This is a genomic window from Nocardia rosealba, from assembly GCF_020216065.1.
GTDB classification, from domain to species: Bacteria; Actinomycetota; Actinomycetes; order Mycobacteriales; family Mycobacteriaceae; genus Nocardia; species Nocardia rosealba.
Window position 1 is genome coordinate 128785 of record NZ_JAIWNA010000003.1, and the last position, 230686, is coordinate 359470.

The following is a 230686-nucleotide window of genomic DNA, read 5'->3' on the forward strand; positions in this document are numbered from 1 at the left end:
CGGTGACTCCTATGACCTGGAATACCTGGGGCGCAACGACTTCCAGGTGAAGGTACGTGGGTTCCGGATCGAACTCGGTGAGATCGACGCCGTCCTCGCCAAGCTCCCGACGGTGCGTTTCGCCGTCACGATCGGGCACCGCACCGAGGCTGGCGCGACCCTGCTGGTGTCCTATGTGGTGCAGGCCCCCGAGGCCGCTGTCGACACCTCGGAGTTGCTCGCGCATTCCGCCGCGCATCTGCCCGCGCACATGGTGCCCGCCACGATCATGACTCTGGACGAGGTGCCGCTGACCCCGGTCGGCAAACTGGATCGTTCGGCGCTGCCCGCTCCCGTGTTCGAGGCCGCCGTCTACCGCGCGCCCGTCACCCGTGCCGAACAGGTGGTCGCGGACGCGTTCGCCGAGGTCCTCGGCCTGGAACAGGTCGGCCGCGACGACGACTTCTTCGAGCTCGGCGGCAACTCGCTGCTCGCCACCCGTGTGATGGCCCGCATCGGCACCGACCTGGATATCCGTATCCCGGTGCGGCAACTGTTCGACACCGCCTCGGTCCGCTCCCTGGCCGACGCCGCCGACCGGCTGCGCGGTACCGGCGCGGGCCCTGCCCTCGTCGCGGGCGTGCGCCCCGACCCGCTGCCGCTGTCCCCGGCTCAGCAGCGCATGTGGTTCCTCAACCGCTTCGACCCCGGTTCATCCGCCGACAACATCCCGATGGCCGTGCGCCTCACCGGCGACCTCGACGTGCCCGCCCTGCGCGCAGCCCTCGCCGACGTCCTCGACCGCCACGAGGTCCTGCGCACCCGGTACCCCGAACGCGACGGCCACGCGATCGCCGAAATCCTCCCCACCCCGGGTCTTCTCCCTGACATCCACCCCGAGGTCCTCTCTACCGACGACCTCCCCGACGCGATCCGTACCTTCGCCACCGCCGGCTTCGACCTCACCACCGACGCACCCCTCCGCATCGCCCTGTTCCGCGTGCGCGACACCAGGGAAGCGCCGACCACCGGGTACGGTCCGATCGATACGTCAGCGCGCTCCGGCGAGGAGCCGCTGCTTGCCGATCCCGTGAGTACCGGTGCGGCACTGCAAGTTACGGGTGTATCGACGGGCGTGCCTACGATGCTCGACGGGGACGCGCCCACCGACGACGGCGTGAGGTCCGGTGCGGCGCAGGGCGGTACGGTGGAGTTCACCGCGGAGGCGCTGCTGACTGCGCAGGAGCAGTTCGGCGGAGACGCATCGGCCGGTGTCGGTCAGATCCCCGGAGAAGCACGGGAAGCTGCTGTGTCGGTTGACGGCGCAGCGGAGTACGTGCTGGCTATCGTGCTGCATCACATTGCGGCGGACGGATTCTCGTTCGGGCCGTTGATCCGCGATGTGCTCGCCGCGTACGGGGCGCGGGCTGTGGGGGAGGCTCCCGCGTGGGAACCGCTGAGCGTGCAGTACGCCGATTACGCGGTGTGGCAGCATGCGGTGCTCGGCACCGCGGCCGACCCCGGATCGGTGGCTGCCCAGCAGCTTTCGTACTGGCGTAGGACGCTGGACGGGCTGCCGGAGCAGTTGGAGTTGCCTGCCGACCGGCCGCGGCCTGCGGTCGCCTCACGCAGGGGAGCGCTGCACGCGGTCGAGTTCGAGGCCGAAACACACCGTGCGCTGGCCGAATTCGCGCGGGCGCACGGGGTGACGGTGTTCATGGCCGTGCACGCGGTGTTCGCCGTGTTGTTGGCGCGCTTGTCGGCGACCACCGATATCGCCATCGGCACGCCGGTGTCGGGGCGTGGGCACCGCGCACTCGACGACCTGGTCGGCATGTTCGTCAACACCCTGGTGCTGCGCACCGAGGTGGCACCCGCGACGCCGTTCGCCGAGCTGGTCGCGCGGGTCCGTGACACCGACCTGGCGGCCTTCGGACACGCCGACGTGCCGTTCGAGAGGCTCGTCGAGGCGCTCGATCCGGTGCGTTCCACGGCCCGCAACCCCCTGTTCCAGGTGATGCTGTCGCTGAACGAGGACACCGCGCGCGAACTCGTCCTGCCCGGCCTGACGGTCGGTGGCGTCGACCTGCCGACCACGGTCGCCAAGTTCGACCTGGAACTCACCCTCACCGAACACCGCGACGAGAACGGCGCTCCCACCGGACTTTCCGGCGCCTTCCTCTACGCCACCGATCTGTTCGACGCGGCGACCGTCGCCGGATTCGCCACCCGCCTGCACCGCGCCCTCACCAGCGCCCTGACGGACCCCACGCGCCCGGTCGGCGACATCGACCTCCTCGACGACACGGAACGCACACAACTGCTCGCCATCGGGGACGCGCCCTCCGCGGCTGGTTCCGCCCTGACAACGCAGTCGACCGACCGGGCCGTGGTCGACGCTGCCGCTCAGGAAGACTTCGCCGCTGCTGCTTCCGGCCTGGCAGCGCAGTCGGGTGACCACGTCGCGGCCGCCCGTGCCACCCGAGCGCCCGCCGCTACCGCCACCCTGGCTTCGCTGTTCGCCGACCAGGTCGCGGCCAGCCCCGGCGCAACAGCTCTCATCCTCGATGCCGAACCCGCGGGAGTAGCGCGCGGTGCGGATCTTGCGGACACAGCGGTAGCCCTTGACGCGCAGCAGCCCGTGGTCGGGTCACGCAGTGTGGATCGCGCTGCGACACCGATCGTTTCCGATGCCGAGCCCAGCCGGGTGGGTGGTGTGGGGACTTCGGTCTTCCATCACGCCGAGCGAGGTGGGGCAGGGCGTGGCAGTGGTGCCGACAGCGCGGTAGCGATAGGCGGTCCGGTGTCGGTGCGGTTCACGTATGCCGAGTTCGGTGAGAGGGTTGCTCGGTTGGCCCGGCATCTCATCGGGCTTGGTGCGGGGCCGGGTTCGCTCGTGGCCGTGGCGATGCGTCGTGGTGTCGAGCAGTTGGTCGCGGTGCACGCAGTGCTGGCCGCCGGGGCCGCTTACGTGCCGGTGGATCCGGATCATCCAGCTGACCGAACCGCGTATGTGCTCGCTCGGACGGCACCGGTGTGTGTGCTTACCGTCGCCGGAAGTGGTGTCGGCGTGGGTGAGGCGGTCGAGGTGGACACCCTCGATCTGTCGGCGCTGTCGGGTGATCCGATCGTCGACGAAGAGCGCTGTGCCCCACTGCGTCCCGACAATCTCGCCTATGTGCTGTTCACCTCCGGTTCGACCGGTCGGCCCAAGGGCGTGGCGGTACCGCACCGCGCGGTGGTGAACCAGCTGCGGTGGTTGCAGAGCGCTTATCCGCTCTCCGCCGATGATGTGGTGCTGCAGAAGACGCCCTTCACCTTCGACGCCTCGGTGTGGGAGCTGTTGTGGCCCTTGCAGGTCGGGGCCCGACTGGTTCTGGCCGCGCCCGACGGGCATCGCGATCCGGCGTACCTGGCCGCCGCGACTGCCCGGCACAGCGTGAGTGTGGTGCAGTATGTGCCTTCGGTGTTGACCGCCGTGATGGCGGAAACGACCGGAACCGTGGGCGACCCGCACGATCGGTCCGGCGACGTTTCCCGGGGGCAGAGCGCGCTGCGGCTGGTGTTCGCCGGCGGTGAGGCGCTCACCACCGAACTGGCGCGTGCCGTCCGCGAACGCACCGGCGCCACGGTGGTGAACCTGTACGGGCCCACCGAAACCGCCATCCAGGTCACCACCCACCGGTTCGCCGACGACCAGGGTGCGACCGTGCCCATCGGTTCGCCTGTCGCCGAAACCCGTGTGTACGTGCTCGATTCGCGCCTGCACCCGGTCCCGGCCGGTGTGCCCGGCGAACTGTATGTGGCCGGCGCCCAGCTCGCCGACGGCTACCACGGTCGCGCCGACCTCACCGCCGAGCGTTTCGTCGCGAACCCGTTCGGCACCGGCGATCGCCTCTACCGCACCGGTGACCTCGTCACCTGGCGCACCACGTCCACCGGCCCCGCCCTGCACTACCTGGGCCGCACCGATTTCCAGGTGAAACTGCGTGGCCTGCGCATCGAACCCGCCGAGATCGAAGCCGCCCTCACCACGGTTTCCGGCGTTCGCCGCGCGGTGGTCGTCGTCCGCTCGGACGACGGCAAGCCCGACCAGCTCGTCGCCTACATCGTCCGCGACAGCACCGAACCCGAACCCGTTGCGGATGCCCGATCAGCCGCTCCCTCAGTCGGGGTCATCGGTGCGCAATCAGCTTCGACTGCAGCCGGTTCCGTACCGACAGGCGGTGCGCAATCAGCCTCGACCGAAGTCGGTGTCGACGGCACAGTCTCGGGTGCGCCCGACCGTGACGCCTGCACTCCGGCGGATCTCGACGCCGCTGTCACCGCCACCCTGCCCGCCTACATGGTGCCGGGCGCCTACGTGTTCCTCGACGAACTGCCGCTCACTGCCTCCGGCAAGCTGGACCGCCGCGCACTGCCCGCCCCACAGGTGCGCCGCACCGTTCACCGGGAGCCCGCGACCACGACCGAACGCATCGTCGCCGCCACCTTCGCCGGCGTGCTCGAACTGGACCGGGTGGGCGCCGACGACGACTTCTTCGCGCTCGGCGGCAACTCCCTGCTGGCCACCCAGGTGGCCGCACGCCTCGGCGCCGCGCTCGACGCGCGCGTCGCGGTCCGTGAGCTGTTCGAGGCGAGCACCGTCAGTGGCTTGGCACAGCGCCTGGACACTCTGCGTGGCACCGGGAGCAGGCGCGGGCCGGTGGCGGGTCAACGCCCGCAACGGATCCCGTTGTCGCCCGCGCAGCAGCGCATGTGGTTCCTGCACCGTTTCGACCCGGAGTCCGCCGCCTATCACATCCCCGTGGCCATCCGCCTCAGCGGTGAACTCGACGTTCCGGCGCTGCGCGGCGCCTTGGGCGACCTGGTCTTCCGGCACGAGACCCTGCGCACCACCTACCCCGAATTCGACGGGCAGGCAACGCAACTCGTCGGCGACCCGTTCGTTCCCGAGCTCACGGTCTCCGACGTTTCCGCCACCGACGTGTCCGGCGCCGTCGCGCAGGTGCTGTCGGGCGGTTTCGACATCACCGCCGAGGTGCCGGTGCGCGTCGCCCTGCTGCGCGTGACGCCGACCGAGCACGTGCTGGTGCTCGTCGTGCATCACATCGCCGCCGACGGCTGGTCGATGGGCCCGCTCACCCGTGACCTGGTGGCCGCCTACGCCGCCCGCGCCACGGGCAGCGCACCGCAACTGCCGCCGCTCACGGTGCACTACGCCGATTACGCGCTGTGGCAGACCGAGGGGCTCGGCAGCGTCGACGACCCGGACGCACCGCTGGCCCGCCAGCTCGACTACTGGCGGCACCGCCTGGCCGCGCTGCCCGACGTCCTCACTCTGCCGACGGACCGCCGCAGGCCGCTGATCGCCTCCGTTCGCGGGGCCACCTTCATCACCGCCTTCGACGCGCACTTGCACCGGGGGATCGAGGAATTGGCTCGGGCGCGCCGGGCATCCACGTTCATGGTGCTGCACGCGGGCCTCGCGGTGTTGCTGGCCAGGCTGTCGTCGGGGTCCGACATCGTGGTCGGCACCCCGGTTGCCGGGCGCGGTCATCGCGAACTCGACGACATCGTCGGCATGTTCGTCAACACGCTCGTCCTGCGCGCCGAGGTGCGCGGCGAAACCGGATTCGCCGACCTGCTCGACCAGATCCGCGCCGGTGACCTCGACGCCTTCGACAACGCCGACGTCCCGTTCGAAACCCTCGTCGACGCGGTGAACCCCGCACGCTCGCAGGGCTATTCGCCGCTGTACCAGGTGTCGCTCGCCCTGCAGAATCAGCGGCGCGCCGCGTTCGAACTGCCCGGGCTCACCCTCTCGGGCCTCGAACTGCCGGACGCGCCGATCGAAGTCGACCTGGACTTCACCTTCGTCGACCGGTTCGACGCCGACGGCGAGCCCGACGGGCTCGATCTCGAACTGCGCTACGCGACGGACCTTTTCGACGCCGAGACTGTCGCGGCGATGGCTGCCATGCTCGAGCTCGTGCTCCGCGCGGCCGTGCAGGCTCCGGCGACACCCGTCGGCGACCTCGAACTGCTCGCCGAACCGGCCCGCGCCGAGTTGGTGGCGGGCCCGCACGGCGAGGTGGTTCCGCTCGAGCGGGAGCTGGCCGAGCTGGGCATCGGCGCGCCGCTGGCCGCCCATCTGCTCGATGCGGCGGCCGCGCGCGATCCGCAGGCGATAGCGGCCGTTTTCGAGGGTACCGAGATCACCTACGGTGTGCTCGCGGCCAGGGCCAATCGCCTGGCGCGCAGGCTGATCGAGTGCGGTGTCGGGCCGGAAACGCCGGTCGCCGTCGCTGTTCCGCGCGGAATCGACCTGCTCGTCGTATTGCACGGTGTGCTCGCCGCCGGTGGCGTGTACGTGCCGATCGACCCGGCCCAGCCCGCCGACCGCATCGGCCACGTACTGGCCACGGCGGCACCACGATTGGTCGTCGCCGCCGAGGCGAGCGACCTCGATCACGTGGACGCGGATATCCGATCCGCCACCGCCTCGGTGCATTTCGCGGCCGCCTCGCGGTCCGGATTCCCGGTGCTCACCGTCGCTCAGCTCGAAGACCCTGCGCAAGTCCCGGTACCGGGCACCCCGGTCACCGATGCCGAACGCCTCGCACCGCTGCTGCCGGACCATCCGGCGTATGCCCTGTTCACCTCCGGTTCCACCGGTCTGCCCAAGGGTGTGCTCATCACCCACCGGGCCGTGGTGAACGAATTGTGCTGGCTGCGCGGGGAATACGCGTTGACCGCTGAGGATCGCCTGCTACAGCGCGCCCCGCTGACCTTCGACGTGTCGCTGTGGGAACTGCTGGCCCCGGCGTTGCTCGGCGCCACCCTGGTGCTGCTGCGCCCCGGCGGCCACCTCGACCTCGCCTATCAGGCGCGGGTACTGCGCGAACAGCGTGTCACCGTGGTCGAGCTGGTGCCGTCGGTGCTGTCGGCGATGCTCGCCGAAGGGCTCGGTGACGCCCTGCGCGGCCTGCGCATGCTGCATGTGGGTGGTGAGGAACTGCCCGCCCCGCTCGCGGCGACGGTGCTGGCCACGCTGCCCGTCGAGTTGCACAACACCTACGGTCCGACCGAGGTGGCGATCACCAGCACCTTCCAGCAGATCACGGCGCCGGTCGAACAGACCGAACTGCCCATCGGTAGGCCCACCTGGAATGTGCGCGCCTATGTCCTCGACGAGCGGCTGCACCCGGTGCCCACCGGTGTGACGGGTGAGCTGTACCTGGCGGGTGCCCAGCTGGCCCGTGGCTACCTGGGGCGGCCGGATCTGACCGCCGACCGTTTCGTCGCCGACCCGTTCGGCACGAACGGTACCCGTATGTACCGCACCGGCGACCTGGTCCGCCGCGACCGCAATGGTGCGCTGATCTACCTGGGCCGCAACGACTTCCAGGTGAAGATCCGTGGCCTGCGAATCGAGCTCGGTGAGATCGAGGCCGCCCTCGGCGACGTTCCCGGCGTCACGCATGCGACGGTGCTGCCCGCCACGGACGACTCGGGGCGCCAGTGCCTGGTCGGCTATGTGGCCGGTGCGGTCGACGCCGCGAAGGTGCGCGATCATGTGGCGAGCCGCGTGCCCGCCTACATGGTTCCCACGCATTTCGTCGTGCTGGACACGGTGCCGCTGAACTCGGCGGGCAAGCTCGACCGTGCCGCCCTACCCGCTGCCGACCTGTCGGTCACCACCGCCTATGTGGCGCCACGTCCCGGCACCCAGGCAACGCTCGCCGAGGTGATCGCCGACCTGCTCGGCGTGGCCCGCATCGGTGCCGACGACGACTTCTTCGCCGTCGGCGGCAACTCACTGCTGGCCATGCGGCTGGTCGCCCGCGCCAACGCGGCACTGGGCAGCGCCCTCGACGTGCGCGACGTGTTCGAAGCACCGACCGTGGCCGGGCTGGCCGAACGCGCCACCGACGGCGAACAGCTGCCGCCGCTGGCCGCGGTGCACCCACGTCCCGACCGAATCCCGTTGTCACTGGCCCAGACTCGTCTGTGGTTGCTGAATCGCATCGACCCAGACTCGGCCGTCTACACCCTGCCCATCGCCCTGCGCCTCACCGGTGATCTCGACATCGCCGCCCTGTGGGCCGCCCTCGCCGACGTCCTCGCCCGCCACGAGGCCCTGCGCACCGTCTTCCCAGAAGACGCGGACGGCCCCACCCAGGTGGTCCTTCCGGTCGACCAGGCCTTGCCCGATGCGGTGCTCGAGGAGGTCCCCGAGCCGAACCTCGCCGCTGCTGTCCGCGCCGTCGTCGGGGCGGGCTTCGACCTCACCACCAAGCCGCCCCTGCGCGCGGCACTCCTGCGCCCGGTGCCCACACCGGCGAACGAACTGCCCGACCACGGCCATCTCGCCGGGAAGTCTGCCGATTACGGGGTCGTCAGCCTCGGTGATGTCCTGCCGCACGGCGTCGACCACCACGAGGTCGGCCGTCGCGCGGGTGCCCACAACGGTGACGGGTCCGGGCGCAATGGCGGCGACCGCGTCGCCACCGGCGGGGTCAACGGTCCTGCCCGAGCTCTGGGCGATGCCTCGGCCGATCGCGTGTCGGGCGACGGGGCGAGGACCCAGGGGGTGACCTCCGCAGGCGGCTCCACGCGGGACCATGAGTATGTCTTCGTGCTGGCCGTTCACCACATCGCGGCTGACGGTGTGTCCATCACGCCGTTGGCGCGGGATCTCATCGCCGCGTATGCCGCGCGGACGGCGGGGTTCGCGCCGCAGTGGGAGCCGTTGCCGGTGCAGTACCCGGACTTCACGCTGTGGCAGCGGGAGGTCCTCGGCGACGCCGACGATCCGAAGTCGCGCCTGGCGCGGCAGCTGGCGCACTGGCGTGACGAATTGGCCGGGCTGGCACCGGCTCTCGAGTTGGCGGCGGATCGACCGCGTCCCGCTGTGCGCGCGGGGGAGGGCGCTGCCGTCGGATTCGATGTGCCCACCGAGGTCGTCGCCGGGATCGAGGCGCTGGCCCGCAGGCACGGGACGTCCACGTTCATGGTGGTGCACGCGGCGTTCGCGGTGCTGCTGGCCCGGCACGGTGCGGGCGGCGATATCGCCATCGGCACGCCGGTCGCGGGACGAGCCGATGCGGCGCTCGACGATCTCGTCGGCATGTTCGTCAACACCCTGGTCCTGCGCACCCCGGTTGACGCGGGAGCGGCGTTCGCCGACCTGCTCGCCACCGTGCGTGCGGCCGATCTGCGCGCTTTCGCGCACGCGGACCTGCCCTTCGAACGGCTCGTCGACGAACTCAACCCGGTGCGCTCCACCTCGTACGCGCCGATCGTGCAGGTGATGCTCGCCTTCGAGCACCGCGACGACACCACCGTCGAACTGCCGGGCCTGCGGATCGACGAATTCGCGCTGCCCGCGGCGACCACGCAGTTCGACCTGTCCCTCGCCGTCAACGAAACCGCCGGTGCGGGTGGCCGACCGGGGATGCGCGGATGGCTGCGGTACGCCACCGATCTGTTCGACGCCGAGACCGTCGCCGCCTTCGGCGCGCGGTTCGTCCGGGTGCTGCGTGCGGTGATCGCCGACGACACGGCGATCGTCGGTGAGATCGACCTGCTCGACGACACCGATCGGGCCAAGCTCGCGGTCTGGAACTCCACGCACGCGCCCCTGGACACCGATGCCACGCTCGTGTCGATGTTCGCCGAACAGGCCCTTCGCACCCCGGATGCAATCGCCCTCGAATTCGAAGGCCAGCGAATCACTTACGGCGAGTTCGCTGTTCGTGTGGCTCGTCTCGCGCGCTGGCTGATCGGGGAGCGGGTGGGGCCCGGCGCCATCGTGGGTGTGGGACTGCGGCGCGGAATCGATCTGCTCGTCGCGCTCTATGCCGTGCAGGCGGCAGGTGCGGCGTACCTGCCGCTCGACCCCGACCACCCGGCCGACCGGATCGCCGATGTGCTGGCCACCGCGGCACCGGTCTGCGTGCTTGCCGCCTCCGGCTTCCCCGAAACCGGCACTCGCACCATCGATCCCGGCGAACTCGACCTCGACGATTTCGACGCCCACCCGGTGACGGATGCCGATCGTCTCCGCCCGTTGCGCGGTGCCGACCTGGCGTACGTGCTGTTCACGTCCGGGTCGACCGGAAAGCCGAAGGGTGTGGCGGTGAGCCACACCGCCATCGTCAACCGTCTCGTCTGGATGCAAAACACCTACGGGCTCACACCGGCCGAAACCGTGTTGCAGAAGACGCCGATCACCTTCGACGTGTCGGTGTGGGAACTGTTCTGGCCCTTGCAGATCGGCGCCACGCTGGTGATCGCCCGCCCCGACGGGCACCGTGACCCCGCCTACCTGGCCGAGGTCATCACCCGCACCGGAGTCGGTGTGGCGCACTTCGTTCCGTCGATGCTCGCCGCGTTCCTCGCCGAACCCCGATCCGTCGACTGTGTTTCGCTGCGTTCGGTGTTCGCCTCCGGTGAGGCCCTGCCCGCCGCCGATGCTCAGCGTCTGCGCGCGCTGATTCCCGGTGTGGCCGTGCACAATCTGTATGGCCCGACCGAGGCCGCCGTCGACGTGACCTTCCACGAGGTCACCGACGCCGACACCGTGACGGTGCCGATCGGCGCACCGGTCGCCAACACCGCCCTGCACGTCCTCGACGCCCGCCTGCGCCCCGTGCCCGTCGGCACACCCGGCGAGCTCTACCTGGCGGGTGTGCAGCTGGCCAGTGGCTACCTCGGCCGCCCGGACCTGTCGGCCGACCGCTTCGTCGCCAACCCCTACGGTGCACCCGGCGAACGGATGTACCGCACCGGCGACCTCGTCGTACGCACCCGCACCGGTGAACTGGAGTACTTGGGCCGCACCGACTTCCAGGTGAAGCTGCGTGGCTTGCGCATCGAACTCGGCGAGATCGAGGCGGTGCTCGGCGGTATCGACACTGTCGACCGCGCCGTGGTGACCGTCCGTGACGACGGCACCGGCCCCTACCTCACCGCCTACCTCGTCCCCACCCGCGGACAGATCGACCTCGCGCAGGTGAAAGCCCGGTTGCAGGAGGCGCTTCCGGCCTACATGGTGCCGACCGCGTTCGTCGTCCTCGACGCGCTGCCCGTGAACGCCTCGGGCAAACTCGACCGTCGGGCGCTGCCCGCGCCGGAGCTGAGCGCACGCGAATTCCGCGCACCCGCGACGGTGACCGAGATACTGGTCGCCGGGATCATCGGTGACGTGCTCGGGGCCGAGCGCGTCGGTGCCGACGACGGCTTCTTCGATCTCGGCGGCAACTCACTGATCGCCACCCGGGTCGCGGCGCGGCTCGGGGCAGCGCTGGACCGGCAGGTGCCGGTGGCCCGCATCTTCGAGGCGCCGGTCGTGGCCGCGCTGGCCACCGCGCTCGATACCGAGGCGGGCCCGGCCCGGCTCGCGCTGACGGCGGGGGAGCGGCCCGCCGTGGTCCCGCTCTCGCCTGCCCAGCAGCGCATGTGGTTCCTCAACCGGTTCGACCCCGACTCGGTGGGCTACAACGTGCCCATCGCCGTCCGGTTGCGCGGCGTACTCGACACCGACGCGCTCGCGGCCGCCGTCGACGACCTGGTCGACCGGCACGAAGTGCTGCGCACCTACTACCCGGAGACCGCCGACGGTCCGGTGCAGCGCATCCTGTCGGCCGCCGAGGCCGGTGTCGCGCTGGAGATCCGCGACATCACCCCGGACGAGGTGGCCGGTGCGGTGACCACCCTGGCCGCGACCACCTTCGACGTGACCGCCGGGGTGCCGTGGCGGGTCGTGCTGTACCGCCTCGACGCCGACGACGCGGTGCTGGCCCTGGTGGTACACCACATCAGCGCCGACGGGTCGTCGGTGCCGCCGCTGGTGCGCGACCTGATGACCGCCTACCTCGCCCGCCGCGACGGCACCGCGCCCGCGTGGGCGCCGCTGCCGGTGCAGTACGCGGACTACGCGCTGTGGCAGCGGGCCGTGCTCGGCGACGAGACCGACCCCACCTCGGTTGCCGCCCGCCAGCTCGACTTCTGGCGCACCGAACTCGCCGGTGTGCCCGACGAACTCGCACTGCCCCTCGACCGGCCACGCCCGGCCGCGCGAACCATGGCCGGCGGCACGGTCCCGGTCACCCTCGACGCTGCCACCCACGCCAGGCTCACCGAGCTGGCCCGCGAGTGCGGTGCCACGCTGTTCATGGTGGTGCACACAGCCTTCGCCGCCCTCCTCGGACGGCTGTCGAACAGCACCGACGTGACCGTCGGTACCCCTGTTGCCGGGCGCGGTGAGGCCGCGCTCGAAGATCTCGTCGGCATGTTCGTGAACACGCTGGTGTTCCGCACCCGGCTGCGGGCGGGAGAATCGTTCCGCCAGTTGCTGATCCGGCAGCGCGCCACCGACCTCGCCGTGTTCGCCAATGCCGACGTGCCGTTCGAACGGCTCGTGGAGGTGCTCGACCCGGCGCGTTCCACCGCCCGGCACCCCCTGTTCCAGGTGGGCTTCTCCTTCCAGAACTTCGAACGCGCCGAACTCGAACTGCCCGGCATCACCGTGTCGGGTCTGGACACCGACGGGGAGCTGTCGCAGTTCGACCTGCACCTGATCGTCAGCGACGACTACACGAACGACGGTGCCGCAGCCGGTGTTTCGGGCGTGCTCACCTACGCCACCGATGTATTCGACCCGGAAACCGCGGCCGCCGTCGTCACGCGTCTGGAACGGCTGCTCACCGCCGTCGCCGCGGAACCGCAGACTCCCGTGGACGCCATCGACGTGCTCGATGCCGAAGAGCGCACCCGCATCCTCGACCACTGGAACGACACCAGCCACGAGATCGACCGCACGGTAACCCTTCTCGCGCCGTACCGTTACCAGGTCGCCACGCGCCCCGACGCGACGGCCCTGATCTTCGAGGGCGAACACCTCACCTACGGCGAGCTCGACACCCGGGTCAACCGCCTGGCCCGCCACCTCATCACCGACGGCGTCGGCCCCGACACCCTGGTCGCCCTGGCCATGCGTCGCTCGGTCGACCTGGTCGTGGCCATGTACGCGGTTCTCACCGCAGGCGGCGCCTACGTCCCGATCGACCCCGACCACCCCACCGACCGCATCACCCAGATCCTCACCACCGCCCGCCCCCACACGGTCCTCACGACCAGCCGCGACCGCTTCGAAATCGGCGCCGTCACCTCCGGTGAGCCGCCGACGGCCGACGACCCGGTCGATTCCTCGGTCGCCGGGCACACGGTGCCCTCGGTGGGGGTGCGTGTCGTCCTCGTCGACCGCCTCGACCTGCAGGGCTACTCGACCTACCCCGTAGGCGATACGGAACGACTTGCGCCGCTGCGGGATTCGAACCTGGCCTATGTCTTGTTCACCTCTGGTTCGACCGGGCGGCCCAAGGGTGTGGCGATGAGCCATGCGGGGGTGCGTAATCAGGTGGTGTGGATGATCGAGCAGTACCGGCTCGGTGCGGGGGATGTGTACCTGCAGAAGTCGGCCGCGACCTTCGACCTGTCGGTGTGGGGGTACTTCGTGCCGCTCGCGGCGGGGGCCACGCTAGTGCTGGCTGCCCCGGACGGGCATCGTGACCCGCTGTATCTCGCGGAACTGGTCGCGCGGCAGCGCATCACGGTGGTCGACTTCGTTCCGTCGATGCTGAGTATGTTCGCCGCGCACGCGGAAGCCGAGCAGCTCAGCAGCTTGCGCCTGGTGCTCGCCATCGGTGAGGCGCTCACCCCGGATACGGTCACCGCCTTCCGGGCGAAATCTGCTGCGGCACTGCACAACCTGTACGGCCCCACCGAAGCCGCCGTTTCGGTGACCGCCTGGCCCGCCGGCGACGCGACCGGGCCGACGGTGCCTATCGGCGTGCCCGAATGGAACACCCAGGTCTACGTGCTCGACGACCGGCTGCGCCCCGTCGCACCGGGTGTGGCGGGCGAGCTGTACCTCGCGGGTGACCAGCTGGCCCGCGGCTACCTCGGTCGTCCGGACCTGACCGCCGACCGGTTCGTCGCCGATCCGTTCACCGCGCCCGGCGAACGCATGTACCGCACGGGCGACCTCGTGCGCTGGACCCGCGACGGTGTGCTCGTCTACCTCGACCGGCGCGACTTCCAGGTGAAGTTCCGTGGTCAGCGCATCGAACTGGGTGACATCGAAGCGGCGCTGCGGGCCCTGCCCGGGGTGCGTCAGGCCGCGGCTGTCGTGTCGCCGAGCCCGACGGGTGACCGCCTCGTCGGTTACGCGGTGCCGCAGCCGGGCGCCGAGCTGGACCCGGCGTTCCTGCGCACAGCCGTCGGGGGTGCCCTGCCGTCGTACATGGTTCCGTCGGTCGTCGTGGTGCTGGATGCGTTCCCGCTCAACACTTCCGGCAAGCTCGACCGGGCCGCACTGCCGGCGCCGGAGTTCGTGGCCCGTCCGTTCCGCGCCCCGGTCACCCCGGTGCAGCGGGTCGTGGCCCAGGTGTTCGCCGAGGTGCTCGGCCGTGAGCAGGTGGGTCTCGACGACGACTTCTTCGAACTCGGCGGCAACTCGCTCATCGCCACCCGCGTCGCCGCCCGCCTCGGCGCGGCACTGTCCACCCGGGTGCCGGTGCGCACCCTGTTCGAGGCGACCACCGTCGCCGCACTGGCCGAGCTGCTCGCCGGCCACGCGGGCAGCGGCGCGGGCACCGCACTGGTTGCGGGCCCACGCCCACAACGGATCCCGCTGTCGGCCGCACAGCAGCGCATGTGGCTGCTCAACCGCCTCGACCCGGAATCGGCCGCCTACAACATCCCGATCGCGGTGCGGCTCACCGGCGATGTCGACGCCGACGCCCTGGCCGCCGCCGTCACCGATGTGCTCGAGCGGCACGAGGTGCTGCGCACCGCCTACCCGGCCGTCGACGGTATCGGCCACCAGGCGGTGTGGGAGTTCGTGCCTGCCCCGGTGGTGGAATCCGTCGATCCGATCGCGGTGCCGTCGATCGTGGCCGCCGAGATCGGCAGGGGATTCGACGTCACCGTCGCCCCGCCCGTGCGGGTACGCGTATTGCGGTGCGCCGCCGACGAAGTGGTGTTGGTCGTGGTGATCCACCACATCAGTGCCGACGGCTTCTCCGCCGGACCACTGCTGCGCGACACCACCGCCGCCTATCTGGCACGTCGCGTGGGCACCGCACCGGACTGGGCACCGCTGGCGATCCAGTACGCCGACTACACCCTGTGGCAGCGCTCCGTGCTCGGCGACGAGCAGGACCCCGAATCCCTGGCCGCCCGTCAGGTGCGGTTCTGGCGCACCGAACTCGACGGGCTGGCGTCGCTGCTCGAACTGCCCACCGACCGGCCCCGCCCCGCTGTCGCCTCCCAGCGCGGCGCCAGCGTGGAAACGGCTGTGCCACAAGAAGTCTGGCAGCGCGTTACGGCAGTGGCGCGGCGGGCGGACGCGAGTGAGTTCATGGTCGCCCACGCGGCACTGGCCGTACTGCTGGCCCGGCTCAGCGGAGCGGCCGACATCGCCGTCGGCACCCCCGTCGCCGGACGCGGTGCCGCCGCGCTCGACGACCTGGTCGGCATGTTCGTCAACACCCTCGTCCTGCGCACCGGTGTGGACCCGGCCGCCTCCTTCACCTCGCTGCTGAAGGACGCCAGGCGGGTCGACCTCGACGCGTTCGACAACGCCGATGTGCCCTTCGAGCGCCTGGTCGACGTGCTCGACCCGGTTCGTTCGGCCGGACACAGCCCGCTGTTCCAGGTGATGCTCGCCTTCCAGAACCTGGGAGCCACACCCACCGAGGTGGTGCTGCCGGACCTCACCGTCACCGCCATCGACGCCGACGCGGCGGTCGCGAAGTTCGACCTCGACTTCGTCCTGGCAGATACCGCCGGCGGTGGCTGCTCGGTGCGGCTCACCTACGCCACCGACCTGTTCGACGCCACCACCGCACATCGGATGGCCGAGGCGTACGTGCGGATCCTCGACGCTGTCACCGCCGACCCGGACATCGCCGTCGGTGATGTCGACCTGCTCACCGACGCCGACCACCGAATGCTCGAAAGCTGGTGTGACACCGACCATCCGCTCGCACCGGAGACGTTGGTCGACGGCTTCTACCGGCAGGTCGCCGCGACCCCCTCGGCCATCGCGTTCGTCGACGACACGACCACCCTCACCTATGGCGACTTCGCGGACCGGGTGAACCGGCTCGCCCGGTACCTCATCACGCTCGGCGTCGGCCCCGACACCGCCGTGGCGGTGGCGGCCCGCCGCTCGACGGACCTGCTGGTCGGGTTGTACGCGGTGATTGTCGCCGGTGGCACCTATGTGCCGGTCGACCCCGACCATCCGGCCGAACGCATCGCGCGCGTCCTCGACATCGCCCGCCCCGCCTGCCTTCTCACCACCTCACGGGTCCGGGCCGACCTGCCGATCTCGATGGGCCGGGGAATCGACGTGGTCGTGCTCGACGAGATCGAGACGGCAGCACTCTCCGGGCAACCCGTCGACGACGCCGAACGCACCCACTCGCTGCGCCCCGAGCACACCGCGTACGTGATCTTCACCTCCGGATCCACCGGCCTACCCAAGGGCGTGGGGGTGCCGCACCGCGCGATCGTCAACCAACTCGACTGGATGGCACAGGAATTCGGCTTCACCGCCGGGGACACGGTCCTACACAAGACGCCAACCACCTTCGATGCCTCGATCTGGGAACTGTTCCTCGGTCCCCGCGTCGGCGCCCGCACCGTCATCGCCCGTCCCGGCGGCCACGGCGACCCGGCCTACCTGGCTGCCGTCATCACCGAACACCGCATCGACACAGTGCAATTCGCGCCGACCCTGTTGGCCGCCTACCTCGCCCACATCGGCAGAACGGACGCGGTGACGCCGGCTGCCGCCACTCGGCGGCCGTACCGCGACGACAGCCCCGACACCGGCTCGCAGACCTCGGCAGTCGCGACGAGTCGGTCGCAGGCCGACAGCAGTGCCGAAACCGTCGGCGCCATGGTGGCGTTCGCGGCCGGTCGCTCGCCCGACGACCGTGGCCCCGGGGTCGACAGCACCCGCTCGCTGCGGCGGATCTTCGCCGGTGGTGAAGCACTGCCCGCCGCACTCGCCGAGCAGGTGCGAACGGTGACCGGGGCCGAGGTCGTGAACCTCTACGGGCCCACCGAAACCGCCGTGCAGGTGAGCACCCATGTCGTCACCGACGACGACACCGTCACCGTGCCGATCGGCACACCGGTGTGGAACACCGGGCTGTACGTGCTCGATGCCCGGTTGCGTCCCGTGCCGCCCGGTGTGGTCGGTGAGCTGTACGTCGGCGGCGCCCAACTCGCCCACGGCTACGTGGGGGCAGGCGCGCTGACGGCCGAACGGTTCGTCCCCGATCCGTTCGGAGCCGCGGGCACCCGCATGTACCGCACCGGTGACCTCGTCCGCTTGCGCGGCGAAAGGACCGCCTTGGAATACGTCGGCCGCTCCGACCTGCAGGTGAAGCTGAACGGTCAGCGCATCGAACTCGGCGAGGTCGAAGCCGTGTTGGCACGGCAGCCGGGTGTCGCGCAGGCCGCGGCCGCCGTGGTGCCGGGTACGGGTGCCGACCGGCTCGTCGGGTACGTCGTTCCCGCACGGGGGAGAAGCTCCGTCGGCTCGCCCGAGGAGGCCACCACTCCCGGAACTGTTGTCGCCCATAGCATCTCGGTGATCGACACCGCGGCCCTCCGATCGGCGCTGGCCGACGAACTGCCCGGCTACCTCGTGCCGTCGGTGGTCGTCGAACTCGACGAGTTCCCGGTGAACACCTCGGGCAAGCTCGATCGCGGCGCCCTCCCTGCCCCGCGCCTGCGCCAGGCCACCTACCGGGCGCCCGTCACCGAGACCGAACAGCGGGTCGCCGCCGAATTCGCCAGGGTCCTCGACCTGGACCGAATCGGCATGGACGACAACTTCTTCGACCTCGGCGGCAACTCGCTCACCGCCGTCCAGCTGGCCTCGCGACTGAGCGAAACCCTCGGCACCCCGGTGCCGGTGGCCTGGTTCTTCACCGACCCGACCCCGGCCGTCGTCGTCGAACGCTTGCGCGGCGACGACGCGCAGGCCGACGCCTTCGCCGTCCTGCTGCCCCTGCGCACCGGCGGCACCGGGGCACCGCTGTTCTGCATCCACCCCGTCGGCGGCCTGTCGTGGTCGTTCGCCGGTCTGACCCGCCACCTCGACCCGCAACGCCCCGTCTACGGTCTGCAATCACCCGCGCTGACCGCCGACGAACCGGTGCCCGACAGCATCGACGCCTGGGCGCGCCGCTACATCGACGCCATCCGGTCGGTGCAGCCCGAAGGGCCGTACCACCTGCTCGGCTGGTCGCTCGGCGGCTTGCTCGCGCACGCGGTCGCCACCGGTCTGCGGGCCGAGGGCGAACAGGTCGCGCGGCTGGCCATGATGGACAGCTGGCTCGGTGACGGACCCGAGCAGACCCCGGCCCCGACGGTCGGCGACCTGCTCGGCGGCCTGGCGGGCGAGGACCTCGACTTCGGCATCGACGGACTCACCGCCGCCGCCGCGAACCTCGGCGGACCGCTCGCCGGACTCGACCGCGCCCGCATCGCCCGCATCACCGACGCCGCACAGGCATCGATGAGCATGGTCGACGACTACCGTCCCCGCCGCTTCGACGGTGACCTGGTGTACTTCGCGGCCACCGTCGACGACCCGACCGGAACACACGGAGCCGCCACCTGGGCGCCGGTCGTCGACGGCGCCGTGATCTGTCACCGCATCGAGGCCACCCACTGGGCGATGACGAACGAGCACGCGCTCGCCCGCATCGCACAGGTCCTCGACGCGACCGGCCGTGGTGAACCGGCGCCGCGGCCACGGGCGACGACGAGGGTCGATGCACGGGCGGGGGCGGGCGGCGCATAGAATCGATGAGCCGGCCGTCGTGCCTGCAGCCTGCTCCTGCGGCAGGCATCCGCGCACGTCGCCAGCCCCCGTTTCGAGAGGTCGAGAAGAGCATGCCAGTACAGCCGTCCGGTGGGATCGGGTGACCGAGCGACAGTTGAGTGAACCCGGAACCGGCACCGCCCAGGACGTGACCACCGATGGTGGAGTGCGGCGCACCGTGCTGCCCGGCGGGCTGCGCGTGGTCACCGAACACGTGCCCGGTGTGCGCTCGGCCTCGGTGGGCGTGTGGGTCGGCGTCGGCTCCCGCGACGAAGGACCGACCGTGGCGGGTGCGGCGCACTTCCTCGAACACCTGCTGTTCAAGGCGACCCCCACCCGCACCGCGCTCGACATCGCCCAGACCATGGACGCTGTGGGCGGCGAACTCAACGCCTTCACCGCCAAGGAACAGACCTGCTACTACGCCCACGTCATCGACGAGGACCTGCCGCTGGCGGTCGAACTCGTCTCCGATGTGGTGCTCAACGGGCTGTGCCGGGCCGTCGACGTCGATGTGGAACGTCAGGTGGTGCTCGAGGAGATCGCCATGCGCGACGACGATCCCGAGGACCTCGTCGCCGACTGCTTTCTCACCGCCCTGTTCGGTGACCACCCCGTCGGGCGTCCCGTGATCGGCAGCGTCGAATCCATCGAAGGCATGCAGGCCGCCCAGCTGCGCGGCTTCCACCAGCGCCGCTACCGCCCCGAACGCATGGTCGTCGCGGTGGCGGGCAATGTCGAACACGAGCGGGTCGTCGAACTGGTCCGCCACGCCTTCGGCCCGCACCTCGACCCCACCGCCGAACCGGCACCCCGTCGTGAGGGCAAGTTCCGCGCCCAGGGCGCACCGGGACTCGTGCGCATCAACCGTGACAGCGAACAGACCCACCTCACCTTCGGTGTGCGCGCGTTCGGCAGGCACGAGGGACAGCAGCGCTGGCCGCTGTCGGTGCTCAACACCGTGATCGGCGGCGGACTGAGTTCGCGCCTGTTCCAGCGCATCCGGGAGGAACGCGGCCTGGCGTACTCGGTGTACTCGAGCGTCGACACCTTCGCCGACACCGGCGCGTTCTCCGTGTCACTCGGCTGCCAACCCGAAAACCTCGCTCAGGTGGCCACTTTGGCACGTTCTGTGCTCGACGAAGTCGCCGCCGAGGGCATCACCGACGCCGAATGCGCCCGTGCCAAGGGCTCGTTGCGCGGTGGCCTGGTGCTCGGCCTCGAGGACTCCGCATCGCGGATGAACCGCATCGGACGCAGCGAACTCAGCTACGGCAACCACCGCAGTGTCTCGGCGACCCTGGCCCGCATCGACGCCGTCACCACCGACGAGGTCAACGCCATCGCCCGCACCCTGCTCGCCCGGCCCTACGGCGCCGCCGTCGCGGGCCCCTACCAGCGCACCCGCGACCTGCCAGCCTCGGTCCGCAGACTCGTCGAGAACTGAGTGGTCCGCTGCCCGCGAGCGCACCGGGCGGCATCGGCGTCTCTTGCCCGCGTCGCCTCTGTCGAGGTGACGATTGTCGGCGGGCTAATCGCGCGCGGCGTCGATACGCCCGTTGTGCAGGGGGAGTGACGCGGCGACAACGTACTTCGCGTCGTCCGCGCCCGCGCTGAAAGTTCCGCCGAGCATCGTCGCGCGTTCGCGCATGCCGAGCAGTCCGTGGCCCGCACCGGCGGCAGGCACCGTCGCACACGGATTGGCGACACGGATGTCGATCGCCTTCTCGCTCACCACAACGGTGACCTCGACCGGTGCGCCCGGTGCGTGGCGGATCGCGTTGCTCAGTGCTTCCTGCACGATCCGATAGGACGAAAGACCCACGGCGTCAGGCACTTTAGCCGTATCGCCGGTCAGTGTCATCGTGATGTGCGTACCGCCCCCGCGCACCGTCTCCACCAGTTCGGTGAGGTCTCGCAGGGCGGGCTGAGGCAGGAGCGTGGCGTCACCACTGCGCAGCACTCCGAGGATGTGGCGCATCTCGGACAAAGCGACCGTCGCGCTGTTGCGGATCGTGTCGAGCCGGGCGCCGGTGGCGGGCGCGAGATTGCGGTCGCTGTGCTGGGCGGCCTCGGCCTGGATCGCGATCACCGTCATGTGGTGGGCGACCACATCGTGCAGCTCACGGGCGATGCGGGCGCGTTCCTCCCACAGCGAGGTGAGCTGGCGTTGCCGCTCGGTGCTGTCGCGTTCGCGGCGCAGACTGTTGCTGGTGACGCCGACCGTGCGCACCGCGATCACGGTCGAGAGCACCAGCCCCGACACCGCGCTCGCCCCGAGAATCCCGACCAGCCATTCGGCGGGCCGCAACCACAGCGCCAGACCGATCCCGGTCGCCACCGTCGCCGCCCAGGCCCCCGCCGCGGCGCGGGCGCCCGCCCACACCGCCCCAACGCCGAGAACGACGAAATAGCTGGTCAGCATCGGATCGACCCACAACTCCGCCTGCGGTCCGCTGAGCACGGACGCGGCTGCCAGCGCCGCGAGGCCGAGCGCCCACCCCGCCACCGGAGCCCGCATGGCCAGCGAGACAGCGATCCCGATGCCGAGCGCGAGCGCGACGACCTGGACCACCGCCAGCTCGGTGTCGGCCACCATGGTCGCCAGCACCGCGACGAACCCCACCACGCCCGCCGCGACGCTCAACGACACCTGCTGCCACCGGCCCAGTCGCGGGGGCCAGGACTCCAGCACGCGGGCGGCGATCGTCTCCATGCGCTCATCCTTGTCGATCGTGGGTGCGGACACCGTCAGACCAGATCGCGTCGCCGGACGACGACGATCGCGCAGGCGAGGAAGATCACCGGGTACACCGCCAGCGCGACAACGGCCTGCGGCCAGTCGAGGAGGTCGAGCACCCCCGGTGTCGCCTCGCCCTGCAGTGTCCGTAGATCACCGGCCAGCGAACCCGCCACCGACCCGGGCAGGTAGTCCGTCACCGCACCGGCACTGCCGAGCATGTCGCCGAAGAAGCGAAGCACGTTCTCGAGCACCAGTACCCACACCAGGCCGAGCCCGACCGCGAGGGACGGCCCGCGCGCCAGCAGACCGATCAGCGCGCCGAGCAACGTCCACATGGTCAGAATCGCGATGCCACTGCCGATTCCGGCCAGCAGCCGGCCCACCGACGGGAGCACGAGCGGCTGGGATTCGGCCGAGGCGATGACGCACGCGACGCCCAGATCGAGCACGAACGCCCCGAGTACAGCCACGACCGCCACCGTGAGCAGCGCGAGCACCGTGCCGAGCAGAGCCGTGACGCGCGCGGGTCCCTGAATGAACACCGTCTTCCAGGTGCCCCAGCCGTACCCGCTGCCGGTGGCGAGGGCGCCGAGGATCAGCATCAGCGCGCCGCCGAAAAGCACGGTGCCGCCGACGAATTCCTCCGGCACGGCCGTGGGCATCATCTGCGCGAGCACGTACTCGCGCGGCTGCCCCTCGGTGGCATCGGCGGCACTGCCCGAGCTGTAGCCGAGGTAGTTGAGCAGGTACATGAAGGTGAGGTTCAACGTCAGCCAGACCGCGAGCAGACTCCACAACACGGGCCAGCGGCGCAGCCGGAGCACTTCCGCGCGAATGCTGTCGATCATGCGACGTTCTCCACATCCGGTGCGGTCATCTCGAAGTACGCTTCTTCCAGGGAACGTTCCGTGGAACGCAATTCGTGTAGTTCGGCGCCCGCGTCGAGCACCGCGCGGGCGATGAGCGGTGCCGCGTCGGGGCCCGCGTCGACCCGGATGCCGGTCTGGGTCCGGGTGGCATCGCCGACGGCGACCCGGATCGCGTCGACCGCGGTCTGTACCGGTTGGGCCCGTACGAAAAGGGTGCTGCGCCCGCGCATTTCGGCGACGGTCGATTCGGCGACCAGTTTCCCGCCGTTGATCACCCCGACCCGGTCGCAGATTTCCTGCACCTCGGCCAGCAGATGGCTCGACAGCAGAATCGTGTGCCCGTCGGCGGCGAGATCGGTGATGAGGGTGCGCATCTCGGCCATGCCGCCGGGGTCGAAACCGTTGGTTGGTTCGTCGAGGATCAGGAGTTCGGGGTTGCCGAGCAGCGCGCAGCCGACGCCGAGCCGTTGTTTCATGCCCTGGGAGTAGGTGCGGAATCGGTCGTCGCCCCGGCCGGTGAGGCCGACGCGGGCCAGTGCCTCGTCGACGGCAGAATCCGGGATGCGCCGATAGCGTGCCATGACGCGCAGATTGTCGCGTCCGGACAGATACGGATAGAAGCCGGGACTTTCGATCAGAACCCCGATGTGCGCCAGAGCCGCCGGATCACCGGGCGCCTTTCCGAGGACCCGGGCGGATCCACTGGTCGGTTCTATGAGCCCGACCAGCATTCGCAGTGTCGTAGTTTTGCCAGCGCCGTTCGGGCCGAGGAAACCATAGATTTCCCCGGCCCGAACGGTGAGGCAGACCTTGTCGACAGCGACTTTGTCGTCGTATCTCTTGGTCAAATCATCCGTGACCACAATCATGATCCAACCCTAGATTTCAGCTGGTCCCGGCACATCCCGCCGCAGAGTGATCACCGGTGGTAGCTCTCAGGAGTGACGGTCATTCCACCAGGTGGCCGAGCCGTGGCACGGCGACCTCGAATTCGGCGTGCATTTTCGACACCTGCGTTTTGCCGACCACCGTCTTCATCATCAGATCGCGCACCTTGGTCGCCGCGAAACCGTCCCAGGACGAAATCGTGCCGATTTTCCAGGATGCCTTCTGCAATGCCTCCGCTTCGGGCCTGCGCGCCTTTTCGTACGACGACAGCGCCCGCCGCACCGCCGCGCCGTCACCGACGTCGATGGAGCCGAGATGATTCGCCAGAGTGATCGCGTCGACGATGCCTTCGCTGGCGCCGCGGCCGAGATTGGGGGTCACCGCATGCGCCGCGTCGCCGAGAAAGACGATGCGGCCCGAACTCCACGCTGGCATCGGGCCGAGCGCGCGCACGTTGTGGTGCAGCATCACCTCCGGCGGGGTGGCCGCGATCAGGTCACGCACCGCGGCGGGGAACACCTCGAATCGGCGCAGCAGGTCGTCTTTGACCGTGCCCGCCGGTGCGTCGAGTTCCAGGGTCGGCCTGGCCAGACCCGCCACCCAGAAGACATTGTTGTTGCCGCAGTCCTTGATGGCGATGCGGTTGCCCCGCCCGAAGAGCAGCGTGAACATATTGCGCCCGAACGGCGGTACGTGATCGGCCACCGCGTGCACCAAACGGTAACTAGCGGTGCGCAGTTCGACTTCGGGGAAGATCTGCTGCCGGGTCGCCGAGTTGATGCCGTCGGCGGCGATGAGCAGATCGGCCCGCTCCCGATGACCATTGTCGAATGTCACGGTGACACCCGAATCGTCCTGCGTGATGTCGATCGCCCTGTGGTTGAAGTTGATCGAGCCGAGATCCGGTGAGCCGGCGAGCGTATCGATCACCTCCGCGCGCCGGATCATCACCGGCATCGGCGCGTCGTAGCGCTGCGCCATCGCGGCCAGCGGCGCGTGATAGAGCGGGGTGCCGTCCTGGTTGAAGAACTGCTGGCGGTGCACATCGGCCCCGCGCGCCCGGATCTGTTCGGCCAGATCGAGTTCGGCGAAGGCCTTCATGCCCTTCACCCAGATCTGCAACGACGCGCCGACGGTGCCGAACGCGGGCGCCTGCTCGAACAGGGGCGCATCGATCCCCACCCGGCGTAAGGCGATGCTGGTGCTGAGACCACCGATCCCGCCGCCGAGGATGATCACACGACCGTTCGCTGTACTCATGGGTGCTCCAACCGGGTGCGCTGGGTGGTGGCGACGAGATCGAGATCGAAATCGCCGGAACGGAATTCGGGTCGCGACAGGATGTCGGTGTGGAAGCTCGCGCTGGTGGTGAGGCCGTGGCCCTCCAGGACGAGCTCGTCGAGCGCGCGGATCATGCGGTCGATCGCGGCGGGTCGATCCGCGGCCCAGACGATGACCTTCGCCAGCAGTGCGTCGTAATACGGCGACACCGTCACCCCCGGTTCGAGGTGGCTGTCGACCCGCACCCAGGGTCCGGCAGGCGGACGATAGCGGGTGACCCGCCCGGTCGTCGGTGCGAAATCGCGCGCCGGATCCTCGGCATTGATCCGGCATTCGATCGCGTGCCCACGCACGACGACATCGGCTTGCCCGAAGCTCAGGGGCTGCCCCTGGGCGATCCGCAATTGCTCGGCGACCAGGTCGATCCCGCACACCATTTCGGTGACCGGATGCTCCACCTGCAGGCGCGCGTTCATTTCCATGAACCAGAAGCCACCGTCACGATCGAGCAGGAACTCCATCGTCCCGGCCCCTTCGTACCCGACCGATCGGGCGCCCGCGACGGCGGCGGCACCGATCGCCGCACGGGTGGCGTCGTCGAGTGCGGGCGACGGTGATTCCTCGAGCAGCTTCTGGTGCCGGCGCTGCACCGAGCAGTCCCGTTCGCCGAGATGCACGATATTGCCATGGCGGTCGCCGAGGATCTGCACCTCGATATGACGGGCGCCCTCGAGGTATCGCTCGATGTAGAGGCTGCCGTCACCGAAGGCGAGGGCGGCCTCGGTCTGGGTGCGGCGGTAGGCGTCCTCGATCTCGGCGCGCTCGCGGACCACCCGCATACCGCGTCCACCGCCACCGGCCGCCGCCTTGAGGATCACCGGATAACCGATCTCCTCGGCGACCCGTTCGGCCTCCTCGGCACCGGTCAGCACCGACGTCGTCCCCGGCAGCAAGGGCAGGCCCGCCGCGCTCATCAGCGCCCGGGTCACCGCCTTGTCGGCCAGCGCGGTCATCGTCTCCGGCGACGGCCCGACGAAGATCAGGCCCTCCTCGGCGCACACCGAGGCGAAATCCGCGTTCTCCGAGAGGAATCCGTAGCCCGGGTGGACCGCGTCGGCACCCGTGCGCAGGGCCGCGCCGATGACGTTCGGGATATTGAGGTAGCTGCGACCCGGCTCCGGCGGGCCGATGCACACCGCGTCGTCGGCCAGTTGCATGGCGATCGAATCGGCGTCGGCGGTCGAATACACCACCACACTGCGCAAGCCGAGTTCCCGGCAGGCCCGCACCACGCGCAGCGCGATCTCACCCCGGTTGGCGACCAGAACGGTCTTGATCGGCCGTTCGGGATCGGTCGCCGGGTTCATGACGCGATCTCCATCGGGGCGGACTCGTCGGGCTCGAGCAGGATCAGCTGCTGGCCGTACTCGACGACGTCACCGTCGTCGGGCAGGATCCGCACCACCCGTCCCGGACCGGGCGCGGTGATGCGGTTCATCAGCTTCATCGCCTCGACGATCGCGACCACCTGACCCTCCGCCACGAAGTCGCCGGGGGAGACGAACGGGTCGGCTCCGGGCTCGGGGCTGCGGAAGAAGTGCCCGACCAAGGGCGACTCGATCGCGACGGCGCTGGATTCCGGCGCCGGGCTCACCGATTCGACGGTGACGACCGGGACGGGCGCCGCGCTCACGCTCGCCGGACCCTCCGGCCATTCCATCTCCAGGTCGAATTCGCCCGCCCGGACGCGCAGCCGGCGCGGCCGGGGGTTCAGGTCGGCGACCAGGCCCCGTACCTCATCGATCATGTGGCTCAACGATTTGTCAGTGGTCATCGGTTTGTCTCCCAGGTGTGTCACGAGCCGAACTTCCGGAACTTGCGGTACCTGGCCTCGATCAGGTCGGGGCCGGGCACGGTGGACAGCGCGGTGAGCGCGTTCGACAGGGTTGCGCGCAGATCGCCCGCCATCCGCACGATGTCGGGTCCGCCCTCGGCGTCCTCGGGGATGACGCCGTCGACCACGCCGAGCGAAAGCAGGTCCGCCGCAGTGAGCTTCAGTGCTTCGGCGGCCGTGCTCGCCGCCGCGCGGTCGCCCCACAGGATCGCGGCGCACCCCTCCGGGCTGATGACGGAGTAGTAGGAGTTCTCGAACATCAGCACGGTGTCGGCGACGCCGAGCGCCAGCGCCCCACCGCTGCCGCCCTCGCCGGTGACCACGGTGACGATCGGCACCGGGAGCCTGCTCGATTCCATGATGGCGCGTGCGATGGCGCCCGCCTGCCCGCGTTCCTCCGCGCCGACGCCGGGATAGGCGCCCGGCGTATCGATCAGGGTGACGATCGGCATTCCGAACTTCGCCGCGTGACGCATCAGCCGCAACGCCTTGCGGTATCCCTCCGGTTCGGGCATACCGAAGTTCCTGGCGATGGATTCCCTGGTGTCGCTGCCTTTTTCGTGGCCGATCAGCATGACCGCGCGGCCACCGAGGGTGGCGAGCCCGCCGACCAGAGCCGAGCTGTCGGCGAACATGCGATCACCGCGCAATTCGACGAAGGTGTCGAAGGCGACCGCCGCGAAACTCAGGGTGGTCGGGCGGGCCTGATCACGCGCGACCTTCACCACCGTCGCGGCCGGGCGCGGGGACACCTGCGCAGGGTCGGTGACGGCGACCGACGGCAGCAGCGGTCCGAGCGGAGTGTCCGGTGCGTGCGCGGCGAGGACTTTCGCCAGATACGCCCGCAGCTGCGCACGCGGGACCACCGCGTCGATCAGCCCGTGTGCCAGCAGGAATTCGGCGGTCTGGAAACCGGGCGGCAGATCCTCGCCGATGGTCTGGCTGATCACGCCCGGCCCGGCGAACCCGATCAGCGCGCCGGGCTCGGCCACCAGCACATCACCGAGCATGGCGAACGAGGCGGTGACACCGCCGAAGGTCGGGTCGGTGAGCAGGCACACCACGAGCAGTCCGGCCTCGTGCAGTCGGCCGATCGCCTGGCTCGTCTTGGCCATCTGCATCAGTGACAGGCTGCCCTCCTGCATCCGCGCGCCACCGGAGGCGCAGCACAGCAGCAGCGGAAGCCGTTGGGCGAGGGCGAGTTCGGCGGCACGGGTGATGACCTCGCCGACGGCCGAACCCATCGAGCCGCCCATGAACCCGAACTCCATCGCCGCGACGACCAGACGCCGGCCGTCCAGAGTGCCGACACCGAACACGGCGGCATCGTCTTCGCCGGTTTTGGCGCGGGCCTGCGCGAGCCGTTGCCGGTAGGACTTGTGGTCGCGGAAATCGAGCACATCGCGGGTTTCGATGTCGTCGTAACTGCCCGGGGCCCAGGAGTTCTCGTCGAGCAGCAGGGCCAGCCGCCGGTGCGCGCCGATGCGCAGATGGTGGCCGCAGCGGGTGCAGACCCGCAGGTTGCGTTCCAGCTGGGGTTTGTACTGGTATTCGGCGCAGGACGGGCATTTGGTCCAGGTGGTGTCCTGGTCGGTGCCCTGCCTGCCGATGGTGTCGATCACTTCGGTCATCGGAACTCTCCGTTCGGCTCTGACTTGTCGATCTGTTCGGCCAGGAACGCCCGCAGCGCGTCGGCGACGGGGCCGGGCGCTTCCGCGTGCACGGCATGGCCGGTACCGGGCACGAACACGTGCGAGCCGTCGGCGAGCAGCCCGAGCGCGCGCCGCACGTGTTCGTCGGTCATGAGCGCGCCGGTGCGCTCGTCGCCCTGGACGAGCAACACCGGACACCGCAGTCGCGACATCAGCTCGTCGGGGTCTTGTTCGCGCTGGTTGCGCCCCTCCACCCAGCGTTGATTCAGCTCCGGATCGGCCATCCGCAGCGACACCGCGATCGAACGCATCGCCTGATTGGGGACGGCGTAGCCGAGCATCGCCGCGCGCTGGGAATCGTTGAGCCGGTACAGCGCCGAGTCGACGATCACCACCGCCCGCACCAGATCGGGGCGGGCGGCGGCGACCATGGCGGCGATCCAGCCGCCCATCGAGTGCCCGAACAACACCACCGGCGCGCCGATGCGCTCGGTGACGAACTGTTCGACATCGGCGGCGAAGTCGGCCAGCGCGTAATGGCCTGCCACCCAGTCGGATCGGCCGTGCCCACGCAGATCCGGTGCGTAGACGTCCCAGCCGGGTCCGAGCGAGCGGACGAGCGGCCGGAAGGTCTGCCACCGTGCGCCCAACCCGTGCAGCATGCACAGCGACGGCCTGATGTCACCACTGACGTGGGCGTATTCGAGCGTCGCCGCACTCGTGCGAAACCGGCCCGTCTCGATCGGGCCCACGGCAGGGCGCATCCCTCAGCCCGCCCAGACCAGGGTCATCCCGGCGTACTTCCACTTGCTCGTCTCGATGGCCAGGAGCAAGACGTTGTCGCCCGCCCGCAACCGGCCCGCGCGCGCTGCTTCGTCCAGGGCGAGGGGAACAGCGGCCGAACCGGTGGCACCGACCCGTTCGATGTTCTCGTAGATCTTGTCGCGCAGGGCCAGCCACTCGTCGGTGAGCAGACCGGCCGCCTCCAACTCACTGGTCATGTAGCCGGCATTGCCCTCGGGGACGACCCACAGGGCGATGTCCTCGGCCTTCACCCCGCTGATCTCGAGCATCTCGCGCAGCGACCGGGTGATCATGTGCGGGATGAACTTTCCCGACTCCACGACGTCGACCTTCAGCTCCATCAGGCGTTTGGCCAGCACCTGCTTGTGTAGCGGTGCGTGGGTCGACCCGCCGATCACCTGCATGCCCGGCTTCTTGGTGCCGCCCATCGTGACGATCGAGGAACCGAGTACCCCGGCCCGGGTCTGCGGGTCGGCCGGTTCGGCGCGCAGCACGAGCGCACCCGCACCGTCACCGAAGGTGTAGGCCACCAGCCGATCCCGCATGCGGATCCGCTCCGGGTCGATGCCGCGATACATCGGGACGAGCAGGGGCGAGATGGCCTCGCTGCCGATCACCACGGCGGTGCGGTGGGTGCCGCGCTCGAGGTAGGCGCGTGCCACGTCGGCGGCTTCGACGAAACCCGCACAGCCGGACCGCACTTCGATGGTGGTGCACTCGGCGATCCCGAGGTGCTCCTGCACGAACGTCACCGCGGGCGGCAGCAGGTATTCGGGGCTGGCCGTCGACATCACGATCAGGTCCACCTCACCCGCCTCGATGCCGGCCTGCTCGAGCGCCGCGGTCGCGGCGCCCGCGGCCATCTGGGAGTTGGTCACCAGGTGTTCGCCGGTGTCGGGGTCGATCATCCAGTGGCGCTCCTTGACCTGGATGCCCTCGAGAATGTCCTCGGGTACGGGACCGAGCAGTGCTTCGATCTGCTTGTTGTCGATCGGGTCGCCGTGCAGGTAGCTGCCCGTGCCGACGACCTGGGCCGTGAATTCCGGTGTTGCCATAACGCTTGTCGTCCTTTGTGTTCGGATGCTCAGTCGGTCAGCGGCGCGAGCACGATGCTGATGTGGGTACCGCCCAGTGAGGAGCTGTTCACCAGGGCCACGCCCCGGTCAGGCCGGTCACAGGTGGCCAATGCGGCGGCGAGCAGTCCGCCTGCGCCCAGTTGTTCGCCGAGCGCCCGTTTGGCGGCGATGCGCTGCGGGGCGTTGTCGCCGAAAAGCCGGTGCAGGGCCTGGTTCTCGGGCTCGTCGAAGGCGGGCAGCCCGACCTCGTTGGTCCACACCTCGGCGATATCACCCGGCGCCAGACCCGCGACGTCGAGTGCGGCGCGCATGGCGCGTTCGACGGCGGCACCGGTCGGATCGGTGCGCCCCACACCGCGCGCGTCCGATGCGGTGGCATGCCCGAGTACTTCGGCGTACACGGTGGCGCCCCGGCGAACGGCGTTGTCGTACCGTTCGAGCATCACCGCGGCGCCGCCCTCGGCGAGGGCGAACGTGTCGTGCGGACCCATGGGCAGCCCGAGCCTGCGGTAGCCACGCACCACGAGTGGGGTGAGGGTGTCGGCGGCGGTGGCCAGGATCGCGGTCGCGCGGCCGAGCGAGACCATGTCGTAGCCGTAGCAGAGCGCGTTCGCGCCCGCCGCGTGCCCCGAGGTCACCGTCGAGGTGGGGCCGAGCGCCCCGAGCAGCGTGGCGACACTGCCCGCCGCCGCGTTGTACACGGTGTTCGGGAACACGGCCGGGTTCGCCGCCGCGACCCCCTCCGCGCGCAGCGGGCGCACGAACTGTTCCATCGCCTCCATCGGACCGAGCCCGGTGCCGAAGACCACGCCCACCCGGTCGGGGTCGTCGGCGATCAGGTCGGCACCGGCCTCGGCCAGCGCCCGGCTCGCCGCGAAGGTCGACAGCAGGCCGAGCCGGTCCATCCGCCTGGCCTCCCGCCTGGTCAGATGGTCGCTGGGGTCGGTGTCGATGAGACCCAGCCGCACACCGTCGTCGACCCGGGTGCAGTCGCGGCCTTCGGTGACCGCGCGCAAGGCAGCCCGCACATCGAGGCCGGCGGCGCCGACGGCGCCTGTCCCCGTCACCACCACGCGCGAACGCTCGACGCGGGTCGGCTCGGCGGCGCGTTCGGAGAACACCACGCTCGCGTTGGCACCCGCGAAGGCGAAGTTGTTCGAGATCGCGTGGTCGATATTGCTGACCCGTGGGGTCACCGGGATGTGGTCGAGCGCGCATTCCGGGTCGGCCCGAACGAGATTGGCGGTCGGCGGCAGCACGCCGCTGCGCAGGGCACCGACGGTGATGATCGCCTCGACCGCGCCCGCCGCGCCGAGCAGGTGCCCGATCATCGACTTGGAACTGCTCACCGGCACGGAATCGGCGGCGTCGCCGAGCGCGAGCCGGGTGGCCTTGGCCTCGGCGCTGTCGTTGCGTGGGGTGCCGGTGCCGTGGCTGTTGACGTAGCCGATGTCGCTGTCGCGCAACCCGGCCCATTCGATGGCCGAGCGGATGGCCCGCGCGGCGCCGGTGCCGTCGGGGCGCGGGGCGGTCGGGTGGTAGCCGTCGGCGGACAGTCCGTAGCCACGGATCACGCACAGCGGCTCCACCTCGGCCGCGGCCGCCAGCTCGGCGCTGGTCAGGACGAGCATGCCGCTGCCCTCACCGAGCGAGAGCCCGGTTCGCTTGTCCTGGTACGGCGCCGCCGGTGTGGGCGACAGCGAACCCAGCGAGTTGAACCCCGCGTAGGCCACGTCCGACAGTGCGTCGGTGCCGCCTGCCAGCACCATGTCGGCCCGGCCGAGCGCGATCAGATCCGCGGCGTAGCCGATCGCGTTGGCCCCCGCCGCGCAGGCGGTGTTCACCGAGAACACCGGACCGGCGCACTGGAAATGGGCTGCCAGCGATTCGGCGATGGCCTGCGGCGGGCCGAACATGGCGAGTTCGGGGGTGCCCGCGCCGACACCGTCGTCACCGAGCCACTCGAGGGTGCTGAGCAGACCCGCATTGCAGGTGCCGAGCACGATGGCCCGGTCGTGCGGTGCCACCTCGGCGACCAGGGCGCCCGCCGCCTCCATCGCCTCGGTGGCGGCGGCGAACGCGAAATCGAAAGCGCGGTCCCGGAATCCGCCCACTTCGTCGGCGATCGGTGAGGGCGCGACGGGGGAGCGGACCTCACCGCCGATCCGGGTGTTGTAGTCCGACATGGGCAGGTGCTCGACCGGGTCGATCGCGACATGACCGGCGCGTACGCCGTCCCACAGCGCCTTGGCCGTATCGCCCTGCGAGGTGACGGCGCCGACAGCGACGACGACCACCGTTCGCAAGGACATGTGCTGGGTTTCTCTCGTCTTCACCGTGCACTCCTGTTCGTGGTTCCAGCGGGCTCTACAGGCGCCGCAGCGCCAGTGCGGCGGCCTGGCCCGACAGTCCCCGGCCCAGTGCGAGGCTGTAGTCCGCGCGCAGTTCGCGTGCCACAGCGGGCACCCAGTCCAGGTCGCACTGCGGCGCCGCAGCGGACAGATTCAAGGTCGGCGCCACGGTGTTCTCGCGCAGTGCCATCGCCGCCAGCGCGACATTCAACGGGCCTGCGGCGGAGAGCAATTGGCCGAGAGCAGGCTGCACGCTGCTCGCCGCGACGGTGTCGGCGCCCACGCCGAGCGCGGCCCGCAATGCCCGTGTCTCGGCGAGATCGGCCCGGATCACCGCCGCGCCGTCGGCGGCCACGTAGCCGATATCGGTGCCCGCGACACCCGCCTCCCGCATCGCCGATGCCAGGGCATTACGCAGACCGGTGCCGTCGCCCCAGATCTCGCCGGGTGTCACCGGATCCGAGCCACCACCGAAACCGACGATCTCCGCGTACGGTTCGATCCCGCGGGCCACGGCGGTGTCGTAGTCCTCCAGCACGAGCATGCACGCGCCTTCGCCGAGGACGGTGCCGGTGGCGTCGCGGTCGTACGGGCGCACCGCACCCGTCTCGTTGCGGTCGGTGAGCAGGTCGAGCCGGTCGAGCTTGGACATGCACCACCAGGAGACGCCGTCGTCGAAACCGCCCGCGACCGCGACCGTCGTCTCGCCGCGCGCGATGGCCCGGTAGGCGTTGCCGATCGCACTGATGCCCGCATCACCCGCACCGGAGAGAAAAGCGCTCGGTCCGGCGAAGCCGAATTCCTCGGACAGGAAGAACAATTCGGCCGAGGGGAGTCCTTCCACGAAGAACAGCGGGTACATCCGCGCCGCCTCGTGACCCAGCCGGGCCGGGTCGATCCGCCCGTCGGGCCCGCAGGCCTGCACCGTCGCGTCGAGGATGTGCAGCGGGTCGGAGATCTGGTTCTCGCTGGCGAGGAAGACACCGACCGAGTCGTTGCCCGAGGTGGCCGGGTCGATCCGCGCCTCCTCGGTGGCCAGCCGGACCGCGGCATGCGCCAGCTGGTTGGCCCGCGTCATCAGCCGCAGCGACTTGCGGTTGCGGACAAACGGTTTCGCGTCGAACTCGGTGATCTCGGCGCCGAACCGGGTGCGCAGCGAGGCGGGGTCGTAGGCGGTGATCGGGCGCACCGCGCTGCGCCCGGCCACCAGTTCCTTCCAGGTCTGGGTGAATCCGGTACCCAGGGGCGACACCACACCGATGCCGCTGATGACAACGCGATTCATGAGACTTCCCTCTCTGGACCCGCGTCACGGGTCATGGTGAGCTCGCGCGCGAGGACGACCACCGCGCCGGCCCGGGTGATGCGCCCGGTGAGGCGCGCCACCGTGTCGTCGAGTTCGCGGATGTCGACCGCCACGTGTAACTGGTCGCCGGGGCGCACATAGTGGCGGAACTGCACCCGCCGCGCGCCGGTGAGCCGCCACCGGCCACCGTCCCGGGCGAGCAACAGATCGGCCAGGTTCGCCATGCCGTGCAGCATGAGCACACCGGGCAGCACCGGGAACCGCTGGAAATGGGTGTCGAACACGGGCAGGGTGTTCGGCACGTTCGCGAGGGCACTGGCCCCCGCACCGGGTCGCAACTCGACGACGCGGTCCAGGCGCAGGCCGCCGGCCACGGCCAGGGCGTCGGGCGGCACCGGCGACCCGGCGCCGACATCCGTGCTCGGCACGGTCACCGCGGGAGTACTCATGGCGCCTGCACCACGAGTGAGGCGTTCGTGCCGCCGAAGGCGAACGAATTGACCAGCGCCACCGAGACATCGGCCTTTCTGGCCTGGTTCGGGACATAGTCCAGATCGAGCTTCGGGTCGGGGTGGGTGTAGTTGACGGTCGGCGAGACCAGCCCCTCGGTGATCCCACCGAGCGCCGCGAGCACATTGAGCGCACCCGCCCCGGCGGTGAGGTGCCCGGTCATGGACTTCGGCGAGGTGACGAGCAATTCGTAGGCGTGCGCACCGAAAACCTGCTTGATGGCGGCGGTTTCGGAGACGTCGTTGCCCGGTGTGCTCGTCCCGTGCGCGTAGACACAATCGACCTCGGTGCCCGCCACCCCCGCGTCGGCCAGCGCATCGGCCATGGCGGTGATCGACCCGCCACCGTCGGGCGGGGAATCGGTGATCCGGTACGCGTTCATCGTCGAGGCGTAACCGGTGAGCCGCGCCAGAATCCGGGCACCGCGTGCCTCGGCGATGCGCCGCTCCTCCAGCACGAGCAGCACCGACCCCTCGCCGAGCACGAAACCGTCGCGTTCGGCGTCGAACGGTTTCGAGGCCTTGGTCGGATTGTCGTTGTAGCGGGTGGTGAGCGCGCCGAGCAGCGAGAATCCGGCGACGTCGAGCCAGGTGGTGAGCGAGTCCTGGCCGCCGGCGACGGCCATGGTGATCTCGCCCGCCTGGATCCGGCGCATCGCCTCACCGACGGCATGGGTCGCCGACGTGCAGGCGGTGCTGATCCCGCTGATCGGTCCACGGCACCGGCTCACCTCGGCGATGGCCATCAGGTCGACACCCTGATCGCAGCGCCACGTGCTGTCGGTACCGCGGCGGTGGATCACCGTGCCGTCGCTGGTGCGGCGGGTGAGGCCGATCTCGGCGAACTCCTGCGGCTCGGGCCTGCCGACGTGGCCGCCGACGAAAACGCCTCGGGCGGCCTCGTCGTGCGAGCCGATATTGCCCGCCTGGGCCAGCGCCTGTGCCGCGGCGACGACGCCGAAACCGCCGGATCGACTGAGCAGGTCCCAGCGCTGGGTGGTCAAGAGCTCGGGCGCGGGGCTGAATCCACGCACCATCCCGGCGATCTGGACTTCGAACGTGCTCGGATCGAACGTCTCGATCCGGCCCACCCCGCTGCGCCCGGCGGCCAGCGCCGACCACGTGTCCGGTGCGGTGTTTCCCACCGGGGTGACGGCCCCGATACCGGTGATGACGACCTCGTTGTTCATGATCGGGCCCCGCTTCGCAGTAGTTCTTCGCGCATCCGCACCGACGCCGCGTCCTCGAGCATGTCGGCGTCGACCAGGCCGCACATGAGGTCGTCGACCTCGAAGACGACGCTCTCGCCGACCAGCAGCCGGCCTGCGGCCACGATGGTGTCGCCCCTCGACAGGATTTCGACCGAGGCGACGACGTCGTCGCCGGGCACGATGGCGGACCGGGTGGTCATGGCGCCGACCGACAGCAGCACCGCCCGCTGCCGCCGGTCGGTGCTGAGATAGATCAGCCACGCCAGACTCTGGGCGAGTACCTCCAGCTGAATCGACAGCGGCATCGACGAGCCGAAAGCCGTTGTAGACCAGTAACTCTCACTCGAACTCGTCCGCTTGACCGCCTCGACCCGCGCCCATGGATCGATGGTGTCGATGCGGTCGACGAGATGGAACCGCACGGGTCAACTCGCCGCGACGGTGTGTTTGGACACCATGTCCGCGAGATTGCGCACGGTGAACAGACCCATCACGTCCTCGGCGCCGAGCTTGCCGCTGAGTTCGGCCGGGTCGATCTGGGGCATCACCTTGTGCAACTGCTCGAGGCCGAGGTCGGAGACCATTCCGTCGTCGGTGCCGAATTGCTCGTCCGGGATGCCGCCCTGGATTCGCTCGCTCAGCTGGGTGGTCGTGATCTTGACGCCCAAGCGGCGTTCGATTCGGAAAAGAATGTCGAGCAGATCGATCGACTCGGCGCCGACCTCACCGAACAGGGTGGCATCGGCTTCGACCTCGTCGATGTCCAAAGCGACTGCCTCGGCGACGATTTCGCGGACGGTATCGATAACGCTGATTTCGGACATGCTGGTTTCCTCCATCTGGAAGTGGTCGGATCGGAGTGGAGCGGGGTGCCGGCTAGCGCCGCGCGGTCTTCTTGAGCGGTTTGCCGGTCAGTAGCGTCCCGGCGACCATGCCGTCGACCGGGACGAGCGCGCCGGACAGATGCCGGTTGCCGGGCGCGGCGAGGTAGGAGACCAGGTCGGCCACCTCGTCGACGGTGGTCGCACCCGAAATGGGCACCTGCCCGATGACGGAGTCGCCACCGTCACCACTGAGAACGTCGGCGATCATCTCGGTCTCCACGAAGCCGGGCAGCACCGCGTTCACCCGGATGCCGAAGCGGGCGAACTCGAGCGCCGATGCCCGGGTGAAGGAGTTGATCGCCGCCTTGGACGCCGCGTAACTGGAGGCACCGAACCAGGCGCGTTCGCCCATCACCGAGGAGATGTTGACGATGGCCGCGCCGTCGCTCTGGGCGAGCGCGCCACAGGCTGCCCGCGTGCCGTTGAACACGCCGCCGAAGTTGACCCGCATGACCTCGAGCCAATCGCTCTCCGACATTTTCATGATCAATTCGTTGCGCGTGATACCCGAATTGTTGACGAGGATGTCGAGCTTTCCGGCGAATTCCAGAACCTGCTCGACAATCGACTCGGCAGCACTATAGGAGGAGATATCTCCCTGAAGGGCAACGGCTTTTCCGCCGTTGTTCTCGATTTCGGTGACCACTTCCTTGGCTGCCTGCTCTCCGCGAAGGTAATTCACGGCGACAATGGCGCCTTCTGCGGCGAGACGACGGCAAACCGCGCGTCCTATTCCGCCTGATCCGCCGGTCACCAGTGCGACCCGGCCGGTGTGAATTGCTGACATCAAGTACCTCCCCAGGGGTCAGCATGAAAAGTGTGCGATGGTCCGGTTCGGACGATCTCATCCACACTTTCCGAAACCGATGATCCGGCAGTTAAACCCCAGGTGCAACCGGCATAGATGTGATTTGCGCCATAATAGCTGTTCGCTATTGCTGACTGGAGGGGCTCTTAGCACGTGCTGTTGCAGTGCGCTAGCTAGTAATTTCAGGGGGCTGCGAGAGGCTGATCTTCGCGCGGGAAAGACGGAATAGATACGGCGTTAACGCTGAATTCATCATGACGTGAGTCGATGGCGAAAACCGACCGGTCGGAGATTCGGCCGAGATATGCTTCGCGGTATACCAAACAGGCAAGTCTTGAACTCCCGTCCGCCTGCGAGCAGAATCGAGCGACGACGCTCGTCGTCCGAGCGGAATTTCCTGTATCCGTACCTGCAGATGTTTTTGACGCCTGTCCAGGTTGATACCCGTTCTATATTCAGGGGGAGAATCGCATGACATCCACCGCTTTCCTGTTTCCCGGCCAGGGCTCACAACGTGTCGGCATGGGTCACGACCTGGCGCAGGCCTACCCCGACCTGGTCGCGCCGCTGTTCCGGGCCGCCGACGAGGTGCTGGGCTTCGAGCTGTCCCAGCTGTGCTGGCACGGACCGGAGGACCGCCTCGCCCGCACCGACATCACCCAGCCCGCGATCTTCGTCGCCAGCCTGGCCGCCTACCGTGTGCTGGCCGAACTCGTTCCCGCGCCCGTGGTCGTCGCCGGCCACAGCCTCGGCGAGTACACCGCCCTGGTCGCGGCGGGCGTGCTCGAGTGGACCGACGCGCTGCGCTTGGTCCGGCGCCGCGGCGAACTCATGGCGCGGGTCAACGAATCGAATCCCGGTGCGATGGCCGCCGCTCTCGGGCTGTCGAGTGACACGGTCGAGCGGCTCTGTGCCGAGGTGCGCGAGCAGACCGGGGCGGTCGTCGAGGTCGCGAACTACAACGCCGAGGACCAGACCGTGGTGTCGGGTAGCGAGGCCGGTGTGACCGAATTCACCACCAGGGCAACTCGACTCGGCGTCGAGGGGGCCAAGGTGAAGCGGCTCGCGGTCGGCGCGCCCTTCCACAGCTCGATGATGGCCCCGGTCGAGGCGGAGTTCGCGGCCGATCTCGCCGGGGTCCGCTTCGCCGACCCGGTGATCCCGCTCGTCGCGAATGTCACGGCAGCGCAGGTGCGTACGGGGGAGCAGGCGCGTGCGGGGCTACGGGCGCAGCTCGCCGGATCGGTGCGCTGGAGCCAGAGCCTGTGCACCGTCCGGGAATTCGGTGTCGAGACGTTCGTCGAAGTGGGCCCTGGTCGGGTGCTCACCGGGTTGTGTAAACGGGCGTACCCCGAGGTGGCGAGCTATTCCGCGGGCGACCGACGGCGCATCCGCGCGGTGGCCGAGGAAGTGGGCGGGGTGTTCCCGGCGGAGGCGGTGGGCTGAACCGCTGCCCGGCGCTGTTCGATCTCACCCCAGAACTCGACCGACAGCGCTTCGTAGCGAATGCCGAACTCGAGCACGAGCAGCTCGTGGGAATCGCTGGCCGGATCGCCGGAGAGCGAATCATGGGCGGCGAGATAGCGATCGAGCCGTTTCTGATGCGCCTGCTTCTCCCCGGCGGCGACCTCGACCACGTCGTCGGGGGAGGAGAGGCTGCCGAAGTACAGCTTGAGCAGTCCGCTGTCGCGCAGTTCGTGCGTGCGTCTGTCCTGCCCGGTGGTGAGCCAGTCCTCGAGTTCGGCCCGGCCCGCGTCGGTGATGGAGTAGATCCGGCGGCGGCGGCCGGTGGTCTCCTGATAGCCGGACAGCAGCCCCTCTTCGACGAGGCGTTCCGGTTCTGCGTAGATCTGGGAATGGGGGAACGACCAGAAGAATCCGATCGAGCGATCGACCTGCTTCTTGATGTCGAAGGGAGTGCAGGGTCCGGTGCGGGCGACCAAGCTGAGGACCAGATAGGACGTCGGGCTGAGCTTCCGGTCGGCCAAGCAGCTCACTCCTCTGGTATCGGGTGACAACATCCTGGGTGAGAAACAGGAATGTTTCATTATTGGAGCCGGATATCGCGATCCGCACTATACGTTTCGGACTATGCGCTGTCAAAGGCTGCCCGCAGTCGTCCGCCGTGCGACGACAGCGTCACACGGCGGACGAAGGCTCAGGCGACCAGCGGTTTCAGTGCCTCGCCTGCCATCTCGAGAACACCGGGATGGTGGCCGTTGGCAACCATGTTGATGATGAGGCCGTCGACGCCGTGGACCAGCACGCGTTCGGAGATCTGTTCGGCGACCTGCTTCGGCGTTCCGACGAACAACTTGCCCGCCATCGAAGCCCGCACCCGCTCGACCTTCGCCCGTTCACCCACGCGCGCGGCGAACATGTCGTCGATGAGTTGTTCGGCGCGGTCGGCGTTCTCGTCCATCACGACGAAGGCGAGGTAGCTGACATCCAGCGTCGAGCGGTCGCGCCCGGCCTCCGCGCAGCGCTGGTCGAGGGCGGCCATCTTGCGCGGCAGCTCGTCGGTCTCGCAGCCGATGCTGAGATGGTCGGCGTGCCGTGCCGCCAGGGCGAAGGTCTTCTTCTCGCCCGCACCGCCGAGCATGATCGGCACGTCGTCGCGCATGCGTGGTTCGTTGATGACGTTCGCGACGCGATACCAGGTGCCCTCGAAGCTCGGGCGTTGTCCGCGGAACATCGGTGCGATGATCCGCAGTGCCTCGTCCAGCTTGGTGAACCGGTCGGTGAAGGTGCCGAATTCGTAACCGTAGGCGAGGTGTTCGAGCTCGAACCAGCCCGCGCCGATACCGAGCATCGCCCGGCCCCGGCTGATCACGTCGAGCGTGGTGACGATCTTGGCGAGCAGCGCCGGATTGCGGTAGGTGTTGCCGGTGACCATGGTGGAGAGCCGGATCGTCTCGGTGACGGCGGCGATCGCGCCGAGCGTGGTGTAGGCCTCGAGCGTCGGGCCGTTCGGCGGGCCGAAGCGCTGATAGAAGTGGTCGGTCAGGAACAGGGTGTCGAATCCGGCCTTCTCCGCCGCCTGCGCCTGCGCGACGATGGCGGGGAACAGCTCGTCGACCGGTGCGCCGAAATTGAAGTCGGGCATCTGGAAACCGAGGCGGACGATGCCCCGGCCGGTGGGTGCGGACATGTCAGACATCCCTTCGGAGCAGGGCGCGGCGGGCGAGGGCCGACACCCCGATTGTCACGGTTATCACGATCGCCAGCCGGGGCCAGCCGCCGAGCGCGCCGATGAGTTCGGCTGAGGCATCGGCACTTTGGGAGAGCTTGCCGACCACGGCACTGGGTGCCTGCAGGGTCGCCAGCTTGTGCAGCTCGCCGAACGCCGTCGCCGACGCCGCCTCGGGCAGCACCACGTGCGCGGCCGCCGCGGCGACCGCCCCGGCGGAGCTGCGCATCAGGATGCCGAGCGCCGCCCCGAACAGGGCCACCGCCGGGAACACGCAGACGATGCCGAGCAAGCCCGGAAACGCGTCACCCGCGGCGTATTTCGAGCTGTCGATGGCGAAGATGCCGACCAGATAGGTGAGCGTGGTGGCCGCGATGCCCAGGGTCGTGCTCACCGCGGCGGCGGTGAGCATCTTCGCTCCGAACACGACATCGCGTTGCGGTGTCGCCGCCAGGACCGAGCGGATGGTCCCCGAGGTGTACTCGGTGGAGGTGACCAGTGCACCCCAGGCGCCGATGAGCGCGATGGGCAGGGTCATGGCGGTGAAGGCGCCGCCGATCACGGTGTCGGTGGTCTCGAGGCTGTCGGACAGGCCGACCAGTGCCGCCGACACCGGGCCGATCAGCAGCGCCAGGATGGGCAGCAGGAACAGCGCCCGCGACGACCGGATCTTGATCAACTCCGAGATCACCTGGTATCGCATCACCTCCCGGGATGGCGCCGAGCGGTTCGGGGTGGCGGTGGTGCTGGTCACGATCGTGGTACTCATGCCGACTCCTGCAGTGTTTCGGTGTCCTGGAAGGTGTGCCGACCGGAGACCAGCCGGGTGAAGACCTCTTCGACCGTCGCGGTGACCGGCGTCAGCTCGTCGAGGACGATGTCGTGGGTGGCCGCGAGGCGCCAGATCTCGCGTGCGGTCACCCCGCGCACGGTGCCGGTGTCGCCCCGGATCTCGATGCGGTCGCCGAGCACGGCGGCCAGCCGGGCCAGCTCGTCCCCGCGCACCCGCACCCGTGGTTCGGCATTGGCGACGAAGTCGGCGGTCGGTTCGTCAGCGACGATCTTGCCCCGGCTGATCACCAGCAGATGATCGGCGACCAGTTCGGTCTCGCTCATCATGTGGCTCGACAGCAGCACCGTGCGGCCCTCGTCGGCCATGGCCCGCAGGGTCTGGCGGATCCAGCGGATGCCCTCGGTGTCCAAACCGTTGACGGGTTCGTCGAGGATCAGCACGGCGGGATCGCCGAGCAGGGCGGCGGCCACGCCGAGGCGCTGGCGCATGCCGAGCGAGAAGCCTTTCACCCGCATCCCGGCCACGTCGGCGAGCCCGACCCGCTCGAGCACCTCGTCGACCCGCGTGCGTGGGATGCCGTTGCTCGCCGCGAGGAAGGCCAGATGATAGGCGGCGGTGCGCGATCCGAGCACATCGCTCGCATCGAGCAGGGCGCCGACGGTGTGCAGTGGGAATCGCAGGTGGCGGTAGTCCTGGCCGAGTACCGTCGCCGTACCGGAGGTTGGGGTGTCCAGTCCGAGTATGCATCGCATCGCGGTCGACTTGCCCGAACCGTTGGGGCCGAGAAACCCCGTGACCCGACCTGGTTCGACGGTGAAGCTCAGGTTGTCGATGGCGCGAGTCCTGCCGTAGAACTTGGTCAAGTTACGTGCTTGGATCATGCTTTCGAGCGTATTGAGCAGGCATTTTCGCCACATCCATCCCGGGAGCCAACTGCGCGGGTAGTCCTCGAGAGGGATGCGGCCCGCCCGGTGCGTTCGCGCGGTGGCGATTACGCTGATGTCGCAGGGTGGTTCGGATCGGTTCGGCGCAGCGCGCGCCGTCCGCACAGAGGGGCGAATTCCGTTGTCGGACAACCAGTATCAAGCTCGAAGTGGGGCACCGGCGAACATCCGGGTGCTCATCGCCGACGATCAGGAGCTGGTGCGCGAGGGCTTGAGCGTGCTGCTGGACTCCCAGCCCGACATCGACGTCGTCGGTCAGGTGGCCGACGGCGAGCAGGCGGTGCGCGAGACCGAGCGGCTGGCCCCCGATGTTGTGCTCATGGATGTGCGGATGCCGGTGTGCGACGGGATCGAGGCCACCCGCCGTATCACCGCCGCCGGCCCGGCCAAGGTGATCGTGCTGACCACCTTCGACCTCGACGCCTACGTGTATTCCGCGTTGCGTGCCGGTGCCTCGGGCTTTCTGCTGAAGGAATCCTCGGCCCGTTCGCTCGGTGAGGCGGTGCGCGTGGTCGCCACCGGTGAGGCGCTGCTCGCCCCTTCGGTCACCCGGCGCCTGCTGTCCGAGTTCGCCCGGCAGGGGCAGTCGGTGCGGTCGGCGGAGAAGGCGGCGGGGCTCACCGTGCGGGAGACCGAGGTGCTGGTACTCATCGCGCGCGGGTTGTCGAATGCCGAGATCGCCGGGGAGATGGTGATTTCCGAGCAGACGGTGAAAACCCATGTCGGCCGGATCCTGGACAAACTGCAATTGCGCGACCGGACCCAGGCGGCGATCTACGCCTACGAGACTCGGCTGGTGAGCCCGCTGTAACACCGGCGGCGATCAGGAGCGAACTTGTCGTAGTCGCACCGTAGCGTGATGCGCGGTGGACGCCGGTCGCCGAATGGTTCGCCGGCGCCGTACGCAGCATCGTCAACGGTACGACGTCGGCGGGGAGGGAATGGTTGTGACGGTGGAGGGGGCGCTCGAACGTGCGCGTGCCGCCAGGCGGATCGGACGTGTCGAGGAGGCGCGCCGGGTGCTGGGTACTGCCCTGGCGCAGGCGCACGACGACCCGGACGTGCTGGTCGAGTTGGCCGGAATCGCCTACGACAGCCTGGAATTCGACAAGGCCCCCGACTACGCGAGGCAGGCGGCTGTCGGCGATCCCGAATCGGCGGGCGCGCACGAGATGATCGCCAAAGCGTCGGCGGCACGCGGTGACTGGGACACCGCCTTCGCGCACGGCGACATCGTCGTGCGGCTTTTTCCCGACGAAGCGTTCTCATGGCTGCTGCTCGCCTGGTTGCGTGCATTCGGGGCTCCCCGGGACGAGGCCGGGGCGCGCGCGGCACTGTCGGAAGCCATCGCACTGTCGCCGGAGGACGTCGAGGTGCATCGGTCGGCTGCCGTGATCTACGCGCGCCTGCGCGACCGCGACGCGGCGCGACGACATCGCGCGGCGGGCCTCGAGATCGACCCGACACAGCCGGAACTGCTCTACCTGCAAGCTCGATCGGAATTCACCCTGAGCGGCAGCAGAACGGCGGCCGTTGCCACGCTGCGGAGCCTGCTGGCACAGACACCGGCCTATGCCTCGGCGCGGCTGATGCTCGCCGAGATCTGCTGGCGGGCCATGATGCGCTTGGCGGCATGGGTCTGGGTTTTCGCGGGATGTGCTGCGCTGGTGGGGATCTGGGGTAGACCGTGGCTGCTGTGGGTGCTGACCGTGATCTTCATCGTCGTCCTCGTCCGTGCGTGGACCGGGGTGTGCGGCACGCTGCGTGGCTGGACACCTCAGCCCGCGGTATCGGGGGCCTTGTCGGCGGTGCTCGGCATCGTCTTGCTCACGTTCCTGATCGAATGGATTCGTGCGCTCTTGATCGGCTGGATTCGTGCGCTCCGGCTGCGCCGGTCCACCCTGCGAAAAGATCTGGAGTTCGCGCTGGTCTCGGTATCGGTGGCCGCCGTGGCGACGGCGGCGCTGTTCTCGGGTGGTCGCGAAATCGACGTCGGCGTGTTGCGGAGCCGCGATGTCGTGAATACCCCTGCGCCATCGCAGGTTTCACCGAGCACGGTTCCGGTGGCACCGCCGACTCTCGTCCGGCTACCGACCGTCCCGCCCGCCCCACCACAGATCACGACCCCACGCGCGATACCGAGGCCGCCACTGTATGCGCCGTCCTACTTCCGGCTACCTACAGTTGGCCAGGTGCCGATCGTGACGCCTGAGCGCTGATCACTCGGGTGGGCTCGGCGCCCTGGCCCGATCTCGACTGCCGCGAACAGCGGCAGGCCGGTCGTCCTGACTGCCGTAGCAACGGTAGTGTGCGCCCGAGGAATCCAGGGGGAGGGGAAATCGTGCCGGTACAGGCAGCGCTCGAGCGGGCGCGGGTGGCTTTGGAGATCGGGCGGGCCGAGGAGGCTCGGGGAATTCTGGGGGCCGTGCTGGCGCAGGCACCGGACGACCCGGAACTGCTTGTCGCGCTGGGGAACACGGCCTTCGCGCTCGACGATCCGCAAGAGGCGTTGCGGTGGGCGGGGCGCGCCATCGGTGCCGACCCGGAACTGCCCGAAGCACAGATGCTGGCCGCCATGTGCGCGGCGATGCTGGGGGAGTGGGGGCGGGCGCGCGAGTACAGCGAGACGGTCCTGCGGTTGCTGCCCCACGAACCTGCGTCGCTGTTGCTGGCGGCGTGGATGATCGCCTTCGCGCCGGGCGCCGACAGCGACCGGACCGTTGCGCTCGTCGGCAAGGCCGTCGAACTCGCGCCCGACGAGGCCGGTGTGCACTGCTCCGCCGCCGAGATCTACGAGCGCCTCGGCGACTTCGACGGGATCCGGCGCCATGTCGGCGCGGGACTCCTGCTCGACCCGACCCACACAGACCTGCTCCGCATGCAGGCGCAGCTCGAGTTCGGCGGCGTCGACGGTGGCAGGCAGTCGGCGGTGGCGACGCTGCGCGGTGTCCTCGCGCAGGCGCCGACGGACAGCAAGGCGAAACGGCTGCTCGCCGAGGTGCACTGGCGATCGCTGATGCGGCTCGCCGCGTGGGTGTGGTTCTTCGCGGGTTGCTATGCGGCCGTGGCGATGTGGGCGCCCACGATGCTGCTCCGAATCGTGTCGCCGGTGCTGCTGGCGGCGATTCCGCTCGCCTGGTTCGGCGTGTTCCACAAGCTGCGCAAACAACTGCCCGACGGGTATCTGCGGGCCCGCGTATTGCGCCCGCGCGTGGTGTTCGCACTGCTCGTAGTGGTCGGTTCGGCGTTCGGTGTCGTACTCGGCGCGGTGGCGATGCGGTCGGAGTACGTGGCGTTCATCCGGATCGGGAGCTGGCTGCTCGTGCTCGGTGCGCTCGGGGCCGCGCTCGCGCATCTGCTGCTGTACACGGCGTGGTTGCGGCCGAGCCGCGACGACCCCGATCCCGAAGACGGCTTCGACTTCGCGGCCGTGCAGATCATGGTGCTCGGCATCTGCGTGGTGCCGCTGGTCGTCCTCGCCGGTCTCACACGCGGATTCGCGCGCCAGCCCGCCGTATTCGGTGCGTTCCTCGCCGTGGTCGGTGCGGTGTTGTTCACCCTCGTTCTGGAAGCCGGAATCGGAATCTGGCGCGATAGAGCGGGATACCGCAGGCTGCCCGTGATCGCGGCGATCGTGTGCGCCCTGCTGGCCGGCGCGGGTGCGGCCGTGTGGTGGGGTGGCGGCGAGATCGTCGACGGGGAAATGCGCGGCCGTGAGTTCATGAATGTGCCCGCACCACCGACGATCTCACCGCGCGAGTTCCCGACGATCCCGACCCTGCGAGTTCCGACTCTCGTCGTACCCCCGACTGTCACGGGGGTACCGGCCGTGACCCCGACCCGGTGACAGCGGCAATCGGTCCGCAGGGCCGCGCGGTCGCGGCAGCAGGTGTCGGCTCCGGCGCCCGGTGACCGTAGGCACCAGGGCAGGACCGCTGCTCGTCAGTCGTCGGCAGCGCTGTTGGCGGCGGCGACTACCGCGGGGAGCAATCCAGGAACCGCCGATTCGACATCTTCCGTGCGCAGGCGCTGATAGGTCTGCCCGTCGAGGGTGAGGCGCTCGATGAGGCCCGCTTCGCGCAGGATCTTGAAGTGGTGGGTCGCGGTGGACTTGTTGATCGCGTCGTAGAGCGCCGAGCAGCGCAGCGGGCCGCCCGCGTTGCTCAGGCGGCGCACCATTTCCAGGCGCACGGGATCGTGCAGCGCGCCGAGTACGGCGGGCAGCTCCGCCACGGGCAGGGTGGGCGCCGCGGGGAGATCTTTAGCCTGCGTCATGATCTACCTCACTCCCGGGTTTGATAGTCATCATACCCGGCGTAGGGTCAGGGTCGTTCGATGGTTATCAAACTCACCTGATGGGGGCTGCGATGGCAGCGACAACGATGGTGCCGACCGAAACCGGTCAACGGTGGGCCTACGGGCTGGTGCTCGCCGCCACGGGCGTGGCACTCGGTGTCTCCGGGGCGCCCGCCCCGCTGTACGGAATCTACGAAACCGAATGGCACCTGTCGCCGTTCACCACGACGATGGTCTTCGCCGTGTACGCGGTGGCCGCGCTCGGCGCGGTGCTGGTGTCGGGTCGCGTGTCCGATGTGGTCGGGCGCAAGCCGGTGATCGTCGGCGCGTTCGCCACCATGATCCTCGGGCTGATCGCCTTCCTGCTCGCCGACTCGGTACCGATGCTGCTGTTGGCGCGGGCCCTGCACGGCGCGGCGGTCGGGGCGACCGTGGTGGCGGGTGCCGCCGCGCTGCTGGATCTGCGACCCGAACGGGGCGCGCGGTCCGGCCAGCTCAGCGGGGTGGCGTTCAATGTGGGCATCGCGATCGCGGTGCTCGGGACCGCCGTGCTCGCCCAGTACGCGCCGTCGCCGCTGCGCACGCCGTACGTGGTGATCGCGGTGATCTGCCTGGCCGCCGCGGCCGGGATCCTCGCATTGCGCGAACCGCACGTCGCGCGCGTGAAGGGTCGCATCACGATCGCCAAACCCGCTGTGCCCCAAGAGATCAGGGCAGATTTCTGGTTCTCCGCGATCGGGGTCATGGCCGCCTGGTCGGTGCTCGGTGTGCTGCTGTCGCTGTATCCGTCGCTGGCTGCCGCGAAAACCGGCGTGCACAACCTGGTGTTCGGTGGGGCGGTGGTCGCCTCGACCGCCCTGGCCGGCGCGCTCGCGCAACTGTTCGCCACCCGCATTCCGGCGCGCAAGGCCGCGATCATCGGTGACCTCGGAATGGCCGCCGCCTTGCTGGCCACGATTCCGGCGCTGGCCACCAGACAACCGGCAGCCGTGCTGATCGCGGGGCTCGTGCTCGGCGCGACGTTTGGGCTCGGCTTCGGTGGTTCGCTGCGTCATCTGTCGGAAGTAGTGCCGCCGCATCGGCGCGGAGAAACGATGTCGGCCTATTACCTGCTCGCCTATTCGGCAATGGCTTTGCCGACGCTCGCGGCAGGTTGGGCGGCGACCACCTGGGGAATCGCGACGGTATTCCCGTGGTTCATCGCGATCGTCGCCGTGGCCTGTGTGCTGGCCGCCCTGCTCGGGCTGCGTGGCAGCCGAGCGAAAGGCTGAGGACGAACCCCGTCCGGCCGGGTGAAACGGCCGGACGGGGTCGGGCAATTATGTGGGCCAACCGCCGTAGGGCACGGTGATCAGTTCCAGGAAATGGCCGTTGGGGTCGAGGAAGTACACGCCTCGGCCCCCGTCGTTGTGATTGATCTCGTTGACGCCGTGCTGCTGCGGATCGGCCCAATGGTCCAGCTTGTAGCGCTGGATCTTGGCGTAGGCCGCGTCGAACTCGGCTTCGGAGACCAGGAACGCGTAGTGCTGCGGCTGGATCTCGGAAACGAACGGCGGCACCTTCGCGAAATCGAACGTGACGCCGTTGTCGAGCGGGATGGGAATGAACGGACCCCACTCTTTTCCTATGTCCAACCCGAGGATGTCCGCCCAGAATTCGGCGGTTTCCCTATTGTCCCGACATCCGACAATGGTGTGATTGAACTGTACTGACAGGGGATTTCTCCTTGGTTCGTGACGGCGCCGACCCTGGGCTCGGTACAAGGCGGCCGACAGGAGCACCGTCACCGGAAACGAGATTAGCGCCGAATCCCGGGCCCGGCAATGCCGATCGCGCGGTAGGTTCGCGCCATGAGGATTCGTGGAGCCGTTCTCGAACGCGTCGCCGATCCGGCACCGTTCGCGCAGTCGCGGCCGATCACCGTGTGCGAACTGGAGCTGGCCGAGCCGGGTGACGGCGAGTTGCTGGTGCGGATCGAGGCGGCCGGGTTGTGCCATTCGGACCTGTCGGTGGTCGACGGCAACCGGGTGCGCCCGGTGCCGATGCTGCTCGGTCACGAGGCGGCGGGCATCGTCGAAGCGATCGGCGCCGGTGTCGACGATGTGCCGGTCGGGCAGCGCGTGGTGATGACGTTCCTGCCGCGCTGCGGCGACTGCGCGGGCTGTGCCAGCAACGGCCGCACACCCTGCGGGCCCGGCAGTGTCGCCAACAACGCGGGCGAGCTGCTCGGCGGTGGGCGGCGGCTGCGTCGCGACGGCGAGGATGTGCACCATCACCTGGGGATTTCCGGTTTCGCCACGCACGCCGTGGTGGATCGGCGGTCGGTGGTCCCGGTCGACGACGACGTACCACCGGAGGTCGCCGCAGTCCTGGGCTGCGCGGTACTCACCGGCGGTGGCGCGCTGCTCAACGCCGCGAAACCCGGTGCGGGAGACCGGATCATGGTGGTCGGTCTCGGCGGCGTCGGGATGGCGGCCGTGCTGGTGGCGGTGTCGCTCGGGCTCGGTGAGGTGATCGCCGTCGACACCGTGCCCGACAAGCTGGCGCTGGCACGGGAATTCGGGGCCACCGCCGCCTTCACCCCCGCCGAGATCGCCGAGCGAGCGGTGAACGCCGACGTGGTGATCGAGGCCGCGGGTAATGTCCGTGCGTTCGAAACCGCCGTCGCCGCAACGGCTCCCGGTGGTGTCACCGTGACGGTCGGCCTGCCCGCACCCGAGGCCACCGCCACGATCTCCCCGCTCACACTCGTAGCCCAGGGCCGAACCATCATCGGCAGCTATCTCGGCTCGGCCGTGCCCGCCCGCGACATCCCCGAATACGTGCGGATGTGGCGCGCCGGGAAACTGCCGCTGGAACGACTCGTGTCGGCGCGCATCGGACTCGACGCGGTGAACGAGGCCATGGACGAACTCGCCGCGGGCGCCGCGCTGCGGCAGGTGATCGTTTTCGGCTGACCTCGGCGTCCCCGGCCGGTGCCTGCTCGATAGGCTTGCGGACAAGCGGAAACGATGACGAGGAGATGCGGTGACCATTCGGGTCGGAGTGCTCGGAGCACGCGGCAAGGTCGGGCAGGCCATCTGCGCGGCGGCGGAGGCGGCGGCCGATCTGGAGCTGGTGGCCCAGGTCGACAAGGACGACGCGCTGGAGGCGTTCACCGAGACCGGCACCCAGGTCGTCGTCGACTTCACCCACCCCGACGTGGTGATGGGCAACCTGAAGTTCCTGATCGAGAACGGCATCCACGCCGTGGTCGGCACCACCGGTTTCGACGAGGCACGGCTCACCGAGGTGCGCGGGTGGTTGGCGCAGCGTCCCGAGGTCGGGGTGCTGATCGCGCCGAACTTCGCGATCGGCGCGGTGCTGTCGATGCGGTTCGCCGAGCAGGCGGCGCGGTTCTTCGAGTCGGTCGAGGTCATCGAACTGCACCACCCGAACAAGGCCGACGCGCCCTCGGGCACCGCCTACCGCACCGCCGCGCTCATCGCCGCCGCCCGCGACGAGGCGGGGGTCGGGCGCAGTCCCGACGCGACGACCGCCGAACTCGAGGGTGCGCGCGGCGCCGACGTCGACGGGGTGCGCGTGCACTCGGTGCGCCTGGCCGGGCTCGTCGCCCACCAGGAGGTGCTCTTCGGGACCCAGGGCGAGACGCTGACCATCCGCCACGACTCCATCGACCGCAGCTCGTTCGCCCCCGGCGTGCTGCTCGGGGTTCGTGAGATCGCCGGACGGCCGGGCCTGACCGTCGGGCTCGACCCGTTCCTCGACTTGTGAGCGCCGATCCGGTGACCCAGGCCGAGCCGAACCGTCAGGTAGTGAAAACCGTTGCGCTCGTTGCCTTCCTGGTGCTGGCGCTGGTGTTCTACTTCATCCGCCTCGGTGGCCTTGCCATCGCCTACATCGCCGACGGCAAGCCGGCGGGCATCGCCATCGGCATCGGCATGCTCTTGCTGCCGATCGTCGGCGTGTGGATCGTGTGGACCACCTTGCAGGCCGCCCTCGATCATCAGCGCCTGGCCCGGCGCGTCCACGACGAGGGCCGCGAGGTCGACACCTCGCAGCTGCCGCGCCGCCCGTCCGGCCGCATCGAACGCGACGCGGCCGACGCCCTGTTCGCCGAGATCAAGGCCGAATGGGAAGCCGACCCGGACAACTGGCGCAGCTCCTACCGGCTGGCCCGCGCTTACGACTACGCCGGTGACCGCACCCGCGCCCGCGAGACCATGCGCCGCGCGGTGGCCCTCGAGAAACTGGAACGCGACGGAAAGTAGCTCATGGCCCGGTTGCTCATCGTCCACCACACCCCCTCGCCGCACACCCAGGCGATGTTCGAAGCGGTCCTGGCCGGTGCCACCGACCCGGAGATCGAGGGCGTCGAAGTGGTGCGCCGAGCGGCGCTGGCCGTCACCGCCGTGGACGTGCTGGAGGCCGACGGCTACCTGCTCGGCACCCCGGCCAACCTCGGCTACATGAGCGGCGCCCTCAAGCACGCCTTCGACACCATCTACTACCCGTGCCTGGACTCCACCCGTGGTCGTCCCTACGGGCTGTACCTGCACGGCAACGAGGGCACCGAGGGCGCCGAGACGAGCGTCGAGCGGATCACCACCGGGCTCGGGTGGACGCGCGCGGCCGCGCCGGTGGTGGTGTCGGGGCCTCCCGGCAAGGCCGAACTGGAACGCTGCTGGGAGCTCGGTGCCACCATCGCCGCAGGTCTGATGGGGTAAATGCGCATCGCCCCGAATTCTGGTGGCTGACATCGCGGCTGCCGATACGGTAGAACTCGACTCCGACGTGTTGCGGGCTGGCCGCGGATGGGTGTTCGAGATGGGGAGTGGTCGGTGACCGAGGTGCAGACGGTGCGACGGATCGGGTTGGTCGAGGACCACGAATCGGTGGCGATCGGGTTGGCCGCCATGCTCGGCCCCGAACCCGACCTGGAACTGGTCGCCACCGCCGAGACCGTCGCGGGCTTGCTCGCCGACGCCGACGACCTGGATCTGGTGGTGCTCGACCTGCGCCTGCCCGACGGGTCGAGCCCCGAGGACAACGTCACCGCGCTGCGCGAGCGCGGCATCGAGGTGCTGGTGTTCACCGGCGCCGACAACGCCTTCCTCGTCCGCTCGGCCGCCAAGGCCGGCGTGCTCGGCGTGCTGCGCAAATCCGAGGGCGCGGCCACCGTGGTCGATGCCGTCCGCCGCGCGGCCTCCGGCGAACAGGTGGTCACCACCGACTGGGCCGCCGCCATCGACGGCGACCCGCAGCTGTCCGACGTGGGTCTGAGCCCACGCCAGGAGGAAGTGCTCATGCTCTACGCCTCGGGCGAGAAGGCCTCGCGCGTGGCCCGCCTCACGGGGCTGTCGGAACAGACTGTCAACGACTACCTCGGCCGCATCCGGCAGAAATACGCCGACGCGGGCAGGCCCGCGCCCACCAAGACCGACCTGTACAAACGGGCCGTCGAGGACGGGTGGCTGCCCGTGCCGGAGAGGCAGCAGCGCACGTGAGCACCGCGGTCGCCGCCGCGCCCGCACCCGTCGCCGAGATCGACCTGTCGCACGCGGCGACCGATCAGATCCTGCGCAGGCTCGGAGTGGTCATCGGGATCGGTGCGCTGATCGTGATGATGCTCGAATTGCCCGCGGTGCTGGTGCAACCGGTCTACCTCGCGCGCTGGCCCGAGATCCACCTCGTGTCGGCCTATGTGCTGTTCGCGGTACTGGCGATCGTGTCGGCGCGCGGCCCGGTGCGCGCGATCCGGCGTGCGGCCGGCGCCGCCGCGGTGGTCTATCTCGCCGCGGCGGCGGTGACACCGCTGCTGTACTCGGTGACCTACATCGGCTCGTTCGCCTCCTGGCCGTACCGGGGACTGGCTGTCGGTGCGCTGGCGGCCGGTCTGGCATGGCCACGGCGGGTGGCTGCGGTCTTCGTCGCGCTGCTGGCGACGGTGGCCGCGATATCGAATGTGCTGGTGATCCCTGGTAGTTCGATGTGGACGCTGGTCGGTGACATCACCCGGGCGCTCGGTGTGGCCGCGCTGTTCCTGTGGTGCGTGGTGTACGCGCGGGCCGCCGCCGAACGAGTCGACCGGGAGGCCATCCGGCAGCGGGTACGCGCCGCGACGGTCGCGGCGACCACCGCCCGCGAACGCGAAGGCGCCCGCTTCGCCGCACTCATCCACGACGCGGTGCTGTCGACCCTGCTCGAGGCCTCACGCAGTGCCGGGTCGACCCCGGTGCTGCGCCGCCAGGCCGCACGTACCCTCGAACAGCTCGAACAGTCACGCAACGCCCCCGAGATCGACCACTTCGACGCCGCCGCCACGGTCGAGTTCCTGCGCGACGCGGTGCGTGAAGTGGACCCCGAGCTGCCCGTTCAGGTTTCCTCACGCGGTGCCGACCTGCGGCTGCCGGTGGAATCGGCGCGGGTGCTCGGCGCGGCACTCATGGAGGCGGTGCGCAACAGCTTGCGCCATGCGGGCGCAACCGGTCGCACCGTTCGGCGTGGCTTGTCGGTGACCATCGCGACCGGCGGCATCCGGGTGGTGCTCACCGACGACGGCGTCGGCTTCGACCCGGCCCGCGTCCCGGCCGACCGGATGGGCATCACCGGCAGCATCCTCGGCCGCATGCGCACCCTCGCGGGCGGCGCGGCGTTCGTCGAGTCCTCGCCCGGCGCGGGCACCGTGGTCACCCTGGTGTGGGCCAGCGATGGCTGAGCGCGACCTGCCGTTCGGGATGCGCGACCTGTTCGGCCTCAGCGACGGAACCGCCTGGCTGTTCGTCGTCATCTTCGAAGCGACCATCGTGATGCACCTGCGGGTGAACTTCGGCATCGCCCCACCACTGCCCGCCACGGCCGCACTGCTGCTGATGGCGGCGGCCGCGCTGGTGGTGCTGGTGTTCCCGATGGATCCGCTGCCCTGGCCGCCGACGGTGTTCGTCGCGGCCGCCGGACCGATGGCGATGGCGCTGACCGTGCCGTGGGTGCAGAACCCCTCGGGTTTCTCCAACCAGTTGTGGACGGCCTATCCCACTTCGTATCTGCTGGCCATGCTCGTCCTGCGCGGGCGGGTCGGTGCGGCCTGGCTCGGCGTGGCGGCGGCCGCGTCGGTGCTCATGACGCTCGGGGTGTTCACCGAGTGGCACGCGGAAACCGTGGTGCGCGCGCTGACCCCGATCGCGACCGTCGGCGCGGTGACGGTGTTCATGGCCATCGTGCGGCCCACCCAGCGCTCGCTGCGCGAGCTGGGATCGCAGGCGAACCTGCGCGCCGCCACCGAGGCGGCCCTGCACGCGGCGACGGCCGAGCGGGACCGTCAGCTGGTCCGGCTCGACCAGGTGGCGGGCCCGATCCTGACCCGCATCGCCGAGGGACGCGAACTCACCGACGACGAACGCGAACAGTGCAGGCTGCTCGAAGCCGAACTGCGTGACGGATTACGCGCCCCCGAACTGGTCACCGAACGCCTGAGCACCGCCGCCCGGGGCGCGCGGGCGCGCGGTGTGGAGGTGACACTGCTCGACGACGGCGGTTTCCGTGGTGTCCCGGAATGGGTGCGGCGCAACGTGATCGAGGCCGCCGTCGAAGCACTCGACGCGGCCCGGGCGGGCACCGTCACCGTGCGGGTGCTGCCCATCGGCAGACGCTGGGTGGCGACGGTGCTGGCCACCGGACCCGACGGCGACCGCCGCACCGAGATCGATACCGCCGGTGACGTGCGGGTTTCCACCTGACCCGAATCTGTCGTACCCCTGTGCCAGGGTGGTGGCATGCAGCGGATGAATGCGGCGGCGGCCCGGCGGATCGCGCTGGCCGCCCAGGGTTTCGGCAAACGCCGCCCGGCCAACCCCAAACGGCGGGCGATTCTCGATGTGGTGGCCAGAACCCGCCTGCTGCAACTGGATTCGGTCTCGGCCGTGGTACGCGCCCACTACGCGCCGGTGTTCAGCCGCATCGGCCCCTACGACCGCACCCTGCTCGACGGCGCCGCCTGGAGCGACAGCCCACGCGCCAGGCGCGGACTCGTCGAGTACTGGGCACACGAGGCCGCACTCATCCCGGTCGCCGACTGGCCGCTGATGCGGTGGCGCATGGCCGAATACGAACACGGCCGGTGGGCGGGCATGCGCAAGGCGGCCGAACGCAACCCGACGCTCGGCAAGGACATCCTCGACGTGGTCACCGAGGTCGGTGCGGCCAGCGCCCGCGAGATCGAACGGCATCTCGAACTCGACAAGCCGCGCCCCAAGGGCACCTGGTGGAATCTCAGCGACACCAAACTGATCTGCGAGCAGTTGTTCGCCGCGGGCGAGTTGTCCACCGCGCGCCGGGTCGGCTTCACCCGCCACTACGACCTCACCGAGCGCGTCGTCCCCGCCGACATCCGTGAACGTGCGATCGCCGAAGCCGACGCGGTGCGGGAACTGGTGCGCCGCGCGAGCCGGGCGCTCGGTATCGCCACCGAACCCGACCTGCGCGACTACTACCGGCTGCACCGCCGCCAGAGCGCGCCTGCCATCGCCGAACTCGTCGACGCGGGCGAACTCGTCCCGGTCGATGTCGACGGCTGGGACGCACCGGCCTACCTGCACCCGGAGGCGAGTATCCCGCGCCGGATCACGGGTGCGGCCCTGCTGTGCCCGTTCGACCCGCTCATCTTCTTCCGGCCCCGCACACAGCGCGTGTTCGACTTCCACTACCGCATCGAGATCTACACACCCGAACCCCAACGGGTGCACGGGTATTACGTCTTCCCGTTCCTGCTCGACGGCAAGCTCGTCGGCCGGGTCGACCTGCGCGCCGAACGCGCGACCGGACGGCTGCTCGCCCCCGCCGCGTTCGCCGAACCCGGCCACGCCACCGCCGAGACCGCCCACGCGCTGCGCGGCGCGCTACGCGAGATGGCGGACTGGCTCGAACTCGACGAGGTGGTGATCGGCGAGCGCGGCGACCTGGCCCCGCTGTTATGACCGGGTGCGCGTCACCATTTCTGCCCGCGCATCTGATCGCGCAAGGCGCCGGTGACCGCGCCCGAGAGCCACGAGTTCAGTGACTGCCCGTTCTGCTGGGCGGCTTCCTCGGCGCGGGACTTGAGCTGTTCGACCAGCCGCAGGGTGACGCGGCTGATGTCGCCGGTCATCTCCTCGAAGGTCGGGGGTTCGGCATCGTCGCCGGACGTGTTCTTGCGCACGTCGGCCACGACGTCGGTGCCGTCGAGACGCACGTGCACGGTGCGGTCACCGAGCTCGGTACTGATCTCGGCGGCCAGTTCCGACAGTGCCGACAGCAGCACCAGCCGGTGCGAGCTCTCCACCGCTGCGGCCAGTGCGGCGGCGGTGGCCTGCGTTTTCTCGTCGCCGAGAGCCGCGGCGGCGAGCAGTTCCTCGCGCAGCCGCGCGGTGTGAGCGTTCAGATCCATGACATCAGCATGACGTCACTCATGACATCACGCAAGGAAGGCGACCCCTACCGGCCGCGACTTCGGCCGCTAGGGTGTCGAGGCGCTCGAGCCGACCGGGTAGCCTTTCTGACCATGACGAACGGTGAATCGACGCCCACGGAGCTGCACGCATCCGGCACGGTAGGTGTCGCGATGGTGACCCCCTTCAGCGCTGCGGGCAAGCTCGACGTGGACGCCGGGGTGGCGCTGGCCGCTCGCCTGGTCGATCGCGGCGTCGATCTGCTCGTCGTCTCGGGCACCACCGGCGAGTCGCCGACCACCACCGAGTCGGAGAAGGTCGATCTGCTGCGCGCCGTCGTCGATGCCGTCGGCGACCGCGCCACCATCATGGCCGGTGCCGGAACCTACGACACCGCGCACTCCATCGAGCTCTCGCGCGCCGCCGAGAACGCGGGCGCGCACGGTCTGCTCGTGGTGACCCCCTACTACTCCCGGCCGACGCAGGAGGGGCTGATCGCACACTTCACCGCGGTCGCCGACGCCACGTCGCTGCCGGTGACGCTCTACGACATTCCACCGCGGTCGGTGGTGCCGATCGCCATCGACACGATCCGATATCTGTCCGAGCATCCGAACATCGTCGCCGTGAAGGACGCCAAGGGCGACCTCGTCTCCGGTGCCGATCTCATCTCGAGCACCGGACTGGCGTTCTACTCCGGTGACGACGGGCTCAATCTGCCCTGGCTCTCGGTGGGTGCTGTCGGATTCATCAGTGTGATCGGGCATCTGGTGCCCGAACGCCTGCGCGAGATCCACCAGGCCTATACGGCCGGTGAGGTGGCTCGGGCCAGGGAGCTCAACGCGACACTGCTGCCGCTGTACGCGGCCATGACCCGCCTGGGAGGTGTGGCGATGTGTAAGGGAGGACTTCAATTGCTCGGGATCGACGTGGGTGAACCACGGTTGCCCCAGCTGATGCCGACGCCGGCTCAGCTCGACGAGCTGGCGCTGGATCTGCAAGCCGCGGGGGTGACCGCATGACCGAACCCACTGGTCGCAAGCCCCGTCGCCGGGCCGCGTCGCGTCCCGCGGGCGCGCCGGAACCTACCCCGGCCGAGATCGCACAGGCGGCCGAGCCGGTCGCTGTGCCGCCTGTGGCCGAACAGCCCGTGGCAGCACCCGCCGCGGCCGAACCGGTCGCCGAGATCGCCGCCGAGGCGGAACTGACGGCCGAGGCCGAGTCGGTACCCGAGGCGCTCGAGATCGCGCAGGATCGCGCCCCGGCGAAGAAGACGACCTCGCGTCGCGCCAAGGCCAAGCCCGCCGAGCAGGCCGCTACCCAGCAGCCGAACCGTCGCGGTGGCGGCGGCGGCCGGGGTCGCCAGGGTGGTCGCGGCCGCGGTGACGCGCAGGCCGAGCCGCGCGAGAAGGCCGCTCAGGACAAGCTGGGTCTTCCGCCCAAGCTGCCCAAGAACGGGCTGCGCGTGTTCGCCCTCGGCGGCATCGGCGAAATCGGCCGCAACATGACCGTTTTCGAATACAACGGCAAGCTGCTGATCGTCGACTGCGGTGTGCTGTTCCCCGAGGACCAGCAGCCGGGCGTCGACCTGATCCTGCCCGATTTCCGGCCCATCGAGGACCGGATGGACGACATCGAGGCGATCGTGCTCACGCACGGTCACGAGGACCATATCGGCGCGGTGCCGTTCCTGCTGCGCATGCGCCCCGACATCCCGGTGATCGGCGCCAAGTTCACCCTCGCCCTGGTGGCGGCCAAGGCCCGTGAGCACCGGCTGCAGCCGCGGCTGCGCGAGGTCGCCGAGGGTGAGACCACCGTGCACGGGCCGTTCGAGCTCGAGTACTTCGCGGTCAACCACTCCATCCCCGACGCGCTGGCCGTGGCCATCCGCACCCCGGCGGGCGTGGTGCTGCACACCGGCGACATCAAGCTCGACCAGCTGCCCCTGGACGGCCGCCTCACCGACCTGGCCGGGTTCTCCCGACTGGGCGACGAGGGCGTCGACCTGTTCCTGGTCGACTCGACCAACGCCGAGGTCCCCGGCTTCGTCACTCCCGAACGCGAGATCGGCGGGGTGCTCGACAATGTGATCGGCAAGGCCCGTAACCGGGTGATCGTCGCGTCGTTCGCCAGCCACGTGCACCGCATCCAGCAGGTGGTCGACGTGGCCCAGAAGCACAACCGCAAGGTGTGTTTCGTCGGCCGCTCGATGGTGCGCAACATGCAGATCGCCCAGGACCTGGGCTACCTGTCGGTGCCCGACAATGTCGTGGTCGAGATGGATCAGGCCGCGAACCTGCCCGGCAACCGCCTGGTGCTGATCTCGACCGGTTCCCAGGGCGAACCGCTCTCGGCGCTGGCCCGGATGGCCCGCGGCGACCACCGCCAGATCAACATCCGCGCCGACGACCTGATCGTGCTGGCGTCCTCGCTGATCCCCGGCAACGAGAACTCGGTGTTCGCCGTGGTCAACGGCCTGGCCCGGCTCGGCGCCACCGTCATCACCCAGCAGAGCGCCAAGGTGCACGTCTCCGGGCATGCCTCGGCCGGTGAGCTGCTGTACCTGTACAACGCGGTGCGCCCGACCAACGCCATGCCGGTGCACGGCGAATGGCGCCACCTGCGCGCCAATGCCGCGCTCGCGGTGGCGACCGGTGTGCCGGAGGAGCGGGTCGTGCTCGCCGAGGACGGCGTCGTGGTCGACCTGGTCGACGGCATCGCCTCCATCGTCGGCCGGGTCCCCGTCGGGCACGTCTACGTCGACGGGCTCTCCGTGGGTGACGTCGGCGAGTCGACGCTGTCGGACCGCCTGGTGCTCGGTGAGGGTGGCTTCATCTCGATCGCCATCGTCATCGACGCCACCACCGGCAAAACGGTGAGCACCCCCGAGATCAACGGGCGTGGTTTCTCCGACGACCCCACCGCGCTCGACGGCGCGAACGAACTGGTCGAGGCGGAGCTGCTTCGTCTGGCGGGCGAGGGCATCACCGATACCCACCGCATCGCCCAGGGCGTGCGCCGGGTGGTCGGCCGATGGGTCGCCGACACCTACCGGCGCCGCCCGATGATCGTGCCGACGGTCATCGGCGTCTGACCCTCGAAATACGAAAACCGCCGGGTGACGTTGTCGCCCGGCGGTTTTCGTCGTTTCTCAGGCCTGGCAGGCCGCGGAGTCGAGCTTGGCCGACTTCACGATGTTGCAGGCGAAGGTGTGCGACACCTTCCACGACTCGTCCTCGGCGACGAAGTCGATGAAGGCGTCCTGCACGGGCTGGCCGTCGATGGTGACATCGGCGTCGGCTTTGAGCTTGCCGTCGGCGGGCTCACCCACGTTGGTGATGGAGACCTTCACATTGTTCTTCTTGGCGGCGTCGACGAACTTGTCGACCAGCATCGGGTCCTGGTCGGCGTCCTCGATGTAGGTCTTCTTCTCGTCGGCGGTGAGCTGGCCGCTCATCGCCTTGGTGAGCCGCGCGTTGAGTTCCTCGACGGTCGGCTTGGGCAGGTTCGGCGGGGTGGTCTCGGCGACGTCGCCGCCTTCTTCCTTGTCCTGCTTGGCCGTACCGGACTCGAAGGCGGCCGCGGTGGTGGTGGCGCCCGCGCTGCTCGACTCGGTGTCCGAAGAACCGCACGCGCTCAGGCCCAGCGACGCGACGAGCGCGACGAGGACGGCGGCGGTCTTGATCGGTCGGTTGTTCACTACAACTCCCATGATGGTGGTCGAAACGGTCGGGCTAGAGCTGGTAACCGCTGGTGCAGTTCCAGTGCTTGATCGAGGCATTGCCCGGATTGCGGTTCAGCGCTTCGCGTTTGGCGCCACCGATGGTCGAGGCCGAGCCGTAGCTCCACCAGCCACGCGAGATCGCGATGGCTCCGCACCCGTTGCGATAGGAGACCTTCACGTCGCAACCGCCGCCGCCACCGCCGCGCCGGCAGGCCGACATGGCGCCCGCCTCGGCATCGGCGTAGCTGCCGTAATCGGTCGCGTACCCGTACACCCCCGAATTGACCGACGCCGCGATGGCGCCGTAGTAGCCCGACTGCGCCTGCGCCGGTGCGATGTGCCCCGCGAACATGGTCGCGACGGTGGCACCCAGCACGGCCGCGCTGGTGAGCATTCTCTTCACTTGTTCCCCTTCATACGCATGGGTCGACGACCCGATGGAGCGCAGTCAAAGTACCGAGCGGTGTGCTGCCCGCGCCACCGCTGGCAGCCCAGATCGGCCGAAATACTGGAAATCGGCAAGGATTCGGTAAGCGACGGGCCGCGAAACGCCCTCGATCCGGTATTTCCGCGCGTTGACCGGCGGGCCCGCGACCTGCGGGTCCGGCGCGTATCGGCGGTCACATCACCCGTGGGACCAGTGTTGCGGATGGTCTCGATGGTGTGCGAGCGGCTAGCCTGATCGTCATGGCAGGTAAGTCCCGCAGCACCACGACCTCTCGTGCGCGGGCGGGATCGAGCAGGGGGCAGACGCCGTCGGCGCGGTCTCGTTCGACGACACCGCGAGCGTCGTCGGCCGCGCGTGGGCGAACCACCCCCGCCCGCAGACCCGTCAAACGCGCCTCGAACACCGCACCGCTGGCCGTCATCGGCCGGGGCATCACCAGCGGCTGGACGATGCTCGCGCGCGGCCTCGGCGCCACCACCCGCACGCTGAGCCGCGCCGGCGAACTCGAGCACGGGCATCGTCGCGACGGGATCGGCTTGGCGCTCATCGCGTTGAGCGTGATCATCGCCGCCGCGGTGTGGTTGTCGGCCGGTGGCCCGGTGGGGCGTTTCCTCGAGGACGTCGTGCGCGCGATCGCCGGGTCGGCGGCCGCGGTGGCGCCGCTGCTGTTCGTGGCGATCGCGGTGGTGCTGATGCGCACCGAACCGCATCCGGAGATCCGGCCACGGCTGGTCCTCGGCGGTCTGCTGGTGATCCTGCCCGCGCTCGGCATCTGGCACCTGGCGGCCGGGTCACCCACCGACGCGCACGGACGTTCGCGCGCCGCGGGCGCGCTCGGCTACGCCATCGGCGGCCCGCTCGGCCAGGGGCTCACCCCGTGGCTGGCGATGCCGATTCTGTTGCTGGCCATGGTGTTCGGTGTGCTGTTGCTCACGGGGACCACGGTGCGTGAGGTGCCGTCGCGGTTGCGCGAATACTTCGGCCTCGGCGAATACGCCGACGACAGCGACCCTTACGACCCGGCCAACTACGACGCCGACGGTTTCCCGGTGCACCGCAACCGGTCCCGGCGCGGCGCAGCGTCGGCGGCCGACGATTTCGCCGGTTCCGACGCGGTGACCGAGTCGCTGGGCGAGCCGCCGCTGCGCGATGCCAAACCTATCGTCGAGGAGCCGCCCGCTCCCGCGCCGAAACGGGCCCGCAAGCGTCCGGCTCCCGCACCCGTCGACCAGACACCACCGCCACCGCCGGAACCGGAGTTCGTCACCGATCGTGTGGTCGACGGCGACTACTCGCTGCCGCCGCTGAGCCTGCTGCTCGACGGCGACCCGCCCAAGAAGCGTTCGGCCGCCAACGAATCGATGATCGAGGCGATCACCGAGGTCCTGGTGCAGTTCAAGATCGACGCCGCGGTCACCGGATTCGTGCGCGGGCCGACCGTCACCCGGTACGAGGTGGAGCTCGGCCCCGGCGTGAAGGTCGAGAAGATCACCGCCCTGGCCCGCAACCTCGCCTACGCCGTGGCGACGGAGAACGTGCGCCTGCTCGCACCCATTCCGGGCAAGTCGGCGGTGGGTATCGAGGTACCCAATGCCGACCGCGAACTGGTCCGCCTGGCCGACGTGCTCAAATCGCCGCACACCCGCAACGACCACCATCCGCTGGTGATCGGCCTCGGCAAGAACATCGAGGGTGAGTTCGTGTCGGCGAATCTGGCCAAGATGCCGCACCTGCTGGTGGCGGGTTCCACCGGTTCCGGTAAGTCCAGCTTCGTCAACTCGATGCTGATCTCGTTGCTGCACCGGGCCACCCCCGAAGAGGTCAGGATGATCCTGATCGACCCGAAGATGGTGGAACTCACGCCCTACGAGGGCATTCCGCACCTGATCACGCCCATCATCACCCAGCCCAAGAAGGCCGCCGCCGCGCTGGCCTGGCTGGTGGAGGAGATGGAACAGCGCTACCAGGACATGCAGGCCAACAAGGTCCGCCACATCGACGACTTCAACAAGAACGTGCGCTCGGGCAAGATCACCGCTCCGCTCGGCAGCGAGCGGGTCTACCGGCCCTACCCGTACATCCTCGCCATCGTCGACGAGCTCGCCGACCTGATGATGACGGCCCCGCGTGACGTCGAGGACGCGATCGTGCGGATCACCCAGAAGGCGCGTGCGGCGGGCATCCACCTGGTGCTGGCCACTCAGCGGCCCTCGGTCGATGTGGTGACCGGTCTGATCAAGACCAACGTGCCCTCGCGGCTGGCGTTCGCGACGTCCTCGCTCACCGACTCGCGGGTCATCCTCGATCAGCCGGGCGCGGAGAAGCTGATCGGCATGGGTGACGGCCTGTTCCTGCCGATGGGCGCGGGTAAGCCGACGCGTCTGCAGGGTGCCTTCATCTCCGACGAGGAGATCCAGGCGGTCGTCGAGTACAGCAAGACCCAGGCCGAACCGGAGTACCAGGAGGGCGTCACCGCCGCCAAGGCGGGCGAGACCAAGGACGTCGACCCCGATATCGGTGACGACATGGACGTGTTGCTGCAGGCGGTGGAACTGGTGGTCACCTCACAGTTCGGCTCCACCTCCATGCTGCAGCGCAAACTGCGTGTCGGTTTCGCCAAGGCGGGCCGGCTGATGGACCTCATGGAGACCCGAGGTGTCGTCGGCCCGAGCGAGGGCTCCAAGGCACGCGACGTGCTGGTGAAGCCCGACGAACTCGATGGTCTGCTGTGGTCGATCCGTGGCGGCGATCCGGCGGATTCCGGGGACGGCGAATAGCGCACTGCTGGTTTGCTCTGACCGTGCCGTCAGCGAGCGGCGACGAACGAGGAGGGACCGGGGCGCGGAGTGCCGATCGCGGGGAGCGGCCGGAGGCGGGCTCGGGTCAGTTGCCGATGCCCGCGCGCGACACGCGCTGGGGGAGCGCGGCGTCCTCGGGCAGCCGTGACATCGCGGCGAAATGGTTGTACTCGGCGGTCACGGCTGACTCCTCTCGCGGTGCCGGTGGGTGGTCGATGTGTCGACGGTAGCAGCGGCCGTGACGAGGCGAAACGGGTTTTCGGCTCGGCTACCGGCGTGGACGGGTTGGCGCGGCTGTGTGTGGAATCATGGCGGGCAATCGCTCCGCAAAGTTGGCTGAAACGGACATATTGGACATGATGGACGGCATGAACCTCATCGATCGGACCACTTCATGGATGTGACCACGCTCGAATGGGTGATCACCGGCTTGGTGATCCTCGGACTGTTCGTCTTCGACTTCTTCGCTCACGTGCGCACGCCGCACGAACCGACCTTCAAGGAATCGGGCATCTGGTCGGCCGTCTACATCGGCCTCGCTCTGCTGTTCGGCGGGTACGTCGCCTGGAAATGGGGCGGCACCTTCGCCGGGGAGTACTACGCCGGTTTCGTCACCGAGAAGGCGCTCTCGGTGGACAACCTGTTCATCTTCCTCATCATCATGACCACCTTCGCGGTGCCGCGGATGTACCAGCAGAAGGTGCTGCTCATCGGCATCGTGCTCGCCCTGGCGATGCGCGGTGTGTTCATCGCCGTCGGCGCGGCCGCGATCAGCGCGTTCAGCTGGGTGTTCTACCTGTTCGGCGCGTTCCTGATCTACACCGCGATCAAGCTGCTGCGCGAGAGCGGGCACGAGGCCGAGCACGAGGAGCAGCGCGACAGCCGCATCGTCGCGCTGGCCAAGCGGGTGCTGCCGACCACCGACCAGTACGACGGCGACAAACTGATCACCAAGATCGACGGCAAACGAGTGGTCACCCCGCTGCTGATGGCGCTGCTGGCCATCGGTTTCGCCGACCTGCTCTTCGCCCTCGACTCGATTCCGGCCATCTACGGTCTCACCGAGCAGCCGTACCTGGTGTTCACCGCCAACGCTTTCGCCCTGATGGGTCTGCGTCAGCTGTACTTCCTCATCGGTGGGCTGCTGGACCGGCTGGTGTACCTGTCCTACGGTCTGGCCGCCATCCTGGCGTTCATCGGTGTGAAGCTGGTGCTGCACGCGCTGCACGAGAACACTCTGAGCTTCATCAACGGCGGCGAGCACGTGAGCGTGCCGGAGATCTCCACGCCGGTGTCGCTGAGCGTGATCCTCGGAATTCTCGTGATCGCGACGGTGGCGAGCCTGCTGAAGACCCGCCGCACGTCTGTTTGACCGACGCGGAACAGCCCGGAACCCGTGGGGTTCCGGGCTGTTCGCGTGTGCGGGCTATTCGGAGAAGGCGCCCATCACGGGCAGCCACTCGACCACGCGCACGTCCTCGATCAGGCCGAGTTTCGCGAACGGGTCCTCGGTGAGCAGTTGCTCGAGCGAGGACTTGTCCTCGGCCCGGAACAGCAGCAGGGCGCCCGAACCGTCCGGGTACGGGCCGCTGGTGAGCACGGTGCCCGCGTCGACCAGGGCATTCAGCCAGCCCCGGTGCTCCGGCCGGTTGGTTGTCCGCTCGGCCGCGGTGGCCTCGGTGTAGGTGTAGTGGACGGCGAAGATCGGCACGTCGATCAACTTTCTCGCGGTGGGTATCTACAGGGTGAGCAGCATGCGGGTGTTGCCGAGGGTGTTCGGCTTCACGAAACTCAGGTCGAGGAACTCGGCGACACCGGTGTCGTAGGAACGGCACATCTCCGCGTACACCTCGGCGGTCACCGGCGTGCCGTCGATCTCCACGAAACCGTGCCTGCCGAAGAAGTCGACCTCGAAGGTGAGCACGAACACCCGCTGCAACTGCAGCTCCCGTGCCACCTCGACCAGCTGACGCACCACCGCGCCGCCCACCCCGCACCCCTTGACCACCGGATCGACCGCGACTGTGCGCACCTCACCCAGATCGGCCCACAACACGTGCAGCGCGCCGCATCCCACGACCCGGCCCTCGACCTCGGCAACCCAGAATTCCTGCACCGACTCGTACAGGGTGACCAGGTTCTTCTCCAGCAGGATCCGGCCGGCGTACTCGTCGACCAGACGTTTGATCTCGGGGACATCCGAGGTTCGCGCTCGTCGCACGGTGACGTCTCGAACTGGCGCCACGGTAGGCGCGGACGGGTGCGCGTCGCTGGTCGGACCACCTGCTGGTCCCCGTGAAGTCATGGGGTGCACAGTAGTCGGCCCGGTTACCGATAGTCTGAACATGTGCCGCACATCCTGTCGTTCCGCTCATCGCATCGCGCCGGGCCCGGCGACCGGGGAATACGGCACTGCACGCGTGAGCAAACATCGCGCGACACACCCGATATTCGGCGCAGTGCCGGTGAGTGCCGAGAGGGCGGGGGCATGAGAGGTCAGCGCCTGGCGGCGGAAGCGTGCGTGACCACGGAGGGCGCCCGACCATGCCGAGAAGACGCAGCATGAGCGTGCGACCCGAGGAGATCGAACGCGAGACGGGGCGGCTACCGGGGATGTCCGAACATCAGGTCCCGGTGGTCAATATCGCGAACGTGCTGACGGTGGCGCGCATCGTCCTGGTGCCGCTGTTCGTGCTCGCGCTGTTCGCCGACGGCGGGCACGACACCCGCTGGCGCGTGATCGCGGCGGCCGTCTTCGGACTCGCCGCCATCACCGACCGGTTCGACGGGCAACTCGCCCGCAAATACGGTCTCGTCACCGATTTCGGCAAGCTCGCCGACCCCATCGCCGACAAGGCGCTGATCGGCGCGGCCCTGATCGGGCTCTCGATCCTCGGTGATCTGCCCTGGTGGATCACCCTGGTCATCTGCGGCCGCGAACTCGGCATCACCCTGCTGCGGCTGGTCGTGGTGCGCCGCGGAGTGATCCCGGCCGGGCGCGGCGGCAAACTCAAGACACTCGTGCAATCGGTGGCCATCGCCCTGCTGGTGCTGCCACTGTCCGGTGCGTTCGCCACCGCGGGCATGGTGCTGATGTACCTGGCCGTGGCGCTCACCGTGATCACCGGCCTCGACTACGTCGGCCAGGCCGTGCGGGTATGGGTGGCGGGTGGTCGCGCGCGCAACGAGTCGCGCGGGTGAACGACCCCCTGATCGCCGGTGCGCCGGTCGCCGAGCTGGTCGCGGCACTCACGGCCGCGGGCCAGACCGTCGCCACCGCCGAATCGCTCACCGCGGGGCTGCTCGCCGCGACGATCGCCGGGGTGCCCGGCGCCAGTGCGGTGCTGCGCGGCGGGCTCGTCGTCTACGCCACCGACCTCAAGCACCGGCTGGCGGGGGTGGACGAAGAGGTGCTGCGCGTCGAGGGCGCGGTCGCGGCGTCCACCGCCGAACAGCTCGCCGTGGGCGCGCGCGAACGCTGCGCGGCGGACTGGGGGATCGGCCTCACCGGGGTCGCTGGACCCGATTCCCAGGACGGGCATCCGGTCGGCACGGTATACCTCGGAGTAGCCGGACCCGATCACAGCGCGGTGAGCCGGTTGAAACTGCACGGTGACCGGTGGAACATCAGGATCGGTGCGGTGCACAACGCGATCGGGGAGTTATTGCGCTGTGTCGGTGGGTACGGCGATGTGACGACGGACTAGCCGCGTCCGGGAACCCTCGGCCGCTGCTCGACGTTGTGCCAGAAAGAGGTGAGCACCGCCCGAGGCGGTGACCCGAGGTGGAGGAGAACGAGATGACGCTGCTGCGGGAGGCAATCGGGGACAGTCTGCGGCGTGCGCGTCTGGCCCAGCATCGGACGCTGCGCGAGGTGTCGACCTCGGCGCGCGTGAGCCTCGGCTATCTGTCGGAAGTGGAGCGCGGCCGCAAAGAAGCCTCCAGTGAACTGCTCGCCGCCATCTGCGAGGCACTCGACGTGCCGTTGTCGCGGGTGCTGTGGGACGTGAGCACCATCATGGCCGGAGCCGACGGCTCCGCGCCCCGCGAACCCGCGCTCACCGAGCCCGTGGCCGAACCCGTCGCCGAACCGGTGCCCGCCGAGCCGTCGGCCACCGCGAGCGCGCAGGCCGACGTGGACGCGCGCATCGGGATCGCCGAGGACACCCGCATCGTCATCCCGGCCCCGCGGGCCGAGATGCTGGTATTGGTGAAAGGGATGTGACGCGGCGAACCCGCGTGACGCTGCGCACTACTGGTGAGAGCGGATAGATTCTCATCAGGCGTCGAGTGGGCCGGTCATATCGGTCCGGGTGCCGCATGGTGAAGGATAAGCACATATCTGGTGCGTGACGGTCGCGCACCACCAGTCGCACGAGCGACGCACAGATGGAGGCGGGATCAATCGATGGCTAATCCGTTCGTGAAGGCCTGGAAGTACATGATGGCCCTTTTCGACTCCAAGATCGAAGAGCATGCGGATCCGAAGGTCCAGATCCAGCAGGCGATCGAGGAGGCGCAGCGTCAGCATCAGGCGCTGTCGCAGCAGGCGGCGTCGGTGATCGGCAACCAGCGTCAGCTGGAGATGAAGCTGAACCGCCAGCTCGACGAGGTCGAAAAGCTCAACGCCAATGCCCGCCAGGCCGTCACCCTGGCCGATCAGGCGCAGGCCGCGGGCGACACCGAGAAGGCGATCCAGTACACCAACGCCGCCGAGGCGTTCGCCGCCCAGCTGGTCACCGCCGAGCAGTCGGTGGAAGACCTCAAGGTGCTGCACGACCAGTCCCTGCAGGCCGCCGCACAGGCCAAGAAGGCGGTCGAGCAGAACGCGATGATGCTGCAGCAGAAGGTCGCCGAACGCACCAAGCTGCTCAGCCAGCTCGAGCAGGCCAAGATGCAGGAGCAGGTCTCGGCCTCGCTGCAGCAGATGGACTCCACCCTGTCCGCGCCCGGTTCCACCCCCAGCCTCGACGCCGTGCGCGACAAGATCGAACGCCGCTACGCCAACGCCCTCGGTTCGGCTGAGCTGGCCCAGAACTCGGTGCAGGGCCGGATGATGGAGGTGCAGCAGGCCAGCATCCAGATGGCCGGGCACAGCAAGCTCGAGCAGATCCGTGCCTCCATGCGCGGCGATGCCCTGCCCACCGGGAACAACGCGGCCATCGACCCGGCCACGCAGCAGCCCGCGGCGCCGCAGATCAACAAGGGTGGCCAGGCGGCTCAGCAGTAGTCACGCCACCTCGGGCCGTCGGCCGACGCTCGATACTCGCGCCCGTCGCGGGCGTCGAACGCCGACCGGCGGCCCGGCCCTGTTCAGGGTGAGGTTGTCGTACCCGCGTGGCACTCTGGGTAGGTGGAAGGATCACGATGAGCGGCAGAACGCGGCGCGACCGGATCGAGGTCGCCGATCCGATGGCGGTTGTGCAGTCGACGATGAACGGCGGGGTTCCGGCGACACTGCGCGGAGTGGGCGAGCAGGCGCTCGTCGCGGTGCGGCGCTGGGCCGACCCCCGCGAGCGTGAGTTGCGGCGTCGCCGCCGGATGCGCAGGCGCAGTTTCCAGCTGGGTACGGCTTCGGGGATCACGACGGTCGGCGCGGTGGGGTTGGCCGTGGTGTCGGCGCCGGCGTGGGCGGTGGTCGTCATCGGTGGTGGGGCAGTGGCTTTCGTGACCGGCGCCGCGGTGAATGCGCGGCGGTATCTGCGCACCCGCAGTCAGCCGTTGCCGCAGGCGACCTTCGTGCCACGCAAATCACCGGGACTGCGGTCGGCGGCCCGGTCGCCGATCCAGCGGCTGATCCGCGCCGAACGCGCGCTGCACGGACTCGGTTCCCAGATCGCGCGCACCAGGCGCCTCCCCGAGGACGAGTTGCGCGATCTGCTCGCTACGGCGAACTCCGGCGCCGCGGCCCTGCACGCGCTGGCCGCCGACGTGGTCGCCATGGAACAGGCCGCCGACACAGTGGGTCGGGCGAACCCGGAGACGGTGTCGGCGTTGAAGACCACGGTCACCGCCGTGCTCGCGCGCCTGGAAACCGGCGTCGTGGAATACGAACAGCTCGTCGCGGCGGCCGCCCGCATCCTGGCCGTCCCGGAGGACACCGTCGTCGCCTACCAGTTCAACGGCATCGTCGCCGACCTGCGCGAAGCCGCCGACCGCCTCGACGGCTGGGCGCAGGCCCTCACCGAGATGGCCGACGGACCCGGCTTGTCGTCGCCCGATCTTCCCCGCTGAAATCTCGCCCGTACGGATCCCATACTCGCGCAGCGGGTATCCCGGGTCGGGCGGCCCGACTCGACAGACCTGCCGAGCAGTCCGGTTCTCAGGAGCGAATCGCCTGACGGAGGGCGGCTAGCTCCTCGGCGCGCGGATTGTCGACCGTGGACGACGCGGGGTGGTCGAAGATGCGGACGTTCTTCTCTGCCGGAGTGAACGCCGACCAGCCCGTGCTGCCATGTGTGGCGAAAGAGACCCAGGCTGCGTGGATTTCGTCGGCCAGCGGCTGCGGCGGGGTCGGCCCGGTGAGGGTGTGGGCGTTGTCCACGGCGTCGAAGACGAACGGGACTTCCAGCACATGGCAGGCGCCGAGGCCGGGCAGTGCTGTGGGCCAAGCGAACTCGTAGACGTAGGTCGCCGCGGTGGCGGCATTGGTTTCGGCGAGGTCCATGGTGCCCGCGCGGAAACACCAGTCGGTGAGGATCGCGTTGAAGATCTCGGCCGGTGCGGCATCGGGGCGTTGCCGCGAATAGGTGTGTGCCACCGACGGATCGATGCCGTAGCGGGCCAGCACGAACGGCAAGCTGTCGGCATCGACGCCCGCGGTGATCCCGGTGGGCACCGTGAAGAAGCGGAATTCGTCGGCGGTGGTGCCCGCGACGAGCGGAACCCGGCGCTGCGGGTTGGCCGCGAGTACCTCGGTGGGGGTGCCCTCGACGACATCCCCGTCGACCACCGGGAACAGGCTCATGATGCCCAGGCCGCGCTCGACCACCGAGGTGCCCCACCGTTGGGGGTCGGGGTCGGTCATCAGCGCGAGCGCGACGGCGTTCTGCGCCGAGCACAAGTCGGCCGGACCGAGTGCACCGAAATCCGCCGCGGTGGGTGTGATTCCGAGGTGTCCGGCCAGCGCGGCCGAAACCAGGCGCGCGTCGTCGGCTTCGGCGGCGACGGATCCGTTGCCGCTCTGCACGATCGCCCGGCGGAACAGTCCCGCCGACTGCGGCGCCGCCATCAGCGCGGCCACACTCATACCGCCCGCGGACTCCCCGAAGATCGTCACATTGTCCGGGTCGCCACCGAAGGCGGCGATGTTGTCCCGCACCCAGCGCAGCGCGCAGAGCTGGTCGTGCAGGCCACGATTCGACGGCGCGCCGTCGAGCTCCGCGAATCCGGAGATCCCCAGGCGGTAGTTGATCGACACCATGACCACTCCGTCGCGCGCGAACGCGGTGCCGTCGTAGATCCGGCGGGCGTTGGACCCGCGCACGAACGCGCCGCCATGAATCCACACCAGCACCGGCAGGCCCGCACCGCCCATATCGGGTGTCCAGACATTGAGGTTGAGGTAGTCGTCGCCAGGGATGCCGTCGCTGCCGATCAGGGCGTGGATCGGCGCGGGATACGGCGACTGCGCGCACGTCGGGCCCATACTCGCCGCCTCGCGCACCCCCTCCCAGCGCTCCACCGGTTCGGGCAACCGGAACCGTCGCGGCCCCACCGGCGCCGCCGCGTACGGCACACCGAGGAACCGGGTGACGCCGCCTTCGGTCGTGCCCCGGATCGCGCCGCCGGTAATCGTGACGATCGGTTCCATCGGTCCTCCTCGCAGTCGAACCCGATTATGGACGCTTGTCCGGTTCGGCGGGGCGCTTATGGAACCAAGGGCCCGGCGAGGACGCGCAGCCCGGCGGCACGGTCGCCGTCCCAGCGCAGACCCTGGTCGTCGGGCGAAATGCGAGCCCACAGCGCGAGCAGCAGATCCGACGCCGTACCCGCCAGCTCGGCGACCGGTTCGCCCGGACCGTAGGTCCAGAAGCGATCGGTGTCGGTGGTACGAATGCGCAGCGCCACATCCGGTTCGGTGGCCAGGCCGCGGTGGACCATCCGGGGTGCGAACAGCTCGAAGACCTCATCGATGCCGTCCTCGGCGATCGCCCGCTCGAACGGCTCGGCCTTCCCGAGCGCGTGCTGACCGTCCCACCGGTGCATCAGCGTCTCGTGGGCGCGGCGACGGCGCCAGAAGCCGACCGTGCGAGGCATGGCACTGGTGAAGGTCCACGCTTCCTGTTCGGGATCGGCCGACAGAGTCGCGGCGAGGGCGTCGGCGGACTCGTCGTACCACTTGCGCAGGGCCGCAGGATTTTTCGGCGCCGGCCGGCCGTCGTCGTCGCCACGAAGCTCGGTGACGGCGGTGACCACCCACTGATTACCCCGACCCATGTGATCGACCAGATCGTAGAAGGTCCAGTCGCCGCAGGTCGTAACGGGTGCACTGAGATCGACGTCGTCGGTGATCAGCTCGCCGAACGTGGTGAGTTCGGTACGCAGCAGAGCCAGGTAGTTCATGGATTTACGGTAGATGGCGATGGCGCGAGTCTCGGGGTGAACCCTGATCTCTACCCGGATATCCGCGCTGACCTGGTGATTTACGCCCCCGGCGGTGGCAGCATCGAAGGTGTCGATCGCGGCTGTGCGGTCGCGGACACCGAGGAGTCACATCATGGTTTTCAAGGTCATCGGCATCGTCGTCGTAGCGGTCATCGCGTTCTGGATCATCGGGGCGATCCTCGAGGCGGTGCTGCCGATTCTGGTGCTCGCCGCGATCGGCACCGGGCTGTACCTGCTGTACAAGGCGGTGACGGGGTCGGGCGACAAGACGCCGGTCAGCAAGATCTAGCCCTAGCATGGGCGGGGTGGAACAGCTACCCGAGGATTGGCAGCGCGGACTCGTGATCGTCGCGCATCCGGACGACATCGAATACGGTGCGGCGGCGGCGGTCGCGCGATGGACGAAGCAGGGCAAGGACATTCGCTATCTGCTGGTCACCCGAGGCGAGGCCGGGATCGCGGGTGTGCCGCCCGCGCAGGCGGCGCCGTTGCGGGAGTCCGAGGAGATCGCGGGCGCCCGCGAAGTGGGCGTGCACACCGTGGAATTCCTCGACTACCCCGACGGGCGCATCGAGGAGGGGTTGCCGCTGCGCCGCGACCTGGCCGCCGCGATCCGCAGGCACCGCCCCGAGATGGTCGTGCTGTTCAATTTCGGCGACACCTGGGCGCCCGGCTTCGTGAACAGTGCCGATCACCGGGCCGTCGGACGCTCGGCGATGGACGCGATCTCCGACGCGGGCAATGAATGGATCTTCCCCGAGATCGCCGATCTGGCACCGTGGTCCGCGCGCTGGGCCGCCGTGGTCGGCCCGGTCGCCACCCACGCGGTGGACGTGAGTGATCAGCTGGACAAGGCACGGGCCAGCCTGGCCGCGCATCGGCGCTATCTGCAGGTGCTGAACCCGGCCCCGGTGGAAGAACAGGTCGACGAGATCGTGGCGATGGCCACGGGTCCCAAGGACGGCTTTCCCGCCGCGCACGCAGTCGGTTTCGAGCTGTTCACCTTCGCAGGCTGAGCGCACGCCGGACTCGGTGACGCCACCCGATTGTCTTGGGCGCGTGGGCGGGTCGGCCCGGCATCGGCCGATGTGGGCTGTGTCGACGGGGTCACGACCGTGCGTCCTGCGGATATGGCATGGTGAGGCGCATGCGAGTAGCTGTGGTAGCCGGGCCCGACCCAGGGCATGCGTTTCCCGCGATCGCGTTGTGTCTGCGGTTGCTGGACGCCGGAGACGAGCCGGTGTTGTTCACCGGTCCCCGGTGGCTCGACGCGGCGCGGGCCGCGGGCATCGGTGTGCGCAAACTCAAAGGGCTCGCGCCGCGCCCGGCTGACGACGACACCGACGCGGGTGCCCGCATCCACGAACGCGCCGCCTATATCGCCACCGAGAACCTGCCCGAACTCGGTGCCATGCTGCCCGACCTGGTCGTCTCCGATGTGCTCACCGCCGGCGGCGGTCTCGCGGCCGAACGCCTCGGCGTGCCATGGGTGGAGCTGTCACCGCACCCGCTGTACCTTCCGTCGAAAGGTCTGCCGCCGATCGGGAGTGGCCTGGCACCGGGCGAGGGAGTGCGCGGCCGATTGCGCGACACCGTACTGCGCACCATGACCGACCGCGCGGTGCGGGCCGGTGAGCGGCAGCGTTCGGCGGCGCGGGTGAAAATCGGGCTGCCCGCCGAGGACCCGGGCCCCGCCGCCCGCCTCATCGCCACGCTGCCCGCCCTCGAGCTCCCACGACCCGATTGGCCCGCCGACACCTACGTCGTCGGCCCGCTGCTCTGGGAACCCACCGATGCCGTGCTCGAACTGCCACCCGGCGACGAACCACTGGTGATGGTCGCCCCGTCCACCGCCCACACCGGGGTGGCGGGCATGGCCGAGACGGTGCTCGACGGCCTGTCCGGACTCGGTGTGCGCGCAGCGGTTTCGATGCTCGACACCCCACCGGCAGACCTGCCCGCCTGGGCGACGGCAGGTCTGGGCCGCCAGGACGAACTGCTCACCCACGCCGCGGTGGTCGTCGGCGGGGGCGGGCACGGGTTGCTCGCGAAATCACTCTCCGCCGGGGTGCCGGTGGTGACCGTGCCCGGCGGCGGTGACCAGTGGGAGTTGGCCAATCGTGCGGTGCGCCAGGGCAGTTCGCTGCTGATCCGGCCGCTCACCCCGGACGCCGTCGCCGCGGCCGTGCGGCAGGTCCTCGACGACAAGGCGTTCGCCGCCGCCGCGCGCCGGGCCGCGGACGGCCTGGACGAGGTCGCCGACCCGGTCGAGATCTGTCATCGCATCGGGGCCACGGTCTGAGGAACCTGCCGGCCTCACAACGGCCGCGCCCTCGGTTGACCCGTGGCACTGGACCGGCGTCCTGACAGGTGCGCGACAGCGCGAGTATCTTGGGCAAGGTGCGGTTGACCGAATTCCAGGAGCTGATGCACACCGAGTTCGGCGTTGCGCGCGCCGACGCCATGCTGGCCGATCACGTCCTTCCGGCCTTCGGGATGACCGGTGCGGCCGCGATCGACGCGGGAGTCGACCCGCGCGAGGTGTGGCGGGCGCTGTGTGCCGACTTCGACGTCCCCAGAAACCGGTGGTGACCAGACTATGTCCGTGACAGCGCAGAACTCGTCGGCACGTCCTTACCGGTTCGACGAACGATTGCGGATGATCCCGGTCGACGCCGAATCCCTCGCCGCCCGTGTCGCCGCCGCCGACCCGCACGACTTCGGTGGATTGCGCAGGCTCGGCATCGCGCTGATGCTGCTCGGGCGCTATGACGAGGCGCTCGACCGCCTGGATCAGGCCCTCGAGCTGGCCGATACCGAGCGCCGTCGCATCACCGTGTGGATCAATCTGGCCGATGTGTACCGCTATCAGGGTGAACCCGGTCGCGCCGAGATCCTGTACCGCCGGGCGCTGGACGCCAGCCGCGCCCTCGACCCCGAACTGGTCTCCTTCGCGGCCCATCACCTGGGCAAATCGCTGGCCGAACAGCACCGGCCCGACGAAGCGCGCGAGCTGCTCAACGAGGCGATGCGGTTGCGGGTGGCCGACGGTGACTCCGAGCTGATCGAGTCCACCAGGGCTGCGCTCGACCACCTCGACGAGCTGGCTCTGCCCTTGCCGCCCGAGGTGATCGCCTTGGTCGGACCGCTGGCCGATTGGTCCGACGAGCACGAGGGCCGCGGCGGCAATGTGCTGCGGGCGGGGGAGTACTGGATCAAACGCGGCCCGCGCGCCGTCGCCGAACACGAGCGCCTGATCTGGTTGCGCGACAAGGGCATCGCCGTTCCCGAGGTGGCGGCGTTCGCCGAGGACGTGCTGGTTCTCGCGGATGTCGGCGGTGGTTCGGTGTCGTCGCAGGCACCCGACCCGGTCGCCGCCGGGACGCTGCTCGGTTCGCGGCTGCGTGCCCTGCACGACCTGCCGGTAGCGGACTGCCCGTTCGACGCCGGGCTCGACGTCACCCTCGCGCGGGCGCACCGCAATGTCGTCGAGGGGTTCGTCGACGCCGACGATTTCGACCCCGATCACCGCGATCGGACACCGGCCGAGCTGCTCGCGGAACTGGTCCGCCGTCGTCCGGCGGACGAGGACCTCGTCGTCGCGCACGGCGATTTCACCCCGGGCAATGTGCTGGCCGGTGGTGTGCTGATCGACGTCGCCGAGCTCGGCCGCGCCGACCGCTACCGCGACCTCGCCCTGGCCGAACGCGACCTCGGCGAGGATTTCGGTGCCGACGCGGTGACGGCGTTCCGCGCGGCCTACGGCCTGACCGAACCCGAGGCGGACAAACTCGACTACTACCGCCTGCTCGACGAATTGTTCTGAACGCTCACCCGCTCTTGGCGTAGTGGCGGGCGGCCTTGGCGCGGTTGCCGCAGGTCGCCATGGAGTGCCAGCGGCGGGTGCCGTTCTTGGACGTGTCGTAGAAGAAGAGCACGCAGTCGGGGTGGGCGCACTGGCGGATCCGTTGCGGCGCTTCGCCGATCAGTCGCAGCAGGTTGTCGGCGGCGAGCCAGCCGGGTAGCCAGGCGGGGTCGGCCACTTCGGGGATGTCGCGTGGGCCGTCGTCGGTGAGTTCGCGGCGAATGCGGCCCTGGTCGAGAACCCGGTTGAGGGCGGTGTGGTCGGCGCGCGTGACCGCGTCGTGTACGGCGTCGCGCGCGGTGTGCAGCGCGGTGAGGGTGTGCTCGTCGGCGGGTACCCGGTCGGTCAGGTCGAGCAGGGCCAGCCAGGTGCGCAATCCGTCGAGATCGGCCAGCAGATCGCCGGGTTCGGCGCCTGCCCATCGGGTGTTGAGCAGGTCCAGAGCAGGTGGTTCGCCGGTGTGCGGACGGGGATCGCGCATGTCTGAGGCTATCAACTCGCGCTCCTAACCATCAAAAAATATTTCAAGGGTTGACGGCGGTGCTCTGTCGTCCTATGTTCTAACCATCAAAACAATCATAGATAGTTACGCATTCCTGGAGGACTCATGACCGCCGTCACCGCTCCCGCGCTCACCACCGGCCACATCGGGCTCAATGTCACCGACCTCGACCGCTCCGCGGAGTTCTATCGCCGTGGTCTCGGCTTCGAGGAACTCGGCAGCGGCGCCGACGGTGCACGCCGCTGGGCCTTCCTCGGTATCGACGGCGTGCTGATGCTCACGCTGTGGCAGCAGAGCACCGGCGAATTCGCCACCGGCGCACCGGGACTGCATCACCTCGCCTTCCAGGTCGCCGACCTCGACTCGGTGCGCGCCGTCGAGTCGGCGCTGCGGGAGCTCGCCACGGAGTTCTTCCATGAAGGGGTGGTAGCTCATGGTGAGGGCGCGTCCTCGGGCGGGATCTTCTTCGCCGACCCCGACGGCATCCGGCTCGAGGTGTACGCCCCGGCCGGCGCCGAAGCCGCACCCGCCCCCGCGGGTAGCGCGCCGACCTGCGGCTTCTTCTGAGGAGTCGTCATGTTCCATCCGGGTGAGCTGGCCGTGCAGCAACGCCTCGGCCAGGCCGGGATCGCCGATCGTGTCGGGCGTTCGATCCGCACCGGAATCCCGGCCGTGGCCGCGGACTTCCTCGCCGAGCAGCCGATGGTCGTCCTCGCGGCGGCCGACGCGGCGGGGCGACTGTGGGCGAGTCCGCTCACCGGACCCGCCGGATTCGTCCACGCGATCGACGACACCACCATCGACATCGCCGCGCTACCCGGTGACGACGACCCCCTGTCCGGCGCGCTGACCGGCGCTATCGCGGTCGGGATGATCGCCGTGCAGGCGCAGCGGCGGCGCCGGATGCGCGTGAACGGGACCGCGACGCCACTACCCGGTGGCGTACGGATCACCACCGAACAGGTGTACGCGAACTGCCCGAAATACATCTCCCGCCGAGAGATCCGCGCTGTGTCGGCCGGGCAAGCCGGTCCGGCGCGGCACGGCACGGAACTCACCGCGGAGCAGGGGGCGATGATCGCCGCCGCCGACACCTTCTTCGTCGCCACCGCCGACGCCGACGGGCACGCCGATGCCTCCCACCGCGGCGGCAACCCCGGCTTCCTCGAGCTGCTGTCGCCGACCCGGCTGCGCTGGCCGGACTATCGCGGCAACTCGATGTTCATGACCCTCGGCAACCTCGCCGTCCACCCGCGGTGCGGTTTACTGATCGCCGACTGGTCGACCGGTGCGCTGCTGCAACTCACCGGCCGGGCCGAAATCATCTGGGACACCGCCGATCTCACCACCGGTGCACAATGCGCCGTCGACTACACCGTCGAGCAAGTGATCGAACGCCCCGGCGCGCTACCGCTGCGCTTCGGCGCACCCGAACTGTCACCGCACAACCCATGAAAGGCGACACTGTGCGACCACCGCTGCCTCCCTTCGACCTCGATTCCGCCCGTGCCAAGGTGCGCGCTGCCGAAAACGCCTGGAACACCCGCGATCCCGAGCGGGTCGCCGCCGCCTACACCGAGGATTCGGTGTGGCGCAACCGCGACGAGTTCTTCACCGGCCACGCCGCGATCGTCGAGTTCCTCACCCGCAAATGGGCCACCGAGAACGGCTACGCACTGCGCAAGGATCTGTGGGCCTTCCACGACAACCGCATCGCCGTGCGCTTCCAGTACGAATGGCACGACGACACCGGACAGTGGTGGCGCAGCTACGGCAACGAACAGTGGGAGTTCGCGCCCGACGGGCGGATGGCCCGGCGCGAGGCGAGCATCAACGATGTGCGCATCGAACAGTCGCAACGGCGGATCCTCGGGCCGCGTGCCGAGGGCGACGAATCGGTGCTGCCGCAGCACTGACGACGGTCGTGGCGTGTTTGCGGGCGCGTCGCTTGACTCGAAAGAGTGTTCGACTAATCTTGGCGACAGAACTTGTCGGTGCCGCCCTCTACTGTGGGCGCCAACCAGAGAGACACTCACCTCGAGAAGGGGACCACATCATGGCACCGCAGGCCTACGATCGCGACAAAGCGCTGGAACTGGCGCTGGCTCAGGTGGAGAAGAGCTTCGGCAAGGGCGCGGTCATGCGCCTGGGCGAAGAGGCCCGCCAGCCCATCTCCGTCATCCCGACCGGTTCCATCGCCCTCGACGTCGCGCTCGGGATCGGCGGGTTGCCGCGCGGTCGCGTCGTCGAGATCTACGGCCCGGAATCCTCGGGTAAGACCACCGTCGCGCTGCACGCGGTGGCCAATGCCCAGGCCGCGGGCGGTGTCGCCGCCTTCATCGACGCCGAGCACGCGCTCGATCCCGACTACGCCCGCAAGCTGGGCGTCGACACCGACGCACTGCTCGTCTCCCAGCCCGACACCGGTGAGCAGGCCCTCGAGATCGCCGACATGCTCGTGCGCTCGGGTGCCATCGACATCATCGTCATCGACTCGGTCGCGGCCCTGGTGCCGCGCGCCGAGATCGAGGGCGAGATGGGCGACAGCCACGTCGGCCTGCAGGCCCGCCTGATGAGCCAGGCGCTGCGCAAGATGACCGGCGCGCTGAGCACGTCGGGCACCACCGCCATCTTCATCAACCAGCTGCGCGAGAAGATCGGTGTGATGTTCGGCTCGCCCGAGACCACCACCGGTGGTAAGGCGCTCAAGTTCTACGCCTCGGTGCGCCTGGACGTGCGCCGTATCGAAACCCTCAAGGACGGCAGCGACGCGGTCGGTAACCGCACCCGCGTGAAGGTCGTCAAGAACAAGGTGAGCCCGCCGTTCAAGCAGGCCGAGTTCGACATCCTCTACGGGCACGGCATCTCCAAGGAGGGCTCGCTCATCGACATGGGTGTCGAGCACGGCTTCATCCGCAAGTCCGGCTCCTGGTACACCTACGAGGGCGACCAGCTGGGTCAGGGCAAGGAGAACGCCCGCAAGTTCCTGCTGGAGAACACCGATGTGCGCGACGAGATCGAGAAGAAGATCAAGGAAAAGCTCGGCATCGGCGCGGATCTGACCGCCGAGGCCGACGCACCCGCCGACTTCTGAGCCGATGCGCACGCCGAACCCCGGCCGCGCACGCCGCGACCCGGCCGATCCGGTCGAGGACATGCGACGTCAGCTGGCTCGCCTCGGTATCGAGGTGCAACCGCAGTCGCTGACGTCGGAGGTGACGCGCGAACCGGGGTCGGCAACCGAACTCGCCCCGGCGGCTCGTGCCGAACGAGCCGCCTCGGGCGCGAAGGGAATTCGGTCGGGTGCGGGCGATCCGCAGCGCGCGCACCCGACCGGATTCACCGATGAACACAATCGGACCGATTCCGCCCCGCGAACCGGTGTTGATCATGAAGAGTGGGGGAGCGGGGCGGCGACGCCCCGCCGCGCCCGGCGTTCTCGCCGATCCACGCGGCGCGACACAGACTCCCTGTCGACCGTCGTCGGTGGTGACGACGGGCGGCAGGTGGATCCGGTGGCGGCCGGATCCCCACCGGGAGAGCCCGAGCGGCGAGCCGGCACACGCCGGCTCGCCCCGGGTGACCGGCCCGGAGCCACCGTGGAACAAGCCAAGGACGCCTGCCTGCGGTTGCTGGCCGTGCGGGCTCGCAGCCGCGCCGAACTGGAGAAACGGCTCGGCGAGAAGGGTTTCCGGCTCGAGGTCACCGCAGCGGCCATCGACCGGCTCACCGAAGTCGGTCTCATCGACGACAGCTCCTTTGCCGAACAGTGGGTACACGCCCGCCACACCTACTCCGGCAAGGGGAAGAAAGCCCTGCAGCGTGAACTGCGCGACAAGGGAGTAGCCCCCATCGACGCCGAACAGGCTTTGTCGATGGTCTCCGACGACGCCGAACGTGACCGCGCCACCGATCTGGTCCGCCGCAAACTGCGTACCCTGCCCCGAGAACTCGACCGTGACAAGGCGGTTCGTCGCCTGGTCGGCATGCTGGCCCGTCGGGGCTACGACCAGTCCACCGCCTTCGCTGTCGTCACCACGGAACTCGATGCCGCAGGTTTCGCCCGAACCTCGGCCACCGGCCCCGATTACAGCGCGAACCACGACGGCGCCGAGCAGCCCGGCACCGACGACGGCCACGCTCGGCAGGCCCGGGCCGGCATCGCTCGAGGGCCCTCCCGTGACACCGCGGCACCCGCACGCCGCACCCGTCCGGAGCCGGGCGACGACGAGGCCGCCGCCGAACTGGTCCGCCGCAAACTCCGCACCACACCACCGGACCTCGACCGAACCAAACTCACCCGCCGCCTGGTGGATATGCTCGCCCGCCGCGGCTACAACCCCTCCACCGCCTACGCCGTGGTGAAAGCGGAACTGGCCGAAGCTGGTCGATGACTCGCGCGACTGGTCGACCGCGCGATGTGTTGGCCTGCTGCGGGCTACATCCCTCCCACCGCCTACGCCGTGGTGAATGCGGAACTGGCCGAAGCGGGTCGGAAGCTCGGTCTGCGTGACCGCGTGCCCATGTGGGGCACGGCGGCTACGAACTGCCCGAAGCGGGCGCGGCTCCGCCATGGGATGTGGATCCGGCCGCCCGGGTCGGGGATCGGTGGGGGCGCCGGAACGGCCACGAGTGTCGGGGTGGGGCGTTAGCATGAGGCGGAAGTGAAACGTGGGTCCGCGCAGGTGGATTCGGGTGCTTGGTCGGCTGTGGGTGTGTGACGGGTTGTTTCGCCCGGGTTGTGGGTGGGCATCTTGGGGCAGGGCCCGTTGGGCCGCCGGACGATGGGGAGGTGGGGATCCTGGACGCACTGTGGTCGTTCGTGGTGAACCGGCGTGAGCAGTTGCTGGTCGATTCGTACCTGCATGTGTCGGCGGTGGTGCAGTCTCTGCTGCTCGCGACGGTGATCGCTGTGCTCGTGGGGATCCTGGTCTACCGGAGTCCGCTCGGATCGGCGGCGGCGACCGCGACGGCGGGCGCGATCCTCACCGTGCCGTCGTTCGCTTTGCTCGGGCTGCTGATCCCGTTCCTCGGACTCGGTGTGGCACCGACCATCGTCGCGCTGGTCCTCTACGCGCTGCTACCGATTCTGCGCAACACCGTGCTCGGGTTGTCCACCGTCGACCCGGCCGCCGTCGATGCCGCGCGTGGCGTCGGGATGGGCCGGTGGCAGTTGCTCACCAGGATCGAACTGCCGCTGGCGTGGCCGTCGATCCTCACCGGGATGCGAGTGAGCGCCCAGATGATCATGGGCATCCTCGCGCTCGCGGCCTACGCGAAAGGCCCGGGGCTCGGCAACCTGATCTTCTCCGGGCTCGCGCGCCTCGGCAGTCCCAACGCGGTGCCGCAGGCGCTCACCGGCACCATCCTCATCGTCGTGCTCGCACTCGCGCTCGACGGCGTCCTGGTTCTGCTCGGACGGTTCACCATCTCGAGGGGTATTCGTGACTGACACCAGCACCGCCGAAACCGGCGCCGCCACCGCCGTTTCCGGGGTGGAAATCGTCCTGGACCGGGTGACCAAACGGTATCCGGAGCAGCCGGACCCCGCGGTCGAAGAGGTGAGCATGACGATCCCCGCCGGGGAGATCGTCGTACTCGTCGGCCCATCCGGCTGTGGCAAGACCACAACCATGCGGATGATCAACCGCCTCATCGAACCGACCTCGGGCACCATCACCATCGGTGGCCGCGACGCGCTCGCCATCGACGCCGACGAATTGCGCCGTGGCATCGGCTATTCCATCCAGCAGGCCGGGCTCTTCCCACACATGACGGTCGCCAAGAACATCGCAACGGTGCCGGGACTGCTCGGCTGGGACCGGCGCCGCGCCGCCGCCCGCACCGACGAAATGCTCGACCTCGTGGGCCTCGATCCCGACACCTATCGCCACCGCTACCCGCGCCAGCTCTCCGGCGGCCAGCAGCAGCGCGTCGGAGTCGCACGGGCGTTGGCGGCCGACCCACCGGTACTGCTGATGGACGAACCGTTCGGCGCCGTCGACCCCATCACCCGCGCCCTGCTGCAGGACGAATTGCTGCGCCTGCAGGGCGAACTCGGCAAGACCATCGTTTTCGTCACCCACGATTTCGGTGAGGCGGTGAAACTGGGCGACCGCATCGCGGTGCTCGGCGACCGCTCCCGCATCCTGCAGTACGACACCCCCGCCGCGATCCTGGCCGCCCCCGCCGACGACACCGTCGCCGGCTTCGTCGGCGCCACCGCGACCATCGACCGCCTCGGCCTCGCGGTCCTCGCCGACCTCGACCTCGACCAGAGCGTCGCCGTCACCGAGGACACCGACCCCACGGCACTGACCACCGCACTGCACGAGGCGGACCGTCCCTGGGGGATCGTCCTGGACTCCCGACGGCGACCACTTCGCCGGGTCTCCAGAGACGAACTCGCACAAGCGGACTCCCTGACCGCCGCAGGAACCCCGATCGGTGCCACCCTCCCCGCCGATGCCACCCTCCAGGACGCCCTCGCCGCCCTCCTCACCGAACGCACTGCCTCGGCGATCGTGCTCGACGCGAGCGGCGGTTACGCCGGTGTCGTCACCGTAGACACCCTCATCGACCATCTGGCCACGTCCGCGAAGGCGTCGTCATGATGCCCGACCAGCAGAATTACTCACCCGACCACCGATCGACTCGAACTTTCGTCGCGGAGCGGGTGGGCTCATGGTGACCGCTACTCCCTCGACTCGTCCGGTCGTCGACCTCCCCGCCGCCGCGTCCGCACCGGCGACCCAGCGGCGTGCCGAACTCCTGCGGTTGCTCGCCCAACCGGTGATCGTGCTGGTCCTCACCGTCGGTGTGCTGGTGTGGGCCTTCCGTCGTGAACTCACGACTGTTCAGCAGGCCAGTATCAGTGCGGGCAATATCGCCGAGGTCACCTGGCAGCACGTGCTCATCACGGCGGCCGTGGTCGCGATCGTCGTCGTGATCGCGGTGCCGCTCGGCACGCTGCTCACCCGGCGCCGGTTCCGCCGTCTCGCACCGTTTTTCGTCGGGATCGCCAATATCGGGGCGGCGGCGCCCGCGATCGGTTTGATCGTGCTGTGCTACCTGCTCACCCGGACCACCGGGTTCTGGGTGGGTGTAGCGCCGATCGCGTTCTGTTCGCTGCTGCCGGTGTTGCGCAACACGATCCTCGGCTATCAGCAGGTGGACCCGGCTGTCATCGACGCCGGTCGCGGCCAGGGCATGTCGGCCGTACAAGTGTTGCGGCGCATCGAGTTCCCGCTCGCCATTCCGTACATCCTCGCCGGGTTGCGCACGTCGCTGGTGCTCGCCGTCGGTACCGCGACGCTGTCGTTCATGGTGAGCGCGGGCGGTCTCGGCATCCTCATCGACACCGGCTACAAACTGCGCGACACCGTCACTTTGACGGTCGGTGCGGTGCTCGCGGTGGCACTGGCCCTGTTCGTCGACTGGCTCGGCGCGCTGGCCGAACAGTTTCTCGGGCCGAGGGGGCTGCGGTGAGAAAGAGCAGATGGTTGCGTGGGCTGATCCCGGTCCTCGCGGTGGTGCTCGCCGGATGCGGTCTGCAATCGGGCGGTTCGGTGCCGCTGCCGGTGGGTCCGGGCAGTATCACCCCGGTCCCGGAACTCGACGGTGTCGCGGTGACGGTGGGGTCCAAGGACTTCACCGAGGCCAACATCCTCGGCTACCTCATCGAATTCGCCCTCACCGCCGCGGGCGCGAACGTGCGTGACCTGACCAATATCCAGGGCTCCAACAGCCTGCGCGACGCGCAACTCAACGGCCAGATCGATATCGCCTACGACTACACCGGCACCGGCTGGATCAACTACCTCGGCAACGAGACCCCCGAACCCGACGAACGCAAACAGTTCGACCTCGTCCGCGACGCCGACCGCGCACAGCACGACATGGTGTGGGCGGCCATGGCACCGATGAACAACACCTACGCCCTGGTCACCAGCAGGCGCACCGCCGAGGAGACCGGGGTCCGCACCCTGTCGGACTACGCGAAACTGCTCGCCGCCGACCCGGCCGCGGCAGCCACCTGCGTGGGCACCGAGTTCAATGTCCGCCCCGACGGCTACCCGGGCCTGGCGCAGAAATACGGCATCGACGCGGGCAGAGCGCAGAAACAGATCGTGCAGGACGCCTTGGTCTACCAGGCCACCGCCGACGCGAAACAGTGCCGCTTCGGCTCCGTCGCCGCCACCGACGGTCGCATCCCCGCTCTCGACCTGGTGCTGCTCGAAGACGACAAGGGCTTCTTCCCCAAGTACAACGCGGCCCTGGTGATGTACGGCCCGTTCGCCGACGCCAACCCCCGCGTGGTCGACATCATGGCGCCGATCTCGGCCCGGCTCACCAACGAGGTCATCACCGAACTCAACCGCCAGGTCGACATCGACGGTCGCGAACCCGCCGACGTCGCCCGCGACTGGATGATCGCCGAAGGCCTCGTCACCGCCGCCTGACTTGCCCCGGCGCCCGGGCCGGACCACCTCCCCACGATGCCGACCGGCCGGGCCATGATGGACGGTGGCTACACACCGGCACACCGACATCGCTGGGAGGAACACGCATGACCATCGCATTCCGCAAGGTGACAGTTCTGGGAACCGGCGTCCTCGGTTCCCAGATCGCGTTCCAGACCGCTTTCCACGGCTTCGACGTGACGTCCTACGACATCGACGACAAGGCGATCACCGCCGCCCGCACCCGGTTCGACGAACTGGCGAAGACCTACCAGGCCGAAGTGGACGGAGCCGACACCGCCAAGACCGAGGCGACGGCCGCGGGCATCACGCTGACCACCGATCTGGCCGCCGCGGTCGCCGACGCCGACCTCGTCGTCGAGGCGGTGCCGGAGGTGCTGTCCATCAAACGCGACCTGTACACGAAACTGGGCACCCTCGCCCCGGAACGCACGGTCTTCGCGACGAACTCCTCGACCCTGTTGCCCAGCGACATGGCCGGTTTCACCGGGCGCGCCGACCGTTTCCTCGCCCTGCATTTCGCCAACCACGTGTGGAAGTTCAACACCGCCGAGGTGATGGGCACACCAGAGACCGACCCGGAGGTGTTCGCCTCGGTCGTGAAGTTCGCCTCCGACATCGGCATGGTGCCCATCGAAGTGCACAAGGAGAAGGCGGGTTACGTGCTCAACTCACTGCTCGTCCCGTTCCTCAACGCGGGCATGGGGCTGGTCGCGGGCGGTTACGCCGAACCGAAAGCCGTCGACGAGACGTGGCGCATCGGGACCGGCGCACCGATGGGCCCGATGCAGATTCTCGACGTCGTCGGGCTCACCACGCCCTACAACATCCTGGCCAACGGCGGTCCGGAGGAGCAGAAGCTCGCCGACTGGCTGAAGCAGAACTACATCGACAAGGGCAAACTCGGCCTGTCGACCGGTGAGGGCTTCTACCGCTACACCGATTGACGCGAACGGGGCCCGGTCCGGAATGGACCGGGCCCCGTCGGTTTCCGGGTCTACTTCTTGGTGATGTCCACGCCTGGTGCGGCGTCGGTGACGATCGAGTCGGCGGCCAGCACCGCACCGCCACCCTTCTTGCGCCGCGACCGCAGCCGCTTCTCCAAGCGGGTCGCCAGGAACGACAGCGCGATATTGAGCGAGATCATGATGACCGCGATCACCATCAGGGCGGGGATCGTGTTCTGCTCCGCCGCACCTACCTGCTGACCCGAGCGCACCAGTTCCACATAGGTGATCTGGTAGCCCAGCGCGGTGTCCTTGAGCACGACCACCATCTGCGAGACCAGCGCGGGCAGCATCGCGGTGATCGCCTGCGGCAACAGCACCAGGCGCATCAGCTGGGTCTTGCGCATACCGAGCGCGACGGCGGCCTCGCTCTGGCCCTTGGGCAGCGACCGGATACCGGCCCGCACGATCTCGGCGATGACCGCCGCGTTGTAGACAGTGAGGGCGATGACCACCGCGGCCAGCGCCAGCTGATCGGTGGGGAACACCTTGTAGTCGCCGAACACGGCGAACAGGAAGATCATCAGGATCAGCACCGGGATAGCCCGGGCAAGCTCGACGATCGCGCCCGCCACCCAGCGCACCCAGGTGTGATCCGACAGGCGCAGGATGCCGAAGATCATGCCGAAGATCAGCGCACCGATGATCGACAGCACCGCGGCGGTGAGCGTGCCCTCGAGACCGGGCAGCAGGTAGGTCTCCCAGACCTCCGCCTCCAGGAAGGGCTTCCACTTCGCGGCGGTGAACTGACCTTCCCGCTGGAAGGCGAGGAACATCCACACGCCTGCCGCGACGAGCACCGCCGCGACCACCACCGAGTAGAGCCAGTGCCGCACCCGGGCCTTGGGGCCGGGCGCGTCGAACAGAACCGAAGCGCCTGAACTCACCGGACAACCTCGAATCGCTTGGCCAGCCAGCCGAAGAACAAGCCGGTCGGCAGGGTGAGCACGACGAAGCCGAGCGCGAAGATCGCACCGATGGCGAGCACCGCGGCCTCGTTCTCGTTCATCTCGCTCATCAGGAACGCGGCCTCACCGACACCGATCACCGAGGCGATCGTCGAGTTCTTGGTCAGCGCGATCAGCACGCTGCCCAGCGGGGCGATGACGGCCCGGAAAGCCTGTGGCAGCACGATCAGGCGCAGATTCTGGGCGAACCCGAAGCCCAGCGAGCGGCCCGCCTCGGACTGCCCGATGTGGACGGTGTTGATGCCCGACCGCAGCGATTCGCACACGAAAGCCGCGGTGTAGACGCTCAATCCGATGATCGCCCACCAGTAGTTGTTGTCCTTGATCGAATCACCGGCCAGCTCCCACTGCAGCGTGGTGTAGAGGCCGAGCGAGCAGAACACGATGATCAGCGTCAGGGGGGTGTTGCGGAAGATCGACACGTAGGCGGTGCCGACCCAGCGCGCGACGGGGATGGGAGACACACGCATTCCGGCGACGATGGTGCCGAGGATCAGGGCACCGATCGCCGAGAAGAACGTCAGCTTGATGGTCACCCAGAAGGCAGCGAGGATTCGGGAGTCATACTCCGAGATCAGGTCGAACACGGACGCGCGTCCTCCGATCGATGAGAAAGGCCAGCAGGACAGAAACCGTCGCGGTGGCGCGTGGCCACCGCGACGGTGATCGGGATCAGTAGCGGTCGACCTTCGGCGGCTCCGGGACCTTGAAACCGGTGCCGGGGAAGGACTTCTCCAGCGCGGCCTTCCAGGAACCGTCGGCGATCATCGCCTCGATCGCGTCGTTGATCTTGGTGCGGGCCTCGGTGTCGCCCTTCTTCAGGCCGATGCCGTAGTTCTCGGTGGTGAAGGTCTTACCCGCCAGCTTGTAGGTGCCGGGCGCCTGCGCGGCGTAACCGGCCAGGATCACGTCGTCGGTGGTCATCGCGTCGATGGCACCGCCACGCAGGCCCTCGAGGCACAGCGAGTACGTGTCGTAGGTCTGCAGCTGGGCCTGCGGGTAGTTCTTCTCGATGTTCTGGGCCGGGGTGGAGCCCTTCACCGAGCAGACCTTCTTGCCCGCGAGCGAATCGGGACCGGTGATGTCGGTGTTGTCGGCACGCACCAGCAGGTCCTGGCCCGCCACGTAGTACGGGCCGGCGAAATCGACCTTCTCCTTGCGCTTGTCGTTGATCGAGTAGGTGGCGACGATGAAGTCGACCTGACCGTTCTCGATCATCGTCTCGCGCTGCGCCGACGGGGTTTCCTTGAACGTGATGGCCTCGGGCTTCACGCCGAGCTTGTCGGCGACGTACTTGGCGACCTCGACATCGAAGCCGCTGTAGGTGCCGTCGGTGTTGCGCAGGCCGAGACCCGGCTGGTCGAACTTGATGCCGACGGTCAGCTTGCCTTCCTTGGCGTGGTCGAGCGCGCTGCCCTCGTCACCGCCGCCGCAGGCCGCCGTCACGGTGGCGGCGAGAGCCAGAGCCACAGCGCCGACGCCGACGCGCACCGCACGATTGATCCTCATCGAGTTTCCTTCTCCCTCTTGTGGTGTCGCTACAAGTCAGTGGCTGAGAATTTTGCCGAGGAAGTCCTTGGCGCGGTCGGATCGCGGTGCGGTGAAGAACGTTTCGGGCTCCGCGTCCTCGACGACCTCGCCGTCGGCCATGAACAGCACCCGGTGGCCGGCCCGGCGGGCGAAGCCCATCTCATGGGTGACCACGAGCATCGTCATGCCCTCCTTGGCGAGGGAAACCATCACCTCGAGCACCTCGTTGACCATCTCGGGGTCGAGCGCGGAGGTCGGCTCGTCGAACAGCATCACCTTCGGGTCCATCGCCAGCGACCGCGCGATCGCCACGCGCTGCTGCTGACCGCCCGACAGCTGGGCGGGGTACTTGTCGGCCTGGTTGGCGATGCCGACCCGGTCGAGCAGGGCGAGCGCGTGCTTGCGCGCTTCGTCCTTCTTGATGCCACGCACCTTCATCGGCGCGAGCATCACATTTTCGAGAATTGTCTTGTGCGCGAACAAATTGAACGATTGGAAGACCATGCCCACCTCGGCGCGCAATGCGGCGAGGGCCTTGCCTTCGGCGGGCAGATCCACCCCGTCGATGGCGATGCGGCCCGAGTCGATCGGCTCGAGCCGGTTGATGGTGCGGCACAGGGTGGACTTCCCCGAGCCCGAGGGGCCGAGGACGATCACGACCTGCCCGCGGGGCACTTCCAGGTTGATATTGCGCAGAACATGGAGCTCACCGAAGTGTTTGTCCACGTTGTGCATCGAGATCATCGGCGGCGCGCCTGCAGTGGCAGCGGCGTCGGCTTTCCCGGTCGCGGGTGCGGCGTCGTCGGTCATGCTCAGAAACCTTAGGCGTTCTTCGGAGATTTGCCCTGCTTTCCGTGACTCGCCGTCCCGGCTCGCCGAGAAGACACCTGCCGGTAACCGGACGGCAGCCTCCTCGTCGCGCTCGGCCGGCCCGACCGCGACGCAGGTCACCGGGGCGGTGGCCGTACCCTGGACGGGTGGATTCGAACGGACAGAATGCGACGCACGGCTCGGTCACCGAGGCGCGCACCTACGAGGTCCGCACCTTCGGTTGCCAGATGAACGTCCATGATTCCGAACGCTTGTCCGGCCTGCTCGAAGACGCGGGTTATGTGAAGGCCGCCCCGAGCGACACCCCGGACCTGGTGGTGTTCAACACCTGCGCGGTGCGGGAGAACGCCGACAACAAGCTCTACGGCACCCTCGGGCACCTCGCGCCGGTGAAGCAGGGCAGGCCCGGCATGCAGATCGCCGTCGGCGGCTGCCTGGCGCAGAAGGACCGCGACACCGTGATCCGCAAGGCGCCGTGGGTGGACGTGGTGTTCGGCACACACAACATCGGCTCGCTGCCGGTGCTGCTCGAACGGGCACGGCACAACGAGCAGGCCCAGGTGGAGATCCTCGAATCGCTCGAGGCCTTCCCGTCCACCCTGCCCGCCAAGCGTGAATCCGCCTACGCGGGCTGGGTATCGATCTCGGTGGGTTGCAACAACACCTGCACCTTCTGCATCGTGCCCGCGCTGCGCGGCAAAGAGGTGGACCGCCGCCCCGGTGACGTGCTCGCCGAGGTGCAGGCCCTGGTCGACCAGGGTGTGCTCGAGGTGACCCTGCTCGGCCAGAACGTGAACTCCTACGGCGTGAATTTCGTCGACCCCGAACAACCGCGCGACCGGGGCGCCTTCGCCCAGTTGCTGCGCGCGACCGGGCGGATCGAGGGGCTCGAGCGGGTGCGGTTCACCTCGCCGCATCCGGCGGAGTTCACCGACGACGTCATCGAGGCGATGGCCGAGACACCCAATGTCTGCCCGCAGCTGCACATGCCGTTGCAGTCGGGCTCGGACCGGGTGCTCAAGGCGATGCGCCGCTCCTACCGCAAGGAACGCTTCCTCGGCATCATCGACAAGGTGCGCGCCGCGATGCCGCACGCCTCGATCACCACCGACATCATCGTCGGCTTCCCCGGCGAGACCGAGGAGGACTTCCAGGAGACCCTGGACGTGGTGCGCCGGGCCCGCTTCACCAGCGCCTACACCTTCCAGTACTCCAAGCGCCCCGGCACCCCGGCCGCCGAACTGGCCGATCAGGTGCCCAAGGCCGTGGTGCAGGAACGCTACGACCGGCTCATCGCCCTGCAGGAGCAGGTGTCGCTCGAGGAGAACCAGGCGCTGATCGGCACCGAGGTGGAATTGCTCGTCGCCGAGGGCGCGGGCAAGAAGAACGCGGCGACCGCCCGGATGAGCGGACGCGCCCGCGACGGCAGACTGGTGCACTTCCGGCCCGGCACCGACGCGAGGATCCGCCCCGGTGACCTCGTCGTCGTCGACATCACCGCCGCCGCACCGCACCACCTGATCGCCGACAGTGTCGTGAAATCGCATCGCCGCACGCGAGCGGGCGACGCGCACGAGCGAGGGGTCACGCCCAAGACCGCGCCGATCGGTGTCGGTCTCGGCTTGCCACGCATCGGCGCGCCCGCGATCGAGCCGGTGGACAGCGGTTGTTCGACCGGGTGTCCGGCATGAACGCCGAGGACCCGGACTCTACTACCGGTCGTAGTGGGTCGGGTGCCGAGGACGGCGCGGGGGATGGCAGAGTGGAGCCCGGCGCACACGAGCCGAGTAACCCTGCGGACAGGAGCGACGTGAACCGGGTGGGCAACGATCAGGAATTCGAGCAGTTCCGCGGCGAGATCGACGCCGTGGAGCGGCGGATCGCCGGTGAGATCGATCCCGGCGCACGGGCCATGGTGGTGGCGGGCGCGGTGTTCGCCCTGCTCGTCTCGCTGATCCTGCCGCACGCAGGTGCCGCGCGCGGCTTCGACGTGCTGCTGAGCACCGATGCGGCCCGCCTCGAACACATCGGGCTGCCCTCACGCGTCTTCGTGTGGCTGGTCATCGTGTTCGGCGTCGGTTTCTCCCTGCTGGCCCTGACCACCCGGCGCTGGGTGCTGGCCTGGTTGGCCTGTGCGGGCTCGGCCGTGGCGAGTGTGTTCGGCGTGCTGTCGATCTGGCACCGCCAGACCCCGGGCCTCGGCAACTACGAGGGCGCCGGGCCCGGCATCGGCCTGATCCTCGGCACCCTGGCCGTCATGGTGCTCACCTTCCACTGGATCCGCGTGGTCTGGAGTCGCACCGCTGTGCAGCTGGCCGCGGAGGAACAGCGCCGTAATGCCGCCCGCGAAGCCGAGGAACGCGACCGCAAACGCCTGATGGGCGAGTAGCTAGCCCGCCTCGCTAGCCCGCCTCGCTAGCCCGCCTCCCCGCGAATTCTGCCGGTCGTGGGAAGGGGGCTGGGTTTCTCGCCGGGCTCACCGGGGTGCGCCGTGAGTTCTGGGCGTGCCCGGTGAGTTACCGATGTACTGGCGAAATCAGTTGTCGCGTAAGCGAAGAGGCGCTCGTCGCGCCGACCGCCGGGTGCTGTGCGATCGACGTCAGAGGTTGCTGACGGCGCCTTCTGCCGCTTCGGCCCACTCGCGCCACTGCCTGGCCTGCTCGAGTGCCTTTTCGGCGTCGCGCTTCTTGCCCGCTGCCTCGGCCTTGGCGGCCTGCTCTTCGAACTGGGCGACGCGTTCGCGGAACTGTGCGGCGCGGGCGACAGCCTCGGGGTCGGTGCGGCGCCACTGCTGGTCGGCCGCGTCGCGCACCCGCTTCTCGATCGCGCGCAGCCTGCCTTCGAGTTCCTGCATCCGCTCGCGCGGGACCTTGCCGACGGCGTCCCACTTGTCCTGCAGTTCGCGCAGGGCGGCGCGGGCGGCTTCGAGGCCGTTGGCCGGGTCGATGTGCTCGTAGGCGTCGAGCAGCTCCTGCTTGGCGACGGCGTTGTGCTCGAACTCCGCGTCGCGTTCGGAGACCGCCGCGTTGCGGGCGGCGAAGAACACGTCCTGCGCGCTCTTGAACCGGCGCCACAGCGCCTCGTCGGCCTCGCGGGGCGCCCGGCCTGCCGCCTTCCACTCGGTGAGCAGATCGCGGAACACCGCGGCGGTACCGGTCCAGTCGGTGGAGCCGGACAGCTCCTCGGCGCGCACGCACAGCTCTTCCTTGCGCGTCTTGGCCGTGGCGCGTTCGCGATCGAGTTCGGCGAAATGGGCGCCGCGACGGCGGTTGAACGCCTCACGCGCCTTGGAGTAGCGCTTCCACAGCGCGTCGTCGACCTTGCGATCGACACCGCGGATCGACTTCCACTCGTCGAGGATCTCGCGCAAGCGGTCGCCCGCGGCCTTCCACTGGGTGGATTCGGCGGCGATCTGCTCGGCCTCGGCGGCCAGGGCTTCCTTGCGCTCGGTGTGCTCGTGGCGGGCGCGTTCCTTCTCCTCCTTGGCGTGCGCGGCGGCTTCCTCGGAGTGCTCGGTGATGGCCTGCAGGCGGGCGGCCAGGCCGTCGATGTCACCGATGACGGCGGCGGTCGGCAACGTCTCGGCGAGCGCCAGCGCGGCGGCCTTGGTCTTGCGGGCATCGGCGCCCGCGGCCAAACGTGCCTCGAGCAATGCCACCTCGGTGGCCAGGTCGTCGAAGCGGCGGCCGAAGTGGGCAAGGCCCTCGGCGGCGTCACCGGCCTGCCAGGAGCCGACGACGCGTTCACCGTCGGCGGTCTTCACCCAGGCGGTGCCGTCCTCGTCGACGCGACCCCATTTGCTCGGGTCGGTGGCCGCGGGCACCACCACCGCGTGCGGGTGCGTCTGGTCGGGGCCGGGAGCGGGTTTCACGGCATGCGGTTTGGGCGGACGCGGAGCCTTGCCGCCGGGCTTGGGGGTGCCGGAGGGTCGCGGGCCCGGACCGGGGGTGGGCTTCGCGGTTCCGTTGCTGTCGGTCATTGCTCTCCGTCCCTGCCGCGCGTCACGGCTGCCTGGTTACGCTCTAGCACATCCCATTGAACCCGCTTCGAGCCGAGGAAACCATCGATCCCGAGGATCGGATGCCGCGTTTCCTGGGATTTCGTCCCGGACGACGGGGGTGGTCGCATCAGAAAACACTAGCAATCTCGCGGGGCATCACGGCGCCGGACACTCGCTGACCCCGGTGCGCTCCTCCTGCGCCGGATGCGGGCGCGTGCTACCGGTGCGGCTACGGTTACGTCGTGTTCTCGATAGCGGCCCTGGTCCCGTCGCCGCCGATGCTGGTGCCACAACTGTGCGGACACCAGGTGGCCTCCGGCGATGCTCCCGACGAGCCGGTGGTGGTGTTGCGCGCGGCCGCGCTCGAGGCCGCCGCCACGCTCGCCGCCCGCGCCGATCGCTGGGTCGTCGTCGGCGCCGGTGCGCGGGCCGAAACCTTCGACCCCGGTGTGCGCGGGACTTTCCGTGGCTTCGGCGCCGATGTCGTCGTCGATCTCGGCCCGGGCGCGAGCGTCGACGCACCGGCAGACCCCCAGCTTCCGCTGCCCGTCCTGATCGCCGCGTGGTTGCGGGAGCAGGCCGCGCCGGGTGTTTCCGTACGGGCGCGAGTGATCGCCGCCGACACGGCACCGGGGGAGTGCGCCCGCTTCGGCACCGACCTGCGCGCCGAACTCGACGCCGATCCGGCGCCGTGGGCGGTGCTCGTCGTCGCCGACGGAGCCGCGACCCTCACCCTCAAATCCCCGGGCTACCTCGACGAGCGCGCCGACCCGTTCCAAACCGCTCTGGACGCCGCCCTGCGCGAGGGCTCCCGAGCAGGGCTCGCCGCACTCGACCCCGACCTGTGTGCGCAATTGCGGGTCGACGGTCGCGCCGCCTACCAGGCGCTCGGCGGCCTGTTCGCCACCGACCCGGCCGACCCGCCGGTTCGCACCCTCTACCAGGGCGCACCGTACGGCGTGGGCTACGACGTGAGCGTGTGGGAGGTCGGCCGATGACGAAGCGCCCCATCGCGGTCGTCGGACCCACCGCGACCGGGAAGTCCGATCTGGCCCTCGACCTGGCCGAACGGCTCGACGGCGAAATCGTCAACATCGACGCGATGCAGCTGTACCGCGGCATGGACGTCGGTACCGCGAAACTGCCGCCCGCGCAGCGGCGTGGCATCGCGCACCACCTCCTCGACGTTCTCGACGTCACCGAGACCGCCACGGTCGCTGCCTACCAGAGCGCGGCAAGCGACATCGTGGAAGACATCATGGCGCGCGGCCGCACCCCGGTGGTCGTCGGCGGGTCGATGATGTACGTGCAGGCACTGCTCGACCAGTGGGACTTCCCGGCCACCGACCCCGACGTGCGCGCCCGCTGGGAAGCGGTGCTGGCCGACGGTGGAGTCGCGGCCGTGCACGCGGCGCTGCGGGCGGCCGACCCGGTCGCGGCCGACACCATCCTGCCCACCGACGGGCGACGGATGGTCCGCGCACTGGAAGTCGTCGAACTCACCGGCAAACCGTTCGCCGCCTCGGCTCCGACCATCGGCGCACCGCGCTGGGACACCGTCATCATCGGCGTCGACCGGGAGACCGCCGCCCTCGACGCCCGCATCGAGGCCCGCACCGCGCACATGTTCGACTCCGGCCTGGTCGAGGAGGTCCGCACCCTGCTCGATGCCGGACTGCGCGACGGCCAGACCGCACGCCGCGCGATCGGGTACGCCCAGGTGCTGGCCTACCTCGACGGCGAATACGATCTCGCGCACGCCCGCGAACGCACCCTCATCGGCACCCGCCGCTATGTGCGACGGCAGCGCTCGTGGTTCCGCCGCGACCCCAGGGTGACCTGGGTCGACGGCGCCGACCCCGACCTCGCCGCCACCACGCTCACCCTGCTCGACGAACAGACAGGACGGACCGCGCAGTGACCCGACGAGTGAGTACCCGCAACGCCTCGGTGCAGGTGTGGCAGGCCTACCTCAACAACCGGACCAAACGTCATCGCGACGGCCGCTTCCTCGTGCAGGGCGTGCGCCCCATCACCCAGGCCCTGGCCAACGACTGGCCCCTGGAGACGCTGCTCTACCGGCTCGGCACGCCCGATCTGTCGAGCTGGGCGCGGGAACTACTCGACACCACCGATGTGCCGCAGGTGGGTCTGGTCCCCGAACTGATGGCCGAGCTGGGGGAGAAGTCGGGCACGATTCCCGAGATCGTGGCCGTCGCCCATTCGCGTCAGCCCGACCTGGACACCTACGCGCCCGGCGAACCGGGCGAGGACTTCCCGGTCGTCGTGGTCTTCGACCGGCCCAACTCGCCCGGCAACCTCGGCACCCTCATCCGGTCGGCCGACGCCTTCGGGGCATCGGGCGTGATCGTCACCGGCCACGGCGCCGACCAGTTCGACCCGCAGGCCGTGCGCGCCTCCACCGGGTCGCTGTTCGCCGTGCCCGTGCTCCGCGCGTCGGGTGCCGCCCAGGTCGTGGAGTTCCGTGACCGGCAGGTGGCGCGCGGTATCCCCACCCGCATCGTGGGCACCGACGAACACGCGCCGTCGACCATCTACGACTACGACTTCACCGAGGCCACCATCCTGGTGGTCGGCAACGAGACCACCGGCATGAGTTCGGCCTGGTCGCAAGCCTGCGACGACCTGGTGACCATCCCGATGGGCGGCACCGCGAGCTCGCTCGGCGCCCCGTCGGCCGGCGCGATCGGCCTGTACGAGATCGCCCGGCAGCGCCGCACCTTCGCCCGATGACGGGATCGTCGCCCGCACAGGGGACAATGGCGGACGTGTCCGACATCGAATTCAGCAAGGGCCACGGCACCCAGAACGATTTCGTGGTGCTGCCCGACCTCGAGGTGCGTCTCGACCTGAACGCCGACCGCGTCGCCGCCCTGTGCGACCGCCGTCGCGGCCTCGGCGCCGACGGTGTGCTGCGCGTCGCCAAGGCGGGCGCCCTGCGCGAGGCCGGCGTGCTCGACACCCTGCCCGACGGTGTCGGCGCCGACGACTGGTTCATGGACTACCGCAATGCCGACGGGTCGATCGCCGAGATGTGCGGCAACGGCACCCGCGTGTTCGCCCACTACCTCAATGCCACCGGCCTGGAAACCCGCACCGAGTACGTCGTCGGCAGCCGCGCGGGCGGGCGACCCGTCGAGGTGCACACCGCGGGCCCCGTCGACGGCGAGGTCACCGTCGACATGGGCGCTGTGCGTGAACTCGGCAGCTCCACCGCGACCCTGGCCGGCTGGGCGCTGTCCGGAATCGGCATCGATGTGGGCAATCCGCACCTGGCCTGCGTCGACGAGAGCCTGACCGCCGACGCGCTGGCCAAGCTCGATCTCACCGTGTCGCCCGGCTTCGATCCCGACCTGTTCCCGCACGGCGTCAATGTCGAGATCCTCACCGCGCTCGGCCCCGACAACGCCGTCGACATGCGCGTCTACGAGCGCGGTGTCGGCGAGACCCGCTCCTGCGGAACCGGAACCGTCGCCGCAGCGGCCGCCGCGCTGACCGCCGCCGGTGTGCCGGTCGGGTCGGGCCGGGGCGAGGTCACCGTGCGCGTACCGGGCGGGCAGGTGCGCGTCACCATCGACAACGGCCGTGCCTGGATGCGCGGCCCCTCGGTGCTGCTCGCTGCGGGCACACTGTCGCGCGACTGGTGGAACGCGCAGGCCAACCGATAACCGGATGCGCCGTGTCACTGTGACGTGGCAGCATGGAAGGCGTATGACGAAACCAGAAGTACCCTCAGACACCACATCGGACCGCGACACCACCGCGGCCGATGCCGACGTGGCCGCCGACCGCGGCGACGTCGACGACGCGCTGGCCCGCCACGCGGCACGGATGCAGCGCCCGGGCTGGTCACCCGAACCGACCGTCGGTGAGATGCAGCTCGACGAACGCACCTCGCTGCGTCGCGTCGCGGGCCTGTCCACCGAGCTCACCGACATCACCGAGGTCGAATACCGCCAGCTGCGCCTGGAACGGGTCGTGCTGGTCGGTGTGTGGACCACCGGCAGCGCCGCGCAGGCCGAGGCGAGCATGGTCGAGCTGGCCGCATTGGCCGAGACCGCGGGCTCGGAAGTCCTCGAAGGCCTCATCCAGCGCCGCGACAAGCCCGACCCGGCCACCTACATCGGTTCCGGCAAGGCCGAGGAACTGCGCACCGTCGTTCTCGACACCGGCGCCGACACCGTGATCTGCGACGGTGAACTCACCCCCGCCCAGCTCACCGCGCTGGAGAAGGTCGTGAAGGTGAAGGTCATCGACCGCACCGCACTGATCCTCGACATCTTCGCCCAGCATGCCACCTCCCGCGAGGGTAAGGCCCAGGTCGCGCTCGCCCAGATGGAATACATGCTGCCGCGGCTGCGTGGCTGGGGTGAGTCGATGTCACGACAGGCCGGTGGTCGCGCCGGCTCCAACGGCGGTGTCGGTCTGCGTGGTCCCGGTGAGACCAAGATCGAAACCGACCGCCGCCGCATTCGTGAGCGAATGGCCAAGTTGCGCCGCGAGATTCGCGAGATGAAGACCGCACGCGACACCATGCGCGCGCGCCGCAGCGCCAGCGGGGTGCCCGCCGTGGCCATCGTCGGCTACACCAACGCGGGCAAGTCCAGCCTGATGAACTCCCTGACCGGCGCGGGTCTGCTGGTGCAGGACGCCCTGTTCGCCACCCTCGATCCGACCACCCGCCGGGCCGCGCTCGACGACGGTCGCGAGATGGTGTTCACCGACACCGTCGGCTTCGTCCGTCACCTGCCCACCCAGCTGGTCGAGGCGTTCCGGTCCACCCTGGAAGAGGTCACCGGCGCCGACTTGCTGCTGCATGTGGTCGACGGGTCCGACCCGTTGCCGCTCGAGCAGATCCGCGCGGTGCGCGAGGTCATCACCGACGTGATCAAGGAGCAGGGCACGGCGGCTCCACCGGAGCTGCTGGTGGTCAACAAGATCGACGCCGCCGACCCCGACGAGCTCACCCGCCTGCGCGGGCTGCTGCCGGGCGCCGCGTTCGTGTCGGCCCGCACCGGGGCAGGCATCGAGGAGCTGCGCGAACGCCTGTCCGAGGTACTCGGCGGGCTCGATGTCGACATCAGTGTGCTGCTGCCCTACAGCCGCGGCGACCTGCTCGCCCGCATCCACGCCGACGGCCGGATCATCTCCTCCGATCACGAGGAGGGCGGCACCCGCGTGCGCGCTCGGGTGCCACACGCGCTGGCGGCGGCCCTGTCGGAATTCGCCCATTCCGGGCCTGCGGAGTCGGCCGGTCGCTAGCGGCGGGTTGCCGCTCGTTTGCGGCTGACACCGATGCGACACAGCCATATTCGGACGCTATGGTCGATTGTCGACAGCAGGAGGGTGTTATGTCGAACGACCAGAAGAACGAAATCGAGCAGGGCGATCACGTTCTCAGCGATGGCGCGCCGTTGGATCCGGCGCCGAGCGAGTGGGAGATCCGGGCCTTCGAGGCGGTGTTCGCACCGGTGCGTGCCTGGGCCAGTCCGCGCTTCTACGGTTTGGAGAACATTCCGGCCGAGGGCCCGGTGTTGATCGTGGCCAACCACAACCTGCTCGGCGGGATCGATGCGCCGCTGCTGATGCCCGCCATCCTGCGGGAGCGTGGGCGGCTGGTGCGTGGCCTGGCCGAGCATGTGCTGATGGTGCCGGGTGTGCGGGAAATCCTGCACCGTTTCGGTGCGGTGCGCGGTACCAGGTCGAACTGCCTCGCGCTGCTCGAACGCGGCGAGGCGGTGGTGGTGTTTCCCGGCGGCGGTCGTGAGGCGATCCGCCGCAAGGGGGAGAAGTATGTGCTCAAGTGGGAGGGCCGCACCGGCTTCGCGCGGATGGCGATCCAGGCCGGCGTCCCCATCGTGCCGTTGGCGATGATCGGTATCGACGATGCCTTCGACATCGTCTTCGACGGCCAGCATCCCGTGATGTCGCCGCTGCGGTGGACGTGTCAATTACTCGGTATCAACCCCGAGCTGAACCCGCCGCTGGTGAAGGGCATCGGGCCGACCCCGATTCCGCGCCCGGAACGGTTCTACTACTCGGCGGGTACCCCGATCGATCCCACCCCGTGGCTCGGTGCCGACGACATCGACAGCGCTGCCGCCGACCTGCGTGACGTGGTGCAGAAGAGCCTGGAGGAGGAACTGCAGTTCCTGTTCTCCGAACGTGAGCGCGATACCGGCCGCGGTCTGATCGGCCGATTGCGTAGCGCGCTGCCCTTCTGACCGCCCGAGCGGTGGGCGTTCGCGGAATACCCACCGCTCACCTCGCGTTACGCGCTATACGGACCAAGGTCCGAATAGCGAGAGGCGAGGTCGATGGCGGCACAGGTGCAGGTGATTCCGGCTGCGAACCGCAGGTACTGGCGCACCGAGTGGCTCGACTCGCGCCAGTCGTTCCCCGTGACCGGCAATTTCGTGCTCGAGGACTACGCGCACGGGCTGCTGCTTGTGCACAACGAGGACATCGTCGACCCCGGCGAGGGCTTCGACACACATCAGCACCGTGACACCGAGATCTTGACCTGGGTGCTGGAAGGCACAGTGGTGCACCAGGATTCGGCAGGCAACTCGGGATTGATCCGGCCCGGCCTCGCGCAACGGATGAGTGCGGGTACCGGCATCCTGCATTCCGAACGCAACGGCGCAGGCTGGACGGAACGCGAACGGCTGCACGTGGTGCAGATGTGGATCCCACCGGACACTCTCGGCGCGCCGCCGAGCTATCAGGAACTCGACGTCGACGGTGCGTTGCGCCGCAACTCGCTGGTGCCGGTGGCCTCCGGCATGCCGAGGTATCGCGGCGACGCCGCGATCGGAATCGGCAACCGCCACGCCACTTTCCATGTCGCCCGGCTGGATCCGGGACACAGCATCACCGTTCCCGACGCACCGTACGGTCACGTGTTCATCGCCCGGGGCGGCGTCGACTACGAGAACCACGGCGCACTCGGGCAGGGCGACGCCGTCCGGCTCACCGCGACGGGCGGTCACCGCGTGACGGCGACGACGCCCGCCGAGGTGCTGATCTGGGAGATGGACGCGGCGGCGAGCCGCTGACCTCAGACTTTGCGGATGACGGTGACGACTTTCCCCAGGATTTGCGCGTCGTTTCCTGGGATCGGTTCGAAATGTGGGTTGTGTGGCATCAGCCACACGTCTTTGCCGGTGCGCTTGAAGGTCTTCACGGTCGCCTCGCCGTCGATCATGGCCGCGACGATGTCGCCGCCCTCGGCGACGTTCTGCTGACGCACGACCACCCAGTCGCCGTCACAGATCGCGGCATCGACCATCGACTGGCCGACGACCTTGAGCAGGAACAGCGACCCGTCGCCGACGAGTTCGCGCGGCAGCGGGAACACTTCCTCCACCGCCTGCTCGGCCAAAATCGGCCCACCGGCGGCGATCCGGCCGAGGACCGGAACGAAGGTGGGGGTGGGGCGGCTCGGATCGGCCACGTCGTCCACGGGTTCGGCGGGCAGGGTGGTGACCGCGCGCACCGCTTCGTCGAGTCCGCGCACATTCACCGCGCGCGGCCGGTTCGGGTCGCGGCGCAGGTAGCCCTTGCGCTCCAGGGCGCGCAGCTGATGGGCCACCGAGGAGGTGGAGGTGAGCCCGACCGCGTCGCCGATCTCGCGGATGCTCGGCGGGTAGCCGCGTTCGGTCACCGAGGAGCGGATGACCTCGAGGACCGTGCGCTGACGCACGGTGAGATCCGCGCCGGATCCCGATGTGACGGTGCCGGTAGCGCTTTCGTCACCCGTGTCGTCTGTGTGGGTCACCTGTCCCGCCCTTCCGCTTGTCGAATTCGCCTCTCTCACGCTAGTCGGGCCACGCCGAAGTATCAAACATCTGTTCGAGCATGTCGGGCGTTTCGTGCTGACATGCGCGCCGCCGCGTGGTAGAAATCGAACATCAGTTCGTCGCACAGGTGTTCGAACAGGTTCGGTCATCGTCGCCTCACCTGCCCTTTCATCCAGCGGAGCACACCACCCCGGAGGTTCTTCCGATGAGCACAGCGATCAGCGCCCTGCGTTCCTACGATCCCGCCGAAGTCCCCGAACCGGTGCTGCGTCGCCGCCGAACCGCCCGCGCTCCACGTCCTTTCGCGCTCGTGCGCGGACAGGGCCGCAACAGCGCGGCGCGGCGGGAAGTCGCCGCCCGCTTCATCCCGCATCCGCCGCAACCCTCGGCCCCGGCCGGGCCGGTCCGGCGCTCGCGCGAAGCCGAGGTGGTTCGTGGCGCCGAGCTCCGGGCCAGGGGCGCGCGGACCTTCGACATCACCGAAGCCGAGGTGGATCTCGCCTTCGCGACCGTGCCCCGCTGGGAGTCGGCGCGGTCACGATCCGTGACCCGCGCGCTCGTCGGTGACCCGTCGACGATCGAAGCGCCGACCCGGCGGGTGCGTGCGGGCGCGCGGGCGTCCGATCGGGGGCCGGAATTTCGTGGGCCGCGCTCGGAACAGGCGCTCTACGCGAGAGTGGCCGGTTCCCGTGCGCGCGGTGCCCATCCGATGGTGCGGGTGCGTCAGGCGCAGGCGGGCTTGGCGGCGCTGGCGCTCACGGCGCTGGTGACCGCGTTGATCGTGGTGACATTCTTAGGGTTGGCGCATCTGCGGGCAGGCAGCTTCGGGGAGTGGACCGAGTCCTCGCCCGGCATCTCCCAGCAGGGTGACCACCCGCAGGTCGGCTTGTTCGAAACGCGACCCCAAAACTAGAACGCGTTGCTACCGTGACGATTGTCCCTGCCGGGCAGGCCGGTCGGGGCACGGATGCGAGGTCACGTGCGCAGCTTTTGGATCGTTCTGCTCCTGGGTGTGCTGCTGGCCGTGGCGCCCGCGCCCCTCGTCCGGGCCGAACCCACCTACACCGCCTATCTGGACCTGCCCGCCGTCAACGACGACGGTGAATTCGCCGGCGGCATCCATCCGGCGCTACCCCTGAGCGCCGAACCACTGCGTACGGCGCTCGACCAGGCCAGAGCCGACGGGATCGCGCCGAGCAGGTATTCCACACTGCTGCACCAATATTGGCTCGTCGTCGCCACCGACAACGCGGGGATCGATCCAGCCGGCTGGGCGCCGGAGCGTGGCGTGGCAGCCAACACGGACACCTTCACCCGCGTGTACGTGAACTACTTCCGCATCGCCGCGGCCCGCCCGGACTTCTACTGGGCCGGGTTGGCGGGCATCGCGGGCGGCTCGTTCGCATCGGGATTCTTCGACGTGGGCGATATCGGCGCCCTGCTGTCGGTGCCCGGAATCCACGAACTCGGTACGGCCGTCGCCGACCTGCTGCGCGCCACCCCACCGGAACTTGTCGCCGCCGTACCGCCCGATATCGCCGCGCTCGCCCTGCTCGGTCCGCGCCTGACCGCCGATGACCTGGCGTGGTACCAGACCAGGCTGATCATCATGCAGCGCCACATCTTCACGGATCTGGTGCCGATGCACGAGGCCTACCTCGCCGACGGGATGACGGCGATCGACGAGATGCATGCTGCGGGCCTGCTCGACGACGCCATGCACGCGGCCTGGGCCGGAATCGACAACGGCACCGGCCTCGCCGAAGCGCTGGTGACCATGGCCGACCGCGAACAGAACCACATCGTGCCCGAGCAGTGGGACGCCACCGCCGCCGGCCGCGGCGGCCTGGGCCGGGTGCTCACCTACGTCACCACCGTCGCCGGCAAACCCGCCCTGGCGGGCGCCCGGGCACCCGGTGTGTACGCGCCCGCCACCGTGCGCTCGCCGCTTCCCGGCAGCGGGCTCGGCCTGCGGATGCCGCTGCCCGCGTTCAACTGGGCCGACCGTGCCGACCGCTGGGCCTACCTCGCCGCCGATCTGGTGCCGCGCCACCTCGACCTGGCCACCGACCCCGCGCGAGCCGTGGCCGTGTACCGCGAGCCGTTCCCGGGCAAGCTCGACCGGGGCCGGTTGGTCGCCCGGCTGCCCGACGTGATCGCGGACCTGACCACGCAGTGGCAGGTGACCCATACCTGAGCGGTATCCTGTCAAGAGTCATGGAGTAGCGAAGTGAACTGCGCACCGACGAAGGAACCCCTCGGATGCATTGCCCGTATTGCCGTCACCCCGACTCGCGTGTCGTCGACTCGCGGGAAGTCGAGGAGGGCACGGCGATTCGCCGCCGACGTTCCTGCCCGTCGTGCGGGCGCCGGTTCACCACCGTCGAGACCGCGGTGCTTTCGGTGGTCAAGCGCAGCGGTGTCACCGAACCGTTCAGCCGCGAGAAGGTGATCGTCGGTGTGCGACGCGCCTGCCAGGGCCGCGAGGTCGACGACGACGCCCTGAACCTGCTTGCCCAGCAGGTCGAGGACGCGGTGCGCGCCAAGGGATCTCCGGAAGTCCCCAGCCACGAGGTGGGCCTCGCCATCCTCGGACCCCTGCGCGATCTCGACGAAGTGGCCTACCTGCGCTTCGCCTCGGTCTACCGATCCTTCACCAGCGCAGACGATTTCGAACGCGAGATCACCGAGATGCGCGCTGCTCGCGCCGCTACCGCAGCCACCGACTGAGCCCGCGTCGCCGCACCCGTGCTGCCCGTGGGTCGGTTCGCCCACTTCTTCGCCGAACCACCCCGTCAACGGCGGATGGAGGCGATCGCCTTTTCGATGCGTTTGGTCGACACCGGGTACGGGGTCCCCAACTTCTGGGCGAACAGGCTGACGCGTAATTCCTCGATCATCCACCAGATCTCGGTGACATCGCGGGCGTTGCGGCGGTTGTCGGGAAGACTGCGGACGAGTTTGTCGTAGGCGGCGAGCATCCGGTCGACCTCGACCATCCCCTGCCGGTCGCGCACCGCCGAACCGGGCAGCGACTCGAGGCGCTGGGCGGCGGCGAGCAGGTAGCGGGGGAGTTCACGCAGCCGGGTGCGTCCCCATTCGGCGACGAATCCGGGGAACAGCAGGTCGTCGAGTTGATGGCGGACGTCGTCGGCGATGTCGGTCTCGGCGGTGTCGGCGAGAGTGGCGCGGGCCTGATGCGCTGCCGACAGCACCGGCGTCACCAGGCGGATCAGTTCGCTGACCGTGCCCGCCAGTTTCGGGCGAACGGCGGCGACGAGCTTGTCGAATTCCTCCGGCGTGCGCACCGGACCACCGGCGCGAGCGATGAGCTCGTCGGCGGCGGCGACCCGGCAGTCCTCCACGAGCTTGTCCAGGGAACCGTCGGGGTTCTGGCTCAAAGCCAACCGGTCTGCGGCCGACAGCCCGGCGGTGACGGCACGGGTGGAGGTCGGGACGGCGGCGAGCAGCAGGGTACGCACGCCCGCGCGCATGGCGGCGGCCTGTTCGGCGGGCGAACTCAGCACCCGCACGGCGACGCCTTCACCCTCGGGGACCAGGGCGGGATAGCCGGTGACGGTCTGCCCGGCCACCTCGCGCCGCACCGTCGGTGCGACGGAACCGAGCGATTCGGAGGTCCACACGGTCGCAGGCGCGCGTTCGGCACCGGCGGTAGCCCGCGCGACGGACGCCGAAACCTGATCGGCCAGCCGGGTTTTCAGCTGCGGGAGGTTCTTGCTCTTGGCGAGCACCTTTCCGCTCTGATCGACAGCGGCGAAGGTCATTCGCAGGTGGTCCGGCAGGGCGGCGGGCGACAGGTCGTCGGCGCTGATGGTCACCGACCCGAGCCGCGACAGCTCCCGCGCCAACCCGATCCGCAACGGTTCCGCGCGTGGTGTGAGCCCCCGCAGGGCAGCCGACGCGAAGTCGGGCGCGGGAACCACCGCGCGGCGCAATGCCTTCGGCAGCGTCTTGATATAGGCGGCCGCGAGTTCCTCCCGCATGCCGGGAACCAGCCAATCGAAGCCCACCGCGCGCACGTGCGCGAGCTGCTCGACGGGGATGCGGACGGTGACGCCGTCGTCGTCCTTGCCCGGCTCGAACTGATAGGTGAGCGGGAAGGAGAGTTCCCCCTGACGCCACGCATCGGGGAAATCGGTGGGGTCGAGGGCGGCAGCGCCGGCGTTGACCACGGTGTCGGTCGAGAAGTCCAGCAGCCCTGGGTCTTTGCGTTCGGCCTTGCGCCACCAGGAGTCGAAGTGGCGCACCGACACGATGTCGGCGGGAATGCGCTGGTCGTAGAACTCGAACAGCACCTCGTCGTCGACGAGGATGTCGCGTCGGCGCGCCCGGTGCTCGAGGTCGGCGACATCGTCGACGAGCGCACGGTTGCGTGCGAAGAACCCGTGCCGGGTCTGCCATTCACCCTGCACGAGGGCATGGCGGATGAACAGTTCGCGCGACAGCTCCGGATCGATGCGCCCGTAGTCGACGGGGCGGCCGGTCACCAGCGGCACACCGTAGAGCGTGGCCCGTTCGTAGGCGCGAGCCGCACCACGCTTGGCCGACCAATGCGGTTCCGAATAGGTGCGTTTCACCAGGTCACCGGCGAGCCGCTCGGCCCACTCCGGTTCGATCCGCGCCGCGATGCGCCCCCACAGCCGCGAGGTCTCCACCAGTTCGGCCGCCATCACCCAGCGCGGCGGCTTCTTGGCCAGCGACGAGCCGGGGAAGATCATGAACTTGGCATTGCGCGCCCCGAGGAACTCCCGCGACTCCGCTTCCCGCACGCCGAGGTGCGAGAGCATGCCCGCCAGCAACGACTGATGGATCTGCGCGCTCGGCCACGGCATCGCCGCCTCGGCCTCGGCAACCGCCGAATCAGTGTTCCCCGCAGCATCTTTCGCACCGGAGCGACGGCCATCGGCTGGTGGCTGCCCGGCCCCACGGCCACGAGACTTTCGGCCGCCCCGCCCCGGCCCCGCCCCACCGTCTCCCGACGGCAGATGGCCCGTGCTGTCCCAGCCGAGCCCACGGGTGATGGTGCGCAGCTGACCGTGCAGGTCCTGCCACTCCCGGATCCGCAGGTAGTGCAGGAACTCGTCGCGGCACATACGGCGGAACTGGTTGGACGACAACGACTTGCGCTGTTCGGTCAGGTAGTCCCACAGGCGCAGGTAGGCCAGGAAGTCCGAGCCGTCGACGGTGAAGCGGGCATGCTGGGTGTCGGCGGCCTGCTGATGCTCCACGGGCCGTTCCCGCACGTCCTGGATCGACAGCGCCGCGACGATCACGAGCACTTCGTCGAGGCAGCCGTTGCGGTTGGCCTCCACCAGCATGCGGGCCATGCGCGGATCGACCGGCAGTTGGGCCATCTCCCGGCCGACCGGGGTCAGCGTGAGATGCCCACCCGATTGTTCTTCGCTACCGACAGCTTTGGAGCTGCCGTGGGCGAGTGCGCCGAGTTCCTCGAGCAGGGCGATGCCGTCGCGGATCGCACGCCGGTCGGGGGCCTCCACGAACGGGAAGCTCTCGATATCGCCGAGGCCGAGCGCGGTCATCTGCAGGATGACCGCGGCCAGATTGGTACGCAGGATCTCCGGTTCGGTGAACGCGGGCCGCGACTCGAAATCGTCCTCGGAATACAGGCGGATGCAGATGCCGTCGGCGACACGACCACATCGACCCGAACGCTGTCGCGCCGAAGCCTGCGACACCGGTTCGATCGGCAGCCGCTGCACCTTGGTGCGCATCGAATAGCGGGAGATGCGCGCTGTTCCCGGGTCGATCACGTACCGGATGCCAGGCACGGTCAGCGACGTCTCGGCCACGTTGGTGGCGAGGACCACCCGGCGACCGGTGTGCGGGGCGAACACCTTGTGCTGTTCGGCCGCCGACAGGCGCGCGTACAGGGGGACGATCTCGGTGCGCGGCAGTCTCAGGTCGCGCAGCGAATCGGCGGTGTCGCGGATCTCGCGCTCGCCGGACAGGAACACCAGCACGTCACCGTCGCCCTCGGCGAACAGTTCGGTGACCGCGTCGCCGATGGCATCGGTGGGGTCGCGGTCGACGACGCGGGTGTCGTCCTCGTCGTCGGTGCCCGGCAGCTCCAAAGACAGGGGGCGATAACGAAGTTCGACCGGATAGGACCGGCCCGACACCTCGACGATCGGGGCCGGGGTGCCGTCGGCGGCGGCGAAATGGCGGGCGAACAGCTCGGGGTCGATGGTCGCCGAGGTGATGATCACCTTGAGATCGGGCCGTTTCGGCAGCAGCTGCTTCAGGTAGCCGAGCAGGAAGTCGATATTGAGGCTGCGCTCGTGTGCCTCGTCGATGATGATCGTGTCGTAGCGGCGCAGCAACCGGTCGCGCTGGATCTCGGCGAGCAGGATGCCGTCGGTCATCAGCTTGACCAGCGTGCGGTCCGAGGCCTGATCGGTGAACCGCACCGTGTACCCGACCACGTCGCCGAGTTCGGTACCCAGCTCCTCGGCGATGCGTTCGGCGACCGTGCGCGCGGCCAGCCTGCGCGGCTGGGTGTGCCCGATGGTGCCACGGATACCGCGACCGAGTTCCAGACAGATCTTGGGGATCTGGGTGGTCTTGCCCGAGCCGGTCTCACCGGCCACGATGACGACCTGGTTCGCGGCGATGGCGGCGGCGATGTCCTCGCGGCGCGCCGAGACCGGCAGCTGCTCGGGATAGGTGATCGACGGAACCGCCGCGCGGCGATTCGCCACGCGAGTCTCGGCGGTGGCGATCTCGGCGTCCAGCGCGGGCAGGTCGTCGGGGCGCGCCCGGTCCAGTTTGCGCCGGAGCCGATATTCGTCGCGCAGCGAGACCTCCGCCAGGCGGGTGCGCAGCGCGCGGGTTCCGGTGCTAGCTGTCCTGGTCATTGCGCCTACCAGCCTAGCGAAGCACGCCACCGGTTTTCCCGGCGCGCCCGTCGTCGGCGGCGTGCTTCACCCGGATCACCGACATCTCATGCGAAGATGCGGCATGACCAAGCACCGGTCTCGGCGCGTCCCCGCCTCTGGACTGTCCGGAGGGTGCGACGAAGGAGTGCCCGGAGGGAGCGAAGAGGTGGGGTTCAGCGCCGAGACCCGCGGCGCCAGCCGCCAAAAGATTCAGCTGAGCGGCTCGGTGCGCACGGCGTGGTGGATCAGGGCATACCGGATCGGCTTCGGACTGCTCGGTCTCGTCGCCCTGCTGTGGATTCCCCTGCGCAACCTGGACTCGCCGACATTCTCGATCGCGAACTACTTCAGTTACTTCACCATCGAGTCGAACATCCTCGCCGTGATCGTGCTGCTCGTCGGTGGCCTGCTCGCGCCGCAGGGACCCGGCTGGCAGGTGGTGCGCGGCGCGGTGACGCTGTACATGCTCATCACGATGGTGGTGTACGCGGTGCTGCTGGCCAACATCGACGTGATGCTCACCGACAAGTGGATCAACGACATCATGCACCGGTACCTGCCGCTGGTCCTCGTCGCGGACTGGCTGCTGGTCGCCATGGGCCGTCGGCTGGCGGCGACACCGGAGCTGGTCGGGAAGTGGTTGATCTTCCCGCTGCTCTACGGTGCCTACACGCTGATCCGCGGCCCGATCGTCGACTGGTATCCGTACCCGTTCATCGACCCGCGCCACCAGGGCTACCTGTCGATGACGCTCGGCCTGATCGTGTTGAGCATCGTGTTCGCGGTGCTCGCGGTTGCCATGGCGTCGCTGGGGGACATGCCCGCGTGGTGGAGGGCCCGACGAGCGCGCGAGGGCGAGCCGGTGTAAGTGTGGAGCCATGAATGCGCTCTGGCATGGATTCGCCGATATGGGTGCCGTCACTCGTGACGGTGCGTTCGTTGTCGCTCGAGGTGACGGTGCCTACGTCTACGACACCGACGGCAACCGATACCTCGACGCCACCGCGGGTCTGTGGTTCGCCAATGTGGGACACGGTCGCGGGGAGATCGCCGACGCGGTCGCCGAACAGTTGCGCACCATCGCCCACTACTCGAACTTCGGTGACCTCACCGAGCCCGCCACCCAGGAGCTCGCCGAGAAGCTGTCGGCCATCGCGCCCGTGCCCGGCAGCAAGATCTTCTTCACCTCCGGTGGTTCGGACTCGGTGGAGACCGCCGCGAAGCTGGCGCGGCGCTACTGGCACGAACAGGGCCGCGCCGACAAGAAGATCCTGGTCGGGCGACGCCTGGCCTACCACGGCATGCACTACGCCTCCACCTCGCTCGGCGGTCTCACTCCGAACAAGGAGGGCTACGGCGTCCTGGTCGATGACACCCGCACTGTCGAATGGAACGACGCCAAGGCGCTGCTCGCCCTGATCGAGGACGTCGGCGCCGAACGGATCGCGGCGTTCTTCTGTGAGCCGATCATCGGTGCCGGTGGGGTGTACCTGCCGCCCGAGGGATACCTGGCCGAGGTGCGCCAGATCTGCCGCGACCACGACATCCTGTTCGTCGCCGACGAGGTGGTCACCGGCTTCGGGCGGATCGGCGGCTCCTGGTTCGCCTCCACCCGCTTCGACCTGCAACCCGACCTGATGACCACCGCCAAGGGCCTCACCTCCGGTTACCTGCCGATGGGTGCGGTGTTCATCGCCCCGCACCTGGCCGAGCCGTTCTACGCAGGCGGTGTGTGGTTCCGGCACGGGTACACCTACGGCGGGCACGCCGGTGCGGCCGCGGCGGCGCTGGCCAACCTCGCCATCGTCGAACGTGAGGGTCTGCTCGAGGAAGCGGCCCGGCTCGAGACCACCCTGCACACCGCCCTGGCCCCGTTGGCCGATCACCCGCGCGTGGCGGAGGTCCGCAGTGGCCTCGGTGCCGTGGCGGCCGTCCAGCTGGCCGACCCCTCCGAAGGTCCAGCATTGGTGAAAGCCCTTCGCGCCCAGGGAATTTCGGGTCGTGCTGCCGGAGCGGGCGCCATGCAGATCTCCCCGTCCTTCGTGATGACCGACGCCCAGGTGGCCGAACTCGCCGACGGGTTTTCGCGCGCCCTGGGCTGATGCGCCGCACCGGCCCGTCGGCGAAACTCGCTGGCGGGCCGGGCGATTCGCCCGATACTCTCCTGCTCCGACGAAGTCAGGGGAGGGAACCCACGTTGCAGGCATCCGTCACGGTGACACCGGACCAGCTACCGGAACTACTGCTACATGTCGCCGTGGTGCGGCCCGTATTCCTCTGGGGCGCACCGGGAATCGGGAAGAGCTCGCTGGTGCGCACCTTCGCCGACTCGCTCGGCCTCGACTGTGTCACCCTGCTCGGCACCCAGCTCGCACCCGAGGACCTCATCGGGGTGCCCCAGATCGTGGACGGCCGCAGCAGGTTCGCGCCGCCCGAACTGATCGCCCGCGACCAGCCCTACTGCCTGTTCCTCGACGAACTCAACGCCGCCTCGCCCGAGGTGCAGAAGTCGTTCTACTCCCTGATCCTGGATCGGCGCATCGGCACCTACGAACTGCCCGAGGGGTCGGTGGTGATCGGGGCGGGCAACCGGGCCACCGACAACGCGCTGGCCCGCCCGATGGCCTCGGCGCTGGTCAACCGCATGGTGCACCTGCATCTGCGCGCCGATGTGGACGACTGGCTGAAATGGGCGGCCGTCAACGACATCCATCCGTGGGTGATTCGCTACCTCACCCAGCGCCCGGACCACCTGTGGTCGGCACCGCCCAAAACCGAGGCGCCCTTCTCCACCCCACGTGGGTGGCACATGCTCTCCGACGCGCTGTATTCCTGCGGCGACGACATCGACGACACCACGCTGAATGTGCTGGCGACCGGCACCCTCACCCTCGGCCACGCCTCGGGCTTCCGCGCCTTCGTCAAGACCGTGCGCCACGCCTTCGACCTCGACGCCGTCTTCAAGGGCGATGCCGCCTGGCCGCGCGATCCGGCCGACCGTGACCTGCTGTACTTCCTGGCCGAGACGATGCGGGCCCGCCTCGTGAAGGAACTGCCCGGCGACCGCGACCACACCTCCGCCTCGGTCCGCCGCTTCGTACTGCGCGCCAAGTCGCTGCTGGTGGAGCTGGCCGAGATCTCCGTGGAATGCGCGCAGTTGGTGATCGCCGCCGATGCCGAGGGTGTCCCCGTGCTGCCGTCGTGGTTCCTCATCGAGGTGTCGCGTGATCTGCCGCGACTGGCCGCGCGGCGCTGAGCATGGGTGCGCGAAAAACCCGCCGGATCGACCCGTGGTACCAGGCCGTCTTAGACGGGTGGGCGATCGTGCGCGGGCATCCGGCGTTGCGCCCGCTGGCCGGTGAGCTCTACCAGTTGGACAAGCGCGCACCGCCCGAGATGTGGGCACGGCTGGCGGGTGGCCGTCTCGAGTACCACCCGAATCGGCGTGCCACGGCGCAGGAATGGGCGTGGACCTTCGCGCATTGCCTGCTGCACGCCGGATTCGGGCACCTCGATCCGCGTAATACGCTGCCTACCAACATCATCGGGTTGGCCAGCGAGGACGCGCGGTTCTCCTCCCGGGTGCGCGCGCCGCATCCGGTGTACCGCGCCGCGTGCTGCGCCGCCGTCGACACCTATCTGGCGACGATGAAGATCGGCACCCCGCCCGATCCAGTGCCACCCGCACTGACCGACGAGCACGCCGCCGCCGCGCGCTGGCACGACACCGCGGTGCCGGACGCGTTCGCGCGCACCGGACCTCCCGACTTCCTGCTCACCGACGCCGAGACGGCCGCCCGTGTCGATGCGCCTGCCCGGTTCGCGGCGGGGGTGTCCGACGCCGCCCGTGTCGCCCTGGCCACCGCGGGTGGTGACCACACACCCGACGGGAAGCGGCCACGCACGCAGTGGGACGCGGCGCTCGGCTGGTTCGTCTCGTCGTTCCCGTTGCTCGGTGCGTTCGCCGCCGGGATGACCGTGGTCGCCGATGTGGAAGTCGTTCGGGCCGCCGGTATCTCGATCGCCGCCGTGAACGCCGACGCCGCCGAGATCTATGTGAATCCCTACGCCGGGCTCGGCGAAGAGGAATGGCGGTTCGTGCTCGCGCACGAGATGCTGCACGCGGCCCTGCGCCACGGCGAACGCGCGGACTGGCGCGACCACTACCTGTTCAATGTCGCCTGCGATTACGTCGTCAACGGCTGGCTGGTGGAGATGAACGTCGGGCAGATGCCCGAAGGCCTGCTCTACGACCCGGAACTGAAAGGGTGTTCGGCCGAGGAGATCTACGACCGCATAGCCGGCGATCTGCGCAGGTTACGCAAGCTCGCCACGCTGCGCGGACGCGGACGCGGCGATGTCCTCGGCAAGCCCCTGCCGCATCCCGGCAGTGCCGGCCGCTATGTCGACCTCGACGAGTACTACCGCAACGCGCTGGTCACCGGGCTGGCTTACCACACCAACAGCGGTCGCGGACATGTCCCGGCCGCGTTGGAGCAGGCCATTCGCGCCCTCGATCAGCCGCCGCTGCCGTGGGACGCGCGGCTGGCTCAGTGGTTCGACGAGCACATACCCACCGTCGACAAACGCCGCAGCTACGCCCGCGCCTCCCGCAGGCAGGCCGCCACCCCCGACATCCCGCGCCCGGCCTGGGTGCGGCCGGAGGAGAACGTGCGCCTGCCGACCTTCGGTGTGGTTCTCGATACCTCGCTGTCGATGAACGTCACCCTGCTCGGCAAGGGACTCGGCGCCATCGCCTCGTACGCGCTGGCCAGGGACGTGCCACGGGCCCGTGTCGTCTACTGCGACGCGGCACCCTACGACGCGGGGTACGTCGCGGTGGAAGACATCGCCGCCGGAATGCGCGTGCGCGGCCGGGGCGGCACGGTGCTGCAACCCGCCGTCCGGCTCCTCGAACGCGCCGACGACTTTCCGGCCGACGGCCCGATTCTCGTCATCACCGACGGCGACTGCGATGCGTTACGCATCCGCGGCGAACACGCCTTCCTGATCCCCGCGGGCGCGTCCCTTCCCTTCACCCCGAAAGGCCCGGTGTTCAGGATCCGGTGACGGCCAGTTCGAGGGTGAAGAACTGGCTGTACGGGTCGAGGGTGTAGTCGGCGAACGGCCCGCATTCGACGAAGCCGTGCCGCAGATACAGGCGCCGGGCCGGGGCGAAGAACTCGCTCGTCCCCGTCTCCAAGCTCAGGCGCCGGTATCCGCGCCGCTCGGCCTCCTCGATCAGCTGGGCGAGCACCGCGGCGGCGACACCACGCCCGGTGAATCCGGCGGCGGTCCGCATGGATTTGATCTCGCCGTGCTCCGGATCCAGCTCCTTCAGGGCGCCGCAGCCGACAAGCGCCGGTCCCGACCACGCGCTCCACACGGTGACTGCCGGATCGCGCAACCCGGTCAGGTCGAGGGCGTGCATGCTGCACGCGGGGGAGTTGCCCGCCATTTCGGTGTGGTGCTCGGTGAGCAGGGTGGTGATCTGGTCGCCGGTGAGGTGGTCGACGGCGAGGGTGAGCTGCTCCGCCCGGGTGGTGTCGTGCATCGCTCCATTGTGCCCGGGGCGGATGTGACGCGGGAAAACGGCACACGGCCGGGGTGGGCGATGCGACTATGAGGACGAGGGGCGAGCCGAAGGTGGTGGGGCGTGGCCGAATTCGTGGAGGACTATGCGGTTTTGCGGTGGGCCGTGGTGTCGGCGTTCGTGCTGGCGGCCGGGATCGTGGTCGTGCGGTTGAGCAGGCGCGCGGTCCGGGCGGACGCGGCGGCCGACGGCGCGCACCTGCTGATGTGCCTGGTGATGCTGGCCATGCTGGTGTTCCCGGCCGCCACCGACCCGCACGCGATGCGCGGTTTGCTGACCGCGCTCACGATGGCCTTCGCGCTGCTGCTCGCCGAGCGGGTCGTGCAGTGGCGCAACGGACTGGTGCCGACGGCCGACGGGGTGCTCGCGCTGGGATATCACACGGTGGCGGCGGCAGTGATGCTCTACGCCATGGCCGGGCACGGATCCGGTCATACCGGAATCCCGCCCGGGCCCGCGCTGGTGCTGGCGGCGCTGTTCGTGCTCGACGCGCTCGTCGCGCTCGGCACCGTCGGTCACCGGCCGCGCTGGCACCGCTTCGCCCATCCGGCAGGAACACACCCCCTGACCTCGGCCTTGGTGCCCCATGTGGTGATGGATATCGGGACGGCATTCATGTTGATCGCCGCTGTCGGCGGGTGAATACCGATCCACAACCGTCCGGGCTGCGAATCGCCTTTGTGCGGACAGGAATTCGACTATGAGTGGACAACGCGTTTCAGGCATGTCACCCGGGCGTCGGGGATTCGGTACGCCCCCACCGGAAATCCGGCCGACCGCCGCCGACCGCGAGGTGGTGCGTGCGCTCTACCGCGACGCGGGCCCGGCCGCCTACGGACTCGCCCTGCGGATCCTGCGCAGGCGGGGATCGGCGGAAGAGGTTGTCCGCGAGGGTTTTCAGCGCATCGCCGCGAGTCCGTGGATTACCGAGAGCAACGGTCGTGTCCCGGCCGGTGATGCGTGCCATGACCTCGCCACACCGTGGGGCCGTTCGGCATTCGTCGCGAACGAACCACGTACCGACCTCGGCGGCCACCCCGATCGCGCCGGCGGCTTCGATCACGAGGACCACTCGGGTAACGCCGACCGTCGCGACGATGCCGGCCGGTGGGATCACTCGACCGGACGAGATCATCCGGGAGGTCTGGACCGTTCGGGCGGATTCGGCAATCCGAACGGGTTCGACCGTTCGGGTGCCCTCGGGCACTCGGGTGGGACGTCTCGTTCGGGCCGGAGCGACGATGAGGGCGGCGACGGCTGTTCAGGTCGCTTCGGCGACACAGGCAGCCTCGGTCATGAGCCGAGATTCGAGGTGCCGCACGACCGGAGGGGTCGGCTCGACAACGAAGGCCGACTGGATCGAGCGGGCCGCCGCGACCACACAGGCCGATACGACCACCCGGAGCGAGACGACCACAGGGATCGCCTCGATGACTCCGGTCGCCCCGACTACGCGGCGCTGCACGACCCACGGCTCGGTTTCGCACGCCGAGACAGCGAGGTATACCTCCACCGCCGAGCAGGCCGAACGGAACACGCGGATCGCGGACACCATGCGAGCCGACTGCTGGACTCAGGTCTGTCGGGCGACGCGGTCATGTTCGACGGTGTCGGTTCGACTGATGGTGCGGGCCTACTAGATCGTGCAGGGCGCCTCGATGTCGCAGGTCACCCGGACGGTGCCGCGCCCTTCGATGTCACCGACCCCCTCGCCGACCCGGCCCACTTCGACACACCCGACGCGACCGGCACCCGGTACATGCCGACCCTGCACACCAGACTCCTGGCCCAGGTGCACCGCCTCGCCATCCAGCGTCTGCGCCTGGACCGCAACGACCGCATCGACATCCCCTGGCTGGCCGCCTCGGCCCGGCTCGGTTTCGACCCCCTCGACAGCCGCTGCGAAGTCTTCGTCCTCGCCTACTACGGTGGGCGCACCTACCGTTCCATCGCCCGGGAACTCGGGATGCGCGTCCCGGCCGTCACCCGCCTGCTGGCCGAGGGCATCGAACGCCTCGCCCACCAGCGTCTCGTCCGCGTCGCCGCGCGCCGCCCCTGGACCCCGCCCGGTTCGGTCCTCGCCCTCGCCGACGCCTACGCCCTCGACGCCGTCGCCGAGCTCGAGCACCACCACATCGAGAACAAGCTGGCCGCCACGACCACTACCGGCCTCGCCCAGTTCGACGCCAGAGTCGGGGGAGTGCACGAGCTGCTGGCCCAACTGGCCGCCGACGATCGGCAGCCCCCACCCCGCAACCTGGAACAGCGCATCCTCGCCGCGATCGACAGCCCGGGCCGACGCGGTGCCCGGACCGGCAGGCCGCCGTGGTTGCCCCGCTTCGGGAGTTAGCTGCGAACCGGAATCAGAGCACCACCACGTGGTCCTCGACGACCCGTCCGCCCAGGCGCACCCAGCCGTCGGAATCCCACTCGGTGTAGAGCTGGGAACCCTGCCCCTGGGTGATGACTAGCCCGCGCCGCAACTTGGCGGTGAGGGCGACGGCGGCCGCGCCGGTCGCCTCGTCCTCGGCGATGCCCATGGCGGGCGCGAACATCCGGGAGCGCACGGCACCGCGCGATTCATCGGTCCACGTCCACACGTAGTGCTGGCCTTCGGTGTAGTCCGAGGCGCGGAGCATGGCCAGTTCGTCGAGTGAACCGGCCTGGTGGAAGGTGAAATCCGGGGCCCATTCGGCGCGGGCGGTGATCCAGGTGAGCCCGTCGGTCTCGGTCACCCGGACCGGGCCCGCCGGCACGTTCAGCGTGTGCACGGGAGTGCCGCGCGCGGCCATCCACCATCCGGTGCCCACGGTGGGGTGCCCGGCGAAGGGCAGTTCGACGGCCGGAGTGTAGATCCGGACGTCGGCGACACCGTCGACAGGTTCCCCGACCACCGTGGTCTCGCTGAACCCCAGCCGCGCGGCGAGTTCCTGTTTGTCGAGCGCGACGACATCACCCGCGCGGGCGATACCGAGCGCATTGCCGAGCCTGCCCGTCGGATCGGTGAACACGCGGACGACCTCGACCTGGATGTCAGGGGCTTCCGGCACATCGTGTGCGTTCATGCTCGCGAGCCTACCGCGCAAGATCAACACCGCCGTCCGGGCGGTTCTCACGCCGCGTCACGCGCGCGAACGCGAACGACCCCGACCCGGCACGCGGATCGGGGTCGTTCGACGAGCGGATCAGACGGCGGCCGCGGCCAGCGCCTCGGTGGCGGCGACGGCCTGGCCGACACCGGCCACGATCGCCGCCGCACGCAGCGACTCGAAGATCACCTCACGCGAGACACCGGCCTCACGCAGCGTCTTCTCGTGCGAATCGAGGCAGTGCGCGCAGCCGTTGATGGAGGAGACCGCGAACGACCACAGTTCGAAATCGGCCTTCTCCACGCCCGGGTTGCCGATGATGTTCATCCGCAGGCCCGCGCGCAGGTCGTCGTACTTGCCGTCCAGGAACGCCTTGCCCCGGTAGAACACATTGTTCATGCCCATGATCGACGCGGCACCCAGCGCGGCCTCGTAGGCCTCGGCGGACAGCACGTCGGCGGCTTCCTCGGCGATCTCGCGCAGCGTGGTGGCCGAACGGGTGGCGGCCGCGGAGGCGAGCAGAGTGCCCCACAGCTGCTGTTCGTTCAGCACGGTGGTGCGCGAAATCGAGGACAAGTTGAGCTTGAGGTCCTTGGCGTACTCGGGAAGAGAGTTCTTCAGGTTCTCGATGCTCATGGAAAAGGCGCTCCTGTCAGGGGGATCGGGTGGAGAAGGGTGGATCAGACGCTGGCGGAGAGCAACTCGCCCGCGTTGATGGTCGGGTCGCCCTTCTTCCAGTTGCACGCGCACAGCTCGTCGGACTGCAGGGCGTCGAGCACGCGCAGCACCTCGTCGACGTTGCGGCCGACGGAACCGGCGGTCACCGAGACGAACTGGATCTCGTTGTTCGGGTCGACGATGAAGGTGGCGCGGTCGGCGACACCGTCGGCGTTGAGAACGCCGGTGGCGGCGGCCAGTTCACGCTTGAGGTCCGACAGCATCGGGAAGGGGAGGGTCTTGAGATCCTCGTGCTGTGCACGCCACTGGAAGTGCACGAACTCGTTGTCCACCGAGGCGCCGAGGACCTGGGTGTCGCGGTCGGCGAACTCGTCGTTCAGCTTGCCGAACGCCGCGATCTCGGTGGGGCAGACGAAGGTGAAGTCCTTCGGCCAGAAGAACACGACCCGCCACTTGCCCGCGTGGTCGTCGCTGGTGATCTGGGTGAAGTAATCGTCGGGCTGCTGCGCGTCGACCTTCGACAGGTCGCCTCCGATGACGGCCTTGAGGTTGTATGCCGGGAACTGGTCGCCAATGGTCAGCAGAGCCATGCTCATCTCCTCGTTGATGGTGTGGTCGTGCTCGTCGTGTGAGCCCGCAAAGATCTTGCCCAAAGCCTACTGAAAGGTAAAGCCGATCGCTCGTTCTACACTGATAGGCGTGACTGATCAGACTTATCAGCCAACCCTCTCGCAGCTGCGTGCGTTCGTCGCCGTCGCCGAATACCGGCATTTCGGCACTGCCGCAGCGCGTTTGGCTGTGAGCCAACCCACGTTATCGCAGGCACTCGCATCACTGGAAAACGGCCTCGGCCTGCAGCTGATCGAGCGCAGCACGCGCCGGGTGCTGGTCACCGCCGCCGGGATGCGGCTGCTGCCACAGGCGATGGCCACGCTCGAGGCGGCCGACCGTTTCGTCGCCTCGGCGACCGGCGACAGCCTCGGTGGCGTGCTGCGGTTGGGCATCATCCCGACCGTCGCCCCGTATGTGCTGCCCGGCCTGCTGCCCGAGCTGCGCCGCAAACTGCCCAACCTGGTGCCCCAGGTCGTGGAGGACCAGACGGCCCGCCTGCTCGACGGCCTGCGTACCGGTGTGCTCGACGTGGCGGTGCTCGCGTTGCCGAGCGAAGCGCCCGGTCTGGTCGAAATCCCGCTCTACTCCGAAGAATTCGTACTCGTGACACCGCGCGGGCACGAGCTGGCCGGGCGCACCGACCTGGCCGCGCCGGTTCTGGCCGACCTGCCCCTGTTGTTGCTCGACGAGGGTCACTGCCTGCGCGATCAGACGCTCGAACTGTGCCGCACCGCCGAGGTGCATCCCGGTTCGGTCGGTGACACCCGCGCCGCCTCGCTGACCACCGTGGTGCAGTGTGTGGCGGGCGGGCTCGGGGTGACGCTCATCCCGCAGATGGCGGTGCCGGCCGAAACCGCGCGCGGCACCCTCGAGACCGCGCGGTTCGCCGATCCCGCGCCGGGACGCACGATCGGCCTGGCCTACCGCGCGTCCTCGGCCCGGGCCGACGACTACGAGTACCTGGCGGCGGTGATCCGCTCGAAGCGGCCTTTCTGAGCCCGAACCACTCGAACCGCCGCCCAGCTCGACTGCTATTTTGAACATCGTTCAATTGCTTGTGCAAAGGAAGCCCGACGTGCCCGATCCAGAGAACACCGCCACGCGTACCGGCCGCTTCGCCGCCCGGGACCTGGCGCAGATCGCGGTGTTCGCCGCGCTGATCGCCGCCCTCGGGCTGCCGGGCGCGATCACTGTCGGCTTCAGCGGCGTCCCCATCACCTTGCAAACCCTCGGCGTGATCCTCACCGGCGCGATCCTCGGCGCACGCAAAGGTGCCGCGGCGGTCGCCGTGTTCATCGCGCTCACGCTGATCGGTCTGCCGCTGCTCTCGGGTGGGCGCACCGGCCTGACCGCGCTGGCCTCGCCGACCGCGGGCTATCTGATCGGGTGGATCCCGGCGACCCTGCTGATCGGCTGGCTCACCGCCCGGATCCTGCCGAAATACCCGCTCGCGCTCGGCCTGCTGATCAACGCCATCGGCGGCATCGTGGTCATCTACCTGTTCGGCACCGCGGGCCTGCTGGTCCGCACCGAACTGGATCTGTGGGCCGCGATCTCGAGCAACTTCGCATTCCTGCCCGGCGACCTGGCCAAGGTCGTCATCGCGACGGTGGTCGCCAAGGGTGTGCACCGGGCGTACCCGGGGCTGATCCGCGCGTGAGCCGATGAGTGAGATCGTCGTCGATTCGGTCGGCCACCGGTTCGGTGACCGGGTGGTGTTGCGCGATATCGACCTGACCATCACCGAGCGACGTGTCGGCTTCATCGGCGCCAACGGTTCCGGGAAGTCGACGCTGGCCCGCATGCTCAACGGCCTGCTGAAGCCGACCACCGGCACCGTCACCGTCGACGGGATCGACTCCGCCCGCAAAGGCGCCCAGGTACGGCGCAAGGTCGGGTTCGTGTTCACCGATCCCGACACCCAGATCGTGATGCCGACGGTCGGTGAGGATCTGGCCTTCTCGTTGCGGCGCAGCGGGCTGAGCCGAACCGAGATCGCCGACCGGGTGCGGCGCATGCTCGACCGGTTCGGTCTCGCCGGGCACGCCGACCATCCCGCGCACCTGCTCTCCGGTGGGCAGAAGCAGTTGCTGGCGCTCGGTTCGGCGTTGATCCGCGAGCCCGAGGTGATCGTCGCCGACGAACCGACCACCCTGCTCGACCTGCGCAACGCCCGCCTGGTGTCGCAGGCCTTGAATTCGCTCGACCAGCAGGTGATCGTGGTGACCCACCAGCTCGCCCTGCTCGACGGTTTCGATCGAGTCGTGGTGCTGGACGACGGTTCTGTCGCCTTCGACGGTGCCCCGGCCGATGCCGTCGGCGCATACCGGCGCCTGGTCGAATGATCGGCCTGTACTGCCCCGGCGACTCGCTGGTGCACCGCATGCCCGCCGGTCTCAAACTTCTGCTGCTGGTTCTGGCGATCGTCGCGATGACGGTCTTCGCCCGCACGCCACTGGCCGTGGCGGGCGCCGCGGTGACGGTCGCCCTGCTGTTCGCCCTGGCGCGCATCTCCTGGCGGGTGGCGGTGGCGCAGATCCGCCCGGTGCTCTGGATGACCCTGATCATCGGCGTCTTCCAATTGCTCACCACCACCCCCGCCCGGGCCGTCGCCGTCTGCGGCGTCCTGCTCGTCTCGGTGGCCCTCGCCGCGCTGGTCACCGTCACCACCCGCGTCACCGCGATGCTCGAAGCGCTCGTCCGCGCCCTGCGCCCGCTGCGTCGGGTCGGCGTCGACCCCGAGCGCGTGAGTTTGCTGCTGGCCCTGGCTATCCGGTGCGTCCCGCTGCTGGCCGGCATCGTTCACGATGTCGCCCAGGCGCGACGAGCGCGCGGCGTCTCGTGGTCGGCCACCGCCCTCGTGACGCCGGTCGTGGTACGTGCCCTTCGTACTGCCGACGCGATGGGTGACGCGCTCGCCGCCCGTGGGGTCGACGACTGAGAGCGCTCGGCTTGCATTAGTAGACGACCGGTCGTATATTCGGCGCATGGCACGTCCCAGGCGCAGCGACGACACGCGAGCCCTTCTCATCGAGGAGGGTGCGGCCGATCTGCTGTCGAACGGCTACCACGGCACCGGTATCAAGCAGGTGCTCGACAAGGTCGGGGTGCCCAAGGGTTCGTTCTACAACTACTTCGACAGCAAGGAGAGTTTCGCGCACGCGGTGATCGAGCATCACTCACTGTGCGTACAGCGCAACCTGGCAACCGCGTTCGCGGGCGCGCCCGACGCGCTCGCCGGTCTACGCCGGTTCTTCGCCACCCTCATCGACGATTTCGTCGCCGCCGAGTACACCGGTGGCTGCCTCATCGGCAATCTCGGCGGCGAACTGGAAGGCAGTGAGGTGCTGCGCACGGCACTGTCGGCCGCGTGGGGGTCCTGGCGGGACGGGGTGGCCGACGCATTGCGGACGGCCCAGGTCGAGGGCACGGTCCGGGCCGATATCGACGCCGTCGACCTCGCCGACCTCTTGCTGGAATCCTGGGAGGGTGCGGTGATCTGGATGAAGATCGACCGCACGATCGAACCGCTCGAGAAGTGCCTGCGGCGGCTGCTCGACGACTATTTCCGGCCGTGACCTCCTGAGTCGACCCCATCTCCGCAAGGCTTCTTCCGGTTGCCCATTTCAAGACGACCGGTCGTATATCGAAAGGATCAGTAGATGACAGCCAAGACGGTCATCGTCACCGGCGCATCCAGTGGAATCGGGCGCGATGTCGCCCGCGCCTTCGTCGACCGCGGGGACGCGGTCGTGCTCGGCGGACGCGACGCGGACAAGCTCGCCGACGTCGCCGCCGCCCTTGCCGCTCCGGACCGGGTGGCCACCGTGGTCGGCGATATCGGTTCGCCCGCAACGGGTGCGGCGTATGTGCGGACCGCGCTGGACCGCTTCGGCCGCGTCGATACGCTGATCAACAGCGCGGGCGTCTTCGGAGCGACACCGTTCGTCGACGTCACCGAGGCCGAGCTCGACCGCTATCTCGACGGCAACCTCAAAGGCACCTACCTCACCACGCAAGCCGTTGTGCGCCAACTGCTCGCCCAAGGCGGCGGCGGCAGCATCGTCAATATCGGCACGGTGCTCATCGACCACGCGATGACCGGACTACCGGCCTCGGCCGCACTGGTCAGCAAGGGTGGCGTGCACGCGCTGACCACCAGCCTGGCCGCCGAACTCGCGCCCGCAGACATCCGGGTGAACGCGGTGGCTCCCGGCATCATCCGCACGCCGCTCTTCGGTGACGGTGACGAGCGGGCCGCGGCCTCGCTGGCGCTGCTCGACCGCATCGGTGAGGTCGCCGACACCACCGCGGCGGTGCTGTACCTGGCCGACGCCGAGTTCGTCACCGGTCATATCCTGCCGGTCGACGGCGGCTTCGTGGCCGGTCGGTCGGCCTGAATCTCGCGGGATCGGCTCTCGGGCAACGGGTCCGCGCACGCTCAGGCCGGACCGGCGAACGGCACCGAGGCGTCGAGTGCGAACCACCCCATCGGGATTCGCCGCGACCGAGTCGAGAAGTAGCTGGGGCCGAGCCACAGATCCGGTTCGATCTCGCGCAATTCGTCGTAGATCCGCCGGGCGGGCCTGCGCGAACCCACGCGCGGGTCGTCGTAGTCGAACAGCACCGCCGACCGGCCGTCGAGCACGGAATCGCCCACCGTCGCCACGAAATTCAGGGCCCGCAAGCCACCGAGCAGACGAAAGATGTTGTGTCCTACGGCGGCCCCGTCACCGACGTGCCGCAACGACTTGCCCACCCAGAAGTACGACGGCCGGGCCATCAGCGGAGCGAGCACCCGCTCGCCGGACCCGGGAAACGACCGCATCGACACATCACCGTCGAGCCGTGCGAAATCCGCGGCCGTCGGCTCCGGCGCCTCGGCGAACCGCGCGCCGAACGTCGCGAGCCCCGCCGCGGACAACCGGTCCAGCCGAGGCCGGTGGTCGGCGGGCCTGCCCACCGGCATCAGACCGTGGGCGGACAGTGGTGTCGGTGTCATGGGCGGACTCGCTTCTCCCTAGGCGCTGCGCTCTTCGCATAGTGCCGACAACGGGCGCCCACCCGCACCGGAATCGCGGTATTCGCCGCAGTGGACAACGACGAAGGCGGTGACCCGGACGAACCGGATCACCGCCTTCGGTGGTGTGCTCAGCGACGCAAGGCGTACGGCTCGATCGCGCCGCGCTCGAGGGCGCGGGCGTCGATGGTCTCGGCCTTGTAGGGGAGCAGGGCCAGGCGATCGGTCATGCCGCGCACCGGGTCCTCGATCTTCTCGTTCAGACCGAACAGGAAGGTCCATTCGTGCTCGTCGCTGCCGTAGGGCACCACGGTGGCGAACTGCTCGTGGAACCGTCCCCACGACCGCTTGAGGGTCTCGTTGCGCCACATCGTCGCGCAGCCGGCCTGGGCCGACAGCACACCACCGGGCGCGAGCAGTGCCTTACATCGCGACAGGAACTCCGACTCGTAGAGGCGGTTGTGCTGGGCGTCCTCGACGCGCTCGTCGGGCAGGTCGATCACGATCACGTCGTAACGGGTGCCCGCCTCCTGCGCCTTGGCCAGGAAGTCCCAGCCGTCGGCGTAGTGCACGTGCACCGGGCCCTCGCCACGCACCGCGGCGGCCAGTTCCTCGGGGGTGTACCCGTAGGGCAGGTGCCGGGCGCACAGTTCGACCTCGCGCTGGTCGATGTCGACGTGGTCGACGAGGGTCGCCCCGGCCGCCACCGACATCTGCGAGGCCACACCCTCACCGGAACCGATGATGAGCACCCGGTCCAGCTTCTCGGCCAGCACGAACGCCGGGACCATCATGGCCTCGTGGTAGGTGACCTGGGAGAACTCGGTGGACTGGCGGTCGTCGTCGGAGAACAGGGAGATGCCCTGATCGGTCCGGGCGATCACCATGTGCTGGTAGGGGGTGTTGGTGTCGACGATCACCTCGTGCAGATCCCAGATCCGGGTCAGGCCGTCGCCCACCGGTTCGTAGATCTTCTCGGCGCCGTGGCCGCGCTGGACGACCTTCATCCGAACTTCCTTGGGAGACAACTTGTCTCGCAGAAGTTCCACGGCCTTCGTCGCGCCCGCACCGATGCTGCCGCAGGTGAAGACGTCGACGAAGATCTCGCCGGACTCCGGATAGGTGTGAATCGAGGCGTGGGACTCCGACAACAGCGCGAGGACGGTCACCCCCTGCGGTTCGAACTTTTTGTGAACGACATCGCAGATGGTGACGCCCGCCGCGATCAGAGACTCACGCAACGCCGATTCGAGTCGTTCGAGATCGTCACACAGGTCTGTGTCGACACCACCGAACTCGGCCAGCACATGCCAGCCGGTGAATTCCGCCGTCATGGGCAAACTCACTCTCGCTCAGCGCCCGAGACATGAACGGTCAAGGGCGGAAAACCATTGAAGGACACCGACGAATAACTCGCGGTATAGGCGCCGGTGTCGAGAATCTGGATCTGATCACCGGCTCGCAACGTGGTCGGCAGAAGGACCTTCGTGCGTTGATACAGTACATCGTCGCCGTCGCAGGTCGGACCCGCGACCACCGCCTCGCCCACCGGATCGCCGTCGCGATCGGTGACGAAACGGTAGGCGATGTACTCGTTCTCCGTCTCGGCCATACCGTTGTATCGGCCGATGTCGAGATACACCCAGCGCCGCCCGTCCGGCGCGAAACGCACGCCGACGACCTCGGCGTGGATGGTGCCCGCGTTGCCGACCAGGGCACGCCCCGGTTCCACGATCAGATCGACCGACGCGGGCAGGAATTCGGCCGCGGCCTGCGCCGCGGCGGCCGCGATCGTGCCCGGTTCGGGCGCGGACTCGGCGTAGGAGATGGGCAGGCCGCCGCCGATGTTCACCGCGGCTACGTGAATGTCCTTGTCCGCCAAGGCCTTCACGATCTCACCCGCTTGCTCGATGCCGATCCGCCAGGCGGCCGGATCGAGCTGCTGGGAGCCCACATGGAAGTACGGGCCACCGACACGCAGGCCCAGATCGCGGGCCCGCACCAGCAACCGCAGGGCCTCGCCCGGCGCACACCCGAACTTGGTGCCGAACGGGGTGCGCGACTCCGGTGCCGAGGACAGGAACCGGCACTCCACCTCCGCGCCCGGCGCGTGCTCGGCGATGCGCTCGAGATCGTCCTCGGTGTCGAAGGCGAACCGGCGCACACCGGCGGCGTGGGCGTAGGCGATGTGGGCGGCCTTCTTGATCGGATTGCCGTAGCAGAGCTTGTCCGCCGCGATACCGAGGCGCACGCACTGATCGATCTCCCCGACACTGGCGACGTCGAACTCGGCGCCCTCGGCATCGAGCAGGGTGAGCACCTCGTCGACGGGAGCCGCTTTCACCGCGTACCTGATCCGGGTGCCCTGCTCGCGCTGCGCCGAGACGGCCGCGGCGAGGGTTCGGTAATTGGCACGTACCCGCTCGGGGTAGATGACAAGGTACGGGGATTCGGGCATAGTTGAACTTTCGGTCGGCGGCCGGGAGAGAGTATCAGCGGCCACTACCCAACAACGAATCCGTCAAACATTCGTCACATACGTCATATCGATCGGGTATGACTCAGCCGGGCGCCACCGTGACCTCGTCGAACACCACCTCGCCCGCGGCGTCGGACTCCTCGAGATCCACGATGGCCGTCAGCGCCCACCCGTGGTCGCCCGCCGGGTCGTCGATCACCTGGCGCACGTGCCAGAAACCGGGCCGCTGCTCCACCCGGAACAGCTGCGGGCCGCGCGCGTCGGGGCCCGTGCCGATGGTCTCGTACTCCTCGAAATAGGGTGCGAACTCCTCGGCCCAGTCGGGGCCCGTCCCGAGCTGATCCAGCTCATACCAGCGCTGTCGCGAGGCCAGTTCCACGCGGCGGAACATGGCGTTGCGCACCATGATCCGGAAGGCGCGTTCGTTGGCCGAGATCGGGCGCACCTGTTCGGCACCGAAGGCGACCTGGTCGGTGTCGATCTCGGCGCCGGGGTTGGTGAGCTGTTCCCATTCGTCGAGCAGGCTCGAATCGACCTGGCGGATCAGTTCGCCGAGCCATTCGGTGAGGTCGTCGAGCTCCTCGGTGCGCGCCGCGTCGGGCACGGTGCGGCGCAGCGCGCGGTAGGCGTCGGCCAGATAGCGCAGCACCACACCTTCGGAGCGGGTGAGCTCGTAGAAGGAGATGAGCTCGGCGAAGGTCATCGCGCGCTCGATCATGTCGCGCACCACCGACTTCGGCGACGGCGCGAACTCCGACACCCACGGGTGTCCCGCGCGGTAGGTCTCGAACGCGGGCTCGATCAGCTCGGCGAGCGGCTTGGGCCACGTCACTTCCTCGAGCAGCTCCATGCGCTCCTCGTATTCGATGCCCTCGGCCTTCATCTCGGCCACGGCGGCGCCGCGCGCCTTGTGCTGCTGGGCCATCAGCAGCTGCCGCGGGTCCTCGAGCGTCGCCTCGATGAGGGAGACGACATCGAGTGTGTAGGTGGGGCTTTCGCGATCGAGAAGCTCGAACGCGGCCAGCGCGAACGGCGACAGCGGCTGATCGAGCGCGAAGTCGCGTTGCAGGTCGACGGTGAGCCGCGCCATCCGGCCCTTGGCGTCGGGCTCGGAGAGCTGTTGCACCACACCGGCATCGCGCAGCGAACGGTAGAGGCGGATGGCGCGCAGGATGTGTTTGCGCTGGGCCGGGCGCGGTTCGTGATTGTCCTCGAGCAGGTGCCGCATGGCGTAGAAGCAGTTGCCCGGCCGGGCGATGACATTGAGCAGCATCGAGTTGGTGACCGCGAAACGCGACACCATCGGTTCGGGTTGTGCGGCGACCAACCGGTCGAAGGTCTCCTCGCTCCACGACACGAACCCCTCGGGGGGCTTGCGGCGCTGCACCTTTCGCTGCTTCTTCGGGTCGTCGCCCGCCTTGGCGATCAGGCGGGCGTTCTCCACCTCGTGCTCGGGCGCCTGCACCACGACGGTGCCCATGGTGTCGAATCCGGCGCGTCCGGCGCGTCCGGCGATCTGATGGAACTCGCGGGCCTTGAGTCTGCGGGTGCGCACGCCGTCGTATTTGGTGAGTCCGGTCAGCAGCACGGTGCGGATCGGCACGTTGATCCCGACGCCGAGGGTGTCGGTGCCGCACACCACCTTCAGCAGGCCCTCCTGGGCGAGCTTCTCCACCAGCCTGCGGTATTTGGGCAGCATGCCCGCGTGATGCACGCCGATACCGTGACGGATCAGCCGCGACAGGGTCTTGCCGAAACCGGACGCGAACCGGAACTCGCCGATCGCGGCGGCGATGGCGTCCTTCTCGGCGCGGGAGGCGAAGTTCACACTGGTCAGCGCCTGCGCGCGTTCCAGGGCGGCGGCCTGGGTGAAGTGGACTACGTACACCGGGGCCTGGTGGGTGGTGACCAGTTCCTCGAGGGTTTCGGTGATGGGGGTGCGCACGTAGGAGAACGTCAGCGGCACCGGACGTTCGGTGCCCGCCACCACGGCCGTCGGCCTGCCGGTGCGCTGCTCGAGGTCGGTGGCGAAGAAGTCGACCTCGCCCAACGTGGCCGACATCAGGAGGAATTGGGCGCGCGGCAGTTCGATGATCGGCACCTGCCAGGCCCAGCCACGATCCGGGTCGGCGTAGAAGTGGAACTCGTCCATCACCACCTGGCCCACCTCGGCGGCGGCGCCCTCACGCAGCGCCAGATTCGCCAGGATCTCGGCGGTGGCGCAGATGATCGGCGCGTCGGCGTTCACGGCCGCGTCACCGGTGACCATGCCGACGTTCTCGGCGCCGAACACCTCGCACAGCGCGAAGAACTTCTCGCTCACCAGCGCCTTGATGGGTGCGGTGTAGTAGCTGCGCTGCCCGTTGGCCATGGCGAACAGATGCGCGCCGACCGCGACCAGGGACTTACCGGAGCCGGTCGGGGTCGCCAGAATGACATTGGACCCCGACGCCAGCTCCATCAGCGCCTCGTCTTGCGCCGGATACAGGGTGGTGCCCTGCTCGGCGGCCCACAGCGCGAACGACTCGTAGAGCGCGTCGGCGTCGGTACCGGGAATTTCGAGCAGGTCGGTCAGATCCACTCCGACCACCCTAGTGGGCGGGTGCGGTGCGACCGTGCGTCAGTCCCGTCCGGTGTCGTCGTAGCCGCCCTGCTCGGCCAGGAACCGTTCGAACTCGGCGCCGATCTCCTCACCGCTCGGCAGCTCGCCGTCACTGGCCAGCAGGCTGGACTGGCGTTCCTGGGCGGTGACGAAGCTGTCGTACTGGCGTTCCAGCGCCGCGACGACCGTCTCCACCTCCTCGTTGCCCGCGATGTGCTCGGCGACCTGCTCGCGCACCCGCGCGGCCGCCTCACCGAGTGCGGCGAGCGGCAGCTCGAGACCGGTGTTGTCGGCGACGCTCTCGAGCAGGGTCTGAGCGGCCTCGGGGTAGTCGGTCTGGGCGAGGTAGTGCGGCACGTGCACGGAGAACCCGAGCGATTCGTGGCCGTGCTGTGCCATCCGGAACTCGAGCAGCGACGAGGCGCTGCCGGGCACCTGCAGCTCACCCGGCCAACGCTGATGCTCACCGAGCAGCGACCGGTCCGAGGAATGCGCGGTGACACCGAGCGGGCGGGTGTGCGGGATCGCCATGGGGATCGCCGACAGGCCGATCGTGCGGCGCACGCCGAGCTGTTCGGCCAGCAGCCGCACGGCGGTGGTGAACTTCTCCCAGCGCAGATCCGGCTCGAGACCGGCCAGCAGCAGGAACGGTGTACCTGCCGTGTCGCGCAACGCCCACAGGTTCAGTTCGGGCTCGGCGTAATCGGCGAAATGATCGGTCTTGAACGTCATCAGGGGACGGCGCGACCGGTAGTCGAGCAGCTCGTCCACGTCGAACGACGCGACCAGTTCCGATTCCAGGCTCTCGCGCAGGTGCGTCGTGGCCAGGCGCACCGCGTGGCCGGCGTCGGTGAAACCTTCGAGCCCGTGCACCAGCACGGGACCGGCGCCGTCGTCCGCGGACAACTGCGGTGCCGGAAACTCCAGTTCGTACATATGCGACTGGTCATCCATCGCGTTTCTCCTTCCTACGCGGTCCACCAACGCTCGCGGCGGGGGAGGCTCGTCCATTGTCCCCCATGCGAGCACGACCGACGCACACGGCCGGAGGACGGCTCGTCCTGCTTCCAACAGCCGCACGCGCCCCGGCATTCCCTCCGGCGTGGCGCGCGGCGACCGCTCGGTCCGGTGGGGCACAGTGAAGGGTGTGAACGTGGCGCGCACCTCGCTCGGCAGGGCCGTTCCGACGACGGCGGGTCGTCGGCGAGTCGCGGCCTGTGCCGTGCTGATGGCGGGGGCGCTGACCGGGTGTGCCGAGGCGGTGAGCGGCATCCCGGTCGCCGAGAGCGCCACCTCGATGCACCATGTCGAGGCCGCGCCCGCCGATCTGCTGCCCGTCCCGCACGAGTTCCCGGCCGCCTATCCGGCTGTCGTGCTCACGCCGCAGGCCGCCTCGGCCGCGGCGGAGGATCTGGACGGCGTCGGGATGGGTGCGACCGTTAGCCCGGTCGAATGCACGCCGCCGGAGTCCGAAGCCGGTGCCGAACCGCCCGCGGTGGCGGTGGGGACCGACGAGGTGAGCCGGGCCAGTCTCACCGTCGAACTGTCGCGGACCACCGAACTGCTCGCGCGGGTGCGTGACCGGTTGCGGGCCTGCGAACAGATCCGGGTGAGCCGGGCGGGAGCGGGGTCGACCGTCACCACCGAGGTCTCCGCGCACGTACCGGCCGGTGCCGACGAGGCGATGACCTTGCGGCGCAGCGTGATTCCGGACGTCGGTGGGGCGGGGCTGACGCAGACCATGTACACCTCGGTCGGGCGCGTCGGCGACATCAGGATCACCGTCACCTCGATGACCTTCGGTGCGGGCGAACCCGACAAAGCCGCCGTCGACGAGCTGTTCGCTACGGCCGTGCGCTCCGTACGCACGGGCTGATCGGCCGCTACCACTCGGCACCGACATTTCCGGTGCACCCGGACCCGCGCCTGCGGTGGTTGTGCACAGGTTCGCCGCTGTGCACAGGGCGGCGATAAGCCCAGGTCGCGCCATCGGTGCCGGGACGGCGGGCGAGGACGCTCGAGCCATGACACCTTCGACCAACCCGACCCGCCGGGCCACCCGCACAGGACCCTTTCCCCGGGCGCTCACCTGCGCAGAGACAGGCCCGGGTTACCGGGATCTGCCTACCCCTGCCGTCCGCGTCGACGAGCCCGGCGATCTCATCGCCGCGCTTCCGGCCATGCTCGGTTTCGTTCCGGAACGCTCCCTCGTCGTCGCCGTACTGCACCCGCACCCCACGGCCGCCGCCGCGATCGACGCGGTGGTGCGTTTCGACCTCGACGCCGTCACCGATCCCGACCACTACGAGCATTTCCTCGGCTGTCTCGGATCGATCTGCCTGCGCGAACAGGCCAGCGGGGTGTTCGCCGTCTTCATCGACGACCGGCAGCGATCCTTCTCGGCCACCGCCGCGCGCGCCGATGCGCTGCTCGCCGCGATCGGTGCGCAGGGGATCGAGGTGCGTGGGGCGTGGACGGTGCGTGCCGTCGTCGCGGGCGCGCGGTACCGCAGTCTGCTCGGAACCGGCGGCGGGCTGGTCGCCGACCCGGACTCCTCGATGGTCTCGCTGTCGCATGTGCTCGACGGCAGGCAGATACGGCGCTCCCGCGGCGAACTCACCGCGCTCGTGGAACCCGACGAACAGTTGTGCGCGCGGGTTCGGCGCAAGCTCGGACCGGCAGTCGCCCGCTACCGTGGCGGGCTGGCGACGGCCGAACGGGTGGGGGAGGGCGCGGTGTTTCAGCGTCGCGCGCTGGAGTGGGTGCTGTGGCAGATCGCCGACGCCACCTCGGGACTGCCACGTGCCGATCGTGAATTCGCCAGGCTGGCTGCCACTTTGCGTGATCGGGCGGTTCGGGACGCGCTCTACGGGCTGGCCGTCACCGACCACGCCGAAGCCGCCGAAGGGTTGTGGGCACAGCTGGCCAGGGCCACCCCGGCGGGGGACCGCGCCGAGGCCGCCGCGTTGCTCGGCTTCAGTGCCTATGTGCGCGGCGACGGGCCGTTCGCGGGCATCGCGCTGGCCGCCGCCGTGGATGCCGACGGTGACCATCCGATGGCGGTACTGCTGGAAACGTCGCTGCAGTCGGGTCTTCGGCCCGAACGGTTGCGCACGCTGGCCGACTGCGGGCGCCAGATCGCCGCCGATCTCGGGGTCGACCTGGGGCCGGTGCGGCCGTGAGCGGGCCGCACCGGTCGGCCGTGTCAGCGGGCGCTGTGCGCCTTGTCGCCGAGCGAACGCAGGAATTCCCAGGCGTCGGTGACGATCTCGTCGATGTCGTTGTGCTCGGGCGTCCAGCCCAGCTCGGCGATCGCCTTCTCGCTCGAGGCGATCAGGACGGCCGGGTCGCCCGCGCGGCGGGGCGCGTCGATGGCTTCGATGGGCAGACCGGTCACCCGCTCGCACGCCGAGATCACCTCGCGCACCGAGAACCCGGTGCCGGAACCGAGATTGAGAACGCGGTGACTGCCCGGCTGCGAGGACGACAGGGCGAGCAGATGCGCCTGGGCCAGATCACGGATGTGGATGTAGTCGCGCACACAGGTGCCGTCGGGTGTGGGCCAGTCGGTGCCGTACACCGAGATCGCCTTGCGATGACCGAGTGCCACCTGCAGCACGAGGGGGATCAAATGGGTTTCCACCACACGGTTTTCGCCGAGCCCGGCGTAGGCGCCGGCCACATTGAAGTAGCGCAGGCTCGTCGCGGCCAGCCCGTAGGCCACCGCGTAGGAGGTGATGGCGTGGTCGATCGCCAGCTTGCTCGCGCCGTAGGGGTTGGTCGGGCGGGTGGGCGAGTCCTCGGTGATCGGCACCTGTTCGGGCTCGCCGTAGACCGCCGCCGTCGAGGAGAACACCAGGCGCCCGGCGCCGGTCTCGCGCATCGCGTCGAGCAGGGTCAGCGTCTTGGCCACGTTGCCGTGCCAGTACTTGGCCGGCTGCTCCACCGACTCGCCCACCAGCGACTGGGCCGCGAAATGCAGGACACCGTCGAAGGATTCGGCACGCAGCAGAGCCGGGGCGGCCTCGGCGATATCGCCTTCGACGAATCGCGCGCCCGCCGGGACACCGTCGGCGTTACCGGTCGACAGGTCGTCGACGACGACCACCTCGTTGCCCTGCTCGAGCAACACCGCGGCGCACACGCCGCCCACATAGCCGGCGCCGCCGGTGACCAGAAGTTTCACGAATCAGACCAGCCTCACCTGGACGGCGTGCGCCATCTCCTCGGACAATTCGAAACCGTGGTGCCCCGGCACCGTGATCAGCACCGCACCCGGCTTGGTCTCCACGGTGACGCGTGCGTCGGGAACGACACCGGCCTCCCGCAACCGGCCGATGACCTCGGGGTCGGTCTGGATGTGCTCGGCCAGCCTGCGCACGACCACCGCGTGCAGCGCGCCGTTGGGCAGGTCCGAGAGGCGGATCAGCTTCTCCTCCACCGGCGGCGGGTCGGCGAGGCCGAGTTCGTCGAGGCCGGGGATGGGGTTGCCGTAGGGCGAGGTGGTCGGATGGTTGAGCACCTCGATCAGGCGCCGCTCCACCTCTTCGCTCATCACGTGCTCCCAGCGACACGCCTCGGCGTGCACGTTCTGCCAGTCCAGCCCGATGATGTCGACCAGCAACCGCTCGGCGAGCCGGTGCTTGCGCATCACCGCGACCGCCATCGAGCGGCCCTTGTCGGTCAGCTCGAGATGGCGGTCACCCGCGACGAGCAGCAGGCCGTCGCGTTCCATCCGCGCGACAGTCTGGCTCACCGTCGGACCACTCTGCTCGAGCCGCTCGGCGATTCGTGCCCGCAAGGGCACCACGCCCTCTTCCTCGAGGTCGTAGATGGTACGGAGGTACATCTCCGTGGTGTCGACCAGATCTTTCACCTGATAACCCCTTCGTCGGCACGATTCTACCCACGGGCGAACGCCGGTCCGTGCGCTGGACCGGCGGCCCTATTTCTACTGCATGTCAACGTCTCACGGGGCCCGCTGCTTCCGGCTAGCGTGGCGAGCATGGTCACTGTGCCACCGAGCCGAGCACCGGGAACTCTCGTATGGACCGAGCGATTCCTCGGCTACACCTGGAGCCCCGAACATCCGATGAAACCGGCGCGCCTGCGGTTCACCATGTCGCTGGCCGAAAGTCTCGGTCTGCTCGACGGTATCGAACCGCTCGCCCCCGCCGAGGCTACCCAGGGCGAGTTGATGCGGGTGCACAGCAGCGCCTATATCCAGGCGGTTCGCCGAGCCGGTGCGGGACCCGCCACCCCGGAGGACACCCTCTACGGCCTGGGAACCGCCGACAACCCGGTCTTCCCGCACATGCACGAGGCGGCGTCGGTGATCGTCGGCGGCACGCTGGCCGCGGCGCGGGAGATCGCGGCCGGGCGTACCCGGCGCGCGGTGAGCATCGGTGGCGGCATGCACCACGCCATGCCGGATTCGGCGGCGGGGTTCTGCATCTACAACGACGCCGCGATCGCGATCTCCTGGTTGCTGGACAACGGATTCGACCGGATCGCGTATGTGGATGTCGATGTCCATCACGGCGACGGTGTGCAGCGCGCCTTCTATGCCGATCCACGGGTGCTCACGGTGTCGCTGCACCAGCATCCGGCCACGTTGTGGCCCAATACCGGATGGCCGGAGGAGACCGGGCTCGGCAGCGCCGAGGGCACCTCGATCAACCTGCCGTTGCTGCCCGGCACCCGGGACGCGCAGTGGCTGCGCGGTTTTCACGCGGTGGTGCCCGGTGCGATCGCCGCGTTCCGGCCGCAGATCATCGTCAGCCAGTGCGGGGTGGACACCCACCGCGAGGACCCGCTCGCCGATCTGGAACTGACCGTCGACGGTCAGCGCGCGGCCTTCCTCGCCATGCGCGAGCTGGCCGACCGCCACGCCGAGGGCAGATGGCTCGCGCTCGGTGGCGGCGGTTACGGGGTGGTGCGAGTGGTGCCACGGGCGTGGACCCACCTGCTCGCGGCCGCGCTGGATCGTCCGTTGGCGCCGGACACCCCGATTCCCGAGAGCTGGCGCGAGCAGGTACGCGCGTCGGCGCCGCGGATCACCCCGCCGACGACGATGAGCGACGGTGGCGACCCGACCTACCGCCCGTGGGACGGGCCGGGCGGCACCCCCGAGATCGGCGACGCCGACGAGGTCCGGGCTCAGCGCGCGGTCGACACCGCCATCTCGGCCACCCGACGGGCCAGTTTCTCGCTGCTCGGTCTCGACCCGGAGGATCCCCGTGACTGAACCACTGCTGCCCGACACTCCCGATACGCCCGCGAACCCGCCCGAGCCGCCGCCGCAGTTGTTCGGCGATGTGCTGGCGGCCGACGGCGGGGTGGTGCGGATCCGCCCGATCGTGCCCGCCGATGCCGACGCGCTGGCGGATTTCCACGCCCGGCTCTCGGACCGCACCCGCTACCTGCGCTATTTCGGTCCCTACCCGAGAATCTCGCCCAAGGACATGTACCGCACCACCCATGTCGACTATCACGACCGGGTGGGGTTGGTCGCGGTGCTCGGTACCGCGATCATCGCGGTGGCCCGCTACGAACTGCTCGACCGACCGGGGCCGCGCGCGGCCGAGGTGGCGTTCGTCGTCGCCGACGAACACCAGGGGCGCGGACTCGGGTCGATCCTGCTCGAGCATCTCGCTGGTGCCGCCGCCGAGAACGAGGTGGAAACGTTCACCGCGGAGGTGCTGGCCGAGAACGAGGCCATGATCACGGTGTTCCGTGACGCCGGCTACCAGTTGCAGCGCAGCCGCGACGGCTCCGAGGTGCACCTGGAGTTCGCGATCGACCCCACCGAGGCCCTGCGCACCGTTCGGGATGCCCGGGAGGCGGCGTCGGAGGCGCGCAGCGTCGGCAATCTGCTCGCACCCGGTTCGGTGGCGGTGATCGGCGCGTCGCCGGAGAGCACACGGGTCGGTGGCGCCGTGCTGGCCAATCTGCTCGCGGGTGGATTCGCCGGCCCGGTGTTTCCGGTGAATCCGCATCGCCGGTCGGTGCGCGGGGTGCGCGCCTACGCCACCGTCCGCGAGATTCCCGACGAGGTCGACCTCGCCGTCGTCGCGGTGCCGCCCGCCGCGATCGGACCGGTGCTCGACGACTGCATGGCCAAGGGCGTCAAAGGCTTGATCGTGCTCACCGCCGGTTTCGGGGAGACCGGGCCCGCGGGGTTGGCCGCCGAACAGGACCTGGTCGCCGCCGCCCGGGGGCACGGGATGCGGGTGGTCGGACCGAGCGCGCTCGGCATCGCCAACACCGACCCGGCCGTGGGGCTCAATGCCACCCTCGCCCCGGTACTGCCGCAGCGTGGGCGAATCGGGTTCTTCTGTCAGTCCGGGCCGCTCGGCGCCGCGATTCTCGCCGAGGCCGCCACCCGCAATCTCGGCGTGTCGACATTCGTGTCGGCGGGCAACCGGGCCGATGTGTCGGGCAACGACCTGCTGCAGTACTGGGACACCGCCGCCGACACCGAGGTGATCCTGCTCTACCTGGAGAGTTTCGGTAATCCGCGCAAGTTCTCCCGGCTCGCGCGGCGGGTGGCGCGCGGCAAACCGATCGTGGCCGTGAGCAGTGGCCGGCTGGCCGCCGGCGCCGATATGGATCGCACAGTGGTGCGTGACCTGTTCGCCCAGGCCGGGATCATCCAGGTGGACTCCATCTCCGAATTGTTCGACTGTGCCGCCCTGCTGGCGTGTCAGCCGTTGCCGCGCGGACCACGGGTAGCGGTGGTCGGCAACAGCGCTGCCCTGAACTGGCTGGCCATCGACGCGGCCACCAGCGAAGGCCTACGTATCCACCGCCCGCCCACAGCCGTCGACCGTGGCCCCGGAGCCCGGCCCACCGAACGCGGACCGGGCGGTCCGGAAAGCGACGTCGGGGGTGTGGCGGCTGACGGGCCGGTGGATCTCGGACCGGAAGCGACCCCTGCCGATTTCCGGGAGGCTGTGCTCGCGGCTCTGCGCAGTGCGGAAGTCGATGCGGTGATCGTGGTTGTCGCGCCGCCGGTGCCGGTGCATATGGGTGGGTTCGCGGATGCGTTGCGTGCGGCTGCGGCCGCCGCACCCGACCGGGACAAACCGGTGCTCACCACCTTTGTGGCGGAATCCGGAATTCCTGATCTGCTCGCTGTGCGGTCGACCGGTGGCGCGCCTGGGCGCGGGTCCATCCCGTCGTATCCCGATCCGGAACGTGCCGCCCGTGCGCTGGCCAGGGTCGATCGCTACGCGCGCTGGCGGGATCGGCCCGTCTCGCCGGTCGTTCGTCCTCCCGGGATCGACACCGCCGCGGCGACGGGGATGGTGGAGCAGTGGTCGGCCGGGTCGTCGGGGCGGTGGCTCACCGATGACGAGGCGGTGCGGCTGCTCGAGTGCTACGGCATCGCCATCGTCGACTTCCGGGCGGTGCGTGACGCGGAGCAGGCGGTGGCCGCAGCCGAGGAACTGGGCTACCCGGTCGCCGCGAAGGCCACCGGTGAGCTGTGGCGGCGCAGACCGGATCTGATCGGGGTCCGGTTGGATCTGTGGGGGCCCGACGCGGTCCGTCAGGCGTACTCCGATCTTGTTGCGATATGTGGCGATCCCCTGCTGCACGTGCAGAAGATGGCGACCAAGGGCGTCGGGTGCGTGCTGAGCGTCACCGACGACCCGTCGTTCGGTTCGGTCATCGAGTTCGGCCTGTCCGGCATGATCATGGACCTGCTCGGCGACCGTGCCTACCGCGCGCTACCGCTGACCGCCGATGAGGCCGCCGCCCTGATCGACGCACCTCGCGCCGCACCGCTGCTCTCGCCCGGCCCAACGGGCCCGGGTGTCGACAAGGCGGCGCTCATCGAACTGGCCCAACGCATTTCAGCCCTCTTCGACGACATCCCCCAGATGCGCGAACTTTCCTGCGACCCCGTCCTGGCTTCCCCCGGCTCGGCCGAGATCATCTACGCCCGCGCCCGCATCGGCCCCCAACCCACCCGCTTCGACACCGGCCCCCGACGCCTGGCATGAACGACCACACGGCCGCGCGGCGGCGGTACATGCCACAGGCGGCGTGGTGGTGGACGGACAACGCCGACCGGTTCGCGACCCCGGAGGGGGATGGAGTCACGGACACCGGTCGGCGTTTCGGAAGACGACCCCTGAGGGCCGTCAGGTCTTGGTCAGCGCCGGCAAGTCACCGTCGACACGATGGCGGCGGATCAGCACGGCGCTGACAGTGGCATCAGCTCGCGTAGGCACGCAGACGGTCGGCGCGCTCACCTTTGCGCAGCTTCGACATGACCTCGCGCTCGATCTGGCGCACCCGCTCGCGCGACAGGCCGAACAGCTTGCCGATCTGGTCGAGGGTGCGGGGCTGCCCGTCGTCGAGGCCGAAGCGCAGGCGGATGACCTGCTGTTCGCGTTCGTCGAGGGTGGCCAGGACGCTGCGGACGTCGTGGTGGAGCAGGCCCGCGATCACGGCGCTCTCGGCCGAGGTGGCCTCGGAGTCCTCGATGAAGTCGCCGAGCGGGGCTTCCTCATCGTTACCGACGGGCATGTCGAGGCTCACCGGGTCGCGGCTGTGGTCGAGCAGGTCGGCGATCTTCTCCACCGGGATGCCCGACTCGTTGGCCAGTTCGGCATCGGTGGCCTCGCGACCGAGCTGCTGATGCAGTTCGCGCTTGATCCTGGCGAGCTTGTTCACCTGTTCGACCAGGTGCACGGGCAGCCGGATGGTGCGGCTCTGATCGGCCATACCCCTGGTGATGGCCTGGCGGATCCACCAGGTGGCGTAGGTGGAGAACTTGAAGCCCTTGGCGTAGTCGAACTTCTCCATCGCGCGGATGAGGCCGAGGTTGCCCTCCTGGATGAGATCGAGCAACGGCATGCCGCGGCCGGTGTAGCGCTTGGCCAGCGAAACGACCAGACGCAGGTTGGCCTCGAGCAGGTGCGAGCGGGCGGCTTGCCCCTCGCGGACCAGAACGGCCAGATCACGCTTGCGGGCCGCCGACAACCGTTTGCCGGTCTCGAGCAGGTGCTGGGCATACAGGCCCGCCTCGATACGCTTGGCCAACTCGACCTCGTCGGCCGCCGTGAGCAGTGCCGTGCGGCCGATCCCGTTCAGGTACACGCGTACCAGGTCGGCGGCGGGGCTCTGGGCGTCGATATCGGACTCGCTGGGGCGCACTCGAGTAGTGGCGGGGCTTGTCATGACTTGCCTCCTGTCGGTGGTGTCTCACTCCGATCAACGGACCCGACTTAGAGAAAGTTCCCGATCCCGTGCGTAATAAACCGCTCTGAGCTGCGGATTTATCCGTGCACGGCTGAGAAGTTCCTGAGAAGGACGCCGTCGTGGAACGCGTGCCCCGTCCAGCCCGGTCTACACCGGCCGTATCAATCCGTGGCGGACGAGACCGGCGACCACGCCGAGAGCCTGGGCCGCGAACTCGGGGGTCACCTGCTCGGCTCCGTCGGCGAGCGCGAGCAGTTCGATCAGTTCGTACAACGGCAGACCGTCGGCCCGCATTCCCGCGACGAGCGCGACGGTCGTCTCGTCGACCTCGTGCTGCCAGCGCGGACCGTCGCCGCGGTGCAACCGCGCCACCTGCTCGAACCAGCCGTCCTCACCCGGCAGGTACACCCGTTCCAGGGCAGTGGCCGGGCTCGGCGCGAAACGTGAACGCCACGCGAGGCTTTCGTCGGCGGCCACCGCTCGCAACCAGGCCGAACGGGCGAAATAGTCGCGCACTTCGGCCCCGAGCGGGTCGTCGAAGCCGTGTGTGAGGTCCTCGGCCAGCAGTTCGGTCGACCCGTCGATGGCCCGCAGGTAGACGAAGCCGAAGCCGATGCCCGTCACGTCGGCGGCCTCGAAGGCGTCGAGCCAGCGTGCCGCGCGTTCCTGCGCCTCCTGATCCCGCGGGTCCAGACCCGCGTCGCGCAACCAGGTGCCCACGTACAGCCCGGGATCGGCGACATCGCGCTGCACCACCCAGGCGTCGACGCCGTGTTCCGGCAACCACGACGACACCCGCTGCCGCCAGTCCTGCCCCTCGACATGCACCCAGGCGGCGAGCATGGCCGCGGTACCGCCGGGTGCGAGCAGCCCGGCGGCCTGCCCGATCACCAGCTCGCTCGCCCCGTCGAGCGCGAGCCCGGAGTCGCGGTAGGTGTGTTCGATGCGTGCGGGTCCCACGACGAAGGGCGGATTGGCGACGATCTGATCGAACCGCCTGCCCGCCACCGGCTCGAACCACGACCCTTCGAGCAGCTCGATCTCGAGTTCGTTGAGCGCGGCGGTGGCCTGTGCCAGCCAGAGCGCGCGCGGGTTCACGTCGGTGGCGGTGATCTTGTCCGCGTAGGCGGCCGCGTGCACGGCCTGTACGCCGCAGCCGGTGCCCAGGTCGAGCACGGTGCCCACCGGTTCGGTCGGGGTGGCCCGCAGCAGCGAGAGCGAGGCGTGGCCGACGCCGAGGACGTGCTCCTCGGTGAGGGTTCGCCTGCGCATCGAGTCGTCGAGATCGGACAGGATCCAGCGGTTCCCGTGTCCGGCGTCGAGCGGGCGCAGATCGAGTGCGGCGCTCACCTCGCCGCCGTCTCTGGTAAGCAGCCCGGCGGCCACGGCGTCGTCGACGCGGACCGGTGCCAGCGCCGCGGCCACGTCGGGTTCGGGCAGTGCGTCGCCGAGCAGCAGCAACCGGATCAGTGTGCCGAGCTCACCGGCCTCGCGCGCGGCACGGCGCACCGGCACCGGCTCCGAACGACCCAGTGCCGCATGCACATCCGGGCCGAGCGCGTCGACCAGTCCGTCGGCGGTGTAGTCGACCCTGGTCAGCGCCGCGCGCAGATCCGGGCACAGTGCGGTGAGCAGGGAACCGGTGGTGGTGTGGTTCGTAGGCACCCGACCACTCTGCCAGCCTCGGCGAACCGCGCTTCGGCCAGCTCAGGAAGGCTTGCGGGAGGTCACGCAGTAGGGGGTGCCACTGGGGTCGGCGAGGACGATCCAGAACTCCTCGTCCACGAGACGGGTGGCGCCGAGGGATTCGTGCCAGGTGGCGACGGCGGACATGTCGGTGGCCGCGAAATCGATGTGGGCGCCGGGGTGCCGAGGCTCGTCGAGGCGTTGCAGCAGGAACTGCAGTGGTTGTCCGGGATCGCGCAGGCGCGTGAACTCGGGGCGCCGGGTCGATTCAGGGGACCACCCGGTGAGCGCCTGCCAGAACGAGGTGTCGGAGTCGAGGTCGGTCGGTGCGAGGTCGAGGCAGATCTGGTCGAGTGCCGCGACATTTCCATCGGGCGCCGTGACCCGTGCCATCGCACCGGTAGCGGGGGACGGGCCCGCGTGAGTAAAGCAGAAGGTCTGTCCCGCAGGTGATTCCATCACTGTGTAGTCGCGATCGACCAGGACGACCTGGGCTCCGAGTGCCGCCGCCTCGGCTACCGCGGCGGGGATGTCGTCGACATCCAGATCGAGGTGTGTCCCGCCTGCGCCGCCCACTCGCTGCATCTTCAGCCACGCGGGCCCGGTCGACGGCAGCAACGTGACGAACTCACCGTGCGCTCCACGCGGCGGCGACACCGTCGACCCGGTCGCTTCTGCCCAGAACCGTACGCACTCGTCGAAAGTGGCCGCGGGCCGGTCGATGAACGCCCAGGTCCAACGAATCATAGTGTCTCCCTGGTAGATCGGAGGTTCGAGACACCGCCACGAAGAGCAAGGCCCGACCGTCACGAAACCGGCAGAGGCCGTGCGGCACGGGCATCGGCGGCTTCTTTCGCACGGTATGCCGCGCAAGCCGCGCTGTCGACCGAAATGCTCCCTCCGGTGCGGGCGCCGGTCGCCGCGACCCGGCAGGCCGATCGAATTGGCCGGATATCGACGAAACGTGTCACTCCGGCCACTCGTTCGAAACGGCAACATCCATCATGATCACCAGGGTGACCGACCTGCGCCCACTCACCCCGCCCGCCGGTGAAGTCCCGTCCGAACCAGCGGTAGCCGGCAGGCTCGTCGACGAGCCCCGCCGCGCCCTGCACCCCGCCTGGATCGTCGCGGGCGTCGGCTTCGTCGCGCTCCTCGGCGCGGCGGCGTTCCGTTCGGTCCCCAGCGTCCTGATCGAACCGTTGCACGACGAGTTCGGGTGGTCACACGCGACGATCTCGGCCGCCGTCTCCCTGAACATGCTGCTCTACGGCCTGATCTCGCCGTTCGCCGCGGCGCTGATGGACCGGTTCGGTATCCGCCGGGTGGTGTGCGCGGCGCTGGTGCTGATCGCCGCGGGTGCCGGGCTGACGGTGTTCATGACCCAGGCCTGGCAGCTCCTGATGACCTGGGGTCTGCTGGTCGGTATCGGCGTCGGTTCGATGTCCATGCCGTTCGTCGCCACCATCACCGGCCGCTGGTTCGTCCGCAGCCGAGGCTTGGTGACGGGCATCCTCACGGCGGCGGGCGCGACAGGGCAACTGGTGTTCCTGCCGCTGGTCTCGATGCTCGCCCACGACCACGGCTGGCGCCTGCCCTCGGTGATCGTCGCGGCCGTGGCCCTGGCGGTGGCGCCGCTGGTGTGGTTGTTCGTGCGCGACTATCCGAGCGACGCGGGCGTGCGCGCCTACGGTGCCGAACCTGGTTCGGACGTCGGTGTGCGGCGGCCGGTCGCCGGGGGAGCGGGCCGGGCGCTGCGGGTACTCGCCGCCGCCGCCCGCAGGCCCGGATTCTGGTTGCTCGCAGGCGGTTTCGCGGTGTGCGGCGCGTCGACGAACGGCCTGGTCGGTACCCATTTCGTCACCGCTGCGCACGACCACGGCATGCCACCGACCACGGCCGCCGGACTGCTGGCCCTGGTCGGGGTCTTCGATGTGGTGGGCACCATCGCCTCGGGGTGGCTGTCGGACCGGGTGGACCCGCGCTATCTGCTGCTCGGCTACTACTCGCTGCGCGGGCTGTCGCTGCTGATCCTGCCGTCGCTGCTCGGCCCACACACCCAGCCGAGCATGTGGGTGTTCATCATCTTCTACGGCCTGGACTGGATCGCGACGGTCCCGCCGACGGTGCTGCTGTGCCGGGAACTGTTCGGTGCCGACGGTCCGATCGCATTCGGCTGGGTGTTCGCCGCCCACCAGGTCGGTGCGGCGATCGCGGCCACCGGGGCGGGCTTCATCCGCGACCTCAACGGTTCCTACGACCTGGCCTGGTACCTGGCCGGCGGGTTGTGCGGTGCGGCGGCGGTGATGTCGATCCTGATCAGGCGGCCGCGGCGCTCACTCGAGGGCTTTGCGTGAGCGCGCCTCGAGGGCGATCTCCTCGCGGCGCCCGTCCCAGCGGCTCGGTTCGTCCTTGGTGCGTGGCGGCCGGTCGTTGGCGACCAGCACCGCGATCCACGGCAGCGGTACCGACGCGGCGATGATGAGGATGGAGACGAGCGGGTTCTCGAACACGCTGTAGGCGATGGCCGCGAGGATCAGGCACGGGATCCGGAAACCCATGATGATCATGTAGCGGCGTACCCGGGCGCGGTGTTGCTCGTCGAGCGAGGTCGCGGCCTCGGTGATGAGCACCGGGTGCTCACCGGAGTCGCGGAAGAACCCCCGCGAGGCACCTTTGCCCGGCAGGTGCACTTCGGGTTCCGGGGTCGGATCGCCGGCGCCGGGGGACTCGCCGTTGGACTGCATGCTCCCGAGTCTTCCACTTGCCGTCGCCGGGCGCACACGCGGCTGGTCAGCGAGCCACCGCCCGGATACGGCATCATGGAAGGCATGAGTACGGACACTCTGGTACGCCCGGAAACCACGACCGACGAGACGACCGGTGACGACGTCCCCAAGTTCTTCCACTACGTGAAGAAGGACCGGATCGCCGAGAGTGCCGTGATGGGCACCATGGTCGTCGCGCTGTGCGGTGAGGTGTTCCCGGTGACGCGTTCGCCCAAGCCCGGCTCACCGGTCTGCCCGGACTGCAAGAAGGTCTACGAGCGCTTGCGCAAGGGCGGCGACTGAGCCGGTTCCACCGTCGGCGATGACGCCGGCGCCTCCGTCGAGGCGTCGGCGCTTTCGTCGTGTTCGCTGTCGGTTTCGTCGTCACCCAGCACCTGACTGGTGATCCATTCCTTCACCTGCTCGATGCGGGTGGCGCGCGCGGGCCAGAACTCCTGCACCGCCGCGTTGAACTCCGCACCGAGGATCACCGCGAAGCCGAGGAAATAGGTGAACAGCAGGAACGCGATCGGGGTGGCGAGCGCGCCGTAACTCACCCCGGTCTCGGTGATCCAGGACAGGTAGCGGCGCAGCAGGTCGCTGGCGGCCATGAAGAACACCCCCGCGACCAGTGCCCCGGCGAACAACCGGTGCCACGGCAGCGATTTGTGCAGCGCGAGCTTGTAGAGCGTGGTGAGTCCGACAATGAGCAGCAACCCGACGATCGGGTAGTAGAACGTGTCGATCACCCGCAGCCCCGGTTCGCGCCAGGCATCGGGCAGTACCCGCCCGATCCGGGTGGGACCGAGCGCGATCATCGGCAGCAACAACACCGCCGCGACCAGGAACTGCACATACAGCAGCAACGCGAAGATCCGCTGCCATACCGGGTGGCGGGCGTCCTGCTGACCGTGCGCCTCGACGATCGCGTCGACGAAGGTCGCCATGGCCGAGGACCCGGCCCACAGCGAGAGCACGAAACCGAACGACACCACCGCGCCACGACCACGGCCGAGCACATCGTCGACGGTGGGTTCGATCAGATCCGACACCACCGACGGGCTGAAGAAGTCCCGGCTGAAGGCGATGATCTTGGCTTCCACGATCTGCACGGTGTCGGGCCCGAACAGCCCACCCACGTAGCCGAGGCTGCCGAGCAGGCCGAGCAGCAGCGGTGCCAGCGACAGTGTCTGCCAGAACGCCGCCGCCGCCGACTTGGCGAAAATCGAGTTGTCCCAGCACTTGTGCGAGACCCGCACGATCAGCCGCCACGCCGTCCGCAACCACGACAGCCACCGTGCGCGTTCGCGCGGATGTTGCCCGGTGGGGACGGGCATGGCCACGGCTCCGCCCGGCCCCGGGGTGGGCGGCGGATACGCGGCATCGGTCGCGTGGGCCTCGTTGTTGCTCATGTCGTTGTCCAGCATCTCGCACCGATGGCGACCGTGGGGTGCGGGACGAGCATCGTGTCGGTGGGTAACAGGTAAATGGCCGGTGACCTCGGCCGGGATGTGACGCCCGTCGCGCGCGCCGCGTCGGTGTTGGCGACACGCCGTATCGGGCGGCTAGGGTCGTCTGCGTGACTGGGTCGGGTGGCGTCGCTGCGGCGAGAGAAGCGGGTACACCGGTCGATTCGGCGGCAGGTGGTGCGTCGGGCGGTTCCCTGCGCGCCTGGCAGCGCCGCGCCCTGACGAAATACCTGGCCACCAAGCCACGCGACTTCCTCGCGGTCGCCACGCCCGGCGCCGGTAAGACCACCTTCGCGCTGCGGGTTGCCGCCGAGTTGCTGGCGGATCGGACGGTGGATCAGATCACCGTCGTCGCGCCCACAGAGCACCTCAAGCACCAGTGGGCCGCCTCCGCGGCGCGCTCGGGGATCCAGCTCGACTCCCGCTTCTCCAATTCCACCGGCGGCACCTCCGGTGACTACCACGGTGTGGTCGTCACCTACGCCCAGGTCGCCGCACACCCCACCCGGCACCGGGTGCGCACCGAGAACCGCCGCACCCTGGTGATTCTCGACGAGATCCACCACGCGGGCGACGCGAAGTCCTGGGGTGAGGCCACCGAGGAGGCCTTCGGCGATGCGACCCGCCGTCTGGCCCTGACCGGTACGCCGTTCCGCAGCGACGATTCCAAGATCCCGTTCGTCACCTACGAACCCGACGAGTCCGGTTTCCCGCGTTCCCGCGCCGACCACTCCTACGGGTACGCCGACGCCCTCGCCGACGGCGTCGTCCGTCCCGTGGTGTTCCTGGCCTACTCCGGTGACGCGCACTGGCGCGACAGCGCGGGCGAGGAACACACCGCCCGCCTCGGCGAACCCCTCAGCGCCGAACAGACCGCCCGCGCCTGGCGCACCGCGCTCGACCCCGCGGGCGACTGGATCTCGGCGGTGCTGCGCGCGGCCGACACCCGGCTGCGGCAGTTGCGGTCCTCCGGTATCCCGGACGCCGGTGGCCTGGTCATCGCCACCGATCAGGAACGCGCCCGCGACTACGCCGAACTGCTGGAACACATCTCGGGGGAGCGGCCCGCGCTGGTGCTCTCCGACGATCCGCAGTCCTCGCAGCGCATCGGCGAGTTCGCGAGCAGCACCCAGCCGTGGATGGTCGCGGTGCGCATGGTGTCCGAAGGTGTCGACGTGCCGCGCCTCGCGGTCGGCGTGTACGCGACCAGCGCGTCGACGCCGCTGTACTTCGCCCAGGCCATCGGGCGTTTCGTGCGTGCCCGCAAGCCGGGGGAGACCGCGAGCGTGTTCCTGCCGTCGGTGCCGGTGCTGCTGGATCTGGCCGCGCAGCTCGAGTTGCAACGCGACCACGTGATCGGCAAGCCGCACCGCGAGAAGAACGCTCTCGACGACGAACTGCTCACGGAGGCGAACAAGACCAAGGACGAGCCGGGCGAGGAGGAGAAGTCCTTCGTCGCCCTGGCCGCCGACGCCGAGCTCGACCAGGTGATCTACGACGGATCCTCCTTCGGCACCGCCACGTTCGCGGGCAGCGACGAGGAAGCCGACTACCTGGGCATCCCCGGTCTGCTCGACGCCGATCAGATGCGGGCGCTGCTGCGCGACCGTCAGTCGCGTCAGCTGTCGGAGCGCAGCGCCGCCGTCGCCGCGCCCCAGCCCGCCGCCGTGGCCGAACGGGTCGCGACCTCGGACAAGCTGGGCGAGCTGCGCCGCGAACTCAACAGCCTTGTCGCCATGCACCACCACCGCACCGGGAAACCACACGGCGTCATCCACGGCGAACTCCGCCGCGAATGTGGTGGCCCCCCAACAGCTTTGGCGACCGCCGACCAACTCACCGAACGCATCGCGGCGCTGCGCCGGCGATAGTCGTGCGGACATGAGCGGGTAGCTGTCGCGGCGGCCGGAGTGTCTGTGGATCGGCGGTAGCGATCTGGGCGGGCAGGTGAGGCATACACGGTTCGTCGATACGTGCGCGAACACAGCTGTCGGCGAGGTGGGCACGCGCAGTCTGGGCACGTCGGCGGGCGTGCGAGTGACTGCGTGGTGTGGCCGATGCCAGCAGGTGCGTGCGCTGGGTCCGGGCTTGGTGGATCAAGCGTTACGGGCGGCGGCGAGGATTTCCAGCGCGGAGTCGGCGGCGGCGGTGAGTTCGGTGTGGCCCACGCCGTCTCGTGCCTGGACGGACAGCCCGTAGAGGACCGTGCTGAACAAGGCTGCCAGCGCGGCGGTGTCGGTGCCGGTTTTCAGGTCGCCCTCGACGACGCCGCGCTCCAGCCGGGCCTGGATGTCGGCTGTGGTGCGGCGGCGTGCCTCGGTGAGGAACTCGCGCACCGAGGCGTTGCGGGTGGTGTAGGTGGCGCCCGCGAGGACCACCATGCAGCCCTGGGGTAGGCCGGGGTCGGTGTACATGGCGATGTTGTCGTGCAGCATGGCCGCGATCGCGGCATAGGCGGTCGGTTGCTCGCTCAGTGCCCGCGCGGTGCGCGATCCTTCGGCGCGGCCGTAGAGCGCCACGGCTTCCCGGAACAGGGATTCCTTGTCGCCGAAGGCCGCGTACAGGCTGGGGGAGTTGATGCTCATGGCGGTGGTGAGGTCGCTCATCGACGCGCCCTCGTAGCCGCGTTCCCAGAACACCTCCATGGCCCGGCGCAGGGCGACATCCCGGTCGAAGGCGCGGGGGCGACCACGTTCTGCCATAAGAAACCTTTCTGTGCCGATCGGTAAATATACCGCGACCGTCGCCGGCGATTATTTCTGTATCGGTCGATAAGAAAATCCTTGACGTGAGCCGGTCGGATGCGCTTCTCTCTTTATGTATCGATAACTACAGAATTGGAGCAGTCTTCATGTCGCACAGCACCACCGTCGCCCTGGTGACCGGCGCCAGCCGGGGAATCGGCGCCGCCATCGCCCGGAAACTGGCATCCACCGGCGCCGATGTGGCGTTCACCTACCAGCGCGACGAGGTCGCCGCGAAGTCCGTCGCCGCCGACATCGAGGCTCTCGGCAGGCGTGCGCTGCCGATCCAGGCCGACAGCGCCGATGCCGCCGCCGTGGTCGCGGCCGTCGACCGGACCGCTCGCGAACTGGGTGGCCTCCACGTGCTGGTGAACAACGCGGGCATCTTCCCGGCCAAGCCCTACGAGGAGTTCACCCTCGCCGAGATCGATCGGGCGCTCGACATCCACGCCAGGGCACCGTTCGTCGCGGGTCAGGCCGCGCTGGCCCACCTCGGCGAAGGTGGGCGCATCATCTCCATCGGATCGAACCTCACCGACCGCGCCCTGTTCGGCGGCCTGGCCCTCTACAACCTGAGCAAGTCGGCACTCAACGGCTACACCAAGGCGCTGGCCAGGGAACTCGGCCCACGCGGCATCACGGTCAACCTCGTGCAGCCCGGCCCCACCGACACGGACATGAACCCGGCGGCGGGCGAGCACGCACCCACTCAACGAGAGTTCAACGCGCTCGGCCGTTTCGGCACCCCCGACGACATCGCCGACTTGGTCGCCTTCCTCGCAGGCCCGTCGGCCCGCACGATCACCGGCGCGATCATCACCGTCGACGGCGGAACCAACGCCTGACCCGGCCGGCTCCGAATCCCGCCGCCGACCATCAAGCGCCCATGTGGCACACGCCACGCTGCCTGGGACTGCACGGCACCGCCGACGCCCCTAAGCCGCACTCGCTGTCACCAACCGCACCACAGACGCCACGGGCCACGGCCCCCGCCACGCGGCATGGCTGGTGTGATGCGGCACGGCTGATGCCACGCGCACATGCGCGCACCGAACTCGCGCCCGGCGGTTTTGCAGGCGCGGCACGGCTGATGCCACGCGGCACGGCTGATGCCACGCGGCACGGCCGATGCCACGTGGCACGGCTGATGTCACGCGGCACGGCTGATGCGGAGCCGACTGGAGTGGGTTCAGCCGGTGACGGAGAAAAAGTGGGCGGGGTCGAGAGTGTGGATCGGGGTCCAGGGTGACTCGGCCACGGGCGCTTCGGGGTCGTGGGCGGTGTCGAAGTAGCCCTGCAATTCCAGGGCGAGGCGGGGGTTTTCGTCGACCTGACGGGCGATCGTGTAGAGCACCGCGAGCACGTGGAGGCAGCGGGGTGTGCGGGCGGAGCAGGAGCAGTCCGTGCTCACCAGGGTCGGGGCGGGGGAGTGGCCCGCGTCGAGCAGGGCTCGGTGCATGTCGTCGGTGACGACGGTCGCGTCGGGAATCACCTGCTCGATCGCGGTCACCGCCGCGCGGGAGAGCGGCGCCACCTCCACGTGCGCGATCGAGGCCTGCCCGCCCCGATGCAGATGCGCGCGCACCGTGCGGCCCTCGATCTCGGTGCGCACGCCGTTGTTGCGGGCGACGCTGCGGGCGCGCGGCAGCAGCGGTTCGGGGCGGGTCTGGCGCAGCGGTTCGGCCAGCCGCACCCAGTCCTTACCCCACGGCGTGTAGCCGAACTCGTTGTCTGGCATCAGTTCTCTCGCTTCCGTCGCAGGATGTCGACCAGGGCGTCGTCGTCGAGTCGGGCCAGTTCGGCGATGCTCGCGGCATCGGACAGGTCGGTGAGGGCCGACTTGCGGGTGTGCATGCCCGCGATGTGTTCCTCCACCGTGGTGGCGCTGGTGAGCGTGGTGACGGTGACCGTGCGCGTCTGTCCGATGCGGTGCGCCCGGTCCGAGGCTTGGGCCTCCACCGCCGGATTCCACCAGCGGTCGAAATGGATCACGTCGGCTGCGCGGGTGAGGGTGAGGCCGGTGCCCGCGGCGCGCAGGCTCAGGATGAGAACCGGTGGGCCGTCGGGTGATTGGAACTCGTGAACGATCGCCGCACGCTGATCGGCGTCGAGTCCGCCGTGGAAGAAGGGTGCCCGCACCCCGAACTGTTCGGCGAGGTGGCGCACGAGCAGTTCACCGGTCTGCCGGTACTGGGTGAAGATCAGCGTGGGGTCACCGGTGTCGAGATTGGTCGCCACGATGTCGGTGCACAGATCGAGTTTGCCCGAGCGCCCGGCCAATTCGCCCAGGTCACCGGTGACCAATCCGGGGTGGTTGCACACTTGCTTGAGGTGCGTGAGGGCCGCGAGTACCCGGCCTTGTCGTTGCAGACCCGACCCGAAACCCTCGTCCAGGGCTGCGGCGAGCACCGTGTCGTAGGCCTTTTCCTGCTCCGGGGTCAGGTCGCACAGCAGGTCGCTGTGGATCTTGGCCGGCAACGACGCCGCCACCTGGATCTTCTTGCGGCCCAGCAGTACCGGTTCCACCGCATCACGCAAGCGCGCGGCCGCATCGGCCGAGCCCTCTTCGATCGGCCGCACGAACCGGCGCCGGAACTGGGTGCGGTGCGCGAACAACCGGGGCGTCGTGAGGTTGAGCAGGGCGAACAGTTCGTCGAGATGGTTCTCCACCGGGGTGCCGGTGAGCGCGACCCTGGCGTCGGCGGGCACCGCACGCGCGGCCCGCGACACCTGGGTACGCGGATTCTTCAACGCCTGCGCTTCATCGAAGACGACGGTGGCCCAGTGCTTCTCGGTCAGCGCCGACCCGTGCAGACGCAGCGTCGGATACCCGGTGACCACGACGGTCCCGGCGTCGGCGGGCACCTCACCGCCACGCCACGACACCACCGTCAGCCCGGGTGCGAACCGTGCGATCTCGTGCACCCAGTTCCCGACCAGCGAGGTCGGGCACACCACCAGCTGCGGACCCGCGGCCCGCCCCTGGAGGAACCCGATCGTCTGCACGGTCTTGCCGAGGCCCATCTCGTCGGCGAGCACCGCCCCGCCGTACGCGGCCACGGTCTCCCGCAACCACCCGACCCCACGCACCTGATAGGGGCGAAGGGTCGCCTCGAGCGCCCCGGCGAGCTCCGCCGCGGCGGCTTCGGTCTCCCGCACCACCCGCACCGCCCGCTCGGCCGACACGACCGCCGTCCCCACGGCGTTGGGCACCGCATGCGCCGCGATGGGCAGCTCGACCGGCGCGTTCGCGGCCGCCCGTGTATTCGCGGTGGGCAGCCCGCCCGCGCCGCGGTCTGTCGAGGGCCGCCCGTCGTCCGCACGAGCCTCACCGGCGGTGGGCGCTTCCCGATGCCGGTGGTCGACGTCCGTGCGGGCGTCGTCGAGGAGCATGCGCCAGGCCTGGGCCGAAGGGCCCAGCTCGGCGACGGGCAACTCGAGCAACTCCGAACCGGTCACGACGGCAGCAGGTACCTCGACCGGCTCGAGCGCCCTGCGCTCACCGACCGGCAGCGCCAGCGTCAACGTCTCGGGGTCGCCGACGCCGCGTGGTGGGCGCCCGGCACCGAGTCCGCTCCAGGTCCACAGGGCGAACAGGTGACGATCGGGAAGATAGGTGGCCTGGATGGCGGGCAGAACATTCTCCTCTGATCGGGCAGCGCGAACAGGCTAATAACGTACACTGTACTGAATTTATTCCCGACCGACCGGAAAAGGTTCCGCGCATGCCGACCGACGGCAGATCCACCGACCAGGCCGCCCAGCTCGTGCAGTTGCTGTGGCGTCATGCCCTGCCGGCCAAGCCCGGCGCGCGCGGTCCCAAACCCGGCCTCACCGTCGACGCGGTCGTGGCGGCGGGCATCGCCCTGGCCGATCGCGACGGCATCGGCAAGCTGACCATCCGCGCGGTGGCCGCCGCCCTCGACGTGCGTGCCATGAGCCTCTACACCTATGTGCCGAGCAAGGAGGCGTTGCTGGTGCTGATGGTCGACGCCGTGGCCGCCGAGGACGAGCCGATCCCCGCCGAGCTGCCGCTGCGCGAGCGCATGATCGCCGTCGCGGACCGGGTCCGCACCGAGCTCCTCGCCCACCCGTGGCTGCTCGAGGTGTCGCCGTGGCGCCAGGTCCTCGGCCCGGCGAGGATGCGCCGTTACGAGAACCAGCTGCGTGCCATCGACGGCGCCGGGCTGTCGGATCTGGCGATGGACCGCGCCATCGCGGTGCTCACCGATTTCGCCACCGGCAATGCCCGCCTCGCCGTCGCGGCGGCGGGCGCGGCCGACCAGCTCAGCGATGCCGATTGGTGGCGGGTACACGGCCCGCTGCTGGCCGAAGTGATGCCCGCCGACCAGTTCCCCCTCGCCGCACGTGTGGGCACCACGGTGGGCGAGCACTATCAGGCCCCCGCCGATCCGGACGGTGCCTACGCCTACGGTGTCGCGACCCTGGTCGACGGCATCCTCGCCGACACCGCCTGACCCCGGACACCACAACAGCGGGCGCCGGAATCCGGTCGCCCGCTGTCGGGGGGTTTTCTATTGTCGGATGTTGTTGTGTTCGGACGCGAGAGGAGTGGTCAGAGAGCTGGAGCCGATTCCGTGTCGATCACGGCTTCGAGCTCGCGCAAACGGTCCATGTGTTCATTCGCGTGGTGCTGGCAGAAGAGCAACTCGCCACCCGCGGGAAGAACGGCACGCACTCGGGCAGCCGCCCCGCAACGATCGCAACGATCGACCGCGGTCAGTGGGGTGCTGGTCAGGGTTCCTGGCATGACTCCTCCGTCCCGGCTCCCGGCGCTGCGTGGCCGTTCGCCTAGGTGTGGGCCCCGTGGTCACTCCACGTGGCTCGCGTCCGCTACTTCCCAGCAGTGGTACGACTACTCTGTCAGACGTTCGGGGTTCAGGCTTTGTTCCCGGAAGTGAATCTTTGTGTTTTCGATAACACGACCTGCGGTTTCGCTGAAAGCGAACATGCGCTGGTCGTCGGTCTCGAGCACCCGCCGATCACCCGTGGCGCCGTTTCCCACCTCCTGTTCGATCCTGACACTCATCGACTGTGTCGCTCGCTGTGGTGTTGCTCGTTACGCCACGAGCTCGATCACCACCGTGCGGCCCCACCGCCCACCGTGTGACAGGGTCTTCACCGTCCGAACCTGTTGTCTACCCGGAGATTACCCGTGATATCCGACACTCACACGCTTGTTCACCTGTGTTCTTCCCAAGAGTGGCAACAATTTGCGCACGACGGGCAACGCCGCCCGCCGTCGCTGGCCGAGAGCGGCTTCGTGCACCTGTCCACCCCCGAACAGGTGCGGTTGCCCGCGAATCGTCTCTTCGCCGGTCGCACGGATCTTGTGCTGCTGTGGCTGGACCCCGCCCGGCTCGCGTCGCCGCTGAAGTGGGAGCCGGGCGTGCCAGGCGACCCGGAGTCGATGCTGTTCCCGCACCTGTACGGGCCGCTGCCGCTCGCCGCGGTGCTCGACGTCTCGCCCTATCGACCGGGCCCGGACGGCGTGTTCCATACCCCACGCCGACCGGGAGTGGCACAGGACACAACCGGGCTCTGACGGGTCTATCGTGGATATGTGAATGTCGATGTCACAGCGCTACCGGGGATCGGAGTGCGTAAGGATTTCGAGGTCAGGTCGGGGCGCCGCGTCGGGGTGGTCGCCCATCGCGACGGTGACATCGATCTGATCGTGTCCAAGCCCGACGACCCCGACGCCATCGCCGCGCAGGTGCCGCTGTCGGTGGACGAGGCCTCGGTGCTCGCCAATCTGCTCGGCGCACCGCAACTGGTGGCCAAGCTCAACGACGACCACCGCGACCTGCCCGGCATCACCACCCGTCAGCTCGTGCTGCTCGCCGAGTCACCGTACGCGGGACGCACACTCGGCGAGACCGGGATGCGGACCCGCACCAAGACCTCGATCGTGGCCGTGATGCGTGCCGGCCAGCTCCACCCCTCACCAGGTCCGGACTTCACCTTCACCGAGGGCGACCAGCTCGTGGTCGTCGGCACGCCGGAAGGCCTGGACGCAGCCGCGAAAATTCTCACGCACGGCTGACGGCCGTGACCGCGCAGGCCCTGGCGCTGCTCGAACTAGGCATGATCTTGTTCGCGCTGGGGATCTGCGGCCGGATCGCGGGCCGGTTCGGAATGTCACCGATCCCGCTGTACCTGCTCGGCGGGCTGGCGTTCGGGCGTGGCGGTTTCGTCGAATTGGAAGGCGCGATCGAATTCGGTCACGTCGCCAGCGAGATCGGCGTGGTGCTGCTGCTGTTGCTGCTCGGGCTCGAATACACCGCGCCCGAACTGATGACCGGGCTGCGCCGCTCCTGGACCGCCGGTGTGCTCGACCTGCTCGCCAACGCGCTGCCCGGCGCCGCCGTGGCCCTGATCCTGGGCTGGGGAATTCTCGGCGCCGTGGTGCTCGGCGGCGTCACCTACATCTCGTCCTCGGGGATCGTGGCCAAACTCCTCGACGACCTCGGCCGCCTCGGTAACCGCGAAACCCCCGTGGTGCTCTCGATCCTCGTGTTCGAGGACCTCGCGATGGCGGTGTATCTGCCCATCCTCACCATGATGCTGGCGGGCCTGAGCCTGCTCAGCGGGCTGGTGTCGCTGGCCGTCGCGCTGGCGACGATCACCGTGGTGCTCGTGGTGGCGTTGCGGTTCGGCCGGGTGGTCTCGGCGGTGCTCGACAGCACCGATCGCGAGGTGTTCCTGCTGCAATTGATCGGCGCGGCGCTGCTGGTCGCCGGTGCCGCCTCGGCGCTGAACGTGTCGGCGGCGGTCGGCGCGTTCCTGCTCGGCATCGCGATCTCGGGATCGACCGCGCAGGAGGCGGCCAAGCTGCTCGAACCCTTGCGCGATCTGTTCGCCGCCATCTTCTTCGTGGCCTTCGGCCTGTCCATCGACCCGGCTGCCATTCCGCCGGTGCTCGCCTGGGCGGCGGGGCTCGCGGTGGTCACCACGGGCACCAAGATGGTCGTCGGCTGGTGGGCGGCGAGCAGGCAGGGCATCGCGCGGGCGGGCCGGGCGCGAGCGGGTGCGGCGCTGGTCGCCCGCGGCGAATTCTCCATCGTCATCGCCGGTCTGGCGGTGAGCTACGGCACCGCCGACCACCGCCTCGTCGCTCTCGCGTCGGCCTATGTGCTGCTGATGGCGATGCTCGGTCCGGTCATCGCCCGCGTAATCGAACCCGTCGTCACTCTCGGTGGGCGCCGGCGTCTTTCGACGACCTGACTAGTCGATGACCCGGCGCGGCCAGGCGCCCGCCACGTCGTAGGCCAGTTCCTCCGTGCGGTATTCGATCGGCTCCTGCATGCGCACCGGCGTGGGCATCGCGGGCGGCGGTACGGCACGCTTACGCGGCTGGTGCCGGGAGGTGAGCCACATGCGCGGCAGCGCCTCCTCGTTCTCAATCTCGGTGAGACTCACACTGATCAGCACCAGCATGGTGACGATGCTGCTCACCCCGATCAGCGGCGCGAGCAGTTCCATCGCCCCCGCCCCCGAAGGCGGGCCGCCATGGTGGCCGGGGTGGGCCTTCATGGCCGCCATGCCGGTGTAGTGCATGCCGGTGACGGCCACACCCATGATCAGCGAGGCGCCGATGGTGGCCAGAAATCCCTTGACGCGCAAGGTGAACCACAGTGCGACGATCGAGGCGACCACCGCGATCACCAGCGACAGCGTGACGATCATCGCGTCGTAGGACACCGCGGCCGTCGACTTCATCGCATACATGCCCGCGTAGTGCATGGTGCCCACCCCGAGTCCGGCGATGGTGCCACCGCCCACCAGCGAGCGCAGGGTCGGCTGCGGTTTGTTCACCATGAAAAGCCCGATCCCGACGACGACCATCGCCGTGATCGCGCTGAGCAGAGTCAGAGGGACGTCGAAACGGATCTCCGCGCCCCGGATGCTGAAGCCGAGCATGGCGATGAAATGCATGACCCAGATACCGGTTCCGCCGATCGCGATGGCGGCGCCGACGAGCCAGCCGACCCGTCCCTCGGTGGCGTTGCGTCCACGCGCGGCGCACTGCAGCCCGAGCAGGCAACCGGTGACGGACATGAAATAGGCGAGGACAGGGGTGATCCAGCCGTAGCTGAAGTGATAGATGTCGAGCACGCCGCGCAAACCCTCAATGCCGGTACCGCTGACCGGTCGGCGGTAGAACGAAAAGCTGGACGTGACGATACGGCGAAAACCCCGAATTCGTTGCCATCACAGCGCAATCCAGGAGTGTGGGTTTGATCACGAAACGATTACCGAGAGTTTTCTGTGGTAAACAGACCGTTCGGAATTCGGCGTGGGATACAAGAAAAGGCCCGGACCCCTTGTCATAAGGTCCGGGCCTCGTCTCGCGAATGCCTAGTCGAGGTAGTCGCGCAGCACCTGCGAACGGCTCGGGTGGCGCAGCTTGCTCATCGTCTTGGACTCGATCTGCCGGATGCGCTCACGCGTGACGCCGTAGACCTGACCGATCTCGTCGAGGGTGCGCGGCTGACCGTCGGTGAGGCCGAAGCGCAACCGCACCACGCCCGCCTCACGCTCGGACAGCGTCTCCAGCACCGACTGCAGCTGATCCTGCAGCAGGGTGAAGCTCACCGCGTCGACCGCGACGACCGCCTCGGAGTCCTCGATGAAATCGCCGAGCTGGCTGTCGCCTTCGTCACCGATGGTCTGGTCGAGCGAGATGGGTTCACGCGCGTACTGCTGGATCTCGAGGACCTTCTCCGGCGTGATGTCCATTTCCTTGGCCAGCTCCTCCGGGGTGGGCTCACGGCCCAGATCCTGGAGCAGCTCGCGCTGGATGCGCCCGAGCTTGTTGATGACCTCCACCATGTGCACCGGAATACGGATGGTGCGCGCCTGGTCGGCCATGGCGCGGGTGATGGCCTGACGGATCCACCACGTGGCGTAGGTCGAGAACTTGTAACCCTTGGTGTAGTCGAACTTCTCGACCGCGCGGATCAGACCCAGGTTGCCCTCCTGGATCAGGTCCAGGAACGCCATGCCACGGCCGGTGTAGCGCTTGGCCAGCGACACCACCAGACGCAGGTTGGCCTCGAGCAGATGGTTCTTGGCCCGGTTGCCGTCGCGCACGATCCAGTTGAAATCGCGGCGGGTGGTCACCGACAGCTTCTCGCCCGCCTCGGCGAACTCACGCATCTTCTCCGCCGCGAACAGGCCGGCCTCGATCCGCTTGGCGAGTTCGACCTCCTCCTCGGCGTTGAGCAGCGCGACCTTACCGATCTGCTTGAGGTAGGCGCGGACCGAGTCGGCGGAGGCGGTGAGTTCGGCATCCTTGCGCGCCTGACGCAGCGCCTCGGATTCCTCCTCGTCCCAGACGAAATCGCCGGAGGCCTTGTCCTTCTCGGTCGGCTCGGTGGTGTCGGCGGCATCGGCGGTGTCGTCGGCGACCTCCTCGACGATGACATCACCGTCGGTGAGTTCGTCCTCGGCGACCTCGAGATCACCGAGATCGTCGAGTTCGATCGACTCGTCGTCGAGTTGCTCCTCGCCCCCCTCGGCCGCGGTCGCCTTCTTGGCCGCGGTTTTCTTCGCCGGGGCCTTCTTGGCGGCAGCCTTCTTCGCCGGGGCCTTCTTGGCAGCGGCCTTCTTCGCCGGGGCCTTCTTGGCAGCGGCCTTCTTCGCCGGAGCCTTCTTGGCGGGAGTTACGGCGTCGTCGGCATCGGCGTCGGCCGAGTCGGCGGTCTGACGGGTATTCGTGGCTACCACGTACGCCCTTTCGTGACGGTCTCGTGCGGCGTCACGCCAGAGTGGTTTCCGGCGGAGCGGTCGGTCGGGTTGCACCGGCGGTGCGTCGGTCGGGTGCTCACCGGTTCGTTCACCGGCTCGCTCGCGACCGGCTGAGGCCGGAAGGTTTCACCGGCTCACCGCCGGACGTGTTCCATTGTAACGATCCAACCAGGGTACTCAGTGCCACGATGCCCTCCAGGCGTTGCGGCGTCGTCCTCGCGCGCTACGGCGCGATGCCCCCGGCGATAGCCATCGCCGCGCCGACGATACCCGCGGTGTTCTTCAACACGGCCGGAATCACCGGAGTTCGGTTGGTGAGCAACGGTATCCACTGCTCGTGATCGCGGCTGATACCGCCGCCCGCCACGATCACCTTCGGCCAGAAGAGGTTCTCGATGTGGATCAGGGCCGTGCTCACCCGCTGCGCCCACTCCGGGTAGGTGAGGCCGTCGCGGTCCTTGATCGAGGCGGCGGCCAGGTGCTCGGCCTCCACCCCCTCGATGTCGAGGTGGCCGAGCTCGGAGTTGGGCACGAGGGTGCCGTCGTAGAGCAACGCCGAGCCGATCCCGGTGCCGAAGGTGAGCAGCAGGGTGAGGCCGTGCAGGTCGCGAGCGGTGCCGTAGCTGTCCTCCGCGAGCCCCGCGGCGTCGGCATCGTTGAGCACCGTCACCGTCCGCCCGCCGAGCGCGGCCGAGAACAGGGCGCGCGCGTCGGTACCGATCCAGGCGGGATCGATATTGGCGGCCGTACGGGCGTGTCCGTCGAGCACCACGCACGGCAGCGTGATCCCCACCGGCCCCGCCCAGCCGGCCAGCGCGACGAGTTCGGCTACCGCCGCCGCCACCGCCTCGGGCGTGGCGGGACGCGGGGTGGCGATCTTGAGCCGCTCGTGGGTGAGCAGACCGGTGTCGAGATCGACCAAGGCCCCCTTCACGCCACTTCCCCCGATATCGATGCCGAATGCGTGCCCCCGAGCGGACATGGATGAACCCCTTGCCTGACGCGGTCGATGTGCCTGACAAAGAGTAGCGGTAGTCACCGCTCGCACGAGCCGCCGCATATGATCCGATGGCGTGGTGCCTCAACACAGTTCCGTTGCCCCAGCCACGACCGACGCCGACGAACGACTGCGCGAGCTCGCCGTCGAACTCGCCGAAACCGCCGCCGCGCATGTGCGTGCCCGCCGACCCGAGGTGTTCGCCGACGGGGGACCCGCCGACGGTGCCGTGGCGACCAAGGGCCACGTCACCGACCCGGTCACCGTGGTCGACACCGAATCCGAACAGCTGATCCGCGACCTGCTCGCCCAGCGACGCCCCGACGACGCGATCCTGGGCGAGGAGGGCGGCGGCGATGTCGGCGCCACCGCGCCGGGCGCCGTCACCTGGGTGGTCGACCCGATCGACGGGACCGTCAACTTCCTCTACGGCCTGCCCGGGTACGCGGTCTCGGTGGCAGCGGTGATCGACGGCGCCCCGGTGGCGGGCGCGGTGGCCGACGTGGCGACCGCGACCACCTACAGCGCAGTGCGTGGCGGCGGGGCGTTCGCCGTCACCGCCGACGGCACCCGCACGAAACTGTCCTGCACCCAAGAGGATTCATTGTCGGTGGCTCTGGTCGCCACCGGTTTCGCCTACGGCACCCAGCGTCGCGCCGACCAGGCGAGGCTGCTCACCGAGATCCTGCCGCGGGTCCGCGACATCCGCCGCCTCGGCGCCGCCGCCATGGACCTGTGCCACGTCGCCTCGGGCCACCTCGACGCCTACTACGAGCACGGGCTCAACGCCTGGGACTGGGCGGCGGGCGCCCTCATCGCCGCCGAAGCGGGCGCGGTGGTGCACGTCCCGCCGGTCACCGTCGGCGGTGCCGCGGGCGAACTGACCTTCGTCGCCGCCCCCGGCCTCGCTGAGGATTTCGCCGCCCTCCTCACCGAGACCGGCGCGACAACACCCCTACCCGACTGAGAAGCCCGGCCCCCCGGGCCGAGAAACCCGCGGCGCCAGCCGCCGATGTCTCAGCACTTGACGGTGCGGGCGGCGTCGAGGAGGTCGGGGTCGATCGAGGACGAGCTGGCGCCGGGGGCCAGGTTCTTCAGCGCGCGCAGGACCGCTTCGGCGTCGGCGCTCGGGCGGAGCGACTCGCCGAAGGCCAGGCCGAGCACCAGGTCGACCGAGTCGTCGGTGCGCGGGTCCTCGATCAGTTCGGCACAGGGAGCGACCAGCTGCACCGAGGCGGCGGCCGGCCTGCCGTTCACGCCGTAGCGGATCTGGCCGGTGCAGTTGAGGTCGCCGCTGACATAAACCGGATCGTTACCGACCTGTGTCCCCGGTGCGCTGGCGAAGCCGAGGTCGCCGAGCGCGGAGGCGATGTTGCCCGCCTGTCCGCTCTTGCCGTTGGCGTTGAACACCCGCACCTTGGACTCCGACAGCGCCGCCGGATCCACCTCGTCCAGGCGCGAGGGCCCGACTCGGGTGCCGAGCGGTGCGGGCTTGGGTGCGTTGGTCGCGGTCGGCGTGCTCGGCGCGTTGCACGCCATCGGCTCGTTGTTGTCCTCGCGGGTGCGGAAAGCCGCCACCCACACGAACAGGGCCACAAGAGCCAGCACGAGGACCAACGCGAGCCACAGCTCGGGGCGCCGTCGCGGAAAGGGTTTGCCGTCGCGATCGGTCGCGCTGCCTTCGGTGATCAGTGAAACCACGCGCTCACTCTACGAGTCCGCCGCCGATGCGCGAGTGCGGGAGGTCTCGGCGAGTTTCCCGGCAGGTGAAGATTCGTCGTCGGTTTCGTCGCGGCGGGGTTTTGATTGCGACATTTGTCGGTAGGTCCGCTATTGTCTGCCCGCCCAGATCGAATAATCACCCGTGAAACGGTGGTCGGTCGCGGGAACAACAAGGGCATGTCCTGCGTTAACCGAACGCTGTCGGAGTAGATCGAGCAACGATCCACCTGATAGTCGACCGGTGTACGTGTGAGGTGCACCACCGGCGGGGCGGTCGAACGCCGTCTCCCTGCGGGGACTTGGCAATCGAACTGATCCGGTATTTACGGAGTAAGGACTGAGGGGAAGACGACATGGCAACCGACTATGACGCACCGCGGCGCACCGAATCCGACGAAGTGTCGGAGGATTCGCTCGAGGAGCTGAAGGCCCGCCGCAACGAGGCGCAGTCCGCCGTCGTGGACATCGACGAGACCGACACAGCGGAATCGTTCGAGCTTCCCGGCGCGGACCTGTCCGACGAGGTGCTCAGCGTTCGGGTGGTCCCGAAGCAGGCAGACGAGTTCACCTGCTCGAGCTGTTTCCTCGTGCACCACCGAAGCAGGCTGGCCAGCGAGAAGGGTGGCGAGATGATCTGCATGGACTGCGCCCTCTGACGCGTTCCACGGCGAGGTAGACGGGTCAGCCCGCGCTCGGGAGTCCGAGCGCGGCCAAGACCCGGTCGGGCCTGCGCGTGCTGATCAACCAGTACGGCGTCGGGTCGTCCGGGTCGTCGAGGACCAGCAAAGCCATCGGTCCGATCCAGGGCCGGTGCTGCACATAGGCGGCGGGGTCGAGCTGACGACCCAGCGCCGCGCTCTTGGCCGTCGGTGCGACGGCCGCGGCTCGCGCGACGAAGCTCACCGGCAGGTGGGCGCGGTCGACGCGCAATTCCGCCGTTCCCTCGGGGGTGACGGCCACTTCCAGCCGGTGACGGCTCATCCACAACAGAATCCACACGGGCACCGGTGCCAGCAGCACATACGGCAACCAGGCCCGCAGCCCGGGCGCGCCCATGTGGAATTCGGCGGCGATCAGCCCGGCGATCGCGAAGCCGACCGGCCACCACCACAGCGGCACCCACAGGCGCTCCCGGTAGGGCGACACGGTGGGCGCGGCGGCCGCGCGGGCGTCGGTGTCTGCGGCGTCGGTGGTCGGGGAATGGGACTGGTCGGGCACGGTTCAAGACTAGGCGATCGTGGCAGGGTCGTGACGCGCTGGTCCGGCTCCGAGCGCGTAGTCTCGACCGATGTGAACGCACTTGCACCGATTCCGCTGCGGCGGCTCGATCCCGGCATCCCTGTGCCGAAGCGTGCCCATCCGGGTGACGCGGGCGTCGACCTCTGTACCACCGAGGATGTGATCATCGAACCGGGTGAGCGGGTGCTGGTCGGCACCGGGATCGCGCTCGCGCTGCCGGTCGGCACGGTCGGCCTGATCCACCCCCGCTCGGGCCTGGCCGCGAAGGCGGGACTGTCGGTGGTGAACACACCGGGCACGATCGACGCGGGCTATCGGGGCGAGATCAAAGTGTGCCTGATCAATCACGACCCGCGCACCGCCATCGAGCTGCGCCGCGGCGACCGCATCGCCCAGCTGCTCGTGCAGCGGGTGGAGCTGGTGGAGTTCGCCGAGGTCGACGACCTGGACGAAACCGTCCGTGGCGCAGGTGGTTACGGGTCGAGTGGCGGGCACGCGAGCCTGACCGGCAAGGAGGCGTAATGGGTCTGTTCGGTAAGAAGAAGCGCGCGCCGCGCGAGGACGACGCGGTCTACGACGACGACTACGGCGACGACTACGCCGCGGACGACTACGACGATTTCGCCGATACCGACGACTACGACACCGACGAGTTCCGCCGCCCCGACTTCGCCCACCTCGATTTCGACGACGCTCCCACCGACGAGCGCATCTACGGCAACTTCGACCACGCGCCCGACGCCGCCGCCGGCCCGTACGACATCACCGAAGTGACCGACGACATGATCGCGCGCAGGCTCGATCTGGGGTCGGTGGTCATCCCGGTGCCCGAGGGTGGGCAGCTGCAGGTGGAGATGAGCCCCGACGGCACCCCGCAGGCGGTGCATCTGGCCACCCAGCACGGCAGGCTCACCGTGGCCGCGTACGCCGCGCCGAAGTCGGCCGGGCAGTGGCGGCTCGTCGCGGCCGACCTGGCCGAGTCGCTGCGCGGTGACGGTGCGAGCGTCGCCGTCGAGAAGGGCCCGTGGGGTCGTGAGGTGAAGGCGGTCACCGAGGGCGCCGATCTGCGTTTCATCGGTGTCGACGGACCGCGCTGGATGATCCGGCTGGTCGCGGCGGGCCCCTCGGGCGCGGTCGACGATCGCAGCCCGCTCATCACCGCCGCCCGGGCCGTCCTGGCCGACGCGGTGGTGCGGCGTGGCTCCGAGCCGCTGCCGGTGCGTGACCCGCTGCCCGTGGTGCTGCCCCAGGAGCTGGCCGAACAGCTCGCCGCCGCCCATCAGCAGCAGGTGCTCGCCCAGCAGCAGGCCATGGCCGCGCAGGCGGCCGCCGCGCAGACCCCGCCCTCGGCGGTGCCGCCGAAGCTGCCCGACGAACCGCGGCGCGGCGCCGACGGCTCGGCGATGCAGCAGCTCGGCCTGAACTAGGTTGTCGCCGAGACCTTTTCGGTCGAGAGACGGTCGAGTTCGGTGAACCCGGTGTGTCCGAGGACCGCCGGGTTCGCGCCGAGTTCGTCCAGCGTGATCCGGCACAATCCGGCCGTCGGCAGCGTCGCGGCCCATTCTTCGGCGACGGCGATCGGATGCACCGGGTCGTCGCCCGCGCCGATCACCGCGACCGGGACGGGGCAGGCGGCCAGTTCCTCGACGGTCGGCCAGGAGTAGGCGGCCGCCTCGTCCAGTGCCTGGGGCAGGTCCGGCCACTGGCCGCGCCAGGACTGGGTGAGGGCCTCGGCGAGCCAGGCCGGACTCGAGGCGCGCATGCGGGCGATCACGGCGTCCAGACCGTCGGCGCGAAGTTGCCCGGCGGTTGCCGAGGCGCTGAGGGCGGCGGGGCACGAAGTGGTTTCCGGGCCCGTCCAGGCGGGTAATGCTGTGATGACACCGACAACCGCGTCGCGATGTCCGGTGGCCCACCGCAGGGCGATCGCGGCACCCAGCGAGATCCCCGCAGCCAGGACCGGTCCGCGCGCGGCGGCGGTGTGCAAAGCCGCGGTACAGCTCGCGATCACGGCCTTCGGGTCGGGTTCGACGGCAAGGAATTCCAGGCCGTGAGCGGCCGCGGCCGGTCCGAATGCGCGGGCTGCGAAATCGGCGTCGGAGCCGGTTCCGGGCAGGGCGACCACGGTGACCTGGGGTGGGGTGCGCAACACGGACCGAGCGTAGCGGCCCGGCGTTTGCCCATCTACAGTGGCGTTGAAGGCCAACTAGCGGGAGAAGCGTGCCATGTCGTCATCCACGGGCTCACACAAGTCGGGATCGGGCCCGGACTCGGGATATTTTCGTCGACTCGGACGCCGCCTGACGGCCGATATCGATCAGCTCGACGCCGAGGAACTGGCCGAGACCGCCGACGCCTCGGGCGCCCGGCGAGCCAAGGACTGTTGCCGCGGCGAGGAAGCCACCATCGTCGGCAGGCTGCGCAGCGTCGAGGCCTGTCCGAAGGCGGCCGGTGCCACGGTGCAGGCCGAGTTCTTCGACGGCACCGACGCCATCACCCTGGTGTGGATCGGGCGCAGGCGCATTCCCGGCATCGAACCGGGCAGGCGCATCCTGGTGCGCGGCCGCGTCGGCGACCGCGACGGCCGCAAAGTGATCTTCAACCCCTACTACGAATTGCGCGGGAACAGCTGACGTATGCCCTCCAGCGACGAGTACCGCCCCATCGCGGACCCTGAAGCCACCGTTGCCCTGCCGGTGGTCACCGACCACCCCGTCGACCCCGACGTCGACAAGGCGACGGCCGAGGCCGAGCAGACCCTGCTCGAGCAGCTCGGCGGCATCAGCGGCCTGATCTACTCCACCCTGCCCGTGCTCGTGTTCGTTCCGGTGAACACCTTCGCCGGGCTCACCGCCGCCATCTGGGCCGCCCTCGGCGTGGCCGCGGGCGTGCTGATCTGGCGGCTCGTGCAACGCAGCCCCGTCCAGCCGGCCATCTCCGGGTTCCTCGGCGTCGGGCTGTGCGCGTTCATCGCCCACCGGGTGGGAGAGGCCAAGGGCTTCTTCCTGTTCGGCATCTACACCAGCCTCGTGTACGCGGGCGTGTTCGCGCTGTCGATCCTGTTCCGGTGGCCGCTGGTCGGGGTGATCTGGGGCGCGCTCAACGGCCACGGCACCGCATGGCGCACCGATCCGCGGGTGCGCAAGCTCTACGACCTGGCCACCGTCGTGTGGGTCGTCGTCTTCGGTGCCCGCTACCTGGTGCAGTCCCAGCTCTACGACACCGACCACACCACCTGGCTCGCGATCGCCCGCATCGCGATGGGCTGGCCGCTGACCGCGGTCGCCCTGGTGGTCACCGTGTGGGCGGTGCGTCGCGCGGGCCACCTGCCCGCCGACAAGTCCGCTGTCCGAAGGGATTCCGCTTCCGCCTGAGGGTGGGCAGGGGTACCGCCGGAGGTGGGGAACTACCCACCCTGGGGTACCTGGTTGCCGCCGCCTGTTCGTCGCACGATCAATGCATACCGAATTACGCAGTGATCGTGAGAGGACCGGCGACCATGATGGCAACCGAGCACCGTGCAAGCGCAGCTTCCAAGCCCGGCCCCGCCCAGTCGGAGAGCAAGCGCATCGGCGCCGAACTCGACGCCCTGATCGGTCCCGCCGCCCGCGACGACCGCGACGCGATCGCCGAGATCCTGCGTCTGGTCCACCCCCTCGTGCGCCGCTACTGCTCGGCGCGGATGGGTGCCACCGGCCACCTCACGGTCACGGCCGACGACGTCACCCAGGAAGTCCTGATCGCCACCGTCGCCGCCATCCCGCGCTACCGTGACCAGGGCAAATCCTTCCTGGCCTTCGTGTACGGCATCGCCGCCAACAAGGTGTCCGACGCCTTCCGCCGGGGCAAGCACACCGCGTATCCGATGGCCGAGATGCCCGACACCGCCAGCGCCGAAGCAGGCCCGGAGGACTGGGCGCTCGCCTTCGAACGGCGGGCCGCGACCCGCGAACTGATGCAGGTGCTCGCCCCCAATCACCGTGAGGTGCTGATGATGCGGATCGTGCTCGGCTGGAGCGCCGCGCAGACCGCCGAGGCCATCGGCACCAGCCCCGGCGTGGTCCGGGTGATGCAGCACCGCGCGCTCAACAAGCTGCGCGCCCAGCTCGCCGCCGCCTGAGGGCGGCTCAGGGCCGGATGCCGTGCCCGGCCAGGGTGAGCCGCAGGTCCTCCTCGGCCTCCACCGAGGTGACGAACAGCAGCTCGTCGTCGCCTTCGAAGGGGTCGTCGGCCTGGGGCACGATCACCCGGCCGCCGCGCAGGATCGTCACCAGCGCGGTGTCGCGCGGCAGGACCAGGCTACGCACCGGTTTACCGGCCAGCTGGGTGTCGGCGGGCAGGGTGATCTCGACCAGGTTGGCCTGGCCCTGGCGCAATGTCATGAGCCGAACCAGATCACCCACCGACACCGCCTCCTCGACCAGCGAGGCCAGCAGGCGCGGTGTCGACACCGCCACATCCACACCCCACGACTCGTCGAAGAGCCATTCGTTGCGCGGGTCGTTCACCCGCGCCACCACCCGGCGCACCCCGAACTCGGTCTTGGCGAGCAGGCTGTGGACCAGGTTGGTCTTGTCGTCACCGGTGGCCGCGATCACCACCTCGTAGGTTTCCAGCCCCGCGTTCTCGAGCAGCGACAGCTCGCAGGCGTCGGCGTGCACCCAGACCGCGTCCGGGATGGCGGGTGGGTCGATGTGGTCGAGCTGGCGTTCCAGCAGCATCACCCGATGCCCGCCCCGCAGCAGTTCCCTGGCGATCGAGCGCCCGACGGCGCCCGCACCGGCAATGGCCACCTTCATGTTCAGTCCTCGCTCACGGGGGCCTTGGCCGCCAGTGCGACCACCTCACCGACACTGCCGGAGGTCGCCGCGACGTACACCACGTCGTCGGCCTGGACCACCGTCTTGGATTCGGGCAGCAGGCCCCGGCCGAAGCGCAGGATGAACGCCACCCGCACGCCGAGGTCGCGTTCGAGGTCGCGCACGGTGCGACCGAACCACTCCTCGTGCAGCGTGAGCTGGGTGACGGCCACCGCGCCGGTGGGTTCGCGCCAGGTGGTCGTGGAGTTGTCACCGATCAGAGTGCGCAGGAAACGGTCGGTCGTCCACGGCACGGTGGCGATGGTCGGGATGCCGAGCCGTTCGTAGACCTCGGCGCGTTTGGCGTCGTAGATCCGGGCGACCACGCGTTCCACGCCGAACATCTCCCTGGCCACCCGCGCGGAGATGATGTTGGAGTTGTCGCCCGAGGACACGGCGGCGAAGGCGTCGGCACGTTCGATTCCCGCGCGGGTCAGCACATCACGGTCGAAGCCGACGCCGATCACTTCCTGCCCGCTGAAGCCTTCGCCGAGCCTGCGGAAGGCGCTGGGATCACGGTCGATCACCGTGACCTCGTGACCCACCCGGGTCAGCGCACGGGCCAGCGACGACCCGACGCGCCCACACCCCATGATCACTACGTACACCGTGCACCCTCGTTCCTTGCCGAACCCGTGGCGTCCGGCTTGGACCGTACCCGCCGGAGCTTCCCCCGCCCAGTTTCCCCCTGGCGAGGCGGCGCAAACAACCTCGACATCCCGGTCGGCGCCCAGGTCAGGTGAGCGCGAACACATCGATGATCCCGTCTATGCTCAGCCCGGTGTCCAAGTTGACGACGGCGGCCAAACGCGTGCTGCTGGGCAGGCCCTTCCGCAGTGACTCGCTCGGCCATACCTTGTTGCCCAAACGGATCGCGCTTCCGGTGTTCGCCTCCGACGCGATGTCCTCGGTCGCCTACGCGCCGGAGGAGATCTTCCTGGTGCTGGCGGCGGCGGGCATCTCCGCGTACATGTACGCACCGTGGGTCGGTCTCGCCGTGGCGGTGGTGATGGCCGTGGTCGTCGCCAGTTACCGGCAGAACGTGCGCGCCTACCCGTCGGGCGGCGGCGACTACGAGGTCGCCACGGTGAATCTCGGCCCGACCGCCGGGCTCACGGTCGGTAGCGCCCTGCTCGTCGACTACGTGCTCACGGTGGCGGTGTCGATCTCGTCGGCCGCCTCGAACATCGGCTCGGCCATTCCGTTCGTCAACACGCACAAGGTGCTGTTCGCGGTCGTCGCGATCGCGGTGCTCACGGCCATCAACCTGCGCGGTGTACGCGAATCGGGCACGGCCTTCGCGATTCCCACCTACGCCTTCATCTTCGGCATGTTCGTGATGCTCGGCTGGGGCCTGTTCCGGACCTACGTGCTCGGTGACGACATCCAGGCCGTCTCCGCCGGTTTCGGGCTCCACGCCGAGGACGAACACCTCTACGGCCTGGCCTTCGCCTTCCTGATCGCGCGCGCGTTCTCCTCCGGCTGCGCGGCGCTGACCGGTGTGGAGGCGATCAGCAACGGCGTGCCCGCCTTCCGTAAACCGAAGTCGCGCAATGCCGCGACGACCCTGCTGATGCTGGGAACCATCGCCGTCGTGCTGCTGATGGGCATCATCATCCTGGCGCAGAAGATCGGGGTCGTCTACGCGCACGACACCTCGAACCTCGTCGGCGCGCCCGCTGATTACCACCAGAAGACGCTGATCGCCCAGATCGCCGAAACCGTCTTCCACGGCTTCCCCATCGGCTTCTTCTTCATCACCATCGTTACCGCCCTGATCCTGGTGCTGGCCGCCAACACCGCGTTCAACGGTTTCCCGGTGCTCGGTTCGATCCTCGCGCAGGACCGCTACCTGCCGCGTCAGCTGCACACCCGGGGCGACCGGCTGGCGTTCTCCAACGGCATCCTGTTCCTCTCCGGTGCCGCCATCGCGTTCGTGGTGCTGTTCGACGCCGAGGTCACCAAGCTGATCCAGCTCTACATCGTCGGTGTGTTCGTGTCCTTCGTGCTCAGCCAGACCGGCATGCTTCGGCACTGGACCCGCCTGCTGCGCAAGGAGACCGACCCGCAGGAGCGGTCGCGGATGAAGCGCTCGCGCGTCATCAACGCGATCGGTCTCACCCTCACCGGGACCGTGCTGGTGATCGTGCTCATCACCAAGTTCTTCGCAGGCGCCTACATCGCCATCATCACGATGGTCGCGATCTTCATCGTGATGAAGCTGATCCACAAGCACTACGACTCGGTGGCCCGCGAACTCGACGAATCCGATTGGGACGGGGTGCTGCCCAGCCGCACCCACTCCATCGTGCTGGTGTCGAAACTGCATCTGCCCACTCGCCGGGCACTGGCCTACGCGCGGGCCACGCGCCCGGACACGCTCGAGGCGGTGACGGTGAACGTCGACGACGCCGATACCCGCAAGCTCGTGCGCGAATGGGAGAACAGCGAGATCAACGTGCCGCTCAAGGTGGTCGAGTCGCCGTATCGCGAGGTGACCAAACCGGTGCTCGAGTATGTGAAGCGGGTCCGCAAGGACGCGCCGCGCGACGTGGTCACCGTCTTCATCCCCGAGTACGTGGTCGGTCACTGGTGGGAGCAGGTGCTGCACAACCAGTCGGCGTTGCGGTTGAAGGGCCGGTTGCTGTTCGAACCGGGTGTGATGGTGACCAGTGTGCCGTGGCAGTTGTCGTCTTCGACGCGGGCCAAACAGGCGGCCGAGGTGAACGCACCGGGCTCGGTGCGTCGCGGGTTCGACCGGCCGGAGCGGCGCGAGTGAGCGTGCCCGGCCGACAACGGAAGTGGGTGTGGCTGTGAGTGATTGGCGCGGACAGGAATTCGAGGTGCGCCTCGGTGCGCCCGGACACGGCGGGTTCTGCGTGGGCCGGCACGAGGGCCGGGTGGTCTTCGTGCGGCACGGTCTGCCCGGTGAGCTGGTGCGCGCCCGGGTCACCGAGGATCGTGGTGGTTCGTTCTGCCGCGCCGACGCGGTGGAGATCATCGAGGCCTCCGCGGACCGGGTGCCTGCGACCTGTCCGGTCTCGGGGCCGGGTGGGGCCGGGTGCTGTGATTTCTCCTTCGCCACCCCCGCCGCGCAGCGCGCGCTCAAGGCGACCGTGGTGGCCGAGCAGTTGCGCAGGCTGGCCGGGATCGAGCGTGAGGTCGCGGTCGAACCGATCGGTGACGAGGTCGTCGGCGGCTGGCGCACCCGGGTGCGCCTGGTGGTCGACGCGGCCGGTCGCGCGGGCGTGCACCGGTACCGCAGCACCGAGGTGATCCCGGATCTGCGCTGCCCACAGCCGGTGGCGGGCGCACTCGACGGTGTGGCCGAGCGGTCCTGGACACCGGGCGCCGATCTGGTGGTCGCCGTGGACGGTGACGGTGTCCGTCATATCGTCGAACTGGCTCCGGCCGCCGAGGCGGACCGTGCGGGCACCCGACCTGCCACCCCGCGCGGCGGTACCCGGGGGCGTGGGCAGCGACCCGCGCGGCACCGCGAATCGGGTCGCCCCGCCGCCGACGAACGCGGTGCGGTGCGCGACCGGGCCGCCGCCCGCAAGTCGGCGACCAACGCGCCGCGCGAGGAATGGGTGATGGCGGGCAGCGGCCGGGCCGTGGAATACGTGGCGGGCCGCCGCTGGGAACTGTCGGCCACAGGTTTCTGGCAGGCGCACCACGGTGCGGCGCAACGCTATTCGGATCTGGTTGCCGAATGGTCGGGGCTGGAACCGGGCGGTTCGGGTTGGGATCTCTACAGCGGTGTCGGTGTCTTCGCGGCGCGGCTGGGGGAGCAGACCGGGCAGACGGGTGCGGTGTCGGCCGTGGAATCGGCTCGGTCGGCCGTCGCCGACGGTACGGCCGCGCTGCGTGACCTGCCGTGGGTGCAGTTGCACGCGGGCCGGGTCGAGCGCTGGGCGCGCGAGGCCACGACCACCCCCGATGTGGTCGTCCTCGACCCGCCTCGCGCGGGCGCGGGCAAGGAGGTCGTGGCCGCCGTCACCGACGCCGACCCACGCCGAATCATCCACATCGGTTGCGACCCGGCCGCTTTCGCGCGCGACCTCGGTTTGTACCTCGACGCGGGCTACCACCTGGCCGAGTTGCGGGCCTTCGATGCCTTCCCGGTCACCCACCACGTGGAATGCGTCGCGCTGCTCGACCGCTGAGAGATCGCACCCCGGGTACCACCGCGGCTATTCCAGCGCCCAGGTCACCCGCACATTCGCGCCGACCTCGGTCTCGCCGGGGACGACCGGCACCGGGGAACTGCTGCGCGCGAACATGACCGGTGAATCCATCTCGGCGCTCACGTCGTAGGCGCGGGGTGTGGGTGAGGTGTCCTCGGTGATCTGTAGCACCACACCCAGGCGCACACCCGCGCGCGCCGCGTACTGCTCGGCCTTGGCGAGCGCGTCGTCGTAGGCGGCGTCGCGGGCCTGGACCAGCAGTGGCGCGGGGTCGGCGATACCCCGGGTCAGGCCGCCGAGGCGCACGTCGTCGCCGCCCGCGTTCACCGCGGCGGCCACGGTCTCGGCGGGTTCGGCGCCGCTGCCCTCGCGCAGCGCGATGCTGAGTCCCGTGGACGCGAGGTAGCCGACGATCTCGTTGCGTCCGTTGTCGGTGTAGACGGTCTCGGTGCGCACGCTGAGACCGCTGGTCGCCATGTCGCTGTCGCGCACCCCGGCCGTGCGCAATGCCGCGACCACCGCGTTCACCCGCTGGCCCGCCCGGTCGTAGGCGCCCGCCACCGTGGCGGCGCGCGATTCCACCGTCAGGGTGACGCGGATGAGGTCGGGGATCGCGCGCACCGTGCCGCGTCCGAAGGTGGTGGTGCTCGGCTGAGGGGATCGTTCGCTCACCGCTGCTCCTGTCGGTCGAGGGCTGTTGTGCAGCCCAACGTCTCGCATCGCCGGAGGGTTCCGGGTCCTGGTCAGTGACTGCCGGAGATGGTGCGGACCGTGGCTTCCATCTGCGCGTACGCGCCGGCCGCGAGGCGTTGCAGCAGGGCGAGTTTGAGCTTCGGATGCACCTCGGTGAGCGAGTCGAACACCGCCGGGCTCAGTACCGCCACCCGGACCTGGGTTTCGGCGATCACCGCGTTGACGAACGGTTTGCCCACCAGCATCGGTATCTCGCCGAACGACATCCCCGCCGACAAGGTCACCAACCGGTGGATTCGCCCGTCGGTGCCGGGGAAGGTGAGCCGCACCCGTCCGTCGAGGATCAGATACAGCCCCGAGCGCTGGTCGCCGCGTTCGGCGATCGTCTCGCCCCTGGCGAAGGTTCGCTCGCTGAAATCGGCGGCCAGCCGGGCGCGGTCGTCGGGGTCGAGCTCGGCCAGCAGCGGGTGCTCGTCGAGGGTGATCGAGGTGGTCGAGTGTGTTCCCGGTGGACGGTGCCGCGCGAGCACGATGTCCTCGCACCATTCGGTGGCGGTGTCACGATCGATGAACACCCGCCCGCGCGGATCATCGGGCTGCAGACTCGACACGTCGTGGCCGAGCTTGGCATCGGGATCGACCAGCGCCACCCGCACCCCGGCCGGTACGAGCTCGGCTTGCAACGCGTCGAGCATTCCGCGTGCCACCACGCTCACCTCACCTACCCGGCGCAGGTCGATCGCCAGCGCGTCGAGCTCGCCCGAGGCGGCCTCGATGGCCCGGACCGCCCGTTCGGCGCCGGAGAACAGCAAATCGCCGTGCAGTTCGTAGACGCGGGCGCGGTCACCGTGCGCGGCGAGCACGGCGGCGTCGTCGGGGGAGCGGCGCATCCGGGAGGGCAGTTCCGACACCGAGTGCTCGGCGCGGATGGCGGTGCGCGCGGACCGGGTCACGTGACAGAAGTGCAGTTCGAGCCGTCGTGACAGTTCCCGGCATGCCGCCACTCCGCGCACACTGTTGCCCTGGCCGTCCAGGCGCGGCGAGTACACCGAGATGCCGAGCTGCCCCGGCAGTACCGCGATGATCCCGCCGCCCACCCCACTCTTGGCGGGCAGCCCCACCGTGGTCACCCAGTCGCCCGCCGCGTTGTACATGCCACAGGTGGTCATCACACTCAGCACCCGTTCGGTCAGCGCCGTCGACAGCGCCCGCTCGTGGGTGGCCGGGTTCACGCCGTTGTCGGCCAGCGTCGCCGCCATCACCGCCAGGTCGGCACACGTCACCTCGATCGAGCACTGGCGGAAGTAGCGGTCGACGACGGCGTCGGGGTCCACGTCGATGATCCCCACCGAACGCAGCATGTACCCGATCGCCCGGTTGCGGTATCCGGTGCGCGATTCCGACTGGTACACAGCGTCGTTCACCCCCAGCTCGCGTCCGGCGAAGCGCGAGTAGCAGTCCCGCACCCGTTCGAACTCGTCGGGACCGTGGATCAGCGAGGCGGCGGTGATCGCCCCGGAGTTGATCATCGGGTTGCTCGGGCGCTGGGTGTCTGGTTCGAGCGCGATCTCGTTGAACGGTTCGCCCGAGGGTTCCACGTCGATGTGGCGGGCGACTTCGTCGAGCCCTCGGTCGGCCAGGGCGAGCGCGTAGGTGAACGGCTTGGAGATCGACTGGATGGTGAATCCGACATCGGTGTCGCCGACCCGGTAGACCAGTCCGTCGGCGGTGGCGAGGCACAGCCCGAACGAGTCCGGTGCGACGGCGGCGAGTTCGGGGATGTAGTCGGCGGGCGCGCCGGAGGTGTCGTCTCGGCAGGCCGCGTACACCTCGTCGAGGATGCCCGCGACCACCCCGGGATCGATCCTGTTCGGTTCGGCCACAGCGTCACTGTAGGGGGCATTGACAACGGTTCCCGGGCGGACGCGCGGGGAGATTGTGCTCACACGTCGCGCCCGTCAGCCGGGGGTGCGCCCGCTGGTCGGCGGGCCGTCCCGGCTACCGTCGGACAGTGCGCGACACCGGTCGGGGGCTTTCGCCCGCGGCCCGGCCAAATACACTGGGCGGATCAATCGGAAGTCCGGAGGGAGCGAGTTCAGGTGGGAGTGCTGTCGCGGGTGGATTCACCCGAAGATCTGCGCCGGCTGAGCGTGCCGCAGCTGCGGGAACTGGCGGACGAGATCCGCGAGTTCCTCGTGGCGAAGGTCGCCGCCACCGGTGGTCATCTCGGTCCCAACCTCGGTGTGGTCGAGTTGACCATCGCCCTGCACCGGGTCTTCGATTCCCCGGCCGACCCGTTGATCTTCGACACCGGCCACCAGGCCTACGTGCACAAGATCCTCACCGGCCGCAAGGACCGCTTCGACACGCTGCGCATGCGCGACGGCCTGTCCGGCTACCCGAGCCGTGCCGAGAGCGAACACGACTGGGTGGAGTCCTCGCACGCCTCGGCCGCCCTGTCCTACGCCGACGGCCTGGCCAAGGCGTTCTCGCTCACCGACCAGAACCGCACCGTGGTCGCCGTCGTCGGTGACGGCGCGCTCACCGGCGGCATGTGCTGGGAGGCGCTCAACAACATCGCCGGTGCCGACCGCCCGGTGGTGGTCGTCGTCAACGACAACGGCCGCTCCTATGCCCCGACCATCGGTGGCCTCGCCGACCGGCTCACCGCCCTGCGCACCCAGCCGGCCTACGAGCATGCCCTCGACACCGGGAAACGTCTGCTGAAAAGCATTCCGGCCGTGGGAGATTCGGCCTACTCGATGGTGCACGCGCTCAAGGCCGGGATCAAAGACGCCGTGAGCCCGCAGGAACTGTTCGGCGACCTCGGCATGAAGTACGTCGGCCCCGTCGACGGCCACGACCTGGTCGCGCTCGAGGCGGCCATGCGCCGCGCCAAGGACTTCGGCGGCCCCGTCGTGGTCCACGCGGTGACCCGCAAGGGCAACGGCTACGAGCACGCCGAAAACCATGTCGCCGACCAGATGCACGCCTGCGACCCCATCGACCCGCTCACCGGCCGCCCCCTGGCGGGCAAGAAGGCCAAGGGCTGGACGGCGGTATTCTCCGAGGAGCTCATCGAGCACGCCGCGCGCCGCGACGACATCGTCGCCATCACCGCCGCCATGCCCGGCCCCACCGGTCTGGCCGCGTTCGGTGAACGCTTCCCCGAGCGCATGTTCGATGTCGGCATCGCCGAACAGCACGCGATGACTTCCGCCGCCGGCCTGGCACTCGGCGGCATGCACCCCGTGGTCGCCATCTACGCCACGTTCCTCAACCGCGCGTTCGATCAGCTGTTGATGGATGTGGCGCTGCTGAAACAGCCCGTCACCGTCGTCCTGGACCGCGCGGGCATCACCGGACCCGACGGCGCCAGCCACAACGGCATGTGGGACTTCTCGCTGCTCGGCATCATCCCCGGCATCCGCGTAGCCGCGCCCCGCGACGGCGCCACCCTGCGTGAGGAACTGGCCGAGGCGCTCGCCGTCACCGACGGCCCCACCGTGCTGCGTTTCCCGAAAGGCACTGTCGCCGAAGACATCACCGCCGTCGAACGCCTCGACGGCCTCGACATCCTCCGCCTGGCCGTGCCCGGCGCGGGCACGGTGCAGTCCCAGCACGGTGACGTCCTGCTCGTCGCCGTCGGCCCCTTCGCCGACACCGCCATGCAGGTCGCCGAACACCTTGCCCCGCAGGGCATCTCGGTGACCGTGGTCGACCCGCGCTGGGTCCTTCCGATCTCCGACACCCTGGTCAAACTCGCCGAGAACTACCGCCTGGTCGTCACACTCGAAGACGGCGGCCTGCACGGCGGCATCGGCTCCACCCTCTCCGCCCGCCTCCGCGCCGCGGGCCTCGACGTCCCCACCCGCGATCTCGGCGTCCCCCAGCAGTTCCTCGACCACGCCTCCCGCCCCGAGATCCTCGAAGACCTAGGCCTCACCCCCGAAGCCATCACCCAGCGCATCTCCGCCTGGCTCGGCGCCCACTAACCTCTCCGCCTGGCGACGACCGCGAAGTTCAACGGAATTCGCGGCCGTCCGGGCGGCAATCCCCAACCCTGTTCGCAAGCAACGAGTTCCGGGAAGGCGGGCCAGTCCATATAGGGCAGCTCCCGCACCGCCTCGACAGCCAGCCCCGCGTCGAGCAGTGCTCCCACGACTTCGCCGAGATCGTGTCGCCATTCGTGATTGGTGGTGTGGGCGATCTGCCCGGCGGAGTCCTCGGTGTAAGTGCCCGAATCCGTGTACGTCCTTGTCCCGCCCCCACCGAGGTAGTCGTCGGAGATCTCCCACGGCTGGAACCCCATCGCTCCGAGAATCGGATGATCGTCCCGGATCAAGAACACCCCATCAGGCTTCAGCAGATCGTGGATCGACCGCGCCCAAGCCGAGAGCTCCGGCAACCACACAATGGTTCCCGCACTCGTCACCACGGTGTCGAAGCGCCGGCCGACCAGCTCCGAAGCACACCGCGCATCCCCTTCGACCCAGGTGATGCCACACCCCGCGTCTCGCGCGATCCGCTCCGCATGCCGCAACGAATTCGGCGACAGATCGAGCCCGTGCACATCCACCGCACCGAGCCGCGCCCACGACAGGGTATCGATCCCGATATGACACTGCAGATGCAACAGCGACCGCCCCACGATCCCGGACTCCGGCAGATGCGGCGCAAGCACAGCCAGGTCGTTGCGCACCACCGACGAGATCCGCCCCGAATCCGCGACATACGCATCCACGTCATACATCCGCGACCGAACATGCACGTCGGCCCGCTCATCCCAATTCGCGCGATTGGCGGCGATAGCCTCTTCGAACACAACGATTCCTCTCGACAGCCGACACCCGACGCTAACGGCGAACAAGTCCCCCGTCGACCCGTTTTTCCCACAGTGCATTACGTTTGATCGAGAATTGAAATGACAATGCTCATGGAGCATTTGGCACAAATTTGTTCACAATGTCGGATATCCGAAGCCACGGTTCCTGGAAGCTCTCGCGGCGTTCGTGGCAGCTTTGTGGACTATCCGTCCCCCGTGGCTCGGGCGCTTCACGGCTGCGTCCGACGAACTGAGCTACCCGAGTTTGGGGGTGAGGGCCTTGGTCAGCGCCGGGACGGCGAGGGTTCGTTGCCACGGTCGTGCCCCACCCGCACGCAGGAACTCCTCGATCGCGGCGGAAAGCTCTTCGGGGGTGCCGACGTTCTTGTAGTCGGGGAGCCCGTCCCAGCACAGGCGACGCACCAGATCGGGGGAGAGCAGGTTCTCTACCGGGATCGAATGCTCGGTGGAGAGTTCGCCCATGGCGTTGCGGGCGGTGGTGAGGCGGGCGGCGGCGATGGGGTCGCGGCGTTCCCAGCGGTTGACGGGGGGTGGGCCGTCGAAAGGGAGGGTAAGGGGTGGGAGTTGTTTGTCGGGGAGGGCGCGGGCTCGGTCCACGGCGGCGAGCCAGTCGCGGGAGTAGCGGCGTTGGCGGGGGCCGCCGAAGACGGGGAGGGTGCGCAGCTGGGCGATGGTGCGTGGGTCGTTGGTCGCGGCGGCGACGATGGCGGAGTCGGGGAGGATGCGGGAGGGGGCGACGTCGCGGGCGCGAGCCAGTTCGTCGCGGGTGGTCCACAGTTCGCGGACGACGGCGAGCTGGCGGGGGCGGCGCAGGGTGTGGATGCCGGAGGTACGGCGCCAGCGGTCGGCCTTGGGGGCGGGCGGGTCCATGGTGCGGACGTGTTCGAATTCTTCTGCGGCCCAGTCCATTTTGCCCTGGGTGGCGAGGTCGTCGGCGACGGTGTCGCGCAGTTCGAGGAGGAGTTCGACGTCCAGTGCGGCGTAGTTGAGCCACTCGTCGGGCAGGGGGCGGGTGGACCAGTCGGCGGCTCCGTGGCCTTTGCGCAGGGAACGCCCGAGCAGGTTCTCCACCATGGCGGCCAGACCGACGCGCTCGTAGCCGGCGAGGCGGCCGCCGAGTTCGGTGTCGAAGAGGCGGGCGGGACGCAGGCCGAGTTCGGCGAGGCCGGGGAGGTCCTGGTCGGCGGAGTGCAGCACCCATTCGAGGTCGTTGATCGCCTCGGCCAGCGGGGTGAGCGCGTCGGTGACGGGGATCGGGTCGATCAGGAAGGTGCCCGCGCCGTCGCGGCGCAGCTGGATCAGGTAGGCGCGTGCGGAGTAGCGGAAACCGGACGCGCGTTCGGCGTCGACGGCGAGCGGGCCGGTGCCCGCGGCGATGGATTTGGCGGCCGCGGCGACCTCGTCGGGGGAGGCCAGCACGGGTGGAACCCCCTCGGCGGGGGCGAGCAGGGGCTCTGCTGCGGTTGGTTCCTCGGCGACCGACATAAACGTGAACTCTACGTGGCGATCACGGTCTGTCGGTGTGGGTATAGGAGTCCGGCCGTAAATGCGTGATTCCGGCGGGGGGTAATCCGGCGGCGAAGGCGAGCACCTCGCAGAACGCCTCCACGTGACGGCGCATCTCGGTGTTCATCGCCGTCCACGACGCGCGTAGCTCCAGTTGGTGGGCGCGTGGTGGGCCGGCGATGTCGCCGTACCGCACCGAACTGGTGGCGGTGACGGTGCCGCCGAGCGCGGTGAACTGTTCGCCACGCGACTCGAGGGAGTCGACCAGCCAGCTCCACGCGACCTCCGGGAGCAGCGGGTCGGCGGCGAGGGCGGCGTCGATGTCGGCCTGGATGTAGGCGACCAGCCGGAACACGCCGTGCCATGCCTCGTCCCCGTCGGGGTCGTGGAGCAGGATCAGCCTGCCGAAGGCGTCGCCCTCGGAGTCGGTCGGCACGACCGGGCTGTCGGGGTGCACGACCTCCGCCCCGAGCGCATAGGAGAACGGCGCCAACCGCTGTGGGGGGCGGATAGGCGCCAGCTCGATTCGAGGGTGCACGGTTGCGGTGCCCATCGCATCGACCGCCGCCCGGAAAGAAGCAGGCTCGCGGGGCGTTCCCCCGGTCGGTGCGGCGCCGTCGCGGATGTCGAGCGGTGTCACGAGGGCAACCGTAGACGGTGGGCGTGCGGGGCGCGCGGAGGCGCGCCGCCTACGGCGGGCCGGTCAGGGGTGCGTTGCGTAGGGTGCATTCTCGAGCGCTTCGTGATGCGCGATGTGCGATGAGACGGGCGGTCGGTCGTATCGCGCTCGTCCGATCGAACGTTCCTCGTCGGAATGGCACCTCACCCCCTTCATCGGCGCGAGGCCGTCCGACACGTTGCCGCGTAGGAGCAGGTCGAAATCCGGTCGACGTGGTGGGGGAGCGTCGCCGGCTCGCAGCCGGGGACGGGTGAGCCAGAGGCCGCGCGACTCTACCCCCATGTGGGGGCGGAGTCGCCCACCTCGCCGCCTAGGATCATCGTGGTGAGCACCTACACCCGCCGCCGGTTGACCGATGCCCCCTTCCTGGCCGCCGCCACCGGCGCGACGCCGAGCAGGCGACCGGTCTGGTTCATGCGTCAGGCAGGCCGTTCGCTGCCCGAGTACCGAGAGCTGCGCAAGGGCATCGGCATGCTCGAGTCGTGCTTCGACCCGGAGTTGGTGTGTGAGATCACCATGCAGCCGATCCGCCGCCACGGTGTGGACGCCGCAATCCTGTTCTCCGACATCGTCGTTCCGCTCAAGGCGGCGGGCATCGACCTCGACATCGTGCCCGGCGTCGGCCCCGTGATCGCCTCCCCGGTGCGCACCGAGGCCGATGTGCGAGCCCTGCCGAGGTTGCGTCCGGAAGAGGTCGGCGCGGTCACCTCGGGCGTGCGACTGCTCACCGATGCGCTCGGTGACACACCGCTCATCGGTTTCGCCGGTGCCCCGTTCACGCTGGCCTCGTATCTGGTGGAGGGTGGGCCGAGCAAGCAGCACGAGCGCACCAAGGCGATGATGCACGCCGACCCGAAGACCTGGCACGCGCTGCTCGGCACCCTCACCGACATCACCATCGCCTTCCTGCAGGCCCAGCTCGCCGCCGGTGTCGATGCGGTGCAGCTGTTCGATTCCTGGGCGGGCGCGCTGTCGCTGGCCGACTACCGCGAGTTCGTGCTGCCGCACTCGGAACGCGTGTTCGCCGAGATCGCCGACGCGGGCGTGCCGCGCATCCACTTCGGTGTGGGCACCGGTGAGCTGCTCGGCGCGATGGGTGAGGCCGGTGCCGATGTGGTCGGCGTCGACTGGCGGGTGCCGCTCACCGACGCGGTGCGCCGGGTCGGTGCGGGCAAGGGCCTGCAGGGCAACCTGGACCCGGCCATCCTGTTCGCCGGATTCGACGCGGTCGAGGCGGAAGCGCGGCGCATCGTCGCGGAGGCCGACGAGGCGATCACGCTCGGCGCGACCGGTCATATCTTCAACCTCGGTCATGGGGTGCTGCCGGACACCGATCCCGGCGTGCTGACCGCGTTGGTCGAACTCGTGCATTCGCTCTGAGGCATCCAGCGGAGGCGGGCGCGGGCGTCCGGAAGGCGTTGGACGGCGTGGCCGACGCGCTCGATGGTCGTCGATCGCTCGGTGCGTGGCGCCGGGTGAGCGCCGCCAGGCCGGCCAAAGGTTACGAGCCGCGCTCGACGTGACGCTGCTGACACGGCGCGGGTGCGTCTCGTCGGCGCACCGCCCTCACGGCTACGGTCGGAGGATGCGGATCGCGGTTGTCGGGGGCGGAGTCAGCGGGCTCGTCGCGGCGTACCGGTTGCGGCAGCGACTCGGTGCGAGCGTCGATATCGTCGTGCTCGAGCAGCGGGGGCGGGTCGGTGGGGTGCTGCACACCGGTGAATTGGCCGGGGAGCCACTGGATCTCGGTGCTGAGGCGTTCGTCGGGCGCAGGCCCGAGGTGATCGAGTTGATGGGTGAGCTCGGTCTGGACGATCAACTGGTGCGGCCAGCCGGAAAGCGGCCCTTGGTGTGGGCAGGGGGGAGCGCGCATCCGCTGCCGGGGCGGACGTTGATGGGCATCCCGTCGGATGCCGAATCGCTGCGCGGACTCGTCGACGACGACACCCTGCACCAGGTGGCGACCGAGCCCGACCGGCCTATGCGGTGGGAACCCGGCTCGGATGTGGACGTGCAGTCGCTGGTGGCCGAACGGTTCGGTCGACAGGTCGTCGAACGCAGTGTCGATCCGCTGCTCGGCGGGGTGTACGCGGGGATCAGCGCGTCGATCGGTGTCCGTGCGGCGCTACCGACCCTCGCCGCCGCCCTCGATCAGGGCGCCCCGAATCTCACCGACGCAGTGCGGAAGGCGATGCCCGCACCCAGCTCCGCACCTGTTTTCGGCGGGCTCCGCGACGGGTACGGCGCCCTGCTCGCGGCACTCATCGAGGCATCACGGGCCCGCCTGGTGACCGACCTGCCCGCGACACGGCTGGCTCGCTCCCCGCAGGGCTGGGTTGTCGATCCCCTCGGCGCCGTCGATGCGGTCGTCCTCGCGACGCCCGCCCCCGTCACCGCGCGCCTGCTGCACTACGTCGCGCCCGATGCCGCCGCCCTGGCCGACGGCATCGAACTGTCGTCCTCGGCGCTCGTCGCGATGGCGCTACCGAAAGACACGGCGCTGCCGGACAATTCGGGCATCCTCGTCGCCACCGGAGAACCGTTGCGCGCCAAGGCGTTCACGCTGTCGAGCCGCAAATGGCCGCACCTGGCCGCCCGCGATGTCGCACTCGTCCGAGCCTCGTTCGGCCGCTTCGGCGACGAAAAACCTCTCACCTGGACCGACGACGAACTCATCGCCGCCGCCGTCGAGGACCTGAGCACCGTCACCGGCACCACGATCACCCCGCACGCCGCCGTCGTCCAACGCTGGCCCGGTGGCCTACCCCAGTACGCCCCCGGCCATTCCGAACGGATCGCCGCCCTCGAAGCCGCGACCGACCCGCTCGAAGGTCTCGCCCTCGCGGGCGCCTACCTACACGGCGTCGGAGTCCCGGCTTGCGTCGCCACCGGCACTGCCGCCGCACAGCGCATCGCGCACAGCATTGGTCACTGAGATCGCCGGACATCGCAGTTGGCGAGGTACCGCGTTGCCCGCGCCGAAGCTGTTCACCCGAACGGAGTTGTGGGCGTCGACGAGCGAATCAAGATCACCACGCTCTGGTGGCGTTCGCTTCTCGGCCGATGCCGCCGCCAGAGCGTGGTGAGCAACCGTCCAAGTCCGGAAACGTGCGGAACTAGTGGTGCTGGGCGATGTTGATGACGTTTCCGTCGGGTGCGCGGACGAAGAATCGGGTGATTCCCCATGGTTCGGTAGTCAGTGGGTGGACGATCTCGAATCCTCGTCGCTGCGCCTCGGCCAGCGCGGCCTCGACATCGTCGACTTTGATCGTCACGACCGGGTTCTCCGGTGCGCTCGCGTCCCGCGTGACGACCTGCAGGTGCGCCCCCGTCTCGGGTGAGGTGAATCGCGCCACCCAGCCGAGGTTGAACTCCTCGTGGCTGAGGCCGAGATAGTCGGCGTAGAAGCTTCTGGCGGCGTCGATATCGGCGACGGCGAGATCGGCGACCACACTGATGACGCGCATGGATCCTCCTGTGCAGAGTTTGTCGGTGACAGCGCGACCGTACGCGGCCCGAAGACTCCGGTCGATGTCAACGCGAACCGCGTCTGCCCAGCTCCACGACTGACATGACGCGAACAAGCGCCGAAGCCGAGCCGGGCTGGAGTGCGCAGCCGACGAAGGCGCAGCCCCAACGCTTCGCGCATGCCGATCGCGGCGTGTCATCCACCATCGGCGATAGCGTTCCTGCATGATCGCCCGCTGTGACCTCCGCTGAGCAGCCGACCTTGATCCTCGACCCCGACCTCGGACCCGTCGAACTCCACGCGGGGGAGGCGACCACCGTGACGGCCGTCTTCCGCGCCGACGAATCCTCGCCGTGGCGTGCGGTCGAGCACCACCTGGACTGATCCCGGGCGCCGCGCGAAATCGGCGCAGTGGCACCATGGATTCATGGCGCGACTCGACTACCAGGCCCTCAATTCCACCATCCGGTACCTGATGTTCTCGGTGTTCCAGGTCCAGCCGGGCGTACTCGGCGACGACCGGGCGGCGGCGATCAAGGAGGCGCAGACCTTCTTCGACGGGCTGGCCGACAAGGGTGTGGTGTTGCGCGGCATCTACGACGTGGCCGGGTTGCGTGCCGACGCCGATTTCATGCTGTGGACCCACGCCGAACGGGTCGAGGACCTGCAGGCCGCCTACGCCGATTTCCGGCGCACCACCGAGCTGGGCAAGGCCAGTGCCCCGGTGTGGAGCAATGTGGCCGTGCACCGTCCGGCGGAGTTCAACAAGAGCCACATCCCGGCGTTCCTTGCCGGTGAGGACCCGGGCAACTACATCTGCGTGTACCCGTTCGTGCGGTCCTACGAGTGGTACCTGCTGCCCGACGAGGATCGCCGCAAGATGCTCGCCGACCACGGCAAGGCCGCGCGCGGTTACCCGGACGTGCGGGCCAACACGGTGAGCTCGATGGCGCTCGGCGACTACGAGTGGATCCTCGCGTTCGAGGCGCCGGAGCTGCACCGCATCGTCGACCTGATGCGCGACCTGCGCGCCACCGAAGCCCGCCTGCACGTCCGCGAGGAGATCCCGTTCTTCACGGGCCCGCGCGTGGAGGTCGAGCAGCTGATCAACGCCCTGCCGTAGGCCCTACGCTTTCGGCTCCAACTTCAGCGCGATCGAGTTGATGCAGTAGCGCTGGTCGGTGGGGGTGGGGTAACCCTCGCCCTCGAAGACGTGGCCGAGGTGGCTGTGGCAGTTCGCGCACAGCACCTCGACCCGGCGCATGCCGAGCGAGTCGTCGGGACGCAGGATCACCGCGTCGGAATCGGCGGGGTCGAAGAACGAGGGCCACCCGCAGTGCGAATCGAATTTTTCTGTGCTGCGGAACAATTCGGCACCGCAGGCACGGCACGCGTAGACACCCTCGGTCTTGGTGTCGGTGTATTCGCCGACGAAGGGCCGCTCGGTGGCGGCCTCGCGCAGCACGGCGTATTCCTCGGGGTTCAGTTTGGCCCGCCACTCCTGCGGCGTCAGCTGGATGCGCGGCGCGGGCAACGAGGTATCGGAACTCATCACTCCACGCTAATGGTTTCGCGCCGCGCGCGCCGAAAAGCTACTTCAGGGCGGGTTCGCGTTCCTCGACCGGTGCCACCGGATCGTCGCGGTCGGGCGCCGGTGCAGGCGCTGGTTTCTCCTCGACGCCGTCTCGCGAGTCGGGCGCCTTCGCCATCCAGGCCGGGTCGATGCCGAACTCCAGCCTGCCTTCGCGGCGGGCGGCCAGGTAGCGGTCGCCGAGCACGCAGAACACCACGATGAGCAACAGTCCCCAACCGAAGGTGACGCGCAGGTATTCAAGCGTGCGCCCGATGTCCTGCCAGCGGTCCGACAACCACTTGTCGTAGGTCATGAACCCGAAGATCGCCAGCCAGGCCGGCCAGTTGCGCAGCACGGAATTGCGCAGCACCACCGACATCAGGAACGGGAACAGCATCATCGAGTAGTACATCTGGCCCAGCGAGGGCAGCAGGAAGTACGCGGTGAGCAGCACACCGGAGAACGTGGTCACGAAGAACAGCTCGTCGTGGCGGTAGTAGCGCCACAGCAACCAGAGCGACACCGCGACGACCGCGCCCATCGTCACCTGTACCAGCAGGATCAGCCAGTGCGGCAGCCCGAAGTAGGCACCGTTGCCACCGACCGAACTGTTGAAGTAGTCGCGGGTCTTGGCCAGGTACGGCAGCACATGGGTGAAGAACCGTTCGGGATCCTTCGACAGCGGCCAGGCCAACGCGGTGAGCCCGACGGGCACACCGATGGCGGTGATGAGCACCTTCCATTGGCCGCGCACGACCGCGACCAGCAACAACGGCGCAAGCGTCGGTTTCACCGCGATACTGAGGCCGAGAATGGCCCCGGCCCATAGATCACGCCGCCGCAGCAACAGATGGATGAACGCCAGCTCGGCCAGCAACAGACACCCGTTGACATTGGTGAACACCAACGTGTTGATGACCGTCTCGGAGGCGAACATCGCCAGCAGCAGCGCGGGCGCGGCCACCGAACCGATGCCGAACTTGAACAACCGCAGCAGCAGGTACCAGGCGAGCAGGATCGCCGCGGCGTTCAAGGCGATGAACAGCCACCGCGACAGCTCGTACTCGATGACCGCGACCGGCGCGATCACCAGGGTTCCGCTGGGCGGGTACAGGTAATGGGGGTCGACCGAATCGAAATTGGCCGTGTACACAGGCCTGCCGTTCAAGAACTCGAACGAGGCGTTGTACACCGGGCGATAGTCGTCGGTGACGAAACCGTTGATCGCCTTGATGAAGACACGGTTCAGCACCGTCATGACCGCGAACGGCCACAATGCGAACTTCATCACCTCGGCGGCGGTGCGAGCGGTGCGGGGCTCGAGCTGTCGGAACAACACTGGGGCACGGTACACCGGATCGGGTTGCGATGGTGTCGCCGGACCCGTCCGACGCGCCGCAACGCGCCGGTCGGATGGCGATCAGGCGGGGCAGGCGCCGCCGTCGGCGGGCAGTTTCCCGTCCGCGAGGTAGGCGTTGACAGCCTGCTGCGCGCACCCGGAATGCGCGACCACCGGATGCCCCCAGCCCTGCCAGGTCATGGTGGCGTGCCGGGCGCCCGCGGCGCCGAGCGCGCCGGTGACCGAGGCCGCGGCACCGCCGACGACGGGGTCGGCGGCACCGGCGAACACCAGCACGGGCAGTGACAGTTCATCGGGCAGCGGCGGGGCGGTGGAGACGGGCCAGGCCGAGCACACCATCAGCCCGATCGCGGCGGTGCGACCGAAAACCGGATATTTGCCCGCCCAGGTATCGGCCAGTTCGCGGGCCCGATCGGGGGTGGGTGGTTGCTGGCTGTCGGTGCACCGGTTCACGAACTCGCCGTCGGACGAGATCGCCGCCGCCTCACGCCCGACCAGTGCGACCAGCGGCCCACGATCACCACGGTCGGCCGCGGCGAGGATGTCGGCCAGCGCGGTGACCCGGGTGTTCTGATCCCCGCGCGGGCTCGACAGGAAACCGGTGAGCGCGGTCGCCAGATCGGCGGCCGTCACCTCACCCAGTCCGCCGGACGTCGCCTTGTTCATCAATCCGACGACGGTCGCGCGCGGATCGGGTCCGAGGGCGCAATTGGCCGCCTTGCAGCGTTGGGCGAACGCGGTGAGCGCGGCTTCGGCGCCGGTGACGCGCGCCTCGGCCATGGTCGCGGCGTCGGCGCCCACCGGTTCCGGTGCGTCGAGGACGAGCCGGGCCAGGTGGTCGCCGTAGCGGCGCGCGTAGCTGAGCGCGACCTTGCCGCCGTTGCCGGCGCCGAGCAGGTTGATCTTCTCGACCTGCCACTGCTTGCGCAGCTGTTCGATGTCGTCGGCGGCGTGCGGTGCGTCGAAGGTGCCCTCGTAGGGCTGCAGGAAATCGCGGCAGGCGATGGTCGCGTCCTGACTGAACCCGGCGACGGCACCGACCTGGTCGGCGTTGCCCACCCCGGTCTGCCCCAGATCGGTCAATACCGCGCGCAACTGGGCCGGGATGCAGTCGATGGGCTGGGAGGCGCCGATCCCACGCCGATCCACCGCGACGACCGGCTGCGCGGTGAGCAGCGCCCGGTTGGGACCGATGGCCAGACCGGCGAGGGTGGAGGCCGAGGACCGGTCGGCGCCGGAGGTCAGCACCAGCGGGGCCACATCGGTGGGAGTCTCGGGCAGCCGGGCCCGCAGGGCACCCGCGCGGAAGGTGCCGAGCACGGTGCCCGCGGTGTCGATGGGTGTCGAGAAATCGGCGCATTCGAGCACGAGTCCGGCGGGCACGTCGCCGAAGGCCAACGAGCTGATGGTCGACTCGGTGCAGTCACGCCAGGTGAGATCGGATTTGGGGACCTCGGCCGTGCCGAGGTCCTCGGTCGCCGCCTCCTGGGTCGCCACTCCACCGGCACCCGGCCGTTCCACCGCGACGACGGGCCGATCCGACGGTCCCGCCCCGCAGCCCGCGAGCATGATCGACAGTGTCGCGGCCGTTACCGCGGCCCGAGTCAAGCGCATGGCTACACCCTGCCAGGTTCGGCGCCGGGTTTCATCGACGGGCCCAGCGGGCCAGCACGGTGCCGTCGTCGTCGAGCACCAACTGCTTGCGTGCCATCGAGGTTCCGAATTGCTTCGCCGACAGCGAGATTCGCCCGCCCGCCCCGCCGACCAGCAGCGGCGCCGTGGTGAGGCACAGTTCGTCGACCAGATCGGCCTCGGCCAGCTGACCGAACAGATGCGGTCCGCCCTCGCACAGCACCCGCAGCAAACCGCGCTCGGTGAGCACCCGCAGCAGCGCCGCGGGCGTGATCGCGAACTCCGCCGCGACCACCACCTGCGCGCCCGCGTCCTCGAGCGCGGCGACGCGGTCCTTGTCGGCCTGGGCGGTGGTGAGGATGAGCGGCGGGGTCTGCGCGTCGGTGAACAGCCGCGCCGCCGGATCGAGATTCGCGCTGCCCGACACCACGGCGATCGGCGGTGGGCTGCCGTCCTCGCTGCCGCCGACCCCGTGCCGGAAATGCGCCCGCCGGTGTTCGTCGTCGGTGCGGGCGCCGCCGTAGTTCTCGGTGCGCACGGTGCCCGCGCCGACCAGGATCACGTCGGCGAGCTCGCGCAGCAGCTTGAATACCAGCTTGTCGGCCGGGGTGGCCAGTCCCTTCGTCACGCCGTCGACGGCGAGCGCGCCGTCGATGCTGCTGACGAAGTTGGCCCGCACCCACGGCCGCTCCAGGTGCCTCGGGTACGCATAGCTCCTGGCCAGTGCGTCGGCGTCGAGATCTGCGAGCTGGGTCACATTAGGGATACGCTGCATAGGTACCGATGCAACCACGTCCGTACGATTCGCACATGCAAGAACGCCTCGTCGATCGCCACCCGGAGGTCCCGGCCGACCAGCTCGTCGCCCAGATGGTGCCCCCGCCCATGTTCGACGAGGTCAGCTTCGCCTCCTACATTCCCGACCCCAAGGAACCCAGCCAGGCGGCCGCGGTTCGCAAGGCCGAGGAATTCGCCGGTCAGGTCGCCAAGATCCACAAGGCCGCGTCGAAGAAGAGCCTCTTCGGCAAGAAGAAGGCCGTCACCGGTGCGGGCCTGTACCTCGACGGTGGTTTCGGTGTGGGCAAGACCCACCTGCTCGCCTCGATCTTCCACAGCGCGCCCGCGCCGAAGTCGTTCGGGACCTTCGGCGAGCTGACCAACCTGGTCGGTGCCCTCGGTTTCGTCAACGCCGTGGAACGGCTCTCCGCCAACAGCCTGCTGTGCATCGACGAGTTCGAACTCGACGACCCGGGCGACACCACGATGGTCTCGCGCCTGCTCACCGAGCTGTCCGCCGCGGGCGTCTCGATCGCGGCCACCTCCAACACCCTGCCGAGTCAACTCGGCGAAGGCCGTTTCGCCGCACAGGACTTCCTGCGCGAGATCAAGAAGCTCGGCGCCATCTTCGAGCCGGTGCGCGTCGACGGTCCCGATTACCGGCACCGCGACCTGCCGCCCGCTCCCGAGCCCACCTCGCCCGAGGTGCTGGCCGAACGGGCCGCCGCCACACCGGGTTCCACCCTCGACGACTACGACGCTCTGCTGAAGCACCTGAGCACGCTGCACCCCTCGAAGTACGGCGCGCTCATCAACGGTGTCACCTCGGTGTTCGTCTCCGGGGTGCACCCGGTGACCGACCAGGCCGTCGCGCTGCGCATCGTGGTGCTCGCCGACCGCCTCTACGACGCGAGCATTCCGGTGACCGTGTCCGGCGCCAAGCTCGACGAGATCTTCTCCCAGGAGATGCTCGACGGCGGCTACCGCAAGAAGTACCTGCGCGCCATCTCGCGTCTGCTCGCGCTGTCGCGGTTCGAGGCCGCTACCGCGTAGGGATCACAGCTTCCGTTCGAAGACGAAATCGTCGAGCACCTTGCTGCCGACGGTCATCGTCTTGGTGCCCACCCGCACGAACCCGTGCTTTCCGTAGAACCGCTGCGCGCGTTCGTTGTCCTGGTGGACACCGAGCCACACCGCGTCGGCGCCCGACTCGCGCGCGGAGTCGACGGCGGCGTCCATGAGCGCACCGGACACCCCGGTGCCGTGGTGGCCGGGCAGCACGTACATCTTGCTGAGTTCGACCACCGACCCCGGGCTGACCTGTGCGTCGATGGCCGGATCGGTCGGCCTGCCCGCGATCAACATGGCGTAGCCGACGATCTCGTCACCGTCGACGGCCTTGAGGACCGTGCGATCCGGGTCGGACAGGTACTCGCCGAAACGGTCGCCCGAGAGCATCTGGGTCAGGAAGATCTCGATGTCGGCCGGGTCGGCCTGCGGGGGACAGGCCAGCGGGAACGTCGCGGTCGCCACATCACTGAGAGCTTCGGCGTCCCAGAGTCCGGCCCGGTCGACGACGACGGAGCTGTTGGTCATCGTTCCAGTACAGCACGGGCGTGGCGGTGGTAGACAGCACTGTGGGCATCGCGGCGGTGGCACCGCGACGGCGGTCCCGAGTACTCTCCTGCCCATGACTAGCGGTAGCCGCATCGGGATCGTCGGTGCGGGAGTTGCGGGATTGGCTTGCGCGAAGGTGTTGAGTCAGGCCGGGTTCCCGGTCGAAGTCTTCGACCGAGCCCCTGACGTGGGCGGTGTGTGGAGCGTCACCCGCCGCTACCCGGGCCTGCGTTCACAGAACAGCAAGCACACCAACCACTTCAGCGACCACCCGATGCCGGAGGACTACCCGCGCTGGCCGGACGGTCAGCAGATGCAGGCCTACCTCGCCGGGTACGCGCAGAAATTCGGTCTCACCGGGAATCTGCGACTCGGCACCGAGGTGGTCGCCGCCGACCCGGTCGACAGCGGCTGGTTGCTCGAGATCCGCGACGGGATGGGTGTGCACCGCAGCACCTGCGATCACCTGATCGTCGCCAACGGTGTGTACAGCGACCCGGTGCTGCCGGATCTGCCCGGTGCGGCGGCCTTCCGTGCCGCGGGAGGGCAGCTGTGTCACGTCTCGCAGTTCCACGACGCCGAACTGGCGCGCGACCGTTCGGTGGTCGTCGTCGGGTACGGCAAGTCGGCCTGCGATGTGGCCGAGGCGGTGAGTCATCTGGCCGACGAGACCAGCGTGGTCGCCCGCAGGCTCACCTGGAAGATGCCGCGCAAGTTCGGATTCGGCACCGACTACGAACGGTTGCTGCTCACCCGCGCGGGTGAGGCGCATTTCCCGTCCCGGTTCGGCCACCGCGCCGAGCGCCTGCTCGACCGGCTCGCCCTGCGCGAGGCGAACCTCGACCTGCTGCAGGAACGGGTGACGCGCAAGCTGCGGCTGCGCGAGCTCGGCCTGGTCCCCGACGGTCCACTGGCCGATATGGCGACCAGCAGCGCCGCGCTGGCCACCGAGGGGTTCTTCGACCAGATCGAGGCGGGCCGCATCGCCGTGCACCGCGACGCCGAGATCGTCGAACTCATCGGCGGGCAGCACGGGCCAGCGGTCCGGTTGTCCGACGGGACGCTGAAACTGGCCGAGATCGTGGTATGCGCCACCGGATATCGCCAGGAGGTACCGTTCCTCACTCCGTTCGTGCGCCGCTCGCTCACCGACGAGGCGGGCGACTTCCGGCTCTACCGCCACATCCTGCCCGTCGAGGTGCCCAATCTCAGTTTCGCCGGCTACAACAGCTCCAATGTGAGCGCCCTGAGCGCCGAGGTCGGCGCGCACTGGATCGCGGGGCTGCTCACCGGTGCCTTCGTGCCGCCGGTCGCCGAACTGATGAACAACGACATCGACGAACGCCTCGCCTGGTCGCGGGCCCGCAGCAACGGTGCCCACGCGCACGGTGCGTCGGTGATCCCGTTCTCGCTGGGCAATATCGACGAGATGCTCGACGACCTCGGCACCCCGCTGCCGCTGTCGGCCCGGCTCGGGCAGTGGGTGCGCCCGGTGCGGCCCGCGACCTACCGCGGCGTGCTGCGCAACCGCAACGCCGCCCCGGCGCCGACGCCGGTCGCGGTGGTCGAGGGATAACCGACACGCGGTGCGGCCGCTTGGTGGCGAACCGGGCGTTGGTGATAATCCTCGCGTGGAAGCGCTGGATCTGAACCTGCTGCCCGCCTTGGACGCGCTGCTGGACACCAACAGCGTCACCGAGGCGGCCCGGCGACTGCACACCTCCACCTCGGCGATGAGCCGCACCCTCACCCGGTTGCGTGAGGTGTTCGGTGACCCGCTGCTCGTGCGTTCCGGCAGGCATCTGGTGCCCACCCCGCGCGCCCTGGAACTGCGCCAGGACGTGGCGGCGCTGGTCGAGGCGAGCCGGGTGCTGCTCACCTCGCACGAGGGCGGCGGTGTTCGCAGGCAGCGGGACTTCGTCGTCCGCGTGGGTGATGCGGTGGCGGCGCGGCTCGCCGGACCGCTGCTGGGCGCGGTCGGGGCACAACTGCCCGGCGTGACGGTGCGGCTGCTGGCCGCGGACCCCGCCGACAGCGCCGTGGCCCTGCGCGACGGGCAGGTCGACATCGAAGTGGGTGTGCTCGGCCGCACCGACCCCGAAACCGTTGTGCAGCGGCTGTTCAGCGACCGCTGGGTCGGTGTCGCGGCCGCCGACCATCCCTTCGCCGCCGACCGCCCCACCGTCGCCGCCTACGCCTCCGCGCGCCACCTCGAGGTGTCACCCACCGGCCGCACCCACAGTCCCATCGACGACCGCCTCGCCCTGCACGGTCGCACCCGCCGCGTCGTCGCGACCGTCGCCGACCTGGCGACCGCGTTGTTCACTGTGGCGACCACCGAGCTGATCTGCCCTGCCCCCGCGGCATTGTCCCGCCCGGCCTGCCAGGCGCTCGGCCTGGCCACCTTCGAGATCCCGCTGCCGTTGCCCGCCCCCGTCGTCGCCATGGCCTGGCATCCGCGCAACACCGCCGACGCCGGACATCGCGCCGTGCGCGAACTCGTCGCGACGGTACTGCGCGACGCGCCGGAGGTGCCCGATGTGCGCTCGGTGGGAGTCGCCGTCTAGCCGAGGTCCTGGGTCGGTGGACCGAAGACGTCGCGGCGGCCCGGTGGCAGGCCGGCGGAGCGCTTGAGTTCGTCGAGCATGGCCTGCAGTTTGTCCACGTGGGCGGCGGATTCGAGGTCGAAGGCGCGGTAGGTGCCGGTCACCGTGATGCCTGCCGGGTCGGTGGCCGTGGGGATCGGGGCCGGGCCGAGGTTGTCGTCGGCGCTGGACGAGGTGTGGACCGCGGGCAGGTCGACCGCCGGGGCGGCGGGTCGGCCGTGCCGGGTCCCGGCCTCGTTGTCCGAGTTGGTGAATCGCGCGGTGTTGTGAGCCGCCTGGGCCGCAAGCGGACCTGTGTTCGCGTCCTGTCCGCTCGTCCGGCCGGTCTCCTCGGCGCTGTGACCGTGTGGTCGGCTGGATCGCTCGCCCTGGCTGTATCGGCCGTTCGCCGCTTCGTCGGACGGGCGGGATTGCTCGCCCTGGGTGATGCGGTCCGCCGGCTGGTGCGTGTGGCCGGGATCGCCCGCCGCCGGGGCGGAGTGGCCCGCCTGATTCGGGTAGTCCGTCGGTAGGGCTGTTGCGCCGGACCGGTCGACGGATTCCGTCGCCGGGCTGGTTCGGTAGTCGGGTCCGCCGACCGACGGCCCGGACCGAGGTGCCTGCTCGAGGTGCTCCGACGGCACGGTGGCTCGGCCGGCCCCTTCGACCTGGTGGGCCGAATCGGCGACTGGCGGGGCGACCAACCGGGCGGGGGCTGCCGGTTTTTCGCTGGTGGTCGAGTTGCGAGGCGTGAAGTCGGCGAAGACGGACTCGCCGCGGGAATCCGTGGTGAAGCCGTTGCGGGCGTGACCGTTTCGCGGCGGGGTGGGAAGGGTCGTCTCCACGTCGTCGTCGAAGGACCACTGGATCCCGTTGGCACTGCCGTTCTTCGGCGCGGACGCCGACCGATCGGCGAACCCGTTGAAGGTCGTCCCGTTCGTCGCGACCCGGGCTTCGGCCGCGTGAGCATCTTCGGTCGGGACGATTCCGGCACGATCTTGCTCACTCGGACTCGAGTGCACACCCGTGCCGTTCACCGGTCCGCGCGCCGAGCTCGCCTGCTGGTCGTCGACGTGACCCGACGCAGGTGCGGCGCGGTGCGCGTCTTCAGGATCACCGACCCGCTCGCCCGCCGTGCCTGCGTCGAACGAGCTGTGCCGCAGGTCTTCCGATCCGCCGGCGTGTTCGACGGCGGGGCGTTGGTCGGTTGCGCCGTGGGAGACGGATCCGTTGCGCTGAGCCTGCGGATCGACTCCGTTGGGCGACCAGGTCACATTGCCGGAAGTGGTGTGGCGTTCGGTGCCACGGGTCTCGGTGGGAACCTTGCCGACCGGGCGGGCGCGTTCGACGCTCGCGAACCCGCCCGAAACAGGCGCGGCCTCCGCATCGTGGCGGCCGAGATCATCGGTCGAATCCGGGAGCACAACAGCACGATTCGCGGCGAGACCGACCCCTTGCGCCGCGATGTCGTCCGCCACCCCACGCGCAGGCGTCTCCCGCTCCGGCTGCGCGGGCAGTCGGCCGTTCACCCGCTGCGCATTCGGGACGGCTTCCCGCACAGTCGCTTCCGGCGCATGCGCACCGTTCACCTTCGGTCGCTGTGCGGTGTCACCGCGCGCACCGTTCGACGCACGGGCCGCCTGGGGTTCAGGATCGCCGAGCCCCGGCGACTGGACCGCGAACGCGGCGGTACGAGGCTCACCCTCCTCGTGCTGCGCGGCCCGACCACGTTCGCCCGCAACCACACCGCTGTGCGGTTCGGTCGTCGCGCGAGGGACAGGGGGAGAGGTGATGGGCCAGGTGGGATCGCCGAGGTGGTCGGGGACCGAGCGGCTCGACTGACGACGCTCCAGCGGTGGCCGGGTGGCTTCCTCGTGGGCGGCGGCCCGCTCGGCGGCCTCGCGGACTTCCCGTCTGCTGCGCCCGCGGGCGGGCGGTGGGGCCGGATCGTCGCCGCCGTCGAGCGCGTCGAGCCGGGCACTGAGCCGGGAAATGTCCTGTGACGCATGGAAAGCCCAGGCTTCGAGGCGGCGGATGCGCAGCTGGTCGGGCACGTCCTCGTCGTCACCGGGGAAGCCGGGGACCTCCTGGGCGACGCGCGCGGCGACGACATCGAGCTTCTCGCTGACCTCACGCAGCGCCGCGGCGATATTCGCCAGCATCGACCCGATGGTTTCGTCGTGCTCAGCGTGGTTCATGCACACCCTACTTCCGGTGGACGGCGAGCGTGCCCGCCTCGGCCGCCTGCGATCATATCCACCGGTGCCCGCCGACGCGTTGTAGTGATCCTCGGCCGGTGCGCCAGGCGACGCGCCGAACCTTTTCGTAATCGGGACGAAAAGGACCGGCAACCCGGCCGGTCTGTGTATCGAAATGATCAAGATCTTCGCCGGTCCGTGCGACGTTGGCACAATGAAAGGGCTTGATATACAAGCAATGTCGTCGTTGTGATCTCGATCACCACACGGCGACGCACCCGAGTGCGGGTCAAGGGGGCTGGCGGCGTGTCGGCGGCTGCGGGAACCTGAGTGCAGGTCGTGGGCGCGGGGCGTACGGCAGGCCCCGGTGAGGGAGTGATGGTGTGAGGACGAAGCGGCGAAGCGACACCCAGGTGGTGTGCGGACGGCGGGCGCTGCTCGACGAACTCGGGATCTCCGAGGGCGGTCGTCGCGCGGCGCCCGAACGCACCGGATACGGCTGTGGTTGCCCCGATTGCGTTGCGAAGCAATGGAATACCCAGCGGCTCGAACATTGGATCTGTGGCAGGCTGACGGCGGCGGGCGCCGACGAGGCGCAGGTCGACGCCCGGGTGGGCGATATCCCCGTCGACATCTACTGGCGCCGTGGCGAGCGGCGCGGCGTGGTCGAGGTGCGCAGCGGCCCCCTCGACATCACCGCCGCCCGCGCGCACCGAGAACGCCTGCGCGAGGCGGGCATCGATGACGTGCTGTGGGTGGTGCCGCGCGGGTACTGGGTGCCGCTGGTGCCCGCGGTCGGTATCGCCGACTTCGCGCCCGCCGGTGCCGAATACCGCATCGATCAGGGCATGCTCACCGCCGGTGAGTCCGGTTTCGCCGCACCGGTGCGGGCGGGCTGGGCGCTGCGGGAGTTTCTCGAGGGCTGGGTGGCGGACGACATCGCCTGGGGTCATGTGGATGTGATGAACGGAGGGTGGGCCGAGGTGGGCACCTGGGAGAAGCACACGGCGGCGCAGGCCGCGATGATCGAACGTCAGCGCAGTCAGTTGCGCGACCAGCGAGTGGAACTGGCGGTGTCGCGACAGGCCGTGCGTGACAAGCAGCGGTTGGTGACCAGGCTGCATCACCGGATCGAACGTGCGGCCGCTGCGGCCGACGCCCACGCCATCACGCTGGCCGGCCTGCGCAGTGAGCTGGTCGCCCAGCAGCGGACAGCGGCCGGCCTGCGTGCCACGATCAGCCGGATGGACCGCACCCTAGATCAGTGGCAGTGGCTCACCTGCTGCGCGATGCTGCTGGTTGTCGCGGTGCTCGCCGGGGCGATGGTGATGCGCTGAGCCGCATCGGCAACCGGTCGAACTGCCAGTCGTTGCGCAGTACGAGGGCGGCCAGGTCGAGCAGGTCCAGGCCGGTCTCGGTGAGCACGGCGGCGAGGGCGACCCGGTCGTAAGGGCTGGTGGCCAGGTCGGTGGCGATGCGCTGTTCGGCGGCCGCGTCGACGGTGTGGGTGCGCAGTTGCGCGGTGCCGATCGCGCTGCCGGTCCAGGTGAGCGCACCCCAGCCGCGTTCGTGGGCGTGGGCGCGCATCAGTTCGGCCTGAAGCCTGTTGTGGTGGAACATGGTCCGGCCGAGTGGCACCACATCGATCAGCACCGTCCGGCCGTCGGTGAGCCGGGCGGCGACCGAGGGATAGTGCACGTGGTTCTCGCCCGCGAACGTGTAGGTGAGGGCGGCGGGTTCCTCCTGGAATGCCGCGACGGCCGGGCTGGCGTCGAGCGTGCGCAGCAGGCGGGCGACCAGCGCCGAGTCGTAGGCGACGTCGCGCCCGGCCTTGGCCAGGTAGAACCGGCCGCGCCCGTCGTCGTCGGCATCGGCCACCCGCGCCGAGACGGTGGGCAACGGGGCGGGGGAGCCGTCCGGCCAGTCGGTCCCCGCGAGCACCGCGTCCAGGTCGTCGACGTCGTCGTCCGGGGCGTGCAGTTTGGCGAGGATGCTCGCGGTCTTCTTCTGCCAGCCCAGGATTCGCTGCATGACATAACCGGCGACCCGCCGCGCGTCGGTCTGGTCGTGTCCGGCCAGGCGCAACTTCAGATACGACCACTCCATGGCGACCAGGTCGGTGTCGGTCGCGTAGGTCTCGGTGAGCAGGGTGCGTACCAGGCGCAGATCGCCTGCCTCACGCGGATATCGGTGGGCGAACACCTCGGCGGAGCGGTGTCCGGATCGGGTGGCCTCGCGCAGGATGCGCCCGATCGCCTTGGTGTAGAGCTGACGGGCCCGGTCGCGGGCGAGGTCGTAGCGGGCGCCGACGCGGGTGAGGGTTTCCGGGCGCTGCCCGCCGATGCCCAGGCGCAGCCCGACCACCCGCGCCTCGCGTGCCGCGCGTTCGGCGTGGTCGACGAGCAGTTCGCCGACCAGCTCGTCGAGCTCCTCGAGCTCGAACGAGACGTCGGCGGCGATGTCGTGGCCCGGTTCTCTCATGATCGCGTCAGCGTAGCGGCGAACACCGACAATGTTGCGTCACAGCGACGTCAGGTACTCGCTGTAGAACAGGCACAGCCCCGTCGCCGAGGCGATGCCCGCCAGTACCCAGAACCGGATGATGACCGCCGTCTCCGGCCAGTTGTCGAGTTCGAAATGGTGGTGGAACGGCGCCATCCGGAACAGCCGGGTGTGGGTGGTGCGGAAGACGACGATCTGCAGCACCACCGACATGATCTCGGCGACGAACAGTCCACCGAGCACCACCGCGAGCAGTTCGGTGTGGCTGGTGATCGACAGCCCGGCCAGCAGACCGCCGAGGCCGAGGGATCCGGTGTCGCCCATGAAGATCTTGGCGGGCGCGGCATTCCACCACAGGAACCCGACACAGGCCGCCGCTCCCGCCGCGCTCACCATCGCCAGGTCCAGCGGGTCGCGGACGGTGTAGCAGGCGCGGCCGGGGGTGATCTCGCAGGAGTGGTCGTACTGCCACAGCGTGATCACCACGTAGGCGCCGAGGGTCAGGGTCATCGACCCGGCGGCCAGCCCGTCGAGCCCGTCGGTGATGTTCACCGCGTTCGACCAGGCGACCACCAGCAGCACCACGAACAGCACGAAGAACAGCGACGCGAAGGTGATGGTCGGGATGTCACGCACATATGACAGGTTGCGGCCTGCCGGAGTGAGTCCGGTGGCGCCGGGGAAGCGCAGCACCAGCACCGCGAACACGACCGCCGCCGAGATCTGCCCCAGATATTTGCCCGCCGCGGTGAGCCCGAGATTGCGGTGTTTGCGCAGTTTGATCGAGTCGTCGAGGAAACCGACCACGCCGAGCGCCGAGGCGAGCAGCAACACCAGAACGCCCGACGCGCTGGGACCCGGTGCGTCCCACAGTGTTCCGATCAGATGCGAGCCCAGGTAGCCGCCCCACACGCCCGCACCGATGGCGAGACCACCCATCGTCGGTGTGCCGCGTTTGGTGTGGTGGCTGGCGGGCCCGTCGATCCGGATCTCCTGCCCGAAACCGCGCCGCGCGAACACCCGGATGAGCACGGGGGTGAGTGTGATGGTGATGAAGAGGGCGATGCCCGCCGACAACAGGATCTGTCTCACATTGCCCTCCGTCCCGCCTGTTCCGCCAACCGCTGCGGCCCCGGCGGCGCCGTGCCGATCCTAGGGGAGGCCACCGGGTTGCGTCGCCGTAGTGATCGGGGTTACAGGCTCTTCGGACGCACGGTCATGGTCAGCACGTCCGGGACCGCATCGAAGGCGCGACGTACTTCAACGGCCAATCCTGCGGCGGTGCGGTCGTCGTCGGCGGTCCACGCGCCGAGCGCGCAGTGGAACGCGGCGACCATGATGTCGATACCGAGGCGCAGATGCAGGGTGCGGTCCTCGTCCACGTCCAGTTCGCGGCGCAACAGGGCGACCGCCGCATGACTCGTCCGATCGCAGAATTGCAGGTTGTGCCCCGCCATCGACGGGGTGACGTCGGCGAGGCGATTGCTCAGCGCCGCGCGCCGTGGCCAGTCGCCGACGGCGACACGGTCGATGGCCGACAGCAACGCGTCCCGGAGCATGAGCAGGAGCTCGGTTTCCCGTGGTTCCCCGCGTTCCAGCTCTTCCAGGAAGACGAGCCAGACGTCTTGCATCGGCGCCATCGCCACGTCTTCCTTACCTGCGAAGGTGCGGAAGAACGTGCGCTTGGAGATTTCGACGCTATCGCACAGCTCGTCCAGGGTGACGGCATCGAACCCGCGCTCGGTGAACAGCCGGAGAGCCGAGTCGATCAACGCGTGCCTGGTTCGCAGCTTTTTCCGTTCGCGCAGCGGCAACTCGTCGATCGCTACGTCCATCCTGTCAGCTTAGCGGCGACCTCCACTGTATGCCACTTGACAGCAATTGCCACTCGGTGGCACTTTTGCTTCGCGGCTGATCTGCCGTGTTGCCACAAGATTGAGGTCCTGAATATGCGAGCACTGCTGGTCGACCGTTCCGCCCCCGCCGGACTCCGCCTCGGGTCGGCCCCGGACCCCGAGCCTGCCCCGAATCAGGTGTTGGTGCGGGTTGCCGCGACGTCGTTGAACCACGGCGAGGTGACGCATCTGGTTCCCGGTGCCGATGCGGGCACGGTTCTGGGTTGGGATGCTTCCGGGGTGGTCGAGCGTGCCGCCGCCGATGGGTCGGGCCCGGCTGTGGGCACGCGGGTGGTCACACTCGGACTGGCCGGTGCCTGGGCCGAATTGCGTGCTGTGGATACCGAACTGGTGGGCGTCGCACCGGTAGGTGCCGACCTCGCGGCCCTCAGTACCGTGCCGGTGGCGGGCGCGTCGGCGCTGCGCGCGCTGCACCGCCTCGGTCCGCTGCTGGGGCGCAAGGTTCTCGTCACCGGTGCGTCCGGTGCCGTCGGCCGTTACGCGGTGCAGCTGGCGCGTTTGGGTGGTGCGGAGGTCGTCGCGATGACCTCGAACCCGGATGTGTATGGCGACAGCATGCGGGAGCTCGGTGCCGGGCAGGTGATAGCGGATCCCGCGGAACTCGATGGTCGCGTCGACGGCGTGCTCGACCTCGTCGGGGGACCGCAGATGGTCGCGGCCTTCGAGTCGCTCGCGGAAGGTGGGACGCTCGTGTCGGTCGGGCACACCACCGGCGCACCGGAGCAGTTCCCGTTCGGCACCTTCTCCGGCGACGCGGGCAGGCACGACCGCTCGATCGTCACGTTCTTTCTGCTCGGCTGCCGCGATCTCGGCCGCGATCTCACCTGGCTCGCCGACCGGGTCGCCGCGGGTGTTCTCGACCCGCAGGTCGTCTGGCGAGGCGACTGGTCAGCCGCGGACGAGGCGGTGACGGCGTTGCGCGATCGCCGACTGCACGGCAAGGCCGTCCTGGAGCTGGGCTGATCGGCCTGCAACGCAAACAAGTCAGGCCCCCTCAAAAGGGGGCCTGACTTGTGGTGCGCGATACTGGGATTGAACCAGTGACCTCTTCCGTGTCAGGGAAGCGCTCTCCCGCTGAGCTAATCGCGCGAGGTGGAGACGGGAATCGAACCCGTGTGCACGGCTTTGCAGGCCGTTGCCTCACCACTCGGCCACTCCACCGCGCAAAGGAGGATGGCATATTACTAGTGCCTAACCTACCTCTCGAGCGGATGACGGGATTCGAACCCGCGACCCTCACCTTGGCAAGGTGATGCGCTACCACTGCGCTACATCCGCATTCACACTTCCAGAGGAGCTCGTCCCGGGGGCCTTGCTGCTCTCCGTGGTGCGATGAGAACATTAGCCGACGCGCGGCGAAGACTACAAATCGCCTGGTTAAACGGCATAAATGTGAATTACACGCGTGTTGTCCGTTGGCGCCCCGGTGTCCGTTGGTCGAACTTCGGGTGCCGCGCCACGCGGGTGCGTTCCGGTCCCTTCCTTCTACCGGGCCCGCCGCCCCGAACTTCCCGTTCACAAGGCGATTTGGTGTCTCCCGGGTACCCCGTGCTAATGTTTCGTCTCGTTCGAGAGGCCGCACAAACAGCCCCTCGCAACCATCCCGGTCCTATAGCTCAGCGGGAGAGCGTCCGCCTCACACGCGGAAGGTCGCTGGTTCGAAACCAGCTAGGACCACAGTAAAGAAGCAGGTCAGCACTATTTCAGTGCTGGCCTGCTTTTTCGTTTCCGGCGGGCGGGCACGCTTACGACGGCAGCCCCGTCGCGATACGGACGAGGTCGGCGACAGCCTTGGATCTGCTGTGCTGCGGCCAGCAGATGACCGTCGTCACGGGCGGGGCGTCCGGCACCGCAACGATCGCGAACGCATCGCTCAGCTGAGCCCGCAGCGACTCGGGCACGACCGCGCAAGCCCGCCCGAGCGCGATCAGCTGGATCAGCTGGCTGTAATTGCGAACCTCAGGGCCGGGGCCGTCCGGGAAACTTCCATCGCGCTGAAGCCAGCGTGGCAACGGCAGATCCGACAGCGCTCCGATGTCCGCTATCGACAAGTGGGATCGGCCGGCGACCGGGTGCCCCGCGGGCACCACAAGGACCTGCGGCTCGGTATGCAAATCCTCGGTGTCGAATCCAGCCGTCGAGTCGTACGGCCGCTGGAGCAGAGCGACATCGGCAGACCCGTTGCGCAACAGGGTTTCCGGTTCGCCGGGCCCGCACAGCATCACCTCGACAGGCACCGCCCCGACCTCGGCGGCGTACACGTCCAACAGCCTCGACAACAGCTCGCTCGACGCACCGGCCTTGGCGGCCAGCACCACGCCTGGGCGCTCGGCAGCGGCCCGGCGAGTACGGCGCTCGGCGGCTTCGACCGCGTCGAGCACGACTCTGGCCTCCCGCAGCAGCACCGACCCGGCCTCGGTCAACGCGACCGCGCGGGCGGAGCGCCGCAGCAGAACCGTTCCGAGCCGCCGTTCGAGCTGCTGAATCGCCCGCGACAGCGGTGGTTGCGCGATCGCGAGCCGTCGCGCCGCCCGCCCGAAGTGCAACTCCTCCGCGACGGCGACGAAGTAGCGCAACTCCCGGGTTTCCACCGGCGCATCGTAACCAGCTGCCACCACCGTCGATACCGCTGCGGTATCGCCGCCGACCCAGTCGGTATTGGTCACGCCGCCCGGCCGCACCGCAGCATCGAGGAGGCCGTCACCACCGGTGACGACCGTCGCTCGAACACAGGAGTACCGATGATCAACGTCGCAGTGATCTACTACAGCCGCACCGGGAGCATCAAGGGGCTGGCAGAAGCCGCCGCCGAAGGCGCCACCAGCGCAGGAGCCGAGGTGCGCTTGCTCCCGGTCGACGAGGCAGGCAACACCGACCTGGAATGGGCCGACGTCGTCCTGTTCGGAACACCCAGCCATTACGGCACGATCGCCGCCGGACTCAAGACCTTCATCGACGGCACCGGCGACCTCTGGCGGACCGGCCGACTGGCCGACAAGGTGTACGGAGCCTTCGTCTCCAGCGCGAGCACGCACGGCGGTCAGGAGACCACCCTCTCCTCCTTCACGACGATCTTCACCCACTGGGGCGGAATCATCGTGCCGCCCGGCTTCACCGCCCCGGTGCCTGTCGCCGACCAGATGCGGTCCGGCAACCCCCACGGTGCCGGACACGTCGCCGGCTTCGGCAACCCACCAACGGAGTTCGCACTGGCCGCCGCCCGCTATCAGGCCGGACGCGCTGTCGGAGTGGCTGCCCGGCTGGCATCGGCCACCGCATCGGCCGGTAACGAACCCGTGGGTAGCCATCTCGATGCTGTCTGCTGAGCCGTGATCCCGCGTTGCCCGGATTCGGCTGTTCCGCGTTCTGGACCGCTATGTTTTCCGATGGGCGCGTGATCGGGGCCGCAGGACCGCGCCGACCGGCAACGAGGGCGGCGCGGAGCGATCAATGGACCCGGTGGACGCCGGATCACCCTCCTCACCAGGCGTCGATGCGGTCACGCGGAGCCCATGCGAGATCGGTACGGAATGCCCGAATTTGGCCGAGGCGTGCTCGCGCCATGCCGAGAGATCGGAGATGCGTTTGCTGAAAGTGTGCTGTAGGTATCCTTTGCGCGTCCTGATCGACCGGGCCGATCGATATCCGTTCGGCCTCATGAGAATCGGAGGTCTGCGCGCACATGGTTCCGCATCGCTCGGTCCCGCGTCCGGCGGTACTCACGCCCGGCGCTGCGACATCGCAATTCCGTCCCGTGCTGCTCGACGCGTCGAGCCGGGAAGGGCTGCGTGACCTGGAAGCGTTGGCGGCATCGAGTGCTGTCGGCGCGGTGCACGACACGATCGAAGATCAGCTCGACGAACTGATCCGCAGCGAGGAACCCGCTGTCGCGCACTCGGCGGACTCGCTGGCGGCGGCGCGCCACCGGATCAGTGGCGAGACGCCGCTGTGGCGGTGGGGGACATGGGTGTTCTATCCGTGGAACGGCCGACTGGTGCATGTGCTGCCACGCGAGCAGTTCCAGCGGCTGCGCACCGATCGTAACCGCGACAAGATCGACCGGGCGCAGCAGCATGGCCTGCGCGGGCGGCGGATCGGTGTAATCGGGCTGTCGGTGGGCAACAGCGCGGCCGTCACGCTGGCCATGGAAGGAGTGGGCGGGTCCTTTCGGCTGGCCGACTTCGACAACCTCGGGCTGTCGAACCTGAACCGGCTGCGGGCCGGGGTGAGCGATCTCGGTGTTTCCAAGGCCGTACTGGCGGCACGCCAGATGTTCGAGATCGACCCCTACCTCGACATCGAGCTGTTCACCACCGGGCTGACCGAGGAATCGATCGGGCCGTTCTTCGACGGCGTCGACGGCACCGCTGCGCTGGATCTGCTGGTCGAGGAATGCGACACGGTGTGGGCGAAAGTCGCCGCTCGCGAATACGCGCGGCGCCGAGGGATTCCGGTCCTGATGGACGCCAACGATCGCGGACTGCTCGACGTGGAACGGTTCGATCTCGAACCCCACCGCCCGCTGTTCCACGGCCGGATCGGTGTGTCCACCTCGTCCGATGTCGCGCGGATGGATCGCGGCGAACTGCTGTCGTTGCTGCTCGCAGTGGTCGACGAACCTCGGCTGAGCCCGGCGATGCGCGACGCCATCGGTGAGATCGGCCGCAGCCTGTCCAGCTGGCCACAACTCGCCTCCGGCGTGATGCTCGGCGGCGCCTTGGTCGCGGACACGGCTCGACGCATCCTGCTCGGCGAGCTGATCCCGTCGGGGCGAACCTATATCGACCTCGACGAGCTCATACCCGCGCTGGGCCAAGGGATCTCGCCGGAATTCGTGCGGGCGATGGAGGAAGTCCGATGACCATCGACCTGCGCAACGTGGAACTGATCGGCGCGCGGCTGCGATTGCGTGATCTGCGTGCCGACGACCTCGACGTCTACCAGCGGATCTTCACCGACCCACAGCTGACCCGATACATGGGCACCGACAGCCTGGGCGTCCAGGCGGCCGCCGCGTCGTTCGACGCCGCCCTGCGCTGTCGGGGCGAAACTCCGCGGCGCAAGTACACCTTGGCGATCACCGCGCCGGACGACGACACCATGGTCGGCACCATCGGCCTGCTGGTGGAGGATTTCGGCAGCAACGCGATGATCGGCGGTCTGGTCGTCGTTCCGGAGGGCTCGCTGCGCGCGGGCGGAATCGAGGCGGGACGGCTCATGGCGGCATTCGCCTTCGGGCCGCTCGGAATCCACCGGGTCTGGGCGGGGCATCGGCACGATCATCCCGTGATGGACACGGTGATGGCGGGAGTGGGCTTGACACCGGAGGCGCGGCTGCGGCAGCTGTATCGCACCCAGGGCCAGTGGCGTGACGTATGCACCTATGCGGCGTTGCGACCGGAATGGGCTGCGACGGCGACGGCCGCCGAACGTCGAATCCTCGCATCGCGGCCCGCCGAGGCAAGGGAACACGCCGCCGCCGGGCGCTGAAATCCGTTGCGCGACCCTGCCGAATCGGGCTCCGGACTCGCCTCGGCGCGATAGCATCGCCGACTACAGGCCCCCGTGCAATCACCTTTGCCCGAATTGCCACCACCCGATACGCGCAGCGGCCGGCGACGGGAGGGTCTCCACCGCCGGCGAGGATCCGAAGTGGAGATCACCGATGGCAGTGCTGATCGATTCCGACTACTTCACGCCGGCGGACCGGCGGGAGGCGGTCACCGCCATCCTGCAGGAAGCCGATATCGGGGCGAACCTGCGGATGTGGGATTCGCCCGCCGAAGTGGTCAGCAGGCACCAGGCCTGGATGCTCGGCCCGATCGCGCTCACCCGCTCGGAGGTATCCGGTCACCAGGTCTGGCGCACCAGGCGGCATGAGCGGACGACGCCGAGCGACACGTTGACGGTCACCGTGCAGAACGGGCAGGTCCGCAGGCACGAACAATTCGGCGCGCAAACGCTGATCGAACCCGGCGCGTGCGAAGTGATCGACCTGGCGACCACATTCGCCTCCGGCTGGCACGGCCTCGGCGGAACGCTGTGCCTGCAGCTGTCGAGAGAACGCCTCGGCATCTCCCCGGAAACGGTCGTCGCGGCGCACGGGCAGCTGGCGGCATCGCCGCTGTATCCCATGGTCACGGCACAGATCCAGCATCTCGTCCGGATCGCCGACCAGCTCGAAACCGATCCGGCGGCCGCCTCGGTGGGCGAGTCGTGCCTGGAAATGGTTCGGGCGCTGCTGATCTCGGCGGCCGGTCGCGGTCCGGGCGACGGTGCCGCCATCCCGGAGCAACTGCTGATCGAGCAGATCCTCGGGTATGTGCGGACACACCTGTCCGATTCGACCTTGAAGATCCCCGCGATCGCCGCCGCCAACAACATCTCCGTGCGGCACCTGTACAAGGTGTGTGCCCAGGCCGGGATCAGCCTCGAGCAGTGGATCATCGAGCAGCGCCTGGTCCGGGCCCGTGACATGCTGGTAGACAGGGGTTACGCGCACCGGTCGATCGGTGCGGTGGCCGGTGCCGTCGGCTTCCGCGACGCCGCGCATTTCGCCCGGCGATTCCGCGAAGCGTTCGGCATGACACCACGGGACTGGCGCCGCAGCGCCACCGATCCGGACAACCCTCCGAAATAGCCGGATTCGGCGCCCGAATGCACGTACGTTTGTGCGTGCACAGTCAGTGGCCGTGCAGTCACAGCCTCCTTCGCGGGCCGATTCCCCGATACCTTTCGAATGTGGCTGCGCGAGACCGCATTAGGAGCCCGAGTGTTCGCCGATGGACACCCGCGCCGATGCGGTCCGTGCCGAGGGCATCGAGAGAGAGGGGAGACCATGTCGGCGATCGGCAAAGCGATTCGGGCGGCAAGGATGGCCTCCGGATTCACCCAGGCGGAGTTGGCCGACTGGATCGGAATTGCGGACGGAAACCAGATCAGCCGCTGGGAACGCGGTGTGGTGACACCCAGCGCCGACAATGTCTGCGAGTTGTCGAGAGTGCTTGGGGTGCGTCTCGACAGGTCTGTCGGAGACGCGGTGTCGTGCTGATCTGAACGCCGTTGCGCCGGCTCGAGGCAGGTCGGGTCGGCGCAACGGTCGGTGTTCGCCGCAGGCTACGAAACGACCTGTGAGCTCAGGTAGCTCAGGAGGATCGGGACGTCGTCGTCGTAGTCGATGTGGGCGCGGGATGCGTAGAAGTTGGCCATGTCCACACCTTGGCGGGCCAGTTGGACGAGTTCGTCGGTGGTGGCAGGGTCGGTGAGGCTCAGCAGGGTTCGGGTGGTCGCGTGGAGGTCGGCGCGGATGCCTGCGGCGACCGGGCCGAATACGGAGCCGGTGAGGTCGGCGCCGTCGGCGACCAAGGACGCCAATTCGGCAGCGGCCCCGATGTGGTCGTTGCGGTCGAGGGATTCCACCGCACGCCAAAGTGTTTCTTGAGTTCGGCCTGCTCTGTCGGCGATGCCGAGGAGATCGATGTGCGCGAGGGCGTCGGCGATGACACCGACTGCCGCCGTCCGTCCGGTGGGGTCGACAGCGGCAGCCGCGCGGACGACCTCGGCGACCAGAACTCGGTCCACACCCGCGGCGGCCTGGACCAAGGGTGCCAGGGCGGCGTTCACCGCATCCGCGGCTCGGCGCGCACTGCGAATATCGCCCGCCGTGATGAACTCCGGAAGACGAGTCAGGTTGTCGGTGATGGTCGGCAGATTCGCCGCGGTGGCGGTCCAGCCTGCCCCCATCGTGACGGCTTGCGCGATCAGATTGTTCGGATCAACCGTGGCGGGAACGAGGTTCGCGATCGGCCCGGGATCACCACTGAGTACGCGGCCGATCACCGCGAGGAACGGGGAGGTGGCGGAATCGAGGGCACAGTACAGATCGCCGTCGGCGCACAGAGTGCGAACCCGGTCGGTCAACGCACCGAAATCGCGGTCCCGCGCCCCGGCGATGCCGTAGCCGGGCTGCGGATCACCCAGGGAGAGCGTGGTATCCGGATCGCGATGCGGATCGGCCAGTAGCCCGACACCGATTACTCGATCGGCATCGATAGGACCGTCGCCATGCCCGATCTCCGTCGCGAGATCACCGACGCCGTCCGCACCTTGGCTGTAACCGGCCAGGACAACCCTCGTCGAGTCGCACAGGCCGCGCAGCATGCGATCCAAGCGAGACTCCAGGGTGCTCAGCGACTCCGCGTAGCTCAGGCCGAGATCGAAAGCGCTTGCGGCATAAGGGACATAGAGCACTGTGATGTCACGCCCGAACCGCTGTCGCAGGCCCTCACCGACCGGCCGCAGCATCCCGACGGGCACCTCGGGATCGGCATCCGGCGTGGTCTCCCAGGTCCCCGGCGCCAGAATCGCCGTATACGGGGTACAGGGCTGCGCGCCGGGCGTTTCCGCCCGCGCGACACCGGCCACCGCGGTCCCGACCGTGACAACCGCGACGACCAACGCAACCACTCTGCATCTCGACAACCTCTTCATCGACCAATTCCTCTGTTGCCGAAGGATATTCGCGACGCAGCCGAACCGTGCCGACCCGTCGTGACCAATTCTCACCACCCTCCGCCGGTTACGTCGACACTTTCAGGCACAGTTTCATTTCAGATTGGAATTCCGACATCGATCCCGGTGCGACTGGTGTCGTTCGTCAGAGGTGGAGCCGTGCACCGTCGGCACAGCGAGCGCGTATCGATCTCGCTGTGCGGCTCAGCCGATCGTGGAGAGTGCGGCGGCGAGTTCGACCCGGCTGGTGATCCCCAGCCGTGGATAGACGCGGTAGAGATGCGAGCCCACCGTGCGGTGGGACAGGTAGAGCCGTTCCGCGATCTGACGGTTGGTGAGTCCCTCGGCCGCCAAGGTGGCGATCTGAAGTTCCTGGGCAGTGAGTTGATCGCGGGCGGAAGGGGAGCGGCGGGCGCTGGCCTCGCCCGCGGCGCGGAGTTCGGTGCGGGCCGCTTGTGCCCACGGGTCGGCGCCGAGGGCGTCGAAGGTGTCGCGAGCCGCGCGCAGCGGTTCACGGGCTTCGGCGGTGCGGCGTAGCCGGCGCAATCGGCGGCCGTGATGGAGTTGCAGCCGGGCGCGGTACAGCGGCCACGTGCCCGCATGACTGTGGAGCGCGGTGGTGTAGGCGGTGTCGGCATCGGCGTCGTCCGCGAGGACGGCGCGGCAGTACTCGTCGACGACAAGCAGCATCGAGGCGGGTACCCGCTGCACGAGCCGCGGCAGATCGGCCAGCAGCTCCCTCGCGAGATCGATGTTTCCCGAGGCTACGGCGGCGTCGGCGAGTTCTGGGGCCACCCACCAACATTGCATGGGGTGGCTCACCGGGTCGCTCGGATCGAAGACCCGGATCAGCGCCACGAACGCGTCCTCGGCTCGCCCGGCCAACAGGAGCAGCACCGCGCGGGTCTGCTGCGCGACGATCTGGATACACCGCATTCCGGTGGACAACGGACTGGCGCCGACCGCGCGCAGATGCTCGGTGGCCAGTTCGGTTTCACCGCGCAACGCGGCGACCATGGCCAGATTGGCGCGCCCGGTGGCGGCATAGAACTCCTGGCCGTTTTCCTCGGCGAACGTGCGGGCCTCCTCGGATTCGGCACGAACTCTGTCCCATTCGCCGAGCCAGATACGAGTCCAGTTCCCCGCGCCGAGAATGCCCGAGAGCAGCCCGAGCCGGCCCTGGTTGCGGCTGACCGCTGCGGCATCATCGATGTAGGCCATGCCGCGGCGGAAATCGCCGAGGAACAGTGCGGTGAAGCCGAGCAAACGTAGGGCGTCCGCATCGCTGCGATCGGGGTCGAGCCGATCGAGGTGCGCGAGGATCCCCGCGCCGCGCTCCCACGGCATGCTGAGCGCGCCGACCGCGAGGACCCGGGGGTCGTGTGCGGGCAGGCCGAGGGAATCCAATCCGTCGGCAATGCTCTTACGTGACACCTCGTCGGCGTCCTGAGACGAGCAGCGCGCGGCGGCACACCACAGGATCCCCGCTGCCAGATCGGTGTTTCCCGCCGCGTGCACGTCGGCGGCGATGCCGACGAGCTCGCGAATGCGGCGGTCGGAGTCGCCGTAGCGCTGGAACGCGACGACTTCCTCGACCGCTGCCAAGCGCCCCCGTTCGATCGGCCCGAGAACGCTGAGGTCGGCCCGATCCAGCAGATCTACGGCCTCGCGCCGAGCACCGGTTTCGCTCGCGAGTTCCGCGGCCTGCAGGAGCAGGGCGGTAGTGCGCTCGGGGCGCTCGGCCATCTCCGCCGCACGGTCCAGCGCGGCGACGGCGGCCATGATCGCACCGCGAGCTCGCGACCGCTGCGCATAGTCTTCGAGCTGCGCGGCGATCGCGTCGTCGGTACCGAGGGTGGCGGCGGCGCGATGCCAGAGCTGTCTGTCGAGGAAGTCCGAGAGCACCTCCGCCAGGATCGAGTGTGCGCCGAGTCGCTGCGTCAGCGGTGCCCGGACATAGGTCGCCGAACGCATCAGCGGATGCCGGAAGCGCAGGAGCGGACCCGCCAGCTCGACCAGGCCGGCGTCGATGGTTTCTTGCAGGTGCGCCGGACCGACCGGGGCACCGACGAGAGCGGTGGCCGCCCGCAACAGCCTGCCCGCGTCGCAGCCGACATCGGCGGCCAGGACGACGAGCAGGACCCGGGCAGGCTCGCTGAGTTCGGCCGACCGCGTGGCGAAGGCGGCTTCGAGGCGGGCAGTCAACGGGAAATCCTCGGTCAGCCGATCGGTGGTCCGACGCATCGCACGGGGTAATTCGATGAGCGCCAACGGATTTCCGGCAGCTTGGCTGAGCAGCCGGAGGCGCACGGTGCTCGACAGCGTCGGCGCTTGCGCCTCGAGCAGAGCGGCGGCGGCCGGTTCGTCGAGCGGTTCGACCGTGATCTCCGGTAACCCTGCCAGGCGGACGGAATCCTCCGACCCGGTGCGGGCGGCGCCGAGTACGAGGACCGCGTCGCTGGCGATGCGGCGGGCGAGGAAGCTGAGTACATCGGCGCTGCAGCTGTCGAGCCACTGCAGGTCGTCGAGGATCAGGACCGTCGGATGAACCGCGGCGGCCTCGCCGACCAGTTGCAGCGCGGCCAGCGCCACGCCATACAGGTCGGGGGATCCGTCTTCCAGGCCGAACGCCGCGCGCAGTGAGCGTTGATGGGAAACCGGAAGCTTGGCCATCTGCGCGTGCAGGGGACGCAGCAGTTGGTGCAACGCCGCGAACGGCAGCCCCGCTTCGTTCTCGACACCGACCGCGGCGACGACAGTCAGATGCCGGTCGGTAGCCGCCTCCCGGATCACGTTCAGCAGCGCCGACTTTCCGATACCGGCGGGCCCGCGAAGGATCAGCGCCGAGCCCTTTCCGGCGACAGCCCGATCCAGCAGATCTCCCAGTACCGCCGAGTACCGGTCGCGGCCGATCAATACCGACTGGGACATCTCACCGATCACCGCGAGATTCTGACAGAAACCGCACGGTTTCACAATGCGACGTCGCAGGCAGATGCAGTAATGCGGGGATCGACTGAATCGTCGACGAGCCTCGGGACTCAGTCGTCGGTGCAGTCGTTCGACTGATTCGCCCACGGTAGGTCTGCTCGTAATTTTCTTCGCATGACGAACACGTTCACCACTTCCGACGGCGCCGAGATCTTCTTCAAGGACTGGGGAACCGGCCGCCCGGTCGTCTTCAGCCACGGTTGGCCACTGAGCGCCGACGCCTGGGACGACCAGGCCCGATTGGTGGCCGAGCACGGCTACCGTGCCATCGCCCACGACCGCCGCGGCCACGGCCGATCGAGTCAGACCTGGGACGGCAACACCATGGACCGTTACGCCGACGATCTGGGCGAGCTGATGGAGCATCTCGACCTGCGCGACGCGGTGCTGGTCGGCCATTCGACCGGTGGCGGCGAAGTCGTGCGCTACCTGGGACGTCACGGTAGCGGCCGGGTTGCCAAGGCGGTGCTGCTCGGCGCCGTGCCCCCGGTGATGATCAAGTCCGAAACCAATCCCGACGGTACCGCCAGGGAGGTCTTCGACGGCATCCGTGCCGCCGTCGCCGCCGATCGTTCGCAGTTCTACTGGGATCTGAGCGAAACCTTCTACGGGTTCGATCGGCCCCACGCGATCGGTTCCGACGGTGCCCGCCATGCGTTCTGGCGGCTCGGCATGCAGGTGGGAGTGCGCGCCGCCTACGAGTGCGTCGCCCAGTTCTCCGAGACCGATTTCACCGACGATCTGCGGGGGATCGACGTGCCGGTGCTGGTGGCACATGGCGACGACGACCAGATCGTCGCGCTGCACGCCTCGGCGATGCGATCGGCCGAGCTGATCAGGAACGCGACGCTGCGCGTGTATCCGGGTGCGCCGCATGGGCTTTACGGCGAATTTCGCACAGCGTTCGAAGCCGACCTGCTCGCCTTCCTCGCGCACTGAACCATCCGGGCGTCGTCATCGACCGACTCGCTCGCAGACAACATCCGCTCGTCCCGCACTGCTCTCCTCGAGGAATCGTTATGCGTATCACCACCGTCACCAAACTCACCGCGGTCGCCTTGGGCCTCACCCTCGCCGGCGCCGGTTGCGCCGCCGCGGAGCCTGCCCCCGTCAAGCCGACCGTCGTCCTCGTCCATGGAGCCTTCGCCGAGTCCAGCAGTTGGAACGGCGTGATCGACACGCTCGATCAGCAGGGGCTCACCAGCATCGCCGCCGGTAACCCGCTACGCAGTGTTTCCGGTGACGCCGACACCGTTCGCAGTGTGGTGGCCTCGATCGACGGGCCGGTCGTGCTGGTCGGGCACTCCTACGGCGGCCAGGTCATCTCCCAGGTCCACGATCCCAAGATCAAGGGGCTGGTCTACGTCGCGGCGTTCGCTCCGGAGGAAGGAGAGACCATCGCGGAGTTGTCGGGCAGGTTTCCCGGCAGCACGCTCGGAGAAACGCTGAACAAGGTGGCGCTGCCCGACGGCAGCACCGACCTCTACATTCAGCCCGGCAAGTTCCATCACCAGTTCGCGGCCGATGTGCCCGCAGCCCAGGCCGCCCGCGACGCCGCCACCCAGCGGCCGCTCAACGACCGCGCGCTCAACGGGAAGTCCGGTGCGCCGAGTTGGAAGTCCGTGCCGTCCTGGTTCGTTTTCCCGGACGCCGACTACAACATCCCGGTCGCGGCGCACCGATTCATGGCCGAGCGTGCGAACGCCCGTGCGGTAGTCGAGATTCAGGGCGCCTCGCACGCGCTCGCCGTCTCTCAGCCCGCGGCGGTAGCGAAGGTCATCGTCGAGGCCGTGTCCGCGGGTAACTGACCTCTCGACTGCTGACTGTGCCGCGTGAACCGTTCACGCGGCACAGTCGCGCTCGGCCAATCCGAGCAGTGCCGCGCGCAGATCGGGGCGGGGGCCGGTGGCGTCGAGTTCCAGAAGGGCGGTTTCGGCGATCGCGGCGATGAGGAGGACGGCGACGGGGCGGGGGTCGGGCCAGCCGATCGCGGTCAGGTCCTCGGTGGCGATGTCGGCGGCCAGGGCGTTGCGGTGGGCGACTTCGCCGCTCAGGCCCGCATCGGTACGCGCCTGGACCAGCAGGGCTTTGGTGGCCGGGTCGGCCAGACAGCCGTCCAGATAGACAGCGATGCCGGTGCGCAGGCGTTCGGTGCCGGGTGGGAGCTCGGCGATGGCGGCCCGGACGCGGGCGAAGAGAGTGTCGTGGAACTCGCGGTGCAGGGCCAGGAGGTACTCCTCGCGGCTGGGCCAGTGCTGGTAGAAGCTGCCTTTGGCCATGCCTGCCCCGGCCGTGATCGCGTTGACCGACACCTTGCTCAGGTTCTCGCTGCCGAGCAGAGCGCGGCCCGCGTCGAGCAGGGCACGACGCCCTGGCTCCGGAGATCTCATCTATTCACCTCGCTGTGCGCACGCAGAAACGGTGTCACCGTATCGAGGAACAGCTGTGGCGCCTCGCAGAAGGGTTCGTGCCGGGTGGGAAGGACCGCGACCTCGGCGTGCGGCAGGGCTGTTGCCACGCCGCGTCGGTTGAGCACCCACGGATTGATCGGATCGTTGCGGCCCCACACCACCTGAACCGGCGCCTGGATCGGCAGCGGTCCGTTCGCGGCCAGGTCGAGATCGGGGTCGTCGATGGTCGCCCAGAGCCTGCGGTACACCGTCAGCCGCTGCGGGTCGTCGCGCACCCGGCGTGCGCGTTCGAGGACCGGACGCACGGCTCCACGCCCGGGCGGCCCGAGGTAGAGGCGCGCGGCGGGGCCCACCGTGCGCGCGGCGACAGCGTCCGCCGACATGAACCGCGACATCGCCCGCACGACAAGACCGTGCGGCACGAACCCGGCCGGTTGCACGAGCACAGCGGCGCGCACGTACTCGGGTTCGCGTTCGGCCAACCGTGCGGCGGCATACCCGCCGACACTGTTACCGAGCACGACAACCGACCCGAACCCGTGCTCGTCCCGCAGCACTTCGAGAACGCGGCTCGCGATCCCCGGCAGCGCCGACGTTCGCAGAGCCGCAGGGTCGGACGCCGTCGAATCACCGAACCCGGGCCAATCGAGCGCGGCCACCGGCCACTGCTCACCCCACGCCGGCAAGACGGCGTCGAAATCCCGATGATCCCCCGGATTGGCATGCAGGAGAAGCAATCCCGTCCGCCCACCCGGATCGCGCCCACTCAGATGCACGGCCACCGTGCCGTACCTGGTCTCGACGGATACTCGCATGATCCCCTCCGATCCGGTCGACAACGTCAGAGTAGTCCTTTGACCGACCGGTCGGTCAAAGGACTAGGTCGTATGTCCGAGGCCCACGTACGCATAGGCAAGGGACGCCAGTGCGAGTGATCCTCCCTCGTCGCCGGATTCCCAACGTCGGAGTTCGCGCAATTGGATATCTCTGAGACTTCGCGCTGGATCGTGTCCTTTACGCATCGCCTCGACCAGTGCCAAGTCGATGCGGCGCGTCGTAGACGAGTCGGGAACCTCGAACAGGGTGCACACCACGTGCTCGGCGCCGCCGAAGAGCGCCGCGGCGGCGAAACCGAGCCACTCGGGTGTGTGGATCCGGTGTGTGCGCGCCAAGTCGCCAGGGACATCGTTGGCGATTCCGATGCTGGCGCAGCCGGCCAGGATCGTGCGGGGTGGCAGCTGGAAAGTGGGAGTGCCGTCCGGCGTCGTCGAATAGAAGTCCCGGAGCGACAGCAGGCCGTCGTGGAACACGAAACCCATGGTGGCCGGCGAGGCGTCGTCCTCGCGGTATCGGACGTGTCCGGTCAACAGCAATGTGCCGGACGCCGTGCGCAGCGTGCTCAGGTGCATCGCGAACTCGGCCTTGTCGAGTGGGCCGCGGATCACCTTGCTGTTCGGTGGCTCGGTGGTCTCCGCGTGGGTGAGGTTCACGCCGTCGGGATCTTGTCCCGGCGCACAGTGGGGAACGAGCACGGCCAATACGTGGGATGTGTTGCGATGTGTGGGTGGCACACTGCCGCGGCCTGCCCGGCGGCGAGCGATGCTCGCAATCGAGGGAACGTGGACAACCGAGGCATTGGTCAATACTGCTGTGCCGTCGGCGAGGAGCAGTGCCGCCACCGGGATGGTTGCCAGCGCCCCGGTCGGTGCCACGACCAGAGTGTCCATCCCCGGTTGGGCGAGCCCGTCGGCCAGGACCCGGGGAATCAACGCTCGGCCGAGCGCCCCGAAGAGCTGGAAGAACACCTCGCCTGCGGGGCCTTCTCGGGTCATGGTCGTCGCGGTTTCGGTCATGAGCACCGCGCCGTGTAGACGCTGTTCGGGGAAGTCTTCGCCGGGAAGGTGAATCGGCAGCTGCCGAGCAAGGCTTCGCAGGAGTGGTTCCACGGACCGGTGGTCGGTCGTGGCGCAGTGCCAGGTCCCCGCCGGGCTCCTCATCGCGTGGTGGATGATCTCGTCGACTCGGCAACAGATCCAGTACCAGCAGCCGGGATACATTGCCGCGAGTTCGATATCGAGGTCGAGCGCCCGATGCGGTAGACCACCCACCCACGAAGCGCCGTCGATGAGGATCGTCGGGTTCGGGAGCACCGGATCCGCGCCCCGCTCGCGTGCGTCGGCCTCCGGTAGATCGAGATCGGAAACCAGCGACGTGAAGATCGCGCGGAGAAGGGCGCCCGCATTGTTGTTGTCCAACGGAACAGCCTGGGCACGAACGACTTCGAGCAGTTCTGCCACGAGTCTCGAGTCGCCGGCCGCTGCGGCGAGCCGCAGCGCGAGCGCGTAGGTGTGCGCGTGCGTGCCTGCCCACGCGGTGCGCCACGACGTGGTCGGGAGCTGATAGCGGACGCGCTGCACGGCATTCAATGCGGCCAAGGCGTTCGCCAGCGATTCATCCGGCCTGTTCTGACTCGATCTGATGGCCGCCAACAGGGCGAAAACGTTGGCTTCGGTGAGTGGGTCGTGCGTGCGACTGAGGAATCCCAGCACGCCGTCGCACAGTCGCGCGGCGCGTTCGAGTGTCGCTGCTGGATCGTCGGAGCGATCGCAGAGTTCGACGAGCAGAGCGGCGTGGAGCAATTTCTGGCGTCCGTGCTCGGTGACCGACGCGTCCGCCTCGATATCGCCCTGCGTCACGGCGTGCAGGGTTTCGAAATGCTCGGCGGCTGAGGCCGTGTTGTCGGCTTCGTGCATCAGGCGAAGCAACAGGAACTCGGTGCGATCGAGCAACATGGTGCTCGCGGAGCGCAGTGCGCACCTGCGGACCGCGCAGAGCCGTTCGAGTCCGTCTGTGCATCGCCCGAGGTCGCTCAGTGTCGATGTCAGCGCTTGCGCCAGGCGCAGGTCCGCCTCGATACGCCAGTACCGTGTCCTGCTGCGGTAGCTGAGCAACGACGCCGCTGTCCGCCAGCGGTCCTCCGCGGCCGCCTGTCTGCCCGTGAGCGCCAGAATGTCGCCGAATTGCAGAGCACACCAGCCGCGAACCGGGCCACTGCAGTGGACAGCGAGCTCTTCGGCCTGTTTAGCGAGTGCCAGCGCTCGCTGGAACTCCAGTTCGGCGGCAGCGGAATTCGCGGCGCACTGGAGCAGGATCGGTTTGACACGAGGGGATGCGGTGGTCAGCGTCGCGTCGACGAAGAACGATGCTCGGATGCGATCGTCGTGGCCGGACTTGTCGACTGCCAGCAAGACGTTCGACATCGTGGTGCTGAACAGGGCCCGCAGGAGGACGAACCGCCCGACGAAGCGAGCCGGACTGGCCAACACCATGGACGACATCAGGTTGGTCATCCAGGACGCGAACAGGATTCGCAGAACGCGGTAGATGAAGAAGCCGCCCAGTTGGACCCACAGGACTGGCAGGGCGACGAATGCTACCCACATCAGTGCGACGAGATAGAGCGGAAAGATCGCCTTGCCGCGCCACCCCGTCATCCCCCATGCCACGACCCCGAAGACGATCGCGATCGTCGACGAACCGCACAACGCTGCGGTCGCCAGAGCGGACCCGATCGCCAGGAGCAGTCGCCCCAGAACTATCGGTGCGGCGAGCCGGTAGGTGAGTTTCGCGTAGTCACAGTCGAACAGCCCGATTCGCGACCGCGTAGATCCGTACCTGTGCGCAAGACGGATGGATGCGGGCATGCGGCGCAGTCCGAACGCCAGCATGCGAGCGCCGAGACGATCTGAACTGAGGTCAGCTGCCATCATCAGAGGGGCGGGCAGCACAAAGCCGATGATGTCTGTGTCGGCGTCTCGCCGGTTGCGTCGATGCAACCAATCACGCATGTTCGCAGGGTCGTCTACACCTGGACGCCACAGGGAGACATCAGGTTTCGAGCGCATCGCTGGTCGACCTTCTGGTTAGCCGGTGGGTAATTCGGTTGTTCACACCGCGATAGTTGATGCGGCGGTCCGAACGGAGCGCGCGCAGGGTCAGGGCCGGGTCCGCCACTGCGCCGCGAACCTGGATCAACCCGAGCCGCTCCTCGAAGACGTCGCACAGCCGATAAGCGGCGACCAGGAGCACGGGCCAGGTCGGTATTCCTAGTACGACGGCGAGGGTCACGACACCGAGATCTACTGCCAGGCGGAATACCAGGGGGAATTGGTCCCGGCGGACCAGACAGCCGAGCCAGATCAGTGCGAGGGGAGTGGCGGTGACGGCGCCGTACACCGTTGCTCCGAGCAATACCACCGACGCGACCAACTCCGCGATCATGACGAGCATGTGCAGCCGGATCACATGCCGCTGAATCGGAGAACTCATCTGACCAGCACCGGCCAATTGGGACCTCGACATCATCGATGTGTACGTGCGAAAGGGTTCGTCGCGGCTTTCAACGGCATCGAACACATGGGTGCTCGGCCGGTCGTGGCGACGGGCCGACAGAATCGGCCCCGCCGACTCGACGGGACGGTCTGCTGGTGCCACCGAGCGGCGGACTGCCAGCGCGGTGCGGAGAATGTCGTTCGTCGTCGCGCCGAATTGCCCGACCACCGTGGACATTTCCGGCTGTTCGAGACACGCCAGCAGTAGATGGGATGTGTCCGCGCTGCGGTCACCTGTGCGTGCGGCCCAGTACGGCAGGCGGTCGAGGACGGCTTGTGCGGCGTCGGTGAGACCGACATCGCCGGATCGGGAGCCGAATCGGGTCGACAGCGCTACTAGTTCGAGATGGTCCTGCTCGGTGAACGCGCGGTCGATGCCGAGCCGGTGGAGCACCGAACGGCACCTCGTTCCCGGCTCGGCGCCCACCACGACGGCGAGGAACAGCTCCTCGGGTCCGACCAGTTGCTCGCCTTCGCAGGCGATGCACTGAGCGAGCCGGATCGCTTCGCCGAGGCCGACGGTGCGGGGGAAGTGCGCCGGGGCGGTCATGGATCGACCGATTGTGCGGTTTCTTCGAGCGCTGTGGGCCACCGTAGCGGCACCAGGCCCGCGTCGCCTGCGTCGTTTCGGAACTTCAGATACGTGTTGCCGCCCAGCCGTTTCCGCAACTGCACGGCATTGAACAAGGGAGTAGACGTTTCCGGTGCGATCAGATTGACTGCCAGCCCCGCCCGGCTGGTCACCGTCAGCCGGGCGGCGGCCCGGGCGATGGGGACCGGCCCACCGGTGGCTTCGAGTCGCAACCCGACTGTGGCGTCGCGCTCGTCGGATACGAAGACAACAGCGGGGCCGGTCCGCAGAACTTTGTGGACCACAAGGTATTCGGGTGGCCATTGCCGTTGGGCGTATCTCTGCTTCAACTCGCCTTCGAGTAGGTGCAAGTCGGCGATGGTCAGCTCATATGTGTCGTCCGCCTGGAGGAAGGTTGCTCCGCTGCCGCCGAAGTTGATGGTGAGGGAACTGAACAACACGCCTGCAGCGTCGAGGTCGGTGGTTTCGTTGACCCGAACCGTCCGCGCGGACGAGTAGTCTAGATGTCCTTTATGACCCGGCTGGTTGAGCGTGTACTGAATGCCCAGGGCCGCGAGCGTTGTCACCTTCTCGAACCTGCCCTCGACAAGGACGCCGACATCGCCCGGCTCTACCAGGCCCGAGGGTAGCCACGTCGACAGGAAGCCGAAACGTTCGTGCATTTCCGATGCGTATTGCTGGTACACGGCGTCCATGGGCGGATCCCCTCGCTCGGTGTGGCCCCACGCAGAGAATCGCAGGCGAAGACCGTGCTGTTACGCGAAGCGAGAGAATCGGTTTGAGTCTGCATAGGTGAAATCCATTGCTGTGCAACACTAACGGAGTTCTTCTGGCTCTGCAGCGGTCTGGATATCAGTCGTGCAGGTATTTGTGGACGAGCATCACGGCCATGGAACCCTCGCCGACAGCGGCGGCCACCCGGTGTCCGGTGAAGGCGCGGACATCGCCTGCGGCGAAGACGCCGGGGACGGTGGTTTCCAGGTGGAGGGGTGCGCGGGAGAGGGGCCACGGGGAGGAATCGCCGGTGACGGTGGCGATGTCGGGGCCGGTGAGGAGGTAGCCCTTGGCGTCGCGGGCGAAGGCGGGGCCGAGCCAGGTGGTTGCGGGGTCGGCGCCGATGAAGGCGAACAGCCAGGTGGCGGGGACTTCTTCCAGTGCGCCGGTGCTGCGGGTGCGCAGGGTGAGGCGTTCGAGGTGGGTGTTGCCCGCGGCGGCTGCGATCTCGGTGTCGAGGCGGACCTCGATGCGTGGGTTCGCCTCGATCTGCTCGGTGAGGTAGGCCGACATCTCGGCGGTCAGCGACGAGCCGCGAATCAGCATGATCACCCGGGCCGCATCTTCGGCGAAGTAGATCGCCGCCTGCCCGGCCGAGTTCGCGCCGCCGACGATGTACACCACGGACCCCGCGCACAGCGGTGCCTCGGTGAGCGCCGAGAAGTAGTACACGCCGCGCCCGGCGAACTGGTCGACGCCGGGTGCGTCGAGGGTGCGGAACGTGGCGCCGGTCGCGATGATCACCGATTTCGCCGACACCTCGAGGCCGCCCGTGCACCGCACGGTGAAGCCGTTCGGAGTGACGTCGAGTTGGTCGGCGCAGGAACTGATCACCAGTTCGGCGCCGAACTTGCCCGCCTGCCGCCGTGCGCGATCGGTGAGCTGGGCACCGGAAATGCCGTCGGGGAAACCGAGATAGTTCTCGATCCGGGAGCTCAGCCCGGCCTGCCCGCCGATCGCCCACCGCTCGAGCGCGACGGTGTGCAACCCCTCCGACGCGCCGTAGACGGCGGCCGCCATTCCTGCCGGACCGCCGCCGACGATCATCAAGTCGTAGTTGCCCGAGCTGGGTTCGGTGTGTAGTCCGACCCACTGCGCGAGCTGTGCCTCGCCGCTCGGTCGCAGTGCCCGCCCGGTGGAGTCGATCAAGACGGGCGTGTCCTCGGCGCCGAACCCGTGGGCGGCCAGTAGTCGCCGCGCCTCCGGATCGGCGGGTTGTATCCAGCGGCAAGCGATTTCGTTGCGGCTGAGGAAGGTCCGGACCGCCGCGCACGCTGGTGACCACAGGTCGCCGACGACGGTGAGCGCCGTGGGTCCGTGCTCGTCGTGCGAGGTAGAGGCCATTTTTCGAGGGTAGTCCTGGCCGCTGCGACGTCCGGGGAAGCAGGACGTCGAGCATGTCGGCGTGGGTGGTGCCCGCCCGGCAGATGACGGCGGTCGCCGAGAGATGAGATCGCCGCTGCGGCTTGTCGAGTGGCGACCGATTGTGCATACTCGGCTGATGACGACAAGTGGAAAGGGCGTCCTCCGCCCGGGCCGTTGAGCCCCTCGCCGGTCCTGGAACCGGCTTCCTGTTCGCTCGATTCCCGCCTCGCCCTCTGGTTACGTGTGCGCGAGTTCGCCGTCCCACCGACGATGATCGATGCGGCCACCGCTCGGCGTGGTGTCGGTGATTGGGTGGGGGCATGCGCTGCGGCACACGTCGATGCCGATATCGATCTGCGTGCGCTGGCCCGGAGACACGGCCGTGAACTCGCCGCTCGGGTGCGTACCGATCTGCGGTATCTGGCCCCGGATCTGCTGCGCTGGCACCTGCCGAGAGTCGCACCCGACGGGTTGCTGCGGCCGGGCCTGACGCTGACGTTGGCCCGATATGCGAGCGAAACATCCAGTGCTCGTGACGGATTCGTGCATCTGGTGGTGCGGACGGCACCGGCGTGGGCCGATGCCGGTCAGCGCATCAGCCTCGCCATGTGGGACGGCTCCGACACCGCGCCGAGCCTGCACCCGCACCTGCGACCGAACCGGCGCTATCGACTCGACCTGCACCGCCACCTCTGGGACGCCCGCCGAGCCGGGGAACTGGGGATGCGGTGCGGAGCATCGCCGGGCGGGACCGGTGATCCGAGCGTCGCGGCGGGATTCGTCGTCGGCGCGACCTCGGCCGTCGATCCCGGATTGTTCGAAATCGTGCCGCCGAATTGCGCGGTCGAGCAGTGGGCCACCGAGGCGATCCGGTTGCTTCACGCCGAGCGGCGGCCGATGGTCGCGCGCGCCGGGGCGCAACCGGCGGACTCGGAACGCGCTACGTCCCAGTGGGTACTGGTCCGATTCGGCGCTCGACGGCATGCGGTGCTGGAGGTGGAACCCGTACCGACAGCGTCGGGAGAACCGGCGCCGGGGTGGGGTCCGGTCGTGCGAATCGTGACGGACCACCCACGCGGCCGCCGGACTGCCTTACCGATCCTGCCCGATGCCGCCACCTGGACACTTCCCGACCTGGACCTCCTGCGCGCCGGTGCCATCACAGCCGATCGACTCCATCCGCTGGTCGCCGAGGCACTCGTCCCGACCGCGCGTCGGCCGCCGACCCGAACGAGGATCACGAACCATCGGACACATCTGGTCGAATGCCGAGGCGAGACGCATCGGATCGGCTTGGTGAACGGGGTGCTCAGCGCACTCGACCACGACCCGGCCGAGATCACGCGGGAGGAACTGCTGGTGGCCTTGACCGGTGTCGCCCTGCCGTGCCTGCGCGTGATCGATGCGGCGCACCGCCGACCGGACTGGATCAACGGTGTCCGTGAACGTCTCGACCACGGCGACACCGCCGGAGCCCTGGCCGTCGTAGAGGACCTGCTCGGCGCGGGTGCCGTGCTGCGGGACGGACCGCTGCGCGACGCCATCGACCGGGCGGCACGCCGCCGGATCACCTACGGCCTGTACCGATCCGAGATCTACGCGGGTCTCGGCAAGGACGCCCCGCGCCCCCTCGCCGACCGCCTGCGGCGGGCTGGGCTGCGCCACGGACGCGACCGCAAGCTCCTCCAGCGCCTGGCCCGCCACGACAACCGCCACGTCCTTTCCTGACCCTGCCGCCGCACGCCGGATTCACCGGCGTGCGGCGAGCTCATCAGGCACCCGATCTCTCAGACCCCCAAGGTGATTCATGACTGTGCACTTTTCCGATCTGTCCACGCAGTATGCCGCGAACCTGATGTCCGATCCGGCATTACCCGCCCATCGAGGTGGATCGACCGCACCCCGACCGCACACTGCCCAACTCGATGTCGCCGACGAACTCCTGAACCTGCTCGCCCGCACCACCACCGAACCACGCCGCAACCCTCAACTCGAGGCGCTCACCCTGGCCGTCGCCGCCGATCTGCCGGTACTGCTGTGGGGTGAACCCGGGATCGGCAAGACCGCCGCGCTCACCCAGCTCGCCGAATCCCTCGACCTGCCACTCACCACCGTCATCGCGAGTGTGCACGAGCCGTCGGACTTCTCAGGTCTGCCGATTCCCGGCGCCGACCCGGCCGTCGACGGTGTCCCCATGGCGCCGCCGGACTGGGCGGTGCAGCTCGCGCAAGCCGGACGCGGGCTGCTGTTCCTCGACGAATTGTCCACCGCCCCACCGGCCGTGCAAGCGGCGCTGCTGCGGTTGGTGCTCGAACGGCGGGTCGGTGCCTTGCGGCTGCCCCCGGGAGTGCGCATCGTCGCGGCGGCGAACCCCCGGTCGTCCGCCGCCGACGGCTGGGAACTCAGCCCGCCGCTGGCCAACCGTTTCGTACATCTGCACTGGACCCACGACCCGGAGGTGGTCGTACGCGGTCTCGGCGGCACCTGGCCGAAGGCGACGCTGCCGCGACTGGACGCCGAAAAGCTGCCGGAGGCAGTCGCTTTCGCGCGCCGATCGGTGTGTGCGCTCCTCACCGCTCGCCCCGCGCTCGCACATCAGCTGCCGACGACCGAAACACGGCGGGGCGGAGCGTGGGCCTCACCGCGCAGCTGGGAGATGACGATGCGGCTGATCGCCTTCGCCACCGCAGCGGGCGCCGACCGCGAGGTCCTCGCACAGCTGATCCGCGGCACCGTCGGTGACGGACCCGGATTCGAACTGCTCACCAGCATGGACCGGATGGACCTGCCCGACCCGGAAACCCTGCTCGCCGACCCGGCTGCCGCCGACCTGCCCGAGCGTGGCGATCTGCGCCAGGTGGTCCTGGACGGGGTCGTCGCCGCCGTCCGCAACCACCCGAACCGGGCGCGATGGGACGCGGCGTGGGCACTGCTGGTGCGGGCCGTCCGGACGGGCGCCCCGGACCTGGTCGTCGTGCCCGCCACCACCTTGGCCACCCTGCGCCGCGACGACTGGGTGGTGCCCGCCGCGATCGAGGAACTCGCGGGCGTGGTGTCGATCTCGCAACGCGCGGACCGGGCGGCGGCCCGAGTCGCGGCGAAGGTGAGCCGATGAGCGCGGACATCGACAAGCTCTACGCCGCCCGCCTGCATGCGGTCCGGGCCCGGCCCTACCTGGCCACCGCGCTGTTCGCCCTGCACTTCGTCGAATCGCGGCAGGTGCCGACGATGGGCGTCGACCGGTACTGGCGGTGTTATGTCGCACCGGGTTTCGTCGACCGCACACCGGTCGAGGAACTGGCCTCGGTGCTGGTCCACGAGGTCTCGCACCTGCTGCGCGAACACCACGACCGCGGCGAGCGCTTCGCCCGAGTACACGGGCTGGACGGACCGGCCGAGCAACTGCGCCGCAATATCGCCGCCGACGCCGAGATCAACGACGACGCCTTCGGCGACGGCCTCGTCGTTCCCGATGGCGCGGTCACACCCGCACGGTTGGGGTTGGCCGAAGGCGAACTGATGGAGGAATACCTGCGGCAGTTCCGCCTCGGCCGCCTGACCGAGGACATGGCCTGGCTCGACTGCGGCAGCGGTGCCGACGGAGCGGACCGCCCCTGGGATCTCGGCCCCGACGGCGCCGCCGGGCTCGACACCCAGGAACGCGACGCGGTGCGCTTCCGCGTCGCCCAGGCCATCATCGGCCGACCAGGTGACGCACCCGCGGGCTGGCGGCGCTGGGCGAAGGACGCGCTGCACCCACCGCAACCCTGGCGCGATCTGCTCGGCGCCGCCCTGCGCTCGGCGGCGACCGCGGGCGCGGGTGCCGACTACCGGTACGGGCGACCGGCCAGGCGCGCGGCGAGCCTGCCCGGGGTGGTGCTGCCGAGTCTGCGCCGGACACCGCCACGCGTGGGGGTGATCATCGATACGTCGGGGTCGGTCAGCGACGACGAATTGGGCAGTGCCCTACTGGAAGTCGCCGCGATCACCCGCACCCTCGGCGGCCGCCACGACCTGCTCACCGTGTGGTCGTGCGACGCGGCGGCCCGCATCGCCGACCCGGTGTGCCGCGCCGAGGGAATCACCCTGATCGGAGGTGGCGGCACCGACCTGCGGACCGGTTTCACCCGGGCCCTGCGTACCCGACCGGACGTCCTCGTCGCACTGACCGACGGCCAGACACCGTGGCCGTCGGCGCGCCCGTCCTGCCGAACCGTCGTCGGCCTGTTCCGCCGGGAACGCACTGTGTCGGAGAACGATCCGTACTACGCCCCCGACCGACCGCCCGCTTGGGCCAGAGTGGTCCAGATCGGCTGAGGTCACCGCCCGGTACGGCCGCACGTGCACCCACCGGCGTTATTTGTGGCACACATCACAGTTGCGTAGCAATTCGGGTCGGAACCTTTTCGCGAGCTTGGGTAAGTCTTTACTATTGATCCCGGCCCGTTTCCGAGGGCTCTTCTCGCAGCTCAGTGTCTGTTGCCAGTGCATGTTCGACCGATGAACCGGACGCCTCACCGCTCCGGCGAAGGAGAATGATGGCTACCGTCAATGGTTCGGGCGTTGTGAATTCTGCGCTGCCGCACACTGTTACGGCCGTTCGGCGCGTCACGGTGGCGGGGTGGTGTGTCCTGGCTCACCGATAGCGAATTGCTGTGGGCCACAACACGATGGCCGCGAGATTATGGCCACTCCCACTGTTGTTGCGGCACACTGGTTTTGCCAAATCTTTACCAATAGATTGATCACCGATGCCATTCCTTCCCGGTTCGCCGTCGCACCGGGGTTCCCTGCGCGAAGGAGAGACATGTCCGTAGATCAAGATCTCGCTCCGCCCGAGCCCGAGGTCGCGCCGCTCCCCGAAAACCCGTCCCGCGCACCGCGGTTGCAGAACATTTTGCGTCATGATCTGCCCGCCTCCATTGTCGTCTTCCTGGTCGCGTTGCCGTTGTCGCTCGGCATCGCGGTAGCCTCCGGCGCACCGGTCGCCGCCGGACTCGTTGCCGCCGTGATCGGTGGCATCGTCGCGGGTTCGCTCGGCGGTTCGGTCCTGCAGGTCAGTGGTCCCGCCGCCGGACTCACCGTCGTCGTTGCCGAATCGATTACCCAGTTCGGCTGGCGGACAACCTGTTTCATCGTCGCTGCCGCCGGCGTGCTGCAGATCCTGTTCGGGCTGAGCCGCATCGCGCGCGCCGCCCTCGCCGTGGCGCCCGTGGTGGTGCACGCGATGCTCGCGGGTATCGGCATCACCATCGCGCTGCAGCAGATCCACGTGCTGCTCGGCGGTTCCTCGCACAGCAGCGCATGGCGCAATCTCGTCGAACTGCCCGGTCAGCTGCTGTCCGTGCACGGCGGCGGCGCGCTCGTCGGTGCCGTGGTGATCGCGGTGATGCTCGGCTGGAAGTACGTCCCACCGGCCTTGCGCGCGGTGCCCGGCCCGCTCGTCGCCGTGGTCGTCGGCACACTGATCTCGTTCCTGTTCACCGACATCGACCGCATCGTCCTCGACGGCTCGATCTTCGACGCCCTGCAACTGCCGCAGCTGCCCTCGGATAACTGGGCGGGCGTGGCCATGATGGTGCTCACCATCGCGCTCATCGCCAGCGTGGAGAGCCTGCTCTCGGCGGTCGCCGTCGACAAGATGCACACCGGTCCGCGCACCGATTTCGACCGCGAACTCGTCGGCCAGGGCTCGGCGAACGTGCTTTCGGGCCTGGTCGGCGGTCTGCCGATCACCGGTGTGATCGTGCGGAGTTCGGCCAATGTGGCCGCGGGCGCGCGCTCGCGTGCCTCGGCGATCATGCACGGCGTCTGGGTGCTGGTGTTCTCGGTGGCGCTGGTCGGGTTGGTGGAGCAGATCCCGATGGCGGCGCTGGCCGGTCTGCTCATCGTGATCGGCATCCAGTTGGTGAAGATCGCCCACATCCGGTCCGCCAAACGGACCGGTGACCTGCTGATCTACCTCGTCACGGTGCTCGGCGTCGTGTTCCTGAACCTGCTGGAGGGCGTGCTGCTCGGGCTCGGGCTCGCCTTCGCGCTGCTGCTGTGGCGGGTGGTGCGTGTGCAGGTGAGCGCGGTGCCGGTGGGGGCGCGCTGGCTGGTCCGCATCGACGGATCGTGCACCTTCCTCGCACTGCCCAAGCTGTCCTCGGAACTGGCCAAGGTACCCGCCGGTGCCGAGGTGACGGTGGAGATGACCGTCGACTTCCTCGACCACGCCGCCTTCGAGGCCATCGAGGATTGGCAGCGTCAGCTGGAAAGTTCGGGTGGCCGTGTCGATTTCGTGGAGATCGGCAGCGCGCGGATGGCCGGTGCCGGCGCGGCGCCGCCCGCCCGTGGCTTCGGGCGGCAGGTGTGGGACGAGTTCCTCGGACCGTGGCGCCACCGCGCCTCCGGCGGCGACGCACTGCGGGCCGGTGTGTCGGCCTTCCATCGCAGCCACGCCCACGTGGTGCGGCCGCACCTGGACGGATTGCGCGACCGGCAGGACCCCGACTCGTTCTTCCTCACCTGCGCCGATTCACGGATCGTGCCCAACGTGATCACCTCCAGCGGTCCCGGTGACCTGTTCACCGTGCGCAACGTGGGCAACCTGGTGCCGATCACCGGCGACCACTCCGTCGAGGCCGCGCTGGCGTTCGCGTTGGACGAACTCGCGGTGCGCTCGGTGGTGGTGTGCGGGCACTCCGCCTGCGGGGCGATGAAGGCGGTCTACACCGGCGCCGACGCCGAGGGCGGGCTCAGTTCCTGGCTCGCGCACGCCGAGGCCAGCCTGGAGCGGTTCCGCGCCGGTCACCCGGTGGTCCGGGCGGCCAGGGCAGCGGGCTTCGACGAGATCGACCAGCTCAGCATGGTGAACGTGGCCGTACAGATCGAAACGCTGCATCGTCATCCCGCGGTGCGGCGTGCCGTCGAGGAGCGTGGGCTGGTCGTGTCGGGGCTGTTCTTCGACATCGCCGGTGCCCGGGTGCTCGAGGTGACCGCCGACGGCGTCCGAACCATCGACGGTGACATCGGCGTCGGACTGTGACCGGCCGGCGGTCGGCTCGTTAGGCTGACACAATGACCAGCGAGCCGACCGCCGACCGCGCCGAATCCGACACCGTGGCCACCGCCTCCGGCTCGCCCGGACGGTGGGACGCGATCAAGGATCGCGGGCGCGCCTTCCGGGAAGGCATTGCCGCCCGCCCTATTCTGAACGCCGGCTACCGCGTCGCCGTCGGCGTGATCGGTGGGTTGGTGCTGATCGTCGGGATCATCACGATCCCGTACCCGGGACCCGGCTGGGCGCTCGTGTTCGCGGGCTTCGGCATCCTGGCCACCGAGTTCATGTGGGCGCACCACACCCTCACCTGGGTGCGTGGCAAATACCGGATCGTCATGGACTGGTACACCTCGCGCGGCTGGGTGATCAAGACGCTGGGCGCGGTCGCCACCTTCGCCCTCGTCGTCGTGACGTTGTGGCTGCTCGGCACATATTCGATGGTCGGCGGGTGGATCGGAGTCGATTGGCCATGGTTGCGCAGTCCCCTGATGTCGTGAGCACGGCCCCCGGCCGCGCGCTCACCGATCCCGCCTGGCTATCGGCCAGGATCACCGAGATGAGCCGCTCGTGGGGCACCGAGACCCGGCGCGTCGGCGGCACCCTGTGGTGGTGCATGGTCGCCTCGGCCCTGGTCGAGCCCATCACCTCCGCCTACGCGAAGGGCTATCCCGCCCCGCTGGCCGCCCTCGACGAATTCGAGTGCGAGATCCGCCCGGACGGGGGAGTGGAGCGAGTGCGGTTCCGCGCCTTCGCACCCGTCACGTCGGGTGCCGCCCGCGAGGCTGTGCAACGGCCGTCCCCCGGCGACACCGTTGTCGGTACCGCCTTGCGCGAGACGCTGGCAGTCGTGATCCCGCAGGTAGCGGCGGTTTCCGGGGCGGCGGTGCCCGCCCTGTGGGCGATCGTCACCGACGCCATCGGCAATCGGGCCCTCGACGCGGGCGCCCGGGCCGCGGGCGAACAGCTCGCCGCCGAGGTCGGTTCCCGGCTACCCGCCCCACGCTTCGTCAGCCTCGCCGACCGCACTTTCGTCAAGCGGATCTCGTGCTGCCTGGTCTACGAGGTCCCCACCTGCACGATGTGCACCAGTTGTCCCAAACGCCCACCCGCCGAGCGAACGGCCTTGCTGTCGCAAGCCTGATCCCCGGGATCCATCCCACCCCCAGTAGAGTTGGGCGCGGTGCGGGGATGGCCCGCACCGCTGTGGGGTCCGCCCCACAGAACGCGACGTCAAGGAGAGCATTCCCGTGACCACCTCTGCACCGATCAGCCCAGTCGCGCTCGTCACCGTGCCGGCCGGGACTACCGCGGGCGCGGCGGTGCGGGAAGCGGGTCTGCCGACCAAGGGCCCCGACACCGTTGTCGTCGTGCGCGACGCCGACGGCGCACTCAAGGACCTGTCCTGGGTTCCCACCGAAGACGCCGAGGTCGAGCCCGTCGCCGCGAACAGCGAGGACGGGCGCAGCGTGATCCGGCACTCGGCCGCGCACGTGCTCGCCCAGGCGGTGCAGCAGGAGTTCCCCGAGGCCAAGCTGGGCATCGGGCCGCCGATCAAGGACGGCTTCTACTACGACTTCCGCGTCGAGCGGCCGTTCACCCCCGAGGACCTGGCCAAGCTGGAATCCCGGATGAAGAAGATCATCAAAGGCGCGCAACGGTTTTCGCGCCGGGTGGTCGAGGTGGAGGACGCGCGCGTCGAGCTCGCCGGTGAGCCGTTCAAGCTCGAACTCATCAGCGACAAGTCCGGCATCGACGACCCCGAGATCATGGAGGTCGGCGGCAACGAGCTGACCATCTACGACAACCTCGACCCGCGCACCGGCGAGAAGCTGTGGGGCGACCTGTGCCGCGGCCCGCACATCCCCACCACCAAGTTCATCCCCGCCTTCAAGCTCACCCGCTCCTCGGCCGCGTACTGGCGTGGCGATCAGGACCGGGAAGACCTGCAGCGCATCTACGGCACCGCCTGGGAATCGACCGAGGCGATGGACGAGTACCTGCACCTGCTGGCCGAGGCCGAGCGCCGCGACCACCGCAAGCTGGGCCTCGAGCTCGACCTGTTCTCCTTCCCCGACGAGCTCGGCTCGGGCCTGCCGGTGTTCCACCCCAAGGGCGGCATCATCCGCAAGGAGATGGAGGAGTACTCGCGTCAGCGCCACATCGACGCGGGCTACGAGTTCGTCAACACCCCGCACATCACCAAGGGCGCGCTGTTCGAGACCTCCGGCCACCTGGACTGGTACCGCGACGGCATGTTCCCGGCCATGCACCTCGATGCCGAGCTCAACGACGACGGCACCGTGCGCAAGCCCGGCCAGGACTATTACGTCAAGCCGATGAACTGCCCGATGCACAACCTGATCTTCCGGGCGCGAGGCCGTTCCTACCGTGAGCTGCCGTTGCGGATGTTCGAGTTCGGGTCGGTGTACCGCTACGAGAAGTCGGGTGTGATCCACGGCCTGACCCGGGTGCGCGGCATGACCCAGGACGACGCCCACATCTACTGCACCAAAGAGCAGATGCACGGCGAACTCACCACCACCTTGAACTTCGTGCTGTCGCTGCTCAAGGACTACGGTCTCGACGACTTCTACCTGGAGCTGTCGACCAAGGACCCGAAGAAGTTCGTCGGCTCCGACGAGCTGTGGGAAGAGGCCACCGAAACCCTGTCGAAGGTGGCGTCGGCCTCGGGTCTCGAGCTGGTCCCCGATCCGGGCGGCGCCGCGTTCTACGGCCCGAAGATCTCCGTGCAGGCCAAGGACGCACTGGGCCGTACCTGGCAGATGTCGACCATCCAGCTCGACTTCAACCTGCCCGAACGGTTCAACCTCGAATACACCGCCTCCGACGGCACCAAGCAGCGCCCGGTGATGATCCACCGTGCCCTCTTCGGTTCCATCGAGCGATTCTTCGGTGTGCTCACCGAGCACTACGCCGGTGCGTTCCCCGCGTGGCTGTCGCCCGTGCAGGTAGTCGGCATCCCGGTGGCGGAAAACTTTGTGCCCCACCTGGATTCGGTGATCGAGCAGCTGACCGACGCCGGTGTGCGCGCCCAGGTGGACCGCAGCGACGACCGCATGCAGAAGAAGATCTTCAACCAGACCGCGCAGAAGGTGCCCTTCATGCTGCTGGCCGGCGCCCGCGACGTGGAGTCCGGCGCCGTGAGCTTCCGGTTCCGCGACGGCACCCAGGTCAACGGCGTGCCCGTCGACGACGCGGTGGCCACTATCGTGGCCTGGGTCGGCAACCGGGAGAACGCCTCGCCGACGGCGGAGGGCTTCGAGATCGTCAAGGCGAGCTCATGAGCGAACAGGCCGAGGCGTCGGCGGGCTCCATCGTCGACGCCGGGGCGGGCAGGCCCGACCGGTTGCAGCGGATCTGGACGCCCTACCGGATGTCCTACATCACCGGCGAGGTGAAGCCCAAGGACGCCACCGGGCACCCGTTCACCGACATCCCCAAGATGTCGGACGAGGACGGACTCATCATCGCCCGCGGCGAGCAGGTGTACGCCGTGCTCAACTTGTACCCGTACAACCCAGGACACATGATGGTGGTGCCGTACCGCCGGGTAGCCGACCTGGAAGACCTCACCCCCGCCGAGAGCGCGGAACTGATGTCGTTCACCCAGCAGGCCATCCGCGTGATGAAACGGGTCTCCCGGCCCGCCGGATTCAACGTGGGACTCAACCTTGGCGGAGTGGCCGGTGGTTCGCTCGCCGACCACCTGCACCAGCACATCGTTCCGCGCTGGGGCGGGGATGCGAACTTCATCACCGTGGTCGGCGGGGTGAAGGTGATGCCTCAGTTGTTGCGCGAAACGCGGCAATTGCTGGCGGAGGCGTGGGAGGAATAGGACACCGTGCTCAGCTTCTTCGGGCGGCAGACGTTTGCCAAAGCGACTGCGCCGCTGGGCAAAGCGCTCGTCAAGACCGGGCTCACCCCCGACACGATGACCCTCATCGGCACCGCCGCGACGATCGTCGCGGCGGTGACGCTGTTTCCCAGCGGTCACCTGTTCTGGGGAACGATGGTCATCTGGCTGTTCGTCATGTTCGACATGCTCGACGGTGCGATGGCGCGCGCCCGCGGTGGCGGCACGAAGTACGGCGCGGTCCTCGACGCCACCTGTGACCGGGTGGCCGACGGTGCGATCTTCGCCGGTCTTGCCTGGTGGGCGGTCTACCACGAGCACAGCAAGCAGCTGTTCGTCGCGACGCTGATCGTGCTGGTCACCTCGCAGGTGATCTCGTACGCCAAGGCGCGGGCCGAGGCCAGTGGGCTGTCGGCCGACGGCGGGATCATCGAACGGCCGGACCGGCTGGTGATCGTGCTCGTCGGTGCCGGGCTCACCGGAATCGGCGGGCACTGGGGCATCGGCTGGCTCACCTGGGCGGTGTACGTGGCCATGTGGGTGCTGGCGGTGCTCAGCACCGTCACCGTGTTCCAGCGGGTGCTGGCGGTGCGCAACTCGCCGGGCGCGCGCACGGTGATTCCGCCCGCGCCGCAACAACAGGCAGGGGAGACGGCGTCGTGACCATCAGCGAACGGCTCAGCGACTGGGGCTATGCGGCGGGGTGGCGGCTGGTCCGTTCGGCGCCGGAATCCTTGGTGCGCAAGGCTTTCGACTTCGGCGCCGACCGTGCGACCAAGGACGGCGGACCGCCGCAGCTGCGCCGCAACCTGGCCCGCGTGCTCGGCGTAGCACCGGCCGACGTTCCCGACGACCTGATGCGGGCGAGCATGCGTTCCTACGCCCGGTACTGGCGTGAGGCGTTCCGGCTGCCGAGCATGGACCACAGCACCATCGACTACTACGTCCACGGCCTGGAAAACGTCGACGCCGGCCTCGAAGCCGGGCGTGGCGTCATCTTCGTCCTGCCGCATTCCGGCAATTGGGACATAGCCGGGGTGTGGCTGGTCCAGCACTACGACACCTTCACCACCGTCGCCGAACGGCTGAAGCCCGAATCGCTGTTCGCACGGTTCGTGGCCTACCGCGAGAGCCTCGGCTTCGAGGTGTTCCCGCTCACCGGCGGTGAACAGCCACCGTTCGTGCCACTGACGGAACGGTTGCGGCAGAACCGGATCGTGTGCCTGATGGGCGAACGTGACCTCACCGGCCGCGGTGTGCCGGTGAACTTCTTCGGCGAACGTACCTGGATGCCCGCCGGTGCGGCCAAACTCGCCATCGAGACCGGCGCCGCGCTGATGCCGGTGCACGCCTGGTTCACCACCGAGGCCGACGGCACCGAAGGGTGGGGTCTGAAAGCCGGTGCGCCGCTGGACGTCTCGGGCGGAGTGGCCGCGACGACACAGCTGCTCGCCGACGAGTTCGCGGCGAACATCGCCCGGCACCCGGCCGACTGGCACATGCTGCAGCCTCTGTGGGAAGCCGACCTGTCGCCGGAACGACTGGCCCGGATCGCCGCGGCCAAGGCGGGTGACGTGCGGTGAAGATCGGCATGGTCTGCCCGTACTCCTTCGACGTGCCCGGCGGTGTGCAGGCACATGTGGTCGAGCTGGCACGAGTGTTCATCGAGCGCGGTCATCGGGTGAGCGTGCTCGCCCCGGCGTCCGACGACACGCCGTTGCCCGACTTCGTCGTCTCGGCCGGTCGCGCCGTCGCCATCCCCTACAACGGGTCGGTGGCGCGACTGTCGTTCGGGCCGATGGCCTACACGCGCATCCGCCGCTGGATCGACAGCAACGACTTCGACGTGCTGCACATCCACGAACCCAACGCGCCGAGTCTGTCGATGCTCGCGCTCAAGATCGCCGAAGGCCCCATCGTGGCGACCTTCCACACCTCGACCACGAAGTCGTTGGTGCTCAGCACTTTTCAGGGTGTGCTGCGCCCGTACCACGAGAAGATCAGCGGGCGGATCGCCGTGTCGGAGCTGGCCAGGCGCTGGCAGGTGGAGGCGCTCGGGTCGGATGCGGTGGAGATTCCCAACGGGGTCGATGTGTCGGCGTTCGCGCGCGGTCCGCTGCTCGACGGCTACCCCCGCGCCGGCAAGACGGTGCTGTTCCTCGGCCGCTACGACGAGCCGCGCAAGGGCATGGACGTGCTGCTCGCCGCCCTGCCCGCGCTCGTCGAACGTCATCCCGACGTGGAGATCCTGATCGTCGGGCGCGGTGACGAGGACAGGCTGCGCCGCGAGGCGGGCCCCCACGCCGGGCACCTGCGCTTCCTCGGTC

At 69.0% G+C, this 230686-nt stretch carries 202 protein-coding genes, 4 tRNA genes and 2 pseudogenes (2 of these 208 running past the window's edge); 114 read left to right on the forward strand and 94 right to left on the reverse strand.

Going from position 1 to position 230686, the window contains the following annotated elements; all coding sequences use genetic code 11:
- Together LDL21_RS14110 and LDL21_RS14115 are read left to right on the forward strand one after the other, a co-directional pair.
- Window positions 1–18877: the 3' portion of a non-ribosomal peptide synthetase gene (locus LDL21_RS14110; protein WP_225280436.1), read on the forward strand. The gene continues 5012 nt to the left of window position 1, outside the view; only the last 18877 of its 23889 coding nucleotides appear in the window; the start codon falls outside the window, past its left edge; the stop codon is at window positions 18875–18877.
- A 121-nt stretch (window positions 18878–18998) separates the two neighbouring features.
- Complete coding sequence (locus tag LDL21_RS14115) at window positions 18999–20345, forward strand: M16 family metallopeptidase (protein WP_370465692.1); 1347 nt, start codon at window positions 18999–19001, stop codon at window positions 20343–20345.
- Between the two features lie 84 nt (window positions 20346–20429).
- Here the strand turns inward: LDL21_RS14115 and LDL21_RS14120 are convergent, their stop codons facing one another.
- The 16 genes from LDL21_RS14120 to LDL21_RS14195 form a co-directional block, all read right to left on the reverse strand.
- On the reverse strand, window positions 20430–21614 hold the full coding sequence (locus tag LDL21_RS14120; protein WP_225280437.1) for a sensor histidine kinase: 1185 nt from the start codon (window positions 21612–21614) through the stop codon (window positions 20430–20432).
- Window positions 21615–21649: 35 nt separating this feature from the next.
- Complete coding sequence (locus LDL21_RS14125) at window positions 21650–22489, reverse strand: ABC transporter permease (protein WP_225280438.1); 840 nt, start codon at window positions 22487–22489, stop codon at window positions 21650–21652.
- A complete protein-coding gene (locus tag LDL21_RS14130) occupies window positions 22486–23379 on the reverse strand; it encodes an ABC transporter ATP-binding protein (RefSeq protein WP_225280439.1) in 894 nt (297 codons plus the stop codon). The genes LDL21_RS14125 and LDL21_RS14130 overlap by 4 nt, the downstream gene beginning before the upstream one ends.
- A 79-nt stretch (window positions 23380–23458) precedes the next feature.
- Window positions 23459–24658 (reverse strand): FAD-dependent monooxygenase, encoded by a 1200-nt coding sequence (locus tag LDL21_RS14135; RefSeq protein ID WP_225280440.1) that lies wholly within the window; start codon window positions 24656–24658, stop codon window positions 23459–23461.
- On the reverse strand, window positions 24655–26046 hold the full coding sequence (accC, locus tag LDL21_RS14140) for an acetyl-CoA carboxylase biotin carboxylase subunit (RefSeq protein ID WP_225280441.1): 1392 nt from the start codon (window positions 26044–26046) through the stop codon (window positions 24655–24657). The genes LDL21_RS14135 and accC overlap by 4 nt, the downstream gene beginning before the upstream one ends.
- On the reverse strand, window positions 26043–26513 hold the full coding sequence (locus tag LDL21_RS14145) for an acetyl-CoA carboxylase biotin carboxyl carrier protein (RefSeq protein ID WP_225280442.1): 471 nt from the start codon (window positions 26511–26513) through the stop codon (window positions 26043–26045). The genes accC and LDL21_RS14145 overlap by 4 nt, the downstream gene beginning before the upstream one ends.
- 20 nt (window positions 26514–26533) lie before the next feature.
- Window positions 26534–28204 (reverse strand): acetyl-CoA carboxylase carboxyltransferase subunit alpha, encoded by a 1671-nt coding sequence (locus LDL21_RS14150; protein ID WP_225280443.1) that lies wholly within the window; start codon window positions 28202–28204, stop codon window positions 26534–26536.
- Window positions 28201–28977 (reverse strand): alpha/beta fold hydrolase, encoded by a 777-nt coding sequence (locus LDL21_RS14155; RefSeq protein ID WP_067636393.1) that lies wholly within the window; start codon window positions 28975–28977, stop codon window positions 28201–28203. Before LDL21_RS14155 ends, LDL21_RS14150 begins: the two co-directional genes overlap by 4 nt.
- Window positions 28978–28992: 15 nt before the next feature.
- Entirely contained in the window at window positions 28993–30084 is a 1092-nt protein-coding gene (locus LDL21_RS14160; protein WP_181696909.1) for a 3-oxoacyl-ACP synthase III family protein, read from the reverse strand.
- Window positions 30085–30113: 29 nt separating this feature from the next.
- The gene (locus tag LDL21_RS14165; RefSeq protein ID WP_225280444.1) at window positions 30114–32441 is read right to left on the reverse strand and encodes a beta-ketoacyl-[acyl-carrier-protein] synthase family protein; all 2328 of its coding nucleotides are present in this window, start codon (window positions 32439–32441) and stop codon (window positions 30114–30116) included.
- 31 nt (window positions 32442–32472) lie between these two features.
- On the reverse strand, window positions 32473–33741 hold the full coding sequence (locus tag LDL21_RS14170) for a beta-ketoacyl-[acyl-carrier-protein] synthase family protein (RefSeq protein ID WP_225280445.1): 1269 nt from the start codon (window positions 33739–33741) through the stop codon (window positions 32473–32475).
- Window positions 33738–34211, reverse strand: coding sequence for a 3-hydroxyacyl-ACP dehydratase FabZ family protein (locus LDL21_RS14175; protein WP_225280446.1), 474 nt, complete (start codon window positions 34209–34211; stop codon window positions 33738–33740). The genes LDL21_RS14170 and LDL21_RS14175 overlap by 4 nt, the downstream gene beginning before the upstream one ends.
- Entirely contained in the window at window positions 34208–35461 is a 1254-nt protein-coding gene (locus LDL21_RS14180) for a beta-ketoacyl-[acyl-carrier-protein] synthase family protein (protein WP_225280447.1), read from the reverse strand. The genes LDL21_RS14175 and LDL21_RS14180 overlap by 4 nt, the downstream gene beginning before the upstream one ends.
- Window positions 35458–35904: a hotdog family protein gene (locus LDL21_RS14185; protein WP_225280448.1), complete on the reverse strand. Its 447-nt coding sequence runs from the start codon at window positions 35902–35904 to the stop codon at window positions 35458–35460. Before LDL21_RS14185 ends, LDL21_RS14180 begins: the two co-directional genes overlap by 4 nt.
- 3 nt (window positions 35905–35907) lie before the next feature.
- Window positions 35908–36306 carry an acyl carrier protein gene (locus LDL21_RS14190; RefSeq protein WP_157104761.1) on the reverse strand — a complete coding sequence of 133 codons (399 nt, stop codon included), beginning with the start codon at window positions 36304–36306 and terminating at the stop codon, window positions 35908–35910.
- Window positions 36307–36358: 52 nt separating this feature from the next.
- Window positions 36359–37153 (reverse strand): SDR family NAD(P)-dependent oxidoreductase, encoded by a 795-nt coding sequence (locus tag LDL21_RS14195; RefSeq protein WP_225280449.1) that lies wholly within the window; start codon window positions 37151–37153, stop codon window positions 36359–36361.
- 492 nt (window positions 37154–37645) lie between these two features.
- On the opposite strand from LDL21_RS14195, the gene fabD reads away from it, so the two are divergent.
- Entirely contained in the window at window positions 37646–38620 is a 975-nt protein-coding gene (fabD, locus tag LDL21_RS14200) for an ACP S-malonyltransferase (protein WP_225280450.1), read from the forward strand.
- Here fabD and LDL21_RS14205 read toward each other — a convergent pair.
- The 4 genes from LDL21_RS14205 to LDL21_RS14220 form a co-directional block, all read right to left on the reverse strand.
- Window positions 38539–39162, reverse strand: a complete 624-nt coding sequence (locus LDL21_RS14205; protein ID WP_225280451.1) for a PadR family transcriptional regulator — start codon at window positions 39160–39162, stop codon at window positions 38539–38541. The genes fabD and LDL21_RS14205 overlap by 82 nt on opposite strands.
- Window positions 39163–39332: 170 nt before the next feature.
- Window positions 39333–40325, reverse strand: a complete 993-nt coding sequence (locus LDL21_RS14210; RefSeq protein WP_225280452.1) for an LLM class F420-dependent oxidoreductase — start codon at window positions 40323–40325, stop codon at window positions 39333–39335.
- A 1-nt stretch (window position 40326) separates the two neighbouring features.
- Complete coding sequence (locus LDL21_RS14215; RefSeq protein WP_225280453.1) at window positions 40327–41133, reverse strand: hypothetical protein; 807 nt, start codon at window positions 41131–41133, stop codon at window positions 40327–40329.
- The gene (locus LDL21_RS14220) at window positions 41130–42038 is read right to left on the reverse strand and encodes an ATP-binding cassette domain-containing protein (RefSeq protein ID WP_225280454.1); all 909 of its coding nucleotides are present in this window, start codon (window positions 42036–42038) and stop codon (window positions 41130–41132) included. Before LDL21_RS14220 ends, LDL21_RS14215 begins: the two co-directional genes overlap by 4 nt.
- Window positions 42039–42141: 103 nt before the next feature.
- On the opposite strand from LDL21_RS14220, the gene LDL21_RS14225 reads away from it, so the two are divergent.
- The 3 genes from LDL21_RS14225 to LDL21_RS14235 all read left to right on the forward strand — a co-directional run bounded on the left by LDL21_RS14225 (window position 42142) and on the right by LDL21_RS14235 (window position 45948).
- On the forward strand, window positions 42142–42912 hold the full coding sequence (locus tag LDL21_RS14225; RefSeq protein WP_225280455.1) for a response regulator: 771 nt from the start codon (window positions 42142–42144) through the stop codon (window positions 42910–42912).
- Window positions 42913–43048: 136 nt separating this feature from the next.
- Window positions 43049–44320, forward strand: coding sequence for a tetratricopeptide repeat protein (locus LDL21_RS14230; protein ID WP_225280456.1), 1272 nt, complete (start codon window positions 43049–43051; stop codon window positions 44318–44320).
- Between the two features lie 122 nt (window positions 44321–44442).
- Window positions 44443–45948 carry a tetratricopeptide repeat protein gene (locus LDL21_RS14235; protein ID WP_225280457.1) on the forward strand — a complete coding sequence of 502 codons (1506 nt, stop codon included), beginning with the start codon at window positions 44443–44445 and terminating at the stop codon, window positions 45946–45948.
- 95 nt (window positions 45949–46043) lie between these two features.
- Here the strand turns inward: LDL21_RS14235 and LDL21_RS14240 are convergent, their stop codons facing one another.
- Window positions 46044–46376, reverse strand: coding sequence for an ArsR/SmtB family transcription factor (locus LDL21_RS14240; RefSeq protein ID WP_067492681.1), 333 nt, complete (start codon window positions 46374–46376; stop codon window positions 46044–46046).
- Between the two features lie 92 nt (window positions 46377–46468).
- Between LDL21_RS14240 and LDL21_RS14245 the strand changes: the two genes are divergently transcribed.
- Window positions 46469–47668: an MFS transporter gene (locus tag LDL21_RS14245; protein ID WP_225280458.1), complete on the forward strand. Its 1200-nt coding sequence runs from the start codon at window positions 46469–46471 to the stop codon at window positions 47666–47668.
- Window positions 47669–47716: 48 nt separating this feature from the next.
- Here the strand turns inward: LDL21_RS14245 and LDL21_RS14250 are convergent, their stop codons facing one another.
- Window positions 47717–48112 (reverse strand): VOC family protein, encoded by a 396-nt coding sequence (locus tag LDL21_RS14250; protein ID WP_067492972.1) that lies wholly within the window; start codon window positions 48110–48112, stop codon window positions 47717–47719.
- 135 nt (window positions 48113–48247) lie between these two features.
- Here LDL21_RS14250 and LDL21_RS14255 point away from each other — a divergent pair, with 135 nt between their 5' ends.
- The 8 genes from LDL21_RS14255 to LDL21_RS14290 all read left to right on the forward strand — a co-directional run bounded on the left by LDL21_RS14255 (window position 48248) and on the right by LDL21_RS14290 (window position 55369).
- On the forward strand, window positions 48248–49354 hold the full coding sequence (locus LDL21_RS14255) for a zinc-binding dehydrogenase (RefSeq protein ID WP_225280459.1): 1107 nt from the start codon (window positions 48248–48250) through the stop codon (window positions 49352–49354).
- 70 nt (window positions 49355–49424) lie between these two features.
- Window positions 49425–50171, forward strand: a complete 747-nt coding sequence (dapB, locus tag LDL21_RS14260) for a 4-hydroxy-tetrahydrodipicolinate reductase (RefSeq protein WP_181696923.1) — start codon at window positions 49425–49427, stop codon at window positions 50169–50171.
- Complete coding sequence (locus tag LDL21_RS14265; RefSeq protein WP_225280460.1) at window positions 50168–50668, forward strand: hypothetical protein; 501 nt, start codon at window positions 50168–50170, stop codon at window positions 50666–50668. The genes dapB and LDL21_RS14265 overlap by 4 nt, the downstream gene beginning before the upstream one ends.
- A gap of 3 nt (window positions 50669–50671) precedes the next feature.
- Window positions 50672–51124 (forward strand): flavodoxin family protein, encoded by a 453-nt coding sequence (locus LDL21_RS14270; RefSeq protein ID WP_225280461.1) that lies wholly within the window; start codon window positions 50672–50674, stop codon window positions 51122–51124.
- An 87-nt stretch (window positions 51125–51211) separates the two neighbouring features.
- Window positions 51212–51904 carry a response regulator transcription factor gene (locus LDL21_RS14275; RefSeq protein ID WP_067492691.1) on the forward strand — a complete coding sequence of 231 codons (693 nt, stop codon included), beginning with the start codon at window positions 51212–51214 and terminating at the stop codon, window positions 51902–51904.
- Window positions 51901–53115 carry a sensor histidine kinase gene (locus tag LDL21_RS14280; protein ID WP_181696925.1) on the forward strand — a complete coding sequence of 405 codons (1215 nt, stop codon included), beginning with the start codon at window positions 51901–51903 and terminating at the stop codon, window positions 53113–53115. Before LDL21_RS14275 ends, LDL21_RS14280 begins: the two co-directional genes overlap by 4 nt.
- Complete coding sequence (locus LDL21_RS14285; protein ID WP_181696926.1) at window positions 53108–54133, forward strand: DUF8320 family protein; 1026 nt, start codon at window positions 53108–53110, stop codon at window positions 54131–54133. The genes LDL21_RS14280 and LDL21_RS14285 overlap by 8 nt, the downstream gene beginning before the upstream one ends.
- A 36-nt stretch (window positions 54134–54169) precedes the next feature.
- Window positions 54170–55369: a winged helix-turn-helix domain-containing protein gene (locus tag LDL21_RS14290; RefSeq protein ID WP_225280462.1), complete on the forward strand. Its 1200-nt coding sequence runs from the start codon at window positions 54170–54172 to the stop codon at window positions 55367–55369.
- A gap of 11 nt (window positions 55370–55380) precedes the next feature.
- Here LDL21_RS14290 and LDL21_RS14295 read toward each other — a convergent pair whose 3' ends face one another.
- On the reverse strand, window positions 55381–55818 hold the full coding sequence (locus tag LDL21_RS14295) for a hypothetical protein (RefSeq protein WP_067492704.1): 438 nt from the start codon (window positions 55816–55818) through the stop codon (window positions 55381–55383).
- Between the two features lie 114 nt (window positions 55819–55932).
- On the opposite strand from LDL21_RS14295, the gene dapA reads away from it, so the two are divergent.
- The gene (gene dapA / locus LDL21_RS14300; RefSeq protein ID WP_067492706.1) at window positions 55933–56841 is read left to right on the forward strand and encodes a 4-hydroxy-tetrahydrodipicolinate synthase; all 909 of its coding nucleotides are present in this window, start codon (window positions 55933–55935) and stop codon (window positions 56839–56841) included.
- Window positions 56838–58913: a ribonuclease J gene (locus tag LDL21_RS14305; protein WP_225280463.1), complete on the forward strand. Its 2076-nt coding sequence runs from the start codon at window positions 56838–56840 to the stop codon at window positions 58911–58913. Before dapA ends, LDL21_RS14305 begins: the two co-directional genes overlap by 4 nt.
- Window positions 58914–58970: 57 nt before the next feature.
- On the opposite strand, the gene LDL21_RS14310 is transcribed toward LDL21_RS14305, so the two are convergent.
- Together LDL21_RS14310 and LDL21_RS14315 are read right to left on the reverse strand one after the other, a co-directional pair.
- Complete coding sequence (locus LDL21_RS14310) at window positions 58971–59519, reverse strand: WKL family lipoprotein (protein WP_067636350.1); 549 nt, start codon at window positions 59517–59519, stop codon at window positions 58971–58973.
- Window positions 59520–59553: 34 nt separating this feature from the next.
- Window positions 59554–59937, reverse strand: a complete 384-nt coding sequence (locus LDL21_RS14315; protein ID WP_225280807.1) for a DUF4189 domain-containing protein — start codon at window positions 59935–59937, stop codon at window positions 59554–59556.
- 293 nt (window positions 59938–60230) lie between these two features.
- Here LDL21_RS14315 and LDL21_RS14320 point away from each other — a divergent pair, with 293 nt between their 5' ends.
- On the forward strand, window positions 60231–62768 hold the full coding sequence (locus LDL21_RS14320; RefSeq protein ID WP_225280464.1) for a DNA translocase FtsK: 2538 nt from the start codon (window positions 60231–60233) through the stop codon (window positions 62766–62768).
- Window positions 62769–63183: 415 nt separating this feature from the next.
- On the forward strand, window positions 63184–64161 hold the full coding sequence (locus tag LDL21_RS14325; RefSeq protein ID WP_225280465.1) for a TerC family protein: 978 nt from the start codon (window positions 63184–63186) through the stop codon (window positions 64159–64161).
- A gap of 54 nt (window positions 64162–64215) precedes the next feature.
- Here LDL21_RS14325 and LDL21_RS14330 read toward each other — a convergent pair whose 3' ends face one another.
- Both LDL21_RS14330 and LDL21_RS14335 read right to left on the reverse strand, forming a co-directional pair.
- A complete protein-coding gene (locus tag LDL21_RS14330; protein ID WP_181696931.1) occupies window positions 64216–64500 on the reverse strand; it encodes a YciI family protein in 285 nt (94 codons plus the stop codon).
- Between the two features lie 27 nt (window positions 64501–64527).
- A complete protein-coding gene (locus LDL21_RS14335; RefSeq protein WP_225280466.1) occupies window positions 64528–65094 on the reverse strand; it encodes an amino-acid N-acetyltransferase in 567 nt (188 codons plus the stop codon).
- A gap of 257 nt (window positions 65095–65351) precedes the next feature.
- On the opposite strand from LDL21_RS14335, the gene pgsA (LDL21_RS14340) reads away from it, so the two are divergent.
- The 5 genes from pgsA (LDL21_RS14340) to pspM all read left to right on the forward strand — a co-directional run bounded on the left by pgsA (LDL21_RS14340) (window position 65352) and on the right by pspM (window position 69023).
- Entirely contained in the window at window positions 65352–65990 is a 639-nt protein-coding gene (gene pgsA / locus LDL21_RS14340) for a CDP-diacylglycerol--glycerol-3-phosphate 3-phosphatidyltransferase (RefSeq protein WP_181696932.1), read from the forward strand.
- Window positions 65987–66496, forward strand: coding sequence for a CinA family protein (locus tag LDL21_RS14345; RefSeq protein ID WP_225280467.1), 510 nt, complete (start codon window positions 65987–65989; stop codon window positions 66494–66496). The genes pgsA (LDL21_RS14340) and LDL21_RS14345 overlap by 4 nt, the downstream gene beginning before the upstream one ends.
- Before the next feature lie 92 nt (window positions 66497–66588).
- Entirely contained in the window at window positions 66589–67014 is a 426-nt protein-coding gene (locus tag LDL21_RS14350; protein ID WP_067492978.1) for a helix-turn-helix domain-containing protein, read from the forward strand.
- A 183-nt stretch (window positions 67015–67197) separates the two neighbouring features.
- Entirely contained in the window at window positions 67198–68019 is an 822-nt protein-coding gene (locus LDL21_RS14355; protein WP_225280468.1) for a PspA/IM30 family protein, read from the forward strand.
- Between the two features lie 137 nt (window positions 68020–68156).
- Window positions 68157–69023 carry a phage shock envelope stress response protein PspM gene (pspM, locus tag LDL21_RS14360; protein ID WP_225280469.1) on the forward strand — a complete coding sequence of 289 codons (867 nt, stop codon included), beginning with the start codon at window positions 68157–68159 and terminating at the stop codon, window positions 69021–69023.
- An 88-nt stretch (window positions 69024–69111) separates the two neighbouring features.
- Here pspM and LDL21_RS14365 read toward each other — a convergent pair whose 3' ends face one another.
- Both LDL21_RS14365 and LDL21_RS14370 read right to left on the reverse strand, forming a co-directional pair.
- Window positions 69112–70602, reverse strand: coding sequence for a carboxylesterase/lipase family protein (locus LDL21_RS14365; protein ID WP_225280470.1), 1491 nt, complete (start codon window positions 70600–70602; stop codon window positions 69112–69114).
- A 56-nt stretch (window positions 70603–70658) separates the two neighbouring features.
- The gene (locus LDL21_RS14370; RefSeq protein WP_225280471.1) at window positions 70659–71354 is read right to left on the reverse strand and encodes a maleylpyruvate isomerase family mycothiol-dependent enzyme; all 696 of its coding nucleotides are present in this window, start codon (window positions 71352–71354) and stop codon (window positions 70659–70661) included.
- Between the two features lie 154 nt (window positions 71355–71508).
- Here LDL21_RS14370 and LDL21_RS14375 point away from each other — a divergent pair, with 154 nt between their 5' ends.
- The 5 genes from LDL21_RS14375 (at window position 71509) to LDL21_RS14395 (ending at window position 75222) form a co-directional block, all read left to right on the forward strand.
- Window positions 71509–71685, forward strand: coding sequence for a hypothetical protein (locus LDL21_RS14375; RefSeq protein WP_166655713.1), 177 nt, complete (start codon window positions 71509–71511; stop codon window positions 71683–71685).
- A 16-nt stretch (window positions 71686–71701) separates the two neighbouring features.
- Entirely contained in the window at window positions 71702–72412 is a 711-nt protein-coding gene (locus tag LDL21_RS14380; RefSeq protein WP_225280472.1) for a PIG-L deacetylase family protein, read from the forward strand.
- A 131-nt stretch (window positions 72413–72543) separates the two neighbouring features.
- A complete protein-coding gene (locus LDL21_RS14385) occupies window positions 72544–73698 on the forward strand; it encodes a glycosyltransferase (RefSeq protein WP_181696937.1) in 1155 nt (384 codons plus the stop codon).
- 98 nt (window positions 73699–73796) lie between these two features.
- Complete coding sequence (locus tag LDL21_RS14390) at window positions 73797–73988, forward strand: DUF3046 domain-containing protein (protein WP_225280473.1); 192 nt, start codon at window positions 73797–73799, stop codon at window positions 73986–73988.
- Between the two features lie 7 nt (window positions 73989–73995).
- Window positions 73996–75222, forward strand: a complete 1227-nt coding sequence (locus tag LDL21_RS14395; protein ID WP_225280474.1) for a tetratricopeptide repeat protein — start codon at window positions 73996–73998, stop codon at window positions 75220–75222.
- Between the two features lie 4 nt (window positions 75223–75226).
- Here LDL21_RS14395 and LDL21_RS14400 read toward each other — a convergent pair whose 3' ends face one another.
- Window positions 75227–75742 carry a CGNR zinc finger domain-containing protein gene (locus LDL21_RS14400; RefSeq protein ID WP_181696940.1) on the reverse strand — a complete coding sequence of 172 codons (516 nt, stop codon included), beginning with the start codon at window positions 75740–75742 and terminating at the stop codon, window positions 75227–75229.
- A 126-nt stretch (window positions 75743–75868) separates the two neighbouring features.
- Between LDL21_RS14400 and LDL21_RS14405 the strand changes: the two genes are divergently transcribed.
- From LDL21_RS14405 to LDL21_RS14455, 11 genes and pseudogenes are all read left to right on the forward strand, one after another.
- On the forward strand, window positions 75869–76330 hold the full coding sequence (locus tag LDL21_RS14405; protein ID WP_225280475.1) for a VOC family protein: 462 nt from the start codon (window positions 75869–75871) through the stop codon (window positions 76328–76330).
- A 9-nt stretch (window positions 76331–76339) separates the two neighbouring features.
- Entirely contained in the window at window positions 76340–77218 is an 879-nt protein-coding gene (locus LDL21_RS14410) for a pyridoxamine 5'-phosphate oxidase family protein (RefSeq protein ID WP_225280476.1), read from the forward strand.
- The gene (locus LDL21_RS14415; protein WP_181696943.1) at window positions 77215–77679 is read left to right on the forward strand and encodes a nuclear transport factor 2 family protein; all 465 of its coding nucleotides are present in this window, start codon (window positions 77215–77217) and stop codon (window positions 77677–77679) included. Before LDL21_RS14410 ends, LDL21_RS14415 begins: the two co-directional genes overlap by 4 nt.
- A gap of 140 nt (window positions 77680–77819) precedes the next feature.
- Window positions 77820–78857, forward strand: a complete 1038-nt coding sequence (gene recA, locus LDL21_RS14420) for a recombinase RecA (protein ID WP_181696944.1) — start codon at window positions 77820–77822, stop codon at window positions 78855–78857.
- A gap of 421 nt (window positions 78858–79278) precedes the next feature.
- Window positions 79279–79821 (forward strand): annotated as a pseudogene (recX, locus tag LDL21_RS14425) (recombination regulator RecX); the annotation flags it as partial.
- Window positions 79822–79998: 177 nt separating this feature from the next.
- A pseudogene (locus tag LDL21_RS30185) lies at window positions 79999–80157 on the forward strand (recombination regulator RecX); the annotation flags it as partial.
- 407 nt (window positions 80158–80564) lie between these two features.
- The gene (locus tag LDL21_RS14435; RefSeq protein WP_067636695.1) at window positions 80565–81215 is read left to right on the forward strand and encodes an ABC transporter permease; all 651 of its coding nucleotides are present in this window, start codon (window positions 80565–80567) and stop codon (window positions 81213–81215) included.
- Window positions 81208–82377: an ATP-binding cassette domain-containing protein gene (locus tag LDL21_RS14440; RefSeq protein WP_225280477.1), complete on the forward strand. Its 1170-nt coding sequence runs from the start codon at window positions 81208–81210 to the stop codon at window positions 82375–82377. Before LDL21_RS14435 ends, LDL21_RS14440 begins: the two co-directional genes overlap by 8 nt.
- A gap of 70 nt (window positions 82378–82447) precedes the next feature.
- Entirely contained in the window at window positions 82448–83251 is an 804-nt protein-coding gene (locus LDL21_RS14445) for an ABC transporter permease (protein WP_225280478.1), read from the forward strand.
- Window positions 83248–84225 carry a glycine betaine ABC transporter substrate-binding protein gene (locus tag LDL21_RS14450; RefSeq protein ID WP_225280479.1) on the forward strand — a complete coding sequence of 326 codons (978 nt, stop codon included), beginning with the start codon at window positions 83248–83250 and terminating at the stop codon, window positions 84223–84225. Before LDL21_RS14445 ends, LDL21_RS14450 begins: the two co-directional genes overlap by 4 nt.
- A gap of 107 nt (window positions 84226–84332) precedes the next feature.
- Window positions 84333–85193, forward strand: a complete 861-nt coding sequence (locus tag LDL21_RS14455; protein WP_225280480.1) for a 3-hydroxyacyl-CoA dehydrogenase — start codon at window positions 84333–84335, stop codon at window positions 85191–85193.
- Between the two features lie 50 nt (window positions 85194–85243).
- Here LDL21_RS14455 and LDL21_RS14460 read toward each other — a convergent pair whose 3' ends face one another.
- The 4 genes from LDL21_RS14460 to LDL21_RS14475 all read right to left on the reverse strand — a co-directional run bounded on the left by LDL21_RS14460 (window position 85244) and on the right by LDL21_RS14475 (window position 88495).
- Window positions 85244–86140, reverse strand: a complete 897-nt coding sequence (locus LDL21_RS14460; RefSeq protein WP_181696949.1) for an amino acid ABC transporter permease — start codon at window positions 86138–86140, stop codon at window positions 85244–85246.
- Window positions 86137–86808 (reverse strand): amino acid ABC transporter permease, encoded by a 672-nt coding sequence (locus LDL21_RS14465; RefSeq protein WP_181696950.1) that lies wholly within the window; start codon window positions 86806–86808, stop codon window positions 86137–86139. Before LDL21_RS14465 ends, LDL21_RS14460 begins: the two co-directional genes overlap by 4 nt.
- An 85-nt stretch (window positions 86809–86893) precedes the next feature.
- A complete protein-coding gene (locus LDL21_RS14470; protein WP_181696951.1) occupies window positions 86894–87730 on the reverse strand; it encodes a glutamate ABC transporter substrate-binding protein in 837 nt (278 codons plus the stop codon).
- A 36-nt stretch (window positions 87731–87766) separates the two neighbouring features.
- A complete protein-coding gene (locus tag LDL21_RS14475) occupies window positions 87767–88495 on the reverse strand; it encodes an amino acid ABC transporter ATP-binding protein (RefSeq protein ID WP_181697032.1) in 729 nt (242 codons plus the stop codon).
- A 233-nt stretch (window positions 88496–88728) separates the two neighbouring features.
- On the opposite strand from LDL21_RS14475, the gene miaB reads away from it, so the two are divergent.
- Together miaB and LDL21_RS14485 are read left to right on the forward strand one after the other, a co-directional pair.
- Window positions 88729–90273, forward strand: a complete 1545-nt coding sequence (gene miaB, locus LDL21_RS14480) for a tRNA (N6-isopentenyl adenosine(37)-C2)-methylthiotransferase MiaB (protein ID WP_225280481.1) — start codon at window positions 88729–88731, stop codon at window positions 90271–90273.
- A 119-nt stretch (window positions 90274–90392) separates the two neighbouring features.
- The gene (locus LDL21_RS14485) at window positions 90393–90971 is read left to right on the forward strand and encodes an Rv2732c family membrane protein (RefSeq protein ID WP_225280482.1); all 579 of its coding nucleotides are present in this window, start codon (window positions 90393–90395) and stop codon (window positions 90969–90971) included.
- A gap of 210 nt (window positions 90972–91181) precedes the next feature.
- On the opposite strand, the gene LDL21_RS14490 is transcribed toward LDL21_RS14485, so the two are convergent.
- Entirely contained in the window at window positions 91182–92561 is a 1380-nt protein-coding gene (locus LDL21_RS14490) for a DUF349 domain-containing protein (RefSeq protein WP_181696954.1), read from the reverse strand.
- A 263-nt stretch (window positions 92562–92824) separates the two neighbouring features.
- Between LDL21_RS14490 and LDL21_RS14495 the strand changes: the two genes are divergently transcribed.
- From LDL21_RS14495 to LDL21_RS14525, 7 genes are all read left to right on the forward strand, one after another.
- Window positions 92825–93580, forward strand: coding sequence for a class III extradiol ring-cleavage dioxygenase family protein (locus LDL21_RS14495; RefSeq protein ID WP_225280483.1), 756 nt, complete (start codon window positions 92825–92827; stop codon window positions 93578–93580).
- Entirely contained in the window at window positions 93577–94503 is a 927-nt protein-coding gene (miaA, locus tag LDL21_RS14500) for a tRNA (adenosine(37)-N6)-dimethylallyltransferase MiaA (RefSeq protein WP_225280484.1), read from the forward strand. Before LDL21_RS14495 ends, miaA begins: the two co-directional genes overlap by 4 nt.
- Window positions 94500–95336 (forward strand): TrmH family RNA methyltransferase, encoded by an 837-nt coding sequence (locus LDL21_RS14505; RefSeq protein ID WP_225280485.1) that lies wholly within the window; start codon window positions 94500–94502, stop codon window positions 95334–95336. Before miaA ends, LDL21_RS14505 begins: the two co-directional genes overlap by 4 nt.
- A 44-nt stretch (window positions 95337–95380) precedes the next feature.
- Complete coding sequence (gene dapF / locus LDL21_RS14510) at window positions 95381–96271, forward strand: diaminopimelate epimerase (RefSeq protein ID WP_225280809.1); 891 nt, start codon at window positions 95381–95383, stop codon at window positions 96269–96271.
- Window positions 96272–96434: 163 nt separating this feature from the next.
- Complete coding sequence (gene hflX / locus LDL21_RS14515) at window positions 96435–97865, forward strand: GTPase HflX (protein WP_225280811.1); 1431 nt, start codon at window positions 96435–96437, stop codon at window positions 97863–97865.
- Window positions 97866–97954: 89 nt separating this feature from the next.
- A complete protein-coding gene (locus tag LDL21_RS14520) occupies window positions 97955–98827 on the forward strand; it encodes a lysophospholipid acyltransferase family protein (RefSeq protein ID WP_225280486.1) in 873 nt (290 codons plus the stop codon).
- Between the two features lie 93 nt (window positions 98828–98920).
- Entirely contained in the window at window positions 98921–99661 is a 741-nt protein-coding gene (locus LDL21_RS14525; protein WP_225280487.1) for a pirin family protein, read from the forward strand.
- Window positions 99662–99663: 2 nt separating this feature from the next.
- Here the strand turns inward: LDL21_RS14525 and lexA are convergent, their stop codons facing one another.
- Window positions 99664–100383, reverse strand: a complete 720-nt coding sequence (lexA, locus tag LDL21_RS14530) for a transcriptional repressor LexA (protein ID WP_181696961.1) — start codon at window positions 100381–100383, stop codon at window positions 99664–99666.
- Between the two features lie 227 nt (window positions 100384–100610).
- On the opposite strand from lexA, the gene LDL21_RS14535 reads away from it, so the two are divergent.
- The 3 genes from LDL21_RS14535 (at window position 100611) to nrdR (ending at window position 103135) form a co-directional block, all read left to right on the forward strand.
- Window positions 100611–101318: a hypothetical protein gene (locus LDL21_RS14535; protein ID WP_225280488.1), complete on the forward strand. Its 708-nt coding sequence runs from the start codon at window positions 100611–100613 to the stop codon at window positions 101316–101318.
- A 66-nt stretch (window positions 101319–101384) separates the two neighbouring features.
- Window positions 101385–102602 carry a hypothetical protein gene (locus LDL21_RS14540; RefSeq protein ID WP_225280489.1) on the forward strand — a complete coding sequence of 406 codons (1218 nt, stop codon included), beginning with the start codon at window positions 101385–101387 and terminating at the stop codon, window positions 102600–102602.
- 65 nt (window positions 102603–102667) lie between these two features.
- Window positions 102668–103135, forward strand: coding sequence for a transcriptional regulator NrdR (gene nrdR / locus LDL21_RS14545; protein WP_067492770.1), 468 nt, complete (start codon window positions 102668–102670; stop codon window positions 103133–103135).
- A 65-nt stretch (window positions 103136–103200) separates the two neighbouring features.
- On the opposite strand, the gene hrpA is transcribed toward nrdR, so the two are convergent.
- Entirely contained in the window at window positions 103201–107301 is a 4101-nt protein-coding gene (gene hrpA, locus LDL21_RS14550) for an ATP-dependent RNA helicase HrpA (RefSeq protein ID WP_225280490.1), read from the reverse strand.
- A 235-nt stretch (window positions 107302–107536) separates the two neighbouring features.
- Here hrpA and LDL21_RS14555 point away from each other — a divergent pair, with 235 nt between their 5' ends.
- From LDL21_RS14555 to LDL21_RS14570, 4 genes are all read left to right on the forward strand, one after another.
- Entirely contained in the window at window positions 107537–108190 is a 654-nt protein-coding gene (locus LDL21_RS14555; protein WP_225280812.1) for a Pr6Pr family membrane protein, read from the forward strand.
- 10 nt (window positions 108191–108200) lie between these two features.
- Window positions 108201–109424 carry an aminotransferase family protein gene (locus LDL21_RS14560; RefSeq protein WP_225280491.1) on the forward strand — a complete coding sequence of 408 codons (1224 nt, stop codon included), beginning with the start codon at window positions 108201–108203 and terminating at the stop codon, window positions 109422–109424.
- Window positions 109425–109519: 95 nt separating this feature from the next.
- Entirely contained in the window at window positions 109520–110578 is a 1059-nt protein-coding gene (locus LDL21_RS14565; RefSeq protein ID WP_225280492.1) for an AAA family ATPase, read from the forward strand.
- A gap of 2 nt (window positions 110579–110580) precedes the next feature.
- Window positions 110581–112392 (forward strand): vWA domain-containing protein, encoded by a 1812-nt coding sequence (locus LDL21_RS14570; protein WP_225280493.1) that lies wholly within the window; start codon window positions 110581–110583, stop codon window positions 112390–112392.
- Here LDL21_RS14570 and LDL21_RS14575 read toward each other — a convergent pair.
- Complete coding sequence (locus tag LDL21_RS14575) at window positions 112379–112876, reverse strand: GNAT family N-acetyltransferase (protein WP_225280494.1); 498 nt, start codon at window positions 112874–112876, stop codon at window positions 112379–112381. The two genes, LDL21_RS14570 and LDL21_RS14575, sit on opposite strands and share 14 nt — an antisense overlap.
- A gap of 102 nt (window positions 112877–112978) precedes the next feature.
- Here LDL21_RS14575 and LDL21_RS14580 point away from each other — a divergent pair, with 102 nt between their 5' ends.
- Complete coding sequence (locus LDL21_RS14580) at window positions 112979–113557, forward strand: DUF5134 domain-containing protein (protein WP_225280495.1); 579 nt, start codon at window positions 112979–112981, stop codon at window positions 113555–113557.
- 619 nt (window positions 113558–114176) lie between these two features.
- Here the strand turns inward: LDL21_RS14580 and LDL21_RS14585 are convergent.
- Window positions 114177–114470, reverse strand: coding sequence for a hypothetical protein (locus LDL21_RS14585; protein ID WP_225280496.1), 294 nt, complete (start codon window positions 114468–114470; stop codon window positions 114177–114179).
- Between the two features lie 42 nt (window positions 114471–114512).
- Here LDL21_RS14585 and LDL21_RS14590 point away from each other — a divergent pair, with 42 nt between their 5' ends.
- The gene (locus tag LDL21_RS14590; protein ID WP_225280497.1) at window positions 114513–115265 is read left to right on the forward strand and encodes an RskA family anti-sigma factor; all 753 of its coding nucleotides are present in this window, start codon (window positions 114513–114515) and stop codon (window positions 115263–115265) included.
- A gap of 13 nt (window positions 115266–115278) precedes the next feature.
- On the opposite strand, the gene LDL21_RS14595 is transcribed toward LDL21_RS14590, so the two are convergent.
- From LDL21_RS14595 to LDL21_RS14605, 3 genes are all read right to left on the reverse strand, one after another.
- Window positions 115279–115980 (reverse strand): PhzF family phenazine biosynthesis protein, encoded by a 702-nt coding sequence (locus LDL21_RS14595; protein WP_181696971.1) that lies wholly within the window; start codon window positions 115978–115980, stop codon window positions 115279–115281.
- A gap of 120 nt (window positions 115981–116100) precedes the next feature.
- On the reverse strand, window positions 116101–116640 hold the full coding sequence (ahpD, locus tag LDL21_RS14600) for an alkylhydroperoxidase, AhpD family (protein WP_181696972.1): 540 nt from the start codon (window positions 116638–116640) through the stop codon (window positions 116101–116103).
- A 44-nt stretch (window positions 116641–116684) separates the two neighbouring features.
- A complete protein-coding gene (locus LDL21_RS14605; RefSeq protein WP_067981263.1) occupies window positions 116685–117272 on the reverse strand; it encodes a peroxiredoxin in 588 nt (195 codons plus the stop codon).
- 109 nt (window positions 117273–117381) lie between these two features.
- Between LDL21_RS14605 and LDL21_RS14610 the strand changes: the two genes are divergently transcribed.
- The 6 genes from LDL21_RS14610 (at window position 117382) to LDL21_RS14635 (ending at window position 121694) form a co-directional block, all read left to right on the forward strand.
- Window positions 117382–118290: a hydrogen peroxide-inducible genes activator gene (locus tag LDL21_RS14610; protein ID WP_181696973.1), complete on the forward strand. Its 909-nt coding sequence runs from the start codon at window positions 117382–117384 to the stop codon at window positions 118288–118290.
- 79 nt (window positions 118291–118369) lie between these two features.
- A complete protein-coding gene (locus LDL21_RS14615) occupies window positions 118370–118954 on the forward strand; it encodes a biotin transporter BioY (protein WP_225280498.1) in 585 nt (194 codons plus the stop codon).
- Between the two features lie 4 nt (window positions 118955–118958).
- The gene (locus LDL21_RS14620; protein ID WP_225280499.1) at window positions 118959–119639 is read left to right on the forward strand and encodes an energy-coupling factor ABC transporter ATP-binding protein; all 681 of its coding nucleotides are present in this window, start codon (window positions 118959–118961) and stop codon (window positions 119637–119639) included.
- Window positions 119636–120235, forward strand: a complete 600-nt coding sequence (locus LDL21_RS14625) for an energy-coupling factor transporter transmembrane component T family protein (RefSeq protein ID WP_225280500.1) — start codon at window positions 119636–119638, stop codon at window positions 120233–120235. The genes LDL21_RS14620 and LDL21_RS14625 overlap by 4 nt, the downstream gene beginning before the upstream one ends.
- Before the next feature lie 46 nt (window positions 120236–120281).
- Window positions 120282–120872 (forward strand): TetR/AcrR family transcriptional regulator, encoded by a 591-nt coding sequence (locus LDL21_RS14630; protein WP_225280501.1) that lies wholly within the window; start codon window positions 120282–120284, stop codon window positions 120870–120872.
- 84 nt (window positions 120873–120956) lie between these two features.
- Entirely contained in the window at window positions 120957–121694 is a 738-nt protein-coding gene (locus LDL21_RS14635) for an SDR family NAD(P)-dependent oxidoreductase (RefSeq protein ID WP_225280502.1), read from the forward strand.
- Window positions 121695–121735: 41 nt separating this feature from the next.
- On the opposite strand, the gene LDL21_RS14640 is transcribed toward LDL21_RS14635, so the two are convergent.
- From LDL21_RS14640 to LDL21_RS14660, 5 genes are all read right to left on the reverse strand, one after another.
- Window positions 121736–122296 (reverse strand): hypothetical protein, encoded by a 561-nt coding sequence (locus LDL21_RS14640; RefSeq protein WP_225280503.1) that lies wholly within the window; start codon window positions 122294–122296, stop codon window positions 121736–121738.
- A 149-nt stretch (window positions 122297–122445) separates the two neighbouring features.
- On the reverse strand, window positions 122446–123648 hold the full coding sequence (gene speD, locus LDL21_RS14645; RefSeq protein WP_181697035.1) for an adenosylmethionine decarboxylase: 1203 nt from the start codon (window positions 123646–123648) through the stop codon (window positions 122446–122448).
- 8 nt (window positions 123649–123656) lie between these two features.
- Complete coding sequence (locus LDL21_RS14650; RefSeq protein WP_225280504.1) at window positions 123657–124772, reverse strand: type III PLP-dependent enzyme; 1116 nt, start codon at window positions 124770–124772, stop codon at window positions 123657–123659.
- 103 nt (window positions 124773–124875) lie between these two features.
- Complete coding sequence (locus LDL21_RS14655) at window positions 124876–127374, reverse strand: DEAD/DEAH box helicase (RefSeq protein WP_181696982.1); 2499 nt, start codon at window positions 127372–127374, stop codon at window positions 124876–124878.
- A gap of 39 nt (window positions 127375–127413) precedes the next feature.
- On the reverse strand, window positions 127414–128349 hold the full coding sequence (locus tag LDL21_RS14660) for a PAC2 family protein (RefSeq protein WP_181696983.1): 936 nt from the start codon (window positions 128347–128349) through the stop codon (window positions 127414–127416).
- Between the two features lie 193 nt (window positions 128350–128542).
- On the opposite strand from LDL21_RS14660, the gene LDL21_RS14665 reads away from it, so the two are divergent.
- Together LDL21_RS14665 and LDL21_RS14670 are read left to right on the forward strand one after the other, a co-directional pair.
- Window positions 128543–129271 (forward strand): sensor domain-containing protein, encoded by a 729-nt coding sequence (locus tag LDL21_RS14665; protein WP_225280505.1) that lies wholly within the window; start codon window positions 128543–128545, stop codon window positions 129269–129271.
- Window positions 129272–129419: 148 nt separating this feature from the next.
- Complete coding sequence (locus tag LDL21_RS14670; RefSeq protein ID WP_225280506.1) at window positions 129420–130577, forward strand: DUF4192 domain-containing protein; 1158 nt, start codon at window positions 129420–129422, stop codon at window positions 130575–130577.
- Between the two features lie 23 nt (window positions 130578–130600).
- On the opposite strand, the gene galE is transcribed toward LDL21_RS14670, so the two are convergent.
- Entirely contained in the window at window positions 130601–131581 is a 981-nt protein-coding gene (galE, locus tag LDL21_RS14675) for a UDP-glucose 4-epimerase GalE (protein ID WP_225280507.1), read from the reverse strand.
- 3 nt (window positions 131582–131584) lie between these two features.
- Window positions 131585–132271 carry an iron-dependent transcriptional repressor DtxR gene (locus tag LDL21_RS14680; protein ID WP_067636271.1) on the reverse strand — a complete coding sequence of 229 codons (687 nt, stop codon included), beginning with the start codon at window positions 132269–132271 and terminating at the stop codon, window positions 131585–131587.
- 129 nt (window positions 132272–132400) lie between these two features.
- Here LDL21_RS14680 and LDL21_RS14685 point away from each other — a divergent pair, with 129 nt between their 5' ends.
- The gene (locus LDL21_RS14685; RefSeq protein WP_225280508.1) at window positions 132401–133642 is read left to right on the forward strand and encodes an acetoin utilization protein AcuC; all 1242 of its coding nucleotides are present in this window, start codon (window positions 132401–132403) and stop codon (window positions 133640–133642) included.
- Window positions 133635–136403 carry a bifunctional acetate--CoA ligase family protein/GNAT family N-acetyltransferase gene (locus LDL21_RS14690; protein WP_372462181.1) on the forward strand — a complete coding sequence of 923 codons (2769 nt, stop codon included), beginning with the start codon at window positions 133635–133637 and terminating at the stop codon, window positions 136401–136403. The genes LDL21_RS14685 and LDL21_RS14690 overlap by 8 nt, the downstream gene beginning before the upstream one ends.
- A 214-nt stretch (window positions 136404–136617) precedes the next feature.
- Here the strand turns inward: LDL21_RS14690 and LDL21_RS14695 are convergent, their stop codons facing one another.
- The 3 genes from LDL21_RS14695 to LDL21_RS14705 all read right to left on the reverse strand — a co-directional run bounded on the left by LDL21_RS14695 (window position 136618) and on the right by LDL21_RS14705 (window position 140040).
- Entirely contained in the window at window positions 136618–137586 is a 969-nt protein-coding gene (locus LDL21_RS14695) for a sigma-70 family RNA polymerase sigma factor (RefSeq protein WP_067492821.1), read from the reverse strand.
- 168 nt (window positions 137587–137754) lie between these two features.
- On the reverse strand, window positions 137755–139272 hold the full coding sequence (locus tag LDL21_RS14700; protein ID WP_225280509.1) for a DUF7782 domain-containing protein: 1518 nt from the start codon (window positions 139270–139272) through the stop codon (window positions 137755–137757).
- 42 nt (window positions 139273–139314) lie between these two features.
- Window positions 139315–140040: a VOC family protein gene (locus tag LDL21_RS14705; RefSeq protein WP_225280510.1), complete on the reverse strand. Its 726-nt coding sequence runs from the start codon at window positions 140038–140040 to the stop codon at window positions 139315–139317.
- Between the two features lie 257 nt (window positions 140041–140297).
- On the opposite strand from LDL21_RS14705, the gene LDL21_RS14710 reads away from it, so the two are divergent.
- Entirely contained in the window at window positions 140298–141650 is a 1353-nt protein-coding gene (locus LDL21_RS14710; protein WP_225280511.1) for an MFS transporter, read from the forward strand.
- On the opposite strand, the gene LDL21_RS14715 is transcribed toward LDL21_RS14710, so the two are convergent.
- Entirely contained in the window at window positions 141630–142040 is a 411-nt protein-coding gene (locus LDL21_RS14715) for a DUF3099 domain-containing protein (RefSeq protein WP_181696989.1), read from the reverse strand. The genes LDL21_RS14710 and LDL21_RS14715 overlap by 21 nt on opposite strands.
- 84 nt (window positions 142041–142124) lie before the next feature.
- Here LDL21_RS14715 and LDL21_RS14720 point away from each other — a divergent pair, with 84 nt between their 5' ends.
- On the forward strand, window positions 142125–142364 hold the full coding sequence (locus tag LDL21_RS14720; RefSeq protein ID WP_067493022.1) for a DUF3039 domain-containing protein: 240 nt from the start codon (window positions 142125–142127) through the stop codon (window positions 142362–142364).
- On the opposite strand, the gene LDL21_RS14725 is transcribed toward LDL21_RS14720, so the two are convergent.
- Window positions 142334–143398, reverse strand: coding sequence for a YihY/virulence factor BrkB family protein (locus LDL21_RS14725; RefSeq protein WP_372462190.1), 1065 nt, complete (start codon window positions 143396–143398; stop codon window positions 142334–142336). The two genes, LDL21_RS14720 and LDL21_RS14725, sit on opposite strands and share 31 nt — an antisense overlap.
- Window positions 143399–143724: 326 nt before the next feature.
- Between LDL21_RS14725 and LDL21_RS14730 the strand changes: the two genes are divergently transcribed.
- Window positions 143725–145401: a DEAD/DEAH box helicase gene (locus LDL21_RS14730; protein ID WP_067493026.1), complete on the forward strand. Its 1677-nt coding sequence runs from the start codon at window positions 143725–143727 to the stop codon at window positions 145399–145401.
- 225 nt (window positions 145402–145626) lie between these two features.
- Here LDL21_RS14730 and LDL21_RS14735 read toward each other — a convergent pair whose 3' ends face one another.
- Entirely contained in the window at window positions 145627–146232 is a 606-nt protein-coding gene (locus tag LDL21_RS14735; RefSeq protein WP_225280513.1) for a TetR/AcrR family transcriptional regulator, read from the reverse strand.
- A gap of 149 nt (window positions 146233–146381) precedes the next feature.
- On the opposite strand from LDL21_RS14735, the gene LDL21_RS14740 reads away from it, so the two are divergent.
- Window positions 146382–147119 carry an SDR family NAD(P)-dependent oxidoreductase gene (locus LDL21_RS14740; RefSeq protein ID WP_225280514.1) on the forward strand — a complete coding sequence of 246 codons (738 nt, stop codon included), beginning with the start codon at window positions 146382–146384 and terminating at the stop codon, window positions 147117–147119.
- Between the two features lie 344 nt (window positions 147120–147463).
- Here LDL21_RS14740 and LDL21_RS14745 read toward each other — a convergent pair whose 3' ends face one another.
- Entirely contained in the window at window positions 147464–148012 is a 549-nt protein-coding gene (locus LDL21_RS14745) for a hypothetical protein (RefSeq protein WP_181696993.1), read from the reverse strand.
- Entirely contained in the window at window positions 148012–149871 is a 1860-nt protein-coding gene (locus tag LDL21_RS14750) for a DEAD/DEAH box helicase (RefSeq protein WP_225280814.1), read from the reverse strand. The genes LDL21_RS14745 and LDL21_RS14750 overlap by 1 nt, the downstream gene beginning before the upstream one ends.
- Window positions 149872–149999: 128 nt before the next feature.
- On the opposite strand from LDL21_RS14750, the gene LDL21_RS14755 reads away from it, so the two are divergent.
- A complete protein-coding gene (locus LDL21_RS14755; RefSeq protein ID WP_181696994.1) occupies window positions 150000–150752 on the forward strand; it encodes a TetR/AcrR family transcriptional regulator in 753 nt (250 codons plus the stop codon).
- Window positions 150753–150850: 98 nt separating this feature from the next.
- Here LDL21_RS14755 and LDL21_RS14760 read toward each other — a convergent pair whose 3' ends face one another.
- Both LDL21_RS14760 and LDL21_RS14765 read right to left on the reverse strand, forming a co-directional pair.
- Window positions 150851–151045 carry a DUF7455 domain-containing protein gene (locus tag LDL21_RS14760; RefSeq protein WP_029903635.1) on the reverse strand — a complete coding sequence of 65 codons (195 nt, stop codon included), beginning with the start codon at window positions 151043–151045 and terminating at the stop codon, window positions 150851–150853.
- Window positions 151046–151150: 105 nt separating this feature from the next.
- Window positions 151151–151324, reverse strand: a complete 174-nt coding sequence (locus LDL21_RS14765; protein WP_157104669.1) for a hypothetical protein — start codon at window positions 151322–151324, stop codon at window positions 151151–151153.
- A 126-nt stretch (window positions 151325–151450) separates the two neighbouring features.
- On the opposite strand from LDL21_RS14765, the gene LDL21_RS14770 reads away from it, so the two are divergent.
- From LDL21_RS14770 to LDL21_RS14780, 3 genes are read left to right on the forward strand one after another with little or no spacing between them, the layout of a single operon-like run.
- Window positions 151451–151840: a DUF952 domain-containing protein gene (locus LDL21_RS14770; RefSeq protein ID WP_225280515.1), complete on the forward strand. Its 390-nt coding sequence runs from the start codon at window positions 151451–151453 to the stop codon at window positions 151838–151840.
- 18 nt (window positions 151841–151858) lie between these two features.
- A complete protein-coding gene (locus LDL21_RS14775; RefSeq protein WP_067492837.1) occupies window positions 151859–152341 on the forward strand; it encodes a cation:proton antiporter regulatory subunit in 483 nt (160 codons plus the stop codon).
- Window positions 152342–152346: 5 nt separating this feature from the next.
- Complete coding sequence (locus LDL21_RS14780; RefSeq protein WP_181696996.1) at window positions 152347–153522, forward strand: cation:proton antiporter; 1176 nt, start codon at window positions 152347–152349, stop codon at window positions 153520–153522.
- Here LDL21_RS14780 and LDL21_RS14785 read toward each other — a convergent pair whose 3' ends face one another.
- The 3 genes from LDL21_RS14785 to ppgK all read right to left on the reverse strand — a co-directional run bounded on the left by LDL21_RS14785 (window position 153523) and on the right by ppgK (window position 157030).
- The gene (locus tag LDL21_RS14785) at window positions 153523–154413 is read right to left on the reverse strand and encodes an MHYT domain-containing protein (RefSeq protein WP_181696997.1); all 891 of its coding nucleotides are present in this window, start codon (window positions 154411–154413) and stop codon (window positions 153523–153525) included. It abuts the gene before it with no gap.
- Window positions 154414–154656: 243 nt separating this feature from the next.
- Complete coding sequence (locus LDL21_RS14790) at window positions 154657–156027, reverse strand: RNA polymerase sigma factor (protein WP_067492841.1); 1371 nt, start codon at window positions 156025–156027, stop codon at window positions 154657–154659.
- A gap of 244 nt (window positions 156028–156271) precedes the next feature.
- Entirely contained in the window at window positions 156272–157030 is a 759-nt protein-coding gene (ppgK, locus tag LDL21_RS14795; RefSeq protein ID WP_181696998.1) for a polyphosphate--glucose phosphotransferase, read from the reverse strand.
- 91 nt (window positions 157031–157121) lie between these two features.
- On the opposite strand from ppgK, the gene LDL21_RS14800 reads away from it, so the two are divergent.
- The gene (locus LDL21_RS14800) at window positions 157122–158012 is read left to right on the forward strand and encodes an inositol monophosphatase family protein (RefSeq protein ID WP_308017133.1); all 891 of its coding nucleotides are present in this window, start codon (window positions 157122–157124) and stop codon (window positions 158010–158012) included.
- A gap of 50 nt (window positions 158013–158062) precedes the next feature.
- Here the strand turns inward: LDL21_RS14800 and cei are convergent, their stop codons facing one another.
- Window positions 158063–158746: an envelope integrity protein Cei gene (gene cei, locus LDL21_RS14805; RefSeq protein ID WP_181696999.1), complete on the reverse strand. Its 684-nt coding sequence runs from the start codon at window positions 158744–158746 to the stop codon at window positions 158063–158065.
- A 374-nt stretch (window positions 158747–159120) separates the two neighbouring features.
- Here cei and LDL21_RS14810 point away from each other — a divergent pair, with 374 nt between their 5' ends.
- Complete coding sequence (locus LDL21_RS14810) at window positions 159121–159423, forward strand: DUF4193 domain-containing protein (protein WP_067492847.1); 303 nt, start codon at window positions 159121–159123, stop codon at window positions 159421–159423.
- 25 nt (window positions 159424–159448) lie between these two features.
- Here the strand turns inward: LDL21_RS14810 and LDL21_RS14815 are convergent, their stop codons facing one another.
- Complete coding sequence (locus LDL21_RS14815; RefSeq protein ID WP_225280816.1) at window positions 159449–159913, reverse strand: DUF3093 domain-containing protein; 465 nt, start codon at window positions 159911–159913, stop codon at window positions 159449–159451.
- Between the two features lie 144 nt (window positions 159914–160057).
- On the opposite strand from LDL21_RS14815, the gene dut reads away from it, so the two are divergent.
- Both dut and LDL21_RS14825 read left to right on the forward strand, forming a co-directional pair.
- Window positions 160058–160528, forward strand: coding sequence for a dUTP diphosphatase (gene dut / locus LDL21_RS14820; protein WP_067492849.1), 471 nt, complete (start codon window positions 160058–160060; stop codon window positions 160526–160528).
- Between the two features lie 5 nt (window positions 160529–160533).
- Window positions 160534–161433, forward strand: coding sequence for a DUF3710 domain-containing protein (locus LDL21_RS14825; RefSeq protein ID WP_443678043.1), 900 nt, complete (start codon window positions 160534–160536; stop codon window positions 161431–161433).
- On the opposite strand, the gene LDL21_RS14830 is transcribed toward LDL21_RS14825, so the two are convergent.
- On the reverse strand, window positions 161430–162158 hold the full coding sequence (locus LDL21_RS14830; protein ID WP_225280517.1) for an alpha/beta fold hydrolase: 729 nt from the start codon (window positions 162156–162158) through the stop codon (window positions 161430–161432). The two genes, LDL21_RS14825 and LDL21_RS14830, sit on opposite strands and share 4 nt — an antisense overlap.
- Before the next feature lie 73 nt (window positions 162159–162231).
- Between LDL21_RS14830 and LDL21_RS14835 the strand changes: the two genes are divergently transcribed.
- The 3 genes from LDL21_RS14835 (at window position 162232) to LDL21_RS14845 (ending at window position 164126) form a co-directional block, all read left to right on the forward strand.
- Window positions 162232–162639, forward strand: coding sequence for an OB-fold nucleic acid binding domain-containing protein (locus tag LDL21_RS14835; protein ID WP_067492853.1), 408 nt, complete (start codon window positions 162232–162234; stop codon window positions 162637–162639).
- Between the two features lie 3 nt (window positions 162640–162642).
- Complete coding sequence (locus LDL21_RS14840) at window positions 162643–163380, forward strand: DUF3159 domain-containing protein (protein WP_225280518.1); 738 nt, start codon at window positions 162643–162645, stop codon at window positions 163378–163380.
- Window positions 163381–163487: 107 nt separating this feature from the next.
- Complete coding sequence (locus tag LDL21_RS14845; RefSeq protein ID WP_372462182.1) at window positions 163488–164126, forward strand: sigma-70 family RNA polymerase sigma factor; 639 nt, start codon at window positions 163488–163490, stop codon at window positions 164124–164126.
- A gap of 7 nt (window positions 164127–164133) precedes the next feature.
- Here the strand turns inward: LDL21_RS14845 and LDL21_RS14850 are convergent, their stop codons facing one another.
- Together LDL21_RS14850 and LDL21_RS14855 are read right to left on the reverse strand one after the other, a co-directional pair.
- Window positions 164134–164805: a potassium channel family protein gene (locus LDL21_RS14850; RefSeq protein WP_067492857.1), complete on the reverse strand. Its 672-nt coding sequence runs from the start codon at window positions 164803–164805 to the stop codon at window positions 164134–164136.
- A 2-nt stretch (window positions 164806–164807) separates the two neighbouring features.
- Window positions 164808–165473: a potassium channel family protein gene (locus LDL21_RS14855; RefSeq protein WP_181697004.1), complete on the reverse strand. Its 666-nt coding sequence runs from the start codon at window positions 165471–165473 to the stop codon at window positions 164808–164810.
- A gap of 173 nt (window positions 165474–165646) precedes the next feature.
- On the opposite strand from LDL21_RS14855, the gene LDL21_RS14860 reads away from it, so the two are divergent.
- Entirely contained in the window at window positions 165647–167644 is a 1998-nt protein-coding gene (locus LDL21_RS14860; protein ID WP_181697005.1) for an APC family permease, read from the forward strand.
- A 34-nt stretch (window positions 167645–167678) separates the two neighbouring features.
- A complete protein-coding gene (locus LDL21_RS14865) occupies window positions 167679–169031 on the forward strand; it encodes a class I SAM-dependent RNA methyltransferase (RefSeq protein ID WP_225280817.1) in 1353 nt (450 codons plus the stop codon).
- A 27-nt stretch (window positions 169032–169058) separates the two neighbouring features.
- Here the strand turns inward: LDL21_RS14865 and LDL21_RS14870 are convergent, their stop codons facing one another.
- Together LDL21_RS14870 and glsA are read right to left on the reverse strand one after the other, a co-directional pair.
- On the reverse strand, window positions 169059–169724 hold the full coding sequence (locus tag LDL21_RS14870) for an SIMPL domain-containing protein (RefSeq protein WP_225280519.1): 666 nt from the start codon (window positions 169722–169724) through the stop codon (window positions 169059–169061).
- A gap of 71 nt (window positions 169725–169795) precedes the next feature.
- Window positions 169796–171628, reverse strand: a complete 1833-nt coding sequence (gene glsA / locus LDL21_RS14875) for a glutaminase A (protein ID WP_225280520.1) — start codon at window positions 171626–171628, stop codon at window positions 169796–169798.
- Window positions 171629–171844: 216 nt separating this feature from the next.
- On the opposite strand from glsA, the gene dxs reads away from it, so the two are divergent.
- Window positions 171845–173740 carry a 1-deoxy-D-xylulose-5-phosphate synthase gene (gene dxs / locus LDL21_RS14880; protein WP_225280521.1) on the forward strand — a complete coding sequence of 632 codons (1896 nt, stop codon included), beginning with the start codon at window positions 171845–171847 and terminating at the stop codon, window positions 173738–173740.
- On the opposite strand, the gene LDL21_RS14885 is transcribed toward dxs, so the two are convergent.
- From LDL21_RS14885 to LDL21_RS14895, 3 genes are all read right to left on the reverse strand, one after another.
- Window positions 173737–174690: a class I SAM-dependent methyltransferase gene (locus LDL21_RS14885; protein WP_225280522.1), complete on the reverse strand. Its 954-nt coding sequence runs from the start codon at window positions 174688–174690 to the stop codon at window positions 173737–173739. The genes dxs and LDL21_RS14885 overlap by 4 nt on opposite strands.
- A 135-nt stretch (window positions 174691–174825) precedes the next feature.
- A complete protein-coding gene (locus LDL21_RS14890) occupies window positions 174826–176076 on the reverse strand; it encodes an HRDC domain-containing protein (protein ID WP_225280523.1) in 1251 nt (416 codons plus the stop codon).
- Between the two features lie 22 nt (window positions 176077–176098).
- On the reverse strand, window positions 176099–176650 hold the full coding sequence (locus LDL21_RS14895; RefSeq protein ID WP_372462191.1) for a DUF3000 domain-containing protein: 552 nt from the start codon (window positions 176648–176650) through the stop codon (window positions 176099–176101).
- A gap of 450 nt (window positions 176651–177100) precedes the next feature.
- On the opposite strand from LDL21_RS14895, the gene hemE reads away from it, so the two are divergent.
- On the forward strand, window positions 177101–178156 hold the full coding sequence (gene hemE, locus LDL21_RS14900; RefSeq protein ID WP_372462183.1) for a uroporphyrinogen decarboxylase: 1056 nt from the start codon (window positions 177101–177103) through the stop codon (window positions 178154–178156).
- 205 nt (window positions 178157–178361) lie between these two features.
- On the forward strand, window positions 178362–179711 hold the full coding sequence (locus tag LDL21_RS14905) for a protoporphyrinogen oxidase (protein ID WP_225280525.1): 1350 nt from the start codon (window positions 178362–178364) through the stop codon (window positions 179709–179711).
- A gap of 181 nt (window positions 179712–179892) precedes the next feature.
- Here LDL21_RS14905 and LDL21_RS14910 read toward each other — a convergent pair whose 3' ends face one another.
- On the reverse strand, window positions 179893–180243 hold the full coding sequence (locus tag LDL21_RS14910; RefSeq protein ID WP_225280526.1) for a VOC family protein: 351 nt from the start codon (window positions 180241–180243) through the stop codon (window positions 179893–179895).
- Window positions 180244–180482: 239 nt separating this feature from the next.
- Between LDL21_RS14910 and LDL21_RS14915 the strand changes: the two genes are divergently transcribed.
- Complete coding sequence (locus LDL21_RS14915; RefSeq protein ID WP_225280527.1) at window positions 180483–180629, forward strand: hypothetical protein; 147 nt, start codon at window positions 180483–180485, stop codon at window positions 180627–180629.
- Window positions 180630–180672: 43 nt separating this feature from the next.
- A complete protein-coding gene (gene hemQ / locus LDL21_RS14920; RefSeq protein ID WP_225280528.1) occupies window positions 180673–181368 on the forward strand; it encodes a hydrogen peroxide-dependent heme synthase in 696 nt (231 codons plus the stop codon).
- Window positions 181369–181371: 3 nt separating this feature from the next.
- Here the strand turns inward: hemQ and msrB are convergent, their stop codons facing one another.
- The 4 genes from msrB to LDL21_RS14940 form a co-directional block, all read right to left on the reverse strand.
- Entirely contained in the window at window positions 181372–181797 is a 426-nt protein-coding gene (gene msrB, locus LDL21_RS14925) for a peptide-methionine (R)-S-oxide reductase MsrB (RefSeq protein ID WP_225280529.1), read from the reverse strand.
- A gap of 40 nt (window positions 181798–181837) precedes the next feature.
- Window positions 181838–183157, reverse strand: coding sequence for a glycosyltransferase family 87 protein (locus LDL21_RS14930; RefSeq protein ID WP_225280530.1), 1320 nt, complete (start codon window positions 183155–183157; stop codon window positions 181838–181840).
- An 81-nt stretch (window positions 183158–183238) separates the two neighbouring features.
- Window positions 183239–184792: an alpha/beta hydrolase gene (locus LDL21_RS14935; RefSeq protein WP_225280531.1), complete on the reverse strand. Its 1554-nt coding sequence runs from the start codon at window positions 184790–184792 to the stop codon at window positions 183239–183241.
- Between the two features lie 31 nt (window positions 184793–184823).
- Complete coding sequence (locus tag LDL21_RS14940) at window positions 184824–185585, reverse strand: pyrimidine reductase family protein (RefSeq protein ID WP_225280532.1); 762 nt, start codon at window positions 185583–185585, stop codon at window positions 184824–184826.
- Window positions 185586–185620: 35 nt separating this feature from the next.
- On the opposite strand from LDL21_RS14940, the gene zapE reads away from it, so the two are divergent.
- Complete coding sequence (zapE, locus tag LDL21_RS14945; protein WP_225280533.1) at window positions 185621–186640, forward strand: cell division protein ZapE; 1020 nt, start codon at window positions 185621–185623, stop codon at window positions 186638–186640.
- Between the two features lie 3 nt (window positions 186641–186643).
- Here the strand turns inward: zapE and LDL21_RS14950 are convergent, their stop codons facing one another.
- Entirely contained in the window at window positions 186644–187183 is a 540-nt protein-coding gene (locus LDL21_RS14950) for a GNAT family N-acetyltransferase (protein ID WP_225280534.1), read from the reverse strand.
- 94 nt (window positions 187184–187277) lie between these two features.
- Between LDL21_RS14950 and LDL21_RS14955 the strand changes: the two genes are divergently transcribed.
- A complete protein-coding gene (locus tag LDL21_RS14955) occupies window positions 187278–188780 on the forward strand; it encodes a flavin-containing monooxygenase (protein ID WP_225280535.1) in 1503 nt (500 codons plus the stop codon).
- Window positions 188781–188835: 55 nt separating this feature from the next.
- Window positions 188836–189771, forward strand: a complete 936-nt coding sequence (locus LDL21_RS14960; protein WP_225280536.1) for a LysR family transcriptional regulator — start codon at window positions 188836–188838, stop codon at window positions 189769–189771.
- Here LDL21_RS14960 and LDL21_RS14965 read toward each other — a convergent pair.
- Entirely contained in the window at window positions 189768–191987 is a 2220-nt protein-coding gene (locus LDL21_RS14965) for a hypothetical protein (protein ID WP_225280537.1), read from the reverse strand. The two genes, LDL21_RS14960 and LDL21_RS14965, sit on opposite strands and share 4 nt — an antisense overlap.
- 383 nt (window positions 191988–192370) lie before the next feature.
- On the opposite strand from LDL21_RS14965, the gene LDL21_RS14970 reads away from it, so the two are divergent.
- Window positions 192371–193324, forward strand: coding sequence for a hypothetical protein (locus LDL21_RS14970; RefSeq protein ID WP_225280538.1), 954 nt, complete (start codon window positions 192371–192373; stop codon window positions 193322–193324).
- On the opposite strand, the gene LDL21_RS14975 is transcribed toward LDL21_RS14970, so the two are convergent.
- The 3 genes from LDL21_RS14975 to LDL21_RS14985 form a co-directional block, all read right to left on the reverse strand.
- On the reverse strand, window positions 193263–194468 hold the full coding sequence (locus LDL21_RS14975; protein ID WP_225280539.1) for a sigma-70 family RNA polymerase sigma factor: 1206 nt from the start codon (window positions 194466–194468) through the stop codon (window positions 193263–193265). The genes LDL21_RS14970 and LDL21_RS14975 overlap by 62 nt on opposite strands.
- 39 nt (window positions 194469–194507) lie before the next feature.
- Window positions 194508–195581 (reverse strand): phospho-N-acetylmuramoyl-pentapeptide-transferase, encoded by a 1074-nt coding sequence (mraY, locus tag LDL21_RS14980; RefSeq protein ID WP_225280540.1) that lies wholly within the window; start codon window positions 195579–195581, stop codon window positions 194508–194510.
- Window positions 195582–195682: 101 nt separating this feature from the next.
- Window positions 195683–196324: a TetR/AcrR family transcriptional regulator gene (locus LDL21_RS14985; RefSeq protein WP_225280541.1), complete on the reverse strand. Its 642-nt coding sequence runs from the start codon at window positions 196322–196324 to the stop codon at window positions 195683–195685.
- A 114-nt stretch (window positions 196325–196438) separates the two neighbouring features.
- On the opposite strand from LDL21_RS14985, the gene LDL21_RS14990 reads away from it, so the two are divergent.
- Window positions 196439–197368 carry a zinc-binding dehydrogenase gene (locus LDL21_RS14990; RefSeq protein ID WP_225280542.1) on the forward strand — a complete coding sequence of 310 codons (930 nt, stop codon included), beginning with the start codon at window positions 196439–196441 and terminating at the stop codon, window positions 197366–197368.
- Between the two features lie 51 nt (window positions 197369–197419).
- Here LDL21_RS14990 and LDL21_RS14995 read toward each other — a convergent pair.
- The 3 genes from LDL21_RS14995 to LDL21_RS15005 form a co-directional block, all read right to left on the reverse strand.
- Window positions 197420–197494, reverse strand: a tRNA-Val gene (locus tag LDL21_RS14995).
- A gap of 1 nt (window position 197495) precedes the next feature.
- A tRNA-Cys gene (locus tag LDL21_RS15000) sits at window positions 197496–197566 on the reverse strand.
- A 45-nt stretch (window positions 197567–197611) separates the two neighbouring features.
- Window positions 197612–197683 (reverse strand) — tRNA-Gly (locus LDL21_RS15005).
- Between the two features lie 327 nt (window positions 197684–198010).
- On the opposite strand from LDL21_RS15005, the gene LDL21_RS15010 reads away from it, so the two are divergent.
- A tRNA-Val gene (locus LDL21_RS15010) sits at window positions 198011–198082 on the forward strand.
- A 68-nt stretch (window positions 198083–198150) separates the two neighbouring features.
- Here the strand turns inward: LDL21_RS15010 and LDL21_RS15015 are convergent.
- Window positions 198151–199071 (reverse strand): LysR family transcriptional regulator, encoded by a 921-nt coding sequence (locus tag LDL21_RS15015; RefSeq protein ID WP_225280543.1) that lies wholly within the window; start codon window positions 199069–199071, stop codon window positions 198151–198153.
- A gap of 75 nt (window positions 199072–199146) precedes the next feature.
- Here LDL21_RS15015 and LDL21_RS15020 point away from each other — a divergent pair, with 75 nt between their 5' ends.
- The 5 genes from LDL21_RS15020 (at window position 199147) to LDL21_RS15040 (ending at window position 203456) form a co-directional block, all read left to right on the forward strand.
- Window positions 199147–199731 carry an NAD(P)H-dependent oxidoreductase gene (locus tag LDL21_RS15020; protein WP_225280544.1) on the forward strand — a complete coding sequence of 195 codons (585 nt, stop codon included), beginning with the start codon at window positions 199147–199149 and terminating at the stop codon, window positions 199729–199731.
- Between the two features lie 356 nt (window positions 199732–200087).
- Window positions 200088–201266, forward strand: a complete 1179-nt coding sequence (locus LDL21_RS15025; protein ID WP_225280545.1) for a ThiF family adenylyltransferase — start codon at window positions 200088–200090, stop codon at window positions 201264–201266.
- On the forward strand, window positions 201263–201895 hold the full coding sequence (locus LDL21_RS15030; RefSeq protein ID WP_225280546.1) for a GNAT family N-acetyltransferase: 633 nt from the start codon (window positions 201263–201265) through the stop codon (window positions 201893–201895). Before LDL21_RS15025 ends, LDL21_RS15030 begins: the two co-directional genes overlap by 4 nt.
- A gap of 175 nt (window positions 201896–202070) precedes the next feature.
- On the forward strand, window positions 202071–203045 hold the full coding sequence (locus LDL21_RS15035; RefSeq protein ID WP_225280547.1) for a helix-turn-helix domain-containing protein: 975 nt from the start codon (window positions 202071–202073) through the stop codon (window positions 203043–203045).
- Window positions 203046–203243: 198 nt separating this feature from the next.
- The gene (locus LDL21_RS15040) at window positions 203244–203456 is read left to right on the forward strand and encodes a helix-turn-helix domain-containing protein (protein WP_225280548.1); all 213 of its coding nucleotides are present in this window, start codon (window positions 203244–203246) and stop codon (window positions 203454–203456) included.
- Window positions 203457–203521: 65 nt separating this feature from the next.
- Here LDL21_RS15040 and LDL21_RS15045 read toward each other — a convergent pair whose 3' ends face one another.
- Both LDL21_RS15045 and LDL21_RS15050 read right to left on the reverse strand, forming a co-directional pair.
- Entirely contained in the window at window positions 203522–204862 is a 1341-nt protein-coding gene (locus tag LDL21_RS15045; protein ID WP_225280549.1) for a cutinase family protein, read from the reverse strand.
- Window positions 204863–205120: 258 nt separating this feature from the next.
- Window positions 205121–207859, reverse strand: coding sequence for an AAA family ATPase (locus LDL21_RS15050; protein ID WP_225280550.1), 2739 nt, complete (start codon window positions 207857–207859; stop codon window positions 205121–205123).
- Between the two features lie 162 nt (window positions 207860–208021).
- Between LDL21_RS15050 and LDL21_RS15055 the strand changes: the two genes are divergently transcribed.
- Window positions 208022–208846 carry an alpha/beta fold hydrolase gene (locus LDL21_RS15055; RefSeq protein WP_225280551.1) on the forward strand — a complete coding sequence of 275 codons (825 nt, stop codon included), beginning with the start codon at window positions 208022–208024 and terminating at the stop codon, window positions 208844–208846.
- A gap of 80 nt (window positions 208847–208926) precedes the next feature.
- A complete protein-coding gene (locus tag LDL21_RS15060; protein ID WP_225280552.1) occupies window positions 208927–209715 on the forward strand; it encodes an alpha/beta fold hydrolase in 789 nt (262 codons plus the stop codon).
- A 33-nt stretch (window positions 209716–209748) separates the two neighbouring features.
- Here the strand turns inward: LDL21_RS15060 and LDL21_RS15065 are convergent, their stop codons facing one another.
- From LDL21_RS15065 to LDL21_RS15090, 6 genes are all read right to left on the reverse strand, one after another.
- Entirely contained in the window at window positions 209749–210297 is a 549-nt protein-coding gene (locus LDL21_RS15065; RefSeq protein ID WP_225280553.1) for a TetR/AcrR family transcriptional regulator, read from the reverse strand.
- Window positions 210294–211133 (reverse strand): alpha/beta fold hydrolase, encoded by an 840-nt coding sequence (locus LDL21_RS15070; protein ID WP_225280554.1) that lies wholly within the window; start codon window positions 211131–211133, stop codon window positions 210294–210296. The genes LDL21_RS15065 and LDL21_RS15070 overlap by 4 nt, the downstream gene beginning before the upstream one ends.
- A 63-nt stretch (window positions 211134–211196) precedes the next feature.
- Window positions 211197–214046: a CHAT domain-containing protein gene (locus LDL21_RS15075; RefSeq protein WP_225280555.1), complete on the reverse strand. Its 2850-nt coding sequence runs from the start codon at window positions 214044–214046 to the stop codon at window positions 211197–211199.
- Between the two features lie 160 nt (window positions 214047–214206).
- Window positions 214207–215259 carry a Clp protease N-terminal domain-containing protein gene (locus tag LDL21_RS15080; RefSeq protein ID WP_225280556.1) on the reverse strand — a complete coding sequence of 351 codons (1053 nt, stop codon included), beginning with the start codon at window positions 215257–215259 and terminating at the stop codon, window positions 214207–214209.
- The gene (locus LDL21_RS15085) at window positions 215256–215996 is read right to left on the reverse strand and encodes a hypothetical protein (RefSeq protein ID WP_225280557.1); all 741 of its coding nucleotides are present in this window, start codon (window positions 215994–215996) and stop codon (window positions 215256–215258) included. Before LDL21_RS15085 ends, LDL21_RS15080 begins: the two co-directional genes overlap by 4 nt.
- Window positions 215997–216153: 157 nt before the next feature.
- Window positions 216154–217419, reverse strand: a complete 1266-nt coding sequence (locus LDL21_RS15090) for an NAD(P)/FAD-dependent oxidoreductase (RefSeq protein ID WP_225280558.1) — start codon at window positions 217417–217419, stop codon at window positions 216154–216156.
- A 264-nt stretch (window positions 217420–217683) separates the two neighbouring features.
- On the opposite strand from LDL21_RS15090, the gene LDL21_RS15095 reads away from it, so the two are divergent.
- The 11 genes from LDL21_RS15095 to LDL21_RS15145 form a co-directional block, all read left to right on the forward strand.
- Window positions 217684–219168, forward strand: coding sequence for a hypothetical protein (locus tag LDL21_RS15095; RefSeq protein WP_308017134.1), 1485 nt, complete (start codon window positions 217684–217686; stop codon window positions 219166–219168).
- 127 nt (window positions 219169–219295) lie between these two features.
- On the forward strand, window positions 219296–220555 hold the full coding sequence (locus tag LDL21_RS15100) for an AAA family ATPase (protein ID WP_225280820.1): 1260 nt from the start codon (window positions 219296–219298) through the stop codon (window positions 220553–220555).
- Window positions 220552–221757, forward strand: a complete 1206-nt coding sequence (locus LDL21_RS15105) for a vWA domain-containing protein (protein WP_225280559.1) — start codon at window positions 220552–220554, stop codon at window positions 221755–221757. The genes LDL21_RS15100 and LDL21_RS15105 overlap by 4 nt, the downstream gene beginning before the upstream one ends.
- A gap of 490 nt (window positions 221758–222247) precedes the next feature.
- Complete coding sequence (locus LDL21_RS15110; protein WP_225280560.1) at window positions 222248–224470, forward strand: SulP family inorganic anion transporter; 2223 nt, start codon at window positions 222248–222250, stop codon at window positions 224468–224470.
- A gap of 32 nt (window positions 224471–224502) precedes the next feature.
- A complete protein-coding gene (locus LDL21_RS15115) occupies window positions 224503–224982 on the forward strand; it encodes a TIGR02611 family protein (RefSeq protein WP_084456439.1) in 480 nt (159 codons plus the stop codon).
- Complete coding sequence (locus LDL21_RS15120) at window positions 224979–225626, forward strand: (2Fe-2S)-binding protein (protein WP_225280561.1); 648 nt, start codon at window positions 224979–224981, stop codon at window positions 225624–225626. The genes LDL21_RS15115 and LDL21_RS15120 overlap by 4 nt, the downstream gene beginning before the upstream one ends.
- A gap of 106 nt (window positions 225627–225732) precedes the next feature.
- Complete coding sequence (thrS, locus tag LDL21_RS15125) at window positions 225733–227790, forward strand: threonine--tRNA ligase (protein ID WP_225280562.1); 2058 nt, start codon at window positions 225733–225735, stop codon at window positions 227788–227790.
- Window positions 227787–228341, forward strand: coding sequence for an ATP adenylyltransferase (locus tag LDL21_RS15130; RefSeq protein WP_225280563.1), 555 nt, complete (start codon window positions 227787–227789; stop codon window positions 228339–228341). The genes thrS and LDL21_RS15130 overlap by 4 nt, the downstream gene beginning before the upstream one ends.
- A gap of 6 nt (window positions 228342–228347) precedes the next feature.
- Window positions 228348–229022 carry a phosphatidylinositol phosphate synthase gene (gene pgsA, locus LDL21_RS15135; RefSeq protein WP_067636187.1) on the forward strand — a complete coding sequence of 225 codons (675 nt, stop codon included), beginning with the start codon at window positions 228348–228350 and terminating at the stop codon, window positions 229020–229022.
- The gene (locus LDL21_RS15140; RefSeq protein ID WP_225280564.1) at window positions 229019–229942 is read left to right on the forward strand and encodes a phosphatidylinositol mannoside acyltransferase; all 924 of its coding nucleotides are present in this window, start codon (window positions 229019–229021) and stop codon (window positions 229940–229942) included. Before pgsA (LDL21_RS15135) ends, LDL21_RS15140 begins: the two co-directional genes overlap by 4 nt.
- Window positions 229939–230686: the 5' portion of a glycosyltransferase family 4 protein gene (locus LDL21_RS15145; protein ID WP_225280565.1), read on the forward strand. The gene runs 377 nt beyond the window's last position; the window shows 748 of its 1125 coding nt (coding positions 1–748); its start codon is at window positions 229939–229941; its stop codon lies beyond the right edge, outside the window. The genes LDL21_RS15140 and LDL21_RS15145 overlap by 4 nt, the downstream gene beginning before the upstream one ends.

Bases quoted from the DNA above. Each gene is read 5' to 3' on its own strand.
- LDL21_RS14120 (WP_225280437.1), bottom strand. From the start codon at position 21,614: ATGGAGACGATCGCCGCCCGCGTGCTGGAGTCCTGGCCCCCGCGACTG.
- LDL21_RS14125 (WP_225280438.1), bottom strand. From the start codon at position 22,489: ATGATCGACAGCATTCGCGCGGAAGTGCTCCGGCTGCGCCGCTGGCCC.
- LDL21_RS14130 (WP_225280439.1), bottom strand. From the start codon at position 23,379: ATGATTGTGGTCACGGATGATTTGACCAAGAGATACGACGACAAAGTC.
- LDL21_RS14135 (WP_225280440.1), bottom strand. From the start codon at position 24,658: ATGAGTACAGCGAACGGTCGTGTGATCATCCTCGGCGGCGGGATCGGT.
- accC (WP_225280441.1), bottom strand. From the start codon at position 26,046: ATGAACCCGGCGACCGATCCCGAACGGCCGATCAAGACCGTTCTGGTC.
- LDL21_RS14145 (WP_225280442.1), bottom strand. From the start codon at position 26,513: ATGACCACTGACAAATCGTTGAGCCACATGATCGATGAGGTACGGGGC.
- LDL21_RS14150 (WP_225280443.1), bottom strand. From the start codon at position 28,204: ATGACCGAAGTGATCGACACCATCGGCAGGCAGGGCACCGACCAGGAC.
- LDL21_RS14160 (WP_181696909.1), bottom strand. From the start codon at position 30,084: ATGGCAACACCGGAATTCACGGCCCAGGTCGTCGGCACGGGCAGCTAC.
- LDL21_RS14170 (WP_225280445.1), bottom strand. From the start codon at position 33,741: ATGAATCGCGTTGTCATCAGCGGCATCGGTGTGGTGTCGCCCCTGGGT.
- LDL21_RS14175 (WP_225280446.1), bottom strand. From the start codon at position 34,211: ATGAGTACTCCCGCGGTGACCGTGCCGAGCACGGATGTCGGCGCCGGG.
- LDL21_RS14180 (WP_225280447.1), bottom strand. From the start codon at position 35,461: ATGAACAACGAGGTCGTCATCACCGGTATCGGGGCCGTCACCCCGGTG.
- LDL21_RS14190 (WP_157104761.1), bottom strand. From the start codon at position 36,306: ATGTCCGAAATCAGCGTTATCGATACCGTCCGCGAAATCGTCGCCGAG.
- LDL21_RS14195 (WP_225280449.1), bottom strand. From the start codon at position 37,153: ATGTCAGCAATTCACACCGGCCGGGTCGCACTGGTGACCGGCGGATCA.
- fabD (WP_225280450.1), top strand. From the start codon at position 37,646: ATGACATCCACCGCTTTCCTGTTTCCCGGCCAGGGCTCACAACGTGTC.
- LDL21_RS14210 (WP_225280452.1), bottom strand. From the start codon at position 40,325: ATGTCCGCACCCACCGGCCGGGGCATCGTCCGCCTCGGTTTCCAGATG.
- LDL21_RS14215 (WP_225280453.1), bottom strand. From the start codon at position 41,133: ATGAGTACCACGATCGTGACCAGCACCACCGCCACCCCGAACCGCTCG.
- LDL21_RS14220 (WP_225280454.1), bottom strand. From the start codon at position 42,038: ATGATCCAAGCACGTAACTTGACCAAGTTCTACGGCAGGACTCGCGCC.
- LDL21_RS14240 (WP_067492681.1), bottom strand. From the start codon at position 46,376: ATGACGCAGGCTAAAGATCTCCCCGCGGCGCCCACCCTGCCCGTGGCG.
- LDL21_RS14245 (WP_225280458.1), top strand. From the start codon at position 46,469: ATGGCAGCGACAACGATGGTGCCGACCGAAACCGGTCAACGGTGGGCC.
- LDL21_RS14255 (WP_225280459.1), top strand. From the start codon at position 48,248: ATGAGGATTCGTGGAGCCGTTCTCGAACGCGTCGCCGATCCGGCACCG.
- LDL21_RS14270 (WP_225280461.1), top strand. From the start codon at position 50,672: ATGGCCCGGTTGCTCATCGTCCACCACACCCCCTCGCCGCACACCCAG.
- LDL21_RS14275 (WP_067492691.1), top strand. From the start codon at position 51,212: ATGGGTGTTCGAGATGGGGAGTGGTCGGTGACCGAGGTGCAGACGGTG.
- LDL21_RS14285 (WP_181696926.1), top strand. From the start codon at position 53,108: ATGGCTGAGCGCGACCTGCCGTTCGGGATGCGCGACCTGTTCGGCCTC.
- LDL21_RS14290 (WP_225280462.1), top strand. From the start codon at position 54,170: ATGCAGCGGATGAATGCGGCGGCGGCCCGGCGGATCGCGCTGGCCGCC.
- LDL21_RS14295 (WP_067492704.1), bottom strand. From the start codon at position 55,818: ATGGATCTGAACGCTCACACCGCGCGGCTGCGCGAGGAACTGCTCGCC.
- dapA (WP_067492706.1), top strand. From the start codon at position 55,933: ATGACGAACGGTGAATCGACGCCCACGGAGCTGCACGCATCCGGCACG.
- LDL21_RS14305 (WP_225280463.1), top strand. From the start codon at position 56,838: ATGACCGAACCCACTGGTCGCAAGCCCCGTCGCCGGGCCGCGTCGCGT.
- LDL21_RS14315 (WP_225280807.1), bottom strand. From the start codon at position 59,937: ATGCTCACCAGCGCGGCCGTGCTGGGTGCCACCGTCGCGACCATGTTC.
- LDL21_RS14320 (WP_225280464.1), top strand. From the start codon at position 60,231: ATGGCAGGTAAGTCCCGCAGCACCACGACCTCTCGTGCGCGGGCGGGA.
- LDL21_RS14325 (WP_225280465.1), top strand. From the start codon at position 63,184: ATGGATGTGACCACGCTCGAATGGGTGATCACCGGCTTGGTGATCCTC.
- LDL21_RS14335 (WP_225280466.1), bottom strand. From the start codon at position 65,094: ATGACTTCACGGGGACCAGCAGGTGGTCCGACCAGCGACGCGCACCCG.
- pgsA (WP_181696932.1), top strand. From the start codon at position 65,352: ATGAGCGTGCGACCCGAGGAGATCGAACGCGAGACGGGGCGGCTACCG.
- LDL21_RS14350 (WP_067492978.1), top strand. From the start codon at position 66,589: ATGACGCTGCTGCGGGAGGCAATCGGGGACAGTCTGCGGCGTGCGCGT.
- LDL21_RS14355 (WP_225280468.1), top strand. From the start codon at position 67,198: ATGGCTAATCCGTTCGTGAAGGCCTGGAAGTACATGATGGCCCTTTTC.
- pspM (WP_225280469.1), top strand. From the start codon at position 68,157: ATGAGCGGCAGAACGCGGCGCGACCGGATCGAGGTCGCCGATCCGATG.
- LDL21_RS14365 (WP_225280470.1), bottom strand. From the start codon at position 70,602: ATGGAACCGATCGTCACGATTACCGGCGGCGCGATCCGGGGCACGACC.
- LDL21_RS14370 (WP_225280471.1), bottom strand. From the start codon at position 71,354: ATGAACTACCTGGCTCTGCTGCGTACCGAACTCACCACGTTCGGCGAG.
- LDL21_RS14375 (WP_166655713.1), top strand. From the start codon at position 71,509: ATGGTTTTCAAGGTCATCGGCATCGTCGTCGTAGCGGTCATCGCGTTC.
- LDL21_RS14385 (WP_181696937.1), top strand. From the start codon at position 72,544: ATGCGAGTAGCTGTGGTAGCCGGGCCCGACCCAGGGCATGCGTTTCCC.
- LDL21_RS14395 (WP_225280474.1), top strand. From the start codon at position 73,996: ATGTCCGTGACAGCGCAGAACTCGTCGGCACGTCCTTACCGGTTCGAC.
- LDL21_RS14400 (WP_181696940.1), bottom strand. From the start codon at position 75,742: ATGCGCGATCCCCGTCCGCACACCGGCGAACCACCTGCTCTGGACCTG.
- LDL21_RS14405 (WP_225280475.1), top strand. From the start codon at position 75,869: ATGACCGCCGTCACCGCTCCCGCGCTCACCACCGGCCACATCGGGCTC.
- LDL21_RS14410 (WP_225280476.1), top strand. From the start codon at position 76,340: ATGTTCCATCCGGGTGAGCTGGCCGTGCAGCAACGCCTCGGCCAGGCC.
- LDL21_RS14415 (WP_181696943.1), top strand. From the start codon at position 77,215: ATGAAAGGCGACACTGTGCGACCACCGCTGCCTCCCTTCGACCTCGAT.
- recA (WP_181696944.1), top strand. From the start codon at position 77,820: ATGGCACCGCAGGCCTACGATCGCGACAAAGCGCTGGAACTGGCGCTG.
- LDL21_RS14445 (WP_225280478.1), top strand. From the start codon at position 82,448: ATGGTGACCGCTACTCCCTCGACTCGTCCGGTCGTCGACCTCCCCGCC.
- LDL21_RS14455 (WP_225280480.1), top strand. From the start codon at position 84,333: ATGACCATCGCATTCCGCAAGGTGACAGTTCTGGGAACCGGCGTCCTC.
- LDL21_RS14470 (WP_181696951.1), bottom strand. From the start codon at position 87,730: ATGAGGATCAATCGTGCGGTGCGCGTCGGCGTCGGCGCTGTGGCTCTG.
- LDL21_RS14475 (WP_181697032.1), bottom strand. From the start codon at position 88,495: ATGATCTCGATGCACAACGTGGACAAACACTTCGGTGAGCTCCATGTT.
- LDL21_RS14490 (WP_181696954.1), bottom strand. From the start codon at position 92,561: ATGACCGACAGCAACGGAACCGCGAAGCCCACCCCCGGTCCGGGCCCG.
- miaA (WP_225280484.1), top strand. From the start codon at position 93,577: ATGACGAAGCGCCCCATCGCGGTCGTCGGACCCACCGCGACCGGGAAG.
- hflX (WP_225280811.1), top strand. From the start codon at position 96,435: ATGCAGCGCCCGGGCTGGTCACCCGAACCGACCGTCGGTGAGATGCAG.
- LDL21_RS14520 (WP_225280486.1), top strand. From the start codon at position 97,955: ATGTCGAACGACCAGAAGAACGAAATCGAGCAGGGCGATCACGTTCTC.
- LDL21_RS14525 (WP_225280487.1), top strand. From the start codon at position 98,921: ATGGCGGCACAGGTGCAGGTGATTCCGGCTGCGAACCGCAGGTACTGG.
- LDL21_RS14535 (WP_225280488.1), top strand. From the start codon at position 100,611: ATGAGCACAGCGATCAGCGCCCTGCGTTCCTACGATCCCGCCGAAGTC.
- nrdR (WP_067492770.1), top strand. From the start codon at position 102,668: ATGCATTGCCCGTATTGCCGTCACCCCGACTCGCGTGTCGTCGACTCG.
- hrpA (WP_225280490.1), bottom strand. From the start codon at position 107,301: ATGACCAGGACAGCTAGCACCGGAACCCGCGCGCTGCGCACCCGCCTG.
- LDL21_RS14560 (WP_225280491.1), top strand. From the start codon at position 108,201: ATGAATGCGCTCTGGCATGGATTCGCCGATATGGGTGCCGTCACTCGT.
- LDL21_RS14570 (WP_225280493.1), top strand. From the start codon at position 110,581: ATGGGTGCGCGAAAAACCCGCCGGATCGACCCGTGGTACCAGGCCGTC.
- LDL21_RS14575 (WP_225280494.1), bottom strand. From the start codon at position 112,876: ATGCACGACACCACCCGGGCGGAGCAGCTCACCCTCGCCGTCGACCAC.
- LDL21_RS14585 (WP_225280496.1), bottom strand. From the start codon at position 114,470: ATGGTGTCCGCGATCCGCGTGTTCCGTTCGGCCTGCTCGGCGGTGGAG.
- LDL21_RS14590 (WP_225280497.1), top strand. From the start codon at position 114,513: ATGTTCGACGGTGTCGGTTCGACTGATGGTGCGGGCCTACTAGATCGT.
- LDL21_RS14595 (WP_181696971.1), bottom strand. From the start codon at position 115,980: ATGAACGCACACGATGTGCCGGAAGCCCCTGACATCCAGGTCGAGGTC.
- ahpD (WP_181696972.1), bottom strand. From the start codon at position 116,640: ATGAGCATCGAGAACCTGAAGAACTCTCTTCCCGAGTACGCCAAGGAC.
- LDL21_RS14605 (WP_067981263.1), bottom strand. From the start codon at position 117,272: ATGGCTCTGCTGACCATTGGCGACCAGTTCCCGGCATACAACCTCAAG.
- LDL21_RS14620 (WP_225280499.1), top strand. From the start codon at position 118,959: ATGAGTGAGATCGTCGTCGATTCGGTCGGCCACCGGTTCGGTGACCGG.
- LDL21_RS14625 (WP_225280500.1), top strand. From the start codon at position 119,636: ATGATCGGCCTGTACTGCCCCGGCGACTCGCTGGTGCACCGCATGCCC.
- LDL21_RS14630 (WP_225280501.1), top strand. From the start codon at position 120,282: ATGGCACGTCCCAGGCGCAGCGACGACACGCGAGCCCTTCTCATCGAG.
- LDL21_RS14635 (WP_225280502.1), top strand. From the start codon at position 120,957: ATGACAGCCAAGACGGTCATCGTCACCGGCGCATCCAGTGGAATCGGG.
- LDL21_RS14640 (WP_225280503.1), bottom strand. From the start codon at position 122,296: ATGACACCGACACCACTGTCCGCCCACGGTCTGATGCCGGTGGGCAGG.
- speD (WP_181697035.1), bottom strand. From the start codon at position 123,648: ATGACGGCGGAATTCACCGGCTGGCATGTGCTGGCCGAGTTCGGTGGT.
- LDL21_RS14650 (WP_225280504.1), bottom strand. From the start codon at position 124,772: ATGCCCGAATCCCCGTACCTTGTCATCTACCCCGAGCGGGTACGTGCC.
- LDL21_RS14660 (WP_181696983.1), bottom strand. From the start codon at position 128,349: ATGGATGACCAGTCGCATATGTACGAACTGGAGTTTCCGGCACCGCAG.
- LDL21_RS14670 (WP_225280506.1), top strand. From the start codon at position 129,420: ATGACACCTTCGACCAACCCGACCCGCCGGGCCACCCGCACAGGACCC.
- LDL21_RS14685 (WP_225280508.1), top strand. From the start codon at position 132,401: ATGGTCACTGTGCCACCGAGCCGAGCACCGGGAACTCTCGTATGGACC.
- LDL21_RS14695 (WP_067492821.1), bottom strand. From the start codon at position 137,586: ATGACAAGCCCCGCCACTACTCGAGTGCGCCCCAGCGAGTCCGATATC.
- LDL21_RS14705 (WP_225280510.1), bottom strand. From the start codon at position 140,040: ATGATTCGTTGGACCTGGGCGTTCATCGACCGGCCCGCGGCCACTTTC.
- LDL21_RS14710 (WP_225280511.1), top strand. From the start codon at position 140,298: ATGATCACCAGGGTGACCGACCTGCGCCCACTCACCCCGCCCGCCGGT.
- LDL21_RS14715 (WP_181696989.1), bottom strand. From the start codon at position 142,040: ATGCAGTCCAACGGCGAGTCCCCCGGCGCCGGCGATCCGACCCCGGAA.
- LDL21_RS14720 (WP_067493022.1), top strand. From the start codon at position 142,125: ATGAGTACGGACACTCTGGTACGCCCGGAAACCACGACCGACGAGACG.
- LDL21_RS14725 (WP_372462190.1), bottom strand. From the start codon at position 143,398: ATGCCCGTCCCCACCGGGCAACATCCGCGCGAACGCGCACGGTGGCTG.
- LDL21_RS14735 (WP_225280513.1), bottom strand. From the start codon at position 146,232: ATGGCAGAACGTGGTCGCCCCCGCGCCTTCGACCGGGATGTCGCCCTG.
- LDL21_RS14740 (WP_225280514.1), top strand. From the start codon at position 146,382: ATGTCGCACAGCACCACCGTCGCCCTGGTGACCGGCGCCAGCCGGGGA.
- LDL21_RS14745 (WP_181696993.1), bottom strand. From the start codon at position 148,012: ATGCCAGACAACGAGTTCGGCTACACGCCGTGGGGTAAGGACTGGGTG.
- LDL21_RS14755 (WP_181696994.1), top strand. From the start codon at position 150,000: ATGCCGACCGACGGCAGATCCACCGACCAGGCCGCCCAGCTCGTGCAG.
- LDL21_RS14760 (WP_029903635.1), bottom strand. From the start codon at position 151,045: ATGCCAGGAACCCTGACCAGCACCCCACTGACCGCGGTCGATCGTTGC.
- LDL21_RS14765 (WP_157104669.1), bottom strand. From the start codon at position 151,324: ATGAGTGTCAGGATCGAACAGGAGGTGGGAAACGGCGCCACGGGTGAT.
- ppgK (WP_181696998.1), bottom strand. From the start codon at position 157,030: ATGTCCGCTCGGGGGCACGCATTCGGCATCGATATCGGGGGAAGTGGC.
- LDL21_RS14810 (WP_067492847.1), top strand. From the start codon at position 159,121: ATGGCAACCGACTATGACGCACCGCGGCGCACCGAATCCGACGAAGTG.
- LDL21_RS14835 (WP_067492853.1), top strand. From the start codon at position 162,232: ATGTCGTCATCCACGGGCTCACACAAGTCGGGATCGGGCCCGGACTCG.
- LDL21_RS14840 (WP_225280518.1), top strand. From the start codon at position 162,643: ATGCCCTCCAGCGACGAGTACCGCCCCATCGCGGACCCTGAAGCCACC.
- LDL21_RS14850 (WP_067492857.1), bottom strand. From the start codon at position 164,805: ATGAAGGTGGCCATTGCCGGTGCGGGCGCCGTCGGGCGCTCGATCGCC.
- LDL21_RS14885 (WP_225280522.1), bottom strand. From the start codon at position 174,690: ATGCTCCATGAGCATTGTCATTTCAATTCTCGATCAAACGTAATGCAC.
- LDL21_RS14890 (WP_225280523.1), bottom strand. From the start codon at position 176,076: ATGTCGGTCGCCGAGGAACCAACCGCAGCAGAGCCCCTGCTCGCCCCC.
- LDL21_RS14895 (WP_372462191.1), bottom strand. From the start codon at position 176,650: ATGGGCACCGCAACCGTGCACCCTCGAATCGAGCTGGCGCCTATCCGC.
- LDL21_RS14905 (WP_225280525.1), top strand. From the start codon at position 178,362: ATGCGGATCGCGGTTGTCGGGGGCGGAGTCAGCGGGCTCGTCGCGGCG.
- LDL21_RS14910 (WP_225280526.1), bottom strand. From the start codon at position 180,243: ATGCGCGTCATCAGTGTGGTCGCCGATCTCGCCGTCGCCGATATCGAC.
- hemQ (WP_225280528.1), top strand. From the start codon at position 180,673: ATGGCGCGACTCGACTACCAGGCCCTCAATTCCACCATCCGGTACCTG.
- msrB (WP_225280529.1), bottom strand. From the start codon at position 181,797: ATGAGTTCCGATACCTCGTTGCCCGCGCCGCGCATCCAGCTGACGCCG.
- LDL21_RS14935 (WP_225280531.1), bottom strand. From the start codon at position 184,792: ATGCGCTTGACTCGGGCCGCGGTAACGGCCGCGACACTGTCGATCATG.
- LDL21_RS14940 (WP_225280532.1), bottom strand. From the start codon at position 185,585: ATGCAGCGTATCCCTAATGTGACCCAGCTCGCAGATCTCGACGCCGAC.
- zapE (WP_225280533.1), top strand. From the start codon at position 185,621: ATGCAAGAACGCCTCGTCGATCGCCACCCGGAGGTCCCGGCCGACCAG.
- LDL21_RS14950 (WP_225280534.1), bottom strand. From the start codon at position 187,183: ATGACCAACAGCTCCGTCGTCGTCGACCGGGCCGGACTCTGGGACGCC.
- LDL21_RS14955 (WP_225280535.1), top strand. From the start codon at position 187,278: ATGACTAGCGGTAGCCGCATCGGGATCGTCGGTGCGGGAGTTGCGGGA.
- LDL21_RS14965 (WP_225280537.1), bottom strand. From the start codon at position 191,987: ATGAACCACGCTGAGCACGACGAAACCATCGGGTCGATGCTGGCGAAT.
- LDL21_RS14975 (WP_225280539.1), bottom strand. From the start codon at position 194,468: ATGAGAGAACCGGGCCACGACATCGCCGCCGACGTCTCGTTCGAGCTC.
- LDL21_RS14985 (WP_225280541.1), bottom strand. From the start codon at position 196,324: ATGGACGTAGCGATCGACGAGTTGCCGCTGCGCGAACGGAAAAAGCTG.
- LDL21_RS14990 (WP_225280542.1), top strand. From the start codon at position 196,439: ATGCGAGCACTGCTGGTCGACCGTTCCGCCCCCGCCGGACTCCGCCTC.
- LDL21_RS15020 (WP_225280544.1), top strand. From the start codon at position 199,147: ATGATCAACGTCGCAGTGATCTACTACAGCCGCACCGGGAGCATCAAG.
- LDL21_RS15025 (WP_225280545.1), top strand. From the start codon at position 200,088: ATGGTTCCGCATCGCTCGGTCCCGCGTCCGGCGGTACTCACGCCCGGC.
- LDL21_RS15030 (WP_225280546.1), top strand. From the start codon at position 201,263: ATGACCATCGACCTGCGCAACGTGGAACTGATCGGCGCGCGGCTGCGA.
- LDL21_RS15035 (WP_225280547.1), top strand. From the start codon at position 202,071: ATGGCAGTGCTGATCGATTCCGACTACTTCACGCCGGCGGACCGGCGG.
- LDL21_RS15040 (WP_225280548.1), top strand. From the start codon at position 203,244: ATGTCGGCGATCGGCAAAGCGATTCGGGCGGCAAGGATGGCCTCCGGA.
- LDL21_RS15055 (WP_225280551.1), top strand. From the start codon at position 208,022: ATGACGAACACGTTCACCACTTCCGACGGCGCCGAGATCTTCTTCAAG.
- LDL21_RS15060 (WP_225280552.1), top strand. From the start codon at position 208,927: ATGCGTATCACCACCGTCACCAAACTCACCGCGGTCGCCTTGGGCCTC.
- LDL21_RS15065 (WP_225280553.1), bottom strand. From the start codon at position 210,297: ATGAGATCTCCGGAGCCAGGGCGTCGTGCCCTGCTCGACGCGGGCCGC.
- LDL21_RS15070 (WP_225280554.1), bottom strand. From the start codon at position 211,133: ATGCGAGTATCCGTCGAGACCAGGTACGGCACGGTGGCCGTGCATCTG.
- LDL21_RS15075 (WP_225280555.1), bottom strand. From the start codon at position 214,046: ATGCTGGCGTTCGGACTGCGCCGCATGCCCGCATCCATCCGTCTTGCG.
- LDL21_RS15080 (WP_225280556.1), bottom strand. From the start codon at position 215,259: ATGACCGCCCCGGCGCACTTCCCCCGCACCGTCGGCCTCGGCGAAGCG.
- LDL21_RS15085 (WP_225280557.1), bottom strand. From the start codon at position 215,996: ATGGACGCCGTGTACCAGCAATACGCATCGGAAATGCACGAACGTTTC.
- LDL21_RS15090 (WP_225280558.1), bottom strand. From the start codon at position 217,419: ATGGCCTCTACCTCGCACGACGAGCACGGACCCACGGCGCTCACCGTC.
- LDL21_RS15100 (WP_225280820.1), top strand. From the start codon at position 219,296: ATGTCCGATCCGGCATTACCCGCCCATCGAGGTGGATCGACCGCACCC.
- LDL21_RS15105 (WP_225280559.1), top strand. From the start codon at position 220,552: ATGAGCGCGGACATCGACAAGCTCTACGCCGCCCGCCTGCATGCGGTC.
- LDL21_RS15110 (WP_225280560.1), top strand. From the start codon at position 222,248: ATGTCCGTAGATCAAGATCTCGCTCCGCCCGAGCCCGAGGTCGCGCCG.
- LDL21_RS15115 (WP_084456439.1), top strand. From the start codon at position 224,503: ATGACCAGCGAGCCGACCGCCGACCGCGCCGAATCCGACACCGTGGCC.
- LDL21_RS15130 (WP_225280563.1), top strand. From the start codon at position 227,787: ATGAGCGAACAGGCCGAGGCGTCGGCGGGCTCCATCGTCGACGCCGGG.